The sequence below is a fragment of the Lysinimonas soli genome (assembly GCF_042655435.1).
In the GTDB taxonomy this organism is placed as follows: Bacteria; Actinomycetota; Actinomycetes; order Actinomycetales; family Microbacteriaceae; genus Lysinimonas; species Lysinimonas soli.
This window is the reverse complement of record NZ_JBHSMG010000002.1, coordinates 388953-616486: the sequence shown is the minus strand read 5'-3', so window position 1 is coordinate 616486 and position 227534 is coordinate 388953. Positions and strand designations below refer to the sequence as shown.

Genomic DNA, 227534 nt, shown 5'->3' with positions numbered 1-227534 from the left:
CCGCCGACTGGGCGAACCACGGCGCGGCGACCATCTCGATGAAGGTGTCCGACACCTCGGTGCGCCACACGAACGCCGACCAGAGCGGGTGCTCCTCGACGCGGATGCGGCCGACGAACGCCCACTTGGCGAGGGTGCTGATCGCCGCAGCGACGGCGCCGGCCGCGAGCAGCACGACCCCGCTGAGCAGGGCGGCGACGGCGAGCCCGCCGGCGACCGCGAGGGAGGCGAGCGCGAAGACGACGCCGAGGCCGATCGCGCAGGTGACGAAGACCGGCACGATGCGGCACAGCTCCCACAGCGCACGGGCGATGCGGAGCCGCACCGGCGGATGGAAGGTGCGGCTGTCGTCGCTCGCGGCGACCGTGCGGCGCAGGCGGACGGGCGGGGAGCCCAGCCACGACGAGCCGGACTTCGACTTGCGCGGGGCGGCCGACAGCACGGCGACGAGCCCGTCGCGCGGCACGACCCGGCCGGCGGCCGCCATCCCCGAGTTGCCGATGAACGCGCGCTTGCCGACCTCGACCCGGGCGATCCGCAGCCAGCCGCCGCCGAGCTCGTAACTGCCGATCATGGTGTCATCGGCGAGGAACGCCCCGTCTCGGATCGTGGTCATCGCCGGCAGCAGCAGCACCGTCGACGCCTCGACATCGCGACCGACCCGTGCCCCGAGCAGCCGCAACAGGGCCGGGGTCGCGAGGCTCGAGTACAGCGGGAAGAGGAAGGTGCGCGAGAGGTCGAGCAGTCGCTCGGTGCTCCAGATCTGCCAGCCGATGCGGCTGCGCACCGGAAAGGTTCCCTCGCGTACCCCGATCGACAGAAGGCGGACGACGGCGACCAGCAGGGTGGTGAAGACGAACCCGGCCACGAGCACGGCCGGGACCAGCGCAACGAACGCACGGCCCGCGGCATCCGCCAGGGTCGGCGCACCCTGCATGACGAGAGCCAGGATCACGGCACCGGCGGCGAGCGAGACCAGCGGGAGCAACGACAGCAGCATCGACGAGGCACCGAACGCCGCGAGCCAGCGCCGCCCGTGCGGCGGTCGGGACTCGGGCCACCAGGCCTCGACCGACCCTTCCCGCTGCGCGGGCGAGCCCGCCCAGACCTGCCCGGTCGGAACCCGCCCGAAGACCGACGAGCCGGGCGCGATCTGGGCGCGTTTGCCGATCCGCGTTCCCGGCAGCAGGGTGCTCCGCGCGCCCACCGTGCTGTCGGCGCCGATGCGGATCGCGCCGAGGCGCAAAATGTCGCCGTCGATCCAGTACCCCGAGAGGTCCACCTCGGGCTCGATCGAGGCGCGCGCCCCGATCGTCAGCATCCCGGTGACCGGCGGCACGGTGTGCAGGTCCACGTCGCGGTCGATCTTCGCGCCGAGGGCGCGGGCGTAGTAGCTGATCCACGGCGCTCCGGCGAGGCTGACGGCGCCGACCAGATGGGCGGCCTGTTCGGCGATCCACAACCGCAGGTGCACGCTCCCCCCGCGCGGGTAGTCGCCCGGCTTGACTCCGCGCAGCAGCAGCCGGGCGCACACGACCGCGATCGCCATGCGCCCGAACGGCGTCACGAACAGCACGAGCAGCGGGATGAGCACCCCGAGTGGCACGGTCGGCAGCACCTCGAAGCCGCCGAATCCGCGCAGGATCGCGGCCGCCGTCAGAAGGTAGAGCAGCCACCGGATGCCGCCGAGCGCGAAGAGCGGAATCCCCAGGATCGACTGCAGCAGCTGCATCCGCAGCGGGGTCGGCACGACGTGGTGAAACGCCGTCCGATCCCGCTCCGGGCGGCCGGTGCGCGCCGTCAGCGCGTCGGCCATGGCGCCGAGGCGCGGGTGCGCATAGATCTCGGCGACCGTGAACTCCGGGTCGCTCTCGCGGATCAGGGCCACGAGCTGGGCGGCCGCGAGCGACCCGCCGCCGAGGTCGAAGAAGTTCGACGAGACATCGCTGACCGGGATGCCGAGCACCGCCTGCCACTGTTCGGCCAGGCGAAGCAGCCCCGGATCGGCGACCGCCTCCTCGGGCGCGACGCCCTCGAGAGGCCACGGCAACGCGGCTCGGTCGACCTTGCCCGAGGTGCGCACCGGAAGCTCCGGCAGCGGTGCCAGCAGGGGGACGAGCGCCGCCGGCAACTCCTCCCGCAGGCGGCTCATCGCCGCGGCGCGATCGAAGGCCCCGGGGTCGGGCACCGCGAGGTAGCCGACGAGGACATGGTTGCCCGAGGTGGTCTCACGCACCGCGACCGCGGCCCCGGCCACCCCCGACAACTCGTGCAGGGCGGCCTCGATCTCGCCGAGCTCGAGGCGCCGGCCGCCGACCTTCACCTGATCGTCGGCCCGGCCCTGAAAGACCAGGCCCTCGCGATCGAAGCGCACCAGATCCCCGCTGCGGTACGCCCTCGGCCAGCCGAGCAGATCGTGGGAGGCGTACTTCTCCGCATCCTTCTCGGGGTCGAGGTAGCGCGCCAGCCCGACCCCGCCGATGATCAGCTCGCCGATCTCGCCGTCGCCGACCGGGCGGCCCTGCGGATCGACGACCGCCAGATCCCAGCCGGCGAGCGGCAGGCCGATGCGCACGGGGTCGCTACCGTCGAGCAGGGCGGCACAGGCCACCACGGTCGCCTCGGTCGGGCCGTAGGTGTTCCAGACCTCGCGCCCGTCGACAGCGAGGCGGGCGGCGAGCTCCGGCGGGCACGCCTCGCCGCCGAAGATCAGCAGCCGCACGTTCTCGAGCGATTCGCTCGGCCAGAGCGAGGCGAGCGTCGGGACCGTGGACACGATCGTGATCCCCCGCGCGATCAGCCACGGGCCGAGGTCGACGCCGCTGCGCACCAGGGCTCGAGGTGCGGGGACGAGGCACGCCCCGTGCCGCCAGGCGAGCCACATCTCCTCGCACGAGGCGTCGAACGCGACGGAGAGGCCGGCGAGCACCCGGTCGCCCGGGCCGATCGGGTCGGTCTGCAGGAAGAGCTGCGCCTCGGCGTCGACGAACGCAGCCGCCGAGCGGTGCGAGACGGCGACGCCCTTCGGCACACCCGTCGAACCTGAGGTGAAGATGATCCATGCGTCGTCATCGACACCCGGCGGTTCGACCAGGGGCGTCGACGAGGTACTCGGATGCGGGGGAACCCCGGCGAAGAGTCCGGCGGGAGGTGCGGGCCTCTCGATCTCGTCCGTCGAGACCGCGGCGTAGTGTCCGGCGCCTTCGATGACCCCGCACACCCGCGCCTCGCGGAAGACGAGCTCCGCCCGCTCGTCGGGGTCGTCCGCATCCACCGGCACGTAGGCGGCCCCCGCCGCGATGACCGCCAGGATGGAGATGTAGAGCTCCCGCGATCCGGACGCGAGGCGAACGCCGACCCGGTCGCCGCGCCGCACGCCGGCCAGCCGCAGCCGGGCCGCGGCCGCGATGACCCGCGCCATCAGTTCGCGGTAGCTGATCGCCCCCTCGCCGTCGTCGAGGGCCGAGGCGTCGGGCCAGGCAAGCGTCGAAGACCGCAGCACGTCGAGCAGCGTCCTGGGCGATGGTGCGCGCTCGCCCGCACTCAGAATGCCCGGCTGCTGCTCGCTCGATCTCGGTTGCTCGGTCACGCCCATCCAGGAGACTCGTGTGGTGTCGAAGGCGCCGGTCAGACTACGCGACCGAAGTAAACCGCCGTGTTCACCTTGCGCCGTTAGGATCGGCGGACCGAGTCGTTCGGACCGGTGATCGGAGAATCACAGTGGCATCCACGAAACGATCCAAGAAGGCCGACCCGGTCGCCGTGCCGAAGCTCTCGAAGAAGAAGCGCGCGAAGGCCGAGGCCGAGCTCGCGGCGGCCGCGAAGAAGGCCAAGAAGGCCGCCGCGAAAGCCAAGGAGCAGGCGAAGAAAGAGGCCGCCAAGGCCAAGGAACTCGCCAAGAAGGCGGCGACGAAGGCCAAGGAGCGCGCGAAGAAGGACGCCGCCAAGGCCGAGGACGCGGCCAAGAAGGACGCGACCAAAGCCAAGGAGGCCGCGAAGAAGACCATCTCGAAGGCCAAGGACCGCGCGAAGACGGTCGCCGAGGCCGTCGCCGGCGAACCGGCCTCGAACGTCGACTCCGCCCCGGCACCGACCGAGGAGACCTACGCCACCCTGCGTGCGCGCGCCCGCGAGCTCCGCATCCCGAACTACTCCCGCATGTCGAAGGTCGAGCTGCAGAGGCGCATCGCCGACCGCGGCTGACCGGCCGTCGGCCGCGTCAACCGCCGGACGCAACGAGGCGGAGCTGCTCGTCGAGCTCGACCCGAGCTCCCGCGGCGAGGTCGATCGTGACGCGTGTGTCTCCGAATCGCACGACGACCGTCCCTGACCCCGCGATGCGAGCGAGCGATGCACGGCGCAACCGGCCGTGCGCCCACTCCGCATCGACGATGAGGCCTCCCCGGGCTCGGAGGCCAACCACCTCCCCCGGCGGCCACGCCGGGGGAAGGGCGGGCAGCAGATGCACCTCGCCGGCATGGCTCTGCAGGAGGATCTCGGCGATCGCAGCGGGGAATCCAAGGCTCACGTCGACCTGGAACGGCGAGTGCGCGCGAAGCAGGGTCGGGACCAGGCCGCCCCATGCCCAGTGGTCGGCGCCACGGAGGTCGGGGTCCGGCTCGGCCGGACGGAACGTGGTGTGCATGATGCGCTCCGCGGCCTCGCCGTCGCGCAGCCGGGCGCGAAGGGCGATCGACCAGACCCACGGCCAGCCCTCGGCGGGATGGGACCGACTCGACACGAACGCCGAAGCGGCGGCCGCGAGATCGGGACGCGCGTCGACGTCGATCCGTCCAAGCGGATAGAGCCCGACGAGGGCCGAGAAATGCCCGTGGGCCGGGTCGGGGTCGGCACGATCGACATGCCACTCGCGGATGCGCCCGTCCCCGCCGACGGCATCGGGCTCGATCCGCGCCAGCGCGGCACGCGCACGACCGATGATGTCGTCGTCGAGCCCGAGGATGCCCCCCGCCTCGATCGTGTCGTGCAGTACCTGCGAGATGACGGCGCGGTCAATCGCCGTGGCGCGGTCGAGGGCCGCGGCGCCATCGCCATGCACGAAGTGATTCTCGGGCGACGTCGCGGGGTTGGTGACGAGCCACGGGCCGCCCTCGTCGAGCAGCCAGTCGAGTGCGAATGCCGCGGCCCCGCGCAGCACCGGCCAGGCACGCGAGCCGAGCCAGGCGTCGTCGAGGGTGAAACGGTGGTGCTCCATCAGGTGGGTGACCAGCCAGGTGCCGCCCGTCATCCAGATGGCCCACGCGGGATCGCCATGCCCCATACCCACCGGCAGCGGCCACCCCCAGAGGTCGGTGTTGTGGTGCCCCACCCACCCATCGACCCCGTAGAGGCGGCGCGCCGCCTCGGAGCCGGTAGCGGCCATCACCTCGAGGAGGTGCAGGAGGGGTTCTACGGTGTCGCCGAGCCCGGTCGGATCGGCGCCCCAATAGTGCATCTGCACGTTGATGTTGGTGGTGTAGTTCGACGACCACGGCGGGCGCAGATCGTCGTTCCAGAGTCCCTGCAGATTGACGGCGGGCCCGCCGGGTCGCGACGCTGCGACCAACAGGTAGCGCCCGTATTGGAACAGCGCCGGCACCGCGATCGCATCGACGGGGTCCGCGTCGAGACGATCGACGACGACCTCCTCGGGCGTGCCCTCGAAACGGAGGGCAGCAGCGGCGAGGAGCGGCCGCACGTCGTCGACGTGCCGCCGCAACGCCGTCCCGCCATCACGCGACAGCGCCGCCTGAGCGCGCTCGACCGCACGTCGTCCGTGCGCAGCACGGTCCAGCCCGGGGGCACCGGAGAACCAGTCCTCGGCGGCCGTCGACGAGGCGACGGCCAGCCGGATCACATGGGCACGGCCGATCACGACGCGACCGTCTCTCACGACGACCTCCCCGTCGGTCTCCACCGCAACCGCGGCCGCGGCGACCGGCCCCCAGGCATCGTCGGTGCCGTCCGCGGGATGCCCGGGGCGCTTCCGGTCCCCTCGCCACCGCATCGGTTCGACCTGCGACTCGTGGAAAGGGGCGCCGTCGACTGGGATCTCAACGAGGAGCACGAGGCCATCGCGGTCGGCACGGCGATCGACCGTACGCAGCCGGGTGGTGAGGTCGATCTCGATGTCGACCGCGGCGCCCTCGGCTCGGATCTCCACATGGACGGCCTGGTCAGGGCGGCTGGCCCACGCCCGGCGCTCGACGCGGACGAGGTCGTTCTCGACGATGTCGTCGTAGACCGCCTCGAGAAGGTCCAGCGTCCGGCCACGGTAAGCGGGCGTCGATCCCGCGAACCGCATCCGCACGCGAAGGTCGAGATAGGGCAGGAACTCCTGACTGTAGGTGCCCTCGAATCCCATCAGCAGGCGCTCCGCGTCGTCGAGCCGACCCTCGCGTACGGCGACTCGCACCCGTTCCAGCGCCTCGGGACCGGCTCCCGCCGCGACGAGCGCGTCGAGCTCCGCACGCCATGAGTCGGGGGTCCCGGACCATACCGTGCCGTCGTTGATCTGCAGGTGCAGAACCTCGACGGTACCGAGCACCATCGCACCGAGGCGGCCGTTGCCGATCGGACTCCCCTCGATCCAGCGGTTCGGCTGGTCCTCCCAACGCAGGATGCGGGTCATGCCGGGGCCGGTCCGAAACGCTCGCGGAGCACCGCGAGCGCGCCCCGGCGGTCGGCGGCGCCACCCGCTTCGTGGCCGGCGCGCGGCCACCCGCGGTAGGTGACCGGCGCGGCGTAGGCGGCCACCGCCGCGACCGCGGTCTCCGGCGGGCAGATGTCGTCGTCGAGGCCGGCGCTGATCCAGCCCGGCGCGGTGGCATGCCTCGCCGAGGTCACCCCGTCGACGTAGGCGAGGGTGCGCGCGACCGCCTCGGCGTGGTCCGGATGGTCGGCGAGGTAACGGCGCAATTCGAGCCACGGGCCGGAGCCGGCGCGGCGCAGGGCCGAGGGCGCGTCGGTGAGAAAGGGCGACTGGGCAAGAACCGCGACGAGGTCGGGCACGAGCGCGCCGACGCCGAGGGCGATGCCGCCGCCCTGGCTGTTGCCGATCATCGCGACTCGTGTCGGGTCGACCTCGTCGAGACCACGTGCCGCCTCGATCGCGCGGGCGCCGTCGACGAGTACCCCGCGGTAATAGGACCGCTCCGGATCGGTGATGCCCTCGAGCAGCTGGCCACCGCGTCCGCCTCCCTGGCCGAAGGTGCCCATGATGAGGTGGGCGAAGCCCGCACCGGCCCAGGTGAGATCGTCGATCGGGTCGAGACGACCGGCCCCGTATCCGTTCGCGTGCACGACGGCGGGCAGCGGTCCGGACCGCGCGCGCGGCAGTCGAAGCCAGCCCGAGACTCGACGCCCGTCGGCTCCCGCGAAGCTGATGTCGCGCACCTCGATGGCGGTCAGTCCGACGTCGATGACCTCGGCATCCACGTCGAGCGGATGCCGACGCGCCGCAGCGAGGGCCGAGTCCCAGTAGTCGCGATAGTCGTCCGGGGTCGGCAGGGGCTCGTCGCCGAGCACGGCGGGATGCAGCACTGCGGTGGGCCGACCGCTGTTGGCGGTGCTCATAGCGTCCTCGTTCCGGAATGACTTCGTCATGCCTTAGGAGGGCCAGGGCTCATGCCCCGGCCCTCCAGGTTGATCAGCGAACGGTGTAGCGGATGACGTCGGTGCGCATCACATCCCCCGATGCCTTCACAGCCATGAAGGTGTGCTTCCCGTCGGAGAGTCCCGACACGCCGAACACCTTCTGCTGCGTGCGACGCGTGGCACTGGAGGTGTCGACGCGCTTCACGCGCTTGCCGTCGATGTAGATGTCGACGAGCCCCTGGTCGGGACCGGTCGCCGTGATCCAGTCGACGCCCGTACCCCGGAAGGTGTACGACACCGAGGCACCGTCGGCCCTGGCCGCGTGCACGTCGTCGAGTACGTCGCCGCGGAACGAGACCGTCACCTGGTCGGAGCCCACCGGCAACGTGGCCAGGAACTTCTGCGCCAACGTGACCTTCGCCCCCGACACCGTGTAGTCGGTGCCCTTGACGAGCGCCTTCCCGCCGTGCGAGATGGCCGTCAGCTCACCCGGGTCGCGCAGGATGCTGAACGTCGCGGCGGCCGGCGCCTTGGTGTCGAACGAGACGGTCGCCGGATCGAGCAGTCCCTGCTGGATGACGTCGAGGCGGTCGAGCAGCATGAAGCTGCCCGACTTCATGACCACCTTCAGGGTGTGCTGACCGCTCGCGAGATCGTTGGTCGAGAAGACGGTCTGCTGCGCGACGTGCGGATGCGCCGCGTCGCTCGTCGCGCTCACCGTCTTCACCAGTTGCCCGTCGATGTACACGTCGGCATCGCCTTCGGACGAGTCAATCTCGGTCACCCACGAGACGCCGGTGCCCTGGAAGCCGTACGAGAACGAGTCTCCGACACGCTGCGTCCAGTGCACTCCGTCGCCGTAGTCGCCGAAGCCGCGGCCAGTGCTGGTGTTCCAGGTGCCGGTGTAGGCGATCCCCGGAGCCGTGTCGTCGAGCGTGGTCGTGATGTCGGCACCGGAGCTGGTCAGCGGAGCCGGCGTTCCGGTGTCGGTCACCGTCACCCCGAGCGACTGGGAGGCCGCGGCGACTTCGGTGCCGCCGTTGCGGGTCCAGGTGTCGCCGTAGCCGACTCGGAGGGCATCGTCGTTGACGGCGACGGTCGCGCCCGACTGCGGTGTCACCTTGAGCAGGCGCACACCGTGGATCGGCACGTCGGACGCCGTGAACCCGGTCGACGAGCGGCCGACATCCTTGCGAGCCCACAGGTCGCGCACGGTGGCGGACCCGGCCAGCCCGATGTCCGACCAGTTGGCCGTGATGTCCTTCTCGGTCTGACCGAGGTTGAACAGGGCGACGGTATAGCTGCCGTCCGGCTCGAGCGAGTACCAGACCTGCTGGCTGGTGGAGGTCGAGACCGGTCGAGCCGGGGTGCCCGCCTGGTCGACTGCGACCACCTCGGGGTTCGTCAGCAGGCTGACGCCGTAGGAGTCGAGCTGCGTGAGATCGTTCCCGGTCGACAGCGGGGCCGCCGAGACCGCCCACAGCGTCATCGCGGTCTGCCGCTCGTCGCGGGTCAAGCCGTCCATCCTGCCGTTGCCGATGTCGAGCGAGTCCAGGTCGTTCCAGCCGCCGTCACCCGCGTTCCGCCACCAGGTGGCGACATCCGGGAACAGGCGTGCGATGTTGTTCCAGGTCGTGAGCGACTGCCCGGCGCAGTAGCACTCGACATCCCACTCCACGCGCCAGCCGTTGGCCTTCGAGCGCCAATAGGACGCCTGGCTCGGGTCGAGCGCCCAGGACAGTTCGAACCAGATCTTGTGCGCCTTCAGCGCCGTCGACCACGCGGCGACATCGCCGCGGGAGTCGAGCGAGCCGTCGGTGATCCCGGACCCGGGCGTCACACTGTCGAACTTCACGAAGTCGATGCCCCACTTCGCGAACTGGTCGACGATCGAGTCGATGTACTTCTGCGAGCAGGGCTTCGAGAAATCGATCTTGTCGTTGATCCCCCAGTAGTCGGCCGTCGTCACCGGCTGGGCGGCGATGTCGTGGGTCGTGCAGCCGGGGGCGCCCGCGATGGGCAGATTGGCGGCGTACACCGCTGGGGCGACACCGGGGGTCATGTAGATGCCGACCTTCTGACCGTTCGCGTGAACGTGGTCGATGACCTTCTGGAAGCCCTGCGGATAGAGGGTCGCGCTCGGCACGGGGCGGCCGTTGCCGTCGAACGCATCGGTCCAGCCGGAGTCGATGTTGATGTGGTCGTAGCCGGCCTTCTGCAGCTTGCCGTGCATGGCATCCGATTGGGCGATGATCTGTGCGGCCGTGATCCACGTCGGGTGGCCGCTGTAGACCTGCATGCTGTAGCTGCTCCAGCCCATGTACGGCGACACCGCCCACGGGTCGGCGGTCGACGCCGCGGGTTTCGCCGGGGTCGCCACGGGAACCGAGGTGGGGCTCGGGCTAGGGGTCGGATCGGTCGTCGGCGTCGCCGACGGGGTGGCCGATGCGGTCGGTGCGAGCGAGGCGCTCACCGATCCGCTCGGGGTGGGCGCGGGTGTCCCGTCGGGGGCCGCTCCGGCCGGAGCCGTGGCCGCGGCCACCAGTCCGATCGCCGCGACCGCAGCCGTGACGATCCCGAGGGTCCGTCGCGCTCTCGTCTGCCTTGTCATCTGTCGTTTCCTCTCTGGGCCCGGGGCGTCGATGCCGTCGGGCGGTTGCAGCGGTGGGCCGTCAGGGGAGGCGCTGGACGTCGAAGACCATCGCCTGTTGCGGGTTGAGGGTGGGCAGCGGCAGGCCTGCGACCGCCAGCACGGAGCCGGGCAGCTCCGCTCCGCCGACGGTCGCGGCGTCGGCGACCCACGCGGGGTCGACGTTCTCGTGTCGGCTTGCGTCGCCGAGCTCGGTGCGGATGCGCACGACGTAGCGCTCCCGCGGGTCGAGCCCCGGCAACCGGACTCGGCCGGTCTGGCCCGCGGCCGAGGTCGCGAGCCGTGCCCAGGTGTAGAGCGCACGGCTGCCGTCGTGGGCGACGATCCCGCTGAGCAGCACTTCGTCGTCGGCGAGGTCGGCGTTGACGACGCGACCGGTGTGGATCAGGCCGCGCAGCTCGCGGTAGCTCCGCGACCACGCGGCGATCCGCTCCAGCTCGGCGTCATCCGCCTCCTGCAGGTCCCACTCGATCCCGGCGTGGGAGGTGAGGGCGACCGCGAGTCGGAAGGAGAGCTCGGTGCGGCGGCCCGTGGTGTGGGAGCGTTCTGCGCCGAGATGCGAACCGATGAGTTCCGGCGGCAGGAGCATGCGCGTCCAGCGCTCGATCTGGAGGCGCTCGACCGGGTCGTTGCAGTCCGACGCCCAGGCACGGTCGGTGCGATCCAGGATGCCGAGGTCGATGCGCCCGCCGCCGCCCGAGCAGGTCTCGATCTCGAGCCCGGGGTGACGTCGCCGAAGCTCGTCGAGCATCCGATAGAGGGCGATGGTCTGCTCGCGGACGACTTGCCGGTCGACCCCGTCACGTCGGCCGACCGGCTCGGAGAGATCGCGGTTGTGGTCCCACTTGACGTAGTCGACGCTGTACTCCGCGATGATCGAGCTCACCCGGTCGAGCACGTGCGCCCATGCGTCGGGGCGGGCGATGTCGAGCACATACTGGTGCCGGGCCGGCAGGCCGTGGCCCTGCCGCGGGCCGAGAACCCACTCGGGGTGCTCACGAGCCAGATCCGAGTCGAGGCTGATCATCTCAGGCTCGAACCACAACCCGAACTGCATGCCGCGGCCATGGACCAGGTCGACGAAAGGGCCGAGCCCGTCGGGCCAGGTGCTGCCGTCCACCGTCCAGTCGCCGAGCGCGGCGCCGTCATTGCGACGGCCGTGGAACCAGCCGTCGTCGAGGACGACGCGCTCGACCCCGATCCGGTCGGCGCGTTCGACGAGCTCGGTGAGTCGCGTGAGGTCGTGGTCGTAGTACACGGCCTCCCAGGTATTGAGCGTCAGCGGACGCGGCGACACGGGGTGCGTCGCGCGGGCCCGCAGCCGCCGGTGCAGCCGATCGCCGAGGCCGTCGAGGCCGGCGCCGCTCCAGACGAACAACGCGGTCGGGGCGTCGTAGCGCTCGCCGCCGGCGAGGATCACCTCGCCCGCGCGCAGGGCCTCGCCGACGCCGAGCACGGAGCTGAGGGCTCCGGCGCCCTCCGGCAGCCGCTCGACCAGGTACTCGGCATCGCCGCTCCAGGCCAGGTGGGTCGCCCAGGCCTCACCCCGCCCGAACCCGAGGTCGGCGGTGCCCGCGACCACCAGGTACGGTGCGTCGTGGCCCGGCTTGCCGCGCCGCGCCCGGCGCACGTGGGTCCCGTCGAGCAGCGGACCCCGCTGGGGCGAGCGTTCGCGGCACCACTTGCCGGAGAAGTCGAGGATGTCGACGGCGCGCTCGGGAACGGGGAGCATCGCCCGAAGTCCGCTCAGCGCGTAGGGCGCCGCGCCGGAGCCGATGTCGGAGCCCGTGACGAGTGAGGTGTCGCGCTCGATCGACATGTCGATCGCCAGGACGCCGAAGGGGTCCAGTGTCAGCGTCAGCCGCGCGCGCATCCCGGTCACGACGTCGACCAGCTCGATCGCGATGCTCCCGCCGCCGTGATCGTCGACGCGATGCACGACGGCGACGGTTTCGGGACGCGGAGTCGTCGCGGTCCCGCCGGCATGGCCCTCCTGAGCGGGCGTTCCGAACCAGCCCTCGTACTCCGCCGGCCACACGCTGAACACGCGCGGGGCATCCGGCGAGTTGTTGAGCACGGCCGGGATCGAGGTCTCGCGAAGCGCCGCGGCCGTGCGCTGGTCGACGGGGCCGAGGTCGGCGCCCCAGTGCAGCACACAGGGGACGCGACCCGTCGTGTCGACCACGAGGGAGGCGCCTGCGGCACGCAGGGTGACCACGGCATCGGTGCCGTCGAGCATCGTGAGCTCCAGGTTCTCGAGTTACTTGACGTCGTCAATAAACCACGTCTACTGTGACCTGTGCAACCCCAGGGTCGACGAAGTCAGCTTCCGAGACCCGACAGGACTGCATGCCCGGCATGGTCGCCGGGCCGAATAGGAAGACCGATGACGCTCTCAACGACAGCCCCCGCCGCCGCCCCGGCGGCCCCCGGCCGTGCGCAGCGCGGGCGCACCTCGCGCCGCCCGCTCAACGCGCTGGCCCCGTCGCATCGCGGCGACGCGCGCCTCGCGTGGATCCTGATCTCCCCCGCGGCGATCGGGTTCCTGGTGTTCGCCGTCTACCCCACGCTACGCGGCGTCTACCTGAGCTTCACCGACTACCGACTGCTCAGCGCACCCCAGTGGATCGGGGTGCAGAACTTCATCGACCTGGTGCAGGACGACACCTTCTGGTCGTCGCTGCTCGTCACCGTCTACTTCGTGCTCGTCGCGGTCACCCTGACGCTGCTCCTCTCGCTCATCACCGCGGCCGTCCTGCACCGGGTTACCAAGTCGACCGTGCTGCGAGGGCTGATCATCCTGCCGTTCCTGATCTCCGGGGTCGTCGCCGCGACCGTGTGGTCGTGGATCCTCGACCCGCAGCTCGGCATCGTCAACGTCGTCCTCGAACAGCTCGGCGGCAGCCCCGTGCGCTTCCTCACCTCGCGCGACTGGGCCATTCCGTCGCTGGCGATCATCAGCGTCTGGAAGAACCTGGGCTACACCTCGATCATCATCTTCGCCGGCCTGCAGACGATCCCCCCGACGATCTACGAGGCCGGCCGCATCGACGGCGCAAGCGAGCCGAAGATGTTCTTCCGGTTGACCCTGCCGCTGCTGCGCCCGATCCTCGCCCTCGTCGTCGTGCTCAACGTCATCGGCGCCTTCCAGGTGTTCGACATCGTGTCGGTCGCGACCAAGGGCGGCCCCGCGAACGCATCGCTCGTGCTGCAGATGTACATCTACAAGAAGGCGTTCGGGCAGTTCGACTTCGGCTATGCGTCGGCGATGTCGCTCGCACTTTTCGCGATCCTCATCGTCATCACCTTCGTGCAGATGAGACTGCTGCGCGCGAATGAATCGGACAACGCCTGATGAGCGGCACCGCTGCGACCGCGGCCCCTTCACGCCCCGCGGCACGTCGTTCCCGTCGCCGCCCCAGCGTGGGGCGCGGGATCGCGTGGGGCTACCTGGTGCTCGTCGTGCTCATCACGCTGTTCCCCTTCTACTGGATGCTTCGGTCGGCGCTGTCGAACAACTTCGCGATGATCGCCGACCCGTCCAACCCGCTTCCTGTCGGATTCACCTGGGGGCCGTTCCTCCGGGTCCTGGGACTCGAGAGCACCCAGGAGGCCGTCGCACAAGGCGGCTCGGGCGCCTCGGTGCCGCTCCTGCACTACGTGCTCAACTCGGTGATCTACGCGACGGTGTCGACTGCGCTCATCGTGTTCTTCTCGCTGCTGGCGGCGTACGCCTTCTCACGACTGCAGTGGCGCGGCCGGGAGCTCGTGTTCTCGTTCTTCCTTGCCGCGCTCATGGTGCCGGGCATCCTGACCCTGCTCCCGAACTTCGTGCTCATCAAAGATCTCGGCCTGCTGAACACCTTCGCGGGCATGATCCTGCCCACGGCGCTGTTCTCGGCGTTCAACATCTTCTTCCTGCGCCAGTTCATGCTCGGTCTCTCGACGGAGATCGAGGAGGCCGCCCTCCTCGACGGGGCCGGCAAGTGGCGGATGCTGTTCGGCATCAGCCTGCCCATGACGAACGGGCCGATCATCACGCTGTCGATCCTCGGCTTCATCGGCCAGTGGAACGACTACTTCTGGCCGCTGCTCGTGACGAGCGACAACAGCGTCGCGCCGCTCACCCTGGGCCTGGCGATCTTCAAGCAGTCCTCGCCGCAGTCGCAGCCGGACTGGGCCGGTCTCATGGCGGCGACGCTCATCGCCGCCGCGCCGATGCTCGTGCTCTTCATGGTCTTCGGCCGCCGCATCGTCAACTCGATCGGCTTCACGGGGCTCAAATGACCGAACCGACACTGCAGTTGTCATGGGCGAACCCCGCCCGCGACTGGACGGAGGCCCTGCCGATCGGCGACGGCCGGATCGGCGCCATGGTCTTTGGCGGCGCCTCGGGTCACTACCAGGTCAACGACTCCACCGTCTGGTCGGGCACACCCGACGGCCCGGCGCTGGAGCTCGCGCGACTCGTCTCCGCCGGGGCCGGCCCGGCACGGCTGGCCGAGGTACGCAGTGCCCTCGCCGCGGGCCGGCTCGACGATGCCGAAGCACTCCTCATGACGTTCGAAGGGGACTACACCCAGGAGTTCCTCCCCTTCGTCGACCTTGAGGTCGGCATCCCGGGCGCCGCCCCGGCAGCGGGAGAGCCGGCGCGCGTGCTCGACCTCGATGAGGCCGTCGTGCTGGAGCAGTTGGAAGTCGAGGGAGGGCGGCTGCGCCGGCGGTCTTGGGTGTCGGACCACGTGCTCCTCGTCGAGATCATCGGTGACGCGCCCCTGCCCGAGGTGACGGTCGCAATCTCGACGCCGTTGCGGGAACTCGCTCGGCACGCGGAGCCGGAGTCGATCACCCTCGACCTGTCGGTGCCCGTGGACGGGGCGCCCCTGCACGAGGCATCCGTCATCCCGGCCCACCGCTACGCCGAACCCGACGCCGGGTCCTATGACGGCTTCGCCACCGCGGCCATCGCGGTGCGGAGCGACGGCACCGTGGACACCGACGGCTCCGGCCTTCGCATCCACGATGCCCGCCGGCTGCTGATCGCCCTCTCGACATCGACCCGCGCTGAGTCGTGGTGGGCCGACGCGGCCGGTGACGAGTGGCGGACCGTCTCACACGAGGCGATCCGCGATCGCGCCAGGGATCGTGCCCTCGCCGTCATCGACGACGAGACGCAGCTCCCTTGCCCCGGGCACGTCGCCGCTGCGCGGCGCGTCCCGGCGGCGCGGTTCGCGATCGGCGGTCGGCGCGGGGGCCGGTGGGACGTCGATGCCGACATGCTTCACGGCCAGGACCACGGCCTCCGCGCCACGATCGCCGCCGAGTACGGGCGCTACCTGCTGGCATCCGCCTCGCGGCGCGGAGGACCAGCGGCCAATCTCCAGGGCATCTGGAACGGCGATCTGCGGCCGGCCTGGTCATCCAACTACACGATCAACATCAACACCCAGATGAACTACTGGGCGACCGGGCCGCTGGGCATGCCCGACAACGCCGAGCCCTTGATCTCGCTGGTCGAGCGCGTGGCGGCCACCGGCCGTCACGTCGCGCGCGAGCTCTACGGATGCCGTGGTTGGGTCGCCCACCACAACACCGATCTCTGGGGCTGGAGCCTCGCTGTCGGCATGGGACACGGGGCGCCGAGCTGGGCCATCTGGATGATGGGTGGCGTGTGGCTCTGCCACTCTCTGTGGGACCAGGTCGAGTACGCCGGCGACGACGAGCTGCTGCGGGACCGCGTCTGGCCGCTGCTCCGCGGCGCGACCGAGTTCTGCCTCGACTGGATGCTCGTCGACGAGCAGGGCGTCGGGTACTTCGCCCCCTCGACGTCTCCCGAGAACCAGTACGCCGACGCCGACGGCCGGCCTCATGCGCTGGGGCTCACGGCGACGATGGACGTGCACCTCGTGCGCGCCCTGTTCCAACGTGCCCTGGCCGCGATCGACCGCGTCGAGCCGGACTGCCCGCTGCGCGATGAGATCGACCTGGCACTCGCGGCGCTTCCTACCGCGGCCGTCGGTGCCGACGGCAGGATCCGGGAATGGTCCGCCGACGTTCCCGATCACGAGCCGGGGCACCGTCATCTCTCGCCGATGATCGGCCTGCACCCGCTCGACCTGATCTCGCCGGACCGAACCCCGGAAATCGCCGACGCGGCGCGGCGCTTCCTCGACGCCCGGGGACCGGGTGCGATGGGGTGGTCGTGGGCGTGGAAGATCGCGCTGCGCGCCCGACTCGGAGATGGGGACGCCGCGCTCGACCTCCTGGAGGAGGCGCTCACCCCCTACGACGGCGACGTCCACCGGCACGGCCCCGTCGACGGCTCGGAGTGGGGCGGCCTGCTGCCGAATCTGTTCAACACGCATCCCCCGTTCCAGATCGATGGCAACCTCGGCTTCCCAGCCGCGATCGCCGAGCTGCTGCTGCAGAGCCACCTCGGCTCGATCGACCTGCTGCCCGCCTTGCCGACCGCCTGGCCGGAGGGCCGGGTCGACGGCCTGCGCGCCCGCGGCGCGGTCGCCGTCGACCTCGAATGGTCGCAAGGCCGACTGCACAGCGCCACCCTGCACGAGCTGCTCGGCACGCCGCGCGACGTCGTCGTGCGCTCCGGCGGCACCCGCTTCGACGTCCACCTCCCCGCCGGAGGCTCGGTCGTCGTCACCGACCCACCACACAACCCCGTTCCGGCGCCAGCGACGGCGTCCGGGCAATCACAGTGAGGAACTCATGAAGACGCTCCGCATCATCGCCGGGCTGGCCATCGCCGGGCTGGCAGCCGCCGCACTCGCCGCCTGCTCCACCGGAGGCGCCTCCGGCGGCAAGGTGACCGTCAACTGGTGGACCTGGGACGACAAGCAGGCCGCGGCCTACAAGCTCTGCGTTCCGGGGTTCGAGAAAGAGAACCCCGACATCACGGTGAAGGTGTCGCAGTACAACGTGAACGACTACTTCACCAAGCTCACGGCCGGCTTCGTCGCGGGCACCGCGCCGGACGCCTTCCAGAACAGTGTGCCGAACCTCGGCCAGTACGCGGGGCAGAAGCAGATCATGCCCCTCGACGACCTGATCAAGAAGAACAACGTCGACCTCAAGCGCTACAGCGTGGGCGTCGCCTCGTGGAAGTACACCGACGGCAAGCAGTACGGCATCCCCGTCGACTGGGCCGGCTCGGCGATCTACTTCAACGAGGACATGATCAAGGCCGCCGGGTACACCGCCTCCGACATCGACGACATGACCTGGAACCCGACCGACGGCGGCACGTTCGACAAGATCGTCGCGCACCTCACCATCGACAAGAACGGCGTCCGCGGCGATCAGGCCGGCTTCGACAAGGAGAACATCAAGACGTATGGCGTCGGCACCCTGGCTTCGAGCGATTTGAACGGCCAGACGTCGTGGAACCCGTTCGCGTCAACGACCGGATGGCGTCTCGGCGGCGACACTCCGGCCTGGCCGAAGAAGCTGGACCTCGACAACGAGAACCTCGCGGCGACCCTGAACTACGTTCAGAGTCTCAGCGCCCGCGGGTTCATGCCGAAGTTCGGTCAGTTCACGGTCTCGTCGGCCGAGCAGATGGGTGCCGGCCAGGTCGCCATGGCCCAGGACGGCACCTGGAACGCCACCTCGATCACCAAGGTGCCCAACCTCAAGGTCGGGATCGCCCCGACCGTCAAGGGACCGAAGGGACGCTCGATGATCAGCAACTCGAACGCCGACAACATCTTCGTCGGCACCAAGCACGCCGATGAGACCTTCAAGTGGGTGGCGTACAAGTCGTCGGAGGCGTGCCAGACCGTTGCCGGCAAGACGGCGACCTTCCTGCCGTCGATCGCGAAGTCGCTGCAGTCGGCGGTCGACTATCAGAAGACGCAGGGCGTCGACATCTCCAGCTTCGTCAACGAGTTGAAGGACGGCACTCTCTACCCGGCCCAGCCGACGGCGAACGGGCAGGAACTGGCCGACACCATCCAGCCGATGTTCGAGGGATTCTTCAACGGCGAGTCGACCACGTCGTTCCTGAAGACCGCGCAGCAGAAGTCCGAAGAGATCCTCGCCAAGAAGTAGCGAGGATCCTCCACTAGCGGGCGGGGGCTCCTGCTCCCGCCCGCTAGTGTGTCCGCACGAGCAAGGAATCATCCGATGAACGACGAGACCCACGCGCGCACCGCGCTTCTGCGGTCGTCGACGGACTCCGCCACTCGCGTGTTCACGACGATCCTCACGCACAGCCCGATCAGCCGGACCGAGGTGGCCCGTCTCACCGGGCTGTCGCAGGCCGCCGTGACGAAGGCCGTCATCCCTCTCGTTACGGTGGGGCTCGTCGACGACACCCTGGACTCTCGACGCGACGGTCTTCCCGGCCGGCCGATGGCGCCCGTCGCGATCGTGCCCGAGGCCATGGTCGCGATCGGCGTCAAAGTCAACGCCGACGAGCTCATCGGCGTGGCCTCCGACATCACCACCCGCATCCTCGCCACCGAGCGGACTCCCCTGGTATCGCATGAACCGAACGACGTCGTCAACGGGATCGTGGCGATGTGCGAGCGTCTGCAGATCGCGCTCGGTGCGCTCGGCCCCCGCCTCTCCTGCGTCGGAGTCGCCGTCTCGGGTGACGTGGACACCGACAGCGGCATGGTCCGCGAGTCCGCCCTCATGGGGTGGAGTCATGTCGAGCTGGGCGCCGAGCTCGGCCGACGGCTCACAATGCCGGTGATCATCGAGAACGACGTCCGCGCCCTCACGATCGGCGAGCACTGGTTCGGTGTCGGGCTCGGGACCAGCTCGTTCGCGATCGTCACGATCGGGCGCGGGATCGGTTCCGGCCTCCATCTGAACGGCGAAGTCGTCGAGGGCGCCTACGGCGTCGCCGGCGAGATCGGCCACCTGCCTCTTACCTCGCCGGACCGGATCTGCCCCTGCGGTCGACGGGGCTGCGTGGAAGCGGTGGCGGCGACGAGCTCCATCGTCGGTGCGATCTCGCAGGCGCACGGCCGGTCCATCGACATCGAGGAGGCGGTCGACCTGGCGCACGCCGGCGATGCAGCGGCATGTCAGGCGTTCGGCGAGGCCGGCGCCGTGGTCGGAACGGCGATCGCCAGCCTGGTCAACATGGTCGGACCGGAGCTCGTCATCATCGGCGGCGAGGCGGTCGCCCACTTCGATCTGTTCGAGGAGCGGCTGCGCCAGACCTACGCGGAGCACGTCTTCGGGTCCGCTGTGCACGCCCGCATCGTGGTGCGCCCTCACACCTTCGAGGACTGGGCCCGCGGCGCCGCCGCGGCGGCGATTCGCGCGCTCGTCGTTTAAGCCGTCGCGAAGACCACCCCGGCAGCTGCACCAGCACCGACACCGAGACCGACCGAACCCCGACGCCCGCACCGACCGAGGAGACCTACGCCACCCTGCGAGCGCGCGCCCGCGAGCTCCGCATCCCGAACTACTCCCCGTCGAAGTCGAAGAGGTGCAGCGTCGCCGTGACGGTCGACAGCACCTGACCACGACCATCGGCGAGTTCGCCCCTGACCACGGTGCGCAACGGCAGCGACATCACCACCTCGGCGGTCGCCGTCAGGGCGCCGGGCTGCGGCGAGACCGGCCGGATGTAGCGGGTGCGCGATTCGACCGTCGCCCATCCTTGCCGGGGCCCGGTCAGGCTGTGCCCGACGCACGCGATGGCGGCGTTGACCAGAAGGTTCGCCGCGCCCGGATCGAGTTCCCGGAGAAGACCGAACTGGGACTCGGATGCCGAACAGAGCAGCTGAACCCTCCCCTGCGCGACCTCGAGGATCTCGGCACTGATCAGAGGGCCGATCGGCGGTGGGGCGAACACCCCGTCGCCGAGGCCGCTCAGGTACGCCACCCCCGACACCCCGGTGTCGACGCGCGAGCCGATGACGGGGCCGGCCCACTCGAAGGTCTCGGATCTCACGCCCGGCTCCCCGTGCCGGATCACGTCCGTCACGCCTGCGCCGTACCGGCGATGTGCGTGTTGAAGGGAAGGAAGGGGGTCTGCAGTCGATAGTGCTCGACGCTCACGCTCGCGAATCCGGCCTCGAGGATGGACTGCTCGAGGTCCCGCTCGCACGAGCAGCCCTCGAAGGTCCACGCCCAGGGCCGGCGGAGGATCCGCTGCGCGGCGCGGGTCACCGAGCCGTCCGCGGCCGCGACGTGCTCGACGAAGCGAAAGGTGCCGCCCGGGCGCAGCAGGCGGCGGATCTCGGCGAGCACCGCCAGGGGATCGGCCACGGAGCACAGCACGAGCGACGAGATCACGCTGTCGACGCTGTGGTCGGGCAGGCCCGTGCGCTCGGCCATCGCCTCGTGCAGCTCGAGCTGCACGCCGTGGCGCTGCGCCGCCGACCGGAGGCGCGCATGCATGTACCGGTTCGGCTCGATCGCGATGAGACGACCACCGGCCGGGAGGTAGGCGAGGTTGGCGCCGACGCCGGACCCGATCTCGACCACCTCGCGAGGCAGCTCCGCGAAGACGCGTCGCTTGCGCGGGCGAAGACTCCGCTCGAGGTACGGACCCATCACGCGGAAGAAGGCGGCGTTGAAGGGCCCCCTGCGGCGGTGCAGCTCGAACCCGATGGTCGGGGTCGACGGGGTGGTCGGGGTGGTGTCGATCATGGCTGCTCCTGAGCGTCTCGAGTCGATCGCCCCACTCTGCTGGATGCCGCGCCGCGCGACAGGCGGGGAATTACCCCACCTCGCCGCTCAGCGCCGGTCCCCCTGAGCGGCATGCCAGGCGGCGATCTGCGCACGCGACCGGACCGCCAGCCGCAACCGGATCCGCTCCACATGGCCCTCGGCGGAGCGCTCACCGATGCCGAGCCGCTCCGCGATCTCGCGATTGGTGCATCCCGCACTGACCAGGGCCGCCACCTCGCGCTGCCGCGGGGTCAGGTCGAGGGCACCCCGGCGTGCGGCCCGCAGACCCAGGAATCGTCGAATCGTGGTCACGAGCTCGTGCGCATCCCCGATGTACGGCAGGTGCGAACGGCCCGGAAGCACGATCAGCTGCGCCCCGGCGATCCCGTCGACAAGGACGGCGGCCTGGGCCAGCGGCACGGCCCGGTCATGCGCGCGGTGCACGACGAGAGTCGGCGCGCGTACCTCGCCGAGGAGCTCGCCGATGTCGAGCCGGTAGCTCATCGCCAGGAGCGCCCGCGCGGTCGCCGCCGTCGAGCAGGCCCGCTGGTAGCGACCGAACTCCTGCCGCGTCGTCGCATCGGCGTCCGGCGCGAAGATCTCGGTGAGCACGTCGGATCCCAGCCCCCAGTGCGAGTCGATCAGCCCGAGCACGTTCTCCTGCGCACCCGACGGGGAGATGTCGGCGCCGCGCACCCACCCCCCGTACAGCACGAGGCTGCGGACCGACTCCGGGTGCGCGGCCGCCCAGGCGACGGCGACCAGGGACCCCATCGAGGTGCCCACCAGGTCGAACGGCTCCGGTCCCAGGGTCGCGATCACCGCGCTCAGCTGATCGAGCTCGCGCTCCAGGGACGGCGAGGAATCCGAATCCGGAGCCTCGGACGGCGCGGACGGGACCGACAACCCCGACCCGGCACGGTCGTACCGCAGCAGCCGGCATCCCGCGGCGAGCCCCTCATAGAACGCGCGCTCCTGCCGCAGCTCCCACCCGAGTTCGAGGTGACTGAGCCAGCCCGTGACGTAGACGATCGGCCGACCCGAGCCGACCGAGGCGTACGCGATCTGCACGCCGTCGGACGTGGTCAGCCGTTCGATGCGCTGCTGCACGACTCCATTGTGGCCACTCAGGTGCCGGTGCAGGGGCGGGACAGCCGCAGCTCCCCCGCCCCTGCACCCCGGCATCCCCGCTAGGGGGTGACGCCCGGGAAGGTGCGCAACGCCGGCTCGATGCCGGCGTTCGCGATCACCTGCAGGGCATCGGCGGGCCAGGCCGTACCGGTCACCTTGATGTTGCCGGTCACCTGGATGTTGCGCGTGGCGGCGTTCGGGGTCTGGGCGAATCCGGAGTTGTACCAGTTGTTCTGGATCACGTCATCCCGTGTGTAGTTGTTGCCGTAGGAGTTCGTGAAGACCCACGCCCCCGAGTCCTGCACCACGTTGTTCTGCTCCGTGACGTAGCGCGAGCCCTCGTCGAGGTACAGCCCCACGGTGTGCAGGTTGTCGTAGATGTAGTTGCCGCTGAACACGGCCCCCGGGTTCGCCGACAGGTTGTACAGGCTGCCGCCGTCGTGGAAGACCTTCTTGGTGCCGTGGATCAGGTTGTCGGTCACCTCGGTGTTCTTCAGCGTCGTCGGCGTCGAGTAGATCGGCTGGTAGGCGTACAGACCGCGGTTCTGATAGTCGGGGCTCCCCCCGGCATCGTTGGCGCCCCAGCCCCAGCCGATGTCGATCCCGTCGTAGGCGAGGTTCGACACCTCGTTGTGGGCGATCACGGCGTGGTCGACATAGGTGGAGAGGATGCCGGACATCTCCTTGTAGTCCTTGGCGACATCCGTGATCAGGTTGTTGTCGATCGTGATGTCGCGCAGGGTCATCGCCGGGTTGCTCGGGTGATGCGCGTCGGGCTGCACCCCGCCGACGACGACGCCCGCCCCGCCGAGGTCGGTGAACAGGTTGTGATGAACGGTCGTCGACGTCACCCCCAGGCCGATGCCCGAGGCGTTCGCATTCGCGTCCAGCCCGATGCCGAGACCGACCTGGCCGAGGTGCGAGAAGGTGTTGTCCGAGAACGAGACGCTGCTCGCCGCGGCCACCTGCACGGCGGCCGGCATCTGATTCCAGCCGTTGCGCGCGCCCTCGAACTGCGCGCATCCCGACTGGCAGCTGCTCAGGTAGTCGGCCGGTTGCGGGTAGGCGCGCGGAATGAACGCGCCGTTCTGCTGGTCGGCATAGCCGATCGCCGTTCCGGGCGACAGCCAGGTCGAGTACGAGAACTGGATTCCCGAGAAGCTGAGGTCGTGCACGGGGCGCGAGTAGCTTCCGGCGATCTGCACCAGCGACTCCAGCCGCGGAAGCACGAACGACTCCGCGTTGGGGTTCTCGGAGGCCGACGCCCGGTAGTACAGCTTGCCGGCCGCCGGGTCGAGGTACCACTGCCCCGGCTGGAGGAAGGAGTACGAGTTCTCGAGCTGCAGCTTGCCGCCCGCGAAGGGGTGCGCGAGGGTGTCGTATCCCCAGTTGTTGTTCTGCCATCCGGGCTGCTGCATCGTCACCGTCGTTCCGCTGATGCTCTGCATGACGGCGTAGCGGTCGGTGAAGGAGTCCTGGCTCTCGACCTCGATCCGGTTCTGGTTCGGAAGGTCGGCGAGGTAGCTCAGAGCCGGGTTCACGATCTCCATGCCGGAGGTCGTGACGCTGACGTCGCTGCGGGCGATCGTGATCGCGGCCCGGGGCGCCGACGCGTCGTTCTTGTACAGCTGACGACTGTCCTGCCCTTCGGGAACGGAGGCGACGTAGATGTTCTTCGAGGCGTCGGAGACCGACCATCCGGTCACGCTCCGGCCGCCTGAGAGCACCGGCTTGGCTCCCGGCGCCGCCGTCCACGTGACTGGGTGGCCAGGACGTCCGGAATCCAGAGCGCTGAACCGCAGCGGCCGGGAGAGGTCGAAGGTGCCGTCGGTCAGCTCGACCGTGACCCCGCGGCCGGCGAGCGCGGCGATCCGCGCGAGGGCCTGGGCGGCGGCGAGCGACCGCAACGGGCTCCTCGGACCGCCGGCGTTGTGATCGTTGCCCTTGGGCGACACCACGATCGTGATCGGGCCCGGGATGGGCGGGGTGGCGAAGGCCGGCGCACCGCCGACCGCGGTCAGGCCGGCCGTGACGAGAGCGATCCCCCCGAGAACGCCTGCCAGACGTCGTTGTCTCATCTGTTCCAACTCCTTTGCTGGACGTACGTCACATTGATCATACGTGTGATGTATAGATCTACTCCCGAACAGGGGTAGACGTCAAGGTCTAGGGATGGCCGACGTGATCGGGGCGCGTCAGTGCGGGAGCGTCCCCCGCACCACCCGCCCTCGGGAGACGACCGCGACGAGACGGTCGACCGTGAGCTCGTCGATGGTCTCCCACGGTCGACCCCGCATCACGACGAAGTCGGCGGGCGCACCCCGAACGAGTCTGCCGAGATCGGACCGCCCGACCGTCGCGGCGGCGCGACTGGTCGCGGCCTGGAGGGCGCGTTCCGCCGTCCATCCGAAGATCCGGGCCATCTCCCGGACCTCCGTCATCTGCTCTCCGAATCGCACGTGGAATCCATTCGCGTCTGTTCCCAGGACGAAGTCGACCCCGAGGTCCGCGGCCGCCCTCAGCCGCTCGTCGCGCGTCTCGAGAAGCGCTCCGGCCTTCGCCGCCTGCTCCTCATCCGCCCCGACCCCGTGGGCGATGCGATCGTTGATCAGCAGCGTCGGCGCGACCGAGACGCCGGCCGAGACCAGGCGCTCCGCCTGCTCCGCGGGCAGAAGGGTCCCGTGCTCGATCGAGTCCACCCCGTGGTCGAGCGCGATCCGGACGCCCTCGGGCGTGTGCGCGTGAGCCGCGACCCTCAGCCCCAGCGCGTGCGCCTCGTCGACGATCGCGTCGATCTCGGCCGAGGTGTGGTTGCGCCAGGCGGCCTTGTCACCGACCGAGAGCACGCCCCCGCTGGTCGCGATCTTGATGCCGTCGGCTCCGGCACGAGCCCAATGTCGCACGAGGGCGCGGCACGCATCGGGACCGTCCGCGACGGGGGGCCGGTTCGACACCGCCGGCGGCGTGAACAGGTCGCCGTGGCCGCCGGTCATGCTGACCATGCCGTAGGCGAGAACGCGCGGGCCGTCGACGATGCCCTGCTCGAGGGCGCGGCGCAGGGAGAACTGCACCTCGTTCGCCGAGAGGTCGCGCACGGTCGTCACCCCGCCGTCGAGCGCGCGGCGGGCGTGCGCGAGACCGTGCAGAACCTGCTCCTCCGGTCGCGTCACGAGGGGCCAGGTGAGAAACCCCGAGGGCGTCGAACCCGCATTGCCGACCAGGTGCACGTGGGTGTCGACCAGCCCGGGGATCACACTCAAGCCGCTGTCGGCCACGGCCGGCGCGATCGACGAGATCGCTCCATCCGCGCCGTCGGCGACCCAGCTCACGGTACTGAGACCGCGGAACCCTGTCCCGTCCCACAGCCGGGCCCCCTCGATCGTCATCGTGTCGCTCATGGACGGATCTCTTCCTCGCCGCTCGTTAGCCTGGGATCGTGCTTGATGCCTATCGCTCCGCGTGGACCGACGTCGCCGCCCATCTGCGCGACTCCGCCTCGATCGCCATTCTGCCGTTCGGAGCCCTCGAGCAGCACGGTCCGCACCTGCCACTCGGCACCGACACCGCAACCGCCGCGGAGGTGGCCCGCCGGCTCGCCGAGCGGCTCGACGCGGTTCTGCTGCCGCCCATCCACTACGGCGACACCTGGAACAACGCGGGATACCCCGGCACGCTGTCGCTGTCGCCCACGACCGTGACGGCGATCGCCGTCGATCTGGGGCGCGCCCTCGCCGACTCGGGTGCCTCGGTGTTCGTCGTGGTCAACGGCGACTGGGGTAACCGCAACCCCTTGGCCGCCGCCATGCGCACGCTCACCATGGAGGGACGCATCCGGGCCATCGCCCTGGACTACCCCGGGATGGATGCGGCGATCGAGCGGGTCCGCGAGAGCCGCGGTGCGGCGCCCGGACTCAACCACGCCGACGAGGCCGAGACGTCGCTCATGCTCGCCATCGACCCCGACGCGGTGCACACCGATCGCTTCGCCCCGAGCTATCCCGTGTTTCCCAGCGATTTCGGCACCCGGCCGATGCAACTGCATCCGTTCTCGGAATCCGGCGTCTTCGGCGACCCGACGACCGCGACCGCGGCGAAGGGTGAGGCGATCCTCGCGGCGACCGTCGAGGCATCCCTCGCGGTGCTCGCCGATCTGACCTCCCCCTGAGCGGATCACGGGCTCAGGCGTCGTAGTCCTGGATGCTTCGCCCGTGACTGCGATCGGTCAGCCGCGGCAGCCGCGGCGCGATCTCGGCCGTGAGAGCGGCGACATCGACGGTGAGCAACCGGCGACCCCGCATGAGCACGCGGCCGTCGACGATCGTCGTGTCGATGTCGTCGGAGTGCGCGCTGTAGACGAGCGTCGCGGCGAGATCGTGCACCGGCTGGGTACGCGGCCCCGTCAGGTCGACCAGCAGCAGGTCGGCCCGGAAGCCCGGCGCGATCCGTCCCAGGTCGTGCTCGCGTCCGATCGCGCGGGCGCTCTGGATCGTCGCGTGCTCGAGCACCTCTCGCGCGGTCAGGAACGACTGGTCCCGTTCGACGGCCTTCTGCACGAGCGCGAAGAAGGTCATGGTCTCCCATAGGTCCGAGGTGTTGTTCGACGCTGCCCCGTCGGTCGCGAGCCCCACGGGCACCCCCGCGTCTCGCAGCACCCGCACCGGGGTCGTGTCGGTACCGTGCTTGAGGTAGCCCTTGGCGGCCGACCCGACGCCGACGCGCGCCCCCGCGAGAGTCGGGAGGTCCTCGGGCACGATCCCGATGCCGTGCGCGATCAGCACGCGCGCATCGAAGAGTCCCGCCCGACGCAGCACCTCGATGGGCGTGACCCCCTCGCGATCGAGACTGTGCCTGGTCTGGCTGCGGCTCTCGGAGGCATGGATGTGGATCGGCAGCTCGTGCTCGACCGCGGCCCGTGCCGTCGCGACGAGGTCGTCGTGGCCGACCGTGTACGGCGCGTGCGGGGCGAGCGCCGCCGTGATGCGACCGTCGCCCCGGCCGGCCCACCGCTCGGCGAAATCGAGTCCCCGCTCGAGGCCCGCCGGTCCGTCCGACGAGAAGTAGGTCAGCCCGAGCAGGGCGCGCAGCCCGGTCTCCTCGGTCGACCGGGCGATCGCGTCCATCCCGAAGTAGTGGTCGGCGAAGGTCGTCGTCCCCGTCGAGATCATCTCGGACGCGGCGAGGCGCGCGCCGAGTTCGATGTCGGGCTCGGTGAGGTTCACCTCCATCGGCCAGATGAACTCGTTGAACCAGCGCTCCTCGTTCACGTCCTCGGCGACGCCGCGGAACAGCACCATGGGCGAGTGAGCGTGACAGTTGATGAGCCCCGGCATCGCGACCATGCCGTGCGCCTCGATGACCTCGAGAGCGGCCACCGCGGTCCCCGTCGGCTGCACCGCGTCGATCAGCCCGCCGCGCACGACGACATCGTGACCGGGAAGGAAGTGAATGCCGCGGGTCTCATCCCAGGCGAGCACGACGGCGTCACGGATGACGAGGTCGGCCGGGGCGGGCGTCGTCGGAGCGACGGATGCCTCGCTCACGACTGCAGCGCGGCGATCGCGACCTCGACGGCGCGGCCGAAGGTCTTCTCGCGTTCCTCGGAGCTCATCTCCTCGGTCTTGTAGACGTGATCGCTGACGGTTCCGACCATGAGGGTCTGGAAGCCCTCGACGGCGCCGACGGTGTAGAGCGCGGCGGCCTCCATCTCCACGGCGAGCGTGCCCATGGCGATCAGCTTCGCGACGGTGTCGTTCTCGGGCTGATAGAAGGCGTCGGTCGTGAAGATGGGACCGACATGCAGGGGGATCCCCGCGGACTCCGCGTGTTCGACGGCCGCCCGCAGGAGCGAGAAGGTGGGCGCCGCACTGTAGTTGATGCCCGGCACGCGCCGGACGGTCATCGCGGAGTCGGTGTGGGCGGCCGAGGCCGCGATCACGTCGCCGAGCTGCAGGAAGTCCTGCGCGCCGCCCATCGTGCCGACCCGCACGATGCGCGTGACGCCGTAGGCGCGGGCGAGTTCCGTCGCGTAGATCGACACCGACGGCGAGCCCATGCCGGATGCCATGACCGAGATCGGCCGACCGGCGATCGTGCCGGTGTAGCCGAGGATGCCGCGCACCTCGGTCACGAGCCTCGGTGAATCGAAGTAGGTCTCGGCGATCAGCTTCGCGCGCCGCGGGTCGCCCGGCATGATGACGTTCGGCGCGAACTCGCCCTCCTGGGCGGCGATGTGAGGCGTGGGCATTCGATGTTCCTTTCGATCGGGACGGCGGGCCGACGCGCGGTCAGCGCGCCACGGTGAAGCGGGAGAGCACGGCCCGCTCGGCGGCGCTCACGATGCTGTAGAAGACGACCGACACGGCGGCGAGCAGCATGGCGGCCGCCCACAGCTGGTTGTAGTTGCTGAAGGAGCGCGACACGACGATCATGTGGCCGAGCCCGTCACCGGTCGCGAGCCACTCGGCGAGCGTCGCGCCGAGCACCGCCGCGGGCGCGGCGATGCGGGCCGAGGCGAAGATCGTCGGCAGGGCGGTCGGCAGCCGCAGGCGCCACAGCGTCTGGGCGAGGGAGGCGTCGTAGCTGCGCATCAGCAGCAGGGCGTCCGCGGGGACCCGGGACATGCCCTGCTGCACGTTGGCCAGCGTCGGGAAGAAGGTGACGATGGTCGTGATGGCGATCACCCCGGGCAGTCCTCGACCGAAGACCACGAGCAGCACGGGGATGAGCGCGACGATCGGCACCGAGCGCAGCGCCACGGTGAGCGGCGTGAAGGCCAGCTCCAGGGGAGGCGCGAGCACGAATACGGTCGCCACGAGGATGCCGACCGCCAGGCCCGCCGCGTACCCCACGCCCGCGTGCACGAGGGTCACGCCGAGCGCGTCGATCAACTCCGAGCGGTTCCGGGAGGCATCCGGGACGAGCACGAGGTAGTCGAAGACGGCCACCGGCGTCTTGCCGACGAACGGGGTGACCGCGAAGACGACGAGGTACAGCCACCACGCCCCGATCACGATGGCGAGCGAGGTCACCGCCCAGCCGAGCGCACCCAGCACTCGACGGACCGCCGATGTTCGAGTCGGCCGCGCCGCCGCGGCGGTCGAGAGGCCCGTCGACCACGGCACGAGCACCCGGCGGGCGATTCCCAGAAGGCCGTAGGGGATGCCCGCCATGGCGGTGGCCAGCACCGCGACGGCGAACACCTGCGCGAGATGCAGCTGCTGGAGCCCGTTGATCAGCAGAACCCCGAGGCCCCGGTCGGCGCCGATGAACTCGCCGAAGACGGCGCCGAGCGTCGCGGCGGCCGCGCCGATCTGCAGTCCGGTGAGGACCGCGGGGATGCCGCTCGGCATCCGGACGAATCGCAGGGCGGCGAACGGTCCCCCGCCCAGCGCCCGCACGACGGTGAGCTGGCCGCGGTCGGCCGAACGCAGGCCCAGCATGGTGCCGACCAGGGTGGTGAAGAAGACGGAGAGGGCCGCCAGCACGACCCGGGCGGTGTCGGGGTCGAAGGTCAACTGCAACAGGGGCATCACCGCGACCAGCGGCAGGCAGTAGAGCACCAGGGCGAGCTGCTGCAGCAACCGCTCGACGACCCGGAACTGCACGAAGAGCACGGCCAGGACGATGGCGGCGAGGTCTCCCCAGAACCAGCCCCGGATCGCGACCCACGCCGTGGACGCGAAGTTCACGCCGTACAGGCTCGCGTTCTGCACGATCTCGACCACGACGGCACTGGGCGGTGCGATCACTCCGAGCCGCGAGAGCCCCAGCCGCGCCGCGAGTTCCCAGATCGCGAGCGACAGGATGCTCGCCGCGATGAGCACGAGCGCCCGGCGCCGGCGCGTGGTCGTCACGCGTCCGCCATCGCGGGCTCGCCGCCCGCGTGCAGCATCGCGCTGAGCCGATCGCACACGGCGTGGAACGCGGGCTCGGTGAGAAGGCTGCGGGTGCGGGGGCGGGCGAAGTCGATCGCGACCTCCCCGACGATGCGGCCAGGGCGAGGCGACATCACCACGACCCGGTCGGCCAGGAAGGCCGCCTCCGAGATCGAGTGGGTGACCAGCAGGGCGGTCGCACCGGTGCTCGCCCAGAGCGACTGGAGCTCCTCGTTCATGTACTGGCGGGTGATCTCGTCCAGCGCGCCGAACGGCTCGTCCAGCAGCAGGATCTCGGGACGGATGGCGATCGCCCGGGCGATGGCGACGCGCTGCCTCATCCCTCCCGAGAGCTCGCCCGGTCTGGCCTTGGCGAAGTCCTCGAGCCCGATGAGGCTCAGCAACTCGTCGATCCGCTCGTTCGGGATCGGCCTTCCCATGACCTGCCCGGGCAGGCGGATGTTGTCGCGCACGCTGCGCCACGGAAGCAGCGAGGGATCCTGCAGCGCGAGGCCGGTGCGGTGCGCGCGCCGGATCGCGGCCGGCGTCTCATCGTGCACCGTGACAGTCCCGGCGGTGGGCTCCTCGAGGTCGGCGAGCAGGCGCAGGATGGTCGACTTGCCGCATCCCGACGGGCCGAGCAGGACGGTGAAGGAGCCCCGCGGCACGACCAGATCGATTCCGTCGAGCGCGACGACCTCGCCCGACCTCGTCGGATACGACTTCCTCACCTTCGCGAGGGCGAAGCCGTTCTGCTCTGCCATGGTCTCCTCCACCGTCCTGCGTCTGCGGCCGCGTCAGCCGATGCTCGAGGCGCCCTGGTAGATGTCCTTGAGCACCGAGAGATCGAACAGGCTCTTGCTCGCCTTGATACCGAGCGCGTTGATCGTCTTCAGGTTGGCGGCGATGTCGCTGTCGCTCATCCAGAAGAGGCCGTGGGCCTTGGTCGTGTCCGTCACGAGCAGGGGCACCTGAAGAGACGCCTGCTCGGTCTGATTGGCGACGGTGAGCTTCTGGTCCTTGCCGTAGTCCTTGACCGTGAGGTCGACGGCCTGCGACTGGTCCTTGACGTAGGCCTGCCAGCCCTCGATCTCGCCCTTCATGAAGTCCTCGACCGCGGACCGGTGGCTCGCGAGGTAGCTCTTGGTGACGACGTAGACCTGGGCGTACACATTGAGACCGTAGTCGGCGAGCAGCATCGAGTGCGTCTTGTACCCCGCCTCCTCGGCACTGATCGGCTGCTCGGTCGCGAACACGTACTGACCCGCGACCTGGCCGCTCGTCGTCGGGGTGACGTCGAAGCTCACCGGAACGCTGGTGACCTCGGTGTCGGTGAGGCTGTTGGCGGCGAGGAACGCCGCATGGGTGCCCTCATCGCCGGATGGCACGCCGATCTTCTTCCCCTTCATGTCAGCGGGAGTCGTGATCGGATCGGAGGCCAGCGACATGATGGCGAGCGGGCTCTTCTGGAATCCGGCGCCGATGATGACGAGGTCGGCACCCTGTTCGTTGGCGCGCGCGACGACGTCGGCGTTGCTCACGGCGACATCCGCCTTGCCGGACGCGAGCAGCGCGAGGCCGTCGGTGTCGGGCCCGCCGGGCAGGATCTTGACGCTCACGCCGTGCTTGGCGTAGTAGCCCGCCTTCGCGGCGACGTAGCTTCCGCCGAACTGAACGAGCGGGATCCAGGATGTCTGGAAGTTGATGGTCGCGGTTGCCCCCGACGAACCGCTCGAGCTGGGGGAACCGGACGATGATGCGCAGCCGGCGAGCAACGCGACGGCGGCGATCGAGGCGACGGCGGCGCCGGTGATCCGGCGGAGAAGGTGCGGGGTTTCAGACATGGGCTTCCTCGGGGTCGTGTGGTGCACGGACGGTGCTCGGATGCTGCGCGACGAAGATTTCTTACAAAACGCTTTGCATTCGCGTTCCCGCCGAGCCTAGGTGCGCTCCGTTTCCCCCCGGTTTCCCAATGTTTCCGGCAGATAAACTCTCGCGCCGCCCGGAAGCCGCGATGCAATACGCATTGCTCGACGCTATGCTCGCGGCGTGGACAACCCGACACGTCCGTGGACGATGCAGCAGATCGCCGACGCGGCGGGCGTCAGCGTGACGACCGTGTCGCACGCGCTGTCGGGAAAACGGCCGGTCAACCCGCAGACCGCGGCACGCATCCATCGCCTGATCGATCAGTTCCAGTACGTGCCGGATGCCGGCGCACGCCGCCTGCAATCGGGGCGAAGCCGAACGATCGGCCTCGCCGTCCCCGACATCTCCCACTGGTACTTCGGCCGGATCGCGCGCGGCGTGGAAGACGCGGCCAACGAGGCGGATCACGGCCTCGTCGTCACCAGCACCTCGAACGCGGACCCCCGCCGCGAGGCGCGCTGCTTCACCATGCTCACCACGCGCGCCATCGACGGGCTCGTCTACGCGTCGAGCCGTTCGACGGCCGAGATCGAGCAACTGGCGCGCGCCGCTCGCACCGCGCCGCTCGTCCTCTCCGACGAGAACATCGACTCGCTCGACGTGCCGTCGGTGTCCACCACCGTCTACGAGGGTGCGCGCGACGCCGTCACCCTGCTCAAGACGCTCGGTCACGAGCGGATCGTCGCGATCGCCGGCTACCAGGGCCTCCCGTCCACCCTGGAGCGCACTCGGGCGCTGCACGAGGTCTTCCCGGGCTCACTCACCTTCCACGGCGACTTCGAGCTGGCATCCGGATATCGGATCGCCACGGAGCTGCTCGCCGCCGACGTGCGCTTCACCGCGATCTTCGCCCACAACGACTACATGGCGATCGGGGCCATGCAGCGCCTGCAGGAAGCGGGATGGCGGGTGCCCGAGGACGTCTCGATCATCGGCTTCGACGACACCGATTCCGCCACCATGGTGACCCCCACCCTCACGACCGTCCGCAAGGACATGGTCGAGGTCGGCCGACGGTCGGGACTCCTCCTGCTCGAGCAGCTCGCCGGAACCCCGGGGAGCGCGCAGTCGTCGGTGCTGCTCCCCACCGAACTCGTGGTCCGCGGCAGCACCGGCCCCGCGCCCCGGGCGCCGCGCGCCTGAGGAGGCACCGGGGCGGGCAGCCGGATGGCCGCTCCGCGGACCCGGTCAGCCGACGATCGTCGCCGAGCGCCCGTCCTCGACGACGTACGAGCCGGCGGCGACGGTTCCGAGGCTTCGCGGGGTGAGGGTCAGAGCGACGACTCCGCCGGGCAGCACGCGTGACACGTCCGTGGCGACATCGAACGTCGCCGACGTGGCGCCCTCGGGGAACAGGCGCTTCCCTTCGCCGACCACCACCGGGAACTGCAGCACCCGGTAGACGTCCACGAGTCCCGCCTGATGCAGGGCCTGCACGAGCTTCCAGCTGCCGTGCACCTGCAGTTCGCGACCGGGCAACTCCTTGATGCGGCGCACCTCGTCGACCGCGGCGCCGCGCAGCACCGTCGTGGGATTCCAGTCCGCTTCCGCGTCGGTCAGCGTGGAGCTGACCACGTACTTGGGCAGAGCGTTGAGCTGCGACGCGATCAGATTCCCGGGGTCGGTGACGTGGGGCCAGTACCCGTGCAATAGACCGAACGTCGTCCGGCCGAACAGGAACGCGCCGGCCTCGCGGAACCATCCCGTGACGATCTCGTCGGTCTGCGCCGAACTGAACGGCACGAGCCACCCGCCGCGCGCGAAGCCTCCCGAGCGGTCCTCGTCCGGTGCGCCGGGTCCCTGCACGACACCGTCGAAGCTGACGAAGACGTTGACACTGAGCAGCATGCGTTCTCCCTGATCGCCTTGCCGACGAGATCGGCTGGCCACGATGCTAACTTCCGATTCCCGACCCGGTCTTGTAGAGGAACGACACGGATGGGGCGCCGTCGGCCTGGAGCTCGCGCACCGAGTGCCCGACGAAACGACGCAACGCATGGGCGAGGTGGGCCTGATCGTAGTAGCCGAGGGAATCCACGACGCGGGCCCAGTCCTGTCCCGCGCGCACCATCGTCGCCGCCGCATTCGCACGATCGATTTGCGCGACCGCCGTTCGTGACATCCCGATCAGCGCGCGGGAGTGCCGCTGCCGTGTCCGCTCCGATCCGGGCTTCGAACACCACTCGCGGTCGATCCTCGACGGCGCCAAGAGTCCGAGCACCCGAAGTCGTCGAACGAAGTGCTCGACGTTCTCGAAGGTCGGCGGCTCGAACTCCTCGCCCCCGAGGATGATCGCACCCCGGTCGGTCACGGGAAGGGGGGTGTACCCGTCGACCATCGTCGCCGGTGGGTGCGGACGAAGCACGGCGCCCACACAGAACCTGACTCCCAGGTACTCCGTCTCGGCCGGTACCGGCGCGACCGTCGCCCTCGTCTCGGGACCGCGAAGTCCCGCGGTCAGGCGGCCCTCGGTCCTGGCGAGGATGAGGTGGAAGCTCGTCCTCGCCGCAGACGTCATGATCGTGTCGGCCTCGCTCCGAGTGCGCCAGACCCGATCGAGGACTCCCGGATCAGCGTCCGTGCCGCGATGCTCGAATCGCACGGCTCACCGCCCCACCACTCCCGCCGTCCATCGTCAGCTCACAGTTCCTTGGCACGGAACAGCAGCGCGGCCGCGACCACCAGTGCGACGGCGAGCACCAGTGACACCAGCACGGGCGGCAGCAGATCCGGCACCGCCGTTCCGGTGGCGAGCGCAGCCGCCTGACTGGCGAGCCCCGCCGGCGAGTGGTCGCTGAGCGGCTTCCAGATCGCGCCGACGGCGAGCAGCACGAAGGCGCCGATACCCGCCCCTGCGGCCCCGGCCGACGACGGGATCAGCACCGAGAGAAAGGTCATCAGCGCCACGTAGAAGACGCCGAGCACGAGCCAGGTCAGTGCGCTCGACCACACCGGGCCCGCGGGGGCCCGGCCGAATACCGCTGCAGTGAGGCCCCAGGTCACCAGCGTGCCGATGACGATGAGCGCCGCGAGGAAGAGCGAGTGGATGATCGCCTTCACCGCGACGAACGCGCCGCGCGACATCGGCTTGGTGAGCACCAGGATCGCCGTGCCGCTCGAGGTCTCGGACGAGACGATGCCGCCGTAGATGATGATCAGGGCGAAGAGGGTGATCTGGCTGAGGTTCTTGATCCATTGCCCGTAGGCGTCGAGATAGGTGGCCGGAGGAATCGTGATGCCGCCGAGTTGATCACCGGCCACGGCCCCGACGATCTCGGGCGTGAAGCGGGCGAGCACGGGCGAGGTGATCGCGAAGAACAGGATGATCATCGGCAGCACCCAGATCCGCCAGGTGCGCACGATCTCGAGCGCTTCCTTGCGCGCGAACACGAGAGTGCCGTTCACTTCGCGCTCCCGACCAGTTCGACGAAGACCTCTTCGAGGCCGACCTCTCCCGCCTCGAGCCGGGCCAGCCCGCTGCCGCGCGCGGCGACCATGGCCGGGATGTCGTGCTGGGCGGCGCCGAGATCGGTGACCGTGATCTCGATCGAACCCTGCGTCGGGCGGGTCACCGCGGTCGCCCAGGGGCGTTCGCCGAAATCCTCCGCGAGCGCGTCGGCGTTCTCGGTCACCTCGACGAGGATCTTCTCCTTGCCGTAGCGCGCCTTCAACTCGTCGATCGGCGCATGGGCGACCATGCGGCCGCGGTCGAGGATCGCGACGGTGTCGCAGACCCGCTCGACGTCGCTCAGGATGTGCGTCGAGAAGAAGACGGTGGTGCGTCCGCGCAGCGAGGCGATCATGTCGAGCACGTCCTTGCGGCCCATCGGATCGAGCGCGCTGGTGGGCTCGTCGAGCAGCAGCAGCCGCGGTGCGTTGATGAGCGCCTGGGCGATGCCGAGGCGCTGCTTCATCCCGCGCGAGTAGCCCCCGATCCTGGTCGTCACCCCGCTCAGCCCGGCGAGGTCGAGGAGCATGCTGGTCCGGTCCTCGAGGCGCGCGCCCGACATCCCGAACAGGCCTCCCGCGAAGCGCAGGAACTCCGGCGCGGTCATCCATCCGTAGAAGGCGGGGACATCGGGGAGGAAGCCGATCTCGGACCGCGCAGCGTTGTCGGCCGCGCCCACGTCGTTCCCGAACACCTGGATCGCCCCTCGCGTCGGCCGGGCGAGTCCCGTGATGAGGCGGAGGGTGGTGGTCTTCCCCGCACCGTTCGGGCCCAGGAACCCGAAGATCGACCCCTCCTCGATGTCGAGGGTGAGCGAGTCGAGGGCGGGCTTGCCGCCGTAGGACTTGGTCAATCCGGTCGCCCGGATGGCGGCGGTCACGGCCTCTTGGTTTCGTCGTCGCTGCCGTAGAGGGCGTCGGCGATCTCGGCGGCCGAGCGTGTGCGCTCGGGGGCCGAGGGCCCGGCGGACGGTTGCTCGACCGCCGGCGCGGGCCTGCGACCGATCGCGAAGTACAGGATCGCGCCGATGAGGTTGACGAGCAGGATGACGGCCACCCAGATCCACTTGTTGCCGAGGGCGACCGACGCGACCGGCCGACGATACAGATCGACGAGCGCGATGACGTCGAGCGTGATCTCGAGGAGCAGCACCACGCCCAGCCCGATCAGAACGCCGAGGGGAATCGTGGAGAGATCCAGATTGCTGCTCATGGGGGCCCTCCCTGCGCGACCGCCTGCGCAAACGAATCTAGTACCCGTGTGTCCAGCCCCCGCGGTCTGGGACACGGCAGGTCCCCGCGGTGATCACCCGCGAGGGCATGACGGCGAGGCTCGTGGCCTCCCGTGCCACCCGATCCGAACGTCAGAAGACGACGACCGGCTTGATGGTCAAGCCGGACTCGGAATCCGCAAACGCCTGATTGATGTCGCCAAACGCATAGGTCTTGATCAGCCGATCGAACGGGAACCGGCCGGCTTCGTAGAGCTCGACCAGATAGGGGATGAATGTCTGCGGCACGGCGTCTCCCTCGATCACCGCGGTCACGGTCGGCGAATTGACCAGGAACGCACCGATATCGACCGTCGCCTCCGTTCCCGGCGCAGCGGCTCCTACGAGAGCGGCGAACCCCTGCGGCGCCAGCGAATCCACCATCTGGCGGAACACCCCCGGCCGACCCGTGGTGTCGATCGCATAGTGTGCGCCGACTCCTGTGATCTCGTGCACACGGGCGACGGCATCCTCATGTCGGCTGTCGATGACATGCGTGGCGCCCAGTTCGGTGGCAAGCGCCAGACGCGCTGGGACGACGTCGACCATGATGATCGTCGAGCATTCGGCGACGACGGCAGCGAGCAGGGCCGAGTCGCCCACAGCTCCGGTACCGAAGATCACGATCGAGGACCCGGGCGCCGGCTTCAAGACATTCAGCACGGTGCCGGCACCGGTGGTGATGCCGCACCCCAGCGGACCGACGAGCTCCAGCGGCACCGAGGCGGAGACCTTGGCGACCGACCTGGCTGCGACGTTCGCGAATGATGCGAAGCTCGACTGCCCGAAGAAGTGGCTCCCCACGCTCGCGCCGGCTTCGCTCAGGCTGGTACTCCCGTCTTGGCGCCGGCCGCCGAAGTTCAGCGGGGGAAAGCTCGCGCAATATGCGGGATGCCCTGCGGTGCACTGAGCGCAGACACCGCACGAGTTGAACCCGAGTACCACGTGGTCGCCCACCGCGACGGATTCGACTCGGGCTCCGACCGCGGTCACCACTCCGGCACCCTCGTGACCCAGCACAACCGGGAGCGAGCCCGGCAGGATGCCATCCCTCACCAGCGCGTCGGTGTGGCACACCCCCGTGGCGACGAGACGGACTTGGACCTCATCGGGCCGCAGGTCGTCGAGCTCAAGGGTCGTGATCTCGAGGGGACGTCCGACGTCGCGCGTGATCGCGGCCGTGATCTGCATCGTCATTGGTTTCTCGTTCTTCAGAGGGGATCAGAAGGGATAGGTCGCGATGTCGCCCTGGATCGTCACCCATTGGGTCTCGGTGAACGCCTCGATGTTGGCCTCGTGCCCGCCGAATCGGGCACCTGTGCCGGACGCGCCGACGCCGCCGAAGGGAGCCTGAGCCTCATCGTCGACGGTCTGATCGTTGATGTGGAGAATCCCACTCGGCATCCGGTCCGCCAGCTCGAATCCCTTGTATGCGTTGCCGGTGAGGATCGCGAGCGACAACCCGAAGTCGGAACTGTTGACCAGTCCCACGAGTTCATCGATGCTCGAGAACTTGGTCACCGGGGCGACGGGGCCGAATATCTCCTCGTCGAAGGCCCGATGCCCGGGGCTCACGTCGGCAAGCACCGTGGCCTCGTAGAACAGCCGGTCGTAGTGGCCACCGGCGGTAAGGCGGGCTCCCGCAGCCACGCTGTCGGTCACGATCGCATGTATCTTGTCCCGCTGACCGGCATCGATGATCGGCCCCAAGGGGGCTCCGCTCGAGGGCGGGCCAACCGGAATGTGAGCCGCCTTCTCCGTGAGGAGTTCGACGTACCGGTCATACAGGTCTGCGTGGACCAGGTGGCGGCCGGTGGTCATGCAGATCTGCCCCTGATGAAGGAACGACCCCCATGCGCCCGCCGATGCAGCCGCCTCGACGTCGGCGTCCTGAAGGACGACGAGCGCGTTGTTGCCCCCGAGCTCGAGGTGCACGCGCTTGAGGAGCTGACCGCCGCGGGCACCGATGGCGCGTCCAGCGGGTGTCGAGCCCGTGAACGAGATCACCGGGACCCGCGGTTCGTCGACGAGCGCGGTGCCGACATCGGCACCACCGGGGACCACACTGAACAGCCCCGCAGGCAGTCCGGCTTCTTCGAGGATGGCCGCGAAGAAGAGCCCGCCCGTGACGGTCGTGCGCGGATCCGGCTTGATGATGACGGCGTTTCCGAGTGCGAGCGCCGGCGCGATGGAGCGAGCGGACAGAATGCCGGGGAAGTTGAACGGCGAGATGATTCCCACCGTGCCCACCGGCACACGCCGCGCCATGCTCAGCCTCGGCCGACCGCTTCGGAGGAGCTGGCCGTACGGCACCATCGCCGTGGCGGACGCGAGGTGGAACTCCGCAGCGACGAGGCCCGCTTCGAACGCCGCCTTGCCTCCGGCCGAACCGGCTTCGTCTGACAGCCATCGCGCGAGTACATCGACGTTCCGCTCGATGAGCGCCGCAGCGCGACGGAGCACCGCGGACCGTTCTTCTGGGCTGGTGGCCGCCCACTCTCGCTGGGCGGTCTGAGCGACGTCTGCGGCGGTGTGGACATCGGCCGCGCTGCCGGTCGAGTAGCTGCCGATGATGTCACCCGTCGAAGGAGACGTGATGTCGGCCACCGAACCCAGCTCGGTCCACCCCCCGAGATAGGTGCGCCCGTTCCAGCCGGCCTGATCGAAAAACGTCATGGTCATTCCCTTCGACATCGGCACAGGAGCACCGCAGAGATCGGCCGCCGTGCGACCCACCGTCATTCAACACGGCGCCCGTCGGCGAGGAATCAGCAAACTGTGCAGACAAATGCGGCCGTTTGCAATTCGTGCACGATCGCGTTCGCAGCTGCGCGTGAGGCGCGAACTCCCTTGACCCCGTCGACAGGCCGGTGTTAGCTTCACTCGCACGCGCGCAAGGAGGCAGTCGTGGTTGTTCTCAAGGCTGAGAGCGCCGATGAGTGGGAAGACGTTGTCAGCAACTGCTTCGTTCCGTTACGCACTTCGGCGTTCAGTGCGGGGTTTCACGGGCAGATGGAACATGTTCGCCTCGACGAGCGCGTCTCGGTATCGGTGGTGACCACCGACGGAACGATCGCGGAACGAACGCCGCGGCTGGCGGCTCACTCCGAGAATGACGACCTCCACATCTCCCTGCAGGCCTCATCGCGTGGCCTTGTCAGTCAGGGCGGGCATCGTGTCCCGGTCGGACCGGGTTCGGTCTCGACGTACGCCACCGACTCGCCCTACTTTCTCGACTACTCGGCGCCAGAGCAGCGACAGGTGATCATCCAGGTCTCTCGGTCTGCCCTCAAGCTGCCCATGTCGATGGTCGCCGAGTCCTGTGCACGCCTCGCGGTGCCCCAGTCCGACGCCGCGCGAGTTCTCTTCTCCTACGTGGCGTTGCTTCAGGAGAGATCGGCAGCAGGACAGCTCACCGACCCCGAGGAAGCAGCGGAGATCACCAAAGACCTCTCTTCCACGATGATCCAGGGTTCCTTCGGCCACGGCCGGGTGGTACCTCGATCTCCGGGTGGAATGATGTTCACCATCCGCGACTTCATCACCGCCAACGTCGCCACCTTGCGCGTCGACGACATCGCCCACGAGTTCTACATGTCACGCCGCAGTCTGTACAACCTGTTCGGTCGAACAGGAACCAGCCCGGCCGACTACTTGCGCAACGTCAAGCTGGGCAACGCTGCAGCGATGCTCACCGATCACAAGTATGCGACCTGGTCGGTCCGTCGAATCGGCAGCGAGTGCGGCTTCCCGGATGCGACCAGCTTCAACCGCGCCTTCCGGCGCGAGTTCTCGTGCACCCCGCTCGAGTGGCGGCGATCGTCGCCGGAGTTCCAGCACGGCGAGTCTCAAGTCGCCTGACTCCGGTCTCACCGTCGAGCCGCGGTCTGCGGCTATCGCCGGTCGGCAAGGGTCTCCTTGTGCCCGCGTTGCAGAGCCAAAGAGCTCGGCACCACTCGGTGTCCGACCGGGAACACGGTCAGATTGAACCGGCTGCTCAACTCTCCCCAGATGCCTTTGGGAAAGAACAGAGTGATCAGAATCGCCAGCAGACCGAGCACCACGAGGTACCACAGTCCGACTTGGCCGAAATAGAAGTCCATCACGTAGTAGACGACCGCGCCGATGATCGGTCCTTCGATCGTCCCTATCCCGCCGATCAGGACCATGAAGATCATGAACGCGGAGTAGCTCACGCTGAAGATCTGGGAAGGCGATGCAACCCCGATCGCCTGAAGGCAGATCACCGAACCGACGAGCGACGCGCCGATCGCGGCGATCACGAAGACGATGCGTTTGGTCCGGTTGACGTTGATCCCGACAGCGCGAGCTGCGACCTCGTTGTCGCGAATGCTTTGAAGCGCGATTCCCATGCGACTGCGGAGCAGGAGGAACGTGGCGACAAGGGCCGCGACGAGGATGCCGAGTGCAAGCCAGTACGTGAAGAGATTCCGGAAGATCGGGTCTTCGGTGTAATTCGAGATGCTGCGACCCCTGCCGGCGCCCAGTGCATCGACGCGGATGATGATCTGCCGCACGGCTTCCGCGAGGACCCAGGTTCCGATGGCGAAGTACCCTCCCCGCAAGCGAAAGGCGACGAAGGACAGAGGGAGCGCAATCAGCCCGACCGCAATGGAGGCGACGATCGCACTGCTGTAGGGGTCGAGCCCGAGGTCGTTGAAGACGAATACCCCGTACGCACCCAGCCCGATGTACGCCTGTTGGCCGACGGAGACCATGCCCGCGTATCCAGCGAGGAGGTTCCACATCGACGCCAACGTGATCAGGTAGAAGAGCTTGATCCACGAGCTCGTGATCGAGGGATCGACGACATACGGGGCGATCGCCAAGACGATGAACAACCCCGCCGCGACAACCGCCGTGACCGTGACCTTCGTCCGGTAGCGGTCGATGCGGATCGGGCCTGATAGGTCGCGGGACATCTATGCAGCCACCTTGCTCTGTACGATGCCCGTCGGACGGAACACCAGGATCGCGATGAAGACGAGGTTGCCCACGAGCAGCGGGAGTTCGGGGCTGATCTGGCCGGCGACCGTTTGCGCCACGCCGAGTACGACCCCGCCCGCGAGCGTGCCCCAGAGCGACCCCAGGCCTCCGATGATCACCGCCTCGAATGCGAACAGGACGGTTGTCTGCCCGTCGAAGGGAGTCACCCCCCCTTGGCGGATCCCGAAGAACACTCCGGCGAGTGCGGCGACGGCGAACGCGATCGCCATCGCGAATGCGTACACCCTGCGGTAATCGACTCCCATGAGTCGGAGCGTCTCGGAATCGTCCGCTGCCGCTCGCATGAACCGACCCATCCGGGTTCGAGCGAGGAACAGCTGCAGCGCCGCGATCAGCGCGATGGCGACCACCAGGGTGATGAGTTGAAGCACCCCGACGGTGATGCCACCGAAGGTGATGCTCTGCACCGCCAAGTCCCCGGTGGGGAGGGCCTTCTTGTTGTTGGTGAATATCTCGATCAGGCCGTTGGGAATGATGATCGCCATTCCGAAGGTGACCAGGAGAGGTGCGAGCTCGCCCAGCCTCAATGCTCGTTGGAGGATCAGCCTCTGAATCCAGTAGCCGAAGATGCCCATCACCGGGACTGCGACGAGGAGGCCCACCCACACGTTGAGCCCGAGACCCGTGAGGGTGACGAACGCGAGGTACGCCCCCAAGGTCATGATCTCCCCGTGTGCGAGGTTGACGACCCGCAGCACCCCGAACGCGATCGACAAGCCGAGGGCGGCCATCGCGAACAACCCGCCCAGCAGGATGCCCTGAACCAGTGCATTGAGAAAGGCCATGATCAGTCGAGTCCGTTCAGGTCGCCCGTATCGGAGAAGGAAGCGATGGAGTGGCCGAAATAGGCATCGGTGATCTGCTCGTGAGTGAGTTGGCCGGGGGTGCCCTCGAGCACGACGTGACCCTCGAGCATGCAGATGATGCGGTCGGCGACGGCAATGGTCCGGCTGAGATCCTGCTCGACCAGGATGATCCCGAGGCCGGTCTTCCGTACGCCCTCCAACGAGACGTAGAGCTCATCGATCACGATCGGAGCGAGACCGAGAGAGACCTCGTCGAGGAGCAGGACCTCCGGGTTGGACATCAGAGAGCGACCGATGGCGACGGCCTGCTGCTGCCCGCCGGACAGCCGCGACGCGTTCCGGTTGAGGATCGGGCCGAGCATCGGCAGTGCGTCGAGCACTGTCTCGACGTTCCACGGACCGCTGCGACGAGAGCCGGCACCCACGATGAGGTTTTCGCGGACGGTCAGGCTCGCAAACAGGCGACGTCCTTCGGGCACCAGAGAGATGCCGAGGCGATTCCTCGCGAAGTCGCGGAGGCGAGTCACGTCTTGGTCCTTGTAGATGACAGACCCGGAGGTCGGTGAGTGGGCTCCCGCCAGCACTCTGAGCAGGGTCGACTTGCCGGCACCGTTGGCGCCGACGAATGCGACGAGCTCGCCCTCGTCAAGCGACAGCGAGATGTCGGAGATCGCTCTCGAGTCGCCGTATCCGGCGACGAGAGACCGTGCCTCGAGAAGAGTCATTCGATTGCACTCCCCAGATAGACGCGACGAACCTCAGTGCTCGCCATCACCTCGTCGGGTTTGCCGTCGGCGATCAGGGTTCCTGCGGCGAGGCACACCAGTCTCTCCACCACAGCCAGAAGGGCTTTCACCACGTGCTCGATCCAGATGATGGTGATGCCGGCGTCTCGTAGGCCCGCGATGGTCTCGATCAGACTGACGCATTCCGCTTCGGTGAGCCCGCCGGCGATCTCGTCGAGCAGCAAGAGGCTCGGATCGCTGGCAAGCGCCCGCGCGAGTTCGAGTCGCTTTCTCGCCAAGAGCGGCAGTTTGCCCGCCGGGGTATTCGCGAGGTCGATCATTCCGGCCAACTCGAGCGCGTGCAACGCCATCTCATCGGCCGCACGACCGCGGAGGCCAGCTCCATACGACGCTCCCGAGAGTGCGTTCTCGAAGACGGTCAGGTTCATGAAGGGGCGAGGGATCTGGAAGGTCCGCCCGATGCCGGCCCGTGCTCGCACATCAGGGGTCAGGCGCGTGACGTCGCGCCCGTTGAAGGCGATGGTGCCCGACGACGCTCGTTCAGTGCCGTTGATCACACTGAGCAATGTCGACTTGCCCGCCCCGTTCGGACCGACGACACCCAATGCCTGACCCCGGGGGACAGCAAGATCGATCTCCGTCAAGACGTGAAGTTCTCCGTAGGACTTCGCCACGGATGTCACTTCAAGAATCGAACTCACTGTCCCCACCTGGTCCGCCGCCGTCTACTTGAAGGTGATGGGCGCGAGAGCGCGATCGACCTTCAGGTTGGGGAGGGTGCCCTTGTCAACCACGACCCACTCCCAGCCACCGCTGGACGTCTTCTGCCACTGACCGACCGCAGTCGGGATGACCGCGACTCCGGGGAAGGGTCCCTTGGCGAAGTCGATCTGGCCGCCGAGGGTCATCATGTTCACCTTGTCGAGCGCGCTGTTGACCGCCTTCTTGTCGTGAGGGTTGCCCGACTTGGTCAATGCTGCGCTCGCGAGTTCGAACAGCGTCTCGTTCAGCGGGGTCGCCTGGTTCCAGGTCAGGCCCTTCCCCTGCGGGCTTGCTGCGAAGTTCGAGATCCACTTGTCAGGTGTGGTCCCGTCGAAGCTCGACTTGTAGGGGAACGACGGCCCCCACCACGTCGTGAACGCGAGTCCGACGCCCAAGTCGTTCGGGATCGACGGGACGGTCGACGGGAAGAAGAGCGCCTTGCCCACGGTCGCCACCTTGGGGTGGAATCCCTGCTGCGCCGCCTGAGTCCAGAAATTCACGAAATCAGGAGGGATCGGCACGCCCGAAACGATCTGGACGTCGGCCGCCTTGAACTTCTGGATGATCGACGTGAAGTCCTGATTGCCGTCCTCGTACGGACCCGGGTCGACGATCGTGTAGCCGGCCTTGGCGGCAAACGGGGTGTAGCCGGTCTTCGGGTCACGGAAGGCGGCACCGTCGGCATCGTTCGGCCAGAGCACGCCGACCACCTTGTTGGTTTGGACCTGATCCCACGCCTTGGGCTCCACGTCGCCGAATCCCTCGATGCCGAAGAAGAAGTGGTGCGTCCACTTCATCGGCTTGTCGGCGCTGAAGCCTCCGCCGAAGACAACCGCCTGCCACGGCGTGATCGTGGTGATGCAGGGAGTGGCATTCGCCTCGCATTGGGCGATGACGGGGTTGGTCGTCTCGGGAGTGGACGTCGCCAGCATGAGATCGACCTTGTCCTGAGTGATCAGCTGCTGAGCGAGCTCGCCGGCCTTCGCCGAATCCGATCCGGAATCCTTGTTCAGGATGTCGACCTTGTAGGTCTTCCCGCCGATTTTGAGTCCGTCTTTGAAGTGGTCGCGGACGACGCTCAGCATGTACGCGTCGCCGTCGCTGAAGCCGGCGTAGGCACCGGTGACGGGGGAGATATAGCCGATCTTGATCGTGTCGTTCGTGCTTGTGCCTGATCCAGCCGGCGCGCAGCCGGCGAGCACGAGAGCCGTGATCGAGAGCGCTGCCGCGGTGACCGCCACACGGCGAAGTACACCTGCCTGGGAAACGCCTGGTGCGAGGAGCCTCATTGTCGTCCAATCACTCATGGCCCACAGCGTCGTGAGCGACTTCAGATTAGAAACACGTGCGGTTGTCGAGTGCTCCGTCAAGGCGATCATGCGCAAAATGCCAACGCCGTGTTGGCGCGGCCGAACCTAGGCTGAGTGCCATGCGAACTCGGGGGTTGGGGGCGGTTGTCGTCGCCAGCCTGATGGTCGGATCACTGACCGGCTGCAGCGGAGTCGAGTCGGGCGCGAGCGCGAAAAGCCAGCTCCTGACAGCCGTCGACGGCTCGGTTCAGAAGTTCGATCACGGCGGCGGAAGCGAGACGACCTCGGTCGATCGGCACCAATACGCCCTCATCTTCGACCCTCATGCCCCGCAGGGACGGCAGGTCGTGACCGCAGACCTCTCCGACCCCGCTTCCCCGGCCTTCGGTGCAACCTCTTCGATCGCGATCCGGTCGATGACCGCCTTGATCTCGAAGACCCCCTCGAGCCAGGTGAAGCGCTCCCAGGACAGCTACGTCATCGACTCGGGGAGCGTGCACATGCAGATCGTCACGGCCGATCAGCTCGTGAGCGAGATCGTTCTTTCCGCAGGCGCAGGCGGCAGCGATGCTCAGCAGGACATCCTCGTGACCTACGGAATCACGCCTGCCGCTCGGCGGATCTTCAACCGAGTCGCCACACCTTAGTGACCTTCGAATCGGGCGCACGGCACATTCTGGCTCTCGGCGCGGAGCGTCGTGACACTACTTCAGGCTGACACGGAACACCCGCGCGGCGAACCCGCCCGCTGAACGCCGGAGCGCTCGTCCGGGAGAGGATGCCCCAACAGGCTGCGCTGGGCTCCTCTCCCAACCGCTTAGAGCTGCTCCTCGGGTACGCGAGACGACACAGAATCAAGCCGGGCGCGGGAATCCGCGTCCAAGGAGAATCTCCCGATCGCCGTGAGCGCGGGAAGCTGATCAGCGGTCCGCACGCTCGCGAGCGGCGCGACGACGCCCGGTGCGTCGCGCAACCATGCCAGTGCGACTGTCGGAACCGCGACGTTCTGCTCACGCGCGATCTCGTGCAGAACGTCGACCACCGCGAATGACTCGGGCGAACTGTATTTTTCGGTGAACACCCGACGGTCCGACCGATTGACCTCTTCCGCGCTGCCGTACTTGCCCGAAAGAAGACCGCTCGCCAGACCGAAGTAGGGCACGACACCGATCTGCGCGGCCTGCACGATCGGAGCCAGCTCGCGTTCGTATGGCTGCCGGTGCACCAGGTTGTAGTGCGGTTGAAACGCCACCGGGAGTTCCCAGCCATGCGCCCGAGCGACCGAGATCCACTCTTCAAGCCGCTTCGCCGTGTAGTTCGACAAGCCGACATGACCGATCTTGCCCTGCTGCTGCAGCTCGTGGAAGGTTGCCGCGCTCTCTTCGACAGGCGTTGCCGGGTCGTCGTAGTGCGCGTAATAGACGTCGATGCGGTCGACCCCGAGTCGGCGAAGCGATTCCTCGACGCCGCCGCTGATGGAAGCCCGGCCCAGTCCCAAGAAGTCGGGATGGCGGCTCACCTTGGTCGCGATGAGCACATCGTCACGGAGGTCCCGCGATGCGAGCCAGCGACCGATGATGATCTCCGACTCCCCGCCCACGTTGCCCTCTGCCCAGATCGAGTAGTTGTCGGCCGTGTCGATGAGATTGCCGCCCGCCTCGACGAAGGCGTCGAGGATCGCGAACGAGGTCGCCTCGTCGGCCGTCCACCCCAGAGTGTTCGCCCCGAGCGCCAGCGGAAAGACGTTCAGATCGGAATTGCCCAAGCGTGTCATGTGAATCTTCTCTGTCGAACTTCAAGGAAGTACGGCCACCGGCCGCACAGGCGATCCGCTGGCCCCGACCATCGCCAGGGGCGAGCAGAAGAAGGCGAACTCGGTAACGCCTGTCTCCGCCAGGGCCTCGAGGTTCATACTCTCGAGCAGGTGAATGCCGCGGCGCGCGAGCATCTCCATGTGAACCGGAAGCACGAGACCGTGCGGCGACGTCACCTCGACCGTGCCGGTGTCGGCCCCGACGAGGAAGACTCCACGGTCGCCGAGCCAGTGAGCCGCTTCGATATCGATACCCGGTGCACCGGATTCCTCTCCGAGGTAGCGGTGCGGTTCGTTCCACAACAGGCCCCAACCGGTTCGGATGATGACGCAGTCGCCTGAGTCGATCCGGACTCGGCTCGTCGACTCGAAGCGCTCAAGGTCGGCGACGGTGACCGCGACCCCGCCTCCGAGCGGCGCACCGTCATGCAAGGCGGGGACGTCGATGAAGACACCACGCTTCACGATCGGTGCGACCTGATGGATCGACCCCACGACGAGCCCGTTGACGCCGTCCTGTGCCTGGTCGGCCGGTGTGCCGTCGAAGAGCAGTCCATCCTTGGCGACGTGTCCGAGCGCGTCGAGATGCGTCCCGCTGTGCCCGGACATGCTCACGAACTCGTTGCAGCCCCAGTAACCGTCGGCGAGCTCGAAATCGCCGAGACGATAGTTCGGGATCATCTGGTATTCGGGCGCGCTCGGGAAGTTGGGCATGCCCTTGGTCAGTGGGTGGGCGAGGTCGACCACTCGGGTGTTCGCGCCGATCTCGAGCTTCATCTGCTCCTCCTTCTCGTTGTCGCGTCGCGGACTGCCGCGACCAGCCGGTCGATATCGTCGTGGTTGTTGAAGTAGTGCACGCCGATCCGCAACCGGGATCCGAGCAGCGTGGCCTTGACTCCCGCGGCCTCGAGGCCGCGACCGACGCGGCCGGCGGAGTCGCCGAGTTCGACCACGGCGATGTGCGAGTCCGACGCGGCGACGACAGAGGCAATGCCGATGTCGGCCACCTCCGAAGCGAAGCGCGACGCGAGACCGACGCAGTGCCGCTCGACATCCTGCGGGTCGAGCCGCTCACGCAGGCCCAATGCCGCCACCGCACCGATCCACGAGAACCAGGCCGGCGAGGTGTCAAGCCGGGAGGCCGTCGGCGGCAGTTCGAGATCGCCCCCGAAGTACCCGTAGGGGGGGTCTGTGCTCTTCCAACTCGGCAGCAGGGGTGCGAGGTCGGCCGGACGATCTTCTGGAACGATCAACCAGGCCGCGCCCCGTGGGCAGAGCAGCCATTTGTAGCCGTGAACGAGCACGTAGTCCAGCCCGAGCGACGACAGGTCGTGGGCGAGCACGCCCAGGGATTGGGTGAGATCGGCGGCGACGCGGACGCCCCGCTCCGCGGTGACAGTCCGAAGGCGCTGGAGATCGACGCGGCGCCCGGTCGAGGTCAGAGTGTCGGAGACAGCAACGAGAACCGTGTCATCACGGAGGGCGCTGAGGAGTCCGTCTTCGGTGACGGCTCCGTCGACTGAGGGCACCCGGATCACGGGGTTGCGTCGCTGATCGAGCGCCAGCAGTGGGTACAACATGCTGCGGTACTCGCAGTCGCCGACCACGACCGAGCCGGGCGGCAGGGCGCGCGCGATGGTCGACATCCCCTCGGCGACAGACCCGAGCACCGCGACCCGCTCGGAGCCGACACCGGCGAAGCGGGCGAACGCGTCACGTGCGGCGTCGACGGCAGCGTCCCAGTCCCGCCACGCGAAGTCGCCGCGTTCCCAGTCTGCGAGGGCACCCCGCAATGCCATTGCCACCGGGGCGGCGGCCGGCGGGCTGCCCGGCGTGTCGAACCAGGCCCACCGGTCCAGCGCCGGAAAGAGGTCCCGGAAGTCGGCAGGGCTCAGCAACTCGGTCGAAGAAGGGGTCATGACGGGGGAACCGCCGCCCATCCTTCGATCTCGACGAAGAGCTGGGGCTTCGCGAGCGCGGCAACGACGGCGAGCGAGTGCCCCGGGTATTCGCGCGACCCGAACCAACGGGCATAGACCTCGTCGCGCGCGGCGTAGTAGCCGGTGAGAGCGGCCGCGCCGGCGACGAACGACAGCAGACGCACCAGATGAACGGGTCGCAGCCCGGCAGCGTCGAGCAGGGATTCGATGTTGTGGAAAGTCGTCAGCGTCTGCTGATACGAGTCGTCGGCGATCTCACCGTCGGGACCGGTGCCGACCTGTCCGGCGATGAAGAGGAGTGCGGATCCCGGGGGAACGAGGGTGAGATGGCTGTACTTGCCGATCGGGTCGCTGATCCCCTCGGGGTTCCAGTGTCGCGGAGTGGTATCAGTCAATGTCTTCTCCAATGCGTTGGTCGCCGAGAAGTGGCGAGGGCGACCCAGGCCGGCCGCCCTCGCCACTGGCTCAACCGAGGCCCTCGACGTTGCCGAACTTCTGCAGGATGCCGGTCTTCACGAGGTACTCCGACTCCTTCGGCAGTGCAGGCATCTTGATGAGGTCGGCGGTGCCGGGCGTGAAGTAGGTGTCGATGTTGTCCGTGGTGATGACGACCTGCGGCGGTGCGGTGAGTGCGGGGGTCTTGACCCCGTCATGCACGGCGACGGCCATCGCGAGCACGAACTCGCCCCAGTAGGGGAAGAATCCCACCTGGTCGGTCACCCACGGACCACCGGCCCGCAGCTTCTCGAATCCGGGCTCGGTTCCGCCGTAACCGGAGACCATCGCGCTGTTCGTCCGCCCTGCGGCGTCGATCGCACGCAGTGCGCCGATCGTCGTGTCGTCGCTCACGGTGTAGACGACGATGTTGTTGCCCGCCGGGATGGTCTGCAGTGCGGTCTGCATCGAGGAGTAGCCGCTGTCGACCGTCAGACCCATGTCGGCCTGCAGATCCTTGGTGCCCGGGATCGAGGTTGTCGTCGGCGTGATCGCCGAGGACTTGGTCGCCTTCATGCCGGTGGCGAGAGTCGACAGCTTCGCGTAGAAGCTCGTGACGGCGATGTTGACCGACTCGCCCAACGTGGAGGCCTGACCGATCACGACTGAAGTGTTGTCGGCCGTCCAGCCCTTGGCCTTCATCTTGGCGGCCATCGCCTCAGCCCCCATTTCGGCGAGCGCCACCTGATCGAAGTTGAAGAAGCTACACCCCTTCACCGGAACGTTGAGCGCGATGCAGGGGATGCCTGCGGTCGAGAAGGTCTGACCCACGCGGTCGGTGGCGTCCGCCGCCGACGGGTACTCGACGATCACATCTGGCTTGGCTGCGACCATGAGCTGCGCGTTGCTCAGCATCGTCGCGGCATCGCCGTTGTTGTCATAGACGGTGACCGTGGCGCCGAGCTTCTTTGCCTGCTTCACGAATTGGTCCGACTGGGCGACGTAGACCGAACCGGCACTGGTCGGGATCGCGAAGGCGAACTTCACGCCCTTGAGACTGGTGCCCTTGATGCCGCTCGAGGTTGACGCGCTTTGCGCGGCGCACCCGGCGAGAAGCATCGCTGCTGCGGCGAGCGTCGCCAGGACGGCCACGACGCGGGGAGGCTGTTTCATGCGTTTCTCTCTTTCCTTGGGTCAGTTGGTTTGGTGCATTCGGGAGGTGGCGAATTGGGGAATGGGACGCAGCGGTGGCGGGGTCACGCCGATCGGCGCGAGCGCTCCTGGAGTCGGCTCAGAGTGACGGCGGCGACGAGGACGACTCCCGAGACGACCTGCTGATAGAAGCTGGGAACCAGGAGAAGGGTCATCCCGTTGGCGATGATCCCGAGCAGGAGCACGCCGATGACCGCACCGGGGACGCTGCCGCGCCCACCGGTGAGCGCTGCGCCTCCGAGCACGACCGCCGCGAGGCTCTGCAGAGTGATCGTCGCCCCGATCGTGCCCGACGCCGCGAGGAGCTGGCTCGCGAGAACGACGCCTCCCAACGCGGCGAGGATTCCGGAGAACACATACGGAGCGCTCCCCACGACGACGGTGCGCACCCCGGCGATCCGCGCTGCCTCGAGATTTCCGCCGATCATGTAGATCCTTCGGCCGAGGATGGTGTGCGCGAGCAGGACGTGGACGACGACAGCGAGCGCCACCATCAGCAGAACGTGCCAGGGCAGGCCCGCGATGGCGGGGTCGCCGAGGACGCCGGCCTCCGGCTTCATCGAGATGGTCTGACCGTGGGAGATGATGAACGCGATCCCGCCCGTCACCGAGAGCGTCGCCAGTGTTGTGATCAGGGGGTTCACTCGGATCAGCACGATGAAGAACGCATGCACGATTCCCACGAGAGCCCCGACCAGCAAGGACAGGACCAGTGCGACGGCGAGCGGGAGGCCTTCGTTCGTGAACACCGCGAACAGAACCGCGGACAGGGGGATCACACCGCCGATCGAGAGGTCGAAGCCGCCCGAGATGATGACCATCAACTGGCCGAGAGATGCGAGCATGATGACGCTCGCCGCCGACACGACAGTCGTGAGATTGCTGATCGTGAAGAAGCCGCTCGCCGTCACGCTGAAGAACACGGACACGACAATCAGAAGGCCAGCGACGAAGGCGACGGCCGGGAGCCGACCGAACCAGTTCGCGGTGGAAGGGGATGTCTCGATCATTCGCTGCTCCCGGATGCGATGGAAAGTGCCTGGGCGGTGGTCTTGCGGTCGGCGGTCAACTCGGAGACGATGCGGCCGTCGCGCATGATCAGCAGGCGATCCGTGGCGTCGACGGCCTCCTGCAGATCTGAGGTCACGAGCAGCACGGCGTGGCCCGCCCTGGCGTAGTCCTCGAGCTGGAGATGGATCTGCGCGCGCGAGCCGACGTCGACGCCACGAGTGGGCTCGTGCAGCACCAGGATGTCCGGCTCGGCCAGCAGGCGGCCGGCAAGCAGGATCTTCTGCTGGTTTCCGCCGCTGAGTTCGCCGACCTCCTGGTCGAGGCCGCGCGCGCGCACATCGGCGCGTGCCATGGTCTCGACGCCGACGCGGCGCTGGGACCGCGCACGGATGAACGGGCCGGCGACGAAGCGGCCCAGCACCATGACGGTCAGGTTCTCGACGACCGTCTGGTTCAACGCCAGCCCGTCGACTTTCCGCTCCGCGGGAACATAGGCGATGCCCTGGCGTCGAGCGCTGCGAGGCCGCCGCGGAACAGGGAACGAACGAGGACCCGCAGTGACCGTGCCCGCGATACGACGTCCGAGGTGGCCGCCAAGCCCGCGAGCCACCGTCTCCGCTCCCGAACCGACGAGGCCGAAGACGCCGAGGACCTCACCGGCTCGCAACTCGAGATCGCACTGCTCGAGGCGCGGTGTGCCGTCACTCGACCATCCACGCAACAGGATCGGCGCACCGAGCACTGATATCGACGACCTTGCGCGCTCTTCGACGAGGTGCTCAGGACCGAGCATTCGTTGCACGGTCTGGGCGGGCGTCGTCGATGCGATCGGCGACAGGTCCTCCAGGTTCCCGTTGCGCAGCACCGCAATCTCATCGGCGATGTCGAAGGTCTCGTTGAGGTGATGACTGACGTAGATCAGAGCGACACCCTCGCTCTTGAGCCGATGCAGGTGGCCGAGCAGCATGGCGCTCTCCTGGGCATGCAACGACGCGGTGGGTTCGTCGAGGATCACCAGCTCGGCGTTCCCCATCAACGCCTTCGCGATCTCGATGAGCTGGCGCTCCGCCAGGCTCAGATCGAGCATCGTGCGCCGAACGTCGATGTCGAGTTCGAGCCGACGCAATGCCTCGGCGCTGTCGCGACGCATGTCTCGTTGAGTAGTCCAGAATCGGTGCCGCGGCCAGTTGGACAGCATGAGGTTCTCGGCGACCGACAGGTCGGGAAGATAGGCGAGCTCCTGCGGAATGATCTGGATGCCCGCGGCTCTCGCCTCGCGCGGACTGCGGAAGGTCCGCTCCATTCCGTGGACTTTCAGATGACCACTTGTCGCGGGGGTCTTGCCGCTGACGATGGATAGCAGGGTGGACTTGCCTGCGCCGTTCTCGCCGACGAGGCCGAGGCAACTGCCGGCATCCAGGGTGAGGTCGACGTCGCGTAACACGCTGACGGCGCCGTAACTCTTGCCGACTCCGCGGAGCTCGAGCACGGGGGCGCTCATGACGCGCCCGCCTTGCGCGTGACCGGGAGGCGACGACCGGTGCCGCCGCCCAGTTGGGTGGCGAGCGCCGCCGCTTCGAGAACGGCGTTGGCGAGGGTGCCCGCCTGAGCCGCGAAGCGGCTCGTCGCCGCGGAGACCGTGAACGACCCGAGGGGCTGGCCGTCGGCGTCGAAAAAGGGCGCCGAGACACAGCAGACCCCGTCGCTGAACTCCTCGTCGTCGATCGCATATCCGGTTCGGCGCACCTGCTCGAGCCGAACGAGGAGCTCGTCGAACGAGCCGATGGTGTTGGCAGTCAACTTCTCGAAGCGGGTGCCCTGCAGCATGACCTCGACGAGCTCCTGGGGGAGGTAGGCCAGCACGCTCAGGCAGGAGGCGCGCGCGTGAAGGTTGGCCCCGTATCCGACGTCGAGGTTCCCGACGGCGATCGGCCCCGACCCACTCAGGAACTGCTGGATGACCATGGTCCCGTTGCGCCAACCGGCGACGTAAGCGGTCTCGTGCGTCTGAGTGTGCAGGCGGGTCAGGATGGCCGAGAGCTCGGCCCGGGGGCCGAACTGCCGCTCGAGGTGGTACCCGAGTGCGCCGCCGCGCGGGCCGACGTCGTACTTCCCGTTGGGGGTGCGGGTGATGTACTCCTCCGAGACGAGCGTCCGCAGCAGGTGGTAACACGTGGCCTGATGCAACTCGAGTTCGGTGGCGATCTGCCGGGCGGTGGCCTCGCCCTCCCCGCGGGCGACGATATTGAGCACGGCGAGGCCCCGCAGCAGTGTCTGCAGGATCACGGGTTCGCGACTCTCGTTCATCATCCTCCTCGGGATGCGCTCGACCGTACGAGCAGTGGAAACGGAAATACAACAGAGTGAACTGCGATTTGCACTATTACGAACAAGAGCCACACGCCGGAAACAAAACGACGGGTCTAACGGTGGGCGAGAACGCCGCCGTCGACGTTCAGGGTGTGTCCCGTCACGTAGTCCGCGTCGTCGCTCAGCAGGAACGCGATCGCGCCTGCGACGTCCTCCGGGGTCGCGAACCGCTTGGCCAGGACGCGAGCCAGCATCCGTTGCTGGTAGCCCGGGTCGGCCGCCGCGCTGAGTCCCATGGGCGTCGCGATGGGACCCGGCGCAACAGCGTTGACGCGGATCCGGTGGGGGGCGAGTGACACGGCAAAGCCGCGGGTGAGGGCGCCCACTGCGCCCTTGGTCGCGGCATACGCGACGTTCTCCTCGGTGGCTTCCGATCCGGCAACCGACGAGATGTTGACAATCGCGCCGCCCAGGGATGCGGCAGCCATCGCACGCGCCACGACCTGCGAGACCAGGAAGGTTCCTCGCACGTTGACGGCGAACAGGGCGTCGAAGTCCGCGTCGGTGATCTCGAGCGCCTGGGCCGGCCGGTAGATCCCCGCGGAATTGACGAGTGCCGTCGGCGTCCCGAGCCGATCGACGACCGTCGCGACGGCGGCTTCGACTGCGTCGCGGTTCGTCACGTCGACCGGAACCGTGATGACGTCGGCGTTCGCGTCCCAGGCCTGCGCGAGCGCCTGGGCCGAGACGTCGAGCACCGCGACGTCATACCCTCCTGCGAGAAGGCGCTCCGCGGTCGCTCTCCCGATCCCGCTCGCGCCTCCGGTGACGACCGCGACTCGCTTCGGACCTGTCATGACTGCTCCTCGTCCTCTGGCCGCGCTCGGTCGGCGAACTGCTCGATGGTCTCCCGCAGAACGCGCACGATCAGCGCGATCTCCTGCTCGGTGACGACGAACGGCGGGCTGATCTGGATCGTGTTGCCTCGGATCACCCGCAGCAGCACGCCGCGATCGAGCGCGACCGCGGCAACCCGATCGCCCGGGATCTCCGGCTCGAGCTGAACTCCGGCCAGGAAGCCGGCGCCTGAGCGCACCTCGACGACGCCGGGCTGGTCGCGCAGCACCTCGAGCTCGCGAACCAGGACGGTTTCGAGCTCGGCGGCTCGCTCGACGAGGTTCTCCCGCTCCAGGATGTCCAGATTCGCGAGGGCGATCGCGCACGCGGTCGCGTGCCCCGAGTAGGTGACCCCATGGCGGTAGATCGGAGCGTCGGGTCCGTCGAAGAAGCGCTTCCAGAGCCGCGGCGCCACGAAGACAGCGCCAAGCGGAGCGTAGCCGGAGGTGATCCCCTTCGCCGTCACGATCATGTCGGGGGCGATCCCGAACCGCTCGACGGCGAACCACCGCCCCGTCCTGCCGAACCCGGTGACCACCTCGTCGGCGATCAGCAGGATGTCGTGAGCCCGGGCGAGTTCCTGCATCCGTTCGAAGTACCCGGGTGGCGGGGCGATGATCCCTCCCGAGCCGATCACCGGTTCGGCGATGATCGCCGCGATCCGGTCGGCCCCGAGCTCGGTGATGCGGCGTTCCAGGTCGTCGATGTCGGTGGAGGAGAAGAGAGCTGTCTCGGGAACGAGTGTGCCGGGGCCGTAGCCGTCCCGGTAGATGTCCGGACCAGACAGGCTGGAGCCGAAGGCATGCAGGCCGTGATAGCTGTCGGCCCGGCTCAGGATCGTGACCTTGTCGTGTCGACCCTCGAGCTGCCAGTGAAGACGAGCGAGCTTGGCCGCGACCTCGACCCCGTCGGAACCGCCGCTCGTGAGAATGATGCGCGGGTCGGCGATCGGCGAGAGCGCTGCGAGCCGGTCGGCCAACCGCAGCGCGACATCGTTGCTGAACGAGCCGAAGGACTGGTAGGTCTCGAGTCGTTGCAGCTGCGCTGCCGCCGCCTCCGCGATCTCGGGCCGGCCGTGACCGATGTTGGCATGCCAGAGGCCGGCCGTCGCATCGAGCAGTTCTCTGCCGTCATCCGTCGTCAAGTGCGTTCCGCTGCCGTGCGTGATGATCGTCCGGCCGCCCGCCAGAACGCTGGGCATGTGGGCCAGCGGGCTCCACAGGGCGTTGCCGATCGCGGTGCTCACAGGGTTGCTCCTCCATCGATGCTGATCGTCTGGCCGGTGATGTACGACGATTCGTCGCTGACGAGGAACCGCACCACGTCGGCGATCTCGGCGATCCTGGGCAGACGGCCGAACGGTACGCGCGTCGCGACCGCATCCAACGATCCGTCGTGCTCCCAGACCTCTCTCAGCCGACCGGTCGGGACCGTACCGGGAGCGATCGCGTTGGCACGCACTCCGCTTGCGGCGAGATCGCGGGCCAGGTATCGGGTGTACATCGCGACGGCGGCCTTGGCGACGCCGTAGTGCGCGTATCCGCCGTCGTCGGTGGGCTTGACGCCGTTGACTGACGACATCGTGACGATCGAGCCACGACCCGCCGTGCGCATCTGCTCGGCGACCGCAGTGCAGCACGTGACGGTCGTGACCAGGTTGCGCCGCAAAGCGCTCTCGAGATCCACGAGGTCGAGCGAACTCGCGCGGTTTCCGTGCACATCGCCGCTGCCGCCGCCCGCGTTGCAGACGAGACCGTCGATTGGTCCGAGCTCATCCCGGATCGTCGCGAAGACCTCGGCCGTCGCACGCGCGTCGCTGAGATCCACCTCATATCCCCGGCTGCGGTGACCCATGGCCCGGAGTTCGGCATCCGTGGTCTCCCCCGTCATCGCGGCGGCCTCGAGCGGGAAGTCGCGATACGAGCGGAGATCGAGGTCCACCACCGCGACCCTGGCGCCGTCGTCGGCGAGTCGGTGGGCGATGCCCCGTCCGAGCCCGCGCGCTGCGCCGGTCACGACGACGACGCGCCCCTCGAGCGTCATGCGAGGTTCCCGTCGGCGCCCAGCGCGATCATTCCCGACGCGAGGATCTCGATCGCCCGCAGAACTTCGGCTTCCGACACATGCTCGTCTGCGCTGTGCGCCACGGCCATGTCTCCGGGTCCGAAGACCACCGTGGGGATGCCTGCACGTCGGAGCGTCCCTGCGTCACAGCCCGCACTGAGGCCGACGACCCGCTCCGGGAGTCCGGCGGCCTCCTGCCCGGCGACCATCGCGCGGACCAGTGGGGCCCGGGAGTCGAGCTCCCATCCCGGAAGTCCATCGTTGTCCCAGGTCAACTGGGGCGGATGGTCGGTCAACCAGGGGTCGGAGGCCGATACGGCCCCGAGGACGGCTTCGAGCTCGGCGCGCACCTTCTCGAGCGACTCACCCGGGAGCACACCGATACGACCCGACATGGCGGCGTGCGCGGGGACCGCCGCCCGCCATCCGCCGCCGCTCAGGGTGCCGATGACGGTGGGCACGGCACTGGGGAGATGCTCCATGAGCGGATGCCGACACTCCAGGTCGCGCCGCTCACCGAGCTGGCGGAGTGCGCCGTAGACGGTGATCAGGCGGCGCAAGGCATCCTCGCCACGCCAGGGCACCGAGGTGTGCGAGGCTCGCCCCTCGATACGAATCGTGAAGAAGAGGGCTCCCGAGTTGGCGGCGACCACGTCGCATCCGGTCGGCTCGAGGACGACCGCCGCGCGTCGGGAGGGAAACCGCTCGAGTGCGGCGACGGTGCCGAGCCCGGTGGTCTCCTCCGCGACGATGAGCTCGACCATGAGGTCGAACGGGAGCTCGACTCCTCGCTCGTGCACGAGTTGCAGGGCGTACAGCGCCGCGATCACACCCGCTTTGTTGTCGACCGCGCCGCGCCCGTAGATCGCTCCGTCACGCCGGTCGGCGCCGAAGGGAGCTGTTGTCCAGTCGTCGGGGTCGATGACGGGGACGACGTCGTAGTGGGCGTTGAGGGTGACGATCGGACGCCCGGTCGGCGTTCCAAGCCAGCCGAACAGGTTGTGCCGCTGCGAGGGGCGCGGCTCCGCGCGACCCCGCGGAGTCTGCGCCGCCGCCGTCGCCGCGAGCGCCTGCCGGTCCAGCTGCCAGCCGCGCTCGGCGAACCAATTCTCGAAGAATCGCTCCGCAGCGTCTTCCTCGCCGCTGACGGTCGGGATCCGCACGAGCTCGACGAGGTCGTCGATGACGGTGCTGCTCTCCATGCGGCCTCCTCGTGTCCGGATCAGGATTCCGTCACGATAGGTCGGACGCAGAATGCCGTGCAACATTATGAACTGGCATTTGCACTATTTGAATCACACGTAACGCGGGTGTAACCGGCGCCCGACACTCGGACCTACTGGAACGAGCCGACGAGCGCGTTCCGGTGGTAGTCGAAGATGAGGCTCGTGCGCGTCGAAGCGACGCTCGGCTGGGCCGAGAGGTGCTCGACCACGAACTCACGCACTGCGGAGCTGTCCCGGACCGCGATGTGGATCATGAAGTCGTCGGATCCGCCCAGGAAGAAGACCTGAAGCACCTGGGGCAGACCGCGCACCTGCTCCGCGAAGCGCGTGATGCTCTCCTTGCGCGTGATCGGACGAAGAGTCACTCCGATGATCGCCTGCAATCCGAGCCCCAGCTTGGCCTGATCGATGCTCGCCATGTAGCCGGTGATCACACCGCGCTCGACCAGCAGCTTCAACCTGACGTGGGCGGTCGACGGGGCGATGCCGACCGCATCGGCGAGCGCGTTGTTCGAGATCCGCCCGTCGGTTTTGATCACCTCGATGATGCGGAGGTCGACCTCGTCGAGCTCGACGGAGTGATGAAGCCTCTTCGGCGAAACGTCCAATTCGGGTCCCCTCTTCAGCAGAATCTTCTGTATTTGACTGTCATTTCGGCTTTGCTTCGACTGAAACATCGCTGAAATGAAGCTTCTCCATTCTCGACACATTCAGACCGAGCCTCAACGGCTCCCGAGCAACGGAGAATGACATGCGCGTAGGCATCCCCGCAGAAGTCAAGAACAACGAGAATCGCGTCGCGATCACGCCCGCCGGAGTTGACGCCCTCAGCCGGCGCGGGCACGAGGTGATGATCCAGACGGGTGCGGGCGTGAGCTCACGAATCTCGGATGCCGACTTCGTGGCGGCGGGGGCGGTCATGCTGCCTGACGCCGCTGAGGTCTGGTCCAACGCCGAGCTGCTTCTGAAGGTCAAGGAGCCGGTCGCAAGCGAATACGGCCACCTCCGTGCCGACCAAACCCTCTTCACGTACCTTCACCTCGCGGCCGACCGGCCCCTCACCGAAGCCCTCATCGCCTCCGGCTGCACCGCGATCGCGTACGAGACCGTGCAATTGGCGGACCGCAGCCTGCCCCTGCTCTCCCCCATGAGTGAGGTCGCCGGCCGACTCTCGATCGGTGTCGGCGCCTATCACCTCATGCGATCCTCTGGTGGTGCCGGCATGCTCCTCGGCGGCGTGCCGGGCACTCCGAAGGCGAAGGTGGTCGTCATCGGCGGTGGGGTCGCCGGCGAGCACGCCGCGGCCAACGCCCTCGGTTTCGGAGCCGATGTCACCGTCATCGACATCTCTCTTGCCCGGTTGCGCGCTCTCGAGGTGCAGTTCGGCGGGCGCATCCAGACCCGCATCTCGACACCGTTCGAGATCGCCGAACAGCTGCGCGAGGCGGATCTCGTCATCGGCTCCGTCCTCATTCCCGGCGCGGCCGCTCCCAAGCTGGTGACCGATGACATGGTCGCCACGATGAAGCCCGGTTCCGTGCTGGTCGACATTGCGATCGATCAGGGCGGATGCTTCGAAGGCTCGCGCCCGACCACCCACGATGCCCCGACATTCACAGTGCACGAGGCCATCTACTACTGCGTCGCGAACATGCCCGGCGCCGTGCCCAGCTCGTCGACTCGAGCGCTCACCAACGCGACGCTGCCCTATGTGCTGGCCCTCGCCGACAACGGATGGGAAGCCGCCTCAGCCCGCGACGAGGCTCTGGCCAAGGGACTCAATGTGCAGGCCGGCCGCGTCACCAATCTCGGCGTCGCCACCGCCCTCGGCTATCAGCATGCCGATGTCGCAGCCATGGGATGACGCCCGGAAGGGTGGCATGAGACCACAGCACGTGGGGTCCGTGAACGGGCCAGATGCCGCGTGGTCCCGCGGTACGCGACCCTGCGGTGACGGGCCGCGTAGATTGTTGGTCCGACCAGCCATTTTCCGACTGTAGCGAGGGACTCGAACCCGGTTGTGTCCAAAATGTGGCCACGGTTGCCTGGAGTACCCGGTTGTGATGTATCAGGACATGGGTGACAGTTCTGCATCAGGACATCGGTGACACTTCCTGCATCAGGACATCGGTGACACTCAGAGCTGTCTGGGTTGCCGTCCTCGGGGTCGGCCGGAGCCGACGTATTTGATTCCGGGTCTCGGCCAGCGGTATTTCATCAGCTCGGTGCCGTGGTCGTCGAAGACGAGCAGGTGCTGCTCGGTTTCGACGAGGAAGACGATCTGGTGCGCGAGGAGCCGGGTGACGTGAAACCGGGTTTGGCGGACTTGGACGATGCCGTTGCGGGCCACTCGGGTGGCGCGGATCCCGTCCCAGCCAACAGGCTGCATCTGGTTGCGGGGTCGGGGCGGGTCGGCCTTCGCCGTCGTCTCCCAAGCCTGAGCCGGGGTGACCCGTCCGGGGAGTCCTTGGTGGGGTCGCTCGGTGTTGTAGATCCGGTCGAACTCATCGACCTGGGCTTGCAGTTCCTCGAGTGACGCGGCGAGGGGTTGCTTGTCGAGCCAGCGGAACAGGGTCTGGTGGAAGCGCTCGTTCTTGCCCTGCGTCGTCGGTTTGTAAGGCTTGCCGGTGATCGGCTCGACGCCGAGCCGGGTGACGTAGGTGACGAGCTGTCCGACGGCCCCGCGACGGGATGGGTTCAGGGCGGCGCCGTTGTCGGTGAGCAGCCGCTGCGGAACGCCATGAGCGGCGATGCCTTTCTTGACCACGGCGATGGCGCCCTCGGACGTTTCACCCCAGGTGACATGGGTGGCGACCGCGAACCGGGAGTGGTCATCGATCAGCTGGAAGATCACGCACTTGCGACCCCCGGTCAGGACGTATTCGGTGCCGTCGAGTTGCCAACAGGCGTTCGGCGCCGGATAGACGAACCGCCGGAACGACGCCCGCGGCTTCTTCCGCGGCTCCACCCGGGCAACACCGGCGTCACGGAAGACCCGCGACAGCGACGCCGTCGACGGAACCGGGCTCATGCCCAGCGACCGCATCTTCTCGTGAACACTGATCGGCCCATGATCCAAACCCGACCGCTCCAACGCCGCCCGAACTGCGACAGCCTGCTTCTTCAACTCCTCGGCGAGCCGGTTCGGGCTGGCCCTCGGCCGCCGAGTTCGCGGCTCCAAAGCCGCAGCCTGGCCTTCCTCGAGTGATCGCTTTCTGATCGCGTAGAAAGTCTTTCGCGAGATCCCCTCCTCGGCGCAGAAGGTCGTCACGGCTCCGCGGGGAGCGTCGGGCGGCCACTGCGTGATCGCGAGACGGATACGAGGATCAACAGGCTCGAAGCGGGGTCATCCCTCACACATCTAGGGAAGTGTCACCACCAAAAACGGCGAAATGGTTACCGATCTATTGATGCAGAACCGTCACCGATGTCTTGATACATCACAAAACCCAGGCGCCACGTCGCGGCGCCAAGAGGCCAAAAAGCCCGAAAATACGGGCAAGTAGCGAGGGCGGGACTCGAACCCGCGACACCACGATAAGTGCAGCGGAGTTGCCACCAGATGATGTGGGTGACAGATCGCGACAAGAACTGCAGTTGCCGATGCCAGACGATGACAGAGATGACGCCGGCTGACGACGAATGTGCGGAGTAGATGCGGAGTTCGAATCGCTAGCGCTGCCGAGTAGTCGAGAATCTAGGTCGGGGCGGCCATCTTCTCGCCAACACTGTTTCGTATGTCAAACCGCCTAACGCCCTCTTAACAATCGCCGTCGTCGACGTTCGCCTTCTCCTGCACGACGAAGTTCGACGGAAGAGCCGCCACCTTCTTGCCCCACTCCGCTGGCACTGTCGCGTCTTTGGTGTTGACGAACTCGAGCGTCAACTCAGGCGGAATCGAGGTCGCGATGACGCCCGCCGCGCCGACGTTGACTGCCTGCGAGACGCACGCGGCAACGGCATCGGGGCTGGCCTTGCCTCCGAGACATGGGTCGACTCAGCGGGGGTCTCCGTCGAGCGCCCTCGGAGCATCGCGACCGAACGGCCGCCGAGTAGCGGCGGCCTCAGTTCTCGACGAGAGACCGCAGGTAGGCGGCCCGCTCAAGCGCGCCGGACATCATGAAGACCTGGTCGCTTCCCGCGGCCACGAGTCGCGCTCCGCGCTCGATGTACGTGCCCGCCCATTCGCGGTCGTAGACGCCGCCGAAGCCGAAGACCTTCGTCGATTCCGTGCAGGCCTCGATGACCGCGTCGATCGCCTCAAGAATGACTGGGGAGCCGAACTCGCCGGGCGCCTCGAGATTGAGGGACAGGTCCGATGCTCCGACGAACAAGGCATCGATTCCCTCGACCGCTGCGATCTCGCGGACCTGACGGACACCCTCGGCGCTCTCGATCATCGCGATGAGGAGCGTCTCGCGCTCCGTTGCCAGCACAGCGTCAAGCAGAGGAGGCGGACGGAATCCGAACTGCGGCGACATTCCCCCCCAGTTGCGATGCCCGAGAGGCGGATAGCGGAGGGCCGCAACGATCGCTTCCGCCTGCGCCCGGCTCTCGACCGACGGGATGATGATGCCTTGCGCACCGGAGTCGAGCACTCTGCTCGCCTCATCGAGCGCGCTGAAGTTGACGCGCACGATCGGAGTGATCCCAAGGGGCAGCGCTGCCGTGCAGAGCTGACTGATGTCGTCGAGCGAAATCGTTCCGTGCTCCGCGTCGATGACCAGCCAGTCGTATCCAGCCGAGCGAGCGAGGCCAGGGGCAACGATGGATCGAAGGGCGCTCACTCCGAAGCCGAGAGCGACCCCGCCGCCGCGGATGGTGCTCAGTGTGTGGTTGGGATAGATGTCCATGACGAGACCAGCTAGGCAGTGTGCGAGAACAAAAGGTGCCCGGGAACGGGCATCTCCGCGGTCATGATCGCGCCCGTCGACGATTCCGTGATGAACAGAGTGCGGTTCTCCGGACCGCCGTACACGACGTTCGAGACTGAAAGCCCCGCGCTGGTGTTGATGCGCAACAGCGGCTCCCCGATCGGTGAGAAGAGCCACGCGCAGCCGAGGCCGGTGTGCGCGATCACGATGTTGCCGTCCTGGTCGACCGCCATCCCGTCCGGACCCGTGCCGCCCGACATCTGGATGAACGTGCCGGTCGTGCCTACCGGGACGGTCGGGATCAATCCAGGTGGAACCGTGAGCGGCGACTTCCAAATCGCGTTCGTGCGGGTGACAGCGACGTAGAGGAACTTCTCATCCGGACTGAGCACCAGGCCGTTCGGGCTCGGTATGTTTTCGAGCAGGATGGCTGTCTCCCCCTCGGACGTCACGCGGATCACCCGGCCGTGGCTTCGTAGGATGTCGCTGTTCCCCTGATCGGTGAAGTAGATGTCGCCGTTGAGCGCGAAAGTGAGATCGTTCGGGCCGCGCAACCGCTCATTGGCGACGCGGTCCACGATCGTCTCGATCTGCTTCGTCTCCGGATCGATTGCCACGATCCCGCGCTTGTTGTCGGCAACGAAGATCCGGCCGTCGCGATGGATCTTCGTGCCGTTTGGCTCACCGTCGTACTCGATGAAGAGTTCGACGTCGCCGCCCGGCGCCAGGCTGAAGATACGACCGCCGGGGATGTCGGTGAAGTACAGAGTCCCATCACGCGAGAGCGACGGCCCCTCGATGTAGAAGGGGCGAGACTCGTAGCGGCCGGAAACCCGTCCGGCGACGTGGAACCGCTCGGGAAGAATCGCAATGGTGGTCGCCTGGATGGTGGGGGGAGCGCCAAACAACGGGTGTTCCTTTCAGATGGGATGGTGGGAAGGGGCTGTCCGCTCGCTAGCCGTGACCCAGCCGCTCGGAACCGGCGGCATCCCGGCGGCGCGAGAACTGGGACAGGGCAACCGAGACGACCAGTGCGCCGCCGAAGAAGAGCGGCTGCACGAAACTGTCCGCGCCGAGCAGCTGGAGGCCGGTGATCCCGGTCACGAGGAAGTAGACGGCGATCAGAGTTCCCCACGCATTGAAGCGCTGGTTCTGAATCACCGTCGCGCCCAGGAAGACCGCCGCGAACGTGGGCAGCAAGAACGACTGCGACGAGGTGGGATCCGCCGATCCTGTCGTCCCGGCGTAGACAACGCCGGCGATGCCTGCGGCGAACGCGGAGATGACCAGTCCCAGGAAGCGGAGACGCCCGACCGCCATCCCGGCCAACCGCGAGAGCGGCTTGTTCCGTCCGACGAAGAGCATCTGCCGGCCGAACACGGTGTACTTCAGGACGAACCAGACGATCGCGCAGGCTCCCACACCGTAGTAGAACGCCGGCGGGATGCCGAGGATCTTGCCGCCCACCACCCACGCCGAGAGTTCGGGGGAGACGCCGGTGATCGTGTTCGAGTTGCTCATCCAGTAGATGACGCCAAGGAACACCGACCCGGTGCCCAGGGTGGAGATGAAGGGGTCGACTCCGAAAAACACGACGATCGCGCCGTTGAGTGCACCCGCCAGCAGGCTCGCAAGGATCGCTGCGGCAACCGCAGCCCAGATCGGCCAGCCGAACTGCACGTTGAGCAACGCCACGGTCATCGACGAGATGCCGAGCACACCGGTGACCGACAGGTCGTAGTCGCCCGCCGTCATCGGGATCAGCAGTCCGACCGCGAGAAGGAGCAGCACCGACTGGCTGCCCAGGATCGACTGCCAGTTGGCGAGACTGAGGAAGATCGGGCCCTCGATCACCGAGAACACCACGATCAGAACGGCCCAGATCACCAGCAGGCCGTACTTCTCGCTCCAGGCGCCGACCCGCGCGCCCGTCGGACGGAGGGAGGGAGTTCTCTTCGTGGCGGTGTCGGTCATGATGTCGCGGCCCTTCGGGAGGCGGGTGGAACGGATTGCCGTGCACTGCCCAGGCTCTCGCGCGCGATCGCGGCCTTGCTGATATCGCCCCCGAGGAGTTCGGCGACGATGGCGCCGTCGCGCATGACCAGCACACGGTCGCAGAGCAAGGAGAGCTGCTCCTGGTCGGCCGAGGCACACAGAACGGCAGCTCCGGCATCCGCGCCGGCCCGCACGATGTCGAAGATCTGTTCTCGGGCACCGATATCGACACCCTGAGTCGGCTCATGCAGCAGGATCACCCCGGGATTCGTCTGCATCCATCTCGCGAGAAGCACTTTCTGCTGATTGCCCCCGCTCAAGGTCCCGTATGCCACGTCGAGCTTCTGCGGTCGCACGTCGTAGGTGGCGATCAGGCGCTGGCCGACCGTCCGAAGGCGCCTCCAATCGATCCCGAACCAAGCCCGCGCAGTGGGCAGCGCCTGCACGCTGAGGTTGTCGAGCACACTCAACGAGGCGACGCTGCCCTGACGCGCACGATCGCCTGGAACCAGCGCGATCCCCGCCCGAATGCCGTCCACCGGCCGCATCGACGCCAGGTCGAACTCGCGCTCGCCCACCGCCAGCCGTCCGGTGGCCCCCTGCCCGGCTCCGGAGATCAGGTAGGGCAGCTCGTCGAAACCCGACCCGAGCAGGCCGGTGATCCCAACGATCTCGCCGGGGCCGAGTTCGAGCGAGACATCCCGCACGGACGTGCCGTTCAGGCCGGTCGCGCGAACGACGGGCAGATGGGCAGGAGGAGTCGGCCGGCGCGACGACAGGTTCAACTCCTTGCCGACCATCAAGCGGATGATGTCCGCCCGGTCGGTCCCCTTGCTCGGAACGGTTCCCCGGAGCCTGCCGTCGCGAAGAACCGTGATCGAATCCGTGACTTCGAGGCACTCCTCGAGATCGTGCGAGACGAAGAGGACGCCGCCGCCGTCCGAGGTGTGCCGGCGGGCAAGGTCGAAAAGGAGTCCCCGGTCGGCCTTGGGCAGGAAGACCGTCGGCTCGTCGAGCACGAGCAACCCCGCCTGGCCGTGGGCAGCCGACTCCCTCATCCCGTCGATGGCGCGCACGATCGCGACCATCGCCCGCTCGAGCTGGGTCAGGGATGAGACGGCAGCCCGAGCGTCGATCCCTAGGCCGTACTCGTCGAGCAGCTTCTGCGTGGAGCGGGCTTCCGCCTTCGGCGAGACGCGCCAGGAGCGGGACGCGGCAAGCGCGTTCACCGTCATGTTGTCGGAGACCGTTAGCGACGGGACGAGAGCGAGGTCCTGGTGCACGAAGGTGAGGCCGAGATCGCGCGCTCCGAGGGGGGTCAGGGACCCCGCGACCTGCCGGCCCCGGACGCTGATCTCAGCGCCCGGGTCCGGCTGGTAGAAGCCCGCGAGGACCTTGATCAGGGTCGACTTGCCCGAACCGTTCTCACCGACGAGACCGCGAGTCTCACCGGCTGCGATGTCCAGGGAGACCTCCCGCAGCACGCGCGTCTCACCGAAGGTCTTCGACACGTTGCGCACGCGCAACATGCTCGGCTCGGGCGCGTCCTGGCGGTCTTCCGGCACGATCTGCTGGTCGTCGAGCGTCATGGAGCCGCCGATCACTTGGACGTGAGCCCCCACAGCTTGAGGTACCCATTGACGTAGGAGGTGCTGTAGCCCTTCTCATTGTCCGACGGACTTCCCACGACCGACACGTTCTTGGTCGTGAATACCCGCAGCGGCGCGCTTTCGTTGGTCAGAGGTTTGACCCCGGACAGCACCCGCAGCACCTGGTCCATCGCGGCGTACCCGATCCAGTTGATGCTCTCCCCCACATCCATCTTCACAGGGCTGCCCTTCTGCATCAGGTCGAGCACGAAGGGCGTGTTATTGAACGTGGCGATGCTGACACTGTCGGCCTTGCCCGCCGCCGTGATTGCCGCGGTGACGAACTGACTCGAGCTGTCGAACAGCGGGATCACCACATTGATCTTCGGGTCGCGAAGCAGCGCGGCTTGAACAGAGCTCTGCATCTTCGAACCCCAGTCGGCAGCGGCCACGTTCACTTCCGTGTCGGTGCATTTCGGGCACGTCGACGTCAGTTCCGCCGAGACGGCGGCAGCCATCGGGGGCGAGGGCTTCAGCTCATTCGAGGTGATCACGAGAACATCGGCGGAGCCCTTGGTGCTGGCGACCGCGTAGTCCGCCAGCAGCTTGGCTGCCGGCACGAACGGGGCGAACGCGAACGCCTTGACGTTGGCGGGCAGCGTCATCGACGTGTCGTACTGGTGCAGGACGATGACGGGGATCTTCGCCGCGGCCGCCTCGGCCAGCTGCGGCGCCAAAGCATCCGGCGATGCGCCCAGGATGATGGCGTCGGCCTTCTGCGAGATCGCGGTCTCGATGCCCTGCACCCACTCGGTGGACTTGCCCGTCGTGGGCCACACGGTGAGATCGACGTGCGCCGTCGCAGCGACCTTCGAGAGGGCCTTCTGCACCGCCACGACAAACGGGACATTGCTGGTCTGGGGGATGTAGAAGACATGCTTGCCTGCGGCCTTCGCCGCGTCGAACGCGGGCCCGGGAGCCGTGTAGCTCGGGACGGCCTCCGCCTTGGTGAGGGCTGCCTGCGCCGCCGCGACTCCGGCTGCCGAGGACTGCGACGATGCCGACGGCGAGCTAGACGAGTGGCTGGGCGAACTGCATCCGGCGAGGACGGTGATGGCGGCCGCCGCGAGCGCGATGGCGGCGAATTTTCGGGACGATCGGGGCATCGGATTTCCTGATTCTTCATTGAATGGATATGCGGACGACGGCTCTCGCTCCGTGCCCGTGCTGGGATGACGGGGCAGGTCGAGGGCATGTTCAGTGTGCGTGAGACTTTCCGACATCTCCAATACCAACTTGATGGTGCTCGTGATAGCTTGCGCCTATCAGTCGAGGCGCCCGCGCCCGACACCTGCCACAGGAGGTCCCGTGGAGTTGCGGCACCTGAAGTACTTCGTCGCGGTCGCCGAGGAGTTGAACTTCCGGCGCGCCGCCGAGCGCCTCAACATCAGTCAGCCGCCCCTGAGCCTGCAGATCAAACAGCTCGAACAGGAGATCGGCGACGAGCTGTTCGAGCGCACCCGCCAGTTCGTGAAGCTCACCGCGGCTGGCCGCGAGTTCTACTCCGAGGCCCTGCTCACCCTGGCTGCAGCGGAGCGCGCGATGCAGAATACCCGGAAGGCCGCTCGGGGTGAGGCGGGGGAGTTGCGGATCGGCTTCACCCAATCCGGGCTGCTGCTCGATCCCCTGCCGACGGCCGTTCGTGATTTCCGAGCCCGGTTCCCGGGCGTCAACGTCTCCCTCACCGAGATGGATTCGATGAGCCAGATCAACGCGCTCGCGAACCGCGAGCTCGGGGTGGGGCTCGTCCACAAGCCGCGAGGAGCCGTTCTGCCGTCGGTGACGCTCTCCAAGCTCGCCGACGATCACCTGGTGGTCGCGGTGCCCGACACGGATCCGCTGGCCGCACTGACCTCGATCGGCGTGTCCGAGCTCCGCGGGAGTTCGTTCATCTGCACGCCCAAGGCGAGCGGATCCGGGCTGTACCAGCACGTGACCGAACTGTGCTGGTCGGAGGGATTCGCGCCCGACATCACCCACGAGGCACCGAATCTCTCTACGATCGTCGTTCTGGTCTCCATGGGGCTCGGGGTAGCCATCCTGCCGTCGAGCACCCGCAGGATCGGCATGCACGGTGTCTGCTACCTCTCGCTCCGAACCTCCGCGGAGCCGGCCGAGTTCTACATCGCCACCTCTGCGGCCTGGGAGGACATCACGGCTGCGAACTTCCGCGACATCCTGTTGGCGTCCACCTTCGTCGGCACCTAGGCGCGACTCCGCTTCGGCTCCGTCCCGACCGACGCGAGACGGGAGATGAGGGGGATCGCCCGCCTCAGCTGCTCCTTCTCGTCGTCGCTCAGCCGAGTGGCGATCACGTCGTCGAGACGGGCCGCCCGGTTCTGCCTGTCGCGCGCGACCGCCCGGCGGCCCGCCTCGGTGAGCGTCACCAATTGCGCGCGTCCGTCCTCCGGATGCCGCGAGCTGCCGACCTCGCCGCGCGCCGCGAGATGCTGGACGATGGCGGTCATCGACTGATGGCGGATGCGGCATCCTTCGGCGAGTTGAGCAGTCGTCTTCGGACCGTCGCGCTCCAACAGACCCAGTGCTGCCGCCTGGTTCGCCGGGAGCGCATCCTCCACGCGTGTGGCGCGGACCAGCTCGCCGATCGCCGCGCGAAGTTCCTCGCCCAACCCCGATTGCTCGTCCATGCGTCGACTCTATCCAGAGGACTGGTCGAATGTGCAGTTTGTCTGTATAGTCCTTTTATACAGGTAAACTGTATAAATGGATTGGAGACCATCGTGAGCTACAACCCCTACCAAAACGCGATCCCCACCGGCACGTTCGAGCTGACCAGCCCCGATTTCGCTTCGGGTGGCGCGCTGCCCTCGACCGCGTGGGGTTCCGAGACCACGGCCGGCGACTCCCCCGCCCTGACCTGGGCGAGCCTTCCCGAGAACGCCCGCGGGGTGCTCGTGACGGTCTTCGACGCCGACGCACCGGTTCCCGGGGGCTTCTGGCACTGGGCTGTTGTCGTGCCGGCAGACGGGGGCGGTCTCGCGGCCGGCGCGGGGACACCCGACGGGTCGCGTCTGCCCGGAGGGAGCACCGCGCTGTCCAACTCCTTCGGAGTGGCGGGGTATGTCGGCGCGCAGCCGCCGGCGGGAACGGGAACTCACCGCTACTTCGTCGCGGCGACCGCGCTCGACGTCGCCTCACTGGACCTCCCTGCCGAGACCAGCCTGGCCATGCTGCACGCCGCGATCATTCCGCACACCCTCGGGCGCGCGGTCATCGTCGGAACCGCAGCCGCGGCGGAGTGACCTCCCTCGGTTCTCAACCGAACGCGCGTTCAGTAGAGTTCCTGAAACGAACCTTCGAGGGGTGCGGCAATGGCGCAGCAGTCACAGCACCGAACCGCGAGCGCGGGCGGCCATTACTCGCTGACCTTGGAAGACGCGATCCGCGAGCGGCTGCAGACGCTCGCGGGATCGCATTCCGTCGAACTCATCTGTCCGTTCTCCGCGAGCGCCCCTCTCGATCCGGAACTCTTTCAGACCGCCTATCTGCTGGTCGATGAGGCGATCACGAATGTCACAAGGCACGCACGAGCAACTCGGATCCGGGTCGGGATCCTTCAGACCGAAGCATCCCTCTGCGTCATGATCGAGGACGATGGCGTCGGATTCGATCAGGCCGCACAGCGGATCGAATCGACCCACGGTATCCGGATGATGAAGGAGCGAGCGCTCTCGCAGGCCGCCGCGCTCGAGATCTCCTCAACGCCGACCTGGGGCACCAGCGTCAAGGCGACCTTCCCGCTCGAGCCCTTCACCACGAGGTTCCAGCAGCGCGTCGAGGTGCTCGTCGCCGAGTCGAGACCTGCGTTGCGGGCCGGGCTGGGCTCGATCATCTCCCGGGCCGACATGTCGATCAGCATCCTCGGCGAAGTCGGCACTCCAGCCGCAGCCATCGACTTCGTGCGCTGGTCAGCGCCGACGATCGCTCTCGTCGGCCTCGGCTTCGAAGAAGCTGCCCCGCCGTTGATTGCCGAACTCGTGCGGATCAGGCCGGACATGCCGGTCATCGTGGTCAGCACGCCCTGGACAACGCACGACCTCCTGGAGCGCGCATTCGCGAGCGGCGCCTACCTGTGCGTGGATGCAGCGAACGATGGCCGCACCATCGCGAACGCGGTCGAGGCCGCCATCCGAGGTCAGGCGGTGCGGGCCTCGCACCGGACGGCACGGCCCGACCTTCATGTGACGTCCTCCGAGAACGCGCTGACCGCGCGCGAACGAGAGGTCCGCGCGCTCATGGAGCTCGGCCAGTCCGACCGTCAGATCGCGGTCGCCCTCGATATCGCGATCAAGACCGTCGAAAAGCACGTCAGTTCTGTTCTGCACAAGACCGGGGCGCGCTCGCGCCTTGAACTGGTTCTGCAGAACAAGCTCGACGGGCAGGTGGTCGTCCACGAGGGGGGCGGCCGGGTTCGGGCTCTGCGTCCCCCGACGATCTGAACCTACGAGTCGATGGCCGCCCTCAATGCTGTCGCCTCCGCCCGAGCCGCCGAGCTCAGACTCACGACATCGACGAAGGTCATGAAGAAGGACGCTCCGCGAACGCGCCAGACACGAGGATTCCCACCGACCCCGGCGGAGATGCCTGATGTGCGCGCTGCATCGATGACCCGCTGATAGCCGGCATCGACGGCGTCCGAGCCGGCACCGATCGGCGATCCCATCTCGACCGCCAGATCGACCGGCCCGACGATGAGGGCATCGATCCCTTCCACCGCAGCGATCGCGGCGGCGTTCTCCAGCCCGGCTCTGCTCTCGATCATCACCATCACGGCTGTGCTCGAGTCAGCTCGATCCACCTGCCCGACGAGGTCGGCTCCGTACGCTGTCGCCCGGGAGATCCCCACTCCCCGGCTCCCGTGCGGCGGGTACCGGCTGAACCGTGAGATCCGCACCGCTTCCTCAGCGGTCTCGACCCGAGGCACCATCACGCCGTCAACGCCCAGTTCGAGCGCCGACTTGATCAGGACCTCGTCGTGTCCGGCAACACGGACCACGATGTGCACACTCGATGACGCCATCGCGACCACGCACGCGCGCATCGACGCGAGCGTGAACGGGCCGTGCTCGCCGTCGATGATTACCACGTCGAATCCGGAGGCCGAGAGCACCTCCGCGATCCCGGGATCCGGAATCGTCAACAAGGCCGCGCCGAGAGGCTCCGCGGCCGAGAGTCGCGCACGCAGCCCGTTATGCGGACCCGGCATCGATCCTCCAGCTGTCCTCAAGACCCTTGATGAGGGCGAAGAGGATCGCGTTCAAACGCGCATCCACTCCGTTGCGAGCAGCCTCCCTGAGGATCGCACCATTGAAAGCGTCGACCTCCGTGGGGCGTCGCGCCTCCACGTCGAGCAGCATCGACGCCTTGCCGGCGATGATCCCGTCCTTCTTGATGCCGGCGTACAGCCTGTTGGCCATGCCGAGCACTTCGTCGACGTCGACGAAAGCGCCGCTGGCGATCGCCACGGCGACGTTCTCACGGACGACGTCCTCGCAGAGCCGCCAGAGTTCTGGGCTGTCGCCCAGCCCCTCCATGCTGAGCCTCGTCAGAGCGGACACGGAGGAGTAGGCCGCGTTCATCGCCAACTTGGTCCAGATCGCATTCTCGGTAGCGTCAGTGGCTACGGCAGTGAGACCCGCGCTGTTCAGCACGTCGGCGACCAACTCAGCGGATTCGAGGGAGCTCTCCTTCCTCCACGGGCCGACCTTGGTCGCGCCCTTGGCATAGTGCGACACGTGCCCGGGGGTGAGCATGTTCGCGCCCTCCGACGTCACTCCGACGACGAGGCGATCGGCCGGGACGATCCCCGACAGCACGTCGCCGTGACCCATCCCGTTCTGCACGGTGGCCACGACGGTATGCGGGCCGATCAGTCCCGCTGCGTCGCGGGCGGCGGCCTGGTTGTGCACCGTCTTCACGAAGAAGAACACGATGTCGGGCTGTTCGATGCCCTCGAAGGACCCTCGGATGTCGACCGAGACGGACTCCTCGCGCCCGTCGGAATGGGTGATCGTCAATCCTGAGGCCATCACCGCGTGACGGATCGGCTCCGACAGATCGACGACCGTGACCTTCGCAGGGGAGTTCGCCAAGTGGGCGGCGAAAGTGCCCCCGATAGCCCCGCATCCGATGATCACGATGCTCTTCGGCGACTCAGCGGTCGACTCATTCATCGCGCACCTCGAAGGCCATCTCGCCGAGACCCGGGACGGCGGCCTTGACCATGTCACCATCCGCCAGGTAACGAGGTGGATCGAACAAGAATCCACAACCCGCGGGGGTCCCGGTCAGCACGATGTCGCCCGGCAGAAGGGGCATGCTCGAACTGATGGACTCGATGAGACCCGGGATGTCGACGGACATCTCGCTCGTGTTGCCGTCCTGGCGAAGCTCGTCATTCACCCACAGCTGCAGCTTCAGCCGTCCCGGTTCGGGGACCTCATCCGCCGTGACCAGCCACGGCCCCGTCGGGCAGAAGGTAGGGAACCCCTTACCACGTACGATCTGCAACTGCATCGGGTATTCCAGGCCGGGCCCGAACGCGACATCCCGCGCGGACACGTCGTTGGAGATCATGTACCCGGCCACATGGTCGAATGCGTCAGCGCGAGCGATGTGCGATCCCGCCTTCCCGATCACGACCGCGAGTTCCAACTCGTAGTCGACCTGGGTCGACTGGCGGGGAAGGATCACCGTGTCGCTGGGTCCCGACAGGCTGTTGGGCGTCTTCATGAAGACGACCGGTTGCGACTCGGATGTCGTCGCGCCGAGCGAGTCACCGGTGTGCGTCGGGTAGTTCAGGCCAATCGCGAGGATCTTGCCGGGACGCGGGACGGGTGGGCCGAGGCGGACCGAATCCGCGGGAATCCGCTCACTCTGCGGGTCTTCGACGGCCAGCTCGACGACCGGGCGCACGGCGCTCCAGACCGCCAGCAGTTGGCCCATGTCCAGGATGCGGATCCCGGCCCGGCTGAGCGCAGGTGCGAGCGCGACGACCGAACCACCCTCTTCGACCACTCCGGGCAGTTCTCCGCCGGGCGGACCATAGGTGACGAGTTTCATGCTTTTCTCCTTGTTCGATGAGGCGCTGAGGTACACGACGACGCTCAGCCGGGTGTGGTCCGGGACGACGCGGGTCTAGCGCTTCCCGCTGACGTAGAAGTTGAGATTCGGGATGTGGTTGGCCTTGAGGTCCTTGAGGAGGCTTCCGTCGGCATGGATCTGCTTGTAGAAGTCGTCTACGGCGGCCTTCAGCGCGGTGGCGGTCTTGGCGTGCGGCCAGTCGGTACCCGTGACACTGGTCAGATCGGGGTACGCAGGATCGTTCTTGACCAGCTTGGTGGGGAAGCCTCGGTGCTGCGCGCTCAGGTAGATCCCCTGGAGGCTGGTCAGGGCGGTCGCGTCGATGCGACCGGAGATCAGATCCTGGAAGGCGTTCACGTCGCTCTGATACTCGACGACGTTGTCCGCTCCGATCGCAGCCTTCAGCGGATCCGTGTAGGACGATCCGGACTGGATGCCGACCTTCTTGCCCTTGAGCGCATCGATGGTGTCATAGCCGGCCTTGGAGCTGATGCCCATGGTCTCGTAGGTCAGCTGGCCGTTCGTCTGACCGAACTGCTTGGCCCGGGCGGGGCTCTTGAGGATCCCGCCGATCATGAGATCGGACTTTCCCGTGCTCAGGTCGAGAACGGCAGCGGCACCCGTCATCGGCTTGACGACAAGGGTCAGGCAGTTCTCTGCGGCGAACCGCACGATCAGCGGACCATCGATACCCGTGAACGGCCCGTCGGCGCTCGGCGCGTAGAACTTCGGCGGGGCGTTGATGCCGGCCACCGTCAGGGTGCCTGGCGTGACGGTGTCGAAGGTGTGCTTGGGGGTGCACCCCGTGGCGGTCGAGCTGGGCGTCGGTGCGGACGCGGGGGCTGAGCACGCGGCCAGTGCGAACATGGCGGCGAGCATGACCGCCGCCATGGCGGTCTTCTTGACTGAAATCGGCATGGTTGTTTCCTCTTCTTCGAGTGATGGGATTGCGGTGCAGGTTCGGGCGGGTCAGGTCTCCGCGATGACGAGCGCCCGTCTCGTCATCGGTGTCGAGGTTCCGGCTATGCGCGCCGCGCGCCGCGCGGCCAGACGTTCGAGTCCCGTCAGGGCGACGGTCACGAGCAGGTAGAGGATCGACGCGGCGATCAACTGGGGGAACAGGCTGCCGGTCATGATGCCGGTTGAGAACGCGGAACCGAGCAGTTCCTTCGCTCCGATCGCGTAGGCGAGCGCTGTCCCCTGGAAGACCAGGATGACGATCCCGATGATGGGCGGGACCGCGACCCGGAGCACGTGCGGCACGACGATCGACCACACGGTGCGGGCGCGTGGAAGCGCGAGCGCCGCGGCGGCCTCGAGCTGGCCTCGGGGCACGCTGGTGATCGCGGCGCGGAAGATCTCCGCCGAGTACGCGCCTGCGGTGACGCCGAAGGCGATCACGACAGCGGTGAACATGTCGATGAGCACGATCCGCTCGAGTCCGAAGTACAGGAGATAGAGGGTGAGCAGGGCCGGGAAGCCCCGGAAGATCTCGACCAGCACGATCACCGGATAGCGGAGGGCTCTGCGGTGGCTGGTGAGCAGGAGGCCGGCGAGGAATCCGAGCGGGATTCCCACCCCCGCGCTCGCGGCGGCCATCCGCAGAGTCAGCCAGAATCCCGGGAGCAGGTTCGAGAACGTCGTGACGATGTCGTTCATGTCAGCGGACCATCGCAATCACGGAGCGGCCCTCGATCCAGCGCGCGAGGAACCCGACCGGGACGGTGAAGACCATGTAGATCGCGCCTGCCAGCAGGAAGGCCGGCAGCGGGTCGGCACCCTGCTGCACCGAATTGGAGATGAAGAAGATCAGTTCGTTCGCCCCGATGATCGAGGCGAGTGCCGTGTTCTTCAGGAGGGTGATCGAGTACGCGGCGGTGGACGCCAACATGATCGGGAAGGCCTGGGGCAGGATCACCCGCACCAGCCCGACCGTTCTCGGCAACCCGGTCGCCCGGATCGCCTCCCACTGCCCGCTCGGAACGGAGTCGAGCCCGGCCCGGATGCTGTCGGCGACGTACGCGGAGTTGACCAGACCGAGACCGACGATCGCCGAGATCGCAGGAATGTCCCTGAGTACCCCGGACGCGACGCCGAAGTACAGGATGATCAGCCACATGATCGGGGGGATCCCGCGGGCGACCGTCGCCCAGAGCGCTCCGACGGCCCGCAGGATTCCGAAACTCGACCGCCGGAGCAAGGTCAGCGGGATCGAGAGCAGGATCGACACCAGCAAGGCTCCGAGCCAGATCAGGACTGTCGTCAGCACCGCGGCGGGGAGGAACTGCCACTGCATGGCTAGAGCTCTCCCGAGACGGCGTCCACGAAGCGCCGTGTTCGTTCGTTCTTGGGCGAGCCGAAGACCTGCGCCGGCGTCCCGATCTCCTGCACCTCGCCGTCGGCGATGAAGGCGACCCGATCCGCGGCCTCCTGGGCGAAGCGCAACTCGTGGGTGACCATGATCATGGTCATCCCGTCGAGTGCCAGCGCCTTCATCACCTGCAGGACCTCGACACGCATCTCGGGATCGATGGCCGAGGTCGGCTCGTCGAACAGCATGACCTGAGGATCGAGCGCGAGGGCCCGCGCGATGGCAACGCGCTGCTGCTGCCCCCCGGAGAGCTGACTCGGATGCTTGTGTATGTGCTGCTCCAAGCCCACCCGGCGCAACAACTGCTCGGAGCGGTCGTCGGATTCACCCTTCGACCGACCGAGGGAGAACCGCTGCGCGAGTGACACGTTCTCGAGCGCGGTGTAGGTCGCGAAGAGGTTGAAGGACTGGAACACCATCCCCACGCGGAGCCTCAGCGCGCGCACCTGACTCTCGCGCACCGGATCGCCTGCGCTGAAGACCCGCTCGCCGAGAACGTCGATCGAACCGTTATCCGGGGTCTCGAGGAGATTCAGGCAGCGGATGAAGGTGCTCTTGCCCGATCCGCTCGGGCCGATCACCGCGACATGCTCGCCCTGGTGCAGCTCGAGGCTGATGCCGCGCAGCACTTCCTTCCCTGCGAACGACTTACGGATGCCCTGCGCCGACATCGAAACCCGCTGCGACCCGGCCTGAACCGGCCCGCCAGAATTCGACTTGCTCACTGGGAATGACATCTTCAGGCACCTCCTTGTGTCCTCGAGCGTCACCGCTGACCCGATGGTGGCAGTCGCAATCGGTCACGCGAATCGGGACTTACCCGTCTCGATGGGTAGGGTTCACCCCCATAGCCCGGCGAGACGCGGACGTCAGACGAGAACCGCCACCGCCTGCACCTCGATATCCACCGCAGTGGTGGCGAACGCCGCCACGAGGGTAGTGCGTGCGGGCCCCGGTGTCGGCCAGATACGCAGATACGCGGCGTTCCAGGCCGCGAAATGTCGAGCATCCGAGAGGTAGGCGTCCAGTTTGACGACCGTATCGGCCGAGCCTCCGAGTCCCTCGAGCACCGAGAGCAACGAGGCGAGAGCCTCTTCTGCCTGCGTGTCGAAATCGATCGCGTCGGTGGTCGACTCGATCCCGAACCGGGCGAACGCCGTCGGCGACACGATTCCGGAGGTGAAGATCATGTCGCCCGCCCGGACTCCCCCAGGCAGCATCGCCGACTGACCGGGGACCCGTGCCAATTGCATCGTCATCGTGGAACTCTCCTCATCGCTTCGTGATTGAGATCGGTGATGCCGCCCCGGCCCAGCAGGGTGAGAACGGTAATCATCTCTTCGGTCAAGAGCTCGAGCGTGCGCTCGACCCCTCGTTGCCCGTCGGCCGTCAGGCCGTATACGGCAGACCGGCCCAGGACCACGGCCGTCGCACCCAGCGCGACGGCCTTGATGACGTCCGAGCCGCGACGGATGCCGCTGTCGAGCGCGATGTCGACCCCGGGTCCCAACTCAGACCTGATCTCGACCAAGGCCGGAAGGGACGCGGGCACGTCGTCGAGCTGGCGACCGCCGTGGTTCGACACGATGATCGCGGAGGCGCCCGCGTCGACCGCGGCCCTCGCGTCCGCGACCGTGGTGATGCCCTTGGCGATCCAGGGCAACTCGAAATCGTCCAGCAGTGAACTGAGCTTGTGCCAGCTCCAGACGTTGTCGACATGAGTGAAGAGCTGGCCGAGCGCCGCTTCCATCTGATCGCGGTCTGCGGGGTTGTAGTTGCCCCCGATGATTGAACTGTCGAATTCCAGGGCGTTCCGCCGGTTCCGCTCGCGCCAACCCCCAGTTGGCGAGTCAACCGTCACGCAGACCGCGCTGTATCCCGCCGCGGAGATCCGGGCAAGAAGTCGCAAGAAGTTCTCATCGCTCCCGGCGGGATGCAGTTGCGCGATGCGAGCCGCTGCGGGCGCGGCGTGGGCGACCTGTTCATAGGAGAACGAGCCGGCCTCGGGGACCATGCTGACGGTCCCCATCGCCTGATTCGCCCTCGCGACCGCCTTCTGCCCGTCTTCGTGAAACATGGTGTCCGACCCGAAAGGCGCGGTGAGGACGGGGATCGACAGCGGAAGGCCGAGGAAGGTCGTGGCCGTGGGCGGCGAGCTGAGACCGCTCATCACCCTCGGCTGGAACTCCCATTCCTCGAAGGCCGACCTGTTTCGCCGAATCGTCGTCTCGTCGCCGGCCCCGCCTTCCAGGTAATCGACGATCACATCATCGAGTTTCGTCAGTGCGACGCGATGGATCTCCTCCAGCGTCTGGAACTGCTGCCGCAACGTCATTCCCCCTCCCCCCTGAGGCTCTCGGGGAGCAGGGAGCGGTCGTTCACCGAACCACCCGCGCCGACGATGACGTCGATCACGTCCTGTGGGCTCATGCCCTGGGGTCCCACGATGTCAGCGATGACGCTGCCGCGGCTCATCACGAGAAGGCGATCGCCGAGGGCGATGGCATGCTCCATGTTGTGGGTGACCATCAACGTTGCGCACCCCATGTCACGAACGATTCGGGAGGTCAGGTCGAGCACCTTCGCCGCGGTCGCCGGATCGAGAGCCGCCAGATGCTCGTCCAGCAGCAGCACCTGTGGTTGCTGCATGCCCGCCATGATCATCGTCAAGCTCTGTCGTTGGCCGGCGGACAGCATTCCGACCCTGTCATGAAGCCGGTTCTCCAGCCCGAGCCCGAGCTGAGCGAGATGATCCCTCATCGTGGCCCGGCGACGATTCGAGACCGCGAATCTCAGCGTGCGGCGCGACCCTCTGCTCATCGCGAGTGCCAGGTTGTCCTCAATGCTGAGCTCCGGAGCGCTCCCGATCCGCGGATCGTCAAAGACGCGTGCGACGAGCCCCGCTCGCTTGTAGTCCGACCAGGTCGTCACATCGCGGCCATGCATCTTGACTCGACCGGCGGTGGGCCGCACCGACCCGGCGACGGCCTGGACCATCGTGCTCTTGCCCGCGCCATTGGACCCCACGACAGTGACGAACTCGCCACGGCGCAGCGTCACGTCGATGCCGCGAAGGGCGTGGACCTCATCGACCCGACCCTTGTTGAAGACCTGCTGCACGCCGATGAGCTCCAGAGCGGCTGGTTCCTCCGTGGTCATTTCGCTCCCTGCTGTTCTCCGGTCCGGAACTGAGGCGTCCGGATGCCGCGGCGTACCATCCGCGTGAACATCGGCACCACGTAGGTCTGCGCGGCGATCGCGACGATCAACGTCAACGCGGTGACGCCCTTGAGGTCCCCTGCCGGCAGTCCGAAACGAAGGGCAGCTACGAGGATGAGGCGATAGACGAGCCCCCCGATGGCGACCGCAAGGACGATCCTGAGCACCTTCGATCCCGAGGGGTTCAAGAGGAGCACCCCGAGCATGACTGCGCCGACGGCCGCAATGAACATCCCGATTCCCATGTTCACGTCGGCAAAGCCCTGGATCTGCGTCAGCAGTCCACCGGACAGTGCCGACAGAGCGTTGGCGATTGCCAAGGAAAGCACGAGCAGCCCGTTGTCGTTCACGCCCTGGCTGCGCACCATTCGGGCGCTTTGACCACTTGCACGCAGCGCCAACCCGATCTCGGTGCGCAGAAAGAGCGCGAACAAGGTCAGGAGCGCGGCAACGATCACAACCAATTCGACGGAGGCATAGATGTCTCCAGGTGGCAACCAGGAGAAGATCGTCGTCACGCCGATCAGACTCGCGGTAGGGGTACCGAGGATGTTCAGCACGATCGAGAACAGCGCCATGCTCATCACGAGGCCTGCAAGCAGGACCGGGATCCTCAGCGCCAGATGGAGCACGGACGTGATCAGCCCGGCGACCGCTCCGGCGAGAGCTCCGAGCAGGATCGCCACTGCGGGGTTGATCCCGGCCTTCGCAGAGATCGCCGAGACCCCGCCCCCGAGCGCGAAACTCCCTTCGACGGTCAGATCGAAGTCCTCCCGGATCCGCATGATGAGGTAGACGCCGAGGACGAGGGGTATCAACGGCAGGCCGGTGACAAAGGTGTCGAGCAGGATGTTCTGGAGCATTCCGGTGTCTTCCGACTCAGCCCACGACGGTCGCCGAAGCGAGGAGAGTGGGGTCGAGGTTGATCTTGAGGGCGGCCTTCCTCGCCTGGTTCGCCTGAATCCCGCCATCGGGCTTGGCGAACGGCGCGGACTCGCCGGCACCGGTGTTCTGCGAGTCGATGCCGACCGATGCAGCCGTCAGCTCGCGCACATCCGGGCCGGCGAGTCGCTGACTCACTTCTGATCCGTCACAGTCGACGAACTGCTCAGAGACGCCGGAATGCGGATCTTCAAGGCGGTGACCGTCGAGGAGTTGAAGACCACGTCGGTGCCCGCCGGCCGAGCGAACGGTGTCGTCGCGGCAGACTTGCCGAGCAGCACCCGCGCGGCAATCGCACCTGCCTCGGTTCCCAGGGTCGGGTAGCTCGGACCGATGCTGGCCAGGACACCTGGAGTGGTGGGCTCCCCCGCGGAGACGAAGAGCGGGGTGGAGGAGGCAAGCGCCGACGCTCCGATCGCATCCATTCCCGCATAGGCCGTCGCATCCGGACCGATCAAGAGAATGTCGGCTCGGCCGTTGAGGCTTCTGGAGGCAGCCGCGATGTCGGCCGGGCTCGAGATCGTGGCTTCGGCCAACGACAGACCCCGCGTCGTGAGGTTGTGCTTGAGCGCACTCGCCCAGACCTGGCTGTTCTGGTTGGAGGGGTCGTAGATGGTTCCTACCGTGTGGACCTTGGGAACGACTTTGACGACGACGTCCATCAGCTTCGCCGGGTCGACGTAGTCGATGCTCCCCGTCACGTTCGACCCGGGCGCGTCCAACGACTTGGCGACTCCGGCACCGACCGGGTCGCTCATCGCGACCGCGAAGATCGGGCGGTCCGTCACCGCTTGGGCCATGGCGACGACCGCGGGGGTCCCGAGTACGGCGAACCCGTCGTCCGTCGATGACGCGAAATCACGAACCAGACTGGCGACCAGGCTCTGGTCGCCATTCGCGTTCTGATACGAGAAGGTGACCTTGGCCGGAGCGAGACCGGCTTTCGCTGCCGCTTCGAACTTGTGGACGAGGTCATCAAGAACCGGAGCCTGTGCGATCGACAGCACACCGATCGTGTAGTGGCTCTTGTGCGCGGAGGATGAGGCGGCAGGGCTGCCCGTTGCGGCGCATGCTGCCAGCGTCGCGGCGGCTCCGGCTAGGGCGATGGCGGCGATTATGATCCGTCTAACAGGGGAGGATCGACGCGAAGCGTGGTGAATCATTGATGCTCTCCATTCGGGTTGAGATGAGAATTTCTTTTCATGTATGGGAAAGATATCCAAAGTAGTCTGGCGGATATCCCATTGAGACGAGAACGTGATCTCTTGTTAACGTGGGCGAAATAGTCAGGAACCAGGGAGCTGATGTCCAGTGGGCCAAGCAGGCGGGACTCGACCCCTCCGTGCGGACACGCAACGCACTCGTCGGCTGCTCCTGCAATCGATGGGGGACCTATTGGAGCGTCAAGGATTGGACTTCACGCTCCCGGATCTCGCGCGGGAGTCAGGAGTCGCGACTGCGACGGTCTACCGTCATTTCGACGATATGCACGAACTACGTGCCGAGTTCTACAACCAAATCGTCGATGACCTTCTTGACGCGTTTCGCGAGACGTCACGAGGGTTTCGTGGCATCGAACTATTCCGCCGCATCGGAGAGGCATGGCTGTCGACTTCCCGGCGATGGGTCAAAGCGGCAACGTTCATCCGAAGCGCCGAGGGTTTCCTCCAGCGCGTGAATGCCGGGGATCCGCTGTCCGCGGGCTTGCATGAGGTGCTTGCGCCCGTCATCCAGGACCTAATCGACGATGGTGTGATCCCGCCCCAGGATCTGCGCTATGCCGTCCTGATCTGGACGACCCTCTTCGATGAACGCATCATCGTGGACCTTCGGACCACTCTCGAGTGGAGCGAGGAGACGGTGGCTGGCCAGCTAGGCGAAACGGTGCTTGCGGCGCTTCGCGCGCCCAAACTTCCCAATACGGAGTCGACACCGTAGCTAGCCGAAGGTTGTCGAGGGCCCGAGACGTGGTCTCCGTGGAAGGGATCCGGCTACTTCGACGCTCCGATCGAAATCGGCATCGAGCCGGAGTTGATCGGCAGCCGAATGGCGACGGTCATTCCACCACCCTCGTTGGCGGAGAGTTCTAGCTCGCCGTGGTGAGCTCCGGCCACACTCGCGACGAGCGCGAGCCCGAGCCCGTGACCGCTGCGTTCGCGGGATCCCGAAGCCACCCGGCCGGCGCCGCGCACGAAGGGTTCGCGCAGCGAGTCGGCAACGGATGCGTCCACGTGGGGGCCGGTGTTCGAGATCCGGAATTCAGCCCAGCCGCTGGCTGACCGAACGGTGACGTCGACCGTGCCCGGCTGAACATTGTGTCGCACGGCGTTGTGGACGAGGTTGACCAGGGCTCTGTGCACGAGCACGGCATCACCGTAGAACTCGACCGGCTCGAGGTTGCTCGAGATCGTCAGGCCACGCTCGCTTATTTCCGCGGCGGCCTCCCCTATTGCGTCGAGTGCGGCACGGTCGAGGCGGATACGTTCATGCCCGATCTGACTCTGGCCGATGTCGGCGAGATCGAGCAGGGATTCGACCGTCTCGATGTTCCTGCGGTTGGTTTCCAACACCTGCTGCGAGACCCTGCGCAGTCCAGCCAGGTCGAGATCGGGGTCGGAGAGGGCGATGTCGAGCATGGCCTTCGTCGTGGCGAGCGGCGTGCGCAACTCGTGGGACGCATTGGCGGCGAATCGCTGATGGGCCTGGAAGGCGAGGTCGAGTTTGGCGAGCATGTCGTCGAAGGTCTCGGCCAGGTCGCGCATCTCGTCCTGGGGGCCGCCGAGGCGCAGGCGGTGGCCGAGTTCACCGGAGGCCGCGAGCTGGGCGGCCCGGTTGATGGTCTTTAGCGGGCGCAGCATCCGGCCGGCGATCACCCAGCCGATGAGGCCGCCCGCCGCGGTCAGCAGGAGCAAGACGATCACCGAGACGAGCAGCAGGGTATTCAGAATGTCCGCCGAGGTCTCCAGGTTCAGACTCATGGTGCCGCTGGCGCTCGGGCTGGTAACGCCGCTCGAACCAACCGAAGTCGGCGTGGCACCGGTGCTCCCCGCATCCGAACTGACGATCGCGTAGGTGGGCACGAACCGCATGAAGACGTACACCGCGCCGAGCATGAGGGCGCCCATGGTGGCCAGCAGGAGGGCATAGGTCAGCGTCAAACGGGCGCGGAAGCCGATCCGCCGCCGTGACGGTGCGAGGTCCAAGGCCATGCCGCCCATGCGGCTCGTCATCGGCCGGACCCGAACCGGTAGCCGACTCCCGGCACGGTCTGGATCACTCCGGGATCACCGAGCTTCTTCCGGAGGTTCGAGATCGTGACCCGGACCGTGTTCGTGAAGGGGTCGGCGTTCATGTCCCACCCCTTCTCCAAGAGGGTCTCGCTGCTCAGAACACCGCCGTTCGCGCGCATGAGCAAGTCGAGCACGACGAACTCCTTGCGGCTGATGCTGAGAAATCTGCCGTTGCGGTAGACCTCCCGGCGGAAGGGGTCGAGCGTGACGCCCTCGCTGTCGAGCACCGGTGGCCGGGTCGCAGTCGGCCTGCGTTCGAGGGCGCGCAACCGCGCGACAAGCTCGGGGAAGTCGAACGGCTTGCTGAGATAGTCGTCAGCCCCCAGCGCGAATCCGTCTACCTTGTCGTGCAGAGTGCGGGCGGCTGTCAGCATCAGCACACGGCACGTGGGCAGTTCAGCAGCGATCCACGCGCACACGGCGTCACCGTGAGTTCCGGGAATGTCTCGGTCCAGGATGACCACGTCGTAGTCGTTCACGGTCAGATACTCCAGGGCCATGTCGCCGTCGTGCACGAGGTCGGCAGCGATGGTTTCGCGTCGCAGAGCAGTCTGGATGGCTTCGGCGAGATACACCTCGTCTTCGACGACCAGCGCTCGCATCGGCGGCACTCCTTCTGACGCCCTGGGCGCATCTTCGTCCTGTCAGTGAACCATCACCGCCCTTGCGAAAACATAAAGGCTTCCTTGAACGCCGCCGTTATGGGCCGACCGGTCGACTGGGCTCACCAACCCACGAAAGGACATCCGTGATGTCGACCAGTTCGAATGTCAAGCGGAAGCTCTCGGTTCTGCTGATTGCTCCCGCCCTGCTTCTCGCGTTCACCGCCTGTGCCTCCTCGCCCGGCGGCTCGAGTCCCTCCGCCGGCGGCCCTTCTCCGCGCGCCACGTCCGCCTCGGACTGGCGGGTCGCCTTTGCCGGCTGCATGCGCGACCAGGGGATCGACATCCCCGACCCCGGCACGGGCGGCAATTCGGGAACGTCGATCGACTCGTCGAACCAGGATGCCCTGTTGGCGGCGGCCAAGAAGTGCCAGGCACAGCTCGGGCCGATGCCCGCCCTGAGCCAGGCGGAACAGGACGCGCAGAACGCCCAACTCCAGAAAGCCATGCTGGCGGCCGCGAAGTGCCTCCGCGACAACGGCGTGGACGTCGCAGATCCCAAGCCCGGCGAAACTCTCAAGGTTCCCGACACCGCCCCTCAGGACATCAGGCAGAAGTGCGGTGCCGATGGGGCGCAGGGTGCGACCACGTCTCTCGGCGGTTGATCGTGAGGCAACGCGCATCTCAGACCCACGGCGGGGCGAGCCGCGTCCGGCGCTGGACCGTCGGGGCGGCTGTCGCCGCCCTCCTCGTCACAGGTGGTGGACTGGCCGGCGCCTACGCGATCGGCTCGAGCACCGCCGCTCCCGCGCAGAAGAAGGTCGATGCCGCTACCGCGCGGATCGAACGGGGCACGCTCTCGGGCACCACGAAGGCGTCAGGGACTCTGGAGTACGCCGATGCCCACGACGTGAACGCGGGATTGGGTGGCGTGATAACGTCCCTGCCGGCCGCGGGTGCGCAGATCGGGCTGGGGCAACAGCTGTACGCCGTTGACAATGTCCCCGTCTACCTGTTCCACGGATCGCTCCCGGTCTGGCGGTCCTTTCAGCCCGGCATGGCTGACGGTCCCGACGTGAAACAGCTCGAGGACGACCTCGCGACGCTCGGCTACTTCTCCGGCAATGCCGACGGCACGTTCACGTGGGCGACGTCGAACGCGATCAAGAAGTGGCAACGGGCGACCGGTCAGGTGGTGACCGGGTCGATCGAACCTGGTCGCATCGTCTTCCAGCCCACCGATGTTCGCGTGTCCACCCTGGATGCGTCGGTCGGCTCCAACGCCGGCCCCGGCGTCCCCGTGCTGTCTCTCACCGGGCTCGACAAGCAGGTCAAGGTCAACGTCAGGCTCTCCGACCAGGCGCTGGCCAAAGTGGGCGGCAAGGTGTCTATCGACCTGCCCGACGGCTCGTCGACGGCGGGGGTGATCGCCTCCGTCGGGGTACCGACCGAGGTCGACGACGCGACCGGGCAAAAATCGGTCATGATCCCCGTCGTCGTCGCACTGGATGACCCCGCCGCCGCTGGAGACCTCCAGCAGGCGAGCGTCACCGTCGACTTTCCCTCTGAGACACGTGAGAACGTGCTCTCCGTCCCGATCGATGCGTTGCTCGCGATCTCCGCAAGCACCTTCGGCGTCGAGATCGTGAACGCGAACGGCACGACCCGACGCGTACCGGTGAAGACCGGCTTGTTCGCCGGCGGTCGCGTGGAGGTCTCCGGCGACGGGATCTCCGCGGGTCAGAACGTCGTGGTGCCGGCAGCATGAGCGACATCATCGTTCTGAGCGGTGTGGAGCGCAGCTACGGCCAGCCCCCGGTGCTCGCCCTTGCCGGGGTCGATCTCAGGGTCGAGACCGGCGAGTTCGTCGCGATCGTCGGCCCCAGCGGTTCCGGCAAGTCGACGCTGCTGAACCTGATCGGCACGCTCGACCGTCCCACGGCCGGCACAGCCCTCATCGACGGTTTGGATGTGCACGAACTCTCCGACGCCGCCCTTTCGGCTCTGCGTGCCCACAGGATCGGGTTCGTGTTCCAGCAGTTCCATCTCGCAGACGGGGTCACGGCCCTCGACAATGTCGCGAATGGGCTCCTCTACCAAGGCGTTCCCAGCCGGGAACGGCGAGAGCGGGCCGGTGCGGCCCTGGAACGCGTCGGCCTCGGCCACCGCCGGGATCACAAGCCCCACCAACTCTCCGGCGGCGAGCGACAGCGGGTCGCAATCGCCCGGGCAGTGGTCGGCGACCCGCCACTGCTCCTCGCCGATGAGCCGACCGGCAACCTCGACACGGCGTCGGGCGCCACGATCGTCGAACTGCTGCACCAACTGAACAGCCAGGGGACAACGGTGGTCGTGATCACCCACGACATCGAGATCGCCCAGCTGCTCCCGCGGCAGGTCCGGATCCGCGACGGCCGAATAGTGTCGGATTCGGCGGCAGTCGCATGAGCGCGCCCCGCGAACGGCGCGACCTCCGCTCGAAGCTGCTGGGTCGGGATGTGATCCGGCTGGGAACCACCGGACTGCGAACCCGTCCCGCCCGTGCCATCCTGTCGGCACTCGGCATCGCGATCGGTATCGCCGCGATGATCGCCGTCGTCGGCATCTCCACCTCGAGCCAGGCGCGGCTCAACGAGCAGCTGGCAACGCTGGGAACGAACCTGCTGACGGCGAAAGCTGCCGACGGCCTGCTGGGGCAGAAGACCCCACTGCCACCCGATACGATCGCGAGGGTCGGCCTGGTGGAAGGCGTCGAGAGCGTCAGCGGAACCGGCACTCTTACCGGGGAGAACATCTACCGCAGCAATCTGATCAGCCCCGATGCGAGCGGCGGCATCACGGTCAAGGCCGCCGATCTCGGGCTGCTCACGGTGACCGGCGCGAAAGTCAGAAGCGGCGCATGGCTGAACGCAGCGACCGCCCGATACCCCGCTGTCGTGCTCGGCTCGACGACCGCTGAACGACTCGGCGTCGTATCCCCAGGCAGCCAGGTCTGGCTCGGGGGCCAGTTCTTCACTGTCGTCGGCATCCTCGAGCCGGTGGCGCTCGCCCCCGAGCTCGACGAGTCAGCGCTGATCGGGATCCCGATCGCCGAGAGCGCGTTCGGCTTCAGCGGAAGCCCGACGATCGTCTACGAACGCTCGAGCGACGCCTCGGTGAAAGACGTGCGCGCACTGCTGCCTGCCACCATCAGCCCGCAGGCGCCGGACCAGGTGAGCGTCTCCCGACCATCGGATGCTCTGACAGCGAAGAACGCTGCCGACCAGGCCTTCACCGGCCTGCTGGTCGGCCTCGGCTCCGTCGCCCTGCTCGTCGGGGGGATCGGGGTGGCCAACACGATGATCATCTCGGTGCTCGAACGGCGTCGCGAGATCGGGCTACGACGAGCGCTCGGGGCGACCAGAGGCCACATCCGCTCGCAGTTCCTGGCAGAGGCGCTCCTCTTGTCCGCGCTGGGCGGGGTGCTCGGGGTGGTCCTCGGCGCCGCGGTGACGGCGACCTTCGCCGTCGCCAACGGCTGGCCGACCTCCCTGCCTCCTGGAGCATTGGTGATCGGGATCGGTGCCACTCTGCTCATCGGAGGAGCGGCGGGCCTATACCCCGCACTTCGAGCAGCACGTACACCACCGACCGCAGCGCTGAACGGCTGATGTGTAGTCCTCAAGTTCAGTTGGCTCCTGGACTTTGCCCGAGGTTCAAGACACCACCTTCGCGAGCAGACGGGACTGCTGACGGTTTCAGTTACTCGTTCTATTAGGCAGCGGGTACGGCTCGTGTGGTCATGATGGTGTCGTATTCGATCGGGGCCAAACGGCCCGAACTAGTACTCGGTCGGGCGAGGTCCACGAAGCTGATCGTCCACGAAGACGGACTCGCGCGCCTGGTCGCCGCGCTCCAGAAACCGTCAGGCAGCATGCGTTTGTGCGGAGTTTCTGCAGGCATCACGACGCCAAATGTCAACGTATGACAGGAATGTCACCCAGATGCCGATAACTCTGCCTGACCGAAATCAGTCCGACCAGCAACCAAAACCAGCCTCTGATCAGCATATTTTGGTAGCGAGGGCGGGACTCGAACCCGCGACACCACGATTATGAGCCGTGTGCTCGAACCGAAGCCCCGCGAAGGCGGCGACAATCCCGAAAATGCTGATGACTACGGTGACGTCGATAGCGAATGAGTGACCTCGATGACCAGTATGTGTGGGCAAAGTGTGGGCACGCGGCGGCGAGACCGACTCGCGAAGCGCTGAGATGCCTCACGCGACTCCGCCACGAACTGCTCCGTCGAGAACCTCTTCGCGTCGAGCGGTCTGAGCGACCGGGTTGCCCTGGGCGACGAGGCCAAGGGCACGAAGCCGAAAATCCCGCGGGTGAGCAGCAGGCATTACACGGACTCCTTCCGAGACGATCATCGCCTCACTCAACATGTCCGGGAAAGCGGGTCAGGCTACGCTCGCTCGGACTGAACTTCAGCCTCTACCACCTGCTGCCTCCTAAGACGTGACGTGCTGCGGTAGCCCGGCTTACTTCTGGGGAACGTAAACACCCGGGATTCCGGTAGCGGCGTGCTTTTCGATATCAAACTGACTGGCCCACGCCCAGAACGGCTTCGTTGCCCCGGACGCCGTGTACGGATCGGCGTCGTATGGCTCGACCCCCAACGCGTATATCCCGACTTCGTCCGGGTGGAAATCATTGACCGAGAAGTACGCGAAGTACAGCTCGTACGTCTTCCCGCTCGCAGACACTTTGTAGTGGCCAAAGAGCTCGGTGGCCTTTTTGAAGAAGACATTGTCTCCTGACTCCCCGTTGCCCTCCGACTTCCAGGTCACCGGGCCAGAAGGAAAGACGGACAGAAAGTAAGTCAACCCGCCATCCAAATCGGTGGCCTTCTCACGCGCACGGGGCGAAAACATCTTCTTCAACGCAGCCGCGTCATGATTCCTCACAGCATCCGCAATGTGCTGCATCTGCACGTCCGTCTTCTGGTACGACTCGTCGTGGATCGAGCCGGGATGCGACGGCAGAAGCGAACACGACGACAGCAACCCCGCACACATCAACGCCACCACAGCACCAAGAGCCCGTCTCGTCACCGCCCCCACCCCCTCCTAGTACTTTAATGTCGCCGTGTCAGTCGTTGGATTGGGCGTCCAAACGCCCGCAACGTCACGGCTCTTCATAAACGCGTCATACATCCCGGCATTCCGGAAGGTGACCGTGGCTGTGACGTGCAAGTTGTCGCCATTCATGTCCATCACTCCCGGGTGGAACGAAGCAACCCATGCTTGAGGCTTCGCTGGGGCAAAGGACGCAACCTCTGAACCATTGTCGCTCAAGGACTCCGTCATCCTCGGAAGATTCGGGTCGCTGGGATTAGCGTGCCAATGGCCGCCGGGGTCCGCCACCGGCGAGTCTTGATCGTATAACCCGATCTCGGCACCATCGCCCCAGAGACCGTATTCGCCCTTCCACACCCAGACCACATAGCTCTTACCCCCGTACTCGAAGATGTACTTGTGGTGGCGTGCACCGGGAATGACCGCATCCATAAAGACGTCGTCACCGTCGTCGTAGCCAAGGTGGAGTTGAGGTGCGTTCGCATCTGAGCGGAGGATACCGTCCGCGCCCAGGTTGAAGCCACCGGCATGCAACAAGTCCTTTCCGGGCTTTCCGGTATTCAAGAACCCTTGCGCAATAGGGTTGTTGCCGGGGGCTTTCGGCGCCTTCGGGATGTTGTTGGCGCCAGGTTGGTATCCGTTTTGCGGGTTGGTGCCGGCGCAGTTGCGGAGCATATTGAATGCGCCGGTTTCGCTGTTGTAGCAGTCGCCGGATGGGTCTGCCTTCGTGATCGGGTTGTTTGCAGCGTACGAGTATCCGTTGTTCTGCAGCGGATTCATTGGGGCGAGGACCGAGTCGACGCTCAGGAATCGTCCCAACGTCGAGTCGTAGACGCGCGCGCCGAGTTGGACCAGGTCAGTCTGTGCAGACTGCTCCTGGTTGAGGAACCCGTGCGGACTCGACCAGGGCACGGCGGTGCCGCGCGCGTTTCCGAACGGGTCCTGGTATCGGTGCGTGGCGTTCCCGGTGGACGGGTCGACTTCGGCGGTCGCCGTGTTCTGCGCGTCGGTGATCAACCATTGCAGGGTGCTCCCAGAGACTCCAGGGCTGGTGGCTCGCTCCGCGACCGACTGACCGTTCGCCGTGTAGGTGCGGACGGCACTGACCGCGGCCGTGCTGTTGGATCTGTGGAGCTCGGTACCACCGACGAACAGCGTGGACCCACTGTCGTCGGTTCTCAACAGGAGCTGACCGCTGGCATCGTAGATGTCATTTTCGGAATGGCCAGTGCTGGTGATGGAACTGACGCGTCCGTCCGCGTCGTAGGTGAGGGTGCCGGTGCCGCGTGTTGTGGTGTTACCGGCACTGTCGTAGCCGAAGGTGGTCGACCCGCCGGTGCTGGGCGAGACCGATTGGACGGCGTGAGGGTTGGCAGTGCCTGCGGCCGGATAGGTATAGCTGTAGCTCGTCGCTGTACCGCTGCCGCTAGTGGGCTCGTCGGTGGTGCTGGTTCGGTTGCCCGTCGCGGGGTCCAATGTGTATTGGGTCCAGTAGGGAGCGGGGCCACCGAGCGCACCGCTTGTGGGGCTGGTCGAGCAGTTGCCATTGGCCGGCGTCCAGGCTTCGGTAAGCTGGCCGAGGTGGTCGTTCGAGAAGCATTGGTTATCGGTCGCGGTCCCATCCGCGGTCGTCTTTTCGCTAGTAACGAGGCCGGCGTCGTTGTAGCCGTAGTGTCGGTCGCTGATCGTTGTCGGGGTCGATCCTGCGAAGGTTTGATCGAGAATTTCGGCGACGGCTCCGGTGGCGGGGTCGTAGGAGTAGTCCGTGTACTCGGGAGTTGATCCGCCGGTTCGTGCGTACTGCGAGATCTGCCCTATGGGCGTGTAGTCGATGGTGCTCAGGATGACGTTGGTGCCGGCCTCTCCGAGCAGTTGCCCGGTGGCGGAGTAGGAGTACTTGAGCTTCTCGATCGACAGGCCTCCCGCTGCGGGGTAGGTCGCTTGGGAGATCGACCCGTCTGCGGCATACAGGTAGGAGGTCTTGTAGGTTGTTGCGCCGAAGTTCGGTGCCGACGCCGGGAGGGTGACCGTGGTGCTAGTCGGGTTGTAGTTGGCGTCATAGCCGCCCTCGGTGGACGCGTAGGCGGCGCCTGGTGAGCCTGGGGTTGATCCAACGTAGGTCTTGGACTCGGTGAGTTGCCCGTTGGCCAGCGTGTCGAAGGTCCACGATGCGAGCAGGCTCCCGGAGGTCGTCCCAGCGTACTTGGCGGTCTGTCTGCCGAGAGCGTCGTAGGAGTAGGAGAGCTGCTGTCCGCGCCCGTCCGTGATGCTGAGGACTTCGCCGGCGTCGTCGTAGCTTGACGTGGTGGTTCCGGTGTCGGGGTCGACCGCTTGGACCTTGTGGCCAAGGACGTCGTACCCCCAGGTCCAGTGGTTTCCGGCTGGGTCGGTCATCGTGGTCATGTGCTTGGAGGCGTCGTACCCGTAGTTTGTTGTCTCCGTGGTCGCGGTCGACAGGGGGGTGTCGGCCAGGTATTGAACGAGCTTGGTGACGTTGCCGCTGCTGTCCGTGTACTGGGAGGTCGGGGTTCCGCCCTGGGGCGGGGTCGTGTCGACTCGGTCGGCTCCAAGGTAGGCCGTCGAGGTTCGGTGCTTCTCGGTTCCGAAGGAGTCCAGGATGGTCGCGGTCGAACGACCAGCGCCGTCATATAGGGTGCGGGTCTCGGAGGCGATCTGGGATTCCGATGTTGGAACGAAGAGAGCAGTCGACGGGTTAGCGGTCGCCCAGTAGGAGTTGTTGACTCTGGTGACGAGTCCGGCGGGGTCGTAGGCGGTGTCGGAGACGATGCTGCCTCCACCGGCGTCGGCGTTCGTCTGGGTTTGGACGGCTCGTCCGAGTCCATCGAACAGTTGGTAGCTGACGAGGTTGCTCGCCGGCCCGACCTTCGTTGTGACGATCGTGTTCGGCACCGTCGTGGACTCGTTGTAGCTGTAGGCGATGGACGGCGAGCTCGGGTTGCTGCCTTGCGGTCGGATCGGAATCCACACCTGAGTGCGTTGACCCAGAGCGTCGTAGTTGGCGGTCGTAACCTTGGCGTTTTCGTCGCTGTAGGAGGTCTCAACTCCCCAGGCCGGGTTGATCTGGGTGGTGGTGGTCCAGTTGAACGGTGCCGTGTTGGTCGTGACGGTCTTCGTCAGCGGACCGCTTCCTGCGGCCGCAGTGGCGGCCGGTGTGTAGGCGGTCGAACTCGTGTGTCCCAGGACATCGGTTGCCGTGAGCGCTCGACCGAAGGCGTCGTAGCTTTGCTGATGGTCGGTCGCCCAGTGCGCTGAGCTGGCTGTCGATCCGGTGTAGCTGTCCACCTCGGAGGAGCTGGTAGCGTCACCCGCGTTTGGCGCTGCGCCCCAGGCTGCGCCGTCGTAGGTGATCTTGCGGTCGCTGATCGCGTCGGCCGGGTAGACGGCGGTGCCGAGGTGAGCGCAGTCCTTGGCGACGCTCGTTTGCTGCTTGGGGTAGCCGATGAGCCACGCCGTGGTGTTCGGGGTCACGTAGCTGGTGGTCGAACAGGTGGATGCGCCATCGGAGTGCACTGTGCTGACTGTCAAGGGCAGTCCGTAACTCGAGTCGAATGTCGTGGCGACGTCCGTGGTGCGGCTGCCTCCGCCGGAAAGGGGTTGGGTGGTGAGCACGTCGCCGTCGGCGACGAGTTTCGCAACGTCGGTGCCGTTGGACGCGGTGATGGCAGATGACCAGGGAGTGGTTCGCGTTTCGGAGACGATTGCGCCGCCAACACCGTTGAGGGTTTTCGCATCGTAGGTGCGACCGGCGAGCCATCTCGAGTCCGCGACTCCGGGGTAGCCGGTCACTGAGATGCTCTTGGTGCCGCCGGAGATGGACGCGCGGTCGCCGTCGAGTCCCCGGAAGAATGTGTACGCGGTGGTCTGTTGCGTTGATGGGCTGCTGGGGTCGCCGGTGCGCACCTCGACGGTGTCGTAACCGGCGTAGGCGGACCAGGTGCGCTGGCTGTCCGGAGTGAACGGTGACGTGTCGTATCGCCACGCCGGGGTGCCGGTGTAGACGTAGTCGGTCTCCTGCGGAAGGTCGGCACCGCCTCCGGTTTTCGGGTCGGAGACGACCGAGGTGACCACGTATTTGTTGAAGAGGTCTTCTTGGGCGGGCTGAGGGTAGGTGGTGTCCGGTGTCCACCATTGCGGATAGCAGCGGTGAGTGTTGCTCTCCGGCGCTGACTCGATCGCCGAGGCGTTGCTTGTGGTGCAGTCAGGGGTCGCGTAGTTCACGGAGATGACCGCACCCGTCGACTCCCGGATGGCCGAGATTCGGTACTTGTCCAATGGGGCGAGGCCGTCGATGGCCCACACCCTGTTCTGCATAGTGACGCCGGAGAACACGGTTGCCGGTTCGGCGAGGGTGGCCGTCCCGGCGTGACCGGTGTGCACGACCTGTGTCAACCAGAGGGCAGCGTGGGTGGCATCGCCCGGGTCCGGGAAGGAATGACTGAGGTCCCAGGTGTCAGCAGCCTTGTAGTTGCCGGCCCCGTCGCTGTACTGGGTGGTGACGGTGTCGAGCATCGCCGTGGACCAGAAGGTCGGGCTGAGTTGGGTGGTGCAGGCGCCCGAGGTGCAGAGTTCATCGAATGGCACATCGGGGTAGCTGGATGCCTGGGCCGGCGCCGTTCCCGCCCCGAGGGGTTCCGTCGTGCAGCTTGCGTGGCTGCTGTCGCTGCAACGCCCAAACTGGTCGTAAGTGAAAGTCACCCGGTCGGTGGCATCGTTTGCTGTGTACACATCGCCACTTCGCAGACCGTAGTCGATGTGGTCCAGCTGGCCACCGCGGACATATCCGACCGCGGTGGAACCGTTCCGCTGATAGTTGTTGGTCTCCTTGGACCAGTAGAAGGCTTCTGCGTTCTGGTGCGGGTCCACCACGTAGTCGAGGTTCCAGCGCCATCCTTGATCGCAAGAAGATGCTGCGAACGTCGAGGCATGGCACGGTTCACCGGCGTCGTTGCCGAACACCGGTACCGTCCACGCCGAGTTCGTTGTCGCTTTGCCGGTGCTCCAACCTGGGAGCTGGTTCAAGCCGAAGTAGTACTGGGTGCCATCCAGGGTGGTGACCCGCCAGCAGTCGTCGTCCCAGGTCCCGTTAGACGCGCCGCAGCCCTGCGCTGCACCGACGAGGTGCTCGACTCGGCTGCCGTCGTCGTTCTGCAACTTCCAGGTGCCACTAGCGCTGTCGCGCACAAGCGGCGAGGAGTGACCGCCGAGCGAGAGGGTCGCGTTGTCGGTCTTCCAGCACAGGTCTCCGCTGCTCGCGACGGAACCGCTGGAACCGCTGTCCTGAGAACAGCCGATGTAGTGGGTTTCGATGTATCCGGCGCCGCCGAGGTCCCAACCTTCGCCGACCGCGGAGGTCTGGTTGTTAGTGGAGCCTGTCTCACCGTCGACCGCCTGCGAGTCGTAATTCAGGGCTACGTTGGGCTGCGGTCCGGCCGGTGCAGGAGGTACCCGGAGAGGGTAGGACCAGGAGAAGCCGCCGGTTTGCGCCGAGACATCCCAAGTGCTCGAGGGCTTGATCGGCGTTGCTGCGAAGGAACCGGTGCCGTCCGCACCCGTGGGTGTGGACATCGGAACAAGAAGCGTCGTCGCCTTCGCGAGCTGAGGTGTGACGATCGCGCTGTCACCTGACGCGGTGGCCGCGACCGGGGACAACTTGCCGCTCGAGAGCGCCTTCTTCGAAGGCTTCGCCGGCATCGTCAGCTGGACCCACCGCACCCGGGATGCATAGTCGGCCCCATAACTTGACGCCAGCAACGCGTCCGGAATCTTGAGCGCGACAGGTGCGGGGCTCGTGCCGCCATCGCGGGCGGTGATCGCGAACGCCACCCCGTTGATTCCGTACTTCTTGGCGTCGTCATGCCCGAGTAGCGTGACCGCGATGGCGCCAACGGAGGACTTCGAGTTCGCCTTCGCCGGTTTGGCTCGGGCCGCCTGCAGACCATGACTTCCGAACGTCGCCCATCCAGATGCGACCGATGCGCTCGCCCTGTTCTTCAGATCGTGGGTCGTCTGACGGGTGCTGCCGCTAGCTGGGAGTGCGACATCGTTCGACTCGCTCCCACCGAGGTTGTCCTGCGTCACCGCAATCGAGGTCGATGACTTCGGAGGCGTCGATTCGTTGAGAGCTGTGGCGCTGTGTCCGGTGACCTGTGTTCCGAGGTTCGGCTTCGGCGCGGCAGCTTCGGCTGGCTCGGCAACTCCCGCCAAGGTCGACGCGAGAAGGGCAATCGTTGCGGCCCCGGCGATCAGACCGGTTCGTGCCACGCGGCGCACGATGGTGCTCATTGGGGGGCATTCTCATTCTTCAAGTTGGCGAGCTGGAGACTGTCGGCGACACCCGGGAAGCTTGTGATGTCGTCGATGTAGCCGTTCCATTCCGTCGATTGGTCCGCGGCGCCAGCCCCCACCAGGAGGGTGTGGTTGGTCGGGCCGCCCATGGTGCTCTGGGACTGACGCGACGCCACGGTTGCGTTGCTGACCTGGCCGTTGACGACGAGTCGGAGTTGGCTGTTTACCGGATCCCAGATCACGCTGATGTAGGTCCAGGTGCTCGGTGTGACGTTGGGGCCGGTGATGCAGGGCGTGTATGCGGGCGGACCCCAATCAGGCCAGCACAGCTGCCACCTGCCGTCGGGCGCGACTCCAACGCCGAAGGTGTTGTCGTACCCGAGCGCCATGCTCGTGTAGGGCATCCCGCTCAGATCTTCGCCATTCGGGTTGAAGTCGACCCAGGCTGAGATGGTCCAGCCGTGCGTGGTGTCGTCGCTGCCCAGGGCAACGGTATCCAGCGCCGTTCCCTGTTCGAACGCGGGTTGGACGTATCCGAGCAAGCTGCCCCCGCTGCATAGGGTGTGAGTCTCCTGGACACCGACGCCGCAATAGTAGAGAGGTGAGGTCGCGTTCTGGCTTGCCGTGGAGGCGGTCCAGATCAAGCCGATTGGATGCGCGGCGTTGTTGGTGCCGTTGCAGTTCGCCGTGATGGCGCTGTAATGGAACGAGCCGAGGCAGTCGTACAGCGTGGTCATGCCGTCGGGCACAGTGGTGGATCCGTCTGTCGGGTAGGGCTTGATCTCGCCCAGGTTGACCGCCGGAGGACTCCAGTTCGTCGTCCAGTTCAACGTCGAGAATGTCGCTGATGCCCAGCCGGACGACGACGGGAAGTCGTATAGGGTGTCCGTTCCGCCGTGGAAGCTCAGCGTCTGAGCGTCGGCGAGTGGGCTGTCGCCGGGCATCGCTTCGATGTCGTCGGCGGGTACGGTCATGTTGCTCGTCGAGTGGCTTGAGTTGCGGTCGGGGATCGTTCCGGAGGTGAAGTCGTCGGCGTTCCAGAAGTCACCGCCGCTTGAGTTGGCGTATTGGACTGAGGTCGTATCGCCAGACGTTGCGACCTCGAGTCCTGTCGCCTCAGACGGGTCGGTGCTCGTTGCAAGGTTGGTCGAGACGTTGCCGGCTCCGTCGTAGGCGACAACCCAGAGGGTTGCGTGGGGCGCGTCGATGGGTGCGACCGTAATGGTTGCGCTGCCGGATGAGTCGGGGCAGGCAAACCATTCGGCGCCCTCCCGCTCCGGACAAAGCGGCTGACCGGTCGGGTCATGCATGGTGTTGCCGTCGTAATAGTCGTCTCGGGGACCAAACGTCACAGGTGGGATGGGGCTGGGGTTCACTGCGGCGGTGTTGGTCCACCAGTATCCGAACTGGGCGGCGGCCGTTCCCAGGGTGGAGGAGGTCAGTTTCACTGTGATGGGTTTGCCGACCGTTCCGGTGGCCGGGCTGATGGTGGTTCCGCCGCTGTTGACCTCGTGCACGGTCGGCAAGCTGGGGCCGCTGTTCTGGACCTCGAAGTAGCACCATCCGGAGTACCCCGACCAATCAGTGCCGTCGAACGCGTGTGCACGCCATGCGTACTTGCCGACGCCAAGGGCGTTCTGTGGGATCACGCCGCTGAACGCGCCAGCCGCATGTGTGCTTGAGGTGTAGGTGTGCAAGGTGCTGCCGAGATTTCCCGAGCCGTCAACTCCTGCAATGTCGAACGAAACAGAGATGTTGGTGCCGTCTGGGTCACTGGAGTTGGCAGCCATGGTCAGCGCCGAGGCGGCGTTGTTCACGAAGGCGGGGTTTCTCACGTCAGCGGCGCACGACCGGAACGGAGACGAGAACTGGGGGGTGTCCGGGGTGACTGGGGCCGAGTCGTAGGTGATCGTGAGCGACGCGGACTGAGCCCACTTCTTCCATCCGCTGACGGCGTTCTCGTTGTCAGCACGCAAGGCAAGGACCGTTGAAGAGGCGCCCGCGTTTGCAGCTGCAGCAGCGCCAGCGGTGGCGCCAAAACCCACAGCGCCGCAAGCGGTGGGAGTGGCCGTACCGATCATGGACGCGTACACATTCCCTGTCTGATTCCACGTTCCTCCCACGGGAGCCCCAGCGGTGGTCCACAGGTCAGCCTGACTGGGCGTATTGCAGTTAAACGCACCCGTGAGAGTCACGTCGAAATGCGCGTTGAGAACGTGCCGCCCTGCCACCCCGCTGGTGTCCATCGACCAGAACGCACGAGCCAAGTGATTCCGACCGTCGGGCGAATAGGCGGCGGTGATATAGCCCATGCGCTGCACGCCGGTCGCCTGGTTGCCGTTCAGGTAACTCTGGTTCGCGTAGGCCTGGTCCACATACCAATAGGCACCCAGCCCGCCGGTCCAATCCGGGTCGATGTACAGCGGGAACTGAACGGCGGGGGTCGAGGCGGCTGCGTCGACGGAGAGCGTGACCGCGTCTGCGGTGATGCTTTGCGGCAGCGGGCGTGGAGCGATCATGCCGGCGGGTCCCGACGCGTCAGATCCTTCGGACGAATCCCACCAGGTGGCTGAACCCGCGATGACACCCTTGGAGCCGTCGGCGCCGGCGCGTGCGTTTCCAAACGCGTCCGCTGAGACCGCCGATCCGGTCACCCCGAAATGTACGGACTTGAGCTTGGAGTTCTTCGCCGCGGCTGCCGTCTTGAGCACGAGGATCTCAGACATGCCGAGCGCGGTCGCCGTCAGCCTCAGATCCACGCCAGGGAGAACATCCGCGTACGTTGCCGTCGCGCCCGTGATCGACGGTTTGGGCAGGTCGCCGAAGGGTGATCCCTCCTGGACCCATTTCCCAGAGCCATCCCGAATCTGCGCGAGCGGACCCGCTCCGCCCGGCGAAAAACGAACTGCCTGTGCCGCAACCTTGGGAACGAGGTAGCCACCAACGGCTTCGAGCGCAAAATCGATCGGTGCCCACTTGCCAGCGACCTGTGCTCTGACGGGGACCGAGTTCGAAACGAACTGGATCGTGCCGTCCGGCTCCGCGGTGGTCTGAGTCGTCGCCGTTGTCAACTTGTCGATCACGACCGGGCGACCGGACGACGCTGCCAACGCACTCGCCGACCGTTCAACAGACTGCAGGGAAGTCGGACTTGCCAGCCTCGAAGGAGCCGTCTGCGCCGCGGCAACGGGCGATGCAGTCGCAACTAGGGATGCAACGGAAAGAACTGCCATGACCCCAAGGCCAACAGCTTTGCGCCACGTCGTGCCCTGCGGGCTCAACAATGCCATTCTGCAGTCCCCCTTCAGAGTCACAGCGACTACCAATCGCTCACCGAGGAAGCTTCAACAACTCCTCGACGAGGGAACACTAGAGCCGCCCAGAACCGAGAGGAAGTTAGTTCGGGGAAACAAATGACATACGGTCTACCCCAATACGGGTGTCAGACAAAGAGCCGACTAGCAGTCGACACATACGGCCCGCTATCGTGCTTTGCTCACTTTTGTAGACCGCCGGGTAGAGAGCGGATCGGAACGGCGGCAAGCGACTATGAGCAAGTGGCCCACAATCAATCACTGTGTCCAAGACGTGGCCACGCATCGCCTGCGTTCGATTGCATACCGGAAACGGCATGAACAAACATCGCCCGCATCAGGGCTTTTCTTGAAGTAGCGAGGGCGGGACTCGAACCCGCGACACCACGATTATGAGCCGTGTGCTCTAACCACCTGAGCTACCCCGCCGGGAAGTCGCTCGCCGTCGCAGTGGAAGTGCTCCGACGAGTGACCGAGCCCCGAGTCAGGATTGAACTGACGACCCCTTCCTTACCATGGAAGTGCTCTACCACTGAGCTATCGGGGCAATCCGCGGCTGGCCGCGGCACCGCAAAAGACTAGCATCCAGCTTCGGCCGCGCCGAACTCGTGACGGGGCGGCTACGACGCCCAGTGCGGCAGGGCCACGCCCGCCAGCTGCCAGGCGGCGAAGCGGGGGCCGTCGATCGCGACGCGACCGTCTTTCCACTCGACGTCGCCCTCGATCAGGGGGGCGGTATCCGGCAGCTCGTGGCCCAGGTCGACGGTCGTGATCGCGCGGGCGGCGACCACGAGCACGCACTCCTCGGAACTCTCTCGCACGAAGGCCACGGCGTCGTCGGAGGCGTGCAGCCAGCGGATTCCTCCGCCATTGAGAGCCGGATGCGCGCGCTTCAAGGCGATCAGCCGCCGGTAGAGCGCGATGGTGTCGGCCGACTCGTCGAGCCGGTCCCACGGGATCGGGGTTCGCGACTCCTCGCCGTCGGATGCCGTGAGCCCGAACTCGTCGCCCGCCCAGACGACGGGGATGCCCGGCATCGTCACCGCGAGCCCGAACGCCACGGGCACCGTCCCTGCCCGCGCCGAGGTGAGGAAGCGCGGGGTGTCGTGGGTGTCGAGCGCGTTCATGGTGTGCAGCCGGGTGCGCCACGGGAAGGCCGCCGCGAACTCGCGGTGCGCGGCGTGGAAGTCGATGCCGGTGTAGTCGCTCGTGCGCCCCAGGGTCATGCCGAGGCCGCCCGCCGCGGGGCTGCCGGGCACCGAGAGCCAGTTCCACAACGGCCGGGTGAAGTTGGCGTAGGTCATCGCGCCGTGCCAGGCGTCGCCCGGGAAGTCGGAGGCGGCGTCGTTGGTCGACTCGCCGATCAGCAGGGTGCCGTCGTTGACCTCGCGCATGGTGGCCCGGATGGTGCGGCGCACGTCCTCGTTGAGATCCTCGTCGCGCCAACGGCCCGTCATGTTGGCGACATCCACCCGCCAGCCGTCGAGGGAGTACGGCGGCTGCAGCCACTTCGCGACCACCGAGTCGACCCCGTCGATGAAGCGCCGGCGCAGCTCGTCGGCCTGCCAGTTGAACTTGGGCAGGCTCGAGAAGCCCAGCCACGAAACGTACTCGGTCTGTCCGTCATCGAGCCAGAGGTAGAAGGCGCTCTCGGGGGAGCCTGGGTTGCCGTACGACGCCCGGAACCATTCGTGCGCGTCGCCCGAGTGGTTCGTCGTGAGGTCGCCGATGACCCGGATGCCCTTCTCGTGCGCCGCCACCACCAGCGCCGCGAGCGCCGCGTCGCCGCCCAGCAGCGGGTCGACGTGATCGAACGACAGCGCGTTGTAGCGATGGTTCGACTCGGCGGGGAAGACCGGCGTCAGGTAGAGCAGGTTCACGCCGAGCTGCACCAGGTGGTCGAGATGCTCGATCACCCCCTGCAGGTCGCCGCCGTAGAACTGGGTTCCCGTCGACGGTCCGACATGGATGACGGGGTCGCTCCACTGCGCCGGCTCGGCCCAGGCCGGCAGCGGCCGGTCGGCGGCGGCCGCGGAGCGCGCGAAACGGTCGGGGAACACCTGGTACATCACGGCCTCGCGCCCCCACTCCGGCGGGGGGTCGTAGCTCACCAGGCGGAAGTCGTCGATGTCGCGGGTCTCGGTGTGCGAGAGGCCGGCCGAGGTGAGCCACCAGGTGGTGCCATCCTCGCGCTCCAGCAGAAAGCGGTACCCGTGCACGGGGTTCTCGACGAGGATCTGCGCCTCCCACCAGACCGCGACCGGGGTCTCGGCGACGACCACCGCGTCGCTGTAGCGGGGCTCGCGATCCGGGTTCGACCGGGTGCGCACGATCCGCATCCCGCCGAACGCCCGCGGAACCCGCACCCGCACCCGCACGGTGTCGCCGAGTCGCGGCGCCTCGCCCGAGACGTAGAGGGGCGAGCCGTCGTGATGCGGCAGATCGGCGAGGGCGCGCGGCATGCTGCGAGGGTAGCTGGCGGATGTTACCGACAGATGTTGCCGGGGCGCACCCGTGCCCGTGCCTTAGGGTCGATGCCATGGCGACCGAACCCGATTGGTGGCGCACGGCCGTCATCTACCAGATCTACCCGCGCTCCTTCGCCGACTCGAACGGCGACGGGATCGGCGACCTGCCGGGCATCACCTCACGGCTCGACGCGCTCGTCTCGCTCGGGGTCGATGCCGTCTGGCTCTCGCCGTTCTTCACCTCGCCGCAGAACGACGCCGGCTACGACGTCGCCGACTACACGGATGTCGACCCGTTGTTCGGCACCCTGGCCGACTTCGACCTCATGCTGGCCCGCGCCCACGAGCTCGGCCTCAAGGTGATCATCGACCTGGTCCCCAACCATTCCTCGAGCGCCCACCCCTGGTTCCAGGCCGCGCTCGCGGCCGGCCCCGACTCGCTCGAGCGCGCCCGCTACCTGTTCCGCGACGGGCTCGGCGCCGACGGCGACGTCCCCCCGAACAACTGGCAGTCGGTCTTCGGCGGACCGGCCTGGACCCGCGTGACCGAGGCCGCCGAGGCCGACGGCACGCATCGGCCGGCGGCGGCGCCCCAGAGGGCACAGTGGTACCTGCACCTGTTCGACACCTCGCAGCCGGACTTCGACTGGACCAACGACGAGGTCAAGGAGCTGTTCCGCGGCGTGCTGCGCTTCTGGCTCGACCGCGGGGTCGACGGCTTCCGGGTGGACGTCGCCCACGGCCTCGCGAAGAAGCCCGGCCTGCCCGACTACACCCCCCCGACCGATGCCGGCAGCATGGGCGGGACCCCGGAGGACGTGCCGTACTGGGCGCAGCCCGGCGTGCATCCCATCTACCGCAACTGGCACCGCGTGCTCGCCGAGTTCGGCCCCGACCGCATCCTGGCCGGGGAGGCCTGGGTCGAGCCGCTCTCGAAGCTCGCCGACTGGGTGCGGCCCGACGAGATGCACCAGACCTTCAACTTCACCTTCCTCGAGACGCCGTGGGAGGCCGCGCCGCTCAAGAAGGTGGTCGACGACTCCCTCGCCGCGTTCGGCGGAGTCGGGGCGCCGAGCACCTGGGTGCTCTCGAACCACGATGTGATCCGGCACGCGACCCGCCTCGGGCTCACCCCGCCACCGCCCCAGGGGCAGGGCATCGGGCCGGCATCCGAATCCCATCCCGACGAGGTCGTGGGCTTGCGACGAGCGCGCGCCTACACGGCGTTCATGCTCGCCCTCCCGGGCTCGGCCTACCTCTACCAGGGCGAGGAACTCGGCCTGCCCGAGGTCATCGACCTGCCCGACGCCGCCCGGCAGGATCCGACCTTCTTCCGCACCGGCGGCGACAGCTACGGCCGAGACGGATGCCGCGTGCCGATCCCCTGGGAGGCCGCCGCCCCCGCGGCCGGCTTCGGCCCGGCCGCGCCCGACGGAACCGCCGCGAGCTGGCTGCCCCAGCCCGCCGGGTGGGGCGACTACGCGCGCGACGCGCAGCAGGGCATCCCCGAGTCCCCGCTCGAGTTCTACCGTTCCGCCCTCGCCCTGCGACGAGAGCACCGTCTCGCCGCCAACGAGCTGGTCTGGCTGCCGTCGCCGACGTCCGAGGTCCTGGTCTTCCGCTCAGGGGCCATCACCGTGGTGGCGAACACCGGCTCGGCACCCGTCGCGCTGCCCGACGGACAGCTCGCCCTGGCGAGCGGCCCGATCGGACCCGGGCGGCTGCCGGGAGACACGACGGTCTGGCTGCTGGGCTAGTTCACGCCCGGCTGGTTCACGCGGGACTAGTTCACGTTCGCTTCGAGCCACGGGATGGGGTCGATGGTGGTCTCGTCGACCGCGATCTCGAAGTGCAGGTGCGGCCCCGTCGCCTCGCCCGTCATGCCGACCAGACCGAGGAAGTCGCCGACCTTGACGGTCTGCCCGAGCACGATCGGACTCGAACCGCGCGTCATGTGCGCGTAGGTCGAGGTCACGGTGTGATCGCCGATCTTGTGCGTGATGACGATGTAGTTGCCGTACTCCGAGGTGCCGTCGTCGCGGGCGGTGACCACGCCATCCGCGATCGCGAAGATCGCCGCCCCCTCACCCGGGGTGAAGTCCACGCCCTTGTGGAAGGTCGAGCAGCCGGCGCAGGGAGCGATGCGCGGCCCGTACGGCGAGCTGATCTTCACCTGATACGGGAAGGGCCAGCGGATGCTGCCGGCGCCGCCCGTGTACCGGTAGCTCGCGCTCTGGTTGTACTTCTGAGCGAGCACCTGCGCCCACGACATCACGGTGAACCCGTCGCGCTCGCCGGCCGCGACGGGCGCATCTCTCGGCACGGCGACCGCCTGCGACGACGCCTCGGAGCTGACGGCCGCCGACGTCTTGCCCGTCGCACCGCCCGCGGGGAAGAACGCGTTTGCCGGCACGGACATGCCCACCGCCAACGCACCGGCGAAGACCATGGCGGCGAACGACAGCAGGCGACGGCCGATCGAGTGCGTGCTCGTGGCGCGGGGCGCGCGTGCTGCGCGGGGTGCGCGTGCGGCGCGGGGCGCCCGTCTCGAGCGCGTCGCGAGCTGCGCGCGTTCGCGTTCCCGGAGCTCGCGGCGCGTGGCCGGAGGCAACTCGGTCATGGCGCGGCTCCTCGGTGATCCGGTCGGATCGGTGCTCGGGCGAATCCTTCGATGGTAACGAAACGGCTACGGAAGGACCAACGCCCGAAACGGGGGCCTCGGCCGCGTCGGCTCGCGAGCGCGTGTCAGCTCAGATCGGGTAGTCGGCCGCCCCGAGCTCGACGAGCAGCTCCTCGAGACGCGCGGCCAGCTCGGGAGCGGCGGCGAGGATGAAGTCCCGGCTCGGTGCGGCATCCCCGAGGCCCTTGACGACCGCACCCGCCTCGCGCGCGATGAGCGCGCCCGCGGCGTGATCCCACGGGCTGAGGGTGCGCTCGAAGTAGGCGTTCGACCGCCCGCACGCGACGAAGCCGAGGTCGAGCGACGCGGTTCCCTGGCGGCGGATGTCGCGCACCAGCGGCAGCAGACGGGTGACGACCTCGCCCTGCCGCTCGCGCGTCTCGGCCGCGTAGGCGAAGCCCGTCGAGATCAGCGCGAGTTCGAGCGGCACGGAATCGGCCACCCGGATCGCCTGGTCGCCCAGGAAGGCGCCGCCGCCCGCCGTCGCCGTGAACAGCTCGCCGATCGCGGGGTTGAGCACGGCGGCGGCGACCGCGTTCCAGGTGAGCGGGTCGGGGTCGCCCTCGACGACCGCGATGCTGATGCCGTAGTGCGGGATGCCGTACAGGTAGTTGACGGTGCCGTCGATCGGGTCGACGACCCAGGTCAGGCCGCTCGTGCCCGCAGCCGAGCCGCCCTCCTCACCGAGGATCGCGTCGTCGGGCCGCGCCGCCAGGATGCGCTCGCGGATCAGACGCTCGACCTCACGGTCGGCCTCGGTGACGACGTCGACGATCGTCGACTTGGTCGCCGCGACCTCGACTCCCTCACGGCGACGCAGCGCGGCGAGCTCGCCGGCCTCAAGGGCGATGGCTCGGGCGAGGTCGAGCAGTTCGGTGGAGGGCACGGCGTCTAGCCAACCACGCTTCGGCCAGGGCGTGTCTCGCGGCGGGTCGGGCCGGTGGGGAGAGGATCGTGAGATGTCCGGCGGTCGGCTCATGCTCATCCACGGTCCCGAGTTCCAGGCCATGGCCGGCAGGGTGCTCCGCGTCAGCTACGCCGGCATCCCATCGACGTGGCCGAGAACGTCTGGATCGGCGCGGGCGTCACGATCCTGCCTGGCGTCACCATCGGGCGTGACGCGGTGATCGCCGCGGGAGCGATCGTGGCGGACGACGTTCCGGCCGCCAGCCTGGTCACCGGGCCGAAGGCCACCGTGCGCCGGCAGTGGTGACCGGGTCGTCGTTGTCGCGAAGTGGCGAGTGAGGGATTCGAACCCCCGAAGTCTAAGACGGCTGATTTACAGTCAGATCCCTTTGGCCACTTGGGTAACTCGCCATGCGCGCCCGGCCCATGTGATCACCGACCGGAGGCGCTCGGACAATGTTACAAGGTGTTGCGGGCCGCGCGAACCGCGGGCGCCCCCGCCCATCCAGCCTCCGAGTTGCCACTTGGTGCGAGGAATCGGCCCCTTGCCCGCACCAAGTGGCAACTCGGCGGCAGCAGGCGGGGGCGGGGCGGTCAGGCGCGGGCGGCGGCGTTGTAGGCGACGGCGGCGCGGGCGACCTTGCGGAGGTAGGAGCCGGCCGAGTTGTACGCGGCGATCGCGGCGCGCCATCCGTGTTCCGTATCGAGCGCCGTGCTCGCGCGGCACAGGTAGTTCGCGGTCGACATGACGGCATCGAAGATGTTCTGCGGGTTCTCGACCCCATCGGCGTTGCCGTCGGTGTGCCAGTTGCGCCAGGTCTGCGGGATCAACTGCATCGGGCCGACCGCGCGATCCGCCGCGGGGTCGCCGTCGATCGTGCCGTGGTCGCTATCCGGGATGAGGGCGACCCCGTCGCCGTTGAGGGCGACCCCGTAGATGGGTGGGGTGACGGTTCCGTCGGGGCCGATCGAGGAGCCGCCGTGGCGTCCGTGGCCGCTCTCGATCTCGCCGATCGCGGCGAGGGTCGTCCACGAGAGCTTGCAGGTCGGGGCGCCCTGCGCCTTGGCCAGGGCGGCGCCGGCGTAGGCGAGGACGGCGAGGCGAGGGATGCCGGTCGCCGTCGCCTGCGCCGTGGCCCAGGCCGGATCGACGAGGCCCGCGATGCCCGCAGCACCGGAGCCCGACCCGGAGCCCGCGCCGGAACCCGATGCGCTCGACGCCGCCACGGGAGCCGCCCCCGCCGGAGCCCAGCTCGGCCCCGACCCCGCGGCATCCGGGAACAGTCCGGCCCCGTGTCGCGGGGCCAGCACGACGACCACGACCCCGGCGAGCACGAGCAACCCGGCCAGTCCTCCGGCGACGGTCACGAGGATGGTCCGCCGGGCGCGCATCTGCACGTTCTACCATGGCCGCATGGCAGATTCCTCTTTCGACATCGTCAGCAAGGTCGACACGATGGAGGTGCAGAACGCCCTCGGTCAGGCCCAGAAGGAGATCGCGCAGCGCTACGACTTCAAGGGCGTCGACGCCTCCATCGACTTCAGCGGCGAGAAGGTGCTCATGAAGGCGAACGCCGAAGAGCGGGTCAAGGCCGTGCTGGAGGTCTTCGAGCAGAAGCTCATCAAGCGCGGCATCTCGCTGCGATCGCTGGATGCCGGCGCCCCGTTCGCGAGCGGCAAGGAGTACCGCATCGAGGCATCCATCAAGCAGGGCATCTCGAGCGACGACGCGAAGAAGATCGCGAAGATCATCCGCGACGAAGCACCGAAGAGCGTCAAGAGCCAGATCCAGGGCGACGAGCTGCGCGTGCAGTCCAAGAGCCGTGACGACCTGCAGTCGGTGCAGGCGCTGCTCAAGGGCAAAGACCTCGACGTCGCACTGCAGTTCGTGAACTACCGCTGAGGTGGATGCCGCCACCGCCGGCGCGCTCGTCGCGTTCGCCCTCGTGGTCATCGACTTCGTGGTGCGCGTGCTCGCGGTCATCCTGATCCCCAAGAATCGACGGCCGCAGACCGCGCTGGCGTGGCTGCTGGCGATCTTCTTCATCCCGTACTTCGGAATCGCCGCGTTCCTGCTGCTGGGTACCTACCGGCTGCCGAAGCGACGACGCGAGAAGCAGCTCGAGATCAACCGGTACATCCTCGACACCACCGAGGGTTTCGATCGGGTCGCGGCCGAAGCGCCATGGCCGGAGTGGCTCGGCCCGATCGTCGAACTCAACCGCACACTCGGCGCGATGCCAATGGTGGGCGGCAACTCGTCGACGCTCTACCAGGACGACGCCGTCTCGCTCGCGGCGATGATCGACGAGATCGAGCGCGCCACCACGACGGTGCACGTGGAGTTCTACATCCTCGCTCTCGACGACACGACGAGACCCTTCTTCGACGCCCTCGCCGCGGCCATTCGGCGCGGCGTCACCGTTCGGGTGCTGCTGGACCACCTGGGCACCTGGCAGTACAAGGGGTTCCGTCCCGCGAAGCGCGCGCTGCGCCGCATGGGAGCCCACTGGCATCTCATGCTGCCGTTCCAGCCGCTGCTCGGTCGCATCCAACGCCCCGACCTGCGCAACCACCGCAAGCTGCTGATCGTGGATGGCGTTGTCGCCTTCACCGGATCGCAGAACATCATCGACCCCGGCTACGAGAAGCGCGGCAACGCCCGCCGCGGACTGCAATGGAAGGACTTCATGGTCCGCTTCGAGGGCCCCGTCGTCGCCGGCATCGACGCCCTCTTCGTGACCGACTGGTACGCCGAGACGAACGAGCTGCTCGCGCGCGAGGCGGCCCCGGCCCGCCCCACCGGCGCGGGCGGCCTGGACTGCCAGGTCGTGCCAAGCGGACCGGGCTTCGCCGGCGAGAACAACCTGCGCCTGTTCAACTCGCTCGTCTACGCGGCGCAGCGCAAGATCATCCTCGTCAGTCCGTACTTCGTGCCCGACGACTCGATGCTCTACGCGATCACCACGGCCGCCCAGAGCGGAATCGAGGTGCAGCTGTTCGTGTCTGAGATCGGCGACCAGTTCTTCGTCTACCACGCGCAGCGCAGCTACTACGAGACGCTGCTGCGGGCCGGAGTGCGCATCTTCCTGTTCGAGTCACCGACGATCCTGCACGCCAAGCACTTCACGATCGACGACGACGTGTCGGTCATCGGCTCGAGCAACATGGACATGCGCTCGTTCAGCCTCGACTTCGAGATCTCGGTGATGGTGTGGGGCGGCACCTTCCTGACCCGGTTGCGCGCGATCGAGGACTCCTACCGCCAGCACAGCCGCGAGCTCACGCTCGAGGAGTGGTTGGCCCGCCCGCCCCTGTCGCAGATCGCCGACAACGTGGCGCGGCTCACCGCGGCGGTGCAGTGACGCGGCTCGCGCGACGCCGCCGGGCGATGACCAGGACCGTCACGAGAAGTGCCCCGACCAGCAGGAGCGCCGCGAGGACGACCGGCAGCCCGATCTCCATGCCGGTCAGCTTCGAACCGGGGTCGGCGGATGCCGGCGACGTCGGCGGGGCCGTCGAGCCGGGGTCGGCGGATGCCGGCGCGTCCGTCGCGCCGGGGGTGGCGGATGCCTCAGACGTCGGCGCGTCCGTCGCCCCGACCGAGAAGGCGATCGTCACGGTCCCCAGAGCCCTCGCGGTGAAGCCGAAGGCGTCGGTCCCCGTGAAGATGACGGGGTAGCTGCCGGCGACGGCGTCATCCACGCCCGACACGTCGACCGAGATCGTCCCGGTGACGTTGAGCGATGGTCGCACGGCTGCCCTGACCTCGGCCACCGTGAGCCTGCGGCCCGGGGCGAGCGTCACGGTCGCGGTCGAGTGGGCGAGCGAGATGGTCAGCACCGGCACGACCTTCACCGTGACCGTCACGGGGGCGGAGACCCTCCCGTCGGCCGGATCGGTCGCCGTCACCGATGCCGCGTAGCTGCCGACGGTCGAGTAGTCGACCGCGCTGTCATCGATCGCCAGAACCGCTCCCGCCGTCGTCGACGCCGCGCCCGCCTTGCTCAGCAGTTCCGCGGCGCTCGGACGAGATCCGAGCTGATACGCGATCGTGCCGGACGCGACGGTCGCCGTGGGTGCCGGCAGGGGCGCATCGAGGCGGAACGTCGTGACGACGCCGCGGTGATCGCTCGTCCAGGCGCCGTTCTGGATGTTCTTCGCCGACGGCCAGCCCGCGACGAAGGTGTTGGAGCCGAGTACCGCCAGGCGCGTGCCCGCGAAGTCGACGTAGTCGATCCGGTCCTGCGGCTCGGCGCCGCCGTCGACGGCGTTCGTCGTCACCAGAGGCGACCAGGTGGTGCCGGCCGAGGCGGCCGGATCGGGATGCGCGGCACGGAACGAGTCGGTCAGCCCTGCGGAGGCCAGCTGATCGGGAACCGGCCAGTCGACCGCGCCGATCTTGCAGTGAGCGCTCGCGGTGGCCGCGGTCCAGTCGGTCGAGGACGGCGACTCCAGGTCGCCGAGCAGAACGACCGGCGTCCTCGGTGCGGACGCGACATCGGGCGCGAGCGCCGCCGCCACGGCCTGCGCCTGAGCGAAGCGGCTCGTCGCCTTCTCCGCCGTGACGAGATGCGCGGGGTCGGTCACGCCGGCCAGGCAGGCCTTCTTCGGGCCGTAGGCGCTGCCGTCGAGCCCGACGCTCCAGAGCCGCAGATCGATCCCGAGCACCCGAGCCGTCACCCCGATCGCGGGGGCGGCGCCGGCGAGGGTCCTCTTGCTGGCGACATCCAGTGGATAGGCCGAGACGATGCCGACTCCGTCATCGCCCTCGATGCCATACCAGCCGAGCGCGTTCGCGAGTCGGACCGCCCCGGTGCCGCCGTCCTCCTGCAGCCCGATCACGTCGAGACCGTGCGCGGCGATGACGGCGAGATCCTTGAGGGTCGAGTCGCTCACGTGACTGCCCGCGTCCCAGAGATTCCAGGTCGCCGATGCGAGCGTCGGCGCATCGTGGGCGGCGATGACGGGCACCTCGACGGTGATGGTCGAGGTCGTCGTGCCGTCGGTCGCGCGAACCGTGATCGTCGCCGGGTCCTGCGGTGCGGTCGCCGGGGCGGTGCCGGTGACCACGCCCGATCCGTCGACGGCCAGCCAGCCGTCGCCGTCCACCTTGGTGTACGACGTCACCGCCCCGCCGTTCCAGAGAGCGGCCAGCGGTTGCTTCACCGCGCCACCGGCGCGCACCTGCGGTGCGCGGAAGGTGTCGCTCACGAACCCGGCGGCCAGGGACGAACCGTCGTTGGTGGGGGGCGTCGCCGGCTTGGTGGCGAGATAGTCGTTCTCGATCTGTGCGGCGCTGATTGGGGCGGCGTAGAAGTCGAAGTCGTCGATGTACGCGTTGACGAAGCCGTCGATGGTGTCCGTGCCGGATCCCTCCGCCCCCACGCGGAACGGGAACCCGCTCATCAGGGTGAACGCGCTCGTCAGTCCGTTGTTCTGCACCGACTGCTGGCCGTCGAGATACGTCGTCATGGTGCCGGCGGCGCGATCCGCGACCACGGCCACCTGATGCCAGGTTCCGATGACCGAGCTGGTGCTGACGTTCGGCAAGTAGTTCTGCGACGTCGACGTGCCGTCCTGCCCGAAGCACGCCCGGAGCACGCCGGGTTGACCGGAGGTGTTGTAGAGGCTCGTGCCCTTGTCATAGCAGTAGGTGAAGTCCTGGTTCGAGACGATCGGCGAATCGGAGCTCGCCGACGATTCGTTCAGCCAGAACACGTACGAGAAGCTGGATGCCCCGTCGGTCTTGCCGGCGATCAGCGGCAGGGAGAAGAAATTGACGCCCCGATCGCTGCCGTCGGGTGAGTTGACGTAGGCGGCCTTGCCCTCCACGCCGGCTCCGTAGGACGGGGTGCCCGACCAGTGAGCCGCGGCGCCATTGCCCGAGCTGTCGGTGACGGTCGATCCGGAGTCGGCGTCGAAGTCGTAGGACAGCAGAGGGGCGATCGTGTCGCCGGGGGCGCGGTAGCGATTCCAGACCGCGTACAGCGTGACCGTGGCGCCGTCGGTGGGGCTGAGGGAGGAGACGCTCTGCCCGTCGGCGTAGACGGCCGGGCCGGACGGACTGGTCGCCCATCCCGTGAACTGATAGCCGGATCGGGTGAAGCCGTTCGCGCTGAGAGCGGTGGCCTGGTTCGAGATCATGCTCTGCGAGGCGGTCGCGCCGCCGGTGGCGCCGTTGCCGTCGAAAGCGACGGTGTAGCTGACGACCACGGGCTTGCTCGCCGTGTAGTCGGCGGCCACCTGCGTGCCGGGGATGGCCACGTTGAAGAACTCGAAGTCGTCGATGTACGCGTTCGTATACCCGTCGCTGGTGTCCGATTCGCTTCCGCTGAGACCCCCGATGTTGAAGGCGAGCCCGCTGTCGAGCGCCGTCGACGAGGTGATCGCGGCGGCGCCCGATGTCGCCGTCTGCACGCCGTCGACGTAGAAGGTCATCGTGTTCGCCGTGCGGTCGACGACGACGGCCACGTGGTGCCAGGTGCCGACGATGTTGCCGGAACCGCCGTGGATGTACTCCTTCGTCCCGCCCGAGGTCTTGCCCCAGCAGCCCTCGAGCACGCCCGGCGTGGCCTGGTTGTACAGCGTCAGCCCCGTGTCGTTGCAGGTCGCGAAGTCCTGGTTGCTCACGATCGGTCCGTAGCTCGTGCGGGACTGCTCCGAGATCCAGAACTCGTAGGAGAAGCTGGATGAGGCATCGGTCTGCGCGGCGACCAGCGGCAGCTTGATGTAGTTGGCGCCACCGCTCACGGCGATCGCCTTGCCCGAGATGCCCGCCACGTAGGCGGGCGTGCCCTTCCACGCGGCGTCGTTGCCGTGACCCGACGAGTCGACCACGGTCGATCCCGAGTCGCCGTCGAAGGTGTACGACGCCACCGGCGCGCTGACAGGTCCGGCCGTGGCCGGCGAGACCAGCGCGACGGCCGCGGAGGCCGCGATGAGGAGGGACGCGCCCCCCGCGATGAGGCGGGCGCGAGTGCGATTCTGGGGCATGGAGGATCTCCGCTGGGGGTGCAGTTGCGATCGGGGTGGGGGTCGGGGGCGAGGTCAGGCGGTGCGCTGTGCGACCCTGCCCGCGTAGCGGTGCTCCCAGCCGGCGCCGGTGTCGGCGGTGATGACGATGTCGTAGTAGCCCTCGGAGGTGGGCCAGTCGATCGACTGGTCGGCGCCGGGATGCACCCAGACGCTCTTCGTGCCACCGCTGTAGTCGTGGGCCGTCAGCACGTAGTGCACCGGCTGGAGCCCGTCATCGTGCAAGGTGATCCGGACGACGGGCGCAGCGCCGGCGATCAGCTCGACGTCGACGCGCGGCACGCCCGCATCGTTCTGCCCGTCCGGCAGCACCGTGCCGGCGTGCGAACGGACGAACCCGTCGGGGCCGTACACCGAGAAGGCGTACCGGCCGTCGTGGGCGGCGGCGTTCCAGCTGTACGTCGCCGGCGAGCTGGACGAGACCGTGTACGGCGTGTTGCTGAAGGCCAGGTAGCGGTCCGGGAATGCTTGGAAGCTGACCGTCTTGCCCGCCGGGCCGCCCACCAGGCTGAGGTGCGCGGTCACGGTGCCCGTTACGCGGTCCTCCGCGAAGGTGCCGTGCGGATGGAACGACAGCGGCCGGTGCCGGAGCGTCCCGCCGTCCCACTTGTCGGCCGCCGGGACCTGAGTCGCGATCGTCCCCCCGGCTCGGGCGATCTGCACCAGGGCCTCGGTGTCGGGAAGGGACGGGATGTCGATCACCGGGTGTGCGAAATCCATCGCGCTGGTCAGGTCGCCGCTCATGCCGCGCCGCCAGGCCGTGATCGTCGTGCTGAGCGCCGGCGCACCGATCGCCGTCGTCCAGGTTTCGAGGAATCGGATCACGGAGGTGTGGTCGAATACCTCGCTGCTGACCCAGCCACCGCGGGTCCACGGCGACACCAGGATGCCGGGAACGCGGGCGCCGTACCCGATCGGCGTGCCGCCGGCGTACTCGCCCGCCGTCCCGGGCTCCGCGTAGGGCGGCAGCACGTGGTCGAAGTACCCGTCGTTCTCGTCGAACGTCATGATCAGGAGGGTGCTCTTCCACAGCTCGGGGTTGCTCTGCAGCGTCTGGATCACCCGGTTGCTGAAGTGGGCGCCGTGCTCGGGGTTGGCGCTGGGGTGCTCGGACCAGTCGTAGGGCGCAACGATCCACGAGACCTGGGGCAGCGGGTTCGCGGCGCCGGGTCGGCAGGCGGCGATGAAGTCCTTGAGCACCCCGTTGAGATTCGTGTCGCTGTCGTTGTTCGGGACGCCGGTCGAGCCGTACGGTCCGGCCCCCGCTCGCCAGATCAGGCCGGTGCCGACCGCGTTCTTGGTGGCATCCGCCCGGTTGGCGGCATCGGTGGCGGTCGAGCCCTCCGTGGTGAAGGTCGCGAAGCCGCGGATCGGATTGTCGGTGTAGTCGCCCACCCAGCTGCTGCCGTTGTCGCTGTTGTCGACGTAGATGCGCCACGAGACCCCGGCCGCCTGCAGCGCCTCGGGATAGGTCTGCCACGCCCGGGTGCCCGACGACTCGCCCCCGTTGTCGGTGGCCCCGCCGGAGCTGCCCGACCACAGGTACAGCCGGTTCGGAGTGGTGGGACCGTTGACCGAGCAGTGCCAGTTGTCGCAGATCGTGTACGCGCTGGCCAGCGACCACTGCCAGGGGATCTCCTCCCCGGTCAGGTACTGCATGGTGGCGGGACCCTTGGCCCCGACCCAGTTGTTGTAGCGGCCCTGCGCCCACGCCGACGTCCCGCCAGAGTAGGAGTGGTCGAGCCCGGTGGTGCTGCCCGCGACCGTCGTGACCCGGGTCGGCTTGACGAACGACGCCCCGTTCGGCTGCGAGAACACGTCCCTGCCGTTCGGGAATCGGAGCGCCTGCTTGTCGCCGAAGCCGCGCACCCCGGGCAGCGCGCCGTAGTAGTGGTCGAAGGAGCGGTTCTCCTGCATGAGCACGACCACGTGCTTGATATCGGTGATGTCGCCCGCGAAGCCGGCGGGGAGCGCGGCCGGCTCCGCGGTCCCGCTCGCCGCCCCCGTGCCCGCCCAGGCACCGGCGGTGGTGGCGCCGCCCAGCACGACCGATCCGCCGAGCAAGCCGAGCGTCTTGAGCATGCCGCGCCGCGAGAGGCCGGACCGGAGGATCTCCGGCGGAACGGTCTGCGCGCGCTCGTACGGGTCCGGGGTGAAGGGCTGGGGTTCGCTGGACATTGTGGCTTCCTCGGTTCGGGGGCGATCGGGACCGAACCAAAGGGAACAAGCGAAGAAGAACCAGGGGTGAACACGAGGCGCCTTTTTGCATCGACGCCGGGCGTGTCGCGCAGATCCGCGGGCCGAGTGCGCACACAGGGCGGATGCCAGGGGGTGCTACCCCGCCGCGCGCTGTCCCTCGCCGGCGTTGATCTCGAACGCGATCGCCCCCGCGCGGTAGCGGTCCACCCCCAGCTCGACGATCCTTCCCTCGCGGGTCGTCGTGATCCGTCCGACCTGCAGGAGGGCGCTCGCCCGTCGCACGGCGAGGAGCTCCGCATCCTCCGTCGACGCGACGACGGCCTCGATGCGATGCACCCCTGCTGTCACCCGGATGCCGGCCTCCCCCAGCGCGACCGTCGTCGACACGACATCGTCGGCCAGCTGCTCGATCACCGGAGTCACCCAGGGCGCCCAGGTGGAGCGCTCGACCATGACCCGCACACCGTCGAGACTCCGGACCCGCGTGAGGCCCAGCAGGGGCTCGCCCAGCCGCACGCGCAGCAGCTGAGCCTGCCGGGCGTCGGCCGGATGCCGCTCGCGTGCGACGACCAGGCCACCGGGAATCCGGCCTCCTCCCTCGGCCCACTGGGCGAAGGACTGCATCCGGTCGAAGCCCTGCGTCTGATGGCGCCCCTGAACGATCCAGCCGCCCCGTGGCCGCGAGACGACGAGCGATTGCCGGGCCAGCTGCGCGAGCGCGCGGCGCACGATGGCGCGCGTGACGCCGTACTCCGCCGCGAGCGTCGTCTCTCCCGGGAGCCGGCTGCCCGCGGCGAACTCGCCCTCGAGCATGCGCCGCCGCAGGTCGGCCGCGATCTCCGGATAGCGCACGCCGCCTGGCGGACGCCCCGCGTCGGCCGGGTCGGCGGCCGACCGTGCCGAGTCGATCAGCTCGAAGACGCGGGAGTCGCTCACGGCACGCATCGTACCTTCCGTCGGCGACGTCTCGGTTGCGTCCGGGTGCACACCTCATCGACCTCGCGGGACGGCGGCAGACTCGTCGCGCGGCAGCACCCTGAGCGGTGCCGCGATCACTCGCCGACCGCGACCGGCCGATCCGCGTGGTTCGACCACTGGCTCCACGAGCCCGGGTACAGCGCGGGTGCGAACCCGGCGAGAGTCAGGGCGACGGCCTCGTGCGCCGCGGTGACGCCGGAGCCGCAGTAGACGCCCACCGTCGATCCCTCCTTGGCTCCGAGCGCCGCGAACCGCGCCCGCAGCTGCTCGACCGGCAGGAAGCGGCCGTCGGCGCCGACGTTCTCGGTGGTCGGGGCGCTGCGCGCACCCGGGATGTGGCCGGCACGGGGGTCGACCGGCTCGACCTCGCCGCGGAACCGTTCGCCCGCGCGGGCGTCGAGCAACACGCCGCCGCCGGGGAACGCCGCCGCCGTGTCGATCGTCAGGGTCGGCAAGGAGCCGAAGTCGAGGCGCACGCCGCCGGACCGCGGCGCGGCCGGCTGCCCGGTCTCCACGGGATGCCCCGCGTCCGTCCAGGCCCGCAGCGACCCGTCGAGCAGACGCACGTCGGCGATCCCCGCGTGCCGCAGCAGCCACCAGGCGCGCGCGCTCGACAGGTTCTTCAGGTCGTCGTAGACCACGACGGTGTCCCCGTCGTCGATCCCCCAGGAGCGGGCATGCTCCTGCAGTCGTTCGACCGGCGGCAGCGGATGCCGTCCGTCCGTCGGCGCTCCGGGCGCGGCGAGCTGGTGGTCGAGATCCACGTAGACCGCGCCCGGGACGTGGCCGGCCAGGTAGTCCTGGCGCCCGTCCGGACGATCCAGCCGCCACCGCACGTCGAGGATGCGCAGCGGGCCGCCGTCGGGCAGCCGGTCGCCGGGAGCCGTCGCGGCCAGCTCGTCGGCGGTGATCAGGACCGGAGTACTCATCCTTGTGCCGCGCGGCTGATCGCCACCATCTCCTCGCGCGGCACGACCTTGATGCGCGCGCGCCCCTCGGCGTGGCCGAGGGCGATCTCGTGCAGGTCGAGCCGGTGCCAGCCCTCCAGGTCGGTGTAGTGCACGCCGCGCTCGGCGAGCAGGGCGACGATCGACTCCGGTTCGGGCGACGAGGGAGCCCACCAGTTGGCCTGGTCCTTGACCAGGTGCGAGATGGTCTCCATGGCATCCGACTTGGTGTGGCCGATCAGGCCGATCGGGCCGCGCTTGATCCAGCCGGTGGCGTAGACGCCCGACATGAGCTCGTCGCCGTCGACGACCTGACCCTCGCGGTTGGGGATGATGCCGCGGCGCTCGTCGAACGGGATGCCGTCGAGGGGCGACCCGAAGTAGCCGACGGCGCGGTAGACGGCCTGCACCTCGACCTCGCGGAACTCGCCGGTTCCGCGCACCCCGCCCGAGCCGTCCGGCTCGGTGCGCTCGAAACGGTAGCCCGTGACACCCTCGGCCTCCGAGCCCAGCACCTCGACCGGGCGCGCGTGGAAGTGCAGGTGCAGCCGCCGCGACGCGGTGCCGACCTCGCGCTGACGCCACTGCGAGAGCACCTTGTCGATCACGAACACCTGCTTGTTGCTCTCGATCGCCGCCTTCGATGCCGCGTCGTAGTCGAAGTCCTCGTCGTGCACGATCATGTCGACGTCGCGCAGTTCGCCGAGCTCGCGCAGTTCGAGCGGGGTGAACTTCACCTGCATGGGGCCGCGTCGCCCGAAGACATGGACGTCGGTCACGGGCGAGGCCTTCAGGCCGCGGTAGACGTTGGCGGGGATCTCGGTCGGCAGCAGGTCGTCGGCGTGCTTGGCGAGCATCCGGGCGACGTCGAGGGCCACGTTGCCGTTACCGATCACGGCGACGCTCGTCGCCTCGAGCGGCCACTCGCGCGGGTAGTCGGGGTGCCCGTCGTACCAGCTCACGAAGTCGGCGGCGCCGTAGCTGCCCGGCAGTTCGATGCCCGGGATGTCGAGCGCGGCATCGTGCACGGCACCGGTCGAGAAGATCACGGCGTGATAGTGCTTCTTGAGATCGTCGAGGGTGATGTCGACGCCGAAGCGCACGTTGCCGAAGATGCGGATGTCGCCGCGGTCGAGCACATCGCGCAGGGCCGTGATGATGCCCTTGATCCGAGGATGATCGGGGGCGACGCCGTAGCGCACCAGACCGTAGGGGGCGGGAAGCTGATCGAACAGGTCGATCGAGACGTCGAAGGCGCGTTCGTATTTGAGCAGGATGTCGGCGGCGTAGATTCCGGCCGGGCCGGCCCCGACGATCGCGAGTCGAAGATTGGTCACGGTGATTCCTTCGGTGGGAAGCTCGTCGCCCTCAGGCCGAGCGTTCGACGATCGCCTCGGCGAACTTGGTCAGGGCCTTCTTGACGGGTCCGTCGGGCAGGGGGGCGAGGGCTGCAACGGCGCTGTCCGACCAGCGGCGGGCCTCGGCGAGGGTCGCGCGGGTCACCTCGTGGTCGCGCAGTTCGGCGACCGCGGCGGCGAAGTCGGCCTCGGCAGCCGGTGAGGGTGCGGGTGCGGGTGCGGCAACATCGGAGTTGGGGGCCGGGGCGGGCTCGAAGCGGGCTAGCAGGGCGGCGGCCGCGGCATCCGTCTCGGCAGCCTTGCGCAGGTACAGCAGCGGGAGCGTCGGCACCCCCGCCCTCAGGTCGGTGCCGGCGACCTTGCCGGTCTGCTCGGTCTCGGCCGAGAGGTCGATGACGTCGTCGACGAGCTGGAAGGCCACGCCGATGCGCTCGCCGAACTCGGTGACCGGGCGTTGGTACTCCTCGGGCGCGTCCGAGAAGATCACGCCGAGCACGCCGGCGAGCGCGATCAGCGATCCGGTCTTGTCGGCCAGCACCTGAAGGTAGTGCGCGATCGGATCCTCGCCCGGGCGGGGCCCGACCGTCTCGTGCAGCTGGCCCAGGCAGAGCCGCTCGAAGGTGTCGGCCTGCAGCTCGAGGCCGCGGTCGCCGAGGCTCGCGATGACCCGGCTGGCGCGGGCGAACAGCAGGTCGCCGGTGAGGATCGCCACCGAGTTGCCCCAGACGGTCTGCGCGCTCGGCACTCCCCGGCGCAGCTGCGCCTCATCCATCACGTCGTCGTGGTAGAGCGAGGCGAGGTGGGTGATCTCCACGGCCTCGGCCGCCGAGATCACGGCCGCGTTGTTGCCCTGACCGAGCTGCGCGGTGAGCAGGGTCAAGGTCGGGCGCACGCGCTTGCCGCCGGCTTCGAGCAGGTAGCGGCTCGTGACATCCGCGATGTCGTCGGTGAAGCTCATCTCGTCGAGCAGTCCGCTCTCGACCGCGGCGAGCCCCTTTTCGATGGCGACGGCGAACTTGCGCTCCTCGCTCGAGGCGAACAGCTTCTCGCCGAGGCCGAGCGACGAGCTCAGGGTGTTGCTGCGGCGAGCGCGGGGCGGGCTCGATTTCACGAAGTGACCGTTCCTGTCGTGGGCGGGGTCAGCCGGCCGGGTCGGGGGTGACCGCATCGGAACGTGCCGCGTCGGCGAGCGGTCGCCGGGTCCGGGGAGCCCGGCGCTTCGCGGTGGAGGCTCGGATCGCGGCGTCTTCGGGCTTGCGGCCCCGGTGGAGCGCCACGACGCCGGCCGTGAGATTGCGGTAGGCGACGCGGGTGAATCCGACGCCGCGGATCCACTGGCTGAGCGTGCCCTGGTCGGGCCAGTTGCGGATCGACTCGGCGAGATAGTCGTAGGCCTCGGAGTTCGAGCTCGTGACGCTCGCGATGACCGGCATGATCAACCGCATGTACGCCTGGTACCCCATGCGGAACAGAGCGCGCGGAGGGCGCGAGAACTCGCACACGACCAGCCGGCCGCCGGGCTTCAGCACCCGGTACATCTCGGCGAGAGCCGCCTTCGGGTGCTCGATGTTGCGCAGGCCGAAGCTGATCGTGACGGCGTCGAACTCGTCGTCGCCGAAGGGGAGCCGCTCGGCATCGGCCTCGACGAACTCGATCCGCGGATGCCGCTCCCGCCCCGCCGCGATCATCCCCGGCGAGAAGTCAACGGCCACCACGGTCGCTCCCGTGCGGGCGAGGGCCGCGCTCGACGTTCCGGTGCCCGCGGCGACATCCAGGATGCGCTCTCCGGCCTTCGGATCGACGGCCCGCACCGTCGCGACGCGCCAGAGCGCGGCGTTGCCGACCGACATCACGGCGTTGGTGCGGTCGTAGTGTTTGGCGACGTCGTCGAACATGCCGGAGACCTCATCCGGCTGCTTGTCCATCTCGGCCCTGGCCACGGGTTCGATCCTACCGAGAACGCCCGAGGGTCTCCCGTGGCGTCGTCCAAGCGCGCGGTCGTGCGCTCCTGCCGGCTCGCGCCCCGCCTCCTCCCCTCCCGGCGCCGTCACGGGATCAGGACGACGCGCCGGTCACGGCCGCGGATCAGGATGCGGGGCGGCGCGGCGGCGTCCGGCATCCTGAATCCGGCACGGCGCACGGCGGGACCGCAGCCGTCGCCGACGGCACACCGGCCCCGCACGTAGGCTGGTGCCGTGACGGAGTCCGCGCAAGCGCTTCCCGCGCTGACGGTCGAAACCCGCGCGGTCGACCAGGTGACCTCGCTGCTGCCCCTGCTCGATCCGAGCGCACCACTGCTGTTCGTGCGGCGCGGCGACGGGATCGCGGGGCTGGGCGAGGCGCTCCGGCTCGAGTTCCACGGGCCCGACCGCCTGCGCGAGGCGGCCGACGCGTGGCGGCGGGTGTCGGCATCCGCGACGGTGAGCAACCCCGTGGGCCTCTCCGGCTCCGGGCTGGTCGCGTTCGGCGCGTTCACCTTCGACGACGAGTCCGAGCGGGCGAGCGTACTCATCGTGCCCGAGGTGATCGTCGGGCGGCGCGACGGAGTCAGCTGGGTGACCCGCGTCAACGGCTCGAAACGGCCGGTCGAGCACCGCCCCCTGGGCGCCGAGTACCGCATCTCGCTCCACCAGGGCACGCTGGACGCCGACGGCTATCAGCTCGCGGTCGCCGAGGCAGTGCGCCGCATCCGGGCCGGCGAGCTCAGCAAGGTCGTGCTCGCCCGTGACCTCATCGGCCACCTCCCGGAAGGTGCCGACCTGCGCCGGGTGCTCGTCGACCTCGCCCTCGGCTACCCGGACACCTGGACCTTCGCGGTCGACGGCCTGCTCGGCTCGAGCCCCGAGACACTCGTGCGCGTCAGCGACGGCGTGGTCACGGCGCGCGTTCTCGCCGGCAGCATGGCCCGCGGTGCGGATGCGGAGGCCGACCACGCCGCCGCCGTCGCCCTGGCGACCTCGACCAAAGACCTCGACGAACACCGTTTCGCGGTGCAGAGCGTGCTCGCGGCGCTCACCGGCCACGCCAGCGGCGTGGTCGCCTCGGATCTGCCGTTCGCGCTCAAGCTGCCGAACCTCTGGCACCTCGCGAGCGACGTCGAGGGAACGCTGAGCGACGGATCGACGGCGCTCGACCTGGCTGCAGCGCTGCATCCGACCGCGGCGGTGGCGGGCACGCCGACCTCGACCGCCTGCGAGGTGATCCGCGAACTCGAACCCCTCGACCGGCGCCGCTACGGCGGACCGGTGGGCTGGGTCGACGGCAACGGGAGCGGCAAGTGGGCCGTTGCGTTGCGCAGCGCCGAGGTCGCCGCCGACGGCGGGATCACCGCCTACGCCGGCGCGGGCATCGTGGCCGACTCCGATCCGGCTCGCGAGCTCGCCGAGACACGGCTGAAGTTCCGCCCGATCGTCGAGGCGTTCGGGTAGGCCGGCCGCGCGGGTCGCGCCGCGGCCTCGACGCCGCGGCGGCGGCGCCGCGGCCACCGGCCGCGCGAACACGGTGTCGGGCCAGCGGGCCCTTCGCGAACGAGGCGGGCGTGAACCCGCGCCTGGCCCGACATCGTGCACGCCGCGTCAGCCGCGCCAGCTGGGCCCCGCGGGAGGGCCCGGCACCGGCCCCGCAGCCCGCTACTCCGCCGCGAGCCGAGCCCGCTGCCGCGCCACGTCGTAGTCGGCCGCGGGCCAGGCCTGCCCGAAGCCGCGCAACGCCTCGATCAACAGCTGCTGCACGGCGACCCGGGCGTACCACTTGCGGTCGGCCGGCACGACGTACCACGGGGCGGCGGCGGTCGCGGTGCGCTGGATCGCCAGCTGGTACGCGGTCATGAAGTCCGGCCACAGCGCACGGTCGTCGAGGTCGCCGGGGTTGAACTTCCAATGCTTGCTCGGATCGTCGAGCCGCGCCTCGAGCCGCGCCCGCTGCTCCTCGGGCGAGATGTGCAGCATGACCTTGATCACCGTCGTACCCGCCGCCACCAGCTCGCGCTCGAAGTCGACGATGAGGTCGTAGCGCTCCTCGATCACGTCGGGGCTCGAGAGCTGCCGCACGCGCTGCACCAGCACGTCCTCGTAGTGCGAGCGGTCGAAGACGCCGAGCATCCCGGCCGTCGGCAACTGGCGGCGAATGCGCCAGAGGAAGTCGTGCTCCCTCTCTTCGGCCGTCGGCGCCTTGAAGGCCACGATGTGCACCCCGTAGGGATTGACCGAGCCGACGACGTGACCGACGATGCCGCCCTTGCCCGCCGTGTCCATGGCCTGCAGCACGAGCAGCACCCGCCTGCCATCGCCCGAGAGGCCCGAGGCGTAGAGCTTCTCCTGCAGCTCGGCGAGCTCGACGGCACCCGCGGCGAGCGCCGCGACGCCGCGCTTCTTGCCGCCCCGGAATCCGGGGGTGGATGCCGGGTCGACCGCCGCGAGCACGAACCCGTCCCCGGCGCGCAGCAGGCCCTCGATGTCGCGCAGCTCGTCCATGAGCGTCACGCTACCCCGCTACCGCGCTGCCCCCGCCATCCCGGCCTCACCGCTCCAGGGGCACCTCGATGAGCAACTGCCCGTCCCCGGGGGTGAGCGCGGGGTCCAGCTCGCCGCGGTTGCCCACCCGGCGGTATCCCCAGCCGTACGCGGCGGCGAGCTCCGCGAGATCGACCGACTGCGGGGTCAGCATGACCCGCTCGAGCAGCGCCGGATCGGCGGTCGCCGCGACCTCGAGGCCGTCGAAGATCGTGCCCCCGCCGTCGTTGCCGACGATGAGCTGCATCCGCGGGCGCTCCTCGCCCACGCCCGCCAGCAGGGAGCCGGCGTCGTGCAGCATCGCCAGGTCTCCCAGCAGAACGCGGGTGATCCCGTGCGCGCCGCCGGACTGCTGCGCAAGCGCGATGCCGGTCGCGGTGGCGATCGTGCCGTCGATGCCGGCCAGGCCGCGGTTGGAGTGCACCGGGATCTTCTTGCCGGGCGCGACCCGGTCCAGTTCGCGGATCAGGCGCGACGACGCGAGGACCAGGCGGTCGTGCGGCCAGCTGGCGTTCCACACGGCCGAGACGAGAGCGCGGCGGGTCACGGGGGCCCGCAGGTGCGCGAGCTGGGCCTTCGCGAATGCGGCGCGTTCGCGGTAGTCGTCGGTCAGCGCCGCGCCGGGGGCGGCATCCGCTTCCTCCAGCAGGGCGCGCGAGGCGGCGACCCAGCGCCCGACCCAGGAGCGCGAGGCCGCGAGGGCTGCGGGGTCGTCGGCGACCGTCACGGCATCCGCGAAGGCCGCAACCCGATGGCCGGGGTTGTAGTCGTCGCGCGCTCCGCCTCGGACGACGATCGTCTCGACCCCATCGCGCTGGATCAGGGCCGGGACCTCGCGGCTGAGGGTCGGATGCCCGAACACCACGACCCGCTCGATCCGGTCCCCGAAGTTCGCGGCCCCGAGCAGCTCGCGGTAGGCCGCGACCAGGTTCGGCCCGAAGCGCGCGCCGCTGGCCACCTCGGCCAGCAGTGGAGCGCCCAATGCGCGTGCGGCCGCCTCCGCCGCATCGCCCGCGCCGCTGCCCGCGACGACGACCGTGCCGGGCCCCGGCTTCAGCTCGAGCGGCTCGCGGCGGGCGGCGGGCGGCTGCCACGGACCCGGCTCGAACTCGGGCAGCGGCACCGTCGACGACAGCGGCTCGCGGAAGGCCAGGTTGACGTGCCGCGGCCCGCCGATCCCGGCGAGCACCTCGGTCGCCAGCGAGCGCGCGGCGGCTTCCTCGCCGGGGTCGCCGACGGGGGCGGCGACGTCCCACGAGCGTTCCGGGGCGGCGGCGAAGATCCCGGGCTGCACCGTGGTCTGGTTCGACCCGATGCCGCGCAGCTCGGCCGGCCGGTCGGCGCTGAGCACGACGAGCGGCACCCCGGAGTGCGCGGCCTCGAGCACGGCGGGGTGCAGGTTGGCGACGGCCGTTCCCGAGGTGGTCACGAGCAGCACGGGCCGCCCCGTCTCGACGGCGATCCCGAGCGCCAGGAACCCGGCCGAGCGCTCGTCGATGCGCACGCGCAGGCGCAGCAGACCGGCGCGCTCGAAGCGGGCCGCCGCGAGGGCGAGGGCCTGGGAACGGGATCCCGGGCTGAGCACCAGGTCGGTCACCCCGAGGCGGAGGAACTCCGCGAGCAGGGCCGTGGCGAAGGCGCTGGCCGGCGAGCTCGCGCCCGCCTCAGTCCTTGGGTTTGTCATCGCCGAGCTCCTTGAGCCGCTTCTCGAGCTCGCGGATGCGCTCCTCCTGCTCCTGCTCCCGGTTGAGCCGTCCGAGGAAGTCGGGGTCGTCGTCGGGGGCGATGGGCCCGAAGCGACGGCCCGGCTCCGGCGTCGGCGCCGGGTCGTTGGCGTAGCGGCCGTTGCTGTACTCCTCGAGACGTTCGCGGCCCAGGAAGAACCAGAGCAGCGGCCCGATGAACGGCAGCACGATCACGACCGGGATCCAGGCGAACTTGGGCAGACCGCGCACCCGTGCGTTGTCGATGACGATGATGTCGACGATCGCGAACACCAGGATCCCGACGAGGATGAGCGGGATCAGCACGCGGACCATGGGAGCGAGTCTAGATCGGCTCCCAGCCGCGGCGCCTAGACTGGCGCCCGTGCGCGCATGGATCCTGTTCTCGGCGGTGCGCCTCGGCCTGTTCGCGGTGCTCTTCGGGGTGCTCTACGCGCTCGCCGCCCCGACCTGGCCGTCGCTCGCGTGGCTCATCGCCGCCGTCGGCGCTGCCGTGCTGGCCTTCTGCATCTCGTACATCTTCTTCGCTCCCCTGCGCGAGCGGGTCGCCCGCGAGATCGCCGAGACCCGTGCCGGCAAGGCGCGTCCGGCCTCCGCCGGTCCGAGCGACGAAGACATCGAGGACGCGGCCGGCCGCTAGCCGAGCCCGCCGGCCGGCGCCGTCACGGCGCTGCCGCCAAGCGCCGGCACCGTCAGAACGCCAGCGCCGCCGCGAGCCCGACGCCGTACACGAAGGTGGCAAGCAGCGTGAGCTGCAGCGCGGTCACGAACTCGCGGCCGGTCTTGGCGAACAGCACGATCGCCATCGCCGGCAGCACGATGATCGCGTCGAAGAAGACGTACGGCGCGTTCAGGTAGAACACCGAGAAGAACACCAGCAGCCCCAGCGGAACGAGCATCAGCACGACGTAGAGCGCGCGCGTGCCGCGGTCGCCGAGCAGGACGGCGAGAGTGCGCTTGCGGCTCAGCGCGTCGCGTTCGCGATCGCGCAGGTTATTGACGACGAGCACGGCGGCCGCGAACGCGCCGATCGCGACGCCGCCGAGCCAGCCCTCGAGGTTGACCGTGCCGGTCTGCGTGTACACGGTCCCGGCGACCGGCACGATCCCGAAGAACACGAACACCGCGACCTCGCCGAGGGCGTAATAGCCGTACGGGTGCTTGCCCCCGGTGTAGAACCAGGCGGCCGCGAAGCAGACCGCGCCGACGGCGAGCAGCCACCACTCACCGCTGCGCCACACCAGGATGCCGCCCGCCACCGCCGCGATGCCGAAGAACACGATCGCGACGGTCAGCACCGTGCGCGGCGCGGCGCGACCCGAGCCCACCAGACGCGGAGGCCCGACCCGGTTCTTGTCGACCCCGCGGATGCCGTCCGAGTAGTCGTTCGCGAAGTTGACGGCGATCTGCAGCGCGATCGCCACGATGAGGGCGAGCACCGCGCGCACCCAGTGCTCCCACGGGTGAGCGAGCTCGACCGCGGCCGCTCCCGTGCCGAGCGCGACGGCCGCGACGGCGATCAGCAGGGTCGGCGGACGCGATCCCGCGATCCAGGTCCCCAACGTCGCGGGGCGGGCCTCGGAGGTGACCCGGCCGCCCGGATGCCCGCTCCTGCCGCGATTGCGACCGGACGTGGGCTTCGCCGGGGCTCCCCCGGGTCGGCGGTTCCCGTTGCTCGTGCGGGAGTTCTTGCTCTGCTGCTTCGCCACCGGCGCAGTCTATCCGTCGCCGCCCAGCAGCCTCGCGCGCACGGCGAGCCGGTCGACCTTGCCGCTCGCCAGTAGGGGAAGGGCATCCCAGCGCACGATACGCGCGGGGCGCGCCGCCGGTCCGAGCGCCGCCGCGACCGCCGCGCCCGCCTCGACCACCGCCTCGGCATCCAGCGTGCTGAGCGGAGCCGCGGTCACCGCGACCGGCACCTCGCCCCAGCGCTCGTCCGGGATCGCGACGACCACGGCATCCGAGAGGCCCGGCCGCTCGCGCAGCACGCGCTCGACCGCGCCCAGCGCGACCTTCACACCCCCCGAGATGAGCACGTCGTCGCGACGTCCCGTGACGGTCAGCACCTCCCCGTCGAAGCTGCCCGTGTCGGCGGTCCGGAACCAGCGGACCCCATCCGCGGTCGGGAATCGTTCGGCCGTCAGCTCGGGGTCGCCGAGGTACCCCTCGGCCAGGCCGGGGCCGCCGATCCAGACCTCGCCGTCGACGATGCGCACCTCGGTCGTGCCGATCGGGTGCCCGTCGTAGACGCATCCGCCGCTGGTCTCGCTCGAGCCGTAGCTGCGCCGCACCCGGATGCCGGCGGCGCGCGCGCGATCCAGCAGCGGTCCCGGCGTGGCCTGTCCGCCGACGAGCACGGCCGCGAAGGCCGAGAGCGCCGAGCTCGCGGCGGCGTCGTCGAGCAGGGTGGCGAGCTGGGCCGGCACCAGGGAGACGAAGCGCTCGGGGATCGTCATGCGCCCGACGGCCGCCACGAATTCCGCCGCCGTGAAGTGCTCCCCCTCGACGACGACCGGCTCGGTCTCGGCGGCGAGAGAGCGCGCCAGCACGTTGAGTCCCGCGATGTAGTGGGTCGGCAGGGCGAGCACCCACTGCCCCGGCCCGCCGAGCGCCGACTCGCTGGCCCCCGCGTTGGCGAGCAGGGCATCCGCCGAGAGGGCGACCCGTTTGGGCCGTCCCGTCGATCCGCTGGTCTCGACCACGAGGGCGATGCGCTGCTCGACCACGTCGGGCAGACCCTCGGGCACCTGCTCACCCGCCGAGACCAGCAGTGCGTCGCCCCCGGCGAGGGCCGCGCGCAAGGCGGAGAGCACCCCGGCGCCGGCCGGAACCACCGTCAGCCGCTTCATCGCGAACGCCGCGTCACGTGCTCTGGCGCGTCGACGCGCGCCCCGCGGTCATCCGGTGCCGCCGAGGGCGGTGAGGCCGTAGAGCAGCACGAGCGGGTTGCCGAGCACGGCCACGATCACGCCGACGATGCCGGCTCCGCGGCTCCAGCGCCCGACGATCGCGACGATGCCGACGACGACCGCGGCGGCGCTCAGCGCGATCGCGAGGTAGGCGAGACCGGTCGAGATCGCGAACCGCCCGCCCGACGCGACCGCGATGGCCGAGCCGGTCGCCACGAGCATGAGCAGGGCCAGTACGCTCGCCGCGATCCCAGGCCAGCGCCGCGGCCGGCGCACCCGGCGCAGGATCGTCATGCCCGGCTCGAGGCCCTCCACGGGCGCGGCGACGCTCGGCGCGGCAGGAGTCGGCTCATCCACGTCGTCAAGCCTAAGACGGCCTACGAGAACAGCCGCACGATCCAGCTCAGCACGAAGATGTTGCCGACCAGCGCCAGGATCAGACCGACGAAACCGAGCGCCCGGCCGATGCGGGCGATGACCGCGATCAGTCCGAAGAACCCCGCGACCGCGCTGAGCGGCAGGGCGATGGCGCGCACGAGCTCGATTCCCGTCAGCGAGCCGATCAGCAGGAAGCCGATCGCGGCAAGGCTCAGCCAGAAAGCGGCCATCCCCGCCCACCGCGGTCGGCGACGCGTCGTGGTTCTGAGCACGTCGCTGCGCCAGAACTGGCCGAGGGTCGGCGCCGTGGTGATGACCTCGGTGTGGCCGGCCGCCATGACCGGGATGTAGCCGGTCTGCTGCCGTTGCAGTGTCTGATTCGCCGTGTAGGTGGCGCCGATGCCGGCCGGGCGGGGCGCGCCGGGGCGGTTCGGAGGCGGAACACTCATGTCGGTCCCTTCGGCGACTGGGTCCAGCCGCCTGAGCTCAGCCTAGCCACGCGGCTCGGCGTCGGCTCGGTCCGGTGAGAATCCGTGACACCGGCGACTGCCGCCGGCGCGCGACGCGGAGCAGACTGGGGCGATGGAGCTTCCCGAGATCGACGAACTGCTCGCCGGCGCGCACGTCGTCACCCTTCCCCTGATCACCCGGTTCCGGGGCATCGAGGTGCGCGAGGCGATGCTGCTGCGCGGCCCCGAGGGCTGGACCGAGTTCTCCCCCTTCACGGAGTACGCCGACCCGGAGGCCGCGAACTGGCTGGGCGCGGCGATCGACTTCGGCTGGTCGGCACCGCCGCCCGCGCTGCGCGAGCGGATCCCCGTCAACGCCACCCTGCCCGCGGTGCCCGCGGCCGAGGTCGACGGCATCCTGGCCCGCTACGCAGGAACGCGCACGGTCAAGGTCAAGGTGGCCGAGCCCGGGCAGGTCATCGCGGATGACGTGGCCCGCGTGAAGGCGACGCGGGCGTTCCTGGGGCCGGAGGGCCGCATCCGCGTCGATGCCAACGGCGGCTGGAACGTCGACGAGGCGGAGCATGCCGCGCACGCCCTCGCCGGCTTCGACCTGGAGTATCTCGAGCAGCCCTGCGCCACGGTCGCGGAGCTGGCCGAGTTGCGCGAGCGCCTGCATGACTGGCAGCTGCCGATCGCGGCCGACGAGAGCGTGCGCAAGGCGGAGGATCCGCTCGCCGTCGCCCGGGCCGGCGCCGCCGACCTGCTGGTGATCAAGGCCCAGCCGCTGGGCGGCATCCATCGTGCCCTGCAGATCGTGGCCGAGGCCGGGCTGCCGGTGGTCGTCTCGAGCGCCCTCGACACCTCGGTCGGCATCTCGATGGGTGCCGCGCTCGCCGCCGCGATCCCCGAGCTGAACTACGACTGCGGCCTCGCGACGGTCGGCCTGTTCGAGACGGATGTCGCGATCGACCCGCTCGTCGCGGTGAACGGCGCGATCCCCGTGCGCCGGGTCGAGGTCGACGAGAGGGTGCTCGCCGACTTCGCCGCGAGCAACGACCGGCGCCACTGGTGGACCGCTCGGCTCGAGCGCTGCTATCGCCTGCTCTCGGAGCTCACACCCGGCTCGTGATCGAGTCGCCGGCCAGCCGCTGACTCAGCCACACCGGCACGATCGCGACGATGGTCAGCACCGCGGCCACCACGTTGACGACGGGGGCCTGGTTCGGGCGGAACAGGTTGCCGAAGATCCAGATCGGCAGCGTCTGCACCTCGGGGCCGGCCGTGAAGGTCGTGACGACGATCTCGTCGAAGCTCAGGGCGAAGGCGAGCAGCGCGCCGGCGACGAGGGCTCCACGGATGCTGGGGAAGGTCACGTAGCGGAAGGTCTGCCAGCCCGTTCCCCCCAGGTCGGCCGAGGCCTCCTCGAGCGAGGTGCCGAGCCGGCGCAGGCGCGCCTGCACGTTGTTGAACACGATCACGATGCAGAAGGTCGCGTGGCCGATGATGACGGTCGCCAGCCCGAGGCCGATCCCGAAGGGGCCGAGCACCGCCGTGAAGGTCGCGTTCAGGGCGATGCCGGTGACGATTCCGGGCAGGGTGATCGGCAGCACCACGAGGAAGCTGATCGTGTGACGGCCGAAGAAGCGGTAGCGCTGCACGGCGAAGGCCGCCATCGTTCCCAGGATGAGCGCGATCGCGGTGGCCCCGAGCCCGGCCAGCACCGAGGTGCCGAGCGCGTTGAGCGCTCCCGTGCTGTGCGCGGCGGCGATCCACCATTCCAGCGTCAGGCCGGTCGGGGGGAAGGAGAACGTCTTCGAGCGGTTGAAGGAGTTGATGACGATGAGGATCAGGGGCACGTAGAGCAGGGCCAGGCCGAGCCACATGCCGATGCGCAGGGCGACCCGGAACGACCTCGAGAACTCCATCAGACGTTCTCCAATGCGCCGGTGCGTCGCATCGCGACGAGATACAGGATGATCGCCAGCAGCGGCACGATCGACAGGGCCGCGGCCAGCGGCTGGTTGTTGGCCGTCACCAGCTGTCCGTAGATGAGATTGGCGAGCAGCTGGGTCTTGCCGCCGACGATCGTGACGGCGATGTAGTCGCCGAAGCTCAGCGAGAAGGTGAAGATCGAGCCGGCGGCGATGGCCGGAAAGACGAGGGGGAGCACGATGGAGCGCACCGTTCGCGCGGTCGACGCGCCGAGGTCGGCGCTCGCCTCGAACAGCGAGGTCGGCACGCGATCGAAGCCCGCGTACAGCGGGATGATCATGTACGGCAGCCACAGGTAGGCCAGCGTGATGACGACGGCGGGCAGCCCGTAGCCGGGCGAGTGCCCGCCCGTGACGATGTCGATCGGACCGTTCGGTTCGAGCAGCACGCGCCAGGCGTAGGCCTTGACCAGGTAGCTGGCCCAGAGCGGCGTCGTCACGGCCACGAGGAACAGGGCACGGGTGCGCGGGCTGGCGATCTTCGACATGTAGAACGCCATCGGAAAGGCGATCACGGCGTCGATGACGGTCACCCCGAGCGCGACCAGCAGGGTGCGCAGCGTGACCTCGCGGTACAGCGGATCGGTTACCAGCGCGGTCAGGTTGCCGAACTGGAACGCCGGCTCGACGCGCCCGGTGAAGGAGTTGACGGTCCAGAACGCCGTGATCAGCAGGATCACGATGGACCCGAGATAGGCCACCACGAGCCACAGCAGCGGTGGAGTGAGCAGCAGGCCGAGGCGGGTCTTGGGCCGGGTGGCGAAGAACGCCGACACCGGCCCCCGCCGCGACACGTCGGAGCGTGCCGCGGGGGAGCCGGTGACGGGGCCGGGTGTCAGCCCTTGATCTGCTGCCACTTGGTGGTCCACTCCGAATAGGCCGTGCAGTCGGTCTTGCCGCTGCCGTCGACGCAGTTGGTCTGCGGCGTCGTCCAGTAGTGGATCTTCGCGGCGTACGACGCGTCGAGAGCGTGGTAGCTGTCGCAGAACTTCGGATCGGTGGTCTCGGTGCAGGCCTTCGTCTGCGACGGCGCCTCGCCGAACCACTCCGCGACCTGGGCGTTGACCTTGGGCGAGGTGATCCAGTTCATCCACTGGTACATGCAGTTCGGGTGCTTCGCCTTCGCCGCGATCATCCAGGTGTCGGACCAGCCGGTCACGCCCTCCTTGGGCACGACCGTGTCGACCTTCACCTTGCCGTCGGACTGCACCAGGTTGGCGATCACCTGCCAGGTCGTCCCGACCACGGAGCTGCCCGACTCGAAGGCCTGCACCTCCTTGGTGTAGTCCGACCAGTACTCGCCGATGTTGGCGTTCTGCTGCTTGAGCAGCGCGACCGCGGCGTCGAGCTGCTTCTCGGTCAGGGCGTACGGGTCCTTGATGCCGAGCGAGGGGTCGGTCGCCTTCAGGTACAACGCCGCGTCGGCGATGTAGATCGGGGAGTCGTAGGCGGTGATCTTGCCGTGGTACGGGGAGTTCTTGTCGAAGACGACCGACCAGGAGTCGGGCGCCGTGGTCACGACGGCCGGGTTGTACATCAGCACGTTGGCGCCCCAGCCGTGCGGGATGCCGTACATCTTGCCGCCGGCCGAGTTCCAGGCCTTCATCTTGAGGAAGTCCGAGATGGTCGCGTAGTTCGAGACGAGGCTCGTGTTCACCGGGGCGACGTCGCCCCCGTAGATCAGCCGGAGCGTCGCGTCGCCCGAGGCCGAGACGCCGTCGTACTGGCCCGTGCGCATGAGCTGCACCATCTCGTCGGAGGTGCCGGCGGTCTTGGCGCTGACCTGGCATCCGGTCTGCTTCTCGAACGGCGTGACCCAGTCGACGGTCGGATCGTCGGAGCCGTCTTCGGCGTAGCCGGCCCACACGATGATGTTGAGCTTGCCCTCCCCCGCGCCGAGCTTCTTCTGCGCGGCGATGTTGGGCAGGCCGGCCGCCGACGACGTGCTGGAACCCCCACCGGTGCCGCTCGAACAGCCGGCGATCGTGACGGCCAGGGCTGCGGCGACGGCGAGCGCCGCGCCGAACTTGCGGATCCTGATCATGATGTTCCTCTCGTGTGCTGTGGATGCTGCGGGTCAGAGCTCGAGCGGTCGCAAAGCGCTTTCGTGCCAGGCGAGGGCGATCGGGTCGCCTCGCCGCAGGGCGGACGAGTCGGGGGCATCGGCATTGAGCACGGTCGCCGACAGCTGCAGCCCGTCGGGACCGGCGACGACGATGCGGGTCGTCGGGCCGGAGTAGACCACCTCGCCCACCGTGCCCTGCACGCTCAGTTCGCCGGCCGAGGCCGTGGCGCCCGCCGGGAGCACGCGGATCTTCTCGGGCCGGATCGCGTAGGTGCCCGGCCTGCCCAGCACCGACGGCGCGAGCGCCGCGGGGATCACGTTCGACGATCCGACGAAGCCCGCCACGAAGGGCGTCGCCGGGTACTCGTAGACCTCCCCCGGCGGGCCGACCTGCTCGATGCGCCCCGCGTTGAAGACCGCGAGCCGGTCGCAGAGGGTGAGGGCCTCGTCCTGATCGTGGGTGACGAAGAGGAAGGTGATGCCGACCTCGCGCTGGATCGACTTGAGTTCGAGCTGCATCTGCTCGCGCAGCTTGAGGTCGAGCGCCCCGAGGGGCTCGTCGAGCAGCAGCACCTTGGGTCGCGTCACGAGGGCCCGGGCGAGCGCCACGCGCTGCCGCTGACCGCCCGACAGCTCGCCCGGCTTGCGCGCGCCGAGGTCACCGAGCCGAACCATCTCGAGCGCCTCGCCGACCCGGCGGGTGCGCTCGGCGCCGCCGACGCCGCGCACCTTGAGGCCGTACCCGACGTTCTGCCCGACGGTCATGTGCGGGAACAACGCGTAGTCCTGGAAGACGGTGCTGACGTCGCGGCGGAAGGCCGGCAGGTTCGTCTCGTCGACCCCGCCCAGGATGACCGTGCCGCTCGTCGGCCGCTCGAAGCCCGCGATCATCCGGAGCACCGTCGTCTTGCCCGAACCCGAGGGGCCGAGCATCGCGAAGAACTCGCCGTCGCCGATCTCGAGGTCGACGGAATCGACCGCCACGACGCGACCGAAGGTCTTGCGCAGGCCGCGCAGAACGATCTGGGGCGCGGACGCCGCTGTCGTGGCCGTGGACGCGTGCTCCATGGCCGGTTCGGACGTGCTGCTCACGGGGGACATCGACCTCCGACTCTCGATTCCGACAGCGTAGCGGCTCGCGACGCTTCGGAATCAGTCGTTTTCGAGGTCAGGACGGCCGAGGTTCGCCGTCCGTGCGCTCAGAGGCCGCTGTAGGCGTGCAATCCCTTGAAGAACAGGTTGACGACCGTGAAGTTGAACATCACGGCGGTGAAGCCGATGATCGCGAGCCAGGCCGAGCGCGAGCCGCGCCAGCCCTGGGTCGCGCGGGCGTGGATATAGCCGGCGAAGGTGACCCAGATGATGAAGGTCCAGACCTCCTTGGTGTCCCAGCCCCAGTACCGGCCCCAGGCCCGCTCGGCCCAGATCGCCCCGGCCATCAGGGTGAAGGTCCAGAAGGCGAAGCCCACGACGATCACGCGGTAGGCCATGTTCTCGAGGGTCTGGGCGGCCGGGAAGGTGTTCAGCAGACGCAGCCGGCCGAAGCCCCCCGCCTCGCGCCGGGTCTGCAGCAGCTGGGCGATCGAGAGCCCGCCGCCCACCGCGAAGAAGCCGGTGCCCAGCGTCGCGACGAAGACGTGGATGACGAGCCAGGCCGACTGCAGAGCCGGCGGCAGCGGGGTGACGGCCACGTAGAAGTTCACGCTCGCGAGGCCAAGCAGCAGCACGACGATGCCCGTGATGTACGCGCCGAGGAAGCGCAGGTCGCGCCAGAGCTGGATGACGATGAAGACGCCGACGATGATCGCCGTGCCGGTCATCGCGAACTCGTAGAGGTTGGCCCACGGCACCCGGCCCGCGGCCAGGCCGCGCAGCACGAGGGCCGTCAGGTGCACGACCCAGCCGATGATGACGAGCGCGTAGCCGGTGCGCTGGAAGCGGCTGGAGAGCCCGCGGACGCCGCTGTTCGCGACCGGAGCGCCGGGGACGGCGGGCGGGGCGGCCCTGTCGACGACGGCCCTGTCGAGCACGGCCGTTGCGGTGCCCGATCCGGCATTCGCGGCCTTCGTGCCGCCGGAGGCGGCGCGGGAGGGCGAGGCCACCGCCTGCGCGTTCGCCGCACCGAGGGCGATCTGCGATCGCTTGCTCAGGTCGAGAGCGAAGGCGATGAAGGCCAGCACGTACACGGCGATGGCCGAGTAGACGGCGACGACGGAGTAGGCGGCGAGAGTTGCAGCGTTCACGGGGTCATCCTACGTTCGTGCCGGCGGCGGGCCGTCGCCAGGGCGGCCCTCCGGGGGCGGGTCGAGGTGCTGCGCGTGTCGCGCGACCAGTTCGGCGACCGCGTGGGCAAGAGTCGGATCCTCGCCGCGGGCGAGGCCCGCGTACTCGAGGCGCGTGCTGCCGCCGTCGACCGGGATCGCCGCGATCCAGACCCGGCGCCGCGGCACGAACAGGCTCAGCAGCAGGCCGCCGAGGATCAGCAGCGCGAAGGTCAGCGCGTAGATCGGCGTCGGGTCGTGGTGGATGTCGACGCTCACGTACCGCTCGACGCCGGTGAACTCGATCGATCCGAGCCCGTCCGGCAGCTCGGCGGAGCTGCCGACCGTCAGCTTCAGGCCCTCGGTGGCGGTCCTGAAACCGGCGATCTTGGTCAGCTTGTCTTCGTTGAGCGAGTACGCGTTGACGGCGACGCCCTTGTCCAGTCCCAGATCTCCCGTGAAGACCGACAGCTGCAACTGGCTCTTGCTCTCGTAGGGCGCGATCGAGCTGCACCCCGTCGTCGTCTCGACCGGGGTCGGGCAGAAGAAGCCCTGGAACGCGACCTGCTTGGCGAGGCCGTCCGGCACCTTGATGACGCCCGAGCTGGTGAGGTTGGGGTCCTGCGAGAGGAACGGCACGGCGCCGCTGAACACGACCGTGCCCTTCGGATCCTTGATCGTCACGACGGGTGCGTAGCCGTTGCCCAGCAGGTAGACCTGGGTGCCGCCGATCTCGAGCGGGGAGTTCACCTTGAGGGTCTGCTTACTCCACCCCGACCCGGGAACCCGGGTGCTGAGCGCCGCCGTGAAGTCCTTCGGCTCCCAGGTGCCGTCCTGGAAGACGTAGCTCGGCGTGAAGGTGTCGAGGCGCAACTGGAACGGCGACAACGAGTTCTCGTCGGCGAAGCGCCCCGGGTTGAACGAGTCGTAGTCGGTCAGCGCATTGGTGAAGGCCTCGCCCTTCACGAGGATCCGCTGCCCCGTGTAGCCGAAGCTGCCGAAGACGCCGACCGTGAGCAGCATGCCCACGAGGGCCATGTGGAAGATCAGGTTGCCGGTCTCGCGCAGGTAGCCGCGCTCGCCCGAGACCGTGAGCCGGGGCGCGGTTCCACTCGACGCGGCGGTCGAGCCGTCGTAGCGGGCGACGCGATAGCCCTGCCGGGCCAGCAGGGAGCGGGCGGCCGCGATCGCGGTCTCGGCATCCGTCGAGGTCGTGGTCGTGGTGTAGCCGACGAGACGCTCCAGACGGGCCGGGGTCTTCGGCGGGGCGGCGCGCAGGGCGTCGATGTGGTGCTTGAGCCGCGGGATGATGCAGCCCACCAGCGAGACGAACAGCAGCAGGTAGATGGCCGAGAACCACGGCGAGGTGAAGGTGCTGAACAGACCGAGCGAGTCGAGGATCTTGAAGGTGTCGGGGTTGTTGGTCTGGTAGGCGACGACCCCGTTCGGGTCGGAACTGCGCTGCGGCACGAGCGAGCCGGGCACCGCGGCGAGCGCGAGCAGCAGCAGCAGGATGAGCGCCGTGCGCATGCTCGTGAGCTGCCGCCAGAAGAAACGCAGATAGCCCATCGGGTTCAGCCGCGGCTGCGTGATGCCGGTCTCGGGTGCGGGAGCCGCCGAGTCGATGTGATCCGAGGGGCGCAGCGGATCGGAGACCGCCGAGGTGCCGTCGTCGGCCGCCTCGGCGCCGGTCTCAGAGCGGGTTCGCGATGCCAAGACCCGCTCCGAACGTCGTGATGAAGGCGCGCCAGACGCCCGAGACCATGAGCACGCCGATGACGATCAGGAGCGCGCCCCCCGTGATGTTGATGACACGGATGTGCCGCTTGACGAAGGCGACCGAGCCGCCGACCCAGCCGAAGCCGATCGCCACGAGCAGGAACGGAATGCCCAGCCCGATGCAGTACGCCAGCCCGACGATCAGCGCCCGGCCGAGGTCGCCCTGATCGAGCACCATCGACTGCACGGCGATGAGGGTCGGGCCGACGCACGGGGTCCAGCCGACGGCGAAGACGATGCCGAGCAGCGGCGCGCCGATCAGGCCGGTGCGCGGCTGCCAGCCGGGCTTGATCGTGCGCTGGAGGAAGCTCACCTGCCCGATGAACACGATCCCCATCAGGATCACGACGACGCCGGCGATGCGCAGGATGAGGTCGGTGTACTGGGTGACGAAGACGCCGACCGTGCCCACCAGCAGCGAGACCGCGAGGAAGACCAGCGAGAAGCCGGCGATGAACAGGGCGACGCCGAGCAGCATCCGGCTGCGGGTGCGCTCGCGCCCGCTCGTGACCCCGCTCACGTAGCCGAGGTAGCCCGGCACCAGGGGCAGCACGCACGGGGATAAGAACGACAGCAGCCCCGCGGCGATCGCGATGGGGACGGCGAACCAGAGCCCGCCGCTGAGCACGACGGCACCGGGACCCACTAGCTGCCCTCGGCCATCGTCGCCTCGATGATCGTGCCGACGAGCGACGGGCTCGTGATGAGGCCGCTGAAGCGGGCGGCGACGCGCCCCTTCTCGTCGATGATGAGGGTCGTCGGCACCGCGTTGGGTGAGATCTTGCCGTGGAACGCCAGTCGCACGGCGCCCTCGTCGGCGTCGAGAATGGACGGGTAGCTGATGCCGTGGCTCTTCTCGAAGCTCAGGGCCGTCGGGGCGGTGTCTTCGACGTTGACGCCGAGGAACACGACGCCCTTGGCCGAGTACTTCTGGTTGAGCTTCTCGAGGTCGGGCGCCTCGAGGCGGCAGGGCGGGCAGCTCGCGTACCAGAAGTTGAGCACGACCACCTTGCCGGCGTAGTCGACGCTCGAGACCCTGCCGCCGGCATCCGTCGCGCCCGAGAACGTCACGGCCGAGCCGCGATCGGCGGGGGCGATGGTCTTGGTCGTCCCGTCGGGCGAGACGTAGTTGCCGGTCGCGTTGCTCGAGTTGTAGGCGGTCGCCAGCGAGTCGTTCGAGGTGCATCCGGCCAGAGCGAGCGAGACGGCGACCGCGAGCGAAACGGCAGCGGCAACGGGTCTCACGGTGCCGGTCTTCACACTGCTCCCAGATCGATGGCTTCTGCGAGCAACTCTGCCGCAGGTTCCTGATAGTCCACCTCGACGAATCCGGCGGCGCCGGGCACCGCGACGGCGGGGTCGTGGGCGAGCGTCGTGATGCTCGACAGGGAGCAGCGGCGGCGGCGCGGGTCGGTGGCGAGCGGCTTGCCCTGCGCGGTGCGGGCCACCATCCAGATCGGCAGCTGGTGGCTCACGAGCACGACCTCGCCGCCCTCGACCCCGGCGTGCGCGTCGGCGACGGCGGCCATCATCCGGGCCGCGATCGAGGCGAAGGGTTCGCCCCACGACGGCCGCCAGGGGTTGAGCAGGTGCCGGGCGAGAAACGGATCGCGCTTCAGCGCCGCGCGGATGTTGAGGCCTTCGAAGCGATTCGCCGGCTCGATGAGCCGCTCATCGATCCTCAGCCCCTCGCCGCCCAGCCCGTCGCGGAAGCGGTCGATCCACGGCTCCGCGCTCTCCCGCGTGCGGGTGAGCGGGCTCGCGGTCACGGCCACGATCGGGCGACCCGCCAGCGACGACGCCGCGAGCTGGGCCATCCGCCGTCCGCGCTCGCTCAGATGGAACTCGGGAAGCCGCCCGTAGAGCACGCCGTCGGGGTTGAACACCTCGCCGTGGCGCACGAGGTGGATGAGGTCGGCGGGCACCCCCCGAGTCTACGGTCGAGCCGCGGGGCGGTTCCGGGCCCGACCACCACGGCTCCCCACGGGCTCGGGCCCGTAGACTCGGGGACCGTGACAATTCGCACCCTCGTCAAGAACCTCGCCGCCGCCCCCGACGGACCCGTCTCGGTCTCGGGATGGGTCGAGACGGTGCGTGATCAGAAGAAGGTGCAGTTCGTCGTGCTGCGCGACGAGTCCGGTGCCGTGCAGTTGGTGCACCCGCGCACCGACACCGAGGAGGGCTCGCAGCCGGATGCCACGGCCGCCACCATCTCGGCGCTGACGACCGGTTCGTTCCTCACGGTGGCGGGCGAGTTGAAGCACGACGAGCGCGTCAAGCTCGGAGGCCTCGAGGTCAAGATCGGCGAGCTCGAGGTAGCCGCCACGGCCCTCGACCTGCCGATCGCCGAGGATTCCAGCGTCGACAAGCGCCTCGACTACCGTTGGATCGATCTGCGCCGCCCCGAGATGAACCTGCTGTTCCGGGTGCAGACCACGTTCCTGCACGCGCTGCGCAACTGGTGGGTCGAGCACGACTTCATCGAGATCCAGACCCCGAAGCTGATGTCGTCGCCGTCGGAGTCGCGCGCCGAGCTGTTCCAGGTGCCCTACTTCGAGACCACCGCCTACCTCGCCCAGAGCCCCCAGCACTTCAAGCAGATGGCCCAGGCCGCCGGATTCGGCGGGGTCTTCGAGGTCGGGCCGGCGTTCCGGGCCGACCCGAGCTTCACCTCCCGGCACGCCACCGAGTTCGTCTCGGTCGACGCCGAGATGAGCTGGGTCGACTCGCACGAGGACGTCATGGCGATGCACGAGCAGCTGCTCGTCGCCGGCTTCACCGCCATCAAGCAGAAGCACGGCGACGAGATCGAGGCGCTGTTCGGGCTCGAGGTGACGGTGCCCACGACGCCGTTCCCGCGCATCCCGCTCGCCGAGGCGAAGAGCATCGTCGCCGAGCGCGGCTACGAGATCCCGCGGGCCGATGCCGACATGGACCCGGAGGGCGAGCGCCGCATCTCGGAGTACGTGAAGGAGCAGTACGGGCACGAGTTCGTGTTCCTCACCGACTACGCCACGAGCATCCGGCCCTACTACCACATGCGCCACGGCGACGACCCGGGCCTGACGAACAGCTACGACCTCGTCTTCAACGGCGTCGAGATCTCGACCGGCGCGCAGCGCGAACACCGCATCGACGTGCTCGTCGAGCAGGCGAAGGACAAGGGGCTCAACCCCGACGAGATCGGCGTCTACCTGGACTTCTTCCGCTACGGCGTGCCCCCGCACGGCGGATTCGGCATGGGTCTGTCGCGCGTGATCATGCTGCTGTTGCACCAGCCGTCGATCCGCGAGGTCACCTACCTGTTCCGCGGACCGAACCGCCTGGAGCCGTAGGGGCCGACCGCCGAGGCGCCCGCGGGCTACGTGAGGTCTTCGACCTTCGCGCCGGCGGCGTTCTTGACCACCGACTCGATCGCGCTCGTCGCCGAGGCCTTGGCCACGTAGTTCTCGCTCACCGCGAGGGTCTGCCCGTTCGACGCCACGATCCGCCAGAAGTACGGCTGCGTCAGGCTCTTGCCCCTGACGATCTGGAACTTCACGGCGTCGTCCTCTCCGAGTGCACGGGTCGGCGACCTTCCGCCGTCCCGATCGTCAGCCTAGGGGCGTACGACCTGACCGGCGACGGCCATGGCATGAGAGAACTCTTCGAGAGCGATGTCGAGTCGCAGTTCGAGCCCGGCCTCGACGACCTCGCCGTCGGGCAGGATCCGCGCCGCCGCCCGCGACACCGTGATCGGGTCGACGAGCACGCTGTCGAGTGCGAGCAGGGTCGGCACGAGCGCGGCCAGCCCGCGGATTCCGCCGGTCTGACCCGGCGACGCGCTCATGAGCAGCACCGGCTTGCCGTGCAGCCCGGTGGATCCGGCCAACCAGTCCAGCGCGTTCTTGGTGACTCCCGACGGGCCATGGACGTACTCGGGCGAGGCGATGATCCCGCCGCGCGCCGACTCGGCCAGCAGACGGAACTCCCGCACGACCGACGGCAGCCGATCGGGGGTGTCGAGGTCGGGGTCGAGCAGCGGCAGGTCGCGGATGAGCTCCGCGCCGACGAACAACAGCTCGGGTGACCGGCGCTCGACGGCCGTGAGCAGGGCACGGTGCAGGGAGCGTTCGCGCAGACTGCCGCAGATGGCGAGAACCGGGGTGCGCTCCATGGCGAGAGCCTAGGAGGTCGCCGCTGCCGCGTCGAGGGCCGTCCGCAGCCGCACGGCATCCACCCGCCAGATGGTGTGCACCCGATCGTCGATCAGCACGACCGGGATCTCTTCGACGTACGCGTCCATGAGCTGCGGTTCGTCGAGGATGGAGCGCTCGTCGAAGGCGACCTCCGGGTAGTCCGCGAGCACCTCGTCGACGATCCGGCGGGCATCCGAGCAGAGGTGGCAGTCGGGCTTGCCGATCAGGGTGAGACGGGTCACCGCCCCAGGCTACGTCGCGGTCGGGCCCGCGTGCCGTGCCCGATACCATGAAGCGATGTCCGAGTCGCCGAGCACGTCCGGGTCGCCGGGCGCCAGCGATCGCCCGATCCTCGCGTTCTTCGACGTCGACAACACGCTGATGCGCGGTACCAGCCTGTTCCAGCTGGGCCGCGAGGCGTGGCGCAAGCACGTCATCCGCTTCCGCGACGTGGCTCTGTTCGCCTGGCATCAGCGCCGCTTCATCGCCGTCGGCGAGAACGACGACCACCTGCGCACCGCGCGCGAGAAGGCCCTCGGCCTGGTCGGCGGCCACACCCAGGCCGAGATCCTCGAGCTGGCCGAGGCGATCTGGGAGGACAGGATCCGCCCCCGGCTGTACCCGGAGACCGTCGAGCTGACCCAGGAGCACGTCGCCAAGGGCCACGAGGTGTGGCTGGTCTCAGCCACCCCGTGGGAGATCGGCGACCTCATCGCCCGCCGGCTCAACCTGACCGGAGCGCTGGGCACCCGGATCGAGGTGGTCGACGGCGTCTACACCGGCGAGCTGATCGGTCACGTGCTGCACGCCGAGCGCAAGGCCACCGCCGTCGCAGAACTCGCGGTCGCCGCCGGGGCCGATCTCGCGGACAGCTGGGCGTACTCCGACAGCCGCAACGACATCCCGCTGCTCGAGATGGTCGGTCACCCGGTCGTCGTGAATCCGGATGCCGCGCTCGCCCATCACGCCCGCGAGTGCGGCTGGCCCGTTCTGCGCATGAGCCCGGCCAGCATGCGCGAGGCTGCTCGACGGGTGCGGCGCGACGCGCGCGCGGTGAAGAAGGGCGTCAAGAAGAACACGCGCCGGGCCTGACGGCCTGGCGCGTGCGAAGTCTGCTGACGAGCGACTACTTCTTGTTGCGACGCTGGTGACGCGTCTTGCGAAGGAGCTTGCGGTGCTTCTTCTTCGCCATGCGCTTGCGGCGCTTCTTGATGACGGAACCCATGTTCACCTCATTCGTGGAACGGACAGACGGACCGGGTCCTGATCTGAACCGCGGAAATCCAACCTGCCGAGTGTACCTGCTCCGCCTGGGCGGCGGAAAACCGGGTCAGCCGACCTGACGGTCCGGAACGGCGATGACGGCTTCGACGGCCGACTCGGGAATCCGGTACGAGCGACCGAATCGCACGGCGGGCAGCTCACCCGCGTGCACCAGCCGGTACACGGTCATGTTCGAGACGCGCATCATCTCGGCCACCTCGGCGACCGTCAAAAACCGCACGTCCGACAGATCCTTCGCCATGTCCGCCCCTGATCGCCCCGACCCTGCCCCTGTCAGCAGTGTGACCCCTGTGACAGGAGTTCTGTCGCAACAGTAGGGGTCCGCGCGCATGCCTGTAAAGCACCCGAGTGCGGCACACCCGTTCGGGGCGCGAACGAGGGGTCCCGCCGGGATCGGCTCGAGTTCAGCTGCCGCGCGGGAACTGCGGCAGTCGCGCCGCGACGCGCTTCTGCGCGCCCTGCAGTTTCTCCTGCGCCGCCTCGAGCGCGACCCGTGCGGAATGGGCCGTCTCGGCCGCTCGGCGACCGACTCGCTCGCCGACCTCCGCCCCCGCCCAGGCGACGAACACCGTCGAGGCGGCGTCCTCCGCCGGCGGACCGGACTCGGCGGTGCCGTCGTCGACGAACGGCGCGAGCCACGCCGCGGGCTCGTCGAGCGGGCGCGAGTCGAGCCGGTAGTAGCGGTGCTGTCCCTCTTCGCGCACGGTGACCAGACCGTGGTCGCGCAGCACCTTGAGGTGCTTCGACACGGTCGGCTGACTGATCCCGAGTTCCGAGACGAGCTCGCTCACCGCGACCTCGCCCGCGGTGGGACCGGATGCCGCCCCGCTCTCGGAGTGTCGCAGCAGGTGGATGAGCAGCTCGCGACGCGTCCCGTCGGCGAGCACGTCGAAGATGTCGGCCATCGTGCAAGAGTAGTCAGCCGGACCGTGAGTAGCCAGGTGCCGCCCGGCGCTCGAGGGGTTACTCGCCGCGCGCCATCTCGGCGGCGCGGGCCAGGGCCGCCGCCGTCGCCCGGTCGAAGAGGGCGGTCAGCTCGGCCTTCTCGAGCTCGCCGATGGCGCGCTGCGTCGTGCCGTTCGGGCTCGTGACGCGACGGCGCAGCTCGCCGGGATCGGCATCCGACACCGCGAGCAGCTCGGAAGCGCCACGGAAGGTCTGCTCGACCATCAGGCGCGACTGCGCCTCGTCGAAGCCGAGGTGACGGGCCGTCGCCGTGAGCTGCTCGATCAGATAGAAGACGTAGGCGGGTCCGGAACCCGAGATCGTGCTGAGGGCGTCGATCTTCGACTCGGGAACCTCGATGACGGCGCCGACCGTCTCGAACAGGGTCCGCACCAGGGCGGCGTCGGCCTCGGAGGCCCGGCTGCCCGCCGCGACCCCGGTCACGCCCAGGCGCACGATGGATGGCGTGTTGGGCATGGCCCGGAAGACCACGTTTCCGACGAGGCCCTCCATCGTCGCGATCGTGACGCCCGCGGCGACGCTCACCACGATCGCGTCGGGTTCGAGCCGATCCCGGATGTCGCCGAGCAGCCCGGGCACCATGGCCGGCTTGACCGCCACGATCACCAGCCGCGCCCCGCGCAGAGCCGTGGCGTTCGCATCCGGATCGGACTCCGTGGCCAGCGAGACGACCCCGTCGCGGCGCAGGGCGGCGGCTTTCAGCTCGGTGCGATTCGTGACCACGATCCCCTCGGCCTCGACCTCGGGGCTCAGCAGGCCCGCGAGGATCGCCCCGCCCATCGAGCCGGCTCCGAGGATGGCGATCTGCGGAAGATGTACGGTCACCGTCAAAGTGTAGGTTGGGCGGGTGAGCGCGAGCGGCGGGAACCGGGCCATCATCGCGGCGATGCTCGCGAATCTGGGCATCGCCGTCACGAAGCTGATCGCCGCCCTGTTCTCGGGCTCGGGCGCGATGCTCGCCGAGGCCGTGCACTCCTTCGCCGACACGGCCAACCAGGTGCTGCTGCTGGTCGGCGGGCGGCGCTCCCGCAAGGCGGCCGATGACGAGCACCCCTTCGGCTACGGCCGGGCCCGCTACCTCTACGCGTTCCTCGTCGCGATCATCCTGTTCACGGTCGGCGGCGCGTATTCGATCTACGAGGGCATTCACAAGCTGCAGAACCCGGAGCCGCTCGCGGTGGCCTGGCTGCCGATCGTCGTGATCGTGATCTCGCTCGTGCTCGAAGGGTTCTCGTTCCGCACCGCCCGGCGCGAATCGCTGCCGCTCAAGGGCAGCGGCTCGTGGATCTCGTTCATCCGCCGGGCCAAGGCGCCGGAGCTGCCGGTCGTGCTGCTCGAAGACACCGCCGCCCTCACCGGCCTGGTCTTCGCGTTGCTCGGGGTCGGCCTGACGATCCTGACCGGCGACCCGGTGTTCGACGCGATCGGCACCCTGTTCATCGGCGGGCTGCTGATCCTCGTGGCCGTGATCCTCGGCATCGAGACCAAGAGCCTGCTGCTCGGCGAGGGTGCGTCGCCCGACAACGTCGCCACGATCCGGGACGCGTTCAATGCGCACCCGGCCGTCGAGTCCCTCATCCACATGAAGACGCTCTACCTCGGGCCCGACGAGCTGCTGGTCGCAGCGAAGGTCGCGTTCCCGAAGGCGACCCGGCTGGTCGAGATCGCGGCGGCGATCGATGCGCTCGAGGCCGACATCCGGGCCAAGATCCCGGCCGCTCGGGTGATCTACATCGAACCGGACCTCTACCACCCGCCCGGGGACGGCAACCCGCCCACCGACGCGATCGTCATCAAGAGCACGGACTGACCCGGCCGCGGTGGGCGCGCTTCAGAGTTCGCTCGCCGCCGCACCGCGGAAGAACCCGGTCAGCAGGGCCGCGCAGTCCTGCTCGAGCACTCCGCCGATCACCTCGACCCGGTGATTGAGCCGGCGGTCGCGCAGCAGATCGTGCACGCTTCCGGCGGCGCCCGCCTTCTCGTCCCAGGCGCCGAAGACCACGCGCGGAATCCGCGCCGACAGGATCGCGCCCGCGCACAGAACGCACGGCTCGAGGGTGACCACCAGGGTCGTGTCGGTGAGATGCCAGTCGCCGCGCACCTCGGCCGCGCGCCGGATGGCGAGCACCTCGGCATGGGCGGTCGGGTCCTGCGTCTTCTCGCGCTCGTTGCGCGCCACGGCGAGCACGCTGCCGTCGGCATCGAGCAGCACGGCGCCGACCGGCACGTCGCCGGTCGAGGCGGCCAGCTCCGCCTCGGCGAGAGCGGCGCGCATGGCGTCGCGCAGTGTCTCTGCGTCGAGCGACGGTTGCGGCATCCGGGCCCCTTCGGCGGCGCGGCGCGCCGCTAGCATCGAGCCTATGCGAGTGCACGTAGCCGACCACCCCCTCGTCACCCACAAGCTGACGGTCCTGCGCGACGAGACCACGCCGTCGCCGACCTTCCGCGCCCTCGCCGAAGAGCTCGTGACGCTGCTGGCCTACGAGGCGACCCGCAACGTGCGGGTCTCTCCCGTCACCGTGACCACGCCCGTCGCCGAGGCGCATGGACTCGCGATCGGCGACCCGCGACCGCTCGTCGTCCCGATCCTGCGAGCCGGGCTCGGGATGCTGGGAGGCATGGTCAAGCTGGTCCCGACCGCTGAGGTGGGCTTTCTCGGCATGGTGCGCAACGAGCAGACCCTGCAGCCCGACATCTACGCCGAGCGCCTGCCCGACGACCTGGCCAACCGCCAGTGCTTCGTGCTCGACCCGATGCTCGCCACCGGCGGCTCGCTGATCGCGGCCATCGACTTCCTCTTCGACCGCGGCGCCGTCGACGTCACCGCGATCTGCCTCATCGCCGCGCCGGAGGGCCTCGAGGCCGTCAAGAAGGCGACCGAGGGACGCGAGGTGACGATCGTGCTCGGCGCGCTCGACGAGCGCCTCAACGAGCGCGGCTACATCGTGCCGGGGCTCGGCGACGCGGGCGATCGGCTGTACGGCACCGTCTGAGAGTTGCATTTCGTGCGTGCGTGCAAGAAACTTGCAGGCATGACCGACCTCTCGCGCACCCTGACCTCCCTTGAGGCTCCTGGGATCGCCGGCATGATGATGCCGGTGCGTGCGGTCGCGTGTTGTCGAATGTGTGCCTAGAGGCCACTCCGCTGCCGAGTTCTCATGACGAACTCCCGGACCCCCGCCGATTCCGGCGAGGAGTCTGCCCCTCTGCATTCCGACGACATACCCGTGAGGCGATCAGCTGTGGACGACCCGACTGAGGACGACCCGGCTGCGACGCCCGCATCAGACCAAGGATTCGACACCATGTCCCTTGCCACCCTCGACGCCCTGCGTCCCACCTCCCGTCCCCTCCCCGGCCGCGTCGCGACCGGATCCATCACGACCATCCCGGCCGAGCCGACCGCGACCGGAGCCGCCTCGTCGGCGCCCACGCGCATCCGCGCCGTGCCCGACGGCACCGAGGCCCGCGGCTTCGCCCTCTACGTCGGCATCGACGAGGCGAAGGCCACGGCTGCCGGCACCGACCTCGGCGAGGTCGTGCAGGCCCTGCGTCGGCTCGCGGCGCAGCTCGTGCCCGGGGCCGAGACCTACGCCTCGGTCGCCCTCGCCCCCGTCGGCGCCGGCGGGCGGGACGTGGATGTCGTACGCCTCGCCCTGCAGGACCCGGCGGCCCTCGCCAAGCGCCGTCAGGAGGTGGCGGCACCGGCGCCCGAGCCGAAGGGCGGCGTCGTGATCGACATCTCGCGCAAGCGGGTGCTGCTCGACGGCGACGTCTCGCCCTTGACCTACAAGGAGTTCGAGCTGCTGCAGTTCCTCGTGCTCCGCGAGGGACGCACGATCGACCGCTCCGAGATCATCGCCACCCTCTGGGCCGAGGGCGACGACGAGACGCCGAACGAGCGCACGATCGACGTGCACGTGCGGCGGCTCCGCTCCAAGCTCGGCGCCTACGAAGACATCGTCCGCACCGTGCGCGGCGCCGGCTACCGCTTCGACCGCCACGCGGATGTCACCATCCGCTGGGCGTCGACGCCGTCGCCCGACGTCTTCTAGCGGAACGGCCCCGCCGGAGTCAGGCGAAGAAGCCGAGGGGCTTCTGGTCGTGGTTCTCGAGCACGTTCTTGACCTCCTGGTAGTTGGTCAGGGTCTGCTGATCCGTCTCGCGACCGTACCCGGACTGCTTGTAGCCGCCGAAACCGGCACCGGCCGGGTACTGGTGATAGGTGTTGACCCACACCCGGCCCGCGCGGACATCCTGACTGGCCGCGAAGGTCACGTCGGTGTCGCGGCTCCAGACCGCGGAGCCCAGCCCGTAGATGGTGTCGTTGGCCACCTCGATCGCGTCGTCGTAGTCGTCGAAGGTCGCGACCGTGACGACGGGGCCGAAGATCTCCTCCTGGAAGACGCGCATGTCGTTGCGACCCCGGAACACCGTCGGCTCGATGTAGTACCCGCCCGCCAGGTCACCGCCCAGCTCGGCACGACGACCGCCCGCGAGCACCTCGCAGCCCTCCTGCGGCCCGAGGTCGAGGTATCCGGAGATCTTCTCCACCTGCTCCCGGCTGTTCTGCGGCCCCATCTCGGTCGCGGTGTCGAGCGGGTCGCCGACGACGATGCGCTTGACCCGATCGAGCGCGTCGTCGAGGAACCCGGCGCCGATCAGTCCCTTCTGCAGCAACGCGCGCGAGGGGCACGAGCACACCTCGCCCTTGTTCAGGGCGAACATCGTGAAGCCCTCGACCGCCTTGCGGTAGAAGTCGTCCTTCTCGCGGGCCACGTCGTCGAAGAAGATGTTCGGCGACTTGCCGCCCAGCTCCATGGTCGAGGGGATGATGTTCTTGATCGCGTACTGCATGATCTCGCGACCGGTCGCCGTCGATCCCGTGAACGCCACCTTGCCGATGTCGTCGTGCTCGACCAGGGACTTGCCCAGGGTGGCGCCGCCGCCGTTGACGATGTTGACCGTGCCCGCCGGGAGCAGATCCTGGATCAGCTCCATGACGTACAGGATCGACACCGGAGTGGCGCTGGCCGGCTTCAGCACGACCGTGTTGCCGGCAGCGAGCGCCGGCGCGAGCTTCCACGCCGCCATCAGGATCGGGAAGTTCCAGGGGATGATCTGCGCGACGACGCCGATCGGCTCGTAGTAGTGGTACGAGATCAGGTTGTTGTCGAGCTTCTTGATGTTGCCCTGCTGGGTGCGGATCGCCGCCGCGAAGTAGCGGAAGTGGTCGATCGCGAGGGGGATGTCGGCGGCGAGCGTCTCGCGCACGGGCTTGCCGTTCTCCCACGACTCGAGCACGGCGATGCTCTCCAGATGCAGCTGCAGGCGATCGGCGATCGCGTCGAGTGCCGCGGCCCGTTCGGTGGTCGACGAGCGGCTCCAGACCGGGAAGGCGGCCTTCGCCGCGGCGACCGCGAGGTCGATGTCCTCAGGGGTCGACCTCGCGTACTCGGTGAACGCGAGCCCCGTGGCCGGCGCGAGATCCTCGCCGTAGGCCCCCTTGACGGGCTTGACCCAGTCCCCGCCGATGAAGTTGTCGTAGCGGGGCTTGAGGGGCACGATGCTGCCGAGCTCGCCGGGCCGGGTGTACAGCGTGCTGCCGGAGGCGGTGGTGCGCGACGGCGCGACGGCCGAATCGGCTTTCGTGTCGGGTGAGATCGTCATGATGTTCTCCTTTGTGTGTGTCTTTCGACAGGCGGCTGGTGCCGTCGGATTCAGGCTGCGACGTACTGCTTGACGGCCGCGATGATGTCGGTGAGACCCTTCTTGGCATCCGCGAAGAACATGCCGGTCTTCGGATCCGAGAACAGCTCGTTGGGGATCCCCGCGTAGCCGGGGCTCATCGAACGCTTGATCACGACGACGGCCTTGGCATGGTCGACGTCGAGGATGGGCATGCCCGAGACGGCGTTGCCGGGTCGGCGGGCGGCGGGGTTGGTGACGTCGTTGGCGCCGATGACGAGGGCGACGTCGCAGGTCGGGAAGGCCGCGTTGGCGTCCTCGAGCTGCAGCATCTGCGGGTAGGGCACGTTGGCCTCGGCGAGGAGCACGTTCATGTGCCCGGGCATCCGGCCCGCCACCGGGTGGATCGCGTACTTCACGTCGATCCCGTGGTCGGTCAGCAGCTTGGCGAGGTCGGCCACCTCGTGCTGGGCCTGTCCGGCCGCGAGTCCGTAGCCGGGCACGATCATGACGTGCTGGGCGTACGCCAGCTGGATGCCGATGTCGTCGGCGCTCAGCGCGCGAACGTTCGCGGCCTCCGCCCCCGGCCCGGCCTCGCCGGTCGAGCCGCCGGTGCCGAACCCGCCGATCAGGATGCTGAGCACGGAGCGATTCATCGCCGCCGCCATCTGCAGGGTCAGGATCGTGCCCGCCGCCCCCACGAGCGCTCCGGCGATGATCATCGCCTGGTTGCCGATCACGAAGCCCGCCATCGCGACGGCGAGGCCGGTGAAGGCGTTGAGCAGCGACACCACGACCGGGGCGTCGGCGCCCCCGATCGGCAGCACCATGAGCACGCCGAAGGCGAGGGCCGCGACCAGCAGCACGATCACGAACGCGATCGTGCTCGGCCAGAGCACGACGAGCACCGACGCCGCGAGCGCGACGAGCACGACGAGCCCGTTGACGAACCGGGCTCCCGGGAACAGCAGCGGGCGGCCGGGGATCGTCCCCTGCAGCTTGCCGGCGGCGATCAGCGAGCCGGAGAGGGTGATCGATCCGATCAGCACATCGAGCACGATCGGAACCGACGAGGTCGGGGTGACCGTCCCGCCGCCGCGCCGCAGCAGATCGGCGATCGCGATGGCCGCCGCCGCGCCGCCGCCGACCGCGTTGAACAGGCTCACGAGCTGAGGGACGTCGGTCATCTTCACGGTGCGCGCCCGGACGGCGCCGAAGACCCCGCCCGCGATGAGCCCGAGGCCGAGAGCGCCCCAGCCGAGCCAGGTTCCCGTTCCCTCGAGCACGGCAACGACCACGGTCGCGACGATCGCCACGACCATGCCCGCGGCCGAGATCAGGTTCCCGCGCCGGGCCGACGACGGGGTCCGCATGAGGTGCAGGCCCACCACGAAGGCGACCGCCGCCGCGAGATAGACGAAGCCGATCACCCAGGCGAGCGCGCTCATCGACCTTCTCCCTGCTCGGTGTCGGATGGCGCGGGGGCGGTGGTCGACACCGGCTTGCGGAACATCTGCAGCATCCGGTCGGTCACGACGTAGCCGCCGACGACGTTCGCCGCCGCCAGGGCCCCCGCGATGCCCGTCAGCAGATAGCCGATCGGGCTGTCGGCGAAGGCCGCGATCGCGATCGCCCCGGCCACGACGACGCCGTGAATGGCGTTGGCCCCCGACATCATCGGCGTGTGCAGGGTCGAGGGGATCTTGCTGATCACCTCGAAGCCGACGAGCAGACTGAGCACGAAGATCGCGATGTCGGTGAACAGGGTCGGGGTCATGAGACGCTCACCGCCTCGTCGCTCGTCTCGGGTGCCGGGGAGGGCGGCGCCAGCGGATCGAGGCCGAGCGCCTTCCTGATCGGAGCGCTGACGATCTCGCCGTCGCGGCACAGCACGACGTTCGCGTGCACCTCGTCGCTCGGGTCGATGACCACCGCGCCGTCGTGCAGCAGCGAGGAGAGCAGGGCGACCACGTTCCTCGCGTACATCTGGGAGGCCGAGGTGGGCAGCTCGGCGGCCAGCTGGCCCGCTCCGACCACCGTCACGCCGTTGCCGGTCACGATGCGGGATCCGTCGACCGACCCCGCGACGTTCCCGCCGCGCGCCCCGGCCGCGAGATCCACGCACACCGACCCGGGCTTGAGCGCGGCGAGGGTCTCGCTCGAGACCAGCAGGGGAGACGGACGGCCGGGAACCTTGGCCGTCGTGATGATCACGTCGAATCCGACGAGACGCTCGGCCAGCTCGGCCTGCTGCGCCGCCAGCTCCTCCGCGGTCATCGCGCGCGCATAGCCTCCCTGGGCGGCACCCTCCGCGACCGAGGAGGTGAGGAAGGCCGCTCCCACCGACTCGACCTCGGAGCGCGAGGCGGGCCGCACGTCGTACCCGGTCACGACGGCGCCCAGTCGCTTCGCGACGCCGATCGCCTGTAGGCCGGCGACCCCCGCGCCGATCACGATGACGCTCGCCGGACGCGCGGTTCCCGCGGCCGTGATCATCATGGGGAAGTAGCGTCCGAACGCCTCGGCCGCGACGATCGCGGCCCGGTAGCCGGCGGCGCTCGACTGGGAGGTCAAGGCATCCATCGACTGCGCCCGGCTGAGCGTGCGCGGCAGCAGCTCGAACGCGGCGACGGTGATACCGGCCTTCGCCAGGGTCGCGATCCGGTCCAGGTTGTCGAAGGGGTCGATGAGGCCCAGCAGCAGCTGGCCCGCACGCAGGCTCGCGATCAGGGCGTCATCCGGGCACCGCACGACGGCGAGCACGGTGCTGGCCGCGACGACCTCGGAGCGGGATGCCACGGTGGCGCCGGCCGCGCGGTACGCCTCGTCGGGGAATCCGGCGGCGACGCCCGCGCCCGCCTCGACGAGCACCCGGGCTCCCGGCATCAGACGCGCGACGGCGTCCGGGTCCAGGGCGACTCGGCGTTCCCCCGACGCGGTCTCGGTGACGACACCGACCGTGGTGTCGCTCATGCGAGGAGTCCGAGAACGGGGGCGAGGGTCGGCGAGCACATGTGCCGAGCCTCCTTCGGCGGCGGGCGGGCGCATAGGGCCGAAGGTCCCGGTCGGGCCGAGTCGGCGAACTCGGACCCTCCGTACCGAGTCCGCCCAGGATCAGCCGGCCGGGACCTTCGGCCCTGCCCGCTCCCGTCGGCCCGTGGAACCTTGGGGGCTGCGGGGCGCAGGCCGCTGAGCCGAAATCCATCCCCCGCTCACCGAAAGGACGCCACCATGAAGGCCGCCGTTGTCACCGCGTTCGACAAGCCGCTCGAGATTCTCGATCGGGACATCCCCCAGCCCGGGACGGGCAAGGTGCTCATCCGTCTCGAGACCAGCGGGCTCTGTCACACCGACATCCACGCCGCTCACGGCGACTGGCCGGTCAAGCCGACCCCGCCGTTCGTCCCCGGGCACGAGGGGGTCGGGATCATCGAGGAGCTCGGCGACGAGGTGACGAACCGCCGGCTCGGCGAGCGGGTGGCGATTCCGTGGCTCGGTTACGCCTGCGGCGAGTGCCGCTTCTGCATCGACGGCCGCGAGACCCTCTGCACGAAGCAGTACAACAGCGGCTACTCGGTCGACGGGGCGTTCGCCGAGTACGCCGTCGCGGATGCCAAGTACGTCGTGCCGGTTCCCGACGGCGTCACCTCGATGGATGCCGCGCCGCTGACCTGCGCGGGCGTCACCACCTACAAGGCCCTCAAGGTCGCCAAGATCACCCCGACCGAGCGGGTCGCCGTCTTCGGCGTCGGCGGACTCGGCCACCTCGCGGTGCAGTACGGCCGCATCATGGGCGGTACGGTCATCGCGGTCGACGTCGAACAGCCGAAGCTCGACCTCGCCCTGGAGCTCGGCGCCGACCACGTCGTGAACGCGGCGACCGGCGACCCCGTCGCGGCCATCCAGGCTCTCGGCGGCGCGGATGTCGCGATCGTGCTCGCGGCCTCCCCGCGCGTGTTCGAGCAGGCCTTCGCCTCGCTCAACCGCGGTGGACGCCTGATCTGCGTCGCCCTGCCGGCCGACCAGACGATGAGCATCTCGATCTTCGACACCGTGCTCAAGGGCATCTCGATCATCGGATCGATCGTGGGCACCCGCCAGGACCTCGCCGAGGTCTTCGAGCTGCATGCCGAGGGGCGGACCAAGATCATCGCCGAGGGGCGCACGCTCGACCAGGTGAACGAGGCGATCGACGAGGTGCTGTCGGGCAAGGTGCTCGCCCGCCTGGTCTTCGAGTACTGACGATGCCCGCCGAGGTGGAGTTCGAATCCTGGTCGCCTCAGGGCCCGGTGACCGAGCTCTCGGACGAGCACTGCTGGCGCCTGCTCGCCGAGGCCGGCTTCGGCCGGCTCGCGGTGAGCCGTGGCGACCGCCCGGCGATCTTCCCGATCGACTTCCGGGTGGCCGACGGCGGCGTGGTCTTCCGCACGGCGGAGGGCAGCACCAAGCTGAGCGATCTGCTCGCCAACGGCTGGGTGGCGCTCGAAATGGACGAGCGGAAGGGGACCGGTGCCTCGAGCGTCGTGCTGACCGGTCATGCCGATCCCGTCAGCGACCCCGACCGGATCTCGGCGTACGACCGCCTTCCCCTTCCGCCCTGGATTCCGAACCGCCCCTACGTCTACGTGCGGATCTCGCCCGACTCCGTGCACGGGCGCGCCTTCACCCGGCACCTGACGGTGGAACGCACCACGCCGAGCCCCTCGGCCGCGGGCGGCTAGAACGCGTCCGGCCGTGCGAACTCCGGAACCGGCAGCCGGATCCCGTCACCCGTCGCCTCCAGCTGGAGGTTCGAGGCGAGCAGCGGCAGAGTGCGGCGCACCGCGGTTGCGATCCGCGCTTGCAGCTCGGTCGATTCCACCCGGTAGTCGACGAAGTCCCCCTCGTTCGCGAAGATGCCCAGCGGCAGCGTCAACGCCTGGAAGAAGCCGAACAGCGGTCGCATCTGATGCTCCACGAGCAGGGCGTGCCGGTCGCTGCCCCCGGTCGCCGTCAGCACGATCGGCTTGTCGGCGAGGGCGTACTGACCGACGTGGTCGAAGAACAGCTTGAACAGCCCCGTGTAGGTGGCCCGGTAGGCCGGCGAGCCGACCACGATGACGTCGGCGGCCTCGACCTGCTCGAGGGCCTCGCGGGCGTTCGGCCCCACGTCGCCGCGGAACGGGCCCGCGCCGAGCTCGCTGAGCAGGGGCGCGAGTTCGATCACCGTCGACTCGCCGCCGACGCTCGCCGCGACGGCCCGCGTGACCTCGTCGACGAGCGCTGTGGTCCGCGAGGGGCGGGTCGGGCTGCCGCTGACCCCGACCACCGAGATGGCCGCCATCAGAACGACGCCACGTTGCCGGCGCCCGCGAGGCGCAGGGGTTCGACGGGGTTGGCGAGATTCGCCCCGCCGCGGTACCGCGAGGCGATGTGTCGGTCGGGTACTCGACTGTTGCCGGCGCCGAACAGGCGCTCGCGCAGGGTGCCGGGCTGCGATCCCTCCTCGGGCAGACGACCGCGCTTGCGCAGCTCGGGCACGACCAACTCGGCGAAGTCGCGCGCGGTGTCGAAGGAGTGGTACTGCCGCAGGTTGATCCCGTCGAGCCCGTCCTCATCGAGCCAGCGCTCGATCTCGTCGGCGACCACCGTCGGCGTGCCGGCGACGAAGAAGCGGTCGTCGCGCGAGCCCGAGATGAAGTCGAGTGCCTGCCCGACCGTCCGCTCCAGGGGGAGGAACGGGACGCGCTCGGGGGCCACCTCCGCGCGACGGAGCGCCTCGGCGACCGTGATGTCGCGGGGGAAGGCCGTCAGGTCGACCGGCAGGCTGCTGTGCGCGAGGATGCCGTCGAGGCTGGAGTGCTGCTGATAGAGACGCCATTTGTCGGCCGCCTCCTCCTCGGTGCGACCGACGACGACCCCCGCCATGGCGATGAACTTGATGTCGTCCGACCGTCGGCCGTGCCGCACGGCGGCCTCACGCATCGTGTCGGCGTTGCGGCGGAACTCCTCGGAGGTTCGGCCGCCGGTGAAGACGGCCTCGGCGTGCCGGCCCGCGAACTCGATGCCCGCCGGCGATCCGGTGGCCTGGAAGATCACAGGCGTGCGCTGCGGCGACGGGTGCACGATGTGCGGACCCGAGACACGGTGGCGCTCGCCGACGTGGTCGATGTACCGCACCTTCGCGGGGTCGGTGTAGATGCCGCGCTCACGGTCGGCGATCACGGCGTCGTCGTCCCAGGAGCCCTCCCACAGCTTGTAGAGCACGTCGAGGTACTCGTCGGCGTACTCGTAGCGCAGGTCGTGCGGCACCTCGCCGTCGAGACCGAAGTTGTGCGCCGCGTTGGGCAGGTAGGACGTGACGACGTTCCAGCCCACGCGGCCCTTGGTCAGGTGGTCGAGCGTCGACATCCGGCGGGCGAAGGCGAAGGGCGGTTCGTAGGTGGTCGAGAACGTCACCCCGAACCCGAGCCGCTTCGTGACCGCGGCCATCGCGGGGATCACCAGCAGCGGGTCGATGTTGGGGCTCTGCAGCCCCTCCCTCAGCGCGGTCTCCGGACCGCCGCGGAAGACGTCGTACGCTCCGATCACGTCGGCGAGGAACACCCCGTCGAATCCGCCGTTCTCGAGGATGCCGGCCAGCTCGGTCCAGTAGTCCAGCTCGGCGAAGCGGTGCCGGTTGTTACCCGGCAGCGGCCAGAGACCGTGGGTGATATGGCTGACGCAGGCCATCTCGAAGAGGTTGAGGAACAGTTGCTTGGGCTCGGCCATGATGCGGCTCTCTTCTCGGGGTGGCGGTGGGATCAGGCGCCGAGGGCGGCCGGATCGAAGACGGGGATGGAGGCGATCAACTCGCGGGTGTACGGATGCCGGGGCCGCTGGAAGATCTCGTCCGGCGTCCCCTCCTCGACGACGCGTCCGTCTTTCATGACGAGCACGCGATCGCTGAGGTGGCTGATGACGCCCAGATCGTGCGAGATGAAGAGGTAGCTCACGCCGGAGGAGCGCTGCAACGCGACGAGCAGATCGAGGATCTGCGCCTGGATCGTCACGTCGAGCGCCGAGACGGCCTCGTCGAGCACGATCAGCGAGGGACGCGGCGCGAGGGCACGGGCGATGGCGACCCGCTGGCGCTGGCCTCCCGACAGGCGCAGGGGGAAGCGGCCGAGCACCTCGACCGGCAGGCCCACCAGGTGCAGCAGTTCGAGCACGCGCTCGCGCCGGGCGACGGCCGAGAGGCGGGTTCCGCGCAGCGCGTCGAGCAGGATGCGCTCCACGTTCCAGCGCGGGTCGAAGGAGCTGAGCGGGTCCTGGTACACGACCGAGATGCGGGGGCGCAGCCGGCGCCGGCGACGCTCGCTGACCCCCGACCAGTCCTGGCCGAGCAGGCGGACGGTGCCGCCATCCAGCTTCTCCAGGCCCAGGGCGAGCTTGGCCGTCGTGCTCTTGCCCGAGCCCGACTCCCCCACGATGCCGAGGGTCTCGCCGAGGCCGACGCTGAACGAGACCCCGTCGACCGCCCGGGTGACGGTCCCGTCGGAGGTCACGAAGCGCTTGATGAGCCCGTTCGCCTCGAGCACGGGGCCGTCGTGAACCGGATGCTCCGCCTCGACCGTCGCGGCGGGCGGCACCGGCGTCGGGCTCAGCGCCCGCCCGCGGGTGTGCTCGCTCGGAACCGCCGCGATCAGGGCCCTGGTGTAGTCGTGGACCGGCGCACCGAGCACCTCGGCGGCCGTACCCTGCTCGAGCACGACGCCGCCCCGCATGACCAGGATCTGGTCCGCGAGCTGGGCCACGACCGACAGGTCGTGACTGATCAGGATGATCGAGGCGCCGCGCTGCTTCATGTTCTCGAGCTCGGCGAGCACCTGAGCCTGCACGGTCACGTCGAGGGCCGTCGTCGGCTCGTCGGCGATCACGATGTCGGGGTCGAGGGCGATCGCCGAGGCGATCAGGGCGCGCTGCCGCAGACCGCCCGACAGTTGACCGGGACGCTGACGCGCCCGGATCCCGGGGAAGGGGACGCCGACCCGCGCGAGCAACTCGACGACACGACGCGACCGCGCGGAGCGGTCGCCCCAGCCGTGCAGCCGCAGCGCCTCGGCGATCTCGGCGCCCACGGGACGCAGCGGGTCGAGCGACACCAGGGCGTCCTGCAGGATGAAGCCGACGTCCCGGCCACGCACCCGGCGCCACTGACGCGGGGTGAAGGCGCGGGCGTCCTCATGGTGAAGTTCGAGGGCATCCGCCTCGACGATCGCATTGCGCCCGGCCAGGCCCACCAGCGAGCGCGCGGTCACGCTCTTGCCGGAACCGGACTCGCCGACGATCGCGACGCACTCGCCCGGCGCGAGCTCGAAGGAGACGCCGGACACGACATCCCGCCGCACCCCGTCGACCGTGAACGCGACCCTAAGATCATCGACCCGCAGCCGCGTCGCGGGCCAGTCCAGGCCCAGCCGAGCCGGGTCGTCGACCGTGTCGGAGATGGTCATCTCTCCCCCTTCTCGAGATGGCTCTGCAGGTGGCGGCCGATCGTCGTGGCGGCCAGGGCGACCGCGACGATGACCAGCCCCGGCACCACGACGAGCCAGCCGGCCTGTGTGATGTAACTGCGACCGGCGTCGAGCAACGCGCCCCACTCCGACGACGGCGGCGCGACGCCGAGGCCGAGGAATGACAGGCTCGACGCCCAGACGATCGACTGCCCGACCGAGAGAGCGAACACGGCGACGAGCGGACGCAGCGCGTTCGGCAGGATGTGCGCCCGCACGATCCGCGCGCGGGAGTGCCCGAGCGCGGTCGCGGCCTCGACGTACCCCGAGTTCTTCGCCGCGAGGATCTGACCGCGGATCATGCGCGCGTAGCCGGGCGCCGTGCCGAGGCCGACCGCGAAGATCTCGGTCGTCGCCGACGGCCCCGTGATCGCGATCAGCAGCAGCGCGAGCAGCAGCGCCGGGAAGGCGAACATGACCTCGACGAAGCGATCGACCACGACCGCCGCCGGCCGGATCGCGAGGGCCGCGAGCGAGCCGAGCACGAGTGCGAGCACGATGCCGACGGCGGTCGCCCCGAGTCCGATCAGGAGCGACTCGCGGGCCCCGAACACGACGCGGCTGTAGAGGTCGCGGCCCGACTCGTCGGTGCCGAACCAGTGCGCCCAGGACGGCCCCCGCAGCGCGGCCGGGTAGTCGAGCGCGACGGGGTCGTGCGTCGCGAGAAGCTGCGGGGCGATCACCGCGATCGCCAGCAGGACGACGAGCGCCCCGGCGAGGTAGAGGCCCCACGGCAGCCGGCCGAGTCGGCTCGAGATCGCCGGGAGCGCGGGGACACGGACCGCGGTCATGACGCCCCCAGCCGGGGATCGATGAGCGTGTAGGCGACGTCGACGAGGAGGTTCGCGACGACGTAGAACACCGCGACGAGCGTGACGATGCCGACGACGACGGGCAGGTCCTGCGAGTTCACGGCCGCGACGAGCACCGAGCCGATGCCGGGGCGGGAGAAGATCGACTCCACGATGACGGCGCCCGACAGGGTCGCGCCGAGCGCCCAGCCCGACAGCGTCACGGCGGGGATGCTGGCGTGCCGCAGCACGTGCCGCAGCCGGACCCCCCAATCGCTCATCCCGCGCATCCGCGCCGAGATGACGAACGGCGCCTCGAGCGCCCGCTCGAACTCGGCACGGGTGCTCTGGCTCATGAACCCGGCCAGCGGGATCGCCAGGGTGAGCGCCGGCAGGATCAACCCGTTCACCCCGGTTCCGCCGATCACCGGGAACCAGCGCAGCCCCAGCGCGAAGACCAGCAGCAGGATGATGCCAAGCCAGTAGGCCGGAAGACCGGCCGCGACGACATCCACGAGCGATCCGAGAGCCCCGAGCCGCGGACCGCGACCGGCGGTCAGTGTCACCCAGGCCACCATGAGCACCCAGGCGAAGAGGATCGCCGTCACCGAGAGGGTGACCGTCGCCCCGAGCTGCTCGCCGATGATCGCGGTGACCGGGCGGAACTGCTGGTACGAGGTGCCGAAGTCGCCCAGCACGAGCCCGCGCAGGTAGTCCCAGTACTGCTGGATGACCGGATGCTGCAGCCCGTACTCCGCGTTGATCGGCGCGAGCTCCGCCGCGGTGCGCTGCTGCGCCTGTCCGGCGCGGATGTTGAGGATCACGGTGGCGCGATCGCCCGGCAGCGCGAGCTGGGCGAAGAACGCGACGGTGGCGGCCCCCCACAGCACGACGACCGCCGCCACGACCTTGCGCCCGATCGTGAGCGCGACCGCCCGCAGCCGGGCCGCGCGGAGCGCCGACGCCGCCTGCGGGGCCGGCTCGACCGCCGGCCCCGTCACGACGCCGCTACTTGACGAAGTAAGCGTCATAGAACGTCGGACCCCCCTGCGCGTGCTCCTGCCAGACGCCCTTCAGCGACGGCGAGACCGCGAGCGTGCTCAGCCGGTCGTAGACCCCGATCGAGAGGGCGTGCTCGGCGATGTAGTCCTGCGCCTTCTGGTAGTCGGCGTTCTGCGTGGCCAGATCGGCCGCCGAGTTGCCATCGAGGATGTAGCCCTCGAGCGTCGGGTCGTTGTAGAAGGCGCTGTTGCTGTAGTTCGGGTCGTCGGCCGTGCTGGGACGCCAGTTGACGTAGAGGATGCCCGCAGTCACGGCCGTCCAGTACCCGACGCTCAGGTCGTGGTCCTGCGGTGTCGAGTACTTGCCTGCGAAGAGCTCGCTCTGCGGAACGGGCACGAGCGTGACGTCGAAGCCGACCTTGGACGCCTGCTGCTTGATGCCCTGCAGGATCGCCGCGCCATCCGAGTTGATGATCGACCCGGCGCCGTAGGGGAACACGACGGTGAGCGGAGTGCCGTTCTTGGTGCGGACCCCGGCGCTCGTGCGGCCGGTCCAGCCCGCGGCATCCAGCAGCGCGTTCGCCTTGGCCGCGTCGTAGCCGTACCAGCCGGCGGCCTTCGTGCTGTACCCGGGGGTGGCCTGGCTCACCGAGCCGTTGCCCTCGTAGGGGATGACGCCCTGCCCGATCGTGTCGACGATCTGCTTGCGGTCGAGGCTGTCGGCGAAGGCCTGGCGCACCCGCTCGTCGGTGAACGGCCCGATCTGGGTGTTGAACGAGATCTGCTGCGGCCGGCCGGCGGTCACGTAGCGGTCGAGCTGGAAGCCTCCGCTCTTGAGCGTCTTCCACTGCACGGCGGGCACGTCGTAGATGGCGTTCACCTGACCGCTCTGCAGCGCTGCGACCCGCGTGGTCGGGTCGGCGACGAACTTCCAGTCGATCTCGTCGACGTGCGCCGGGCCGGTGTGCAGGGCGTTCGCGGGCGGCGAGGTGTAGTCCTTGTTGCGCACCAGCACGATGTCCTGCCCGCGGTTCCACTTCTTGACGATGAACGCGCCCGAGCCGATCGGCGCCTCGCAGTTCTGCTCCTTGGTGCGGGTCTGGAGGGCGTGCTGCGATTGGATGCCGAAGTAGCCCTGCGTGAGGTTGTCGGCCAGGCGCGGGTACGGCTTCGAGAGGTTGATCTGCAACGTGGTGTCGTCGACGGCGGTCGCGGACTTGTAGTACCCCGCGAGCCAGACCTTCGCCGTGCTGTTGCCGCCCGTGAGCCAGTAGTCGAAGTTGTAGGCCACCGCGGCGGCGGTGAGCGGCGTTCCGTCGGTGAACTTCACACCCTTCTTCAGGGTGAAGGTCCAGCTGAGACCGTCGCTGGAGGCCTTCCAGGATTCGGCCAACCAGGGCACGACCTTGTGGTTCGCGTCGAGCGAGACCAGGTTGTCGAGCACCTGGTACGACAGGTAGGCCTGCTCGATCCATCCACCGAAGACGCATGCGGGCTCCTGCTGGTGGGCGTAGACGATCGTGCCGCCCTCGACCCGCTGACCGGTCGCCGAGGAGGACTGCGCGGAGCAGGCGCTGAGGGTCAGCGCGGCGAGCGCGAGTACGGATGCGGCGAGCAGGGAACGCGGGGAACGCATGGCGTGAGGTCTCCAGGGATCGATCGAGCACGAATGCGGCCAGGCTAGGCGGGCCGCGAGCGCGGAGGCGAACCCGTGCGTCACACACGAGTCACGGAACGCAACGCCGCTTCACACGGCGCAACCGGGCGTAAGAATCCGTGCGCGCCGGACGGTCATGCGCCAGGATGCGCGCCCGCGACTCAGGGACCTTCGGCTCTACCCCGTGCCCGGGCGTGTGCGTGTACTGGGCGCAGCGAACCGTCGAGGAGGCATTGATGAACGCAATCGACGACCAGCGCCGGATCGACGCTCCGTCACGTCCGCTGCTCCGCGTCGGGGCGGTCGCGGCCATCGTCGTGGTCGTCCTCATCCCGCTCCAGGCGCTGGTGTTCATCATCAGTCCGCCACCGCACACGGTTCCCGAGTACTTCGCACTGTTCGAGCGCAACCCGTTCCTCGGGCTGATCGATCTCGACCTGCTGCTGACCTTCGACTACCTCGCGATGATCCCGTTCTACCTGGCGCTCTTCCTGGTCCTCCGGCGATCCGCGGAGGGCTGGGCCCTGCTGGCTCTCGTGACCGGTCTGTTCGGTCTCGTGCTCTACCTGTTCTCGCGCGAGGGCACGTTCTCGATGTGGCAGTTGAGCAGTCAGTACGCCGCCGCGACCGCCGAGGGCGACAGGGCCGCGCTGCTCGGCGCCGGCCAGACCCTGCTCACGCTCTACAACGGCGGGTCGTTCGGCATCAGCTACGTGCTCGGGGGGATCAGCACGCTGATCTTCTCGGCGGTCATGCTCCGGCATCGCGTCGTCGGGCGCGCGCCGGGGATCGTCGGGATCGTCACGGGCGCGACCATGCTGGTCCCCGCCAACGTCGGCGTCATCGGCACGGCCATCTCGCTGCTGTCCCTCATTCCGACGGCGATCTGGCTGATCCTGCTCAGTCGCGGCCTGCTCCGGGCCGCACGCGAGGGCCTGCCGGCGCCGCTCGACCCGAACGAGGGCGGGCTCGACGGGTCCTGATCGGGAGCCGGTAGACCGGTCGTTCCGCGCGGGACGTCCGGGGCCCGTGACCGTCCTCAGGGAACTCGCAGAAAAATAACGAACGGATAACTAGACACCGTTACCTCACCGTTATACATTTCAAGAGCGTTAGTTGTTTGCTGTGGCAACGAAGCGCGGAATGTGATTGCAGGACACTCTTGGTGCAAGGGAGAGGGTCGGCCGCTCGCCTCTGCGGCCGACCCTCAATCACGTTAACGGCGCCTCCGGCGCCCGCGACGTGGGCCGGCGTCGGCATCGCCGCGCGAGGCCGCGACGGCCGTCCCTCGGCCCCGGCGCGCGAGCCTAGAGTGGGTTCGTGAGCGAACGTTCCGTCGCCGTGGAGGCCTGGGAGGCGCTCTACCGCGCACAGGTCGCCGTGCTCCGGCAGCTGCGGGCCGAGTTCCCCGACGGCGAGACCTCGCTCACCGAGTACGACGTGCTGTTCAACCTCTCGCGCGAGCCCGGGCACGCGCTACGCATCCGCGACCTCAACAAGCACCTGCTGCTCACGCAGCCCAGCGTCAGCAGGCTGCTCGACCGCCTCGCCGCACGGGGCCTCGTGACCAAGAGCGGCGATCCGGATGACGCCCGCGGCACGGTCGTGAGCCTCACCGAGGCGGGGCTGCGCGAGTTCCGCCGGGTCGGCACCCGGCACAGCCACTCCATCGCGCGCAAGATGGCCGCCCTGACGGCCGACGAGCTGCACGAGCTCACCCGGATCACCGACAAGCTGCGGGCCGGGGCTCCCCCGTCGTCACCCGGACGCGACTGAGCCGACGAGGCGACGGAGCCGACGAGCCACCGCACTCAGATGACGGGACGCCCACCCATCACCATGACGGCGCGCGCCGCGACCGCGACACCCGCTTCGGCAGCCGCGATCGCATCCCGGCTCACCAGCCAGTGCTGCAGGAATCCCGCGGCCATCGCGTCACCGGCGCCCGTCGGGTCGACGACGCGCACGTTGGGCACGGACACGGTCGCCGCCCTCTGACCGCGTTCCGCCACGATGACGCTGTCCCCGCCCTGCGTGATCACGGCGATGCCGTACCGCTCACCGAGGGCCTTGGCGACCCTGACCGGAGCGGTCTCGGAGCACAGCAACCGCGCCTCGTGCACGTTGGCGAAGAGGATGTCGGTGCCCTCGATCCCGGCCGCGAAGGCGTCCGGACCGAAGTCGGCGATGTAGCCCGCCGACCCCGGGTTCAGCGACACCGTCGCCCCGGCCGCGTGGGCGCGCGCGATGAGCTGCTGCAGGCCGACCGAGCGCGGGCCGTCGAGCAGGCTGTACCCGGTCAGATGGAGAACGGCGGCACGCGCGAGCACCTCGTCCGACAGATCGTCGACCGAGAGCGCCGCGTTCGCGCCGCGTTCCGTGAGCATCGTGCGCCGGTCACCCTCGACGATGATGACGATCATGCTGGTGGGCAGCCCGGGCGCGATCGCCAGGTGAGGCGTGACGCCCTGCTCCCGGAACAGCGACTCGTGGTAGTCCGCGTCGGCGAGGCCGACGCAGCCCACGAAGTCCACCGGCGCCCGGAGCGAGCCCAGCCATGCCGCCGTGTTCGCGGCCGAGCCGCCGGGTCGCGGCCGGATCGTCGACGGGGTGTCGGTGTCCGACCTGATCGGCCCCCGCGGCACCGCCACGATGTCGTTGACGATGTCGCCGAACGCGACGATCCGGTTGCGGATCAGGAGGTCGGCATCCGTTCCCGCGGCGCTCACGCCGAACGCCGAAGCGTCGACCAGGCGGTCGCGATCTCGGCGGCGAGCCGCACATTGTTGCGCGCCAGGTCGAGGTTCACCTCGAGGCTGCGGCCCTCCGAGGCGTCGACGATGAACCCGAGCAGGAAGGGGGTGACCGCCTTGCCGTGCACCCCGGCCTGCGCGGCGGCGGCGAATGCCGTCGCCAGCACCCGGTCGTGCTCGGCCGGGTCCCACTGCTGCTCGATCGGAATCGGGTTGGCGACCACGATCCCCTCCCGCGACCCCAGCTCGTCCCGGGCCGCCATGATGCGGGCGACCTCGTCGGCGGAGTCGACCGACCAGTCGAGCTCGTGCCCCGAATCGCGCAGCCAGAACGCGGGAAAGCGCCGGGTGCGGTAGCCGACGACCGGCACGCTCAGGGTCTCGAGCCGCTCGAGCGTCGCGGCGATGTCGAGCACGCTCTTGACGCCGGCGCTCACCACCGTGATGGGCGTGACGGCGAGCGTCGACAGGTCGGCCGACTCGTCGAAGGTCTGCGCGGCGCCGCGGTGCACGCCGCCGAGTCCGCCGGTCGCGAAGACCCGCACCCCGGCCATGGCCGCGAGGTGCGCGGTCGCGGCGACGGTGGTGGCTCCGGATGCCGCGCGCGCGGCCAGGATGGGCAGGTCGCGCACGCTGGCCTTGGCCAGCTCGTCCTCGGCGATCCGGCGCACGCCGTCCGCGTCGAGGCCGACCCGCGCGACGCCATCGAGCACCGCGACCGTCGCCGGCGTCACGCCGCGCTCGCGCAGCATCTCCTCGAACTCGAGTGCGGCCGCGAGATTGCGGGGGCGCGGGAGGCCATGGGAGATGATCGTCGACTCGAGCGCCACGACGGGGCGGCCCGCACCCAGGGCGTCGGCGACCTCGGAAGAGACGGTGACGGCAGACATTCCCCTACGGTAATACCTCCCGCCACCGCCTCAGCGGTCAACGGACCGTCGCGGTCAATTGACCTCCGCCGGCTCCTTGAGGTCGGCCACGATCTTGCGCGGATTGAAGTTCGCGCCCGGGTCGACCGCCTCGAACAGGCCGCGCATGACCGCGACGCCCTGCGACGAGATGTCCTGCTCGAGCCAGGGGGCGTGCTCGAGTCCGACTCCGTGGTGGTGCGAGAGCGAGCCGCCGTTGTCGATGAACGCCTGCTGGATGGCGCGCTTGACCACGTCGTACTCGCCCAGCGGATCCTTGCCGAAGACGAAGGCGAAGGTGAAGTAGAGGCAGGCGCCGGAGTGGTACGAGTGCGACATGTGCGACATGATCCAGCCCTTGATGCCGATCTCGTCGAACGCCTTCTCGGCCGCCGCCACGACGTTGTCGTGCAGCTGGTTGACCTTCGACCACGGCATCGCCGACTCCGACACGTCGCCGGCGGCCCCGCGGTCGAGTAGGAAGTCACGCAGATACGGGGTGTCGAACTTCTTCTGGTCGTAGAGCACGCCCGGGCCCTTGCCCACGCCCATGCCGCCGTGCTTCTTGACGATCCGGTCCACGAGCTTCTTCTGCCGCGTGGCGTGCGCCTCGCCGCCCTCGTAACCGATGAACGAGAGGCAGATGTCGTCGAGCTTCCACCCCTTGCTCTTCATCAGGGTCGGAAGCACGGTGCCGGCGGCGAACTTGTCGAAGCCGTGTCGCTCCTTGCTGGTGGCGAGCGAGAATCCGGTCTCGCGGGCATCCGAGATGCGCGTGATCGAGGGGGTCGCGTCGCTCTCGGCGATCTCCTCCATCGCGGCGATCCCCGCCTCCCAGTTCGGGAAGAAGTAGCCGTACACGTCGCGCTTGGCCGGGATGCGGTGCACGACGACCGTCGCCTCGGTGATGATGCCGAGCCGGCCCTCGCTGCCGACGATCATCTCGCGCACGCTCGGCCCGGTCGACGAGCTCGGGATCGGGCGGATCACGAGCAGCCCGCTGACTCCGGCGGAGCTCGGCCGCACGACGTGCAGGCCGCGCACGATGTCGGCGATGTCACCGTACTTGTCGGACTGCATACCTGAGGAGCGGGTCGCGATCCAGCCGCCGAGGCTGGAGTGGGTGAAGCTGTCGGGGAAGTGCCCGAGCGTCCAGCCGCGCGCGCCGAGCTGCTGCTCGAGATCGGGGCCGAGGGCTCCGGCCTGGATGCGCGCGAGCCCCGACTCCTCGTCGATGTCGATCAGCTCGCGCATGCGCCCCATGTCGAGCGAGAGCACGACCCGGGTCTCGTCGGCGCGTGGCTCGAGGCTGCCCGCGATGTTGCTGCCACCGCCGAAGGGGATGATCACGACGTCCGCCGCGACCGCGGCATCCACCACGCGCTGCACCTCGTCCTCGTCGCCCGGGTAGACCACGAGGTCGGGCGCACGTTCGATGAGATTGGCGCGGACTCGCACCAGGTCGCGCAGGCTCTTGCCGTAGGTGTGCACGACGCGATCCAGCTTGTCGGTCGTCACGTGGTCCGCGCCGACGATGCTCGCCAATGAGCTGACGAAGGCGGGCGAGGCGAGGGATGCCGCGACGGTGATGTCGTCGAACGACGGCGGGTCGACGGGCGGGGCGGTGTGCAGGTCGAGTCCGACGGCCTGCTCGACGAACGGAGCGAATCCGGGTTTGTCCTGCCAGTGGAACCCGACGCCGTCGACGCCCCATCCCCACCACTTCATGTGCTGTACATCATCGGTCATGCTGCGTCTCCTTCGGGGGTCTGCTTGAGAATACGGTCGGAATGCTCGTCACGAAGGCGAGCGATCTCGGCTCTCACGCGTCCCATGAAGTCGGCAGCCGATTCGCCGTCCTCCGCGAGCATGGGGGCGCCGAAGACGACGCCGACAGGAAGCCGCCCGGGCTTCGGCCAGTTCGAGCCGCGCGGGTGTGCCGTGTTCGCCCCGATCAGGGCGACCGGCAGGCACGGGACGCCGACCGAGGCGGCCAGGGCCGCGGCTCCGGGCTTGAAGTTGCCGAAGGTCCCGTCTTTCGAGCGGGTGCCCTCCGGGAAGACCAGCAGGGGAACGCCGCGCTTGAGCAGCTCCTTGGCGCTGACGCTCCGGGGGTTCACCCCGCTGCGATCGACCGGGAACCCGTTGAAGAACAGGGCGGTCAGGCCGCGGCGCCACCAGACGTCGAAGAAGTAGTCGGCGGCGGCTCCCGCGGCGAGGTAGCGCGAGAGCCGGCGCGGCAGGGCGCCGAAGATGAGCGGGGCGTCGAGGTGGCTCGAGTGGTTCGCGACCACGACGAACGCGCCGTCGAGGCTCTTGAGAGCCTTGCGGCCCACGACCGTGACGCTCACGAGCGACCAGACCAGGGGCTTGAGCAGCCAGCGCTGGGCGACGAAGCGGGCGCCGGCCTGACCTGGCGAGGTGTAGCGGTCTCGCGTGTCTGCGGGCATCCGCGCACCTCCCTGGTGATCGGCAGTCGCGCCGTCGGCTGGAATCACTCGGCTGCGGAACTGCTGCGACTCAGGCTAATCCGATGCGACACCGACCGCATCGTCGACCGGGGCAGGTGACGGGTGAACCAGGCGAGCACCTTGAACCGGACGGTGGGGATCGACAGCACCTTCTTGGCATCGACGTCACGCAGGCAGGCCTCGACGAGGTGGCCCGCGTCGATCCATAGTGCCTCGGGAATACTCGAGGTGCGGATGTCGGCACGGCGGTGGAACTCGGTGTGCACCCAGCCGGGCATGAGGTCGGTGACCGTCACCCCCGAGCCCCGCAGCTCGTTCGACAGGCTCTCGGTATAGGTACGCACCCAACCCTTGATCGCCGAGTATCCGCCGAGCGAGATCTCGCCGGCCACGCTGCCGACGTTGATGATCGTGCCCGACCGTCGCGGCTCCATCTGCTCGAGCGCGGCGGCCGACAGCACGAGCACCGCGCGGATCATCACCGCGATCGCGCGTTCGTGTTCGGCGACGTCGGGGGCGCGGAGCTTGGAGTGCAGGCCGAACCCCGCGTTGTTGACGAGGATGTCGACCGGTTTCTCGGTCTGCCGCAGCCGCTGCGCCACCCGTTCGGTATCGCCCGGGTCGGCGAGGTCGGCGACGATCACCTCGACCTCTCGTCCCGTCGCCCGCAGCTCGGTCGCCATGGCGTCGAGCGGCCCGGTCGAGCGCGCGACGAGCACGAGGTCGTGGCCCCGAGCGGCGAGTGCGCGCGCGAACTCGGCACCGATGCCGGATGTTCCGCCAGTGACCAGAGCGATACCCATGTGCCTTACGATACGGTGCAGGAGAGCACCGTTTTGGGCACCGGACGCTCCACCCCGGCCAGAAAGGGCCTTCCCCGATGACCCCGCAGAGTTCACGCGCTTCCCGAGCGAAGTCGCCGGCGATGTATGCGTCAGACGGCATGAACACCTCGCGCGGCCCCGCTTCCGAGTCGATCGATCCCGGCGCCGGCTGGTTCGACGTGCGCGAGTTCGCCCGCACCGCGCACGGCAGCCACCGCGCCGAACTCGATCTCGAGACGATCGCCGGCACGCCGCTCGGCGCCGACTCCGTGCGGCTCATCCGCACGCTGCGCGATCTCGAGCGCTCGACCATGAACCGCATGCGCAACCTCCTGGTCACGGCCACCCATAAGGACGCGCGCGTCACCGCCTTTCTCACCACCTGGGCGTTCGAGAAGTTCTGGATCGCCGACGCCCTCGACGCGGTGCTCGACGCGAGCGGGGCGCCGCTGGCCTCGACCGAGTTCGAGGGCCCGACGCGCAGCTCGTTCGCCGAGCGCGCCGAGCGACGCGGACCCGTGCGCCGCGCCATCGTCGCGAACTTCGCCGGCCCGCAGATCGTCGCCGCCCACGTCACCACCCAGCTGGTGGACGAGTGGATCGCCCAGGCCGCCTACCGCAAGCTCGCCGAGATGACCGCTGCCCTGGGCACGATCGTCGAGATGATCGTCGATATCAAGGACCGTCACATCCACTTCTTCACCGAGGAGGCGCAGCGCCGACTGGCGTCGTCGTCCCGCGCCCGCAAGCTCGCCGCCCGTGCCATCCGACAGGCGGTCTGGCCGATCGGCGCCGTCGAGCTGCCCGACAAGGAGCGCAGCTTCTTCGAGAGCATCGTGTTCGGCTCGCCGGAGGGTGCCGTTGAGGCGTCACGCATCTCGTCCCGCCTCGCCGCCCTGCCCGGAATGGCACGGGTGGCCCCGACCGTGGCCGCGAGGCTCGTGCCGTGACCCCGAAGCGAGCGGTGACCGACCTCGGCTCCGCACACGTCTTCCTCACGGGAGGCACCGGTTTCGTCGGACAGGCGATCCTCGAGCGACTGCTCTCCGACCATCCCGGCACCACGATCTCGTTGCTGGTGCGCACCAAGGGCTCGGCCAGCAGCGAGGACCGGCTGCGCACCCTGCTGCGCAAGCCCGTGTTCAAGGTCTGGCGCGAGAAGGTCGGCGATGACGCCGTCGAGAAGGCGGCCAAGGAGCGCATCCGGATCGTGGAGGGCGGCCTCGGATCGGTGCCGCCGTTGCCCGGCGACATCGACGTGGTCATCCACTCCGCCTCGACCGTCTCGTTCGACCCGCCCATCGACCAGGCGTTCGACACCAACGTGGGCGGCGCGCAGAACCTCTACACCGCGCTGCTCGCCAGCGGCAGCAACCCGCACGTCGTGCACGTCTCGACCTGTTACGTCGGGGGCCTGCGCAAGGGCGTCCAGCCCGAGGCCAGCCTGACCCACAGCGTCGACTGGCGCGCGGAGTATGCCGCCGCCAAGAGCGCGCGCGATCGCGTCGAGCTGCTCTCGCGGCAGCCCGACCAGTTGCGGGAGTTCATCGACGCCGCCCGCGAGCTGCACGGCAAGCAGGGCCCGCAGTCGGTCGCCCGGGCCAGCGAGGCCGCGCGCATCGCCTGGGTCGACGCGCAGCTCGTGGATGCCGGACGCACCCGCGCCGAGAGCCTCGGCTGGACCGACGTCTACACACTCACGAAGGCCTTCGCCGAGCGCGCGGCCGAGGAGCTCTGGGCGCAGTCCGGTCACCGGTTGTCGATCGTGCGGCCGGCCATCATCGAGAGCGCGCTGCGGCATCCGTTCCCCGGATGGATCGACGGCTTCAAGGTCGCCGACCCGCTGATCATCGCCTACGGTCGCGGACTGCTTCCCGAGTTCCCCGGACTGCCCGACAGCATCCTCGACCTCATCCCGGTCGACTTCGTGGTGAACGCCATCATCGCGGCCGCCGCGAACCCGTCGAAGCCGGCCCAGCCGGAGTACTTCCACGTCAGCTCCGGCGCGAGCAATCCCCTGCCGTTCCACCTGATGTTCGAGCAGGTGAACACCTTCTTCCTCGAGCACCCGATGCCCAAGCCCGGCGGAACCGAGCACATCCAGGTGCCGACGTGGAAGTTCCCCGGCGGCCGCAAGGTGGAACGCGCCCTCGAGCGCAAGGAGCGCATGGCGGCCCGCGCCGAGAAGGTGCTGACCAAGCTGCCGTCGACGACCCGCACCCGCGCGGCCCTGACGACCGTGCAGCGCGGCCTGCACGACCTCGAGACGCTGAAGAACTTCACGCAGCTCTACCGCGCCTACGTGCAGACCGAGATCATCTTCGACGACACCAACACGCTGGCCCTGAACGCCGCGATCCCGGCGAAGCTGCGCGCCGACCGCGGTTTCGACGTGCCCGGCATCGACTGGCAGGACTACCTGCAGAACGTGCACTTCCCCGCGATCACGGGGCTGACCCGCGCCTTCTCGGCCCGCAAGGCCGAGAGCAAGAACGTCGAGGGCGGGCCGACGCGCGAGCTGGAACAGCGAGGCGATGTCGTGGCCGTGTTCGACCTCGAGGGCACGGTCGTCGACTCGAACATCGTGCAGCAGTACCTCTGGGTGCGTTCGGCGGGCTTCCGCAAGGCGGCCTGGCCGGGCGAGGTCGTCAACATCCTCGGATCGCTCCCCCGCTACCTGCGCGCCGAGCGTCGCGACCGCGGCGAGTTCATCCGGGCCTTCCTGCGCCGCTACGCCGGGATGCCGGTCGCCCGCCTCGACAAGATCGTGCGAGGCGGCTACGGCGACACCCTGATGCGGCACACCAGCCCCGACGCCATCGCGCGCATCCGCGAGCACAAGGCCGCGGGGCACCGCACGGTGCTCGTGACCGGCTCGATCGGAACCCTCGTTCAGCCGATCGCCGGCATGTTCGACGAGGTGGTCGCCGGCGAGATGCACGTGCGCGACGGCGTGCTCACCGGGTACCTCGCGCATCCGCCGATCGTCGCCGAGTCGCGGGCCGCCTGGCTGCAGCAGTACGCCGAGCGCCATCATCTCGATCTCTCGCAGTCGTACGGTTACGGTGACAGTCATGCCGACATCGGCTGGCTCGAACTGCTGGGGCATCCGCACGCGGTGAACCCCGACACCCAGCTCGGGCGCGAGGCGCAGCGTCGGCATTGGCGAATCGATACGTGGAAACGCAGCAATCGCTCACCCAAGCGTGATGTGATGAAGGCGGAGTCGGAGCGATCCGACGCCCAGGAACAGGTGGAAGCGGAGGGCTGATGGCGTTCGACATCGACAAGTACACGGCCAACTCGGTCAATGTCGCATGGAACGACCTCGATTTCGACGAGTTCGATCGCACTCCGCTGCCCGCCAGCACCCTGCGCACCCTTCGTTATATGTGCGACGTGGAATATCACACCGTCTGCTACCTGCGCGATCTGCTGACCACCCCGTCGCACAAGGAGCCCGAGATCGGCGCCTTCATGACGATGTGGAACCGCGAGGAGTTCTGGCACGGCGAGGCCCTCGCGGCCGTGCTCAACCGGCACGGCATCACGGTCGACTTCGACGAGCTCAAGGCCACCCGGGTGAAGCTCGGTTGGAAGGATCGGCTCGACCCGATCAAGCAGTCCCTCGCGGGCGGCCTGGTCGGCATGGACTTCGTGGCCGTGCACATGGCGTGGGGTGCGGCGAACGAGTGGTCGGCGAACGCGGCCTACCTGCGGATGGCCGAGCAGGAGAAGCACCCGGTACTGGGGGAGCTGCTGCGGCGGATCGCCAAGCAGGAGACCAAGCACGTCGCGTTCTACGCGTCGCAGGCCCGCGACCGCCTCGCCGCCAGCAAGAAGGCGCGCGTGATCGCGCGTTTCGCGCTCAAGAAGTTCTGGGCTCCGGTCGGCTCGGGCATCTCGTCGGAGTCGGAGGTGGCCCACGTGATGGGCGCGCTGTTCGGCGGCAGCGAGGGGCGCAAGCTGATCCGCGATGTCGACTCGCACATCGCGAAGCTCCCCGGCATGGAGGGCCTCACGATCGTTGAGACCTCGCTCGACCGCTTCGGCATCCCCGCGGACGGCCCCGGCGCCCACGAGCGCGCGCTCGTCTCGGCGTAGCCCGAGCCGCCTGACCAGGCTCAACTCGACCCCGGCCCGGCCCCGACTGCAGCCGGTTCGCGTCGGGTAGAGCGATGTCCCGTCACGACATCCCTCGGCGGCGCAGGGATCGGCGCCTGGCCGAGATCGACATCCCGCGGCGGGATGAGGGCGTAGTCCGCCCCTTCCCGAGTGACGCGCCACCCGTTGTTGTGCACGAGCAGATGATGATGTCGGCACAGCAGCACCCCGTCGGCGATGTCGGTGCGGCCGTGATCTCGTACCCATTCGTCGATGTGATGCGCCTCGCACCAGGAGGGAGGCCGATCGCAGCCGGGGAACCGGCATCCACCGTCTCGGACCGCCAGCACGATGCGCTGCCGCGCGCTGAACCGACGCTGTTCCCGCCCGAGATTGAGCGCGTGCCCGTCGTCGTCGAAGAGGATCGGCACGACGCCGCTCGCGCAGATCTGCCGTTCGACCGTCTCGATGCTGATCGCCTCGGGGTGGCCCTCGAAGTGCCCGTGCCCGTGCCGGCGCCGCAACTCGCCCTCGGTGACGACCACCCGTACCGCGGGCTTGCGCACCCCGACGATCGCGCCGGGGTCGACGGCCGTTCCGAGACGGATCAAGTCGACGATGGCATCCACGCCGAGCTGATCCAGGGTGCGCTCATCGTGCTGCAGCCGTTCGGCGCGAGCGATCTCGTCGGCGTCGACGAAGCGCGGTCCGCCGCGCCGCGGTGAAGTGGCCGCGTCGTACGACGCGATCACGATGGCCGCGGACTCAGGGTCGAGGAGCGCCGATACGCGCGTCATCCCATCGGGCTGCGGCGTGATCCGCAGGTATCGCCGTTCGCGCAATGCCTGCTCCCGGTCACGCACGTGGGCAGCGTCGAGCACGGCGCGCTCTTCTCGGGCCCGCGCGGCCAGCCGCTCGAGTGTCAGGCTCCCGGCGGCCCTCAGCAACTCCGTCGTGGCAGCCGCGAGCGCCTGGGCCGACACGGACTCGTCGGGCGATCCGAGCCCAGCACGGATCGAGTCGGCCGCCTCGACCGACAACTCGCCTGCGCGGACTGCCGCACCGACCGCGGCCAGCCACGGCATCGGCTCCGTCGACTCGACCGACGTCGGGACCATGACGGACCCCACCCGCACGAGAGAGTGCGCCTCGCGAGCACTCGTGCCGGCGACCCGCGCCACGAGCAGTTCGGGAGTGCGGGCGCCGAGGCGACGCGCGAGGCCTGCGTCACCGAGCTCGCGGCGGGAGCGGCGCGCGACCTCGGCGGCGATCACGGCCGCGGCCGCGTCGGCCCGTCGTCGGATCTCGGCGACGGTGCGCTGCGCCGCTAGTAACTCGGCGTCGTCGAAGGCGGAAACCGAGGGCGGCGCGAACGAAACGGTGACATCGGCCAGACCGGCGCACGCGCGCGCGAAAGCATCAACTGACGCGTCGGTCGGGAGAAGAGGCATGGCTTCATTTTCCCAAGATTCGAACATATGTTCTAGTCGTGGGAGGCGATCGGTCAGAAACTTCTCTCCACAGGGCGACGTGCGGAGAGGACGTCCGAGGCGGATACGGCGGAACCTGAGACTGCCCTACCCGGGGATGCTGATCCGAAACACCGCGCCGCTCGCAGCACCACTACCACCGCCGCCGGCCCGATCCGACCCCGCGCTGATGCGCCCACCCATCCGCTCCACGAGCCGCGCCGCGATCGACAGCCCCAGCCCGGTCCCGACCGGACGCACGTCGCGGTAGCGCTCGCGCAGCAGCCCGCGCTCGAAGGCGTGCGCCGCGTCGTCGGCGCTGAGGCCCGGGCCGCCGTCCGCCACCTCCACGATGACCTCCGAGCCCTCGCGGCGTGCGGCGAGCATGACGCTCGACCCCGGCGGGCTCACGCGCAGGGCGTTCTCGATCAGCCCGTCGACGACCTGGCGCAGACGCGCGGCATCCGTCGTCACCAGCAGAGAACCGGATGCCGCGGTCGACTGCACCGCGACGCCCCCGCTCGTCGCCGCCCCCCGCCACGCCTCGGCCGCCGCCGCGAGCACGCCGCCGACGTCGACCCTGCTCGGCTCGAGCGGGAAGTCGTCGGCCTCCAGCCGTGCAAGGGCGAGCAGGTCGTTCGTGAACGCCGTCAGCCGATTCGATTCGGCCTCGAGCGTCTTGCCCACCTGGGCGACCTGCTCGGGCGGCACGACGCCGTCGCCGAGCGCCTCGGCGTAGCCGCGGATCGCGGTCAGGGGCGTGCGCAACTCGTGCGAGATCGACAGCAGGAACTCGCGCTGGCGCCCCTCGGAGTGCACGAGGGCCTGGTCGAGGGCGCCGAGGGCGGTCTCGAGGTCGGTGACCTCGGCGATCCGGCTCGGCCGAAGGGCGACGTTGCGCTCCCCCTTCGCCATGCGCCCGGCCGCGCCGGCCAGGTCGACGAGCGGCCCGGCCAGCACCCGGGCGACGAAGAACGCCGCGACCACGGCGACCACGAAGCCGATGGCCAGAGCGAGCAGCAGACGGCCGAGCACGGTCGGAGTGATCGCCCGCACCGTGCCGACGTCCTGCAGGGCGACGACGCCGCCGCCCTGGGCATCCGGTCGCCCCTCCAGCAGGTAACTCGATCCGCCGACGCGCACGGTGGTCGAGACGACGTGCCCCGCCAGCAGCTGCACGACGACCCGGCGCGGCACCTGGGCCGAGCCGCTCACGACTCCCCCGCGCGACACCGTCGACACCAGTGTTCCCGCGTCGTCGAGCTGCGAGAGCCCGCCGATGATGGCATCCCGCGCCGCCGGTTTGGCGTTCGCCAGTCGCGCGACCTGTGCGCTGAGGGCGTCGCGTGCGGCGCTGGTGTCGACCGAGCGCACGAGTTGCAGGGCGGCGACCGCCGTCACGAGCACCGCGATCAGTGCGACCGCGACGGTGGCGGCGAGGATCCGCGTGCGCAGCGAGATCCCGCGCCCGCGCGTCACGCGGGCCCGTCCTGGAGGGCGTAGCCGACCCCGCGCACGGTGCGGATCGGGTCCGGCTCGCCGAGCTTGGCGCGCAGCTGCGCGATGTGCACGTCGACCGTGCGGCTGCCGCTGTAGTCGGCGACGCCCCAGACCGCCGAGAGCAGCTGCTCGCGGCTGAAGACCTGGCCCGGATGCGCGAGCAGGTAGGCGAGCAGGTCGAACTCGGTCGCGGTGAGGTCGACCGCCGCGCCGCCGACGGCCGCCCGGCGGGCCCGCTCGTCGAGCTCGAGGCGACCGGCACGTCGCACCGTCGGAGCCGCCGGAGCCGCCGCGCGGCGCACGAGCCCCTTGACCCGGGCGACGAGCTCGCGCGGCGAGAATGGCTTCGTGAGGTAGTCGTCGGCGCCGAGCTCGAGTCCGACCACGCGGTCGATCTCGCTGTCGTGCGCGGTGACGAACACCACGGGAACCCAGTCGCCCTCGGCCCGCAGCCGGCGCACCAGCTCGGTACCGTCGAGCCCCGGGAGCCCGACGTCGACGATGACCGCGACCGGCGCGAGCCGGCGGATGTCCGCGAGACCCGCCGCGCCATTCGTCGCCACGTGCACGCCGAACCCCGCCTGGGTCAGGTACAGGCGTTCCAGTTCGGCGATCGTCCGCTCGTCTTCGACGATGACGACCATCCCACGCTCGCCGGTCATGGGGCCATTCAACCTCACGAACCGCCGATCACGGCTCGTCGCCGGATGCCGCGGACTGGTCGGCGCTCTGCGCGTTCGCGTCCGCCTGCGTCGCCGCGTCGTCGGCCGAGTTCAGATCCGCCGTGATGCCGTCGAGCGAGCCGCTCGCGGGACCCGCTGCCGGAGCAGCCGAGCCGGACAGCGCAGGCGCCGGCGTCGGCGCCGTGCCCGCGTGCGACCCGGTGCGGCTGCACCCGCTCAGCGCCACCACGATCCCGACCGCCGCGAGCGCGACCGAGACCGAGGTGACGGCGGCAGGCGACGATCCCCGCGCGATCCGGATCACTTCAGGGCCTGCACGAGCGCGCGGCCGTCCTGCGCGGCGGCCTTGCAGTCGGCGAGCGCGGTGCGCAGATCCGTGCGGATGTTGCTGATCAGGGTGTGGTCGGCGTTGTAACCCGCCGGCGTGACCGCGAGCGCTCGCGCGGCGAGGCCGGTCGAGCGGGTCTTCGCGTCGTCGATCTTCGACTGCATGTCGCTCAACTGGGTCTGCATGGCCGAGGTCCACTTGCCCGGGTTCGCGGCCAGGTTCGAGGCGAGCCTGTCGTGCGCCGACTGCAGCTTGGGGATCGCCGCGCCGGTCAGCCGGTCGGCCGCGGCGGCCTCGTACGACTGCGGCAACGCCACGGCGTAGACGCGGTACTCGGTGAAGATGCTGCGGTAATCGGTCCAGGCGGTGCTCGCCGCGGTGTCGGCGGCGATCTTGGCCTGGAGCGAGGTCATCCCCGCGACATCCGCGTTCAGGGTGCCCAGGACGGTGCTGCGATCGGATGCCGTCAGCGACGTGTTCGAGTTCACCCGTGTGATCGCGCTGGTCAGCGAGGTGATGCGCTTGGCCGTCTGGGTGGCGCCGGCCTGCTGGATCTGCGCGAGGCTCGAGTGCGCCGTCGGCTTCGGCGCGTCGTCGGCGAAGGCCGGAGCCGCCCCGAGGCTCGCCCCCAGAGTGAGCGCGCCCGCGGCGGCGGCCGCCGTGATGATGCGGAACATGAATGTCTCCCGTCGTGTCCAGGCACGGAATGTGCCGACACCACGGTGGCGAATCCGTGTGCGCGCGCGATCAGCGCGATGTTCGGGATTCGTAAGGGCGTTCCGCCCGAAGGGTCAGACGGTGCCCCCACTGCGCTTGATCCGCGCCCGCTCGGCCGCCTCGACCGCTTCGTCGCGGCTGATCTCGCGAGTCGTCTCGCGATCGGAGGTGCCCTGCGCGGTCAGGCTGTTCTCGATGTCATCCGACTGCCCCGAATCGACCTCGTCCCAGGTCTGCGCGGAGTCGGACTGATTACCGCTGGCGTTGGCGCCCGTGTCTGTTCCCATGCTCCCAGTCTGGCCTGCTCGGGCCCCCGAGCGCAGCACCTCGTAGTCGGCGAGGTCGACCCGCTCGGTCACTTCCCAGAATTCGGCGTTGGTGAACGGCCAGATCTGCGAGACCCGTCCCATCGCGTTCTGATACCAGGTGTGGACGAAGGGCTGGCCCCACGACATCCTGCGATTCTGTGGATCGACCCAGGCGAGGTACCGCTCCAGCGCCTCCTGCGTGACCTCGAGCGCGTGCGCACCGCTGGCCAGAAGCTCGCGCACGGCCTTGAGCGCGTACTCCACCGAGCGCTCGATCATGAAGTGCAGGCTGCCCGAGACGACCCCGACGATGTTCGGCCCGTAGAGCATGAAGAGATTGGGGAACCCGGGGACGGTGATGCCGTTGTACGCGCGGGCGTCGCCCCGCCAGTACTCGTGGATCTCGATGCCGTCACGACCGACGAACTCCATGCCGTCGAGGTAGTCGGAGGCCTTGAACCCGGTGGCGTAGACGATGATGTCGACCTCGTGCTCGATGCCGGATTCCGTGACGATGCCGCGCTCGGTGAGGTGCGAGATGGGAGACGTCTCCACGGTCGTGGTCGGCGCCTTCAGGGCGGCCGCCCAGACCCCGTTGTCCCGGAGCATGCGCTTGGCGCCCGGTGGGTAGCTCGGGATCGCGATCGAGAGCAGCTCGGGGCGGTCCGCGTACTGCTCGGTCATGCGTGCGATCAGGTCGTCGCGCACGCGCTGGTTGACCGCGGAGATCGTCACCGGCACGCCCGGCCAGCCCTCCTCGGCCGTCACGGTGTGCAGCCGACCCGGGATGCCGAGCAGCGTGACCCAGAGCCGGTACCACTGGCCGAAGTGCGGCAGCTTGCGCACCAGCCAGGCGAAGGCCTCCGTCACCTCGGCGTGGTAGCTCGGAGCCGGCAGCATCCACGGCGCGCTGCGCTGGAACACCACCAGGCTCTCGACGTCCCGGTACATGGCCGGCACGATCTGGTACGCGCTCGCGCCGGTGCCGATGACGGCCACGCGCTTGCCCTGCCATGCCACCGCGTCATCCCATTCGGCGGAGTGCATCACGACCCCGCGGAAGGAGTCGCGACCCGGGAAGTCGGGGATGTGGGGGCGATCGAGCTGACCGACGGCCGTGATGATCGCCGAGAAGCGCCGCGTCCGCTCCCCCTGCGGCCCCGAGGTCGTCACCTCCCAGAGCTGCTCCTCCTCGAGCCACGCGGCCCTCACGAACCGGGTCGAGAACTCGACTCGGTCGGCGAGGCCGGTGCGCTGCGCGATGTCGAGCAGGTACTCCTCGATCTCCGCCCCCTCGGCGAACTGGTGCGGCCAGTCGGCGCGTTGCGCGAAGGAGAAGGAGTAGCCGAAGGTGGGGGTGTCCAGCCGGACGCCGGGATAGCGGTTCTTCCACCAGGTGCCGCCGAGGGTGTGCGCCTCATCGATCATGGTGACCGGGATGCCGGCCTGCGAGAAGCGGAATCCGGCGGCGATCCCCGACATGCCGGCGCCGATGACGAGCACCGTGAACGGTCGCTCGGTGTCGAACTCGTCGACGTGCCAGTCCGGCGCGGCCCCCTTGTCGGGCGCGAGATCGAGTTCGTGCGTAAGGGACGGGATCCACTCCTCGTGCCCGGCGACCAGGAATCCCAGGATCGCGCCGAGCTGCGCCTCGCTCAGGGTGCCCACCGAGGTCAGCCGCTCGTCGCGGACCCGGCGCAGTCCGGCGAGCGCGATCGCACGCGCCTTCTCCTGCTGCTCGGCGGTCATGCCGCCGTGCGGATGGCCGATGGTGTCGACGGGGGTGAGGGGCGGCTGCAGGTCGTCGGTGAGCGCCGAGGTGTCGCCGGTCACCGCGGCCAGCGCCGCCAGCAGCGACGGGAGATCGCTCGCGGCGACGATCTCGCGGAGGAAGGCGTCGTCCTCCGTGATCGGCTCGTACTCGTCCTGCCAGTACAGATCGTCGTGCTCGTACCGCGTGGTCATTCCGCTCTCCTCATCGAGACCCTAGGCGCGTCGAACCGCTGCAGCGCGGCGACCACCCGGTGCTCGCCGGCGGCGGTGAACACCGCGGCGACGTACTTGTCCGGCCGGACGACGACGTAGTGGGTCTCGGCCAGCTCCGCCACGCCGGTCAGCGATCCGGTCCGGTCGACCAGTTCTGCTCCGGTGGGCGCGGCAGCCGGGTCGTCGACCAAGCGAAGCAGCTTCGCCCCCAGGCGGGTCCAGTAGCCGTCGAGCGCAGCGACGGCATCCCCGCGTGCCGGTCCGATCGCGAGCACCGCCCAGCCGGAGCCGAGCCGGGCGTCGAGGCCGGACCGGTTCCCGGCGGCGTCGCTCACCAGCGGCTGGCTCACCGCACGGCCGACCCAGGCGGCCAGCCGATGGTCGACGCCGCGCGGGCGGACGGCGACGCCACGGGAGTAGTCGGGCGGGGTGATGAAGCGCATCGACGAGAGGTAGCGGTGGATCGCGGGGATGACGCTCACGGTGCGGAACGCCGCGTCGCGCAGGCGCGGGCGGACCCGGCCGGTCGCCATCACGACCGCTCCCGTGCGCCGCGAGATCGTCACCATCTTGGCGCCGTGGGCGCGTCGCTCCGTCTCGTAGCTGTCGAGCAGACGCTCGGTGCCGCCACCCCGGATGACCTCGAGCAGCTTCCAGGCGATGTTGACCGCGTCGCGCAGACCGGCGTTGAGCCCCTGCCCCGAGAACGGCGGCATCAGGTGCGCGGCGTCGCCGACGAGGAACGCCCGGCCGGCGCGGTAGTGCTCGGCGATCCTCTGATGGGCGACGTAGACGACCGCCCGACGGATGTCCTCCGGGACGATGCCGGGATGCAGCGGGCGGGCGAGGTCGACGATGGCCTCGGTCGTGGTCATCGCATCCGGATCCTCGTCGTCGAAGAGCATGTACTCGACCCGCAGCCGTCCCTTGATGCCCGGCACCAGCACGTAGGGGCGCCGGCCGTTGCCGTGGAACTCCGCGTAGGGCGCGCGGACCTCCGGCACGTTCACCAGGTCGATGACGATCCAGCGCTCCTGCTGCGTCGAACCGACGAGCCTCACCCCCAGCGCGTCACGCGTGAAGCTGCGGCCGCCGTCCGCGCCGACCAGCCAGGATGCCCGGAGGACCCGCGTGCGCGCCGCACCGCCCTCGGTGCGCACGGTGACCGCGACCGACTCGTCATCCTGCTCGATGGCCACGGCGGTGACACCGGTCAGCAGCTCGATCCGGTCGTGCCGCACCGCGCGCTCCCAGAGCAGTGCCTCGAGCACGGGCTGGTCGAACTGCGACTTGGCCGGATGCCCGATCCGCGACGGCACCGGCTTCGACGAGGCGAGCAGCCGGTCGTTCAGGCCGAAGTAGCGGCTTCCGGTGTCGAGCAGGGACTCCGCCTTGAGGTCGTCGGCGATGCCGAGACGCTCCATGATGCGGAAGGTCTCGTCGGCGATGCTGATCGCACGCGGCAGGTCGCCCGGCCGCGTGGCCGTCTCGACGACGACGACGGATGCCCCGCCGTCGGCGAGCCAGAGCGCCGCGGTGAGGCCGACCGGACCGGCCCCGACGACCAGGACGTCGGTCATCAGGCCACGAGACGGTTGCGCAGCACGCCCAGTCCGGTGATCTCGACCTCGACGATGTCGCCGGGCGCGAGGAACTCCGGCGGCTCGCGGAAGAGGCCGACACCGCCGGGCGTCCCCGTGACGATGACGTCACCGGGGGCGAGCGGGGTGAAGGTGGAGACGTACTCGATGATCGCGGGGATGTCGAAGATGAGGTCGGCCACGCCCGCGTGCTGGCGCACCTCGCCGTTGACGCGGGTCTCGAGCACGAGCTCGTCGACGTCGCCCAGATCGGCCGCGGTCACGTAGTAGGGACCGAAGGTACCCGACTCCGGGAAGTTCTTCCCCGGCGTCCACTGACCGGTGTGCCGCTGCCAGTCGCGCGCGCTGAAGTCGTTGAACGCGGCGTAGCCGGCGACGTGATCCCAGGCCGCCGCCCGCGGCACCCGATGCGCGGGCCGCCCGATCACCAGCGCGAGTTCGCCCTCGTAGTCGTACATCGCCGACTCCGGCGGGATGCGCACGTCCGCCCCGTGCGGCCACAGCGTGTCGGTGAAGCGGGTGAAGACGGTCGGGTGCCCTGCGTCCGCGCGGCCGGTCTCGGCCTGATGGGTCTTGTAGTTCACCCCGATGCAGATCACCTTGGCCGCCTCGCCGACGACGGGGAGGAACCGGGTGCCGTCGACCGCCTGGGCCGGGGCGTTCGCCGTGCTCGGCGTGCTCGACAGCGCGTCCGAGACGATCGCGTCTCGGAGGGTCGGGGCGACGCCGAGTCCGCTCGGGCCGAGATCGAACAGCGTGCCGTCCTTCTCCGCGCCCCAGGTGGGTGCACCGGCCGGCGTGAGATAGCTCGCGTACCGCGTCATGTCAGGTCCTCTCGGGTCGATCCGGTTCAGGCGGGCAGAACCGGGAATGCGCCGTGCGCGCGGAAGTCGTCGCCGTTGTAGACGCCCCAGCGGTTGAACCAGGTGCGATCGTCGGCCGACCACTCGATCGGCGGGCGCAGCTCGTCGTGGATCTGCTCCAGGTCGGTGTAGAGCTCGACGACCGTGCCGTTCGGCTCGACGTAGTACGCGGCGATGTTGTGGCCGGCACCGTGCCGGACCGGTCCCCAGATCAGGCGCTTCCCGAGCGCGAACAGCCGGTCGCCGAGGCGCCCGAGGTCGGCGATGCTCTGGGTCTGCCAGGCGTGGTGGTGCAGGCTGCCCTTGCCCTTGATGAGGGCGATGCCGTGGTGGTCGGCGTTGCAGCGCAGGAAGTAGGCGAAGTCCTGGCCGATGACGTCCGAGACGCGGAAGCCCAGGAACTCGACGAGGAAGTCCTTCATCCGGGTCGGATCCTGCGGATGGATGTTGATGTGACCGTAGCGATCGGGGCCGAAGGCGGCCGGTCCGTGCCGGAAGGCGCTCATGCCCGTGTAGAGGTGGAACACGTAGTCCTCGGGCCCCACGAAGGCGAACCCCTCGCCGATCGCCGCCTCGAACGGGGTGCGCGTGATGATCCGGAATCCACCGGCCTCGATCCGCGCGCGCGCGACGGCCAGTGATTCCGGGCTCTCGACCAGGAGGCCGATGTGGTCGATGCCGTCGGCATCCGCCTTGATGTAGACGAGCTCATGGTGCTGGTCGGCGGCCGACAGGTAGGCACGATCGCCGCCGTCATGCGTCATGCGCAGACCGAGCACCTCGGTCGCCAGCTGCAGGGACTCGTCGTAGTCGCGGGTCCGCATTGCCAGATAGCCCATGCCGGTGACAGCACCCAGCGCCATTGCGTATCTCCTGTCAGGCTGCATCGCAGGTCAGTGATAATGCATTTTATCACATGAAATGCGTTATTCGACCCGCCCGGCGGCGCCGCCCGCCCCGTCGACGAGCCCGGCCTCGAGCACGACCCGGACCGTCGACTCGTAGTGCGAGCGCAGCAGCGCTCCGAGCAGTTGGCCATCGCGCGCGAGGGCGGCCCGCAGCAGCGCCTCGTGCTCCGCCTCGACATCGCGACTCACGGCCGCCGTCGAGGGCGCGGCCCAGCGGCGATAGAGCTCGGTCGAATCGGCCAGGTTCGCGGCGAGGCGAAGGATCGCGTCGCTCCCGCAGGCGCTGATGAGCACGCGGTGGAACTCGCGATGGGCGCTCGACCACTCGGGGTTGATGCGAGCGGGGTCGTCGCTGAGGCGACGCGGGGTCTTCGACAGGCGATGATGGGCTGCGGTCAGGTCCGACTCCCAGGCGATATCCCCGCGTTCCGTCGCGAGGGTCGCGGCGAGGGCCTCCGAGACGCAGCGCAGCTCGGTGATGTCCTCCAGATCGCGCAGGCGCAACTCGGGGACGAAGAACCCGCGGTTCGGCCGGGCGAGCACCAGCCCGTCGCCGACGAGCAGGGCGAGCGCCTCGCGCACCACGGTCGTGCTCGTGGCGAACCGCTCGGCCAGCTGCATGGGCTGCAGCCGATCCCCCGGCTGCCAGTCGCCATCGAGGATGGCGCGACGCACCTCGCTCAACATTCGCGTGCGATCGTTGGCCATGGAGACTCCTTCACTGCCCGTCCGTACTAGACGGATCGGGACGCCCCACCGTCGACACGGATGTTCTGCCCGGTGATGTAGCTCGAATCGTCGGTCGCCAGGAAGCGGATCGTGCGCGCCACCTCGGCCGCGCTCGCCGCCCGTCGCAGCGGGATGCGCTCGGTCCACTCCGGAGCGATCGACGATGGGTCCTCTTTCGTCCACCCGGGCAGCACATTGTTCATGCGGATGCCGGCCGGGCCGTATTCGTCGCTGTACAGCTTGGTGAACGCCGCCAGCCCGGCCCGGAAGGTCGCCGACACCGGATAGCCCGGGTTCGGCTCGAACGGTGAGCTCGTCGAGACGTTGACGATGGCACCGCCCCCCGCCGCGATCAGATGGGGCGTCACGAGCCGCGCCATGCGCACCACGTTGAGCAAGTAGCCGTTGAGGCCGTCGAGCCAGTCGTCATCGGTCAGCTCGAGAACCGGGCCGGCGGCGCCGTGACCGGAGCTGTTCACCACCGCATCGATGCGGCCGAAGGTCGTCATGGCCAGATCGATGATCGCGGCCAGGTCGGACGCCGAGCGGTTCGAGCCGGCGAGGCCGACGCCGCCCAGGCTCTCGGCGAGCTCTCTCCCGCTGCCGTTCGGCGACAGGGCGGCGACGCGGAACCCGCTCCGAGCGAGTTCGCGGGTCGCCGCCCCCGCGATGCCCTTCCCGCCGCCGACGACGATCGCAGCGGGGGCTCCCGGGGTCACGGTCGGCCCTTCTCGCTCGCCGCATCGGCATACCGGGCGACGAGCGCATCGATTGCCGCCGCGGCGAGTCCCGCCGCCTCGGCGAAGTCGATGTCGTCACCGGCCGAGGCGGAGATGTAGAACCCATCGGTCAGCGCGCGACCGAGCATGACGATCTTGCGGGCGAGGTCTGGCTCAGCCGCAAGGGCCGCGGCGGGCAGGTCGTCCTGCACGATGGCCACGATCCGATCGAACATCTCGGCGCGGACCTCCAGATACCTCTGACGGGCGCCGTTGCCCTCGAGCCGCTTCTCGAGCGCGAAGATGAGGCCGATGATCCAGAACGCCTCTTCGGTGTTCTCCGGGTCGGCCGAGGCCGCCGCCGATCCGGCGATGGCCTCGTGCAGGATGGCGGGATTGCTCGGCCCCGTGTGCCGCTGCTTCCAGATCTCGAAGCAGTAGTCGATCAACGCGGCGAACAGCGCCTCTTTGTTCTCGAAGTGCCAATAGACCGATCCGACCGGCAATCCCGAGACGCGCGCGACCTCGGCCATCGTCGTTCCTTCGTAACCGGCCTTCACCGCGAGGGACAGCACCGCCTCGAGGATGGCGCGCTCGTTCCCCGGCGTGGACTGGTGCGTGTTGCGTCTCGCCATCCTCATTCCCCTCCGCCTCAGGCTAACGGCGCTCGGCGCCGACTCAGCCTGCGACGCGATCCTTGGTGCCGCCCTTGTTGTTCTTGGCGAACTGGATCTCCTCGTAGACATGGGCGCGCAGCTCCGCGAAGCGCCGGCTCGAACGGGTCTCCACCTGGTCGCGCTCGATGGGCAGGTCGATCGGCAGGTCCTCCTGCACGACGGTGGGCGAACTCGACAAGACCACGACTCGGCCGCCCAGGTAGACGGATTCGTCGATATCGTGCGTCACGAAGAGGATCGTCATCCCCAGGGTCTTCCAGACGGTGCGCACGAGGTCCTCGAGCTCACCGCGGGTCTGCGCGTCCACCGCCGCGAAGGGCTCGTCCATCAGGAGCACGCTGGGACGCGCGGCGACCGCGCGGGCGATCGCAACGCGCTGCTGCATGCCGCCCGAGAGCTGCCACGGGTACCGCTTGGCGGCGGCCTCGTCGAGGCTGACCGCGGCCAGGGCCGTCGCGACGCGCTCCCGGCGCTCGGCCTTCGGAACCCCTGAGGTCTTCAGAGGGAGCTCGACGTTCGCGGCGACGGTCATCCACGGGAACAGGCTCCTGGCGTACTCCTGGAAGACCACGGCGAGGCCCTTCGTCGGGCCCGCCACCCGTTTTCCGTCGAGGCGAACCTCTCCGGAGGTGGGTTCCAGAAGTCCGGCGATGCACTTCAGCAGGGTGGTCTTGCCGCTGCCCGAGGGGCCGACGAGGCAGACGAACTCGCCGGTGTGCAGGTCGAAGCTCAGCGATCTCACCGCCTCGAACTCCTTCGGCGTTCCCAGCCCGTAGACCTTGCGCAACTGGCGGACCGAGAGTCGAACGTCGCTCGGCGGCGCCTCGAGGGGCGCCTTGGTCGTCTCAGCCTTCATTCGAGGCCTCCTTCAGTCCCTCGTACCAACGCAGGACCCGTTTCTGGACCTGCGAGAAGATCACGGACAGCGCGATGCCGATCAGCCCGAGCAGCAGGATGCCGCTCCACATCTCGGGCATCGAGACGCTGTTCTGAAAACCGATGATGGCGAATCCGATGCCGTCCGTGGTCGCGAACATCTCGGAGACGATCATCAAGATCAGCCCGACCGAGAGGCTCTGCCGCACGCCGGTCATGATCTGCGGTGCCGCACCGGGGAGCACCAGGTGGCGCAGGCGCGCCCAGCCGCCGATGCCATACACGCGCGCGGAGTCCGCCAACACCGAGTCGATCGATCGCACGCCGCTGATCGTGTTGAGGAGGATCGGCCACAGGCATCCGAGCACGATGATGGTGATCTTCATCCCGTCGTTGATGCCGATGACGAGCAGGAGCACCGGGATGAGCACGGTCGGCGGCACCGCCCGGAGGAACTCGAGGGCAGGCTCGAGCAGCCACCGCACCCACCTCCACGAACCGATCAGGATGCCGAGGGTGATGCCGAGCACGATCGAGACCGCGAGGCCGACGAGCAACCGCGAGAGGCTGGGCACGACATTCGCGAGGAAGTCGCTGCCGAACCAGACCTGGAACAGCTTCACCACGAGATCGCCGGGCTTCGGGACGAACGGGTTGACGTCTCCCAGCGTCGCCGCCCACCAGACGGCGACGAGGATGATCGGCAGCCCGAGCCAGAAGCCGACGTTCTTCAGGAATCTCACGAGCCGAGCTCCGATCGCACCGAGCCGTGCCAGAACAGCAGGCGACGCTCGAGGAAGCGCGCACTGAGATTGATCACGATGCCGAGCACCCCCGCCATGATCACGAGGGCGAGCAGGTCGGTCATCGAGTCATTGAGCTGCGCCTGCGCGATCGAACGGCCGAGACCGGGGGTCCCGATGATGAGCTCGGTGCTGACGGTCAGGATCAGTGCGACGGTCGCCGCGAGGCGCAGCCCGGTGAAGTAGTACGGCAGCATCGTCGGAAGCACCAGATGCCGGACTCGCTGGAAGTAGTTCATGCCGAGGGTGCGCACGGTGTCGCTGGCGACCTTGTCGACGTCGGCGACGCCGTAGAGCACCTGGATGACGACGATCCAGAAGCAGCCGTAGACCACGACCAGCAGTTCCGATCCGATCCGCGGTCCGAAGACGAGGGCGGCGATCGGGATGAGGCCAACGGACGGGATCGGCCTCAGGAATTCGATGGTGCTGTGAGTGGCGCGCCGCAGGAACTGGCTCGACCCGATCACCAGGCCGACCGCCAGAGCCGAGACCGACGAGATCGCCAGGCTCAGCAGCCAAGCCCACATGGTCTGGCCCACCGCGGTCCAGAACGCCACATAGCCGAAGTCGGCGACGAACCGCGGCAGCACCGCGCTCGGCGCCGGCAGGAACCCGGGCTGCATCGGCCCGAACATCGCGTACAGCTGCCAGAAGGCGAGAAGGGCGACGACACCGCCGATGCCGAGCACCACCGGGCCGACCGCACTCCACCGTCGGGCGCGGCGCTCGGCTCCGGCTCGCCGCGGCACCATCCTGATCGCGGCGGTGCTCAGCGTGGGCGGCTGGGTGGCCATCGCGTGCTCCTCTTCGTCGGGGGCTAAGGAAAGGGTAGGGGCGGGGGCCTGCCGTCGGAGGCCCCCGCCCACGGGTCACTTCGCCTGGTAGATGACCTTGTCGAGGTTGGCCGGCTTCGAGATGACGCCGTACTTCACCAGCAGCTTGTCGAAGGTCTCCAGGGCCGGCCGGTTGACGTCGGTGCTCCAGAACTCGTACACCGTGTGCTGCGCCGCCGCGGCCGGGATGCCCAGGATCGACGGCAGCAGGTCGCTCACCTCGGAGTGGTGGTCGGTCGCGTAGGCGTAGGTGTCGTTGAGCGCCGCCACGAAGTTCTTCACCGCCGCGGGGTTCGACGAGATGAACTTGCCGCTGCCCGCGATGACGAGCTCGGCCTTTCCGACGCCGATCTGGTTGATGTAGTCGCTGAGGATCTTGCCGCCGGCCGCGACGACCTGGTCGGAGAACGGGGCACCCGTCATGCCGGCGTCGATCTGACCGGACGCGATCTGGGCGGGGACATCGTTGAGCGCGAGCTGCACGAACTTGACCTTGCTCGGGTCGCCCCCGTCCTTCGAGACGATCTCCTCGACGCCGAGCTGGCCGATCCCGCCGAGCGCGTTGACCGAGACGGTCTTGCCCTCGAGGCTCTTCGGGCGCGTGATCGTGGAGTTCTTGCCGACCACGATGACGGTCGAGTCATCGATCTGGCTCGGGTCGTTCTGGGCGAAGCCGGCGACGATCTTGACGTCGAGGCCCTTCGCGGCGCCCGTGAGGGGCGTGGTCGGGCTGGCCAGCAGGAAGTCGAGAGTGCCGGTCGACAGCGCAGGAAGCTGCGCGACGCTGCTGGCGCCCTGCGTGAGCTGCAGGTCGATGCCGTGCTTCAGGAAGAAGCCCTTGTTGATGCCCAGCTGGAAGACCGCGACGCCCGACGACGGGAAGACCCCGAGGCTGACCGTCGTGGTACCTGCCGAGGATGCGCTGCTCGCCGACGGGCTCGAGGACGAGCCGTTGATCGAGCCGCTGGCGCAACCGGCCAGGGTGAGGCTGAGCGCGACGACTGCGACGAGCAGCGATCGCTTGATCCGTGTGTTCATCGTTTTCCTCTTCTTTGAGTGATTGCGGTGCGGTGGCGGGTGGGGGCGATCAACGGTGAGCGCCCTTTGGATCGTGCATCTCTAATCATATATTCCTTACCTGAAAATGCACTATCAAGAAGTCATGATGGGAAGTCTCGCGACCCGGGCGGCCACGAAGACCTTCTGCAGGGTCGCCTCGAGGTCCTGGGCGAGGCACTCGGCGGCGACCACATGATCGGGGCGGACGATGATGACCGAGAAGGGCCGGGCGTCGAACCAGGCCTGGAACACGCCGGCCGGATCGCCGATCACCTGGACCCCGTCACCCGCCTCGGCCGCCGCCCACGGCAACTGGACCGCGGGCACGATCTGCACGAGCGACGCACCCAGCCGGGGCAGGAGCTCCGCCGTGCTCGCGGAGATGAACTTCGTCGGATCGTTGTTCCAGACGAAGACCCGCCAATCGTTGCCCGCGATGTCGTCGAGCAGCCCCTGCGCACCGTCGATGCCGACCACCCGCGGCTGCGGGAAGAGCGTGCCCGTCGAGCGCGGCACGTCGTCACGGACGGGGATCGACTTGAACTGCGGGATCGGGGTCGGCACCACCACCCCCGTGTCGTACCTCGGCATGGGCTTGAAGCCCTGGCCGGAGACCTTCGCCTTGAGCCGGGGGAACCTGTCGATCACCGCGGCGGTGACGTCACGCAGCGACGACGCGATCCGGCTGTCGTTCGTCATCAGCTTGGCCATGTTGAGCGACAGGCCGACCATCGCGGCGACGTGGCCGCGGCGCTCCTCCTCGTAGGTCTCGATGAGGGAGTCGTCCGCGCGACCCTGCACGATCGCCGCGAGCTTCCAGCCGAGGTTCATCGCGTCGCGGATTCCCGAGTTCCAGCCCTGACCGGCCACGACCGGCATGACGTGCGCGGCATCACCGGCCAGCAGGATGCGCCCCACCCGGAACCGTCCCGCGATGCGCGCATGGTGGGCGTAGATGCGGCGGCGGATGATCTGCAGCGACTCGGGCGCCGGAACGTGACCGGACAGCAGCCCGAAGACGAATGCGTCATCGTCCGCCAGCTCGTCCGGCTCGTCCGGATGCATCGTGAACTCCCAGCGCCGGATGCCGTGCGGCAGGCTCAGGGTGGCGTACGCGCGCGTCGGGTCGCCGCCGAAGACCGCATGCGGGGTGCCGAGCGGGTCGTTGGCGACATCGATCACGAGACCACGCGCCTTGCGCGTCTCGCCGTCGAAGCTGATGTCGAGCTGCTTGCGGGTGAACGAGCTGCCGCCCTCGGCCGCGACGACGTACTTGGCCGAGATGCTTCGCCGCGAGCCGTCGGCGGTCTGATACGTCACGGTCGCGCGATCCGCGGTCTGCGTGATGTCCACGGCCTCGGCGCCGAACCGCACGTCGACGTGCCCGAACCGCTGCAGTCCCTCGAGCAGCACCCGGTCGACGAGCGGCTGTACGAAGCCGTTGCGCCGCGGCCAGCCGAATTCGCGCATCGTCGGGTTGATCTCGCCGATGACCTTGCCGTCCCCGTTGATGAGGCGGATCTTCTGATCCGGCACCGTGTGGGGCAGTACCCGGTCGACGAGTCCGATCGCCTGCATCACCCGCATCGCCTCATCGTCGATGCCGACCGCGCGCGGGTAGTCGATGAGTTCGGTGCGCGCCTCGATCAGGGTCACCTCGACCTGACGCAGGCCGAGCAGGTTGGCCAGGGTGAGGCCGACGGGACCGGCCCCGATGATGATGACGTCGGGGTCGTGGCTCATGACGTGCTCCTCAGTGATTCGATGGCTTCTCGGGCGGTCCGGGTCAGGAGCACCAGGTCGATGCCGAGTCCCACGTAGTCGGCGATCCCGGCCGCGATGAGATCCCGGGCGTAGGCGGGCGAGGCGCAGTACAGGCCGAAGGTGAGTCCCGCGGCGTGCGCCATCGATGACAGCTCGAGCACGGCGTCGTAGACGGGGCCTTCCGTCCAATCGCCGCGGCCGGGCAGCCCGTACGACACGGCGAGATCGGCCGGGCCGAGGTAGACGGAATCGAGCCCGTCGACCGCGAAGATCTCCTCCGCGTTCTCCCGGCCGCGGGCGGTCTCGATCTGGATGATCGCCGAGACCGCGCTGTTCCCCGCCGCCACGTAGTCGTCCCCGGCATAGAGCGACGGCCGGCTCGGTCCGAGGCTGCGACCGCCGAGAGGCGGGTACTTGGTCGCCTCGACGAGGGCGCGCGCCTGATCCGCCGTCTCGATCGTCGGGGCGATGATGCCCCGGGCGCCGCTGTCGAGCAGGCGCAGGATCGGCGCCGGATCGAGGCTCCCGACCCGCGCGTAGGCGTACTCGTTCCGGTCCCGCGGAATGGCCCGCAGCATGGCGACGGCGGCATCGAGGCCCACCTCGCCGTGCTGCAGGTCGACGATGGTCCCGTCGTATCCGGAGCTCATCACGAACTCGGCGACCGCCTGCGACGGGATCGCCTGGTGGATCAGAGCGGGCGCCCGCCCGGCCTGCCTCCCGGACTTCATGATGCCGCGCCCTCGGCAAGGCGTGCGGCATGCGCCGCGGCGTTCGCGCCGCCGAAGACCGGGACGATCTCGCGGCGGGCGAACCGCCAGCGTCCGTCGACCTGGCGGTACTGCTCGCGGAACTCGCCGACGCTCGCCGGCACCAGCGGGTCCGCGCTCGAATCGCGGAAGGTGCAGTAGGCGACGGTGCCGGTGAGCACGCCGTCGATCCAGGCGAGGCGGATGCCGCCGATGAAATGCCGGCCGACGATCCCGGTCTGGGCCGCCCGCTTCTGCCCCCAGGCCTTGATCGCGTCGCGGCCCACCATGGTGCCCAGCGGCCCGACCGAGACCGCATCCTCGGTGTAGAGCTCCCAGCTCGTGTCGGCCCGGTCGTGATCGAGCCGCCAGAGCAGTTCGGCCACGAGCTGCTCGATGGCGACCCGCGTCTCGTGGTCGACGCCGTAGTCGGTGTTGTCCGTCATCCTTCAACTCCTCGAATCGAGCGTCGCGACGACGCGTCCCAGACCGGTGATGGTGGCGGTGCAGGCGACGTCCGCCGGCCACGGCTCGATGTAGCCGATCGAACCCGAGAGCAGGATCTCGCCCGCCTGCAGCGGCTGACCCCGGCGGATGGCGGTCTCGGCCAGCCATTGCACGGCGTTCACCGGATCGCCGAGCACGTTGCTGCCCACCCCGCGCGTGATCTCCGTGCCGTCGGCGGTCGTGATGACCATCTCGACGGTGGTCAGGTCGACCTCGCCATAGGCGTGCCGCTCCTCGCCTACGACCAGGCCCGAGCAGCCGGCATTGTCGGCGACCGTGTCGACGATCGCGCCGATGTTGCCGGCGAAGCGGAAGTCGACGATCTCGAACGCCGGCGTGACGTAGTCGATCGCCGCCGCGATCACGTCGAGCGCGGGATCGAGGATCTGCTTCTTGAGCACGAACGCGACCTCGGCCTCGATGCGCAGGAAGTTGAACCGCGAGGCGGGCAGCACCACGCCGGAGGGGAAGACCATGTCGTCGTGGATGATCCCGTAGTCCGGCTCGAACACGCCGACGCGCTGCTGGACCAACGGATTCGTGAGGCCGACCTTGCGGCCGACGCGGTGCACGCCCAATTCGGCCTCGCGGCGCGCGGCGACCATCTCGGAGATGGCGTAGGCCGCCTCGAGGTCGTGCTCGGGAAGCCGCGGACTGACGTAGTCGATGGTGCGGATGTCACGGCGAGCGCGGTAGAGCTCGTCCGCGATGGCGTCGATGGTCGCCGGCGATGCGGTGCCGGTCATCCCTTCCTCCCCAAGAAGTCGAGCGCCCGTTCGTCGAAGGCGGCCGCCGCCTCCCACTGCGGCCAGTGCGCCGCGTCCTCGACGAACAGCAGTTCGCCGTCCGGGATGGCCGCGGCGAGCGTCGCTCCCACCTCCGGGCCGCCGGTCGGTTCGTGTCCGGTCCAGACCAGCAGGGTCGGCACCGGGATCGCGGCGTAGTCCTCATCGGTCACCCGGTTGCGAAAGCGCGGCTCCGGTTGCCGCAGCACCGAGATGTGGCGCAGGGACTCGGCGAAGCCCGGTCGCGAATAGACCGCCTGACGGATCCTGACGAGCTCGTCGGTGATCTTCGCGGGGTCGTGGATGACGACCTCCAGCCGGCGCTTGACGTTGTCGAAGGTCGGCTCGGCGGCGGCCTGCGTGCTGACCGATTGGGCGCGATCCACCTGCTGCTGCGCGACCACGCGACCCCCGGGCGCGCTGAGGATCAGCGTTCGGACGCGGTCGGGGTGATGGGCCGCGAACTTGATCGCGATCCATCCGCCGAGGGACTCGCCGCACAGATGCACCCGCTCGAGTTCGAGCGCGTCGAGCAGTCCCAGCAGATGCTCCTCGTACTCGGGGATCTCGAGATCGTGGTCCGTCAGGGTCGTGAAGCCGTGGCCCGGGTAGTCGTAGGCGACCACCCGGTAGTGCTCGGCCAGGGCCCGGATGTTCTGCGTGAACGCCTCGATGTGGCCGCTGGTCCCGTTCATCAGGACGACCGTCTGCTCCCCCTCGCCGATGTGCAGCACGCGGGTGCGCCAGGCACCGACCTGCACGTACTCCAGCGAATGAGGAAGGTCGGCGACGGCCTCCCAGAACGTGACCAGCTCGCTCATGACGGGTCGGTGATGGCCGCCTGGATGCCGAACCCGGCACCCCAGGTCTTGACCGCCCAGTAGTGGTCGACCGCGAAGTGGTACGGACCGGCCGTCGACAGCGCCGCGTAGGCCGCGATCCAGCTGCGCATCTCGTGGGCGGCCGACCCGCCCTCGGCGATGAACCAGTCGTTGGCCCAGGCATCGACCTGGGTGAGATCTCCGGAACGGAAAACGCCCAGCAGCAGCTCGTCCCATTCCTCGTTCAGCGGATCGGTCGGAGCCTTGCCGTCGGCGATCGCCTGGATGCCGGTGATGATCTTGCGCTCGCGCTCCTGACGTTCTTCGCGGGTCGGCGCGTACTGGATGAGCCGCTCCTGGAGGGTGCCCGGGGCGCCGTCCCAGCGCGGGATCGGCGGGTTGTGCGAGATGCCGCCGGATGCCAGGAAGAGCACGCGCTTGTCGAGCTGTTGGGCCGCCCGACCGAAGGCCTCGCCCAGCTCACGCACCCGGTACATCGGGGTGAGCGGAAGACCGAGCGAGTTGACGAACACCGGCACGATCGGCTGCGTGAAGTTGTGGCCGAAGACGAAGTCGAGCGGCTGCACGACACCGTGGTCGACGCGCATCCGCTCGGAACGGCCGATGTCGATGCCCTGCTCCAGCACGAGGGCGTGCAGGGCGCGGGCGGTCTCGGAGTCGACGGGAAGCGGGCCCTCGGTCGTGCCGTAGTCGCCGACGCCCTCGGCGACCGCGCCGACCGCCCACGGCGTGATGAGCGAGTAGAGCTGGCCGTTGAAGTGGTCGGGGCCGAAGACGACGACGACATCGGGTCGATAGTCGGCGACGAAGGCCTGGACCTCGCCGATCGCCGACTGGATTTCAGCAAACGTCGATCCACCGGGGTCGACATTCCCGAAGGATGGCGCGTGCGAAAGCGCCGCAACTGCAAGCGTCATTGCTCTCTCCTCTCGACTCACCGCTGAGCCGTATCCACACTCTAGAACGTCAATTCTAGATTGTCTATACGAGACTGCACTTTCGGCGGAACCCGCTCACGCCGAACGATCCGTCAGAGACGGAGGGGGCCTAGTTGTCGCCGACTCCGGAGAAGTCCTGCGCCCGCCGAGCCAGGCGCGCGAGCAGAGACGTGGCGATACGCCGGTCTTCGTCGGTCCAATCGGCGGTAAGGCGATCGATGAAGGAATCCCCGACTTGATAGAGCCGCCGGGTTACCGCCTCCCCCTCGCCAGTCAGCCGAAGCACCGTTGCGCGCGCATCCGTCGGGTCGGGTGCGGCCGCAATGAGACCTCGGCCCAGCAGCCGCGCGGTTGATTTGCTGATGCTGGGAGCGCCGATCCCGATGACCGATGCGAGCACGCCGGGCCGACATTCCCGCCGATAGCCCAGCTCCCAGAGCACGCGCGCGTCGGTGGCGCCGAGCCCCTCGACCACCTCGTCGACGAGGCCCGCGGCGAACTCGGGAGACCTCCACAGCTCGACGAGCGTGGCCAGGTGCAGGGCCATCGGATTGCGGTACCCCAGATCCCCTGCGGCTTCGAGATCGATACGCACCAACCAAAGGTATCGGGCATATCCTTTCCTCAAGAAACGTTTTCCCAAGGAAAGGAATTGAGTCATGTCGTTCGAAGGCAAAGTCGCAGTCGTCACCGGCGGGGCGTCGGGCATCGGCGAGGCGACCGCCAAGCTGCTCGCCAAGAAGGGCGCTCACGTGCTGATCGGCGACGTCACCGACGACGGTGGCGCTCGCGTCGTCAGTGAGATCGAAGCCGCCGGGGGCTCGGCGCGATTCCTGCACGTGGATGTCGCGAAGGCCAGCGACTCGAAAGCGATGGTTGCCGAAGCAGTCTCCACCTGGGGTGGACTGCACTTCGCAGCCAACGTCGCGGGAATCGGCCAGGTGCCGTCGCGCCTGCATGACCTGGACGAGAAGACGTGGGACCTCACGATGAACATCGACCTCAAGGGCATGTGGTTCTGCATGGTCGCCGAGCTCAATCACTTCCTCGCGAGCGGAGGCGGCTCGATCGTCAACGTCGCCTCGGGCGCCGGTATGCGTGCCACCGTCGGCCAGCCCGCCTACGCGATCGCCAAGGCAGGAGTGATCCAGATGACTCGTCAGGGTGCGCTCGAGTACGCGAAGGACAACGTGCGAGTCAACTCGGTTTCTCCCGGTCTGATCGACACGCCCGCAGTGCAGGCCCTGCCCGACGACGTCCGGGCGATGTACGCCGCGGGGCAGCCGAACGGTCGCATGGGCAGGCCGGAGGAGATCGCCAACACCATCGCCTGGCTGCTCTCCGACGAGGCATCCTTCGTGTCCGGCCTGAACCATGTCACCGACGGCGGCTGGTTCCAGATGTCGCCGAAGTAGGTCAGAGGAGTGAATGCGATGGGCCCTGCGGCGTGCGCTGCGGGGCCCATCGAGCCATCACCCAGGCTTCTGTCGCGTCGCCGGTTCACGGTCGGGGCTCTGGCCGTTCTTGACGACCTCGAGAGAGTTGGATGAGGATACCGGCGGTGCTGCGCTTCCGGGCAGCGGCACCGGAAGCCTCGATGGTTATCGGCTGAGCGTTTCCACGATCTGGGGGACACGGTGAGCACCCGCATAGCCGCGCTCGATGAGAGTGGTGGCCGGGGCGTCGCTCTCACGCATGGCGGCCTCGAAGAGGTTCATGTCCAGCAGGAGCACCTCATGCAGGTGAGCGATCATCTCGGGCGGGGTGGTCGTGGCGCCCGCGGCCATCATTCCGAGGGCGGCGCTCGTGCCGCTGCCGGCCTGGAGGACATCGATGAGGGCTCGAGTGTCGAGCTGGAAGTGATCGGCAAGTTCGAGGACGTCGGCAATGTTCGCCTGATTCATCATCATGAGGGTGTTGTTCAGCAGTTTCGCGAGTTCGCCTGCGCCGTGGCCGCCGAGGTGGATGACGCTTGAGGAGAAGGTCAGGAATGCAGGTTTGCACCGCGTGAAGGCCTCGGTGGGGCCACCGACCATGGTGACGAGGGTGCGAGCTTCGGCGCCGGCGCGGCCGCCGCTGACGGGTGCGTCGAGGTAGTCGACCCCTCGTGCCCGGCAGGCAGCCGCGATCCGGATCGCCTGGGCGGGTGTCCCGGTACCGTGGTTGACGATCACTGTGCCGCGTCGCATGTTGTCGGCGAGGCCGCCGGTGACCAGCGCATGCACGTCTTCGTCGGTGTTGACGCAGAGGCACACCACATCGCTGGACATGGCCAGGCCATTCAGGGTGTCGTGCGGCGTGTGCGGGGTGTCGGCGAGCTGCTCGAGGGAACCGCGATGGCGAGCCCAGACGCGCAGGGGGTACCCGGCGCCAGCGATGGCGGCTGCCATGGGGAGGCCCTGGTCGCCGAGACCGACGAAGCCGACGGTGAGGGTGCTGTTCGACACGGCTGCTACTTCCCCTCGGGGACGGTGGCGAGCAGCTCGCGGCTCTCCTTCAGGTACCGGTCGGCGTAGGCAGGATCGCTGACCTGCTTGGAGGCCTGCATGGGCTTGCCGTTTTCGTCGTAGTAGACGCCGGTGGCCGTTGACGGGTCCGTAAGAACAGTGGCGATGACTTTCGCGGCGCGTTTCGGGGTCGAGTAGTAAGGCATGAGGACCATCAGGGGCGCGAGAGCCTTGCTGAGCACGCGGATCGGCGCCGCCATGTCGCGAGCGAGGTTCGATCCCGGGTTCACGCCTGGCTCAACGGCGCGAAAGTGCAGCCGCGGAATCTCGCGCGCGAGGCTGAACACCGTGGCGAGGGCTCCCTGCTTGGAGGTCGCGTATGCGTCCGCTCCCGCGTGAGTGGAACCGCCAGGGCTGTATTCGCCACGGGCCGCTGCCTCCGCGGAGATGAAACGGCTCCCGCGGAATCCGGCCTGCACGGCGATCTTGCGTTCCGGGTCCTCGACCGCCGAAGCAATGAACACCACATTCGCACCGTCCGGCAGGACGGGGACGAGCGCCTCAGCGAAAGCGAGGGGTCCGAGATGGTTGGTTGCGAACGCCGAGTCCCAGCCCTGCTTCGACTTCGCCGGTGTTGTCGGCATGATGCCGGCATTGTTCAACACGCCGCCGAGCGTGAGGCCGAGGTTCGCGATCTCATCCGCGGCTCGGCGGACGCTCACGATATCGGACATATCCGCGACCACCGTGTGGGCTTTGCCCCCGCCGGTCTCGATCTCCCTCTTCACTTCCGCGAGCTTGGCCTGGTCGCGACCGACCAGAACCACCGTGCCGTGAGAGGCCAGCTCGAGCGCCGTGCGGTAGCCGATGCCGGACGTCGGGCCCGTAATGACCCAGGCCTTCTCTTGTTCTTTCTTGTTCTCGAGCATGATCGTCTCCTGGTGTTGGGATTGAGTTCTCATTGGGGGTGTGACGGTGACGTTGGGAAGTTCCCCGCGGCGCAGTTCAACCGGCTAAGACCCGCCACATTGCTTCGAACGCGGCGTCACTGCGGGCGTCCGCACCATCGGGGTCGCGGATCATGACATCCATGGTCGTGTCAGCGATCGCGCCTACGACCAGTAGTACGAAAGAGACGGGTTCATCCTTCATCGGGCCACCGGCCCGGCTGCGTTCAATGAGCTCAGACATCAGCCGTTGCCCGTCCCGGACCAGTTCATGACTCTCGAGGCTGATCTCGTCCGTGACCTCTAACTGCGCCAGGGTGCGACGCTTCTCCGGGTTGCTCGTCGCCCACCGGAGCCAGCGCTTCCACATGTGGCGCACCAGATCTCGTGTGGAACCCTGGTCGGGCATATCGGCCATTGCGGCGTCGCCCACCTCTGCTTTCAGCTGCACGTACAACTCGTTCAGCAGCGTCGACTTGGATTCGAAATACAGGAACAAAGATCCGTTCGAAACGCCCGCCTCCTTCGCTATCGCGGCCGTCGCTGCAGCTCCGAGACCTCTCGACGCGATGACCCGCGTCGCCGCATCCAAAATTCCGGTGCGTCGTTGATCACTACGAGGTCTCGACATAGCAAGACTCTATAAGAGAGTGAGTAGTCAGTCAAAATTGCCAAGAGCCGTTGCATGCCTATCCGCGAACGACAACGTGCGTGCGAAACCAGGTCCTCTGGCAGGCCACGTTCACAACCTCGACGTCCTGATCGTCGACGGCGCTGGCCGTGGTTACTACGACCGCCGACTGGCCGGGCGTGGTTCAACCGGACTGAGCAGACGTTCGAGATCTCGCACGGCCGTGTTCGACGCGGCCGCGCGCAGATCTACCAGTCGAGCGGTCGCCGAATGGCTGATGTCTACCTTGGATCTCGCGATGATCGCTTGCCCGTCATCCCGATCTCGTTCCGCGTGACACGATTTCCGCGTACGGCACCAACTTCGCTGCGATGCCCGCCGAAAAGCTCGAGGCGCTGTCCGTTCGAGCGGAGCAGATCACGCGGTTCCTCATCACCGAGTACCTGTGAACGGAAATCGGAGCATCGCGAGGATGCCGATAAGCCGAAGCGGACCACCATCGGCGACCCGTTCCGCCCTGTGTTTCGGTGCGCCCGAAGGGATTCGAACCCCCAACCTTCTGATGAGGGCACTATTCGGCAAATAGGGCTCTATCCTCCCCGAATGGCCTGAACTCACTCGAATCTGACCTCAGCACTGGATCGGTCCTATGGGTTACTTGGCGTTGTTTGTCGTTGATCGCGGTGTATTCCGGATGTGTAAAACGGAGCGGACCTGGGAACCCGGAACGGACTGGAAGGAAGTCAGCATGGCTTTCCGGCTGTGCGAGCGTGGCGCCATCCCGAGGCGTACTTCCCCGGATCACTGCGCCGAAGCTGCACGGTCGCGGAGACCAGCTCCCGGCTGAGCACAAGGGCGTCAGCTTCCGGACTTGCGGCGCCCCGGTCCGCATCGTTCCGCTGGCCGATGTCAATGGCCCTCAGGCCTGGCGCCCGAGGTGCGGCGGGTTGCCCTAAGGACCTCTCAGCCGGCGGGCTTGGGATTGCGGAACACCGCGCTGGCCGTCGCGATCACCCTGCTGCCGCAGCGGATCCGCCCCGACACGAACGAGGTGGTCCTGGTGCTCGCGTCGACCTGTGCCGAGGCGATGAGCGTCTCACCAGCGGACGCGGCACCGATCATGCTGGTGGAGAGCTGGACGGTGATGGGATGGCCGTCGAGCGCGCCCTGCAGGCTCTGCTCGACGGTTAGCCCGAGCGTAATGTCGAACAGAGTCAGGATGACTCCGCCGTGGACGGTCCCGTTCGGGTTGAGGTGGTGAGAGGCCAGCTTGAGCCGGAGTTCGACGCCGTCTGCCATTCGCCGCGACTCGATCCCGCCCACATGGCCGAGGAAGCTTGCCTCCTGCCCGATCGGCTCGAACTCGCTCACGCTGCGACCTCCTCCACCTGCACGAGCCAGTCAGCGACCAGGGCGGGCCGCGCGCAGCCTTGCAGTTCCAGTTCGCAACCCAGATTCAACCGATGACCACCCTGTGTCGCCTCCACTGCGTTCAGTGTGAGGGCGAGCCGGATGGCCTGACCGGCGACCACGGGCGAGGTGAATCGCACGCGGTCGAGGCCGTAGTTGATCCAGCGCGAGGCGGCCGTGATCTCGTAGCACGCGTTGCCGAGTCCCGTCACGAGCGAGAGTAGGAAGAAGCCGTGCGCGATGACATCCCCGAACGGGCCCTCCGATCGAGCCCTGTCGCGATCGGTGTGCATCCAGTGCCGGTCGCCTGTGAGATCGCCGAACTGCGCGATCCGCTCGCCGCTAAGCACGTACCAGTCGCTGCGCCCGAGGAGGCTGCCCACGTGAGCCGAGAGCTCTCCCGCCGAGTCAACAGAGATCATCCAGGTGTCCCTTCATTCGAAGTACAGATCGTCGAAGTGCCTCGCCTCACGGGCCCGGAACAGTGCGGCTTTGATGGTGCCCTTGGGGGTTAGGAATTCCGCGGCAAGCTCCTCGTCGATCGCCCGGGCCGCCCGAACCGCGTTTGTCTGCCCGTGATGGACCGAATTGTGGCCGTCGAGGATCCCCGCGAGGTCGAGTCGCGCGCCGCGTTCGACCCAGAACACGGCGACGAGATGTGGGCGATCAGGACCGACGATCACGACATCGCGAACGTCGTCGCCGGCCAGCGCGAGCAGGCTCTCGCGGATGCGCTCCACGTTCACCCAGCTGCCGTTGGCGAGCTTGAAATCGTTCGCGATCCGGCCGTCGAAGCGCAGGCCCAGCTCCGGCCGGCTCGGATCAACGAGGAGGCCGGCGTCGCCGCTGCAGTAGAAGCCCTCGTCGTCGAAGACCGTCTCGGTGAGTTCCGGCTGGCCCCAATAGCCGGGCATGACACTGGGCCCCTTGACGCGAAGCTCGAGCTTCTCCGCCACCGGCACGAGCTTGACGGTGACACCCGGAAGCGGCGTCCCGATCCAACCGGGCCGGCTCGCGTCGGTGTGAACGATGGTCGCTCCAGGCCCGACTTCGGTCGAGCCCCACCCGCTGAGGATGGGGATCGGTCCGTCATTGCGCACCGTCAGCGAGAGTTCTCTCAGCGCCTCGAAGGTCGGCGCGGGCATCGCCGCCCCCGCGGAGAACAGCCCCTCGCAGCCTCCGAGCAGGGCCTTCCGCAGCTCGCGATCGTCGCGGAGCACCGGCAGCAGCTGCTGGAAGCCCGCGGGCACGGCCGCGTAGTAGCTCGGACGCAGCCGCTTGATTGTCGCGATCGACTCCGCGAAGGCCTCGGGACGGCCGCGCGAGGGGTCGATGTGCAGCGTGCCCCCGGCCAGTAGCACCATGCTGAGATTCGCGTTTCCCCCGAAGGCGTGGTTCCAGGGGAGCCAATCAACCAAAATCGGCGGGTGCCCCGTCGAGAAGGGCCAGACCTGGGCCGTGGCCTGCGCGTTGGCGACGAGCATGCGGGGCGTGTAGATCACCGCCTTCGGCGTTCCGGTCGAGCCGGAGGTGAGCAGCAGCTTCGTTGGGACATCGGGGTCCATCCGCTCGAGCCACCTTCGCGCGAACGCCGCCCCGCTCCCGTCGTCGGCGGGACGGGATCGGAGCCCGGTCACGACGCTCCCTCGGGCGCGCGCGAACCGCTGTTCCGAATCGGGAGCGGCGACGATGAGGGCAGGCTCGATGAGCTCGATCACACCGGCCAGGCGTTGCGGGTCCGCGCCTTCGGCGGCGTATTGGGCCGCGATCGGAACGTAAATCGCCCCGACGAGCATGGCGGCATGCCCGAGCACGAAGTGCATGAAGCTGTTGGGGGCGATCACCGCGACCCGCTCGCCTGCGTCGAGGCCGTACTCCCTGAGAGCCCTCGCCTCGGCCCCGACCTGCTCCCAGGCCTCGCGGTAGCTGTACTCGCGCCGGTCGCGATCGACCACTTCGGTGAGGAGGACGGCCTCCGGCGTCTGCTCCGCCCATCGCGCCAGCCAGTGCAGCGTCGTCGAGGGATGCGGCTGGGGTGGCGTGATCGAGCTCACCTCGAGCCCGCCGTCGCTCCTCAGCCGAACGCGGATCTCGGGCAGGGCGAACCGGTCGCTGCGGGGCACGGTGCTCGCGCGGGTCATGGGGTGTTCCATCGGTCGACGTGCAGCCGGGGTCGTCAGGCCACGACTTGCTGACGGGCCTCGAGGTCGAGCGCGACCTCGGTGATCAGGTCCTCCTGGCCCCCGATGAGCTTGCGATTGCCGACCTCGACCAGGATGTCGCGCGCATCGAGACCGTAGATCTCGGCCGCGCGCTCCGCGTGCCGCAGGAACGACGAGTAGGTGCCGGCATAGCCGAGCGAGAGCGTCTCGCGGTCGACCTGAACCGGGCGGTCGTGGAGGGGACGCACGAGGTCGTCGGCGGCGTCCTGCAGAGGAAACAGCTCCGCCGCCACGTCCCAGCCCTGCAGCCTGGCGACTGCGACGAACGGCTCGATCGGTGTGTTTCCCGCGCCGGCGCCGTGGCCGGCCAGCGATGCGTCAACCCGGTAGGCGCCCTCCTCGACGGCCACGACGGAATTCGCAACGGCGAGCGAGAGGTTTTGGTGTGCGTGGATGCCGATCTGCGTCTGCGGGTTCAACACCTCGCGGTACGCGCGGACGCGCTCACGGACGCCATCCATGGTGAGCCGCCCCGCCGAGTCGGTGACGTAGACGCAGACGGCGCCATATGACTCCATCAGCTTGGCCTGCTGCGCCAGCGATGCCGAATCGTTGAGGTGACTCATCATGAGGAAGCCGGACACGTCCATGCCCCACGCACGCGCGGCCTCGATGTGTTGCCTGGACACGTCCGCCTCGGTGGAGTGCGTCGCGACACGCACCGAGGTGACCCCGAGATCGCGCGCGCGCCGGAGGTCGTCGAGCGTGCCGATGCCCGGCAGGAGCAGCGTCGTGATCACGGCGTTCTCGACCGCGCCGGCGACCGCCTCGATCCACTCCCAGTTGGTGTTCGACCCCGGGCCATAGGTGAGCGAGCTGCCGGACAGGCCGTCGCCGTGTGCGATCTCGATCGCGTCCACCCCAGCCGCGTCGAGTGCTCGCGCGATCTCGGCGGCCTTCGCCGGAGTGATCCGGTGCCGGATGGCGTGCATCCCGTCGCGCAACGTCACGTCCTGCAGGTAGATCTTCGTCACGCGACCGCCCTCCGCTCCCGGTCGGCGACGACCATCCGTTCGGCGGCACGCAGCGCGGCTGAGGTCATGATGTCGAGATTTCCCGCGTAGCTCGGTAGGTACATGGCCGCGCCCTCCACCTCGAGGAACACGCTGATCCTCGTGTAGCCGTCCGACCGGCGCCGGTCGTCGGGCACCAACCCGTCGAAGCCGTTATCCTCGGCGGCGAAGATGACCCGTTGCTTGAGGCGATAGCCCGGAACGTACTCCGCGACCTCCGCGACCCTAGCGTCCACGGCGGCCGAGATAGCCGCCTTCTGGGCGTCGGAAAGCCGATTGGTGAGCACCTGCACGGTGTCGCGCATGATCATCGGAGGCTCGGCGGGATTGAGGATGATGATCGCCTTGCCCCGGGCCGCGCCGCCGACCTTCTCGATCGCCTGCGAGGTCGTCTCGGTGAACTCGTCGATGTTGGCTCGGGTACCCGGGCCCGCCGACTTCGATGCGATGGAAGCGACGATCTCGCCGTAGTGCACCGGAACGACGCTCGAGATAGCGTGGATGATCGGAATCGTCGCCTGGCCGCCGCAAGTGACCATGTTGACGTCCTGCGCATCCAGATGATCGCCGAGGTTCACGGCCGGCACCACGTACGGGCCGATTGCTGCGGGAGTGAGATCGACCAGCTTCTTACCCAACGGCAGGAGCTTGGCCGCGTTCGCGGCGTGCGCGCCGGCACTCGTTGCGTCGAACACCACCTCGATCTCATCGAACTGCAGGCTCGCGATCAGACCGTCGACACCCTCGGCCGTGGCCTCGAAGCCGAGCCTCGCGGCCCGCGCCAACCCATCGGAGTCAGGGTCGATGCCGACCATGACTCCCATCTCGAGCACCTCGCTCAGCCGGATGATCTTGAACATCAGATCAGTGCCGATATTGCCCGATCCGATGATCGCCGCCTTCGCTTTCGCGCCCATCCGCCTACTCCTTCACCGTGATGCCGACAGTTCCCAGCGGCCCGAAATCGGCGACGACCCGATCCCCGGCGGCGATCGGAGCCGCCGCGCAGACGCTTCCCGGCAGCACCACGGCGCCGGCCGCCAGCTCGACCCCGAGCTCGCCCAAGCGGTTAGCCAGCCATAGAACCGCGTTGAGCGGGGAGCCGAGCACGGCCGCACCGGTGCCCTGACCTGCTGCTTGATCGTTGATCGAGAACTGCACGCCGAGCGACACCACGTCGACTGCCTCGAGGGGCAGCTGCGTCTCGCCGACGACGACGCCGGCGGAGCTCGCATTGTCAGCAATCGTGTCCGGCAGGGTGATTGCCCAGTCCGCGATCCGGGAGTCGATGATCTCAAGGGCACCGACGACCGTGCCGATCGCTGACGCGACTTCGGTGAGGGTCAGCCCGGGTCCCCGAAGCGGCGAGGCGAGGACCACCGCGATCTCGGGCTCGATCCGCGGGCTGATGAATCGGGAGGCGTCCACCGTGGATCCCACTGGGAAGTACATGCCATCCAACAGGAAGCCGTAGTCGGGCTGATCGACACCGAGCTGCGCCTGCATCGCCGCGGAGGTCAGCCCCACCTTGTACCCGCGCACCGCACGACCGGCCCGGGCCCAATCCACGACCTGCAGCGACTGGATCGCGTAGGCGTCCTCGACATCGAGCCCCGGGAACGACCGGCTGAGCGGGGCGATGGGCACCGCGCTGGCGTAGGCGCCCTGCAGCGCATCGGCGGCGGAGCGGATCTCAGCGGGTGACAGCATCGGCATCTCCCCGCTCGGTCGACGCAGCCTCGATGCGCTCGACCGCCTGGGGGAACAGTCTCAGGAAGTTGCCGCCGAGGATCGCCTCGAGGTCCTGTTGGGGCATCGGTGAGTAGAGCAGTTCGTTGAGCGATGACGGGTAGTTGTAGAGCAACGGCTTCGCATACGAATCGGTGCCAAAGAGGAGGCGCTCCGAGCCGAACTTCTCCACGAAGCTGTCGATCGGCCGCAGAAGCGGAAAGGCGATCGCGGTGTCGAAGAGGACGTTCGGGCATCGTTCGGCGATGTCGTCCATCCAGCGCACGTTCGTGGCTCCGGAGAAGGCGTCCAGGGCAACGATTGTGGCCTCCGGGTGTGCTCTCGCAAGGTCGATCAGCATCCAGGGCGACTCGAGGCCTGATTCATAGAACATGTGGACATAGCAGGGAAGTCCCCGGTCGGCGACGCGCTCTACCAGCTGATGCATTCGGCGATCGGACACCGCGACCGCCTGATAGCGCGTGTGCCAGGCGATGCCGTCGATCTGCAGTTCAGAGACGAGGCGCTCCAGCTCTTCCTCGTTGGCCTTCAGGTCGTAGAGCGGCTCGAGGATGCCCAGGGCCACCGGAAAACGCGTGCGATCGGCATCGCGGTAACTGGCGATGTCGGTATTGATGCGCCGGGTGTCGTCGATGCCCCGGGTGCGCTCGTACTGGAAGCCGGGGATCACCGCGACCGCGGTGATCCCGAAGTCGTCGAGCATGGCGCGGTGCTCGTCGGCCTTGCGGGTGACGGCCGCTTCACCCGTGACCTCTTCGATCCCCAGCGCCAATTCACCGACGTGGTGATGCGTATCGAAGACCCTCGTCACGTGGCGTCGTTCCGGCATGGGTGAAACCTCCTTGTCCTGGCGCCACCTTAGGACGAACCAACACATAGGACTATGTGCATTCCAGCGACGGAACGATCAGCGAAACCCGATCAGTCGGAGGTCACGGTCGCGCTCTCGATCGCTCCGTAGCGCTCGACCACCGCGCTGCGAACGGCATCCCGCAGATTGCGTTGCAACGGCGTGAAGCGCTGCCCCGCCCGGCTGACGAGGAACAGCAGATCACGCAAGGGCGGCGCGTCGATCTGGATCTCGCGCAGCGCCCCGCTGCGCACCTCCGCTTCGACAGCAGCGCGCGACAGTAGCGCGACACCCAGGTTCGACAGTACGCCCCGCTTCATTGCGTCCGCGCTGCCGAGTTCGATCTCGACCCTACGGTCCTGCACACCGATCTCGGCAAGCGCGGCATCCTGACTGCGGCGGATAGCGAGCCCCTCTGGTGGCGCCACGAAGGGCAGCGCGCTAAGGGTCTTCACGTCGATCCGAGCCGGTAGGTCCGCCCGCTCCGGCGAGGCGATGAGAACGAGTTCCGGCCTCGCGATCAACTCGGCACGGTAGGTCCGGCTGTCGAACACACCCTCTCCAGCGACGACAGCGAAGTCGTGCCTACCAGTCCGCACACCTTCGACCGCGTTCTCTGCGGGTGTCATCTCGACACGGATGTCCACAACTGGATGGACCTGCTTGTAAGCGACTGCGGCCGGTCCTACGACCGAGTTGCCGACGCTGATCGTGCACCCGATCGAGACGGATCCGGCGGCGCCCTTGGCGAGGCTCTCGATTTCCTTGTCGAGCTCGGCCCGACCGCGGAGAACCTCGTTCGCCCAGAGCAGCACCCGTTCGCCAGCTTCGGTCAGAGCAATGCCCCGGCCGTCTCGCTGAAAGAGCTTGGCGCCGATGCGCTCCTGCAGGGAGCGGATGTGAGCGCTGACAACGGGTTGCGAGATATACAACTCTTCGGCGGCCTTGCGAACACCACCCAGATGAGCAACTCGGCTGAAGACCTCAAGCTTCTGTAGCGATATCCGATTGTCGTCGCTCATGCCTCTCCTTCGAAACGATCCTTAGCTTATCGCGTATCTAATCCTTGCGAACTTCGTCATTGACCTATCACACACGGTACATACCCTGGGATCGGCGCGCGTTGAGGCGGCCGCAGTGGAGGTTGCGAGACATGTCCGATTCCCGGCATCCCTACACCAGCGTCTGGTCCGACCTGGCGCAGGTCGAGTTCAGCCAAGGGTTCATCGAGGCCGGGGGCTACCGCACCCGCTATCTGCATGCCGGCGATACATCGAAGCCGAAACTCCTCATGCTGCACGGCATCACCGGACACGCGGAGGCCTACGTGCGCAATCTTCGCGCGCACGGGGAGCACTTCGACGTCTGGGCCATCGACTTCATCGGCCATGGCTACTCGAGCAAACCCGATCACCCGCTCGAGATCGCGCATTACATCGACCAGGTCTCGGCCATACTCGACCAGCTGGGAGCAGAGACGACCTATCTCGCCGGTGAATCCCTGGGTGGTTGGGTCGGCGCGCGATTCGCTCAACTGCATCCGGACCGCGTCGAGCGCATTGCTTTGAACACCATGGGCGGCACGATGGCGAATCCCGCGGTGATGGAGCGGCTGTACACGCTCTCGATGGACGCGGCTCGCGATCCGTCGTGGGAGCGCGTGAAGGCACGGCTGGAATGGCTCATGGCAGACCCATCGATGGTCAGCGATGACCTCGTCAGGACGAGGCAGGCGATCTTCCAGCAGCCGGATTGGCTGATGGCCTGCGAGATGAACATGGCCCTGCAGGATCCCGAGACGCGACGGCGCAACATGCTGACCGACGACGATCTGCGCTCGATCGATACGCCAGCCCTCGTGATCTGGACCACCAAGGATCCATCCGGTCCGGTCGACGAGGGGCGGCGGATCGCCGAACTACTGCCCCGTGGCCGACTCGCGGTCATCGAGAACGCGGGCCACTGGCCGCAGTACGAGCAGACGGAGACGTTCAACCGCATCCACCTCGACTTCCTGCTCGGCACGGACTGATCCCGACATAGCCGGGCACCGACAACACAACCAAGGAGACCTGATGTCACTGCAAGACCAGTACAACCCCGGGCCCCAGATCGCGCAATGCGGCGGGATCAACTTAGGCACCACGGATATCGAGAAGTCGCTGTGGTTCTTCCGCGACGTCCTCGGCATGGAGGAGGTGGAGCGCGACGGCGACGTCGCGTACCTCCGTGCCTATCAGGAACTCGGGCATCACTCGCTCGTGCTGACGTCGCAGGAGGAGAACGTCGTCAACTCCTACAGCTTCCGGGTGAAGCGTGCGCAGGACGTCGAACTCTTCGCCGAGGAACTCGCCCGGCAGGAGATCGAGACCGTCGAGGTGCCGGCGGCGACGGAGAAGGGTCGCGGCACCGCCGTCCGGTTCCTGCTGCCGGGCGGCATGCACCCCTTCGAGCTGTACTACGACATCGACAAGCCGCTCGCCCCCGAGGCGATTCGTTCGAAGTTGCCCAGCAACTCCTCGAGGCGCCGCGGCCTCGGCGTTCGACGACTCGACCATTTCAATATTCAGACCGAGCCCGGAACCATCAACGAGGCGGAGTCCTGGGTGCGTGAGACGCTCGGCTTCAAGCGCCGCGAATACGCCATGCTGCCCGAGAACCCCACGACGGTGATGGCATCGTGGATGTCGGTGACTCCGCAAGTGCACGACCTTGCGATCGTCGCCAACCGCGACGAGCTCAACGGCCGGCTGCATCACCTCGCCTACAATCTCGAGAACTACGCTGACTCGCTCACGGCGGCGGACGTGCTGCAGGACCTCGACGTCAAGATCGGCGTCGGGCCAGGCAAGCACGGCATCGGCCAGGCGATGTACCTCTACGTGTTCGACCCGGGATCCGGGCACCGTGTCGAGTTGTACGCGGGTGGCTACCTCGTGCTCGACCCCGACTGGGAGGCGCTCAAGTGGGAGCCGGTGGACTTCCCCGAGGGCATGACCTGGTATGGCGATCCGATCGATCTGAAGCCGGGTAGCAACGGCAGGGTGACGACCGGCGGCGCCGGCCTGCACCGTCCGACACGGGTGGGCGCCTGATCACGGGCTGACCTCGCGACGACGAGAAGGGGGCGCCGGATGGTGCCCCCTTTTTCGTGGATACCTAGAGCAGTTCCCAGAGGTCGTGCTTCTCGAACTCCTCGCGTGTGCCGCTGAAGGCCTGCTCACCCCCGCGGATGACGTGGATGTGATCAGCAGAGAGCAGGGTCGTCCGGGCCGTCTGCTCGACGACCAGGGTGGCCAGACCGAGCGAGGAGCGCAACTCCGCGAGCTTCTCGAACAGCTCGTCGACGATCGATGGCGCCAGACCGAGCGACGGCTCGTCCATGAGCAGATAGGACGGCCGTTGCGCGAGCGCCATGGCGATGGCGACCATCCGACGTTGCCCACCCGAGAGCGATCGGGTCCGAGATCCGAGCTTCGCGTCCAGGTCGGGGAACCACTCGAGCGCCGCCTTGATCGCAGCCTGCCCATCGCGCGACGCGCGGCGAGGAACGGCGGTCGCGGCGACAACGAGATTCTCGCGGACGGTGAGATTGGGGATCACCGCATCCTCCGATGGCACGAATGCCACGCCGTTCTCGACGCGGCTGCGCGTACCCGGGGCGAGTTCGACCCCGTTGAGCGTCACGCTCCCCGCCTCGAGGTGCTGGGTGCCGTAGAGGGTATTGAGCAACGTCGTCTTGCCCGCGCCGTTGTGGCCGAGGATTAGAGAGAACTCGCCGGGCTCGACCGTGAGGTCGATGCCCTTCACGACCTGCTGACCACGGCGGTAGCTTGCGGTCACATCGCGTGCGATCAGCGTCACAGCACTTCCGCCTTTCCGAAGTAGGTGACGAACGCGGCCGGATCCTGGCGGATCTCGGCGGGAGTGCCATCGGCGACGATCCGCCCCTCGCCGAGCAGCACGACTCGGTCGGCCGCCGCCCAGACGAACTCGAGGTTGTGCTCGACCAGGCAGATGACGCGCTCCTCGTTGCGCAGCGCGCGCACGTGCTCGGCCACGTTGGCGGTGCTCCGGGCGTCCAGCCCCGCGGCGAGCTCGTCGAAGAGGACGACGGTGGGGTTCCAATAGACGAGCGCCGCCAGCATCAGCATCTTGACCTGGCCGTAGGAGAGATCCTGCAGGCGCACGTCGAGAGCCGAGTCGAGACCGTAGGGTTTGAGCGCCCGCTCGATCTCGCCCGTCGCACCCAGGGGGACGGCGCGACGGAAGAGCCCGGTGGTCCCCCGTCGCCGCGAGTGCGCTGCCACGAGCATGTACTCGAAGACGCTGAAGGTGCCAAAGGTGCGGGCGTCCTGGAACGAGCGCGCGAGACCCTTACGGGCGAGCTGGTGCGAACGCATGCCGGAGACCGTCTGGGCTCCCCAGGTGACCGTGCCGCCGTCGGGGCGTTCTGCCCCCGCCACGATGTTGAACAGAGTCGTCTTGCCGGCGCCGTTCGGACCCAGCACGGCGGTCACCTCGTTGGGACGAAGCTCAAGGTCGATTCCGCGCAGCACCTGGAGCCCGCCGTAGCTCTTGGTGATCCCCGAGATCACCACCGGACCCGTCGAGCGCTCCTGGATCTGGGCCGCCTGGACCGCCCGTTCGAGTGGGGCTCTCCGCAGGTAACGGCGCGACCCCACGTTCCGCTCGGGGAAAAGGCCCTGCGGACGCACGAGCACGATGACGATCAACACGACGCTGTAAAGGATTGGCTGCAGTTGTGAGACCTGGCTAGACGAGGCCGGCAACAGGGTCAGCGCCTGCGACACGGCGGTCAAGACGATGGCGCCGAACACCGCCCCCCAGATGTTCCCGAGGCCGCCCACGATCAGCATCGTCAGGATCGTCAAGGTCTCGTTGAGCCCGAACGATCCGGGACTGATGTAGCCGACGAAGTGGGCGTACACCGCGCCCGCGACCGCGGCGGCGCCTCCCCCGATGATCCAGGCGACGATCTCGGGATAGGACCCCGCGATTCCGAAGGATTGGGCGAGACTCGGCTGGTCGCGCCAGGCCCGTGTCGCCAGCCGGGAGGACCGGGAAAGATACCACTGCAGCAGCGCCAGCACAATGCCTGCGATGACCACGGTGAGAACGGAGTACGCCACCGGTTGCCGGAATGAGACGCCCAGCAGACTGGGTCGGGGGATGCCGTAGAGGCCAGCCTGACCCCCCAGCGCCGCCGTGTTCGTGATGATCGCCGAGACGACCAGTTGGAGCGCGATCGTGGCGATCAGGATAGCTTCACCAGGAAGCCGCCGCAGCGGGAAGAACACCAGGACGCCGACGACGCCGGCCGCGACGATCGCCGCGAGTAGGTCGACGGGGAAAGGGAGGATGCCGTTGATGGCCAACAGCGACGCCGTATATGCGCCCACCCCGAAGAAAGCTGCGTGCATCGCCGAGAAGACGCCGGCGGTGCCCAGAATGACGCTGTAGCTCGCGGCGAGCATGGCGAAGACCACCGCCAGGACAGCGATCTGGGCGAAGTAGTTGATGATCATCGCAGCACCGCACCCTTCCGCAGCAGAGTCGCGAGCACGACGACGACCAGGAGCACCGCATAGGTGATCCCCTGTTGCCAGCCCGAGGGTACGACCAGGAGGGAGAGCCCCTGGAGGAGGCCCATGCCGGTCCCGACAGCGGCGACCGCGAGAATGGAACTGCCTTGTGCAACAAGCGTCGTGGCGATCGCGATGAGCGCGGCGTTGAAGCCCATCTCTGGCTGGAACCCGGCCGCCCAGCCCTGCAGCAGTGCCGCCGGCACCACGAGCACCGAACCCAGCACGAAGCTGACGACGTAGACGTTGGGAACGTTCACTCCGCGGCGAACGGTAGCGGCGGGGGAGTCGCCCACCGCGCGGAAGCGGATGCCCCAGGGCGAGCGCTTCAAGAAGATCGCAAGCGGCACGATGATCACCACCGCCACGATGAGACTGGTCAGCTGTTCGTTCGTGAGAGGAGCACCCTCGGCGATGGGCCGGATGGGCGTCGGGAGGGCGACCTGGGAGACACCGAAGGCCAGCGCGATGATCGCGGTGACAAGAGACAGCACGCTCGCCGACGCGATGAACACGATGAGGTGCGAGGCGTGCCGTCGCCGCAACGGCAGATAGATGCCGAACTCGACCGCCAGCGCCAGAACCACCCCGACACCCATCGCTCCGAGCACCGCGATCACGATGTTCCAGTGGAGGATCTCGAGGAAGGCGTATCCGGCGTAGCCCGAGGCCGCGAAGACGGCACCGTGTGCGAAGTGGAAGATCTTGGTCGGCGTGTAGATCACCGAGAAGCTCACCCCCAGCATGGCGTAGAGCGCGCCGAGGGCCAGGCCCAGGAGCGCCGCGTTGAGGACGATCATCGTGATTCCGCCTTGTGCATTGAGAGTCGGTCCAATCTTGCGCAGAAGCGCCCGCTCCGGACCGGCGCCTTTTCGGGCGCCGGCCCGGAGGCCTCGGGGCTACTCCTTCGGCGTGACTGTGCTGCTGATCACGAACTTGCCGTCGGTGACCGTGCGCAACGCGATCTGGCGCAGGACCGAGTGGTCAGCGGCGAACTTGACCGTGCCGCCCTGCATAAGGTCCTCGAAGCTCGCCTTCTTGATCAGCGAGTTCAGCACCGTCCCGTCGCGCGGGTCCTTGCCGGCGGCGAGCGCCTGCTTGATGAGGTCGGCGTAGAGGTACACGCCCTCATACGCCGTCACGGGCTGCCAGTCCAGCGTGAGCTTGCTCGCCTTCGCCCAGTCCGTCTTCAGAGTGGTGAAGGAAGCGGTCTTCAGGTCGTTGTTGACGGCGGGGCCGACATCCTCGAAACCCTCGGCATCGGCTCCGGCCACGTGCAGCAGACCGTCCGTGGCCAGCGGGCCAGCCATCGGAACGGTGATGCCGGCGGCACGAGCCTGCTTGACGACGTTTCCCAGCACGTCGCCGATGCCAACCGCGAAGACCAAATCGGGCTTGGCCGCCTTGATCTGGAGAAGCTGCGAACTGAAGTCGGTGTCGGTGGCCGAGTTGAACGTCTGCTCGGCGACGATGGTGCCACCGAGCTTGGTCCAGTAGGGCTTGAGCACCGAGAGGGCACCCTGCCCGAATGGATCGGCGGATCCGATGAATGCGATCTTCCGGTGGCCCTGAGACCACAGCTTGTCGGCAAGAGCCGGCACAAGGCGCACGATGTTCACGCCGTTGATCCACAGGTTGTCCTTGTTGAGCAAGGTGTTGCTCGTCGCGCCCAGCGAGAGCAGCACCGTACCGGCCTGCGCAGCCAGTGGCTGCGCAGCCGACGTCGGTGCCGAGGCGTTGATGAGCGTGAACGGCGCATTATCGACGTTGATGAGCTTGTTGATCGCGGCGACAGCACCGTCAGCGGTGCCGAGGTCGTCTTCGGCAGCCAGCTTCAACTTGGTGCCTTTGATGCCACCGGCGGCGTTGATGGTGTCGATCGCCAGTTGTGCGGCTTCTTGATAGGCCAAGGTGACCGACGCCGTCGGTCCCGTGGCGGCATTGGCGAAGCCGACGATGTACGGATCCGCGGAAGCGGTGCTTCCGCCGTCGCCACCGGACGACGAGCAGCCGGCGAGGAGGAGGGCGGTGGTGGTCGCCAGGGCGACCGCCCCGGCCAGCTTCGAGCGCAAGGAAATGCTGTGCTTCATGCTTGGTACTCCACTCTGAGTAACGATCTGCGGGGTGAGCCGCGCCCTCGCGAGCACGATCACACGTTTCGTTAGACGGTATGGCGACCATGATCCATGGGTCTATGACGAAGTTTCCGCTCAATGGTGTGGGAAACAACTATCGGTAATCCGCGCACACGCCGAAGACCGCCGGGCTCACACCTGGCGAGTTCGGCGGTCGGTCAATGCTGCGTCGTCAGCGCGCGGTGTGCTCCGCCAGTTGCTCCATGGTGGTGACGGGACCCTCGCGCACAATGAGCGCTTTTTTGCGCAGGAAGCGCAGAATCGCGGCTGGACCCATTCGCGACCCTCCCATACCGGAGCCGTGGTAGGCCACCTTCTCGACGTCGCGCATGATGCCGATCGTCAGCGAGGTGTCCTGCAGGCTGATCGCACCGGCCTCCAGACGCTCCGCAACGCCGATTGCCTCGGCCTCGCTGCCGGCGATCACCGCGCCCGAGAGGCCGAACTCGCTGTCATTGGCCAGCTGGACTGCCTCATCGACGGTGTCGAACGGCATCACCGGTACGACCGGCCCGAACGTCTCCTCCGACATCAGCGCCATCCCGTGATCAACGTCGACGACCACGGTCGGCCGCTGATACACACCGCCGTCGTGCATTTCGCTGAAGCCGCCGGTGAGGATCTTCGCCCCCCGGTCGATCGCATCCTGCAGATGGCGATCGACGATCGCGGGCTGCTTCTCGAAGATGTAGGGCCCAACATGCCCATGCCGCGGATCAGGCCAGCTGAGCTCGAGAGCCTCGGCCTGGTGCACGAGCTCGATTATGAACGGGTCGTAGATCGCCTTGTCGACGTAGACACGCTCGGTCGAGAAGCAGAGTTGACCGGTATTGTGCACGGCACCCTTCAGCACCGCGGCCGCCGCGGACGGGATGTCGGCGCTCGCGGTGACGATCGCCGCGTCCTTGCCGCCCAGCTCGAGGAAGACCGGGATAAACCGCCGGGCACAGGTCTCGCCGATGAGTCGGCCGGTCGCCACACTGCCGGTGAAGCACAGGATGTCGACCTGCTGGATGAGCGCCTGGCCCACCTCGGCTGCTCCCGGGATGTACCGCCACACGGCCGCGAGCGCGGGCACCGCTTCGATCGCCCGGTTGAGCGGTTCGATGAATCGCGGAGTGACCTCGCTCGGCTTGACGAGCACCGCACTGCCCGCGATCAGCGCGGGGATCGAGTCGGTGGCCGACAGCAGGAACGGATGATTCCACGGACTGATGATGCCGACCAACTGGTACGGGTCGAGCCGGGTCGTGTAGTGCACATCGCTGAACACGCTCGAGCGCCCCTCGAGTACGGCCGCCGTCATGATTCCGGGCGCGCGGTCGCACCAGTCCCGGATCATGGCCGCGACCATGTACGGAACCTCGTGCGCGACGCGGACTCGGGCGGTGTCCACCTGCTCGGCGTCGCCGATCTGGCCCGCGGCATCCTCTAACACGTCGGCGAACTCACGCAGCACCTCGATGCGGCCTTGGAGCCCGAGGCTCTGCCACGCCGCCTGCCCGCGCCGCAACTCGGCCGCGATGGCGGCGACCTCGTCCGGAGTCGGGGTCGTCACCTCGTAGTCGTGTTCACCCGTCCTCGGGTTGCGGGCGCGCAGACGCGGTCCGGAGAACGACTCCGAAGAGGTACGCGCCGGTGCGAAATCGGTCATGCGCCCACCATACGTCCGGCTGTCGACTCGGACTCTTCGTAGTTTGCGTCACTCCCATAGCCGATTCGCTATCGGGCGCGTCACCACGCGGCTTCCGCAATCTGCAAGTATTCGGCGGTCGACAACCGTCGCGGCACGGTCTGATTGAACGGGGTCGTTTCGGCGATCGCGGCGGCCGTCGGGAGGAAGCCCCGGTCGACGCCGAGCTCGGCTAAGCCGCCGGGCAAGCCGAGGGAGCGGGCGAAGGCGAGGAGATCGTCCTCGAGCCCGTCCGGTGACGAGTCCAGCGCGGCGCACAACCGCTCGAACCGTTCAGCCGGGACCGCCCGCCGCAGCGACCGCACCGTGTGCGGCAGCACGACTCCCACCACCGTCCCGTGGTGCAGCCCCAGATCGTCGAAGGGCATCGAGAGGGCGTGCGTTGCCCCGAGGCCCTTCCAGGTCGTCATGGCGGCCTCGGTCGCACCCATCATGACCTCCGAGCGGACCTCGAGGTCGCCTCCCTGGCTGACCGCCCGCGGCAGCATCGCCCGTATGCGCGCGATCGCATCCAGCGCGATCGCATCGGCTGGCGGGTTGTAGGCGGCGGAGGTGAACGCCTCGAATGCGTGGGTGAAGGCGTCGATCCCGGTCGCCGCGGTCAGCCGTGGGGGCAGGCCGATCGTGAGCTCGGGATCGCACACCGCCGCCACCGGAACGAGCTGTGGACTGAGGAAGACGCCCTTTTCCCCGTCGTCGAGCGTGACTGAGGCACCGCGGCCGATCTCGCTTCCGGTCCCGGCGGTGGTCGGCACGGCGACGATCGGAGCGAGCCGGCCGATGCTCGCGCTCCCGCCGGTTCGGGCGAGGAAGCGAACGAGGGGACCCTGGTGAGTGGCGAGGAGAGCGATCGCCTTGCCGGCATCCATCGCCGACCCCCCGCCGATCGCCAGGACCCCATCGCAGCCCTCGGCCCGATACCGAGCAAGGCCGGCGAGAACTGCCTCCTCGGTGGGCGGGGTCGGCACGTCGAGGAAGCGCGGATAGTGCGAGCCCTCGATAGCCTCGACGGCGCGAGCCAAGACCCCGGTGGCCTCGAGCCCGCGATCCGCCACGATCAGTGGGCGCCGGATCCCGGCAAGTTCAAGTTCATGCGGGATGGTCAAGCGACTCTCGAGGCCGAATTGGATCCGGGCGATGTACTGAATGAACGACATTCCCGCATCATGGCACCCCGGCAAACCATTCACTGTTTGGCTAAGAATCTACGCAAAGTTTCGTCATAGTGCTATCGCTGACCGACTCATAGCGTGGGGGGCGATCCGCGGGGACGTAGCTCAACGCACCCGCATGAAGCGAGAGTCAAGCCAATGTCGTTTTTTCTAAGCCCCCGCCAGGTCGTCGTGGCCGGAGCCGGCCCGGTTGGGATGACGCTCGCCATCGAGTTGGGACGGCGGGGAATCGACGTGCTCATCGTCGATCCGTCGCCCGCGACGACGACGAATCCGCGGTGCAACACGACCAACGCGCGGTCGATGGAGTACTTTCGCCGCATTGGCATCGCCGACGCGATCCGGCGGGCGGGTCTGCCCCTCGACCACCAGACGGATGTGATCTACGTGACGAATCTGACTGGCCATGAACTCCTGCGCTTTCCCTTCTCCTCGGCGCAAGAGATCCTCGACGGCACCGCCTTCGAGTTCCAGGAGTGGCCCACGCCGGAACCACAGCACCGCGTCTCGCAGATCTTCCTCGAGCCGATCATCGAGGAGCGCCTGCGCGACTTCCCAACCGTCGAGCTGCGCCGCGGGTGGGAAGCGACCGGGTTGACCCAGGCCGCTGACTCCGCGAGCGTCACCCTCCGCAACGTCGACACGGGCGAGGAGGAGGTCGTGCGGGCCCTGTTCGTGCTCGGCTGCGACGGCGGGTCGAGCGTTGTCCGCAAGTCGATCGGCGCTCGTCTTGAGGGCGACTCCACCGCCGCCGAGGAGCGTCTGTCGGTCTACTTTCGTTCGCCGGAGCTGCGCAGCATTCTCGGCCCAGACGCCGGCTGGATGTACTGGTGGTACGGATCCGTCCACCGCGGATCGTTCCTGCAGCTCGACGGCAGGGACTTGTTCCTGCTGCATGGGCGGGTTCCCGAGGGGATGGACCCTGACGACCTCGATCCGGACGAGGTCATGCTCGCTGCGATCGGCCGGACGGTCGAGCACGAGAAGATCCAGGTCATCCGCTGGACCCCGCGCCGGCTCGTCTCCAACAAGTTCGTCGAAGGGCGCGTCGCGCTCGCCGGCGATGCCGCGCACCTGTGGCTGCCGCTTGGCGGCTTCGGCATGAACACCGGGATCGCCGACGCCGTGGGGCTCGGCTGGAGGATCGCCGCCCTTGTCACGGGAGTCGGTGACCCGCAACTGCTGCAGGACTACGAAATCGAACGTCGTTCCGTCGGCGAGGCGACCTCGCACGCCGCGCTGCGCATCGACCGCGACATGAAGCAGATCGGGCGTGACCCGATGCTGCACGAGGCCTCCCCTGCGGGCGAGGCGCTGCGTGCCGAGGCCGGCGACGCGATCGCGACGATCGACCGCAAGCAGTGGTACAGCCAGGGCGTCCAATTCGGCTCGCGATACTCCACCTCGCCGGGAATCGTCGGCAGCGAACCCCCCAGTGACTCCGCGATCGCCACGATCGACGAGTACGTCCCGTCAACGGTGGCCGGCGGACGTTTGCCTCACGTCTGGCTGCCGGACCACGTCTCGCTGTTCGACCGTCTCGGAATGGAGTGGTCTCTGCTCACCATCGGGGCATCAACAGCCGATGTCGCCGAGATCGCTGAGGCCGCCAAGTCGAACCACATGGAACTCACCGTCGTCCCCGTCCTCACCGCGGATGCGGGCGTTCTCGATCGCAAGCTCATCCTCGTGCGTCCCGACATGTTCATTGCCTGGAGTGGCGATGCCGGCCCGCGCGATCCCGCGGAACTCGTCCAGGGCTTGCTCGGTCAACGCACGCCAGGACACGCCGCAGGCCGATGACGCGTACGGAGCCCGTGCGGAACGCGCCGGCTCGCGTGTCGCCAACTTGGGCCGACGTTACTCGTTGGCCGTTTTCGGAAGTTCACTGAGAACTGCTCGCCGAGGTCTTCCGATCTCGTCACGGTGGCAGACCCGAGGACGACACGGCGACGAAGCGAGTCTTGCCGTCACATCAGCGCGGTGGGGCCCTCCCCCTGTCGGAGCGCAGGCCCCGCGCGACGGCGCCAAGTTCCAACACGGAGGAATCCGCAGCGTGTTAAAGACGGCGGCCGCGCGCAGATCTACCAGTCGCGCGGTCGCCGGATCGCTCATGCGATGATCGCTTGCCCGTCATCCCGATCTCGTTCCGCGTGACACGATTTCCGCGTACGGCACCAACTTCGCTGCGATGCCCGCCGAAAAGCTCGAGGCGCTGTCCGTTCGAGCGGAGCAGATCACGCGGTTCCTCATCACCGAGTACCTGTGAACGGAAATCGGAGCATCGCGAGGATGCCGATAAGCCGAAGCGGACCACCATCGGCGACCCGTTCCGCCCTGTGTTTCGGTGCGCCCGAAGGGATTCGAACCCCCAACCTTCTGATCCGTAGTCAGATGCTCTATCCGTTGAGCTACGGGCGCGTGCCGACCCGAAGGCCAACCTGACGACTATATCAGCGCCGCGCGTGGCCGTCGTCCGCCAAACGGGTCGAGCCGTTCGGCGCGCGGCACGGGCGTGGGCCCGCCGCGGCACGACCGCGGCCGCTCCTACAATCGGAGCGTGGCGGGTCGAACCGCAGTTCCCGGTGCGTCGCTGCTCGACCGCGCGGTCGACGTGCTGCGCGCGTTCACCGAGGACGACGAGGGGCTGAGCCTCACGGAGCTGGGCCGGCGCACGGGGCTCGCGCGCTCGACGGTGCATCGTCTCGTCGGCCAGTTGCTCGGCCTCGGCCTGCTCGATCGGATGCCCGGCGGCGCGGTCGCGCTCGGGGCCGGCCTCTGGGAGCTCGGCGAGCTCGCGCCGCTCAGCCTGCGCCTGCGGGAACGCGCGCTGCCGCATCTGCAGACGCTCTACGAGGCGACCGGCGAGAACGTGCACCTCGCGGTGCTCTCGGGCACCGACGCGCTCTACGTCGCCCGCGTGACCGGAACGACATCCATCCCGACGATGACCCGGATGGGCGGTCGGCTGCCCCTGCACACCACGGGCGTCGGCAAGGCGCTGCTGGCCGTGCAGGACGAGGCCTGGCTCGCCGACTACTTGCGGGCGCCGCTCGAGCGCGAGACGGCGTATTCGATCACGGATGTGTCGCGCCTGCGCACCGAGCTGGACCGCGCTCGCGAACTCGGCTACGCGACGACGCGACAGGAGATGACGCTCGGCAACGTGTCGATCGCGGCGGCGCTGCCGCCCGTGGCCGGACTGCCGCGCGCCGCCGTGGGTGTCGTGACCCACCTCACCCGGGTCGACGAGGGGCGGATCGCCCCGCTCGTGATGCGCACGGCCGCGACCATCGGATCCGCGGTCGCATCCCACTGAGTGGGATGGATCCCTGGTTCGACCCTCCGCCGGCTGTCACCCTGGTGCGGTGACCGACACCCAGACACAGTTGTCCGCCGAGATCGCGGCGCGGCACGCCGCCTACCAGGCCGAACTCGCGGCCGGCGCACCGGCCCGCACCGGCCCGTACCTCGACTTCGACCCCTACCGCTCGAGCATCCTGCGGCATCCGACCAAGAACCCCCGCCTCGTCGACCCCGAGACGATCGAACTCGTCTCGCCCGCCTTCGGGCATCGCGACGTCGCCCCGGTCGAATCCGACCTGACCCTTCAGCACCGCGGCGAACCGCTCGGCGAGCGCACGATCGTCGAGGGCCGGGTGCTCGACGGCTGGGGCCGGCCCGTACGCAACCAGCTCGTCGAGATCTGGCAGGCCAACGCGGGCGGCCGGTACATCCACCAGCGCGACCAGCACCCCGCACCGCTCGACCCGAACTTCACGGGGGCCGGGCGGTGCATCACCGACGACGACGGGCGCTACCGCTTCACGACCATCAAGCCGGGGCCGTACCCTTGGCGAAACCACCTCAACGCCTGGCGTCCCGCGCACATCCACTTCTCGCTGTTCGGCAACGCCTTCACGCAGCGCATCGTGACGCAGATGTACTTCCCCGGCGACCCGCTGTTCGCGCTCGATCCGATCTACCAGTCGATCCCCGACCAGGCCGCGCGCGACCGGCTCGTCTCGCGGTACGACCACGACCTCACCTCGCCCGAGTGGGCGCTGGGGTACCGTTGGGACATCGTCCTGACCGGACCTCAGGCGACCTGGTTCGAGCCGGAAGGCGGCGTGGCATGAGCGAGCGGCTCGCCCCGACGCCCGGCCAGACGGTCGGCCCCTTCTTCGGCTTCGGGATGCCCTACCCGCGCAGCTCGGAACTGGTCACGCCGTTCAGCCCCGGCGCGATCATCCTCACCGGACGGGTGCTCGACGGTGCCGGCGAGCCCGTGCCCGACTCGCAGGTCGAGATCTGGCAGCCGGATACCGCCGGCGTCGTCTCCGAGGCGCGCGGATCGCTGCACCGCGATGGCGTGACCTTCACCGGTTTCGGTCGGGCCGCGGCCAACGACGACGGCGTCTACCAGTTCTGGACGATCAACCCCGGCGCGATCGGCGGAGGGGCGGCGTTCATCTCGGTCGTCGTCTTCGCGCGCGGCCTGCAGGACCGCCTGTTCAGCCGCATCTACCTGCCCGACGACGCGGCGGCGCTGGCCGCCGACCCGCTGCTGAGCAGCCTCTCGCCGGAGGAACAGGCGACGCTGATCGCGGAACACACGCCCGAAGGCTGGCTGCGCCACGACATCCGCCTGCAGGGGGAGCGGGAGACGGTGTTCCTTGCCTTCGAGTGACGGGCCGTTCGACGTCGGGCTGCTCTCACCGGTGACGGTGGGGCACGACGCGAGCGTCGCCGACGCGGAGGTCGCGGCGGCGATGGTCGAGGCGGAGCTTGCCCTCGCGCGCGCGTCGGCGGCGCTGGGGATCGTTCCCGAGGCCGCGGCGACCGCGATCGGTGAGGCGCTGACCGGGTACCGGCCGGACCCCGCCGCGCTGGCCCGCGCCGCCGTCGCGGGTGGGAACCCGGTGATCCCGCTGGTGGCCGAGCTGGGTCGACGCGTCACCGGCGTGGATCAGGATGCCGCCGCCTGGCTGCATCGCGGCGCCACCAGCCAGGACATCATCGACACGGCCCTCATGCTGGTCGCGACCCGCTCGATCGCGATCGTCGATGCCGCCCTCGGCGACGCCGTCGCCGCTCTGCGTCGGCTCGCCGACGAGCACCGCGGCACGCTGATGGCCGCCCGCACACTCACCCAGCACAGCACCCCGACGACGTTCGGACTCGTCGCCTCCGGCTGGCTCCTCGCCGTCGCCGAGGCCCGCAGCGTGCTCGCCGTGAGGCTTCCCGCGCAGCTCGGCGGGGCATCCGGCACCCTCGCCTCCTTCGTCGAGCTGGGGGGCGACGCCGCGAGCGCGCTGCCCGCCCGCTTCGCCGACGAGCTGCACCTCGACCGCCCGCTCGCCCCGTGGCACACCCGCCGCCGCCCCGTGACCGCCCTCGGCGACGCCCTGGTGACCGTCGTGGACGCGCTCGGGGCGATCGCGAGCTCGGTCGCGACGCTCAGCCGCACCGAGATCGGCGAACTCGCCGAGCCGGCCGAAGCGGGTCGCGGCGGCTCGTCGGCCATGCCACAGAAGCGCAACCCCGTGCTGAGCGTGCTCATCCGCTCGGCGGCGCAGCGCGCCCCGGGTCTCGCCGCCGAACTGCACCGCAGCGCGGCCCTGACCGTCGACCAGCGCGCCGACGGCGCCTGGCACGCCGAGTGGCCGGTGCTGCGCGAACTGCTCCGACTGACGCTCGGCGCCTCGGCCCACGCCGCCGAGCTGCTCGCGGGACTGCAGGTCGACGCCGAGCGGATGCGCACGAACCTCGCCCTGACCGGCCCGCTGATCGTCTCCGAGCGCCTCGCCCTCGTGCTGGGGCCGCGCCTCGGCACCGCCCGGGTGCAGCAGCTCGTCGACCGCGCCGCACACGGCGACGACCTCGGCGCGCTCCTCGCGGCCGAACCCGAGCTCGGCCTGGACGCCCGAGAGCTCGCGGCGCTGCTCGACCCGGCCGCATACACGGGAGCCGGTGACGCCGTGATCGACGCGGCCCTCGCAGCCACGAGCGACGGGACGCTGCGATGACCGTCCCGCTGATCGCCGCCACGGCCCCGGCCGGGCCGGAGGGCGCGCCGCTGCTGCTGCTCGGCCCGTCGCTGGGCACCTCGACGATCCTCTGGGATGCGGCCGCCGCGCTCCTGCAGAGCCGCTACCGCACCGTCTCGTGGGACCTGCCGGGTCACGGCCGCTCGCCCGCCCCGAGCGAGCCGTTCAGCATGGCGGAGCTCGCCGACGCGGTCGCTCGGGTGCTCGACGAGCTCGGCGAATCGCACGCCCTCTTTGCGGGCGTGTCGATGGGCGGGGCGGTCGGTCTCGAGCTGCTGCTCGGGCATCCGGACCGCATCGACGCGGCAGCCATCATCTGCTCCGGTGCGGTCATCGGCACCCCCGCGGGATGGACCGAACGCGCCGCGGTCGCGCGCTCCACGGGCACGGCCTCGCTCGTGGTCCCCAGCGCCCAGCGCTGGTTCGCCCCCGATTCGATGGCGCGGTCTCCCGAGATCACGGGCCGGCTGCTGCACTCGCTGCGCGACGCCGACGACGAGGGCTACGCGCGATGCTGCGAAGCACTGGCCGGCTACGACGTCCGTTCGCAGCTGGGCCGGATCACCGCGCCCGTGCTCGCCGTCTGGGGCGAGTACGACGAGGTGACCCCCGAGGCCTCCGCCGCGCAGATCGCCTCGGGCGTCGCCCGCGGCCGGGTCGCCGAGGTGCGCGACGCCGGGCACCTCGCCCCCGCCGAACAGCCCGAGCGCATCGCCGAACTGCTGATCGCCCATTTCGAGGAGAGCCGATGAACGACGAGGAGCGCTACGAAGCCGGGATGACGGTACGCCGCGCGGTGCTGGGCGACGCCCACGTCGACCGCGCCAATGCCGCGATCACCGCCGACACCGCCGACTTCCAGGACTTCATCACGCGCTACGCCTGGGGCGACATCTGGAGCCGGCCCGGCCTCGCCCGCCGCGACCGCAGCATCGCAGTGCTCAGCAGCCTGATCGCGCTGGGCGCGTGGGACGAGCTGCCGATGCACCTGCGGGCCGCCGGGCGCAATGGGCTGAGCCGCGACGAGATCGTCGAGGTGATCCTGCAGTCGGCGGTCTACGCCGGCGTTCCGGCCGCGAACCACGCCTTCGCGATCGCCAAGGACGTGCTCGCCGAGTAGCGGCGCCGGCGACCATGGCCAACTCCCCCTCGGGCGACTCGATCGTCGGACGCATCACGCGCCTGCTCGAGACCTTCGACAGCACGCGCGTCGCCCAGTCGCCCTCGGCGATCGCGCGCCGGGCCGGGCTGCCGATCTCGACCACGCACCGGCTGGTCGCCCAGCTGGTCGAGGAGGGCATGCTGGAACGCGACGGGGATGGCGACGTGCGCATCGGCATCCGGCTCTGGGAGCTGACGACCCGCGGCTCGCATGCCCTTCGCCTGCGCCAGATCGCGATGCCGTTCATGGAGCAGGTGCAGCAGCGGGTGCACGAGCACACCCAGCTCGGGGTGCTCGAGCACGACGAGGTGCTCTTCATCGAGCGCCTGTCGGCACCCGGATCGGGAGCCAACATCACCCGGATCGCGGGGCGGCTGCCGCTGCACGCCTCGTCGTCGGGGCTCGTGCTGCTGGCATTCGGAGACGCCGCCCTGCAGCAGCGGATGCTGACCGCCCCGCTCGCCCCCGTCTCGGCCGAGACCATCACCGATCCCGCCGCGCTACGCCGCGAGCTCGCCGCGATCCGCACGCGCGGCTACGCCTTCGCCCCCGGCTACGTCGAGTCGGTCTCGACCGGCATCGCCGTGCCCGTCGCCGACCGATCCGGCGTCGTCGCGGCGCTCTCGGTCGTGGTCCCCCGCGGGGCCGTCAACGAGGCGGCGACCGTCGAGGTGCTCAAGCGAGCCGCGGCCGGCATCGGCGAATCCCTGTCGCGCTCGCCATTCGCTTCCCGTTCAATGGAATAGGTCGGGTCCTGGGGTGGTCCACCCCTCGACAATGTGGCGAGCCCGATGTCGAAGGAGACACCCATGACAGCACCCCTGCGCACCCGCGTCGCGATCGTCGGGGCCGGCCCCGCCGGACTGCTGCTCTCGCACCTGCTCCACCGGGACGGCATCGACTCGATCGTCATCGACTCGCGCAGTCGCGACGAGATCGAGTCGACGATCCGGGCGGGAATCCTCGAGCAGGGCACCGTCGAGCTGTTGACCGAGTCGGGGGCATCCGACCGCGTGCTCGTCGACGGCCACCGGCACGACGGCATCGAACTGCGCTTCGAGGGGGAGGGGCACCGCATCGACTTCGCCGAGCTGGTCGGCCGCGCCGTGTGGCTCTACCCGCAGCACGAGGTGCTCAAAGACCTCGTCGCCCGCCGCCTCGGCGACCGGGGGGACCTCCGATTCGGCTGGACCGCGACCGAGGTGCTCGATGCCGAGAGCGACAGCCCTCGGGTCGTGGGAACGGATGCCGCGGGCGAGCCGTTCGAGATCGTCGCCGATTTCGTCGTGGGCGCCGACGGCTCGCGCAGCGTCACGCGCACGGCGGTCACCGGATCGATGACCGGCGGCTACTTCCGCGAGTACCCCTTCGCGTGGTTCGGCATTCTCTGCGAGGCCCCGCCGAGCGCCCCCGAGCTCATCTACAGCGCCTCCGACGAGGGCTTCGCGCTCATCAGCCAGCGCAGCGCGACGGTGCAGCGCATGTACCTGCAGTGCGATCCCGAGCTCGACCCCGCCTCGATGAGCGACGCCGAGATCTGGGACCAGCTGCAGCGCCGGGTACGCGGCACCGAGCTGATCGAGGGCCCGATCTTCCAGCGCGACGTGCTGCGCTTCCGCAGCTTCGTCGCCCACGAGCTGCACCGCGGCAACGTGTTCCTCATGGGCGACGCCGCCCATACGGTTCCGCCGACCGGCGCCAAGGGCATGAACCTGGCGGTCGCGGATGTCGTGCTGCTTCACGCCGCGCTGCGGGAGCACGCGGCATCCGGTTCGCGCACGCTGATCGACTCCTACGCCTCGACCGCGAGCGACCGGATCTGGCGGGCCCAGCACTTCTCGTGGTGGATGACCTCGATGCTGCACGCCGCGCCCGACGCGACCGAGTTCGACCGGCGGCGGCGCCTCGGCGAGCTCGAGTCGGTCGTGCGCTCGCGGGCCGGTAGCACCTACCTGGCCGAGGCCTACACCGGCTGGCCCCTGGCCGGTTGGCCGCAAGCTTGATAGCATTCACCTTACGAACATTGGTTCGCACAGCGAACACATAGCGGATGCCGTCGCATCCGCCGAGGAGGGCGTCATGATCTCGAAGATCTCGGCGAGCGCCGCGGAGGCGGTGGCCGACATCCCCGACGGCGCGACGATCCTCTGCGGCGGTTTCGGCCGGGCCGGCCAGCCGGTCGAGCTGATCGACGCCCTCATCGTGCACGGCGCCTCCGAGCTCACGATCGTCAACAACAACGCCGGCAACGGCGAGACCGGCCTCGCGGCCCTGCTCGCGGCGAAGCGCGTGCGACGCATCATCTGCTCGTTCCCGCGGCAGAGCGACTCGCAGGTGTTCGACGCCCTGTACCGGGCCGGCGAGATCGAGCTCGAGCTCGTGCCGCAGGGCAACCTGGCCGAGCGGTTGCGGGCGGCCGGCGCCGGCATCGGTGCCTTCTTCACCCCGACGGGCTTCGGCACCGAGCTGGCCGAGGGCAAGGAGGCGCGTCGCATCGACGGGCGCGACTACGTGCTCGAGTACCCGATCCGCGGCGACTTCGCCCTCATCAGCGCGCTGCACGCCGACCGCTGGGGCAACCTGGTCTACCGCAAGACCTCGCGCAACTTCGGCCCCGTCATGGCGGCCGCCGCGACCACCACGATCGCCCAGGTCGACTCGGTCGTCCCGCTCGGCGGGCTCGACCCCGAGGCCGTCGTGACGCCCGGCATCTACGTCGACCGGGTGGTCGAGGTCGGCGAGCGCCCCTGGCTGCACGACGGCGAGCTCATCGCGGGGGCCGCCTCATGACCGGCATCGACCGCGACGCCCTCGCGGCCCGGATCGCGGCCGACATCACCGAGGGCTCGATCGTCAACCTCGGCATCGGCGCCCCGACCCTCGTCGCCGACTACCTGCCGGCCGATCAGGAGATCGTGCTGCACACCGAGAACGGCATGCTCGGCATGGGCCCCTCCCCCGCCCCCGATGAGGTCGACCCCGACCTCATCAACGCGGGCAAGGTGCCCGTCACCGAGCTGCCGGGAGCCGCCTACTTCCACCACGCCGACTCGTTCGCGATGATGCGCGGCGGGCACCTCGACATCTGCGTGCTCGGCGCGTTCCAGGTCTCGGTCACGGGCGACCTGGCCAACTGGAGCACGGGGGCGCCCGGCGCGATCCCCGCGGTCGGCGGCGCCATGGACCTGGCCATCGGCGCCAAGCAGGTCTGGGTGATGACCGATCTGCTGACCCGTGACGGCGATCCCAAGATCGTCGAACGGTGCAGCTACCCGCTGACCGGGGTCGGCTGCGTCACCCGCATCTACACCGACCGGGCCGTGTTCGACATCGGCCCGCAGGGGCTGACCGTGCGCGAGTTGCTCGGCGACACCACCCTCGAGCAGCTCGACGAGTTGCTGCGCGTGCCCCTGCACGCGACATCCTGATCGGAAGGCCATCATGACCGCGAGCTACGTCTACGACGCGATCCGCACCCCCTTCGGCCGCTTCGGCAAGGGGCTGGCGGGCGTACGACCCGACGACCTTGGAGCGCATGTCGTGCGATCGATGCTCGAGCGGCATCCGGAGCTCGACCCGGCGCGCATCGACGACGTCATCCTCGGGGATGCCAACCAGGCCGGGGAGGACAACCGGAACGTCGCGCGCATGGCGGCCCTGCTGGCCGGCCTGCCGACCTCGGTGCCCGGAGCCACGGTCAACCGGCTGTGCGGCTCGAGCGTCGAGAGCGTCATCCAGGCCAGCCGCGCGATCGAGGCCGGCGATGCCGAGCTCATGCTGGCGGGCGGCGTCGAGTCGATGAGCCGCGCTCCCTGGGTCGTGCTCAAGCCGTCGGCGCCCTACCCGGCCGGCTCCGAGACGATGCACTCCACGACCCTCGGCTGGCGGATGGTCAACCCGCGAATGTCGGCGCAGTGGACCGTGCCGCTCGGCGAGACCGCCGAGATCCTCGCCGACCGCTACGGCATCTCGCGGGAGGAACAGGACGCCTTCGCCGTGCGCAGCCACCGCACCGCGGCCGCCGCCTGGGATGCCGGCCGCTACGACGACGAGATCGTCGTCGTGCCCGGAACCGAGCTCGCGCGCGACGAGGGGATCCGCCCCGATTCGACGCCGGAGTCGCTCGCGCCGCTCAAGCCGGCCTTCCGCCCCGACGGAACGGTCACGGCGGGCAACTCCTCGCCGCTCAACGACGGCGCCTCGCTGCTGATCATCGCCGGCGAGAACGCGCCCGTCGACGGGCCGCCGCTGGCGCGCATCATCGGGCGCGGCGTGGCCGGCAACGATCCGGACGTGTTCGGCATCGCCCCCGTCGAGGCGGCGAACCGCGCGCTCGCCCGCGCGGGCAAGACCTGGGCCGATGTCGACCTCGTCGAACTGAACGAGGCCTTCGCGGCGCAGTCGCTCGCCTGCCTCAAGCTCTGGCCCGAGCTCGACCCCGACAAGGTCAACGTCGACGGCGGAGCCATCGCGATCGGGCACCCGCTCGGCGCATCCGGCGGCCGGATCATCGGTCACCTCGCGCACGCCCTCGCCCGGCGCGGCGGCGGGATCGGCGTCGCGGCCATCTGCATCGGCGTCGGGCAGGGGCTCGCCGTCGTGCTCGAGGCGTGACCGGCCCACGGGGCGACGCCATGACCGACGACGCGGCACCGCACTTCGTCGAGTCGCTCGCGCGCGGGCTCGCGGTGATCCGCGCCTTCGACGCGAGCCGGCCCGAGATGACCCTGGCCGAGCTGGCCCGCGCCACCGGGCTGGCCCGCGCGACCACCCGGCGCTTCCTCTTGACCCTCGTCGACCTCGGCTACGCCCGCACCGATGGCCGCCAGTTCTCGCTGACGCCGCGGGTGCTCGAACTCGGATTCAGCTACCTCTCGGGGCTCCCGCTGGCCGAGCTGGCCCGGCCGATCCTCGAGGCCCTGTCGCACGAGCTCGGCGAGTCGACCTCGGCCTCGGTGCTCGACGGCGACGACATCGTCTACGTCGCGCGGGTTCCCACGCGCCGGATCATGAACGTGACGATCACGATCGGCACCCGCTTCCCGGCGTTCGCGACCTCGATGGGCCGGGTGCTGCTCGCCGAGCTGCCGCCCGCCGAGTTGAGCGGCGTCCTGGCGCGGCTCGGGCAGGCCGCCCCGACCGCGCGCACCGAGACGAACCCCGATCGGCTGCGCGAGATCCTCGGCGAGGTGCACCGCCAGGGCTGGGCACTCGTCGATCAGGAGCTGGAGGACGGGCTGCGCTCGATCGCGGCTCCCGTTCGCGGCGACGACGGCACGGTGGTCGCGGCGATCAACGTCGCGACCTCGACGACCGGCGCGACGCTGGAGCAGATGCACGACGTCTACCGCCCCGCGCTGCTGCGAGCCGCCGCCGAGCTCGGCACGGCGCTCGCCCATGCGCGTCCCTCGTTGCACGGAGGTGCCGCGCCTCGCCCGTGAGACCCCGCATCCCCTCCGCTCAATTGACAGGAAACCTGATAATCTGAGACGATCGTCGGAGCGTAGGACAGCGCAAAGGAGTGCACATGGCCGTGTCGTTGCAGGGCAAGACCGCGATCGTCACCGGAAGCGGGAGCGGACTCGGCGCCGCCTACGCCCTCGCCCTCGCCGCGGCGGGAGCGGCCGTCGTCGTCAATGACGTCTCGACCGAGGCGGCCTCCGCCACCGTCGACGCGATCCGGGCCGCAGGAGGCCGCGCGACGGCCGTCGTCGCTCCGGTGGGCTCGTCCGAGACCGCCCAGCAGCTCGTCGACACCGCGGTCGCGGAGTTCGGCGGCCTCGACATCCTGGTGACCAACGCCGGCATTCTGCGCGACAAGTCGCTGCTCAAGATGACCGACGACGACTTCGATCAGGTGATCGCCGTGCACCTGCGCGGCACCTTCACCTGCGCGCGGGCGGCGTACGCCTCGTTCAAGGAGCGCGGCGTCGCGGGGCGGATCATCGCCATCGGCTCGCCCACCGGCCAGCGCGGCACCTTCGGCCAGACCAACTACGCGGCGGCGAAGGCCGGCATCGTCGGCATGGTGCGCACCTGGGCGCTCGAGATGGCGCGCAGCGGGGTGCTCGTCAACGCCGTCATCCCGGTCGCCGCGACCG

Annotated in this window: 210 protein-coding genes and 5 tRNA genes (2 of these 215 cut by a window edge); 55 read left to right on the top strand and 160 right to left on the bottom strand. The window is 68.6% G+C overall.

The genetic code is table 11. The annotated features are described in order from the left end of the window. Window positions 1-3589: the 5' portion of a Pls/PosA family non-ribosomal peptide synthetase gene (locus ACFPJ4_RS10570; RefSeq protein WP_386740369.1), read on the bottom strand. Its footprint begins 389 nt before the window's first position; only the first 3589 of its 3978 coding nucleotides appear in the window; it begins with the start codon at window positions 3587-3589; the stop codon falls past the left edge of the window. Between the two features lie 131 nt (window positions 3590-3720). Between ACFPJ4_RS10570 and ACFPJ4_RS10565 the strand changes: the two genes are divergently transcribed. Next, the gene (locus tag ACFPJ4_RS10565) at window positions 3721-4203 is read left to right on the top strand and encodes a hypothetical protein (RefSeq protein WP_386740368.1); all 483 of its coding nucleotides are present in this window, start codon (window positions 3721-3723) and stop codon (window positions 4201-4203) included. A gap of 16 nt (window positions 4204-4219) precedes the next feature. Here ACFPJ4_RS10565 and ACFPJ4_RS10560 read toward each other — a convergent pair whose 3' ends face one another. The 4 genes from ACFPJ4_RS10560 to ACFPJ4_RS10545 form a co-directional block, all read right to left on the bottom strand. Next, window positions 4220-6631 carry a glycosyl hydrolase family 95 catalytic domain-containing protein gene (locus ACFPJ4_RS10560; RefSeq protein WP_386740367.1) on the bottom strand — a complete coding sequence of 804 codons (2412 nt, stop codon included), beginning with the start codon at window positions 6629-6631 and terminating at the stop codon, window positions 4220-4222. After that, on the bottom strand, window positions 6628-7575 hold the full coding sequence (locus ACFPJ4_RS10555) for an acetylxylan esterase (protein WP_386740366.1): 948 nt from the start codon (window positions 7573-7575) through the stop codon (window positions 6628-6630). The genes ACFPJ4_RS10560 and ACFPJ4_RS10555 overlap by 4 nt, the downstream gene beginning before the upstream one ends. Window positions 7576-7648: 73 nt before the next feature. Further along, the gene (locus ACFPJ4_RS10550; protein ID WP_386740365.1) at window positions 7649-10207 is read right to left on the bottom strand and encodes a X2-like carbohydrate binding domain-containing protein; all 2559 of its coding nucleotides are present in this window, start codon (window positions 10205-10207) and stop codon (window positions 7649-7651) included. Between the two features lie 61 nt (window positions 10208-10268). Then, on the bottom strand, window positions 10269-12485 hold the full coding sequence (locus tag ACFPJ4_RS10545) for an alpha-galactosidase (protein ID WP_386740364.1): 2217 nt from the start codon (window positions 12483-12485) through the stop codon (window positions 10269-10271). 147 nt (window positions 12486-12632) lie between these two features. Here ACFPJ4_RS10545 and ACFPJ4_RS10540 point away from each other — a divergent pair, with 147 nt between their 5' ends. From ACFPJ4_RS10540 to ACFPJ4_RS10520, 5 genes are all read left to right on the top strand, one after another. Then, entirely contained in the window at window positions 12633-13601 is a 969-nt protein-coding gene (locus tag ACFPJ4_RS10540; protein ID WP_386740363.1) for a carbohydrate ABC transporter permease, read from the top strand. Continuing rightward, complete coding sequence (locus ACFPJ4_RS10535; protein ID WP_386740362.1) at window positions 13601-14533, top strand: carbohydrate ABC transporter permease; 933 nt, start codon at window positions 13601-13603, stop codon at window positions 14531-14533. Before ACFPJ4_RS10540 ends, ACFPJ4_RS10535 begins: the two co-directional genes overlap by 1 nt. Further along, the gene (locus ACFPJ4_RS10530) at window positions 14530-16965 is read left to right on the top strand and encodes a glycosyl hydrolase family 95 catalytic domain-containing protein (RefSeq protein WP_386740361.1); all 2436 of its coding nucleotides are present in this window, start codon (window positions 14530-14532) and stop codon (window positions 16963-16965) included. Before ACFPJ4_RS10535 ends, ACFPJ4_RS10530 begins: the two co-directional genes overlap by 4 nt. 7 nt (window positions 16966-16972) lie before the next feature. After that, window positions 16973-18313: an ABC transporter substrate-binding protein gene (locus ACFPJ4_RS10525; RefSeq protein ID WP_386740360.1), complete on the top strand. Its 1341-nt coding sequence runs from the start codon at window positions 16973-16975 to the stop codon at window positions 18311-18313. A gap of 75 nt (window positions 18314-18388) precedes the next feature. Next, window positions 18389-19555, top strand: a complete 1167-nt coding sequence (locus tag ACFPJ4_RS10520; protein ID WP_386740359.1) for an ROK family protein — start codon at window positions 18389-18391, stop codon at window positions 19553-19555. 130 nt (window positions 19556-19685) lie between these two features. Here ACFPJ4_RS10520 and ACFPJ4_RS10515 read toward each other — a convergent pair whose 3' ends face one another. From ACFPJ4_RS10515 to ACFPJ4_RS10495, 5 genes are all read right to left on the bottom strand, one after another. Next, complete coding sequence (locus ACFPJ4_RS10515; RefSeq protein ID WP_386740358.1) at window positions 19686-20177, bottom strand: PaaI family thioesterase; 492 nt, start codon at window positions 20175-20177, stop codon at window positions 19686-19688. Between the two features lie 29 nt (window positions 20178-20206). Beyond that, the gene (locus ACFPJ4_RS10510) at window positions 20207-20878 is read right to left on the bottom strand and encodes a class I SAM-dependent methyltransferase (RefSeq protein ID WP_386740357.1); all 672 of its coding nucleotides are present in this window, start codon (window positions 20876-20878) and stop codon (window positions 20207-20209) included. Between the two features lie 87 nt (window positions 20879-20965). Then, window positions 20966-22009 (bottom strand): alpha/beta fold hydrolase, encoded by a 1044-nt coding sequence (locus ACFPJ4_RS10505; protein ID WP_386740356.1) that lies wholly within the window; start codon window positions 22007-22009, stop codon window positions 20966-20968. Window positions 22010-22089: 80 nt separating this feature from the next. Beyond that, window positions 22090-24108 (bottom strand): right-handed parallel beta-helix repeat-containing protein, encoded by a 2019-nt coding sequence (locus tag ACFPJ4_RS10500; protein WP_386740355.1) that lies wholly within the window; start codon window positions 24106-24108, stop codon window positions 22090-22092. A gap of 117 nt (window positions 24109-24225) precedes the next feature. Further along, window positions 24226-25428, bottom strand: a complete 1203-nt coding sequence (locus tag ACFPJ4_RS10495; protein WP_386740354.1) for a metal-dependent hydrolase family protein — start codon at window positions 25426-25428, stop codon at window positions 24226-24228. A gap of 38 nt (window positions 25429-25466) precedes the next feature. Between ACFPJ4_RS10495 and ACFPJ4_RS10490 the strand changes: the two genes are divergently transcribed. Beyond that, complete coding sequence (locus tag ACFPJ4_RS10490) at window positions 25467-26195, top strand: creatininase family protein (RefSeq protein ID WP_386740353.1); 729 nt, start codon at window positions 25467-25469, stop codon at window positions 26193-26195. 13 nt (window positions 26196-26208) lie between these two features. On the opposite strand, the gene ACFPJ4_RS10485 is transcribed toward ACFPJ4_RS10490, so the two are convergent. The 5 genes from ACFPJ4_RS10485 to ACFPJ4_RS10465 are packed head-to-tail and all read right to left on the bottom strand — an operon-like array spanning window position 26209 to window position 31748. Beyond that, the gene (locus tag ACFPJ4_RS10485; protein WP_386740352.1) at window positions 26209-27570 is read right to left on the bottom strand and encodes an amidohydrolase; all 1362 of its coding nucleotides are present in this window, start codon (window positions 27568-27570) and stop codon (window positions 26209-26211) included. Further along, entirely contained in the window at window positions 27567-28274 is a 708-nt protein-coding gene (gene deoD / locus ACFPJ4_RS10480) for a purine-nucleoside phosphorylase (RefSeq protein WP_386740351.1), read from the bottom strand. The genes ACFPJ4_RS10485 and deoD overlap by 4 nt, the downstream gene beginning before the upstream one ends. A 40-nt stretch (window positions 28275-28314) precedes the next feature. Continuing rightward, window positions 28315-29883 (bottom strand): ABC transporter permease, encoded by a 1569-nt coding sequence (locus tag ACFPJ4_RS10475; protein WP_386740350.1) that lies wholly within the window; start codon window positions 29881-29883, stop codon window positions 28315-28317. Continuing rightward, window positions 29880-30668, bottom strand: coding sequence for an ABC transporter ATP-binding protein (locus ACFPJ4_RS10470; protein ID WP_386740349.1), 789 nt, complete (start codon window positions 30666-30668; stop codon window positions 29880-29882). Before ACFPJ4_RS10470 ends, ACFPJ4_RS10475 begins: the two co-directional genes overlap by 4 nt. A gap of 33 nt (window positions 30669-30701) precedes the next feature. Further along, on the bottom strand, window positions 30702-31748 hold the full coding sequence (locus tag ACFPJ4_RS10465; protein ID WP_386740348.1) for an ABC transporter substrate-binding protein: 1047 nt from the start codon (window positions 31746-31748) through the stop codon (window positions 30702-30704). Window positions 31749-31953: 205 nt separating this feature from the next. Here ACFPJ4_RS10465 and ACFPJ4_RS10460 point away from each other — a divergent pair, with 205 nt between their 5' ends. Next, complete coding sequence (locus tag ACFPJ4_RS10460; protein WP_386740347.1) at window positions 31954-32976, top strand: LacI family DNA-binding transcriptional regulator; 1023 nt, start codon at window positions 31954-31956, stop codon at window positions 32974-32976. A gap of 45 nt (window positions 32977-33021) precedes the next feature. Here ACFPJ4_RS10460 and ACFPJ4_RS10455 read toward each other — a convergent pair whose 3' ends face one another. The 7 genes from ACFPJ4_RS10455 to ACFPJ4_RS10425 all read right to left on the bottom strand — a co-directional run bounded on the left by ACFPJ4_RS10455 (window position 33022) and on the right by ACFPJ4_RS10425 (window position 39227). Next, a complete protein-coding gene (locus ACFPJ4_RS10455; protein ID WP_386740346.1) occupies window positions 33022-33681 on the bottom strand; it encodes a dihydrofolate reductase family protein in 660 nt (219 codons plus the stop codon). Between the two features lie 46 nt (window positions 33682-33727). Next, the gene (locus ACFPJ4_RS10450) at window positions 33728-34351 is read right to left on the bottom strand and encodes an AraC family transcriptional regulator (RefSeq protein ID WP_386740345.1); all 624 of its coding nucleotides are present in this window, start codon (window positions 34349-34351) and stop codon (window positions 33728-33730) included. Between the two features lie 122 nt (window positions 34352-34473). Next, the gene (locus ACFPJ4_RS10445; protein WP_386740344.1) at window positions 34474-35238 is read right to left on the bottom strand and encodes an ABC transporter permease; all 765 of its coding nucleotides are present in this window, start codon (window positions 35236-35238) and stop codon (window positions 34474-34476) included. Then, the gene (locus tag ACFPJ4_RS10440) at window positions 35235-36161 is read right to left on the bottom strand and encodes an ABC transporter ATP-binding protein (protein WP_386740343.1); all 927 of its coding nucleotides are present in this window, start codon (window positions 36159-36161) and stop codon (window positions 35235-35237) included. The genes ACFPJ4_RS10445 and ACFPJ4_RS10440 overlap by 4 nt, the downstream gene beginning before the upstream one ends. Then, window positions 36158-36493, bottom strand: coding sequence for a PLD nuclease N-terminal domain-containing protein (locus tag ACFPJ4_RS10435; RefSeq protein WP_386740342.1), 336 nt, complete (start codon window positions 36491-36493; stop codon window positions 36158-36160). Before ACFPJ4_RS10435 ends, ACFPJ4_RS10440 begins: the two co-directional genes overlap by 4 nt. A 151-nt stretch (window positions 36494-36644) precedes the next feature. Then, window positions 36645-37748, bottom strand: coding sequence for an NAD(P)-dependent alcohol dehydrogenase (locus ACFPJ4_RS10430; protein ID WP_386740341.1), 1104 nt, complete (start codon window positions 37746-37748; stop codon window positions 36645-36647). Window positions 37749-37772: 24 nt separating this feature from the next. Next, entirely contained in the window at window positions 37773-39227 is a 1455-nt protein-coding gene (locus ACFPJ4_RS10425) for an aldehyde dehydrogenase family protein (protein WP_386740340.1), read from the bottom strand. Window positions 39228-39458: 231 nt separating this feature from the next. Here ACFPJ4_RS10425 and ACFPJ4_RS10420 point away from each other — a divergent pair, with 231 nt between their 5' ends. After that, window positions 39459-40412, top strand: coding sequence for an AraC family transcriptional regulator (locus tag ACFPJ4_RS10420; protein WP_386740339.1), 954 nt, complete (start codon window positions 39459-39461; stop codon window positions 40410-40412). Window positions 40413-40444: 32 nt separating this feature from the next. Here the strand turns inward: ACFPJ4_RS10420 and ACFPJ4_RS10415 are convergent, their stop codons facing one another. From ACFPJ4_RS10415 to ACFPJ4_RS10395, 5 genes are all read right to left on the bottom strand, one after another. Beyond that, window positions 40445-41494 carry a branched-chain amino acid ABC transporter permease gene (locus tag ACFPJ4_RS10415; protein WP_386740338.1) on the bottom strand — a complete coding sequence of 350 codons (1050 nt, stop codon included), beginning with the start codon at window positions 41492-41494 and terminating at the stop codon, window positions 40445-40447. After that, window positions 41495-42364, bottom strand: coding sequence for a branched-chain amino acid ABC transporter permease (locus ACFPJ4_RS10410; protein WP_386740337.1), 870 nt, complete (start codon window positions 42362-42364; stop codon window positions 41495-41497). It lies immediately after the preceding gene. Window positions 42365-42366: 2 nt separating this feature from the next. After that, window positions 42367-43110 (bottom strand): ABC transporter ATP-binding protein, encoded by a 744-nt coding sequence (locus ACFPJ4_RS10405; protein ID WP_386740336.1) that lies wholly within the window; start codon window positions 43108-43110, stop codon window positions 42367-42369. Next, window positions 43107-43775 carry an ABC transporter ATP-binding protein gene (locus ACFPJ4_RS10400; RefSeq protein WP_386740335.1) on the bottom strand — a complete coding sequence of 223 codons (669 nt, stop codon included), beginning with the start codon at window positions 43773-43775 and terminating at the stop codon, window positions 43107-43109. The genes ACFPJ4_RS10405 and ACFPJ4_RS10400 overlap by 4 nt, the downstream gene beginning before the upstream one ends. An 81-nt stretch (window positions 43776-43856) precedes the next feature. Then, entirely contained in the window at window positions 43857-45134 is a 1278-nt protein-coding gene (locus ACFPJ4_RS10395) for an ABC transporter substrate-binding protein (protein ID WP_386740334.1), read from the bottom strand. A 188-nt stretch (window positions 45135-45322) separates the two neighbouring features. On the opposite strand from ACFPJ4_RS10395, the gene ACFPJ4_RS10390 reads away from it, so the two are divergent. Continuing rightward, window positions 45323-45850 (top strand): hypothetical protein, encoded by a 528-nt coding sequence (locus ACFPJ4_RS10390; protein WP_386740333.1) that lies wholly within the window; start codon window positions 45323-45325, stop codon window positions 45848-45850. Window positions 45851-46020: 170 nt separating this feature from the next. Here the strand turns inward: ACFPJ4_RS10390 and ACFPJ4_RS10385 are convergent, their stop codons facing one another. From ACFPJ4_RS10385 to ACFPJ4_RS10325, 13 genes are all read right to left on the bottom strand, one after another. Further along, a complete protein-coding gene (locus ACFPJ4_RS10385; RefSeq protein WP_386740332.1) occupies window positions 46021-46977 on the bottom strand; it encodes an aldo/keto reductase in 957 nt (318 codons plus the stop codon). A 21-nt stretch (window positions 46978-46998) separates the two neighbouring features. Then, window positions 46999-47793, bottom strand: a complete 795-nt coding sequence (locus tag ACFPJ4_RS10380) for a cyclase family protein (RefSeq protein ID WP_386740331.1) — start codon at window positions 47791-47793, stop codon at window positions 46999-47001. Next, on the bottom strand, window positions 47790-48935 hold the full coding sequence (locus tag ACFPJ4_RS10375) for an aminotransferase class V-fold PLP-dependent enzyme (RefSeq protein WP_386740330.1): 1146 nt from the start codon (window positions 48933-48935) through the stop codon (window positions 47790-47792). The genes ACFPJ4_RS10380 and ACFPJ4_RS10375 overlap by 4 nt, the downstream gene beginning before the upstream one ends. Then, entirely contained in the window at window positions 48932-49351 is a 420-nt protein-coding gene (locus ACFPJ4_RS10370; protein WP_386740329.1) for a RidA family protein, read from the bottom strand. The genes ACFPJ4_RS10375 and ACFPJ4_RS10370 overlap by 4 nt, the downstream gene beginning before the upstream one ends. 70 nt (window positions 49352-49421) lie before the next feature. Further along, entirely contained in the window at window positions 49422-50564 is a 1143-nt protein-coding gene (locus tag ACFPJ4_RS10365; protein ID WP_386740328.1) for a sugar ABC transporter substrate-binding protein, read from the bottom strand. A gap of 83 nt (window positions 50565-50647) precedes the next feature. Further along, window positions 50648-51613, bottom strand: coding sequence for an ABC transporter permease (locus tag ACFPJ4_RS10360; RefSeq protein WP_386740327.1), 966 nt, complete (start codon window positions 51611-51613; stop codon window positions 50648-50650). Continuing rightward, window positions 51610-53115: a sugar ABC transporter ATP-binding protein gene (locus tag ACFPJ4_RS10355; RefSeq protein WP_386740326.1), complete on the bottom strand. Its 1506-nt coding sequence runs from the start codon at window positions 53113-53115 to the stop codon at window positions 51610-51612. Before ACFPJ4_RS10355 ends, ACFPJ4_RS10360 begins: the two co-directional genes overlap by 4 nt. Beyond that, window positions 53112-53921 carry an IclR family transcriptional regulator gene (locus ACFPJ4_RS10350; protein WP_386740325.1) on the bottom strand — a complete coding sequence of 270 codons (810 nt, stop codon included), beginning with the start codon at window positions 53919-53921 and terminating at the stop codon, window positions 53112-53114. Before ACFPJ4_RS10350 ends, ACFPJ4_RS10355 begins: the two co-directional genes overlap by 4 nt. A 116-nt stretch (window positions 53922-54037) precedes the next feature. After that, entirely contained in the window at window positions 54038-54781 is a 744-nt protein-coding gene (locus tag ACFPJ4_RS10345) for an SDR family NAD(P)-dependent oxidoreductase (protein WP_386740324.1), read from the bottom strand. Continuing rightward, complete coding sequence (locus tag ACFPJ4_RS10340) at window positions 54778-56067, bottom strand: aminotransferase family protein (protein ID WP_386740323.1); 1290 nt, start codon at window positions 56065-56067, stop codon at window positions 54778-54780. The genes ACFPJ4_RS10345 and ACFPJ4_RS10340 overlap by 4 nt, the downstream gene beginning before the upstream one ends. Then, a complete protein-coding gene (locus tag ACFPJ4_RS10335) occupies window positions 56064-56864 on the bottom strand; it encodes an SDR family NAD(P)-dependent oxidoreductase (protein WP_386740322.1) in 801 nt (266 codons plus the stop codon). Before ACFPJ4_RS10335 ends, ACFPJ4_RS10340 begins: the two co-directional genes overlap by 4 nt. Continuing rightward, on the bottom strand, window positions 56861-58087 hold the full coding sequence (locus tag ACFPJ4_RS10330) for a M20 family metallopeptidase (protein ID WP_386740321.1): 1227 nt from the start codon (window positions 58085-58087) through the stop codon (window positions 56861-56863). The genes ACFPJ4_RS10335 and ACFPJ4_RS10330 overlap by 4 nt, the downstream gene beginning before the upstream one ends. A 134-nt stretch (window positions 58088-58221) precedes the next feature. Next, entirely contained in the window at window positions 58222-58719 is a 498-nt protein-coding gene (locus ACFPJ4_RS10325) for an Lrp/AsnC family transcriptional regulator (protein WP_386740320.1), read from the bottom strand. Window positions 58720-58862: 143 nt separating this feature from the next. Between ACFPJ4_RS10325 and ald the strand changes: the two genes are divergently transcribed. Beyond that, on the top strand, window positions 58863-59975 hold the full coding sequence (gene ald, locus ACFPJ4_RS10320) for an alanine dehydrogenase (protein ID WP_386740319.1): 1113 nt from the start codon (window positions 58863-58865) through the stop codon (window positions 59973-59975). 273 nt (window positions 59976-60248) lie between these two features. Here the strand turns inward: ald and ACFPJ4_RS10315 are convergent, their stop codons facing one another. From ACFPJ4_RS10315 to ACFPJ4_RS10290, 6 genes are all read right to left on the bottom strand, one after another. Further along, window positions 60249-61430: an integrase core domain-containing protein gene (locus ACFPJ4_RS10315; protein ID WP_465262167.1), complete on the bottom strand. Its 1182-nt coding sequence runs from the start codon at window positions 61428-61430 to the stop codon at window positions 60249-60251. A gap of 745 nt (window positions 61431-62175) precedes the next feature. Continuing rightward, window positions 62176-62964 carry an HpcH/HpaI aldolase family protein gene (locus tag ACFPJ4_RS10310; protein WP_386740318.1) on the bottom strand — a complete coding sequence of 263 codons (789 nt, stop codon included), beginning with the start codon at window positions 62962-62964 and terminating at the stop codon, window positions 62176-62178. Between the two features lie 11 nt (window positions 62965-62975). Continuing rightward, a complete protein-coding gene (locus ACFPJ4_RS10305; protein WP_386740317.1) occupies window positions 62976-63893 on the bottom strand; it encodes an SMP-30/gluconolactonase/LRE family protein in 918 nt (305 codons plus the stop codon). Between the two features lie 46 nt (window positions 63894-63939). Further along, entirely contained in the window at window positions 63940-64959 is a 1020-nt protein-coding gene (locus ACFPJ4_RS10300; RefSeq protein WP_386740316.1) for an ABC transporter permease, read from the bottom strand. Further along, window positions 64956-66569, bottom strand: coding sequence for a sugar ABC transporter ATP-binding protein (locus ACFPJ4_RS10295; RefSeq protein WP_386740315.1), 1614 nt, complete (start codon window positions 66567-66569; stop codon window positions 64956-64958). The genes ACFPJ4_RS10300 and ACFPJ4_RS10295 overlap by 4 nt, the downstream gene beginning before the upstream one ends. Window positions 66570-66580: 11 nt before the next feature. Next, window positions 66581-67735 carry a sugar ABC transporter substrate-binding protein gene (locus ACFPJ4_RS10290; RefSeq protein ID WP_386740314.1) on the bottom strand — a complete coding sequence of 385 codons (1155 nt, stop codon included), beginning with the start codon at window positions 67733-67735 and terminating at the stop codon, window positions 66581-66583. A gap of 202 nt (window positions 67736-67937) precedes the next feature. Here ACFPJ4_RS10290 and ACFPJ4_RS10285 point away from each other — a divergent pair, with 202 nt between their 5' ends. Next, entirely contained in the window at window positions 67938-68837 is a 900-nt protein-coding gene (locus ACFPJ4_RS10285) for a LysR substrate-binding domain-containing protein (protein WP_386740313.1), read from the top strand. Here ACFPJ4_RS10285 and ACFPJ4_RS10280 read toward each other — a convergent pair. Then, a complete protein-coding gene (locus ACFPJ4_RS10280) occupies window positions 68834-69277 on the bottom strand; it encodes a MarR family winged helix-turn-helix transcriptional regulator (protein ID WP_386740312.1) in 444 nt (147 codons plus the stop codon). The genes ACFPJ4_RS10285 and ACFPJ4_RS10280 overlap by 4 nt on opposite strands. A 93-nt stretch (window positions 69278-69370) precedes the next feature. Between ACFPJ4_RS10280 and ACFPJ4_RS10275 the strand changes: the two genes are divergently transcribed. After that, window positions 69371-69892, top strand: a complete 522-nt coding sequence (locus ACFPJ4_RS10275) for a YbhB/YbcL family Raf kinase inhibitor-like protein (RefSeq protein WP_386740311.1) — start codon at window positions 69371-69373, stop codon at window positions 69890-69892. Between the two features lie 69 nt (window positions 69893-69961). Then, window positions 69962-71089, top strand: coding sequence for a LuxR C-terminal-related transcriptional regulator (locus tag ACFPJ4_RS10270; protein ID WP_386740310.1), 1128 nt, complete (start codon window positions 69962-69964; stop codon window positions 71087-71089). 2 nt (window positions 71090-71091) lie between these two features. Here ACFPJ4_RS10270 and ACFPJ4_RS10265 read toward each other — a convergent pair whose 3' ends face one another. The 13 genes from ACFPJ4_RS10265 to ACFPJ4_RS10205 all read right to left on the bottom strand — a co-directional run bounded on the left by ACFPJ4_RS10265 (window position 71092) and on the right by ACFPJ4_RS10205 (window position 81488). Further along, complete coding sequence (locus ACFPJ4_RS10265) at window positions 71092-71856, bottom strand: HpcH/HpaI aldolase family protein (RefSeq protein WP_386740309.1); 765 nt, start codon at window positions 71854-71856, stop codon at window positions 71092-71094. Next, window positions 71840-72823, bottom strand: a complete 984-nt coding sequence (locus ACFPJ4_RS10260) for a ketopantoate reductase family protein (RefSeq protein WP_386740308.1) — start codon at window positions 72821-72823, stop codon at window positions 71840-71842. Before ACFPJ4_RS10260 ends, ACFPJ4_RS10265 begins: the two co-directional genes overlap by 17 nt. Next, window positions 72816-73712 (bottom strand): fumarylacetoacetate hydrolase family protein, encoded by an 897-nt coding sequence (locus ACFPJ4_RS10255; protein ID WP_386740307.1) that lies wholly within the window; start codon window positions 73710-73712, stop codon window positions 72816-72818. The genes ACFPJ4_RS10260 and ACFPJ4_RS10255 overlap by 8 nt, the downstream gene beginning before the upstream one ends. A gap of 75 nt (window positions 73713-73787) precedes the next feature. Continuing rightward, complete coding sequence (locus ACFPJ4_RS10250) at window positions 73788-74651, bottom strand: substrate-binding periplasmic protein (RefSeq protein ID WP_386740306.1); 864 nt, start codon at window positions 74649-74651, stop codon at window positions 73788-73790. A gap of 51 nt (window positions 74652-74702) precedes the next feature. Further along, a complete protein-coding gene (locus ACFPJ4_RS10245; protein WP_386740305.1) occupies window positions 74703-75392 on the bottom strand; it encodes an amino acid ABC transporter permease in 690 nt (229 codons plus the stop codon). A 1-nt stretch (window position 75393) separates the two neighbouring features. Next, window positions 75394-76029 (bottom strand): amino acid ABC transporter permease, encoded by a 636-nt coding sequence (locus tag ACFPJ4_RS10240; RefSeq protein ID WP_386740304.1) that lies wholly within the window; start codon window positions 76027-76029, stop codon window positions 75394-75396. Between the two features lie 2 nt (window positions 76030-76031). Beyond that, window positions 76032-76841 carry an amino acid ABC transporter ATP-binding protein gene (locus tag ACFPJ4_RS10235; protein ID WP_386740303.1) on the bottom strand — a complete coding sequence of 270 codons (810 nt, stop codon included), beginning with the start codon at window positions 76839-76841 and terminating at the stop codon, window positions 76032-76034. Window positions 76842-76973: 132 nt separating this feature from the next. Further along, on the bottom strand, window positions 76974-77363 hold the full coding sequence (locus ACFPJ4_RS10230) for a RidA family protein (protein ID WP_386740302.1): 390 nt from the start codon (window positions 77361-77363) through the stop codon (window positions 76974-76976). Further along, window positions 77360-78433 carry an alpha-hydroxy acid oxidase gene (locus ACFPJ4_RS10225; RefSeq protein ID WP_386740301.1) on the bottom strand — a complete coding sequence of 358 codons (1074 nt, stop codon included), beginning with the start codon at window positions 78431-78433 and terminating at the stop codon, window positions 77360-77362. The genes ACFPJ4_RS10230 and ACFPJ4_RS10225 overlap by 4 nt, the downstream gene beginning before the upstream one ends. A 2-nt stretch (window positions 78434-78435) precedes the next feature. Beyond that, on the bottom strand, window positions 78436-79263 hold the full coding sequence (locus ACFPJ4_RS10220) for an ABC transporter ATP-binding protein (protein WP_386740300.1): 828 nt from the start codon (window positions 79261-79263) through the stop codon (window positions 78436-78438). Further along, on the bottom strand, window positions 79260-80186 hold the full coding sequence (locus tag ACFPJ4_RS10215; RefSeq protein WP_386740299.1) for an ABC transporter permease: 927 nt from the start codon (window positions 80184-80186) through the stop codon (window positions 79260-79262). The genes ACFPJ4_RS10220 and ACFPJ4_RS10215 overlap by 4 nt, the downstream gene beginning before the upstream one ends. A gap of 16 nt (window positions 80187-80202) precedes the next feature. Next, window positions 80203-80403 (bottom strand): hypothetical protein, encoded by a 201-nt coding sequence (locus ACFPJ4_RS10210; protein ID WP_386740298.1) that lies wholly within the window; start codon window positions 80401-80403, stop codon window positions 80203-80205. Continuing rightward, on the bottom strand, window positions 80400-81488 hold the full coding sequence (locus tag ACFPJ4_RS10205; protein WP_386740297.1) for an ABC transporter substrate-binding protein: 1089 nt from the start codon (window positions 81486-81488) through the stop codon (window positions 80400-80402). The genes ACFPJ4_RS10210 and ACFPJ4_RS10205 overlap by 4 nt, the downstream gene beginning before the upstream one ends. A gap of 160 nt (window positions 81489-81648) precedes the next feature. Here ACFPJ4_RS10205 and ACFPJ4_RS10200 point away from each other — a divergent pair, with 160 nt between their 5' ends. After that, window positions 81649-82203, top strand: coding sequence for a TetR/AcrR family transcriptional regulator (locus ACFPJ4_RS10200; RefSeq protein ID WP_386740296.1), 555 nt, complete (start codon window positions 81649-81651; stop codon window positions 82201-82203). A 53-nt stretch (window positions 82204-82256) separates the two neighbouring features. Here the strand turns inward: ACFPJ4_RS10200 and ACFPJ4_RS10195 are convergent, their stop codons facing one another. Then, on the bottom strand, window positions 82257-83483 hold the full coding sequence (locus tag ACFPJ4_RS10195) for a HAMP domain-containing sensor histidine kinase (protein ID WP_386740295.1): 1227 nt from the start codon (window positions 83481-83483) through the stop codon (window positions 82257-82259). Window positions 83484-83491: 8 nt separating this feature from the next. Continuing rightward, the gene (locus ACFPJ4_RS10190; protein WP_386740294.1) at window positions 83492-84157 is read right to left on the bottom strand and encodes a response regulator transcription factor; all 666 of its coding nucleotides are present in this window, start codon (window positions 84155-84157) and stop codon (window positions 83492-83494) included. A gap of 149 nt (window positions 84158-84306) precedes the next feature. On the opposite strand from ACFPJ4_RS10190, the gene ACFPJ4_RS10185 reads away from it, so the two are divergent. The 4 genes from ACFPJ4_RS10185 to ACFPJ4_RS10170 are packed head-to-tail and all read left to right on the top strand — an operon-like array spanning window position 84307 to window position 87807. Continuing rightward, window positions 84307-84822 carry a hypothetical protein gene (locus tag ACFPJ4_RS10185; protein WP_386740293.1) on the top strand — a complete coding sequence of 172 codons (516 nt, stop codon included), beginning with the start codon at window positions 84307-84309 and terminating at the stop codon, window positions 84820-84822. A gap of 2 nt (window positions 84823-84824) precedes the next feature. Beyond that, on the top strand, window positions 84825-85925 hold the full coding sequence (locus tag ACFPJ4_RS10180) for an efflux RND transporter periplasmic adaptor subunit (RefSeq protein ID WP_386740292.1): 1101 nt from the start codon (window positions 84825-84827) through the stop codon (window positions 85923-85925). Then, on the top strand, window positions 85922-86605 hold the full coding sequence (locus ACFPJ4_RS10175; protein ID WP_386740291.1) for an ABC transporter ATP-binding protein: 684 nt from the start codon (window positions 85922-85924) through the stop codon (window positions 86603-86605). The genes ACFPJ4_RS10180 and ACFPJ4_RS10175 overlap by 4 nt, the downstream gene beginning before the upstream one ends. Beyond that, window positions 86602-87807, top strand: a complete 1206-nt coding sequence (locus tag ACFPJ4_RS10170) for an ABC transporter permease (RefSeq protein ID WP_386740290.1) — start codon at window positions 86602-86604, stop codon at window positions 87805-87807. Before ACFPJ4_RS10175 ends, ACFPJ4_RS10170 begins: the two co-directional genes overlap by 4 nt. 403 nt (window positions 87808-88210) lie before the next feature. Here the strand turns inward: ACFPJ4_RS10170 and ACFPJ4_RS10165 are convergent. The 7 genes from ACFPJ4_RS10165 to ACFPJ4_RS10135 all read right to left on the bottom strand — a co-directional run bounded on the left by ACFPJ4_RS10165 (window position 88211) and on the right by ACFPJ4_RS10135 (window position 101361). After that, window positions 88211-88281 (bottom strand) — tRNA-Met (locus tag ACFPJ4_RS10165). Between the two features lie 401 nt (window positions 88282-88682). Next, the gene (locus tag ACFPJ4_RS10160) at window positions 88683-89129 is read right to left on the bottom strand and encodes a DUF5104 domain-containing protein (protein WP_386740625.1); all 447 of its coding nucleotides are present in this window, start codon (window positions 89127-89129) and stop codon (window positions 88683-88685) included. Between the two features lie 141 nt (window positions 89130-89270). Further along, the gene (locus ACFPJ4_RS10155) at window positions 89271-95582 is read right to left on the bottom strand and encodes an RHS repeat-associated core domain-containing protein (protein ID WP_386740289.1); all 6312 of its coding nucleotides are present in this window, start codon (window positions 95580-95582) and stop codon (window positions 89271-89273) included. Then, window positions 95579-98668: a hypothetical protein gene (locus ACFPJ4_RS10150; protein WP_386740288.1), complete on the bottom strand. Its 3090-nt coding sequence runs from the start codon at window positions 98666-98668 to the stop codon at window positions 95579-95581. Before ACFPJ4_RS10150 ends, ACFPJ4_RS10155 begins: the two co-directional genes overlap by 4 nt. Before the next feature lie 586 nt (window positions 98669-99254). Next, window positions 99255-99328: transfer RNA gene (locus tag ACFPJ4_RS10145), tRNA-Met, on the bottom strand. Window positions 99329-99374: 46 nt separating this feature from the next. Next, window positions 99375-99446: transfer RNA gene (locus ACFPJ4_RS10140), tRNA-Thr, on the bottom strand. A 73-nt stretch (window positions 99447-99519) separates the two neighbouring features. Next, the gene (locus ACFPJ4_RS10135; protein ID WP_386740287.1) at window positions 99520-101361 is read right to left on the bottom strand and encodes a glycoside hydrolase family 13 protein; all 1842 of its coding nucleotides are present in this window, start codon (window positions 101359-101361) and stop codon (window positions 99520-99522) included. A 77-nt stretch (window positions 101362-101438) separates the two neighbouring features. Here ACFPJ4_RS10135 and ACFPJ4_RS10130 point away from each other — a divergent pair, with 77 nt between their 5' ends. Further along, on the top strand, window positions 101439-103124 hold the full coding sequence (locus tag ACFPJ4_RS10130) for a glycoside hydrolase family 13 protein (protein ID WP_386740286.1): 1686 nt from the start codon (window positions 101439-101441) through the stop codon (window positions 103122-103124). 26 nt (window positions 103125-103150) lie between these two features. Here ACFPJ4_RS10130 and ACFPJ4_RS10125 read toward each other — a convergent pair whose 3' ends face one another. Next, complete coding sequence (locus ACFPJ4_RS10125; RefSeq protein WP_386740285.1) at window positions 103151-103987, bottom strand: M23 family metallopeptidase; 837 nt, start codon at window positions 103985-103987, stop codon at window positions 103151-103153. 130 nt (window positions 103988-104117) lie between these two features. Continuing rightward, window positions 104118-104933 carry an inositol monophosphatase family protein gene (locus ACFPJ4_RS10120; RefSeq protein ID WP_386740284.1) on the bottom strand — a complete coding sequence of 272 codons (816 nt, stop codon included), beginning with the start codon at window positions 104931-104933 and terminating at the stop codon, window positions 104118-104120. A 168-nt stretch (window positions 104934-105101) separates the two neighbouring features. Here ACFPJ4_RS10120 and ACFPJ4_RS10115 point away from each other — a divergent pair, with 168 nt between their 5' ends. Beyond that, window positions 105102-105260 carry a DapH/DapD/GlmU-related protein gene (locus ACFPJ4_RS10115; RefSeq protein ID WP_386740283.1) on the top strand — a complete coding sequence of 53 codons (159 nt, stop codon included), beginning with the start codon at window positions 105102-105104 and terminating at the stop codon, window positions 105258-105260. A 22-nt stretch (window positions 105261-105282) separates the two neighbouring features. Here ACFPJ4_RS10115 and ACFPJ4_RS10110 read toward each other — a convergent pair. Both ACFPJ4_RS10110 and ACFPJ4_RS10105 read right to left on the bottom strand, forming a co-directional pair. Then, window positions 105283-105364: transfer RNA gene (locus ACFPJ4_RS10110), tRNA-Tyr, on the bottom strand. Between the two features lie 183 nt (window positions 105365-105547). Next, window positions 105548-106345: a lytic transglycosylase domain-containing protein gene (locus ACFPJ4_RS10105; RefSeq protein WP_386740282.1), complete on the bottom strand. Its 798-nt coding sequence runs from the start codon at window positions 106343-106345 to the stop codon at window positions 105548-105550. Window positions 106346-106367: 22 nt separating this feature from the next. Here ACFPJ4_RS10105 and ACFPJ4_RS10100 point away from each other — a divergent pair, with 22 nt between their 5' ends. Together ACFPJ4_RS10100 and cls are read left to right on the top strand one after the other, a co-directional pair. After that, window positions 106368-106856, top strand: a complete 489-nt coding sequence (locus ACFPJ4_RS10100; protein WP_386740281.1) for a YajQ family cyclic di-GMP-binding protein — start codon at window positions 106368-106370, stop codon at window positions 106854-106856. 1 nt (window position 106857) lies between these two features. Further along, the gene (gene cls, locus ACFPJ4_RS10095) at window positions 106858-108318 is read left to right on the top strand and encodes a cardiolipin synthase (protein WP_386740280.1); all 1461 of its coding nucleotides are present in this window, start codon (window positions 106858-106860) and stop codon (window positions 108316-108318) included. Here cls and ACFPJ4_RS10090 read toward each other — a convergent pair. The 7 genes from ACFPJ4_RS10090 to ubiE form a co-directional block, all read right to left on the bottom strand. Further along, the gene (locus tag ACFPJ4_RS10090; protein ID WP_386740279.1) at window positions 108299-111949 is read right to left on the bottom strand and encodes a LamG-like jellyroll fold domain-containing protein; all 3651 of its coding nucleotides are present in this window, start codon (window positions 111947-111949) and stop codon (window positions 108299-108301) included. The two genes, cls and ACFPJ4_RS10090, sit on opposite strands and share 20 nt — an antisense overlap. Before the next feature lie 54 nt (window positions 111950-112003). Beyond that, a complete protein-coding gene (locus ACFPJ4_RS10085; RefSeq protein ID WP_386740278.1) occupies window positions 112004-114166 on the bottom strand; it encodes an alkaline phosphatase family protein in 2163 nt (720 codons plus the stop codon). Window positions 114167-114322: 156 nt separating this feature from the next. Further along, a complete protein-coding gene (locus ACFPJ4_RS10080; RefSeq protein WP_386740277.1) occupies window positions 114323-115123 on the bottom strand; it encodes a GntR family transcriptional regulator in 801 nt (266 codons plus the stop codon). A gap of 116 nt (window positions 115124-115239) precedes the next feature. After that, complete coding sequence (locus tag ACFPJ4_RS10075; protein WP_386740276.1) at window positions 115240-116094, bottom strand: sulfurtransferase; 855 nt, start codon at window positions 116092-116094, stop codon at window positions 115240-115242. Further along, the gene (locus tag ACFPJ4_RS10070; RefSeq protein ID WP_386740275.1) at window positions 116091-117449 is read right to left on the bottom strand and encodes an FAD-dependent oxidoreductase; all 1359 of its coding nucleotides are present in this window, start codon (window positions 117447-117449) and stop codon (window positions 116091-116093) included. Before ACFPJ4_RS10070 ends, ACFPJ4_RS10075 begins: the two co-directional genes overlap by 4 nt. A gap of 31 nt (window positions 117450-117480) precedes the next feature. Next, window positions 117481-118581, bottom strand: a complete 1101-nt coding sequence (locus ACFPJ4_RS10065; RefSeq protein WP_386740274.1) for a polyprenyl synthetase family protein — start codon at window positions 118579-118581, stop codon at window positions 117481-117483. A gap of 28 nt (window positions 118582-118609) precedes the next feature. Further along, window positions 118610-119395: a bifunctional demethylmenaquinone methyltransferase/2-methoxy-6-polyprenyl-1,4-benzoquinol methylase UbiE gene (gene ubiE / locus ACFPJ4_RS10060; RefSeq protein WP_386740624.1), complete on the bottom strand. Its 786-nt coding sequence runs from the start codon at window positions 119393-119395 to the stop codon at window positions 118610-118612. Between the two features lie 270 nt (window positions 119396-119665). On the opposite strand from ubiE, the gene ACFPJ4_RS10055 reads away from it, so the two are divergent. Continuing rightward, a complete protein-coding gene (locus ACFPJ4_RS10055; protein ID WP_386740273.1) occupies window positions 119666-120898 on the top strand; it encodes an isochorismate synthase in 1233 nt (410 codons plus the stop codon). Between the two features lie 201 nt (window positions 120899-121099). Here ACFPJ4_RS10055 and ACFPJ4_RS10050 read toward each other — a convergent pair whose 3' ends face one another. The 3 genes from ACFPJ4_RS10050 to ACFPJ4_RS10040 are packed head-to-tail and all read right to left on the bottom strand — an operon-like array spanning window position 121100 to window position 124020. Further along, window positions 121100-121942 carry a PPK2 family polyphosphate kinase gene (locus ACFPJ4_RS10050; protein WP_386740272.1) on the bottom strand — a complete coding sequence of 281 codons (843 nt, stop codon included), beginning with the start codon at window positions 121940-121942 and terminating at the stop codon, window positions 121100-121102. Window positions 121943-121988: 46 nt separating this feature from the next. Then, entirely contained in the window at window positions 121989-123665 is a 1677-nt protein-coding gene (gene menD, locus ACFPJ4_RS10045) for a 2-succinyl-5-enolpyruvyl-6-hydroxy-3-cyclohexene-1-carboxylic-acid synthase (protein ID WP_386740271.1), read from the bottom strand. Then, on the bottom strand, window positions 123646-124020 hold the full coding sequence (locus tag ACFPJ4_RS10040) for a PLD nuclease N-terminal domain-containing protein (protein ID WP_386740270.1): 375 nt from the start codon (window positions 124018-124020) through the stop codon (window positions 123646-123648). The genes menD and ACFPJ4_RS10040 overlap by 20 nt, the downstream gene beginning before the upstream one ends. A gap of 49 nt (window positions 124021-124069) precedes the next feature. On the opposite strand from ACFPJ4_RS10040, the gene ACFPJ4_RS10035 reads away from it, so the two are divergent. Beyond that, window positions 124070-124345 (top strand): DUF4229 domain-containing protein, encoded by a 276-nt coding sequence (locus ACFPJ4_RS10035; protein ID WP_386740269.1) that lies wholly within the window; start codon window positions 124070-124072, stop codon window positions 124343-124345. A 52-nt stretch (window positions 124346-124397) separates the two neighbouring features. Here ACFPJ4_RS10035 and ACFPJ4_RS10030 read toward each other — a convergent pair whose 3' ends face one another. The 4 genes from ACFPJ4_RS10030 to ACFPJ4_RS10015 are packed head-to-tail and all read right to left on the bottom strand — an operon-like array spanning window position 124398 to window position 127441. Continuing rightward, on the bottom strand, window positions 124398-125414 hold the full coding sequence (locus ACFPJ4_RS10030; protein ID WP_386740268.1) for a 1,4-dihydroxy-2-naphthoate polyprenyltransferase: 1017 nt from the start codon (window positions 125412-125414) through the stop codon (window positions 124398-124400). 9 nt (window positions 125415-125423) lie between these two features. Next, window positions 125424-126554, bottom strand: coding sequence for an AMP-binding protein (locus tag ACFPJ4_RS10025; RefSeq protein WP_386740267.1), 1131 nt, complete (start codon window positions 126552-126554; stop codon window positions 125424-125426). Window positions 126555-126602: 48 nt separating this feature from the next. Next, the gene (locus ACFPJ4_RS10020) at window positions 126603-126971 is read right to left on the bottom strand and encodes a hypothetical protein (protein WP_386740266.1); all 369 of its coding nucleotides are present in this window, start codon (window positions 126969-126971) and stop codon (window positions 126603-126605) included. A gap of 20 nt (window positions 126972-126991) precedes the next feature. Then, complete coding sequence (locus tag ACFPJ4_RS10015) at window positions 126992-127441, bottom strand: hypothetical protein (RefSeq protein ID WP_386740265.1); 450 nt, start codon at window positions 127439-127441, stop codon at window positions 126992-126994. A 133-nt stretch (window positions 127442-127574) separates the two neighbouring features. Here ACFPJ4_RS10015 and ACFPJ4_RS10010 point away from each other — a divergent pair, with 133 nt between their 5' ends. Then, complete coding sequence (locus ACFPJ4_RS10010; protein WP_386740264.1) at window positions 127575-128573, top strand: o-succinylbenzoate synthase; 999 nt, start codon at window positions 127575-127577, stop codon at window positions 128571-128573. On the opposite strand, the gene ACFPJ4_RS10005 is transcribed toward ACFPJ4_RS10010, so the two are convergent. From ACFPJ4_RS10005 to ACFPJ4_RS09965, 9 genes are all read right to left on the bottom strand, one after another. Continuing rightward, complete coding sequence (locus tag ACFPJ4_RS10005) at window positions 128557-129369, bottom strand: ABC transporter permease (protein ID WP_386740263.1); 813 nt, start codon at window positions 129367-129369, stop codon at window positions 128557-128559. The two genes, ACFPJ4_RS10010 and ACFPJ4_RS10005, sit on opposite strands and share 17 nt — an antisense overlap. Then, on the bottom strand, window positions 129369-130292 hold the full coding sequence (locus ACFPJ4_RS10000) for an ABC transporter permease (protein WP_386740262.1): 924 nt from the start codon (window positions 130290-130292) through the stop codon (window positions 129369-129371). Before ACFPJ4_RS10000 ends, ACFPJ4_RS10005 begins: the two co-directional genes overlap by 1 nt. Then, window positions 130271-131479, bottom strand: coding sequence for an ABC transporter substrate-binding protein (locus tag ACFPJ4_RS09995; protein WP_386740261.1), 1209 nt, complete (start codon window positions 131477-131479; stop codon window positions 130271-130273). The genes ACFPJ4_RS10000 and ACFPJ4_RS09995 overlap by 22 nt, the downstream gene beginning before the upstream one ends. Before the next feature lie 33 nt (window positions 131480-131512). After that, entirely contained in the window at window positions 131513-132601 is a 1089-nt protein-coding gene (locus ACFPJ4_RS09990) for an ABC transporter ATP-binding protein (protein ID WP_386740260.1), read from the bottom strand. Between the two features lie 98 nt (window positions 132602-132699). Further along, window positions 132700-133743, bottom strand: a complete 1044-nt coding sequence (ccsB, locus tag ACFPJ4_RS09985; RefSeq protein WP_386740259.1) for a c-type cytochrome biogenesis protein CcsB — start codon at window positions 133741-133743, stop codon at window positions 132700-132702. Between the two features lie 9 nt (window positions 133744-133752). Beyond that, window positions 133753-135477, bottom strand: coding sequence for a cytochrome c biogenesis protein ResB (gene resB / locus ACFPJ4_RS09980; protein WP_386740258.1), 1725 nt, complete (start codon window positions 135475-135477; stop codon window positions 133753-133755). Then, window positions 135455-136186, bottom strand: a complete 732-nt coding sequence (locus tag ACFPJ4_RS09975; protein WP_386740257.1) for a cytochrome c biogenesis CcdA family protein — start codon at window positions 136184-136186, stop codon at window positions 135455-135457. Before ACFPJ4_RS09975 ends, resB begins: the two co-directional genes overlap by 23 nt. Beyond that, window positions 136186-136785 (bottom strand): TlpA family protein disulfide reductase, encoded by a 600-nt coding sequence (locus ACFPJ4_RS09970; RefSeq protein ID WP_386740256.1) that lies wholly within the window; start codon window positions 136783-136785, stop codon window positions 136186-136188. Before ACFPJ4_RS09970 ends, ACFPJ4_RS09975 begins: the two co-directional genes overlap by 1 nt. 11 nt (window positions 136786-136796) lie before the next feature. Then, window positions 136797-137465, bottom strand: coding sequence for a histidine phosphatase family protein (locus ACFPJ4_RS09965; protein WP_386740255.1), 669 nt, complete (start codon window positions 137463-137465; stop codon window positions 136797-136799). A gap of 87 nt (window positions 137466-137552) precedes the next feature. Here ACFPJ4_RS09965 and aspS point away from each other — a divergent pair, with 87 nt between their 5' ends. Beyond that, window positions 137553-138875: an aspartate--tRNA(Asn) ligase gene (gene aspS / locus ACFPJ4_RS09960; protein WP_386740254.1), complete on the top strand. Its 1323-nt coding sequence runs from the start codon at window positions 137553-137555 to the stop codon at window positions 138873-138875. Window positions 138876-138901: 26 nt separating this feature from the next. On the opposite strand, the gene ACFPJ4_RS09955 is transcribed toward aspS, so the two are convergent. The 3 genes from ACFPJ4_RS09955 to ACFPJ4_RS09945 are packed head-to-tail and all read right to left on the bottom strand — an operon-like array spanning window position 138902 to window position 139960. After that, window positions 138902-139081, bottom strand: a complete 180-nt coding sequence (locus ACFPJ4_RS09955) for a YegP family protein (protein ID WP_386740253.1) — start codon at window positions 139079-139081, stop codon at window positions 138902-138904. Window positions 139082-139138: 57 nt separating this feature from the next. Beyond that, the gene (locus ACFPJ4_RS09950) at window positions 139139-139696 is read right to left on the bottom strand and encodes an NADPH-dependent FMN reductase (protein WP_386740252.1); all 558 of its coding nucleotides are present in this window, start codon (window positions 139694-139696) and stop codon (window positions 139139-139141) included. Between the two features lie 9 nt (window positions 139697-139705). Next, a complete protein-coding gene (locus tag ACFPJ4_RS09945; protein ID WP_386740251.1) occupies window positions 139706-139960 on the bottom strand; it encodes a glutaredoxin family protein in 255 nt (84 codons plus the stop codon). 55 nt (window positions 139961-140015) lie between these two features. Between ACFPJ4_RS09945 and ACFPJ4_RS09940 the strand changes: the two genes are divergently transcribed. Continuing rightward, the gene (locus ACFPJ4_RS09940) at window positions 140016-140810 is read left to right on the top strand and encodes an HAD family hydrolase (protein ID WP_386740250.1); all 795 of its coding nucleotides are present in this window, start codon (window positions 140016-140018) and stop codon (window positions 140808-140810) included. A gap of 34 nt (window positions 140811-140844) precedes the next feature. Here ACFPJ4_RS09940 and ACFPJ4_RS09935 read toward each other — a convergent pair whose 3' ends face one another. The 4 genes from ACFPJ4_RS09935 to proC form a co-directional block, all read right to left on the bottom strand. Next, window positions 140845-140943: a 30S ribosomal protein bS22 gene (locus ACFPJ4_RS09935; protein ID WP_003792170.1), complete on the bottom strand. Its 99-nt coding sequence runs from the start codon at window positions 140941-140943 to the stop codon at window positions 140845-140847. 105 nt (window positions 140944-141048) lie between these two features. Next, on the bottom strand, window positions 141049-141243 hold the full coding sequence (locus ACFPJ4_RS09930) for a helix-turn-helix domain-containing protein (protein WP_386740249.1): 195 nt from the start codon (window positions 141241-141243) through the stop codon (window positions 141049-141051). Between the two features lie 163 nt (window positions 141244-141406). Then, window positions 141407-141907, bottom strand: coding sequence for an ArsR/SmtB family transcription factor (locus ACFPJ4_RS09925; RefSeq protein WP_386740248.1), 501 nt, complete (start codon window positions 141905-141907; stop codon window positions 141407-141409). Between the two features lie 58 nt (window positions 141908-141965). Continuing rightward, the gene (gene proC / locus ACFPJ4_RS09920) at window positions 141966-142793 is read right to left on the bottom strand and encodes a pyrroline-5-carboxylate reductase (RefSeq protein ID WP_386740247.1); all 828 of its coding nucleotides are present in this window, start codon (window positions 142791-142793) and stop codon (window positions 141966-141968) included. Window positions 142794-142815: 22 nt separating this feature from the next. Here proC and ACFPJ4_RS09915 point away from each other — a divergent pair, with 22 nt between their 5' ends. Beyond that, on the top strand, window positions 142816-143778 hold the full coding sequence (locus tag ACFPJ4_RS09915) for a cation diffusion facilitator family transporter (RefSeq protein WP_386740246.1): 963 nt from the start codon (window positions 142816-142818) through the stop codon (window positions 143776-143778). Window positions 143779-143799: 21 nt separating this feature from the next. On the opposite strand, the gene tadA is transcribed toward ACFPJ4_RS09915, so the two are convergent. Continuing rightward, window positions 143800-144285 carry a tRNA adenosine(34) deaminase TadA gene (gene tadA / locus ACFPJ4_RS09910; protein WP_386740245.1) on the bottom strand — a complete coding sequence of 162 codons (486 nt, stop codon included), beginning with the start codon at window positions 144283-144285 and terminating at the stop codon, window positions 143800-143802. Window positions 144286-144328: 43 nt separating this feature from the next. On the opposite strand from tadA, the gene upp reads away from it, so the two are divergent. Together upp and ACFPJ4_RS09900 are read left to right on the top strand one after the other, a co-directional pair. Beyond that, window positions 144329-144961, top strand: a complete 633-nt coding sequence (gene upp / locus ACFPJ4_RS09905; protein ID WP_386740244.1) for a uracil phosphoribosyltransferase — start codon at window positions 144329-144331, stop codon at window positions 144959-144961. A gap of 312 nt (window positions 144962-145273) precedes the next feature. Next, window positions 145274-146023, top strand: coding sequence for a winged helix-turn-helix domain-containing protein (locus ACFPJ4_RS09900; protein WP_386740243.1), 750 nt, complete (start codon window positions 145274-145276; stop codon window positions 146021-146023). Window positions 146024-146042: 19 nt separating this feature from the next. Here ACFPJ4_RS09900 and ACFPJ4_RS09895 read toward each other — a convergent pair whose 3' ends face one another. The 4 genes from ACFPJ4_RS09895 to ACFPJ4_RS09880 are packed head-to-tail and all read right to left on the bottom strand — an operon-like array spanning window position 146043 to window position 150629. Continuing rightward, complete coding sequence (locus ACFPJ4_RS09895; RefSeq protein WP_386740242.1) at window positions 146043-147638, bottom strand: aldehyde dehydrogenase family protein; 1596 nt, start codon at window positions 147636-147638, stop codon at window positions 146043-146045. A gap of 50 nt (window positions 147639-147688) precedes the next feature. Next, on the bottom strand, window positions 147689-149104 hold the full coding sequence (locus ACFPJ4_RS09890; protein ID WP_386740241.1) for an NAD(P)(+) transhydrogenase (Re/Si-specific) subunit beta: 1416 nt from the start codon (window positions 149102-149104) through the stop codon (window positions 147689-147691). Further along, on the bottom strand, window positions 149101-149433 hold the full coding sequence (locus ACFPJ4_RS09885; protein ID WP_386740240.1) for an NAD(P) transhydrogenase subunit alpha part 2: 333 nt from the start codon (window positions 149431-149433) through the stop codon (window positions 149101-149103). The genes ACFPJ4_RS09890 and ACFPJ4_RS09885 overlap by 4 nt, the downstream gene beginning before the upstream one ends. After that, window positions 149430-150629, bottom strand: a complete 1200-nt coding sequence (locus tag ACFPJ4_RS09880; protein WP_386740239.1) for an NAD(P) transhydrogenase subunit alpha — start codon at window positions 150627-150629, stop codon at window positions 149430-149432. Before ACFPJ4_RS09880 ends, ACFPJ4_RS09885 begins: the two co-directional genes overlap by 4 nt. 258 nt (window positions 150630-150887) lie before the next feature. Between ACFPJ4_RS09880 and adhP the strand changes: the two genes are divergently transcribed. Together adhP and ACFPJ4_RS09870 are read left to right on the top strand one after the other, a co-directional pair. Continuing rightward, the gene (adhP, locus tag ACFPJ4_RS09875) at window positions 150888-151898 is read left to right on the top strand and encodes an alcohol dehydrogenase AdhP (protein ID WP_386740238.1); all 1011 of its coding nucleotides are present in this window, start codon (window positions 150888-150890) and stop codon (window positions 151896-151898) included. A 2-nt stretch (window positions 151899-151900) separates the two neighbouring features. Then, window positions 151901-152377 carry a pyridoxamine 5'-phosphate oxidase family protein gene (locus tag ACFPJ4_RS09870; protein ID WP_386740237.1) on the top strand — a complete coding sequence of 159 codons (477 nt, stop codon included), beginning with the start codon at window positions 151901-151903 and terminating at the stop codon, window positions 152375-152377. Here the strand turns inward: ACFPJ4_RS09870 and msuE are convergent. From msuE to ACFPJ4_RS09840, 6 genes are read right to left on the bottom strand one after another with little or no spacing between them, the layout of a single operon-like run. Further along, complete coding sequence (gene msuE, locus ACFPJ4_RS09865; RefSeq protein ID WP_386740236.1) at window positions 152374-152979, bottom strand: FMN reductase; 606 nt, start codon at window positions 152977-152979, stop codon at window positions 152374-152376. The two genes, ACFPJ4_RS09870 and msuE, sit on opposite strands and share 4 nt — an antisense overlap. Further along, entirely contained in the window at window positions 152979-154406 is a 1428-nt protein-coding gene (locus ACFPJ4_RS09860; RefSeq protein ID WP_386740235.1) for an LLM class flavin-dependent oxidoreductase, read from the bottom strand. Before ACFPJ4_RS09860 ends, msuE begins: the two co-directional genes overlap by 1 nt. 32 nt (window positions 154407-154438) lie before the next feature. Continuing rightward, window positions 154439-156130, bottom strand: a complete 1692-nt coding sequence (locus tag ACFPJ4_RS09855) for a dipeptide ABC transporter ATP-binding protein (protein WP_386740234.1) — start codon at window positions 156128-156130, stop codon at window positions 154439-154441. Beyond that, window positions 156127-156981 (bottom strand): ABC transporter permease, encoded by an 855-nt coding sequence (locus ACFPJ4_RS09850; RefSeq protein ID WP_386740233.1) that lies wholly within the window; start codon window positions 156979-156981, stop codon window positions 156127-156129. Before ACFPJ4_RS09850 ends, ACFPJ4_RS09855 begins: the two co-directional genes overlap by 4 nt. Next, window positions 156978-157982, bottom strand: a complete 1005-nt coding sequence (locus ACFPJ4_RS09845) for an ABC transporter permease (protein WP_386740232.1) — start codon at window positions 157980-157982, stop codon at window positions 156978-156980. Before ACFPJ4_RS09845 ends, ACFPJ4_RS09850 begins: the two co-directional genes overlap by 4 nt. A gap of 7 nt (window positions 157983-157989) precedes the next feature. Next, complete coding sequence (locus tag ACFPJ4_RS09840; protein ID WP_386740231.1) at window positions 157990-159618, bottom strand: ABC transporter substrate-binding protein; 1629 nt, start codon at window positions 159616-159618, stop codon at window positions 157990-157992. A 257-nt stretch (window positions 159619-159875) separates the two neighbouring features. On the opposite strand from ACFPJ4_RS09840, the gene ACFPJ4_RS09835 reads away from it, so the two are divergent. After that, window positions 159876-160622: a DUF4386 family protein gene (locus tag ACFPJ4_RS09835; protein WP_386740230.1), complete on the top strand. Its 747-nt coding sequence runs from the start codon at window positions 159876-159878 to the stop codon at window positions 160620-160622. Window positions 160623-160959: 337 nt separating this feature from the next. Continuing rightward, window positions 160960-161415 (top strand): MarR family winged helix-turn-helix transcriptional regulator, encoded by a 456-nt coding sequence (locus ACFPJ4_RS09830; RefSeq protein WP_386740229.1) that lies wholly within the window; start codon window positions 160960-160962, stop codon window positions 161413-161415. Window positions 161416-161450: 35 nt separating this feature from the next. Here ACFPJ4_RS09830 and ACFPJ4_RS09825 read toward each other — a convergent pair whose 3' ends face one another. The 5 genes from ACFPJ4_RS09825 to ACFPJ4_RS09805 are packed head-to-tail and all read right to left on the bottom strand — an operon-like array spanning window position 161451 to window position 166574. Further along, window positions 161451-162368, bottom strand: coding sequence for a carbohydrate kinase family protein (locus ACFPJ4_RS09825; RefSeq protein WP_386740228.1), 918 nt, complete (start codon window positions 162366-162368; stop codon window positions 161451-161453). Further along, window positions 162365-163282, bottom strand: coding sequence for a pseudouridine-5'-phosphate glycosidase (locus ACFPJ4_RS09820; RefSeq protein ID WP_386740227.1), 918 nt, complete (start codon window positions 163280-163282; stop codon window positions 162365-162367). Before ACFPJ4_RS09820 ends, ACFPJ4_RS09825 begins: the two co-directional genes overlap by 4 nt. A gap of 54 nt (window positions 163283-163336) precedes the next feature. Next, window positions 163337-165049: an FAD-binding oxidoreductase gene (locus ACFPJ4_RS09815; protein ID WP_386740226.1), complete on the bottom strand. Its 1713-nt coding sequence runs from the start codon at window positions 165047-165049 to the stop codon at window positions 163337-163339. After that, window positions 165046-165750: a lysophospholipid acyltransferase family protein gene (locus ACFPJ4_RS09810; protein WP_386740225.1), complete on the bottom strand. Its 705-nt coding sequence runs from the start codon at window positions 165748-165750 to the stop codon at window positions 165046-165048. The genes ACFPJ4_RS09815 and ACFPJ4_RS09810 overlap by 4 nt, the downstream gene beginning before the upstream one ends. A 44-nt stretch (window positions 165751-165794) precedes the next feature. Beyond that, window positions 165795-166574 (bottom strand): SDR family NAD(P)-dependent oxidoreductase, encoded by a 780-nt coding sequence (locus ACFPJ4_RS09805; protein WP_386740224.1) that lies wholly within the window; start codon window positions 166572-166574, stop codon window positions 165795-165797. 122 nt (window positions 166575-166696) lie between these two features. Here ACFPJ4_RS09805 and ACFPJ4_RS09800 point away from each other — a divergent pair, with 122 nt between their 5' ends. The 3 genes from ACFPJ4_RS09800 to ACFPJ4_RS09790 are packed head-to-tail and all read left to right on the top strand — an operon-like array spanning window position 166697 to window position 170699. After that, window positions 166697-167545: a hypothetical protein gene (locus ACFPJ4_RS09800; protein WP_386740223.1), complete on the top strand. Its 849-nt coding sequence runs from the start codon at window positions 166697-166699 to the stop codon at window positions 167543-167545. Then, window positions 167542-169866, top strand: a complete 2325-nt coding sequence (locus ACFPJ4_RS09795) for an SDR family oxidoreductase (RefSeq protein WP_386740222.1) — start codon at window positions 167542-167544, stop codon at window positions 169864-169866. The genes ACFPJ4_RS09800 and ACFPJ4_RS09795 overlap by 4 nt, the downstream gene beginning before the upstream one ends. Then, window positions 169866-170699 (top strand): ferritin-like domain-containing protein, encoded by an 834-nt coding sequence (locus tag ACFPJ4_RS09790; RefSeq protein ID WP_386740221.1) that lies wholly within the window; start codon window positions 169866-169868, stop codon window positions 170697-170699. Before ACFPJ4_RS09795 ends, ACFPJ4_RS09790 begins: the two co-directional genes overlap by 1 nt. A 20-nt stretch (window positions 170700-170719) precedes the next feature. Here the strand turns inward: ACFPJ4_RS09790 and ACFPJ4_RS09785 are convergent, their stop codons facing one another. The 23 genes from ACFPJ4_RS09785 to ACFPJ4_RS09675 all read right to left on the bottom strand — a co-directional run bounded on the left by ACFPJ4_RS09785 (window position 170720) and on the right by ACFPJ4_RS09675 (window position 192941). After that, on the bottom strand, window positions 170720-172150 hold the full coding sequence (locus ACFPJ4_RS09785; RefSeq protein ID WP_386740220.1) for an HNH endonuclease signature motif containing protein: 1431 nt from the start codon (window positions 172148-172150) through the stop codon (window positions 170720-170722). A gap of 126 nt (window positions 172151-172276) precedes the next feature. Beyond that, window positions 172277-173647, bottom strand: coding sequence for a sensor histidine kinase (locus ACFPJ4_RS09780; RefSeq protein ID WP_386740219.1), 1371 nt, complete (start codon window positions 173645-173647; stop codon window positions 172277-172279). After that, window positions 173644-174330, bottom strand: a complete 687-nt coding sequence (locus ACFPJ4_RS09775) for a response regulator transcription factor (RefSeq protein ID WP_386740218.1) — start codon at window positions 174328-174330, stop codon at window positions 173644-173646. Before ACFPJ4_RS09775 ends, ACFPJ4_RS09780 begins: the two co-directional genes overlap by 4 nt. A gap of 28 nt (window positions 174331-174358) precedes the next feature. Continuing rightward, window positions 174359-174655 carry a hypothetical protein gene (locus tag ACFPJ4_RS09770; RefSeq protein WP_386740217.1) on the bottom strand — a complete coding sequence of 99 codons (297 nt, stop codon included), beginning with the start codon at window positions 174653-174655 and terminating at the stop codon, window positions 174359-174361. Continuing rightward, window positions 174652-175356: a hypothetical protein gene (locus ACFPJ4_RS09765; RefSeq protein WP_386740216.1), complete on the bottom strand. Its 705-nt coding sequence runs from the start codon at window positions 175354-175356 to the stop codon at window positions 174652-174654. The genes ACFPJ4_RS09770 and ACFPJ4_RS09765 overlap by 4 nt, the downstream gene beginning before the upstream one ends. A 114-nt stretch (window positions 175357-175470) precedes the next feature. Then, complete coding sequence (locus tag ACFPJ4_RS09760; RefSeq protein WP_386740215.1) at window positions 175471-177669, bottom strand: flavin-containing monooxygenase; 2199 nt, start codon at window positions 177667-177669, stop codon at window positions 175471-175473. Beyond that, window positions 177666-179270, bottom strand: coding sequence for an FAD-dependent monooxygenase (locus tag ACFPJ4_RS09755; protein ID WP_386740214.1), 1605 nt, complete (start codon window positions 179268-179270; stop codon window positions 177666-177668). Before ACFPJ4_RS09755 ends, ACFPJ4_RS09760 begins: the two co-directional genes overlap by 4 nt. Continuing rightward, window positions 179270-180115, bottom strand: a complete 846-nt coding sequence (locus ACFPJ4_RS09750) for a fumarylacetoacetate hydrolase family protein (protein WP_386740213.1) — start codon at window positions 180113-180115, stop codon at window positions 179270-179272. The genes ACFPJ4_RS09755 and ACFPJ4_RS09750 overlap by 1 nt, the downstream gene beginning before the upstream one ends. 26 nt (window positions 180116-180141) lie before the next feature. Continuing rightward, window positions 180142-181017, bottom strand: coding sequence for a VOC family protein (locus ACFPJ4_RS09745; RefSeq protein ID WP_386740212.1), 876 nt, complete (start codon window positions 181015-181017; stop codon window positions 180142-180144). A 63-nt stretch (window positions 181018-181080) separates the two neighbouring features. Further along, complete coding sequence (locus tag ACFPJ4_RS09740) at window positions 181081-181770, bottom strand: GntR family transcriptional regulator (RefSeq protein ID WP_386740211.1); 690 nt, start codon at window positions 181768-181770, stop codon at window positions 181081-181083. Between the two features lie 26 nt (window positions 181771-181796). Further along, window positions 181797-182510, bottom strand: coding sequence for an SDR family oxidoreductase (locus tag ACFPJ4_RS09735; protein ID WP_386740210.1), 714 nt, complete (start codon window positions 182508-182510; stop codon window positions 181797-181799). After that, a complete protein-coding gene (locus ACFPJ4_RS09730; RefSeq protein WP_386740209.1) occupies window positions 182507-183145 on the bottom strand; it encodes a TetR/AcrR family transcriptional regulator in 639 nt (212 codons plus the stop codon). Before ACFPJ4_RS09730 ends, ACFPJ4_RS09735 begins: the two co-directional genes overlap by 4 nt. Before the next feature lie 43 nt (window positions 183146-183188). Continuing rightward, entirely contained in the window at window positions 183189-184043 is an 855-nt protein-coding gene (locus ACFPJ4_RS09725; RefSeq protein ID WP_386740208.1) for an ABC transporter ATP-binding protein, read from the bottom strand. Beyond that, complete coding sequence (locus ACFPJ4_RS09720) at window positions 184033-184806, bottom strand: ABC transporter permease (protein WP_386740207.1); 774 nt, start codon at window positions 184804-184806, stop codon at window positions 184033-184035. The genes ACFPJ4_RS09725 and ACFPJ4_RS09720 overlap by 11 nt, the downstream gene beginning before the upstream one ends. Continuing rightward, window positions 184803-185663 (bottom strand): ABC transporter permease, encoded by an 861-nt coding sequence (locus ACFPJ4_RS09715; protein WP_386740206.1) that lies wholly within the window; start codon window positions 185661-185663, stop codon window positions 184803-184805. The genes ACFPJ4_RS09720 and ACFPJ4_RS09715 overlap by 4 nt, the downstream gene beginning before the upstream one ends. Window positions 185664-185738: 75 nt before the next feature. Then, a complete protein-coding gene (locus ACFPJ4_RS09710) occupies window positions 185739-186740 on the bottom strand; it encodes an ABC transporter substrate-binding protein (RefSeq protein ID WP_386740205.1) in 1002 nt (333 codons plus the stop codon). Between the two features lie 114 nt (window positions 186741-186854). Then, a complete protein-coding gene (gene mhpA, locus ACFPJ4_RS09705) occupies window positions 186855-188504 on the bottom strand; it encodes a bifunctional 3-(3-hydroxy-phenyl)propionate/3-hydroxycinnamic acid hydroxylase MhpA (RefSeq protein ID WP_386740204.1) in 1650 nt (549 codons plus the stop codon). Further along, window positions 188501-189256: an HpcH/HpaI aldolase family protein gene (locus tag ACFPJ4_RS09700; protein WP_386740203.1), complete on the bottom strand. Its 756-nt coding sequence runs from the start codon at window positions 189254-189256 to the stop codon at window positions 188501-188503. Before ACFPJ4_RS09700 ends, mhpA begins: the two co-directional genes overlap by 4 nt. Continuing rightward, window positions 189253-189720: a nuclear transport factor 2 family protein gene (locus tag ACFPJ4_RS09695; protein WP_386740202.1), complete on the bottom strand. Its 468-nt coding sequence runs from the start codon at window positions 189718-189720 to the stop codon at window positions 189253-189255. The genes ACFPJ4_RS09700 and ACFPJ4_RS09695 overlap by 4 nt, the downstream gene beginning before the upstream one ends. Window positions 189721-189723: 3 nt before the next feature. Then, entirely contained in the window at window positions 189724-190527 is an 804-nt protein-coding gene (locus tag ACFPJ4_RS09690) for a 2-keto-4-pentenoate hydratase (protein WP_386740201.1), read from the bottom strand. Beyond that, entirely contained in the window at window positions 190524-191387 is an 864-nt protein-coding gene (locus tag ACFPJ4_RS09685) for an alpha/beta fold hydrolase (protein ID WP_386740200.1), read from the bottom strand. Before ACFPJ4_RS09685 ends, ACFPJ4_RS09690 begins: the two co-directional genes overlap by 4 nt. Beyond that, complete coding sequence (locus tag ACFPJ4_RS09680) at window positions 191384-192325, bottom strand: 3-carboxyethylcatechol 2,3-dioxygenase (RefSeq protein ID WP_386740199.1); 942 nt, start codon at window positions 192323-192325, stop codon at window positions 191384-191386. Before ACFPJ4_RS09680 ends, ACFPJ4_RS09685 begins: the two co-directional genes overlap by 4 nt. Window positions 192326-192455: 130 nt before the next feature. Next, window positions 192456-192941: a MarR family winged helix-turn-helix transcriptional regulator gene (locus ACFPJ4_RS09675; RefSeq protein WP_386740198.1), complete on the bottom strand. Its 486-nt coding sequence runs from the start codon at window positions 192939-192941 to the stop codon at window positions 192456-192458. Window positions 192942-193005: 64 nt separating this feature from the next. Here ACFPJ4_RS09675 and ACFPJ4_RS09670 point away from each other — a divergent pair, with 64 nt between their 5' ends. After that, window positions 193006-193761, top strand: a complete 756-nt coding sequence (locus ACFPJ4_RS09670; protein ID WP_386740197.1) for an SDR family NAD(P)-dependent oxidoreductase — start codon at window positions 193006-193008, stop codon at window positions 193759-193761. 186 nt (window positions 193762-193947) lie between these two features. Here the strand turns inward: ACFPJ4_RS09670 and ACFPJ4_RS09665 are convergent, their stop codons facing one another. From ACFPJ4_RS09665 to ACFPJ4_RS09615, 11 genes are all read right to left on the bottom strand, one after another. After that, entirely contained in the window at window positions 193948-194793 is an 846-nt protein-coding gene (locus tag ACFPJ4_RS09665) for an NAD(P)-dependent oxidoreductase (protein ID WP_386740196.1), read from the bottom strand. A 5-nt stretch (window positions 194794-194798) separates the two neighbouring features. Continuing rightward, window positions 194799-195722: an SDR family NAD(P)-dependent oxidoreductase gene (locus ACFPJ4_RS09660; RefSeq protein WP_386740195.1), complete on the bottom strand. Its 924-nt coding sequence runs from the start codon at window positions 195720-195722 to the stop codon at window positions 194799-194801. A 76-nt stretch (window positions 195723-195798) separates the two neighbouring features. Beyond that, window positions 195799-196371 (bottom strand): TetR/AcrR family transcriptional regulator, encoded by a 573-nt coding sequence (locus tag ACFPJ4_RS09655; protein WP_386740194.1) that lies wholly within the window; start codon window positions 196369-196371, stop codon window positions 195799-195801. A gap of 963 nt (window positions 196372-197334) precedes the next feature. After that, the gene (locus tag ACFPJ4_RS09650; RefSeq protein ID WP_386740193.1) at window positions 197335-197742 is read right to left on the bottom strand and encodes a PaaI family thioesterase; all 408 of its coding nucleotides are present in this window, start codon (window positions 197740-197742) and stop codon (window positions 197335-197337) included. Further along, the gene (locus tag ACFPJ4_RS09645; protein WP_386740192.1) at window positions 197739-198203 is read right to left on the bottom strand and encodes a MaoC family dehydratase; all 465 of its coding nucleotides are present in this window, start codon (window positions 198201-198203) and stop codon (window positions 197739-197741) included. The genes ACFPJ4_RS09650 and ACFPJ4_RS09645 overlap by 4 nt, the downstream gene beginning before the upstream one ends. Window positions 198204-198215: 12 nt before the next feature. Then, window positions 198216-199922 carry an AMP-binding protein gene (locus tag ACFPJ4_RS09640; protein WP_386740191.1) on the bottom strand — a complete coding sequence of 569 codons (1707 nt, stop codon included), beginning with the start codon at window positions 199920-199922 and terminating at the stop codon, window positions 198216-198218. Window positions 199923-199957: 35 nt separating this feature from the next. Beyond that, on the bottom strand, window positions 199958-200977 hold the full coding sequence (gene dmpG, locus ACFPJ4_RS09635; RefSeq protein ID WP_386740190.1) for a 4-hydroxy-2-oxovalerate aldolase: 1020 nt from the start codon (window positions 200975-200977) through the stop codon (window positions 199958-199960). Further along, complete coding sequence (locus tag ACFPJ4_RS09630; RefSeq protein WP_386740189.1) at window positions 200974-201933, bottom strand: acetaldehyde dehydrogenase (acetylating); 960 nt, start codon at window positions 201931-201933, stop codon at window positions 200974-200976. Before ACFPJ4_RS09630 ends, dmpG begins: the two co-directional genes overlap by 4 nt. A 4-nt stretch (window positions 201934-201937) precedes the next feature. Beyond that, window positions 201938-202726: a 2-keto-4-pentenoate hydratase gene (locus ACFPJ4_RS09625; protein WP_386740188.1), complete on the bottom strand. Its 789-nt coding sequence runs from the start codon at window positions 202724-202726 to the stop codon at window positions 201938-201940. Beyond that, the gene (locus ACFPJ4_RS09620; RefSeq protein WP_386740187.1) at window positions 202710-203594 is read right to left on the bottom strand and encodes an amidohydrolase family protein; all 885 of its coding nucleotides are present in this window, start codon (window positions 203592-203594) and stop codon (window positions 202710-202712) included. The genes ACFPJ4_RS09625 and ACFPJ4_RS09620 overlap by 17 nt, the downstream gene beginning before the upstream one ends. A 92-nt stretch (window positions 203595-203686) precedes the next feature. Then, window positions 203687-204637: a LysR family transcriptional regulator gene (locus ACFPJ4_RS09615; RefSeq protein ID WP_386740186.1), complete on the bottom strand. Its 951-nt coding sequence runs from the start codon at window positions 204635-204637 to the stop codon at window positions 203687-203689. Window positions 204638-204768: 131 nt separating this feature from the next. On the opposite strand from ACFPJ4_RS09615, the gene ACFPJ4_RS09610 reads away from it, so the two are divergent. Beyond that, window positions 204769-205647: an alpha/beta fold hydrolase gene (locus ACFPJ4_RS09610; RefSeq protein ID WP_386740185.1), complete on the top strand. Its 879-nt coding sequence runs from the start codon at window positions 204769-204771 to the stop codon at window positions 205645-205647. A gap of 43 nt (window positions 205648-205690) precedes the next feature. Continuing rightward, complete coding sequence (locus ACFPJ4_RS09605) at window positions 205691-206710, top strand: VOC family protein (RefSeq protein WP_386740184.1); 1020 nt, start codon at window positions 205691-205693, stop codon at window positions 206708-206710. Window positions 206711-206774: 64 nt separating this feature from the next. Here ACFPJ4_RS09605 and ACFPJ4_RS09600 read toward each other — a convergent pair whose 3' ends face one another. The 6 genes from ACFPJ4_RS09600 to ACFPJ4_RS09575 form a co-directional block, all read right to left on the bottom strand. Continuing rightward, window positions 206775-207479 carry an ABC transporter ATP-binding protein gene (locus ACFPJ4_RS09600; RefSeq protein WP_386740183.1) on the bottom strand — a complete coding sequence of 235 codons (705 nt, stop codon included), beginning with the start codon at window positions 207477-207479 and terminating at the stop codon, window positions 206775-206777. Next, a complete protein-coding gene (locus ACFPJ4_RS09595; protein ID WP_386740182.1) occupies window positions 207476-209164 on the bottom strand; it encodes a branched-chain amino acid ABC transporter ATP-binding protein/permease in 1689 nt (562 codons plus the stop codon). Before ACFPJ4_RS09595 ends, ACFPJ4_RS09600 begins: the two co-directional genes overlap by 4 nt. After that, window positions 209161-210021, bottom strand: a complete 861-nt coding sequence (locus ACFPJ4_RS09590; protein WP_386740181.1) for a branched-chain amino acid ABC transporter permease — start codon at window positions 210019-210021, stop codon at window positions 209161-209163. Before ACFPJ4_RS09590 ends, ACFPJ4_RS09595 begins: the two co-directional genes overlap by 4 nt. Window positions 210022-210120: 99 nt before the next feature. After that, on the bottom strand, window positions 210121-211374 hold the full coding sequence (locus tag ACFPJ4_RS09585; RefSeq protein WP_386740180.1) for an ABC transporter substrate-binding protein: 1254 nt from the start codon (window positions 211372-211374) through the stop codon (window positions 210121-210123). A gap of 154 nt (window positions 211375-211528) precedes the next feature. Beyond that, complete coding sequence (locus ACFPJ4_RS09580; protein ID WP_386740179.1) at window positions 211529-213010, bottom strand: aldehyde dehydrogenase family protein; 1482 nt, start codon at window positions 213008-213010, stop codon at window positions 211529-211531. An 80-nt stretch (window positions 213011-213090) separates the two neighbouring features. Then, on the bottom strand, window positions 213091-214206 hold the full coding sequence (locus tag ACFPJ4_RS09575) for an iron-containing alcohol dehydrogenase (RefSeq protein WP_386740178.1): 1116 nt from the start codon (window positions 214204-214206) through the stop codon (window positions 213091-213093). 153 nt (window positions 214207-214359) lie between these two features. Between ACFPJ4_RS09575 and ACFPJ4_RS09570 the strand changes: the two genes are divergently transcribed. After that, window positions 214360-216024: an FAD-dependent monooxygenase gene (locus ACFPJ4_RS09570; protein WP_386740177.1), complete on the top strand. Its 1665-nt coding sequence runs from the start codon at window positions 214360-214362 to the stop codon at window positions 216022-216024. 545 nt (window positions 216025-216569) lie between these two features. On the opposite strand, the gene ACFPJ4_RS09565 is transcribed toward ACFPJ4_RS09570, so the two are convergent. Next, a tRNA-Arg gene (locus tag ACFPJ4_RS09565) sits at window positions 216570-216642 on the bottom strand. Between the two features lie 139 nt (window positions 216643-216781). On the opposite strand from ACFPJ4_RS09565, the gene ACFPJ4_RS09560 reads away from it, so the two are divergent. From ACFPJ4_RS09560 to ACFPJ4_RS09500, 13 genes are all read left to right on the top strand, one after another. Next, the gene (locus ACFPJ4_RS09560) at window positions 216782-217540 is read left to right on the top strand and encodes an IclR family transcriptional regulator (protein WP_386740176.1); all 759 of its coding nucleotides are present in this window, start codon (window positions 216782-216784) and stop codon (window positions 217538-217540) included. Between the two features lie 49 nt (window positions 217541-217589). Further along, the gene (pcaH, locus tag ACFPJ4_RS09555; protein ID WP_386740175.1) at window positions 217590-218360 is read left to right on the top strand and encodes a protocatechuate 3,4-dioxygenase subunit beta; all 771 of its coding nucleotides are present in this window, start codon (window positions 217590-217592) and stop codon (window positions 218358-218360) included. After that, window positions 218357-218911, top strand: a complete 555-nt coding sequence (gene pcaG / locus ACFPJ4_RS09550) for a protocatechuate 3,4-dioxygenase subunit alpha (protein ID WP_386740174.1) — start codon at window positions 218357-218359, stop codon at window positions 218909-218911. Before pcaH ends, pcaG begins: the two co-directional genes overlap by 4 nt. Continuing rightward, window positions 218898-220250: a lyase family protein gene (locus ACFPJ4_RS09545; protein WP_386740173.1), complete on the top strand. Its 1353-nt coding sequence runs from the start codon at window positions 218898-218900 to the stop codon at window positions 220248-220250. The genes pcaG and ACFPJ4_RS09545 overlap by 14 nt, the downstream gene beginning before the upstream one ends. After that, entirely contained in the window at window positions 220247-221023 is a 777-nt protein-coding gene (locus tag ACFPJ4_RS09540) for an alpha/beta fold hydrolase (RefSeq protein WP_386740172.1), read from the top strand. Before ACFPJ4_RS09545 ends, ACFPJ4_RS09540 begins: the two co-directional genes overlap by 4 nt. Next, on the top strand, window positions 221020-221391 hold the full coding sequence (gene pcaC, locus ACFPJ4_RS09535; RefSeq protein WP_386740171.1) for a 4-carboxymuconolactone decarboxylase: 372 nt from the start codon (window positions 221020-221022) through the stop codon (window positions 221389-221391). Before ACFPJ4_RS09540 ends, pcaC begins: the two co-directional genes overlap by 4 nt. A 14-nt stretch (window positions 221392-221405) precedes the next feature. Beyond that, entirely contained in the window at window positions 221406-222179 is a 774-nt protein-coding gene (locus ACFPJ4_RS09530) for an IclR family transcriptional regulator (RefSeq protein WP_386740170.1), read from the top strand. Window positions 222180-222242: 63 nt separating this feature from the next. Next, the gene (locus ACFPJ4_RS09525) at window positions 222243-223436 is read left to right on the top strand and encodes a 4-hydroxybenzoate 3-monooxygenase (RefSeq protein WP_386740169.1); all 1194 of its coding nucleotides are present in this window, start codon (window positions 222243-222245) and stop codon (window positions 223434-223436) included. Between the two features lie 76 nt (window positions 223437-223512). Then, on the top strand, window positions 223513-224223 hold the full coding sequence (locus ACFPJ4_RS09520; RefSeq protein ID WP_386740168.1) for a 3-oxoacid CoA-transferase subunit A: 711 nt from the start codon (window positions 223513-223515) through the stop codon (window positions 224221-224223). Further along, on the top strand, window positions 224220-224861 hold the full coding sequence (locus ACFPJ4_RS09515) for a 3-oxoacid CoA-transferase subunit B (RefSeq protein ID WP_386740167.1): 642 nt from the start codon (window positions 224220-224222) through the stop codon (window positions 224859-224861). The genes ACFPJ4_RS09520 and ACFPJ4_RS09515 overlap by 4 nt, the downstream gene beginning before the upstream one ends. Window positions 224862-224874: 13 nt before the next feature. Beyond that, complete coding sequence (locus ACFPJ4_RS09510; RefSeq protein ID WP_386740166.1) at window positions 224875-226047, top strand: thiolase family protein; 1173 nt, start codon at window positions 224875-224877, stop codon at window positions 226045-226047. Window positions 226048-226067: 20 nt separating this feature from the next. Further along, complete coding sequence (locus ACFPJ4_RS09505; RefSeq protein ID WP_386740165.1) at window positions 226068-226874, top strand: IclR family transcriptional regulator domain-containing protein; 807 nt, start codon at window positions 226068-226070, stop codon at window positions 226872-226874. A 92-nt stretch (window positions 226875-226966) separates the two neighbouring features. Further along, window positions 226967-227534 carry the 5' portion of an SDR family NAD(P)-dependent oxidoreductase gene (locus ACFPJ4_RS09500; RefSeq protein ID WP_386740623.1) on the top strand. The gene runs 365 nt beyond the window's last position, so the window shows 568 of its 933 coding nt (coding positions 1-568); the start codon lies at window positions 226967-226969; the stop codon falls past the right edge of the window.

Excerpts from the sequence above, each read along its gene's own strand:
- ACFPJ4_RS09700 (WP_386740203.1), bottom strand. The coding sequence starts at position 189,256 with ATGAAGTCCGGGAGGCAGGCCGGGCGGGCGCCCGCTCTGATCCACCAG.
- ACFPJ4_RS09580 (WP_386740179.1), bottom strand. The coding sequence starts at position 213,010 with ATGACCGATTTCGCACCGGCGCGTACCTCTTCGGAGTCGTTCTCCGGA.
- ACFPJ4_RS10525 (WP_386740360.1), top strand. The coding sequence starts at position 16,973 with ATGAAGACGCTCCGCATCATCGCCGGGCTGGCCATCGCCGGGCTGGCA.
- ACFPJ4_RS10550 (WP_386740365.1), bottom strand. The coding sequence starts at position 10,207 with ATGACAAGGCAGACGAGAGCGCGACGGACCCTCGGGATCGTCACGGCT.
- ACFPJ4_RS10330 (WP_386740321.1), bottom strand. The coding sequence starts at position 58,087 with ATGGAGAGCAGCACCGTCATCGACGACCTCGTCGAGCTCGTGCGGATC.
- ACFPJ4_RS10230 (WP_386740302.1), bottom strand. The coding sequence starts at position 77,363 with ATGACGATGCAATTGGCACGGGTCCCCGGTCAGTCGGCGATGCTGCCT.
- ACFPJ4_RS09620 (WP_386740187.1), bottom strand. The coding sequence starts at position 203,594 with ATGCCGGAACGACGCCACGTGACGAGGGTCTTCGATACGCATCACCAC.
- ACFPJ4_RS10170 (WP_386740290.1), top strand. The coding sequence starts at position 86,602 with ATGAGCGCGCCCCGCGAACGGCGCGACCTCCGCTCGAAGCTGCTGGGT.
- ACFPJ4_RS10090 (WP_386740279.1), bottom strand. The coding sequence starts at position 111,949 with ATGCCCCAGAATCGCACTCGCGCCCGCCTCATCGCGGGGGGCGCGTCC.
- ACFPJ4_RS10245 (WP_386740305.1), bottom strand. The coding sequence starts at position 75,392 with ATGAACGACATCGTCACGACGTTCTCGAACCTGCTCCCGGGATTCTGG.
- ACFPJ4_RS09695 (WP_386740202.1), bottom strand. The coding sequence starts at position 189,720 with ATGACGGACAACACCGACTACGGCGTCGACCACGAGACGCGGGTCGCC.
- ACFPJ4_RS10355 (WP_386740326.1), bottom strand. The coding sequence starts at position 53,115 with ATGAGCGCCCCCGTGCTCGAGCTCCGCGGAGTCGGCAAGAGTTACGGC.
- ACFPJ4_RS09890 (WP_386740241.1), bottom strand. The coding sequence starts at position 149,104 with ATGAGCGCGCTCGCCTGGGTGATCGGCTTCGTCTATCTCGCGGCGGCG.
- ACFPJ4_RS10375 (WP_386740330.1), bottom strand. The coding sequence starts at position 48,935 with ATGACCCCTTCTTCGACCGAGTTGCTGAGCCCTGCCGACTTCCGGGAC.
- ACFPJ4_RS10520 (WP_386740359.1), top strand. The coding sequence starts at position 18,389 with ATGAACGACGAGACCCACGCGCGCACCGCGCTTCTGCGGTCGTCGACG.
- ACFPJ4_RS09750 (WP_386740213.1), bottom strand. The coding sequence starts at position 180,115 with ATGACGCGGTACGCGAGCTATCTCACGCCGGCCGGTGCACCCACCTGG.
- ACFPJ4_RS09625 (WP_386740188.1), bottom strand. The coding sequence starts at position 202,726 with ATGCTGTCACCCGCTGAGATCCGCTCCGCCGCCGATGCGCTGCAGGGC.
- ACFPJ4_RS09745 (WP_386740212.1), bottom strand. The coding sequence starts at position 181,017 with ATGGCGCTGGGTGCTGTCACCGGCATGGGCTATCTGGCAATGCGGACC.
- ACFPJ4_RS09525 (WP_386740169.1), top strand. The coding sequence starts at position 222,243 with ATGACAGCACCCCTGCGCACCCGCGTCGCGATCGTCGGGGCCGGCCCC.
- ACFPJ4_RS10175 (WP_386740291.1), top strand. The coding sequence starts at position 85,922 with ATGAGCGACATCATCGTTCTGAGCGGTGTGGAGCGCAGCTACGGCCAG.
- ACFPJ4_RS09530 (WP_386740170.1), top strand. The coding sequence starts at position 221,406 with ATGGCCAACTCCCCCTCGGGCGACTCGATCGTCGGACGCATCACGCGC.
- ACFPJ4_RS10455 (WP_386740346.1), bottom strand. The coding sequence starts at position 33,681 with ATGCTGCTCAGTGTCAACGTCTTCGTCAGCTTCGACGGTGTCGTGCAG.
- ACFPJ4_RS09690 (WP_386740201.1), bottom strand. The coding sequence starts at position 190,527 with ATGACCGGCACCGCATCGCCGGCGACCATCGACGCCATCGCGGACGAG.
- ACFPJ4_RS09645 (WP_386740192.1), bottom strand. The coding sequence starts at position 198,203 with ATGATCTCTGTTGACTCGGCGGGAGAGCTCTCGGCTCACGTGGGCAGC.
- ACFPJ4_RS09950 (WP_386740252.1), bottom strand. The coding sequence starts at position 139,696 with ATGGAGCGCACCCCGGTTCTCGCCATCTGCGGCAGTCTGCGCGAACGC.
- ACFPJ4_RS09995 (WP_386740261.1), bottom strand. The coding sequence starts at position 131,479 with ATGATCAGGATCCGCAAGTTCGGCGCGGCGCTCGCCGTCGCCGCAGCC.
- ACFPJ4_RS10040 (WP_386740270.1), bottom strand. The coding sequence starts at position 124,020 with ATGGTCCGCGTGCTGATCCCGCTCATCCTCGTCGGGATCCTGGTGTTC.
- ACFPJ4_RS10105 (WP_386740282.1), bottom strand. The coding sequence starts at position 106,345 with ATGCGCGCCCGGCGGACCATCCTCGTGACCGTCGCCGGAGGACTGGCC.
- ACFPJ4_RS09755 (WP_386740214.1), bottom strand. The coding sequence starts at position 179,270 with ATGACCGACGTCCTGGTCGTCGGGGCCGGTCCGGTCGGCCTCACCGCG.
- ACFPJ4_RS09710 (WP_386740205.1), bottom strand. The coding sequence starts at position 186,740 with ATGAACACACGGATCAAGCGATCGCTGCTCGTCGCAGTCGTCGCGCTC.
- ACFPJ4_RS10415 (WP_386740338.1), bottom strand. The coding sequence starts at position 41,494 with ATGTCCCGCGACCTATCAGGCCCGATCCGCATCGACCGCTACCGGACG.
- ACFPJ4_RS09595 (WP_386740182.1), bottom strand. The coding sequence starts at position 209,164 with ATGATCATCAACTACTTCGCCCAGATCGCTGTCCTGGCGGTGGTCTTC.
- ACFPJ4_RS10005 (WP_386740263.1), bottom strand. The coding sequence starts at position 129,369 with ATGGAGTTCTCGAGGTCGTTCCGGGTCGCCCTGCGCATCGGCATGTGG.
- ACFPJ4_RS09860 (WP_386740235.1), bottom strand. The coding sequence starts at position 154,406 with ATGGCCGAGCCCAAGCAACTGTTCCTCAACCTCTTCGAGATGGCCTGC.
- pcaC (WP_386740171.1), top strand. The coding sequence starts at position 221,020 with ATGAACGACGAGGAGCGCTACGAAGCCGGGATGACGGTACGCCGCGCG.
- ACFPJ4_RS10390 (WP_386740333.1), top strand. The coding sequence starts at position 45,323 with ATGCGAACTCGGGGGTTGGGGGCGGTTGTCGTCGCCAGCCTGATGGTC.
- ACFPJ4_RS10545 (WP_386740364.1), bottom strand. The coding sequence starts at position 12,485 with ATGCTCGACGGCACCGATGCCGTGGTCACCCTGCGTGCCGCAGGCGCC.
- upp (WP_386740244.1), top strand. The coding sequence starts at position 144,329 with ATGCGAGTGCACGTAGCCGACCACCCCCTCGTCACCCACAAGCTGACG.
- ACFPJ4_RS09785 (WP_386740220.1), bottom strand. The coding sequence starts at position 172,150 with ATGCCTCTTCTCCCGACCGACGCGTCAGTTGATGCTTTCGCGCGCGCG.
- ACFPJ4_RS10405 (WP_386740336.1), bottom strand. The coding sequence starts at position 43,110 with ATGACTCTTCTCGAGGCACGGTCTCTCGTCGCCGGATACGGCGACTCG.
- ACFPJ4_RS10155 (WP_386740289.1), bottom strand. The coding sequence starts at position 95,582 with ATGAGCACCATCGTGCGCCGCGTGGCACGAACCGGTCTGATCGCCGGG.
- ACFPJ4_RS09925 (WP_386740248.1), bottom strand. The coding sequence starts at position 141,907 with ATGGCCGACATCTTCGACGTGCTCGCCGACGGGACGCGTCGCGAGCTG.
- ACFPJ4_RS10270 (WP_386740310.1), top strand. The coding sequence starts at position 69,962 with ATGGCGCAGCAGTCACAGCACCGAACCGCGAGCGCGGGCGGCCATTAC.
- ACFPJ4_RS10555 (WP_386740366.1), bottom strand. The coding sequence starts at position 7,575 with ATGAGCACCGCCAACAGCGGTCGGCCCACCGCAGTGCTGCATCCCGCC.
- ACFPJ4_RS09835 (WP_386740230.1), top strand. The coding sequence starts at position 159,876 with ATGAACGCAATCGACGACCAGCGCCGGATCGACGCTCCGTCACGTCCG.
- ACFPJ4_RS10435 (WP_386740342.1), bottom strand. The coding sequence starts at position 36,493 with ATGAGCAGCAATCTGGATCTCTCCACGATTCCCCTCGGCGTTCTGATC.
- ACFPJ4_RS10125 (WP_386740285.1), bottom strand. The coding sequence starts at position 103,987 with ATGACCGAGTTGCCTCCGGCCACGCGCCGCGAGCTCCGGGAACGCGAA.
- ACFPJ4_RS09505 (WP_386740165.1), top strand. The coding sequence starts at position 226,068 with ATGACCGACGACGCGGCACCGCACTTCGTCGAGTCGCTCGCGCGCGGG.
- ACFPJ4_RS10385 (WP_386740332.1), bottom strand. The coding sequence starts at position 46,977 with ATGACACGCTTGGGCAATTCCGATCTGAACGTCTTTCCGCTGGCGCTC.
- ACFPJ4_RS10220 (WP_386740300.1), bottom strand. The coding sequence starts at position 79,263 with ATGACCACGGAGGAACCAGCCGCTCTGGAGCTCATCGGCGTGCAGCAG.
- ACFPJ4_RS10255 (WP_386740307.1), bottom strand. The coding sequence starts at position 73,712 with ATGAAACTCGTCACCTATGGTCCGCCCGGCGGAGAACTGCCCGGAGTG.
- ACFPJ4_RS10350 (WP_386740325.1), bottom strand. The coding sequence starts at position 53,921 with ATGAACGAGAGTCGCGAACCCGTGATCCTGCAGACACTGCTGCGGGGC.
- ACFPJ4_RS10260 (WP_386740308.1), bottom strand. The coding sequence starts at position 72,823 with ATGAATGAGTCGACCGCTGAGTCGCCGAAGAGCATCGTGATCATCGGA.
- ACFPJ4_RS09685 (WP_386740200.1), bottom strand. The coding sequence starts at position 191,387 with ATGAGCGAGCTGGTCACGTTCTGGGAGGCCGTCGCCGACCTTCCTCAT.
- ACFPJ4_RS09570 (WP_386740177.1), top strand. The coding sequence starts at position 214,360 with ATGTCGTTTTTTCTAAGCCCCCGCCAGGTCGTCGTGGCCGGAGCCGGC.
- ACFPJ4_RS09660 (WP_386740195.1), bottom strand. The coding sequence starts at position 195,722 with ATGCTCGAGAACAAGAAAGAACAAGAGAAGGCCTGGGTCATTACGGGC.
- ACFPJ4_RS10250 (WP_386740306.1), bottom strand. The coding sequence starts at position 74,651 with ATGCCGATTTCAGTCAAGAAGACCGCCATGGCGGCGGTCATGCTCGCC.
- ACFPJ4_RS09810 (WP_386740225.1), bottom strand. The coding sequence starts at position 165,750 with ATGCCCGCAGACACGCGAGACCGCTACACCTCGCCAGGTCAGGCCGGC.
- ACFPJ4_RS09815 (WP_386740226.1), bottom strand. The coding sequence starts at position 165,049 with ATGACCGATGATGTACAGCACATGAAGTGGTGGGGATGGGGCGTCGAC.
- ACFPJ4_RS10160 (WP_386740625.1), bottom strand. The coding sequence starts at position 89,129 with ATGCAGCACATTGCGGATGCTGTGAGGAATCATGACGCGGCTGCGTTG.
- ACFPJ4_RS10410 (WP_386740337.1), bottom strand. The coding sequence starts at position 42,364 with ATGGCCTTTCTCAATGCACTGGTTCAGGGCATCCTGCTGGGCGGGTTG.
- ACFPJ4_RS10100 (WP_386740281.1), top strand. The coding sequence starts at position 106,368 with ATGGCAGATTCCTCTTTCGACATCGTCAGCAAGGTCGACACGATGGAG.
- ACFPJ4_RS10075 (WP_386740276.1), bottom strand. The coding sequence starts at position 116,094 with ATGAGTACTCCGGTCCTGATCACCGCCGACGAGCTGGCCGCGACGGCT.
- ACFPJ4_RS09800 (WP_386740223.1), top strand. The coding sequence starts at position 166,697 with ATGTATGCGTCAGACGGCATGAACACCTCGCGCGGCCCCGCTTCCGAG.
- ACFPJ4_RS09605 (WP_386740184.1), top strand. The coding sequence starts at position 205,691 with ATGTCACTGCAAGACCAGTACAACCCCGGGCCCCAGATCGCGCAATGC.
- adhP (WP_386740238.1), top strand. The coding sequence starts at position 150,888 with ATGAAGGCCGCCGTTGTCACCGCGTTCGACAAGCCGCTCGAGATTCTC.
- ACFPJ4_RS09730 (WP_386740209.1), bottom strand. The coding sequence starts at position 183,145 with ATGGCGAGACGCAACACGCACCAGTCCACGCCGGGGAACGAGCGCGCC.
- ACFPJ4_RS09515 (WP_386740167.1), top strand. The coding sequence starts at position 224,220 with ATGACCGGCATCGACCGCGACGCCCTCGCGGCCCGGATCGCGGCCGAC.
- msuE (WP_386740236.1), bottom strand. The coding sequence starts at position 152,979 with ATGGCGGCCATCTCGGTGGTCGGGGTCAGCGGCAGCCCGACCCGCCCC.
- ACFPJ4_RS09715 (WP_386740206.1), bottom strand. The coding sequence starts at position 185,663 with ATGGCCACCCAGCCGCCCACGCTGAGCACCGCCGCGATCAGGATGGTG.
- ACFPJ4_RS09510 (WP_386740166.1), top strand. The coding sequence starts at position 224,875 with ATGACCGCGAGCTACGTCTACGACGCGATCCGCACCCCCTTCGGCCGC.
- ACFPJ4_RS10560 (WP_386740367.1), bottom strand. The coding sequence starts at position 6,631 with ATGACCCGCATCCTGCGTTGGGAGGACCAGCCGAACCGCTGGATCGAG.
- ACFPJ4_RS09775 (WP_386740218.1), bottom strand. The coding sequence starts at position 174,330 with ATGACCGGCGAGCGTGGGATGGTCGTCATCGTCGAAGACGAGCGGACG.
- ACFPJ4_RS10085 (WP_386740278.1), bottom strand. The coding sequence starts at position 114,166 with ATGTCCAGCGAACCCCAGCCCTTCACCCCGGACCCGTACGAGCGCGCG.
- ACFPJ4_RS10535 (WP_386740362.1), top strand. The coding sequence starts at position 13,601 with ATGAGCGGCACCGCTGCGACCGCGGCCCCTTCACGCCCCGCGGCACGT.
- ACFPJ4_RS09880 (WP_386740239.1), bottom strand. The coding sequence starts at position 150,629 with ATGAGCGACACCACGGTCGGTGTCGTCACCGAGACCGCGTCGGGGGAA.
- ACFPJ4_RS09790 (WP_386740221.1), top strand. The coding sequence starts at position 169,866 with ATGGCGTTCGACATCGACAAGTACACGGCCAACTCGGTCAATGTCGCA.
- ACFPJ4_RS10240 (WP_386740304.1), bottom strand. The coding sequence starts at position 76,029 with ATGCAGTGGCAGTTCCTCCCCGCCGCGGTGCTGACGACAGTCCTGATC.
- ACFPJ4_RS10310 (WP_386740318.1), bottom strand. The coding sequence starts at position 62,964 with ATGGACATCTATCCCAACCACACACTGAGCACCATCCGCGGCGGCGGG.
- ACFPJ4_RS10265 (WP_386740309.1), bottom strand. The coding sequence starts at position 71,856 with ATGCCGGGTCCGCATAACGGGCTGCGTGCGCGACTCTCGGCCGCGGAG.
- ACFPJ4_RS09805 (WP_386740224.1), bottom strand. The coding sequence starts at position 166,574 with ATGGGTATCGCTCTGGTCACTGGCGGAACATCCGGCATCGGTGCCGAG.
- ACFPJ4_RS10530 (WP_386740361.1), top strand. The coding sequence starts at position 14,530 with ATGACCGAACCGACACTGCAGTTGTCATGGGCGAACCCCGCCCGCGAC.
- ACFPJ4_RS09670 (WP_386740197.1), top strand. The coding sequence starts at position 193,006 with ATGTCGTTCGAAGGCAAAGTCGCAGTCGTCACCGGCGGGGCGTCGGGC.
- ACFPJ4_RS09520 (WP_386740168.1), top strand. The coding sequence starts at position 223,513 with ATGATCTCGAAGATCTCGGCGAGCGCCGCGGAGGCGGTGGCCGACATC.
- ACFPJ4_RS10465 (WP_386740348.1), bottom strand. The coding sequence starts at position 31,748 with ATGTCTGAAACCCCGCACCTTCTCCGCCGGATCACCGGCGCCGCCGTC.
- ACFPJ4_RS09725 (WP_386740208.1), bottom strand. The coding sequence starts at position 184,043 with ATGAAGGCTGAGACGACCAAGGCGCCCCTCGAGGCGCCGCCGAGCGAC.
- ubiE (WP_386740624.1), bottom strand. The coding sequence starts at position 119,395 with ATGGACAAGCAGCCGGATGAGGTCTCCGGCATGTTCGACGACGTCGCC.
- pcaG (WP_386740174.1), top strand. The coding sequence starts at position 218,357 with ATGAGCGAGCGGCTCGCCCCGACGCCCGGCCAGACGGTCGGCCCCTTC.
- ACFPJ4_RS10025 (WP_386740267.1), bottom strand. The coding sequence starts at position 126,554 with ATGAAGCGGCTGACGGTGGTTCCGGCCGGCGCCGGGGTGCTCTCCGCC.
- ACFPJ4_RS09765 (WP_386740216.1), bottom strand. The coding sequence starts at position 175,356 with ATGTTCCGCATCATCACGGCGGCCGCCGCCGCGGGCGCGCTCACTCTG.
- ACFPJ4_RS10510 (WP_386740357.1), bottom strand. The coding sequence starts at position 20,878 with ATGATCGACACCACCCCGACCACCCCGTCGACCCCGACCATCGGGTTC.
- ACFPJ4_RS09940 (WP_386740250.1), top strand. The coding sequence starts at position 140,016 with ATGTCCGAGTCGCCGAGCACGTCCGGGTCGCCGGGCGCCAGCGATCGC.
- ACFPJ4_RS10425 (WP_386740340.1), bottom strand. The coding sequence starts at position 39,227 with ATGACGTTTTTCGATCAGGCCGGCTGGAACGGGCGCACCTATCTCGGG.
- ACFPJ4_RS09575 (WP_386740178.1), bottom strand. The coding sequence starts at position 214,206 with ATGTCGTTCATTCAGTACATCGCCCGGATCCAATTCGGCCTCGAGAGT.
- ACFPJ4_RS09615 (WP_386740186.1), bottom strand. The coding sequence starts at position 204,637 with ATGAGCGACGACAATCGGATATCGCTACAGAAGCTTGAGGTCTTCAGC.
- ACFPJ4_RS09680 (WP_386740199.1), bottom strand. The coding sequence starts at position 192,325 with ATGACGCTTGCAGTTGCGGCGCTTTCGCACGCGCCATCCTTCGGGAAT.
- ACFPJ4_RS10345 (WP_386740324.1), bottom strand. The coding sequence starts at position 54,781 with ATGACAGGTCCGAAGCGAGTCGCGGTCGTCACCGGAGGCGCGAGCGGG.
- ACFPJ4_RS10360 (WP_386740327.1), bottom strand. The coding sequence starts at position 51,613 with ATGATCGAGACATCCCCTTCCACCGCGAACTGGTTCGGTCGGCTCCCG.
- ACFPJ4_RS09630 (WP_386740189.1), bottom strand. The coding sequence starts at position 201,933 with ATGGGCGCGAAAGCGAAGGCGGCGATCATCGGATCGGGCAATATCGGC.
- ald (WP_386740319.1), top strand. The coding sequence starts at position 58,863 with ATGCGCGTAGGCATCCCCGCAGAAGTCAAGAACAACGAGAATCGCGTC.
- ACFPJ4_RS10380 (WP_386740331.1), bottom strand. The coding sequence starts at position 47,793 with ATGAAGCTCGAGATCGGCGCGAACACCCGAGTGGTCGACCTCGCCCAC.
- ACFPJ4_RS09900 (WP_386740243.1), top strand. The coding sequence starts at position 145,274 with ATGTCCCTTGCCACCCTCGACGCCCTGCGTCCCACCTCCCGTCCCCTC.
- ACFPJ4_RS09640 (WP_386740191.1), bottom strand. The coding sequence starts at position 199,922 with ATGACCCGCGCGAGCACCGTGCCCCGCAGCGACCGGTTCGCCCTGCCC.
- ACFPJ4_RS10050 (WP_386740272.1), bottom strand. The coding sequence starts at position 121,942 with ATGGACGAGCTGCGCGACATCGAGGGCCTGCTGCGCGCCGGGGACGGG.
- ACFPJ4_RS09760 (WP_386740215.1), bottom strand. The coding sequence starts at position 177,669 with ATGACCACGCGGTACGAGCACGACGATCTGTACTGGCAGGACGAGTAC.
- ACFPJ4_RS09740 (WP_386740211.1), bottom strand. The coding sequence starts at position 181,770 with ATGGCCAACGATCGCACGCGAATGTTGAGCGAGGTGCGTCGCGCCATC.
- tadA (WP_386740245.1), bottom strand. The coding sequence starts at position 144,285 with ATGCCGCAACCGTCGCTCGACGCAGAGACACTGCGCGACGCCATGCGC.
- ACFPJ4_RS10190 (WP_386740294.1), bottom strand. The coding sequence starts at position 84,157 with ATGCGAGCGCTGGTCGTCGAAGACGAGGTGTATCTCGCCGAAGCCATC.
- ACFPJ4_RS10295 (WP_386740315.1), bottom strand. The coding sequence starts at position 66,569 with ATGACGCTCGACGACCAGCAGATCGTGCCGGAAGACCGCCAGGACGCG.
- ACFPJ4_RS09990 (WP_386740260.1), bottom strand. The coding sequence starts at position 132,601 with ATGTCCCCCGTGAGCAGCACGTCCGAACCGGCCATGGAGCACGCGTCC.
- ACFPJ4_RS09590 (WP_386740181.1), bottom strand. The coding sequence starts at position 210,021 with ATGATCGTCCTCAACGCGGCGCTCCTGGGCCTGGCCCTCGGCGCGCTC.
- ACFPJ4_RS10470 (WP_386740349.1), bottom strand. The coding sequence starts at position 30,668 with ATGGCAGAGCAGAACGGCTTCGCCCTCGCGAAGGTGAGGAAGTCGTAT.
- ACFPJ4_RS09850 (WP_386740233.1), bottom strand. The coding sequence starts at position 156,981 with ATGACCGCGGTCCGTGTCCCCGCGCTCCCGGCGATCTCGAGCCGACTC.
- ACFPJ4_RS10300 (WP_386740316.1), bottom strand. The coding sequence starts at position 64,959 with ATGACCGACACCGCCACGAAGAGAACTCCCTCCCTCCGTCCGACGGGC.
- ACFPJ4_RS10130 (WP_386740286.1), top strand. The coding sequence starts at position 101,439 with ATGGCGACCGAACCCGATTGGTGGCGCACGGCCGTCATCTACCAGATC.
- ACFPJ4_RS09820 (WP_386740227.1), bottom strand. The coding sequence starts at position 163,282 with ATGTCTGCCGTCACCGTCTCTTCCGAGGTCGCCGACGCCCTGGGTGCG.
- ACFPJ4_RS10365 (WP_386740328.1), bottom strand. The coding sequence starts at position 50,564 with ATGAAACAGCCTCCCCGCGTCGTGGCCGTCCTGGCGACGCTCGCCGCA.
- ACFPJ4_RS10335 (WP_386740322.1), bottom strand. The coding sequence starts at position 56,864 with ATGACGCTCGAGGGGCGCGTCGTCGTCGTGACCGGCGCAGCGCGCGGG.
- menD (WP_386740271.1), bottom strand. The coding sequence starts at position 123,665 with ATGACAAACCCAAGGACTGAGGCGGGCGCGAGCTCGCCGGCCAGCGCC.
- ACFPJ4_RS09655 (WP_386740194.1), bottom strand. The coding sequence starts at position 196,371 with ATGTCGAGACCTCGTAGTGATCAACGACGCACCGGAATTTTGGATGCG.
- ACFPJ4_RS10215 (WP_386740299.1), bottom strand. The coding sequence starts at position 80,186 with ATGCTCCAGAACATCCTGCTCGACACCTTTGTCACCGGCCTGCCGTTG.
- ACFPJ4_RS10235 (WP_386740303.1), bottom strand. The coding sequence starts at position 76,841 with ATGTCATTCCCAGTGAGCAAGTCGAATTCTGGCGGGCCGGTTCAGGCC.
- mhpA (WP_386740204.1), bottom strand. The coding sequence starts at position 188,504 with ATGAGCCACGACCCCGACGTCATCATCATCGGGGCCGGTCCCGTCGGC.
- deoD (WP_386740351.1), bottom strand. The coding sequence starts at position 28,274 with ATGCCCACGCCTCACATCGCCGCCCAGGAGGGCGAGTTCGCGCCGAAC.
- ACFPJ4_RS09840 (WP_386740231.1), bottom strand. The coding sequence starts at position 159,618 with ATGCGTTCCCCGCGTTCCCTGCTCGCCGCATCCGTACTCGCGCTCGCC.
- ACFPJ4_RS09885 (WP_386740240.1), bottom strand. The coding sequence starts at position 149,433 with ATGACCCCGACCCTGTTCACCGACATCGCGATCTTCGTGCTCAGTCTG.
- ACFPJ4_RS09930 (WP_386740249.1), bottom strand. The coding sequence starts at position 141,243 with ATGGCGAAGGATCTGTCGGACGTGCGGTTTTTGACGGTCGCCGAGGTG.
- ACFPJ4_RS10185 (WP_386740293.1), top strand. The coding sequence starts at position 84,307 with ATGTCGACCAGTTCGAATGTCAAGCGGAAGCTCTCGGTTCTGCTGATT.
- ACFPJ4_RS09610 (WP_386740185.1), top strand. The coding sequence starts at position 204,769 with ATGTCCGATTCCCGGCATCCCTACACCAGCGTCTGGTCCGACCTGGCG.
- ACFPJ4_RS09855 (WP_386740234.1), bottom strand. The coding sequence starts at position 156,130 with ATGACCATCTCCGACACGGTCGACGACCCGGCTCGGCTGGGCCTGGAC.
- ACFPJ4_RS09870 (WP_386740237.1), top strand. The coding sequence starts at position 151,901 with ATGCCCGCCGAGGTGGAGTTCGAATCCTGGTCGCCTCAGGGCCCGGTG.
- ACFPJ4_RS09935 (WP_003792170.1), bottom strand. The coding sequence starts at position 140,943 with ATGGGTTCCGTCATCAAGAAGCGCCGCAAGCGCATGGCGAAGAAGAAG.
- ACFPJ4_RS10015 (WP_386740265.1), bottom strand. The coding sequence starts at position 127,441 with ATGAGTGTTCCGCCTCCGAACCGCCCCGGCGCGCCCCGCCCGGCCGGC.
- ACFPJ4_RS10135 (WP_386740287.1), bottom strand. The coding sequence starts at position 101,361 with ATGCCGCGCGCCCTCGCCGATCTGCCGCATCACGACGGCTCGCCCCTC.
- ACFPJ4_RS10540 (WP_386740363.1), top strand. The coding sequence starts at position 12,633 with ATGACGCTCTCAACGACAGCCCCCGCCGCCGCCCCGGCGGCCCCCGGC.
- ACFPJ4_RS10495 (WP_386740354.1), bottom strand. The coding sequence starts at position 25,428 with ATGAGCGACACGATGACGATCGAGGGGGCCCGGCTGTGGGACGGGACA.
- ACFPJ4_RS10195 (WP_386740295.1), bottom strand. The coding sequence starts at position 83,483 with ATGGGCGGCATGGCCTTGGACCTCGCACCGTCACGGCGGCGGATCGGC.
- ACFPJ4_RS10280 (WP_386740312.1), bottom strand. The coding sequence starts at position 69,277 with ATGGACGAGCAATCGGGGTTGGGCGAGGAACTTCGCGCGGCGATCGGC.
- ACFPJ4_RS10500 (WP_386740355.1), bottom strand. The coding sequence starts at position 24,108 with ATGAGACAACGACGTCTGGCAGGCGTTCTCGGGGGGATCGCTCTCGTC.
- ACFPJ4_RS10450 (WP_386740345.1), bottom strand. The coding sequence starts at position 34,351 with ATGACGTCTGCGGCGAGGACGAGCTTCCACCTCATCCTCGCCAGGACC.
- ACFPJ4_RS10430 (WP_386740341.1), bottom strand. The coding sequence starts at position 37,748 with ATGACGATGCAGATCACGGCCGCGATCACGCGCGACGTCGGACGTCCC.
- ACFPJ4_RS10200 (WP_386740296.1), top strand. The coding sequence starts at position 81,649 with ATGGGGGACCTATTGGAGCGTCAAGGATTGGACTTCACGCTCCCGGAT.
- ACFPJ4_RS10290 (WP_386740314.1), bottom strand. The coding sequence starts at position 67,735 with ATGCCCCGATCGTCCCGAAAATTCGCCGCCATCGCGCTCGCGGCGGCC.
- ACFPJ4_RS10010 (WP_386740264.1), top strand. The coding sequence starts at position 127,575 with ATGGAGCTTCCCGAGATCGACGAACTGCTCGCCGGCGCGCACGTCGTC.
- ACFPJ4_RS09895 (WP_386740242.1), bottom strand. The coding sequence starts at position 147,638 with ATGACGATCTCACCCGACACGAAAGCCGATTCGGCCGTCGCGCCGTCG.
- ACFPJ4_RS09540 (WP_386740172.1), top strand. The coding sequence starts at position 220,247 with ATGACCGTCCCGCTGATCGCCGCCACGGCCCCGGCCGGGCCGGAGGGC.